The sequence below is a fragment of the Pseudomonas sp. D2002 genome (assembly GCF_013385735.1).
Lineage (GTDB): Bacteria > Pseudomonadota > Gammaproteobacteria > Pseudomonadales > Pseudomonadaceae > Aquipseudomonas.
In genome coordinates this window covers 1-225,699 of record NZ_JACAPL010000008.1, presented here as the reverse complement: position 1 = coordinate 225,699, position 225,699 = coordinate 1, and the positions used below count along the sequence as shown (strand labels likewise).

The following is a 225,699-nucleotide window of genomic DNA, read 5'->3' as shown; positions in this document are numbered from 1 at the left end:
AGAGCGTGGGAACGATCAATGTGGGAGCGGGCTTGCTCGCGAAGGCGGTGGGTCAGTGACAGATAAATTGGCTGACAAACCGCATTCGCGAGCAAGCCCGCTCCCACAGTTGGATCTCATCGCATCAGCAAGATCTGATCGTTCCCACAGAGCGTGGGGACGATCAATTACCAGCTGCTCCCCAACCCCAGCAGCCCCAAAATCTCCCGCCGCAATTCCACCAGATAAGCATCATCGCGATGCCGAGGGTACGGCCGATCAATCGTCAACTGCGCCTGGATCTTCGCTGGCCGGTCACTGAACACAATCACGCGGTTAGCCAGCAGCAACGCCTCTTCCACATCGTGGGTCACCAGCAACGCCGTATAGCCCTGGCGCTGCCATAGCTCGATCAGCTCCTTTTGCATGGTGATGCGCGTCAGCGAATCCAACTTGCCCAGCGGCTCATCCAGGATCAGCAATCGCGGCTGATTCACCAGTGCCCGCGCCAATGCCACCCGCTGCGCCATGCCACCGGACAGCTGCCGAGGGTAAGCACGGGCGAAGGCACTCAAACCGACTTTTTCCAAGGCGTCATCAACCTTGCCGGCATGGGTCTTGAGCAACCCCTGGGCCTCCAGGCCAAGCGCCACGTTGTCCCACACGCGCCGCCATGGGTACAAGGTCGGGTCCTGAAACACCACCACCCGGCTCGGGTCCGGCCCGGTGATTGGCTCACCATCAGCCAGCAACCGCCCCGAATCCGCCGGCTCCAGCCCTGCCACCAGGCGCAGCAAGGTGGATTTCCCACACCCCGACGGCCCGAGCAACGCCACGAACTCTCCCGGCGCGACATCCAGCGAAACCCGCTCCAGCACCGGCAGTTGCTGACCGTCCATGGCAAAGCCATGGCTGAGGTTTTCAATACGCAGCGCCAACCCCGCCGGCGCCGTTACCGCGTGTGCCAGGGCTACCATTTCATCGCTCCTTTCTGCCAGGCCAACAACCGATCACGCAGCAAAAACAACCCGGTGATCAACCCCGAACAGGCCAACGCCATGATCAGCAGCGCCGCGTACATATTCGCGTAAGCCGCCCAACCCTGGGCCCATTGCAAGTACCAGCCGATACCGGATTTTACCCCCATCATTTCTGCCACCACCAAGGTCGAGAACGACGCGCCCAAGCCCATGAACAGGCCAACGAACACATGGGGCAGCGCGGCAGGAATCGCCACTTTAAAGATCAGGAAACCTGGCTTGGCACCCAGCGTGCGCGCCACGTCGTAATAGGCTTTATCGACACTTGCCACACCCGACCAGGTCAGCACCGTGACCGGAAACCAGGTGGCCAGGGCGATGAGAAAAACGCTGGCGCTCCAGCTGCTGGGAAACAGGAAAAAACACAGCGGCAACAACGCCGTCGACGGCACCGGGCCGAGGATGCGCAGCACCGGGTGCAGCCAGTAGCCGATGCGCGTGGACCAGCCAATCGCCACGCCGGCGACGAAGCCAGTCGCCGCGCCCAACGCCACGCCCGAGCCCAGCAACAGCGCCGAATGCAGCAGGCTGTCGGCCAGGCGCGGGTAGTCTTCGATATACACCGCAAGCAACGCCTGGGGCGGTGCGAAAAACGGCACCGGCAACAGCGCCAACTTGGCGGTGAGCAACTCCCACAGGCCCAGCACTATCGGTAAGGCGATCAACCAAGGCCCGGCACTGCGCAGGCGCAGGCCCAGCCTGGAAAAGTGCCGACCCAACAGACTCAACACGATGAACACCGCCGTCACGCCGACGCACAGGTTGGCCAGCCCTTGCGTCATCGGCCAATTGCGTACGGCATTGGGCCAATAGCTGATCAGCAGTGCCACGGCCACCCAGGCCGCGACCACGGTTGCGCCCTGCCACCAGACGTTGAAGGTTTTGGCGGGGCTCAGCGTTACCGCATCAACTGAAGACATCGGCGGTGATCTCCTTGGCAAACTCGACCGGGTCGGTACTTTTGCTGATCACCTCCACGGTTTTCAGGTCGGTGACGTAGGTGGTGATTTCCTGCGTCAGCGCCGCGCCGACCGCGTGGTGGCCGTGGGTGTGGTCATGGAGGATCGCCTGCACTTCTTCGGTGGTCGTATTCAGTGCGTAGGCCTGGAAGCCTTTTGCGACGTCCTTCGGGTGCTGCACGGAATAGTCATGGGCTTCGAGGATCGCCTGGGTCAGCGCCGCGACTACGCGCTTGTCTTCGCGCACCAGCTTGCCGGTGACGCCAACCACGCAGCAGCTGAGGTTGGCGTATTCCTCGACCAGGTTGGTGGACAATTCCCGCGCCACGCCGGACTTGATCAGGCGGTACATGAACGGGTCGCTGCCGCTGACCGCCTGCACTTCGCCACGCTCCAGGGCGGTGCCCAACAGGTCGGCCGGGTACAACCGCCACTCCACATCGCGCACCGGGTCGACGCCGTGTTTTTTCAGCAGGATCGAGAAGAAATTGCGGTCCGGGCTGGCCATGTCGGTGACGCCAATGGCCTTGCCCTTGAGGTCTTCAAGTTTGGTCACACCGCCCTTCACCGCGCTGAGCAAACGCAGGCAGCCGCCGTGGGTGCCGGCGGTGAGTTTCACATCAAAGCCCTGCTCCAACGCCTTGAGCCAACGCAACGCCATGCCGATGCCCGCATCGGCCTTGCCGGTGGCGATGGCTTCGAGCAGCACTTCGGTGGAGTTGCCAAAGTTGACCAACTCGACGTCGAGGTTGTGCTTCTTGAAGAAACCCTGCCCGTGGGCGATCACCACCGGGGCCAGGCACACCGCGTTGAGGTTGACTGCCAGCTTGAGCGCACGTGGCGCGTCGAGGCGGATGAACTCGCCGGTGCCGCTGGGTTCCTGAGGCGTGTTGTGCCCGGCGTGCTCGTCAGCGGCCCAGCCCAGGCGCGGCAGCGACAGACCGGCCAGCGAAATACCGGCGATGCCGAGCAGGCGGCGACGGGTTATGTGATCAAAAGCGGCCATGCGCAATATCCTTTTTAAATTGATGTTGATGTGGCCTGTGGGAGCTGGCTTGCCTGCGATAGCGGTGTTTCAGCCAGCAGCGATGCAACTGACCGACAGCCATCGCAGGCAAGCCAGCTCCCACATTGACCGCGTTCAGTGAGTGAGATCGGCCAACCCCAGATGCTCACGCAGCGTCGAACCTTCATACGCCGTACGGAACAAACCCTTGCGCTGCAAATGCGGAATCACGCTCTCGACAAACTCAGTGAACGAGCCCGGCAGGTAGCCCGGCGAAATCACAAAGCCGTCGCAACCGCCCTGCTCGAACAGCTCCGCCAACTGATCAGCGACCTGCGCGCCGGTGCCCACCAGTTGCGGCACGCGCACGCTGCTGGCGAACAGGCGCCCCAGTTGCTCCAGGGTGGTTTCGGGGCCTTGCATCAGCAGTTTTTCGGCGGCGGCCGCAGAAATCAGCGGCGACTGCGCGATCTCGGCCAAGGTGGCCGACAGCGGGAACGGCGACAGGTCCACATTCAGCTGCGAAGCCAGTGTCACCAGCCCCAGCTCGGGCCGCGCCAAGGCATTGTGTTTGTCGCGTTTGGCGCGGGCTTCGGCTTCGCTGCCACCAATAAACGGCATCACCGCCGTCAGCACCTTGCAGCTGTCGGCATCACGGCCTTGCTGCACCACTTGCGCGCGCACGTCATCGCGAAACGCGCGCATGGCCGCCAAATGCGGGTGAATGGTGAAAATCGCCTCGGCCCAGCGTGCGCCAAACCGCCGACCACGCCCGGACGAGCCGGCCTGGATCAGCACCGGTCGCCCCTGGGGCGTGCGCGGGATATTCAACGGGCCTTCCACCTTGAACCACTCGCCCTGGTGCTGCACCGAGGTAATCAAAACCGGGTCGGCAAGCACACCGCTTTCGCGGTCCAGCTTGAGGGCGCCCGGGCCCCAGCTGTTCCAGAGCTTGAGCGCGACTTCGACAAACTCATCGGCGCGGTCATAGCGCAGGTCGTGTTCCAGGTGCTTGGCCTTGCCGAACAGACGCCCTTCGCTGTCGTTCATCGAGGTCACGATATTCCAGGCCGCACGGCCCTTGGACAGGTGATCGAGGGTGGCGAATTCACGCGCGATATGCGCAGGCTCGTAATAGGTGGTGGAACGTGTCGCACCGAGGCCCAGCTTGCTTGTTTGGCCGATCAGGTAAGAGAGGATCGGCAACGGGTCGAGCCGCGTGGCGTCCTGGGCGCCGTAGCGCAAGGCGAATTCGCGCGAACCGCCCATCTGGTCGCCCACGGCCAGGCGGTCGGCGAAGAACAAGAAGTCGAACAGGCCTTCTTCCACCACCTTGGCGATGCGTGAATAGTAGTCAGGGTCGAGGTAGTTACCGACGGTTTCCGGGTGGCGCCACACCGCATGGCTGTGCACCACAGGGCCGCTCAACAGAAATGCCGATAGGTGGATTTGGCGGCGGGTGGTCATGGCAGGCCTTAGCTTTTCGCGTAAAGGGTTCAGCCTTAAAACTTATATTAGTAATCAACCGTTATAAAAGAACGATATATTCCATGGTTATGCCCGATTCATCGAAATGCTGAAAAACCGCCCTAAGCTCAGATCAAAAGGGTATTTATCGAATGCTTTTTAGAACTTTATGCTTGGCCTTATTTCGCTGAAGATCGAGCGTGCCATGCCTATTCGTCGTCCCCTCGCCGTTGTCATCGGGCTGCTGGCGTTTTCTGTCGCCGTGAGCGCCGAAGCCCAGGAAACCCTACGCATCGGTTTTCAGAAGTCCTCGACCCTGATCACCCTGCTGAAAACCCAGGGCACTCTGGAAAAAGCCCTCAAGGCCGACAATATTGACGTGAGCTGGCATGAGTTCCCCAGCGGGTTGCCGCTGCTCGAAGCGCTGAATGTCGGCAACGTCGATATCAGCGCCGACGTGGCCGACACCGTGCCGATCTTCGCCCAGGCCGCCCAGGCCAAACTCACCTACTTCGCCCAGGAAGCGCCCTCGCCTTCCGCCCAGGCCATCGTGGTCCGCAAGGACTCGCCGATCCAGCAGCTGGCGGATTTGAAGGGCAAGAAAATCGCGGTGACCAAGGCCGCCGGCACTCACTATTTGCTCATCGCCGCGCTGGCCAAAGCCGGCCTGGCCTTCTCGGATATCGAACCGGCCTATTTATCGCCGGCCGATGGTCGCGCAGCCTTTGAGAACAACAAGGTTGATGCCTGGGTCACCTGGGAACCCTTTCTCACCAGCGTGCAGCGTCAATTGCCGACCCGCACCCTGGCGGACGGCGCAGGCCTGGCCAGCTACAAGCGTTATTACTTGACCGGCACGCCCTACGCCAAGGCGCATCCCGAGGTGCTGAAGCTGGTGTATGCGCAGTTGGAAAAAGCCGGCCAGTGGGTGAAAACCCACCCGCAGGACGCAGCGAAAGTGCTTGGCCCGCTGTGGGGCAACCTGGACGTGGCCACGGTTGAAGCGGCCAACGCGCACCGCAGTTATGACGTGCAGCCGGTGACGGTTGATCAGTTGGGGGAACAGCAGAAGATTGCGGACGCGTTCTTCAAGGCGGGGTTGTTGCCCAAGGCGGTGGATGCCCAGGATGCGCAGACCTGGAAGCCGTAGCCTAAAGGCTCGTTCCCACGCTCTGCGTGGTAATGCATCACGTGACGCTCTGCGTCACCCTACTCAGCGCTCAAGTTTGCCGGGACGCAGAGCGTCCCAAGGTGCGTTCCCACGCAGAGCGTGGGAACGATCAAACAACACATCAGGTTGTTACGCCTCAGTGCCGCACCACACCCTGGCCGAAGCGGTGTATTGCCAGGCAATAGCCAATCAATGCCAGGGCCGCCAGTGCACCGCCCGCTGCGCCGATCCAGGCGAAGCCGAAGTGGCTGCCGACCCAGCTGCCCATCAGCGCGCCGCCGCCGATGCCGATGTTGTAGATGCCGGAGAACATCGCCATCGCGACGTCGGTGGCGTCGGGTGCCAGCACCAGCACCTTGGATTGCATGGCCAGGCCGAAACCCATGATTGCCATGCCCCAGAACACGCTCAGCCCGACGAGGTACGACTCGGCGCCGCTCAAAGGCAGCATCAGTGCCAGGCACGCGGCGAGCAGGAACACCGCGCTGACCACGAAGAGGTGCGGGTTGAAACGGTGCACCAGGCTGAACAGCAGCGAGCCGATGATGCCCGCGCCGCCGAACACCAGCAGGAACAGCGTCACCACATTGCCGCTCAGGCCGGCGACGCCTTCAACAAAGGGCTCGATGTAGCTGTAGGCGGTGAATTGCGCGGTCACCACCATGGCGGTCAGCACGTACAGCGCCACCAGTGCCGGGCGCTTGAACAGCAGCGGCAGGCTGCGCAGCGAGCCGGAGTTCTGGCTCGGCAGCAGCGGCAAAGTGCGCGCCAGCCAGAACACCAGGGCCGCGGCAAACGCCGCGATCACCAGGAACGTGGTGCGCCAGCCCATGGCCTCGCCCAGCAGACGGCCCAGCGGAATGCCCAATACCATCGCCAGTGACGTGCCGGTGGCCAGCAGGCCGAGGGCTTGCACCTGTTTGCCTTCCGGCGCCAGGCGCACTGCCAGCGACGCGGTGATCGACCAGAACAACGCGTGGGACAAGGCGATGCCGATGCGGCTGACCATCAACAGGCCAAAACTGGTGGCCACGCTGGAGAGGATATGGCTGGCGATAAACAAGCCGAACAACACGATCAGCAGTTTGCGCCGCTCGACGTTACGCGTCAGCAGCATCACCGGCAGCGAGGTCAGCGACACGATCCAGGCATAGATGGTGAGCATCAGGCCGACGCTGGCGATGGGCATGTCGAAGCTGGCACCGATGGCGCTGAGCAGGCCGACCGGCACGAACTCGGTGGTATTGAATACAAACGCGGCCAACGCGAGGGCGATGACCGGTTGCCAGTTGGCTTGGGGCGTTGCGGCTGAAATGCTCATTGACGGGCGAGGTACTCTGGCGATGGTCCAACGGCCGCGCAGAACAGCGCCGCCGCTGGGCATTCTATAGGTTTCTCGGCCCGCTGTTGACGCGGATCGTCGCCCCGTTGCTCAGGGCGAGGTCATGGTGATGACGTAGTTGCCCGACTTGATCGGCTGGCCGGCGTTGTCCACCAACACATAGCGCTGATCGTAGTAACGCCCGCTGCCGCTGTCTGCGACCAGCAGCACATGGGCCGCATTGACACTGGCCACCGGCGCCAGATTGCGCACATCGAAGCGGCTGCCACGGTTGGAAACCGCGCAGCCGGTCAACTCCATTACCGCGCCGCTGCGCGCATTTGTCGCACACCCAGGCTCGACGATGGCACCGGTGAACTGAATGGTGCCCTGCCCGACTGTCTGCGCGGCGCCACAAGCGCCCGCCCATAGGCAAAACAGGCCGGTAAACACTGAAATACCTTTAACCTTCATGCCGACACTCCTTATTGGGCTCTCAATAAGTGAGTCGTCTGGCCGGGCATTAACTTGAGGTGATTCGGCCCAGGGTGTGACCTAGATCACGGATCCACCTGCCCCATCATCTCGGGGATGCTTTCCGGCCGCTTGGCATAACGCTGCGCCAGCGCCGCGCACACCATCAACTGGATCTGGTGAAACAGCATCAGCGGCAGAATCAACACGCCCATGCTCGCCCCGGCGAACAGCACCTGGGCCATGGGTACGCCCGTGGCCAGGCTTTTCTTCGAGCCGCAGAACAGAATGGTGATGCGGTCTTCCTGGTTAAAGCCAAAGGCCTTGCCCAGAACGGTCGACGCCACCAGCACCAAGGCCAGCAACACGCAGCAGGCCACCACCAGGCCGCCGAGTTCCCACAGCGGGATCTGGTGCCAGATGCCTTCGTTGACCGCTTCACTGAACGCGCCGTAGACCACCAGCAAAATCGAGCCTTGGTCGACGAACTTCAGCCAGGACTTGTTGCGGCCGACCCACTCGCCAATCCAGCGGCGGGCGATCTGCCCGGCGATAAACGGCAGCAGCAGTTGCACGCTGATCTTCAGGATTGCGTCGAGGGTCGAACCGCCGTCGCCGTGCACGTTAAGCAGCAACGTCACCAGCAACGGCGTGAGGAAGATGCCAAACAGGCTCGACGCCGCCGCGCTGCAGATGGCCGCGGGGATGTTGCCGCGCGCCAGGGACGTGAAGGCAATCGCCGACTGCACCGTGGCCGGCAGCGCGCAGAGGTAGAGCATGCCCATGTACAGGTCTTTGCCGATCAGCGGCGACAGCACCGGCTTGAGCGCCAGGCCCAGCAAGGGAAACAGCACGAACGTGAGGCTGAACACCAGCAGGTGCAGGCGCCAATGCCCGGCCCCGGCGACGATGGCCTGGCGCGACAGCTTGGCGCCGTGCAGGAAAAACAGCAGCGCGATGGCCAGGTTAGTCACCCAGCCGAAGGCCACGGCGGTCTGGCCGCTGGCGGGCAGCAATGAAGCGAGGATCACCGTGGCTATCAGGGTCAGGGTGAAGTTGTCAGGCAGAAAACGTGGGCGGGTCATAAGCAAATCTTCCAGGGGTTGCCAAGCGCATCGCTGCGACTCTAACGTAACGGCTTGTTACCGACTAACGCCAATGAGCCAGTAAATGCCGCCTAAAGGACATGACAAGACGGTTCGCCGCAGCGTGCCCGGGCTTTCCAGCCTGCCACGGCCGGTGTATGGGCGCACCGAATCACTGCCCAATCGCGCCCTGACCCGCCGCCACAGCCACCCGTGGGTGCAATTGTCTTACGCGATTTCCGGGGTGCTGGAGATCCAGACCAGCGTCGGCCGCTTTGTTGCGCCGCCGCAGCGCGCGGTGTGGATCCCGGCGGGCGTGCCGCACCGGGTGTTCAGTTCGCCGCACACGGAAATGCGCAGCCTGTACCTCGACTGCAGCGTCACCGCCTGGGCGCCCGAGCGCTGCCAGGTGTTGGAGGTGAGCAGTTTGTTGCGCGAGTTGATCCGCAGCTTCAGCGAGCTGCCGGTGGAATATGCCGAGGACGGGCCGGATGGGCGTCTGGCCCAGGTGGTGCTGGACCAACTGGCCGCTGCACCGCAGGTTGACTTGATGCTGCCGTTGCCCCACGACGCGCGGTTGCGGCAGATTTACCGCAGCCTGAGCCTGCACCCGGAGCAGCAGACCACCTTGGGTGACTGGAGCCGCAAGCTGGCGGTGAGTGAGAAGACCCTCAGCCGGTTGTTTCTCAGTGACACCGGGCTGACCTTTCGCGCCTGGCGCCAGCGCTTGCGGCTGCTCAGCGCCCTGCCTGCGCTGGAGCAAGGTGAGCGGGTGACGGATGTGGCGTTGGGGTGCGGGTATGAGTCGACGTCGGCGTTTATCAATGCATTTCGCCAGCAGTTTGATGCGACGCCGGGTGAGTTCTTTCGCTGAATATCAGGTGTAGGAAGTTCAAATGTGGGAGCGGGCTTGCTCGCGAATGCGGTGTGTCAGTTAACAGATTCATTCAATGACCCACCGCATTCGCGAGCAAGCCCGCTCCCACATTTTTGACCGTATTTCAAATTAAGAGAGGGGCTTAGCTGCCGTCGCCACCATGCGCCTCTTCAAAAAAGTAATCCTTCCAACTCGCCGCCTTGTTCTTCAACACGCCCAATTCCTGCAATTTCTGCGCATAGATATAAGTACGCTGCGGCACGATGGTGAAGTCGATTTCCGGGTCCTGGACGATTTTCTCCACCAGGTCCAGTGGCAGCTTGGATTCCTCTACCCGAATATAGGTTTTGGCTGCAGCGGGCTTGTCGGCCTTGATAATCTGCTCGGCCTCGGCCAGCGCGGCGTAGAACGCCTTGTAGGTCTTGGGGTTTTCGTCGTGGAATTTCTCGGTGGTGTAGAGCACGTTGAACGAGGCCTGACCGCCGAGGACGTCGTAGGAACTGAGCACCTTGTGCACGTTAGGATTCAGCAGTTCCTGGTACTGGAACGGCGGGCTGGAGAAGTGCGAGTTGATCTCCGAACCACCGGCAATCAACGCCGCCGTGGCGTCCGGGTGGGCCAGGCTGATAGAGATGTCGTCGAACTTCTTGAAATTGGCGTCGCCGAATTGTTTGGCGGTTTCGATTTGCAAGGTGCGCGACTGGAAACCCACGCCAGCGGCGGGCACGGCGATGCGGTCTTTTTCGGTGAAGTCCTTGAGGGTCTTCACGTTGGGGTTATTGGTCAGCAGGTAGTTGGGCATGGAGCCAAGGGAAGCGATGGCCTTGACGTTCTGCTTGCCCTTGGTGCGGTCCCACAGGGTGAGCATCGGCGGCACACCGGCCGAGACCACATCCAGGGCGCCGGCCAGCAGCGATTCATTCATCGCGGTGGCGCCGGAAATGCTGTTCCATTCCACCTTGATATCCAGGCCCTGTTCCTTGCCGTGCTTCTCGATCAAGTGCTGGTCGCGCACCACGTCGAGGATCAGGTAGCCAATGCCGAATTGCTGGGCAATGCTGATCTTGCCTTCGGCTTGGGCGCCGGGGCTGAGCAAGGCGCTTGCCGCCGCCAGGGACGCGGCCAGGAGAGTCAGGGAGGAACGCTTGAAAGTCATGGGGAATCTGCCGCGTTTTCGAGAAGGTGATGGAGCCTAGCGGCGATTTTTAAGACTTGAAAAGAATATTGGGATCTATTGTTATGCAAATCGCCCCCAAATTGCCGCGCGGCTGGTATTGTGCCGCGCTTTGAAAGACACCTGCCGACCTGCGAGGAAATGGACGTTGAACACTGACGATAAAATGACTGGGGACTTGTTCGAGGTGGATAAGCGCCTGTCACTCAAGCCTGTGGTGGATTTCAACAGCTACCTGCGCAGCGCGTTCGGCGACGGCCCCTGCACTTGCGTGCGCTGCGCCGCCAGCCAAGGCGATGAAAGCGGCTACGCGTTCCAGCACACCTTCAACCTCGACGGTAAACCCACCCACCGCCGCTTCGCCTCCACGGCGGGCAGCGATGTGTTGATGAAGCTCAAGCAAGCGTGGCTGTCGTACACCAAGGCCGAATTGCCGCTCAGTGGCGTGCTGGTGTTGGACACGGTGAAGGAGTTTGTCGAGCCACAACTGCACCGGCGTTTGGCGCCGTTGTTTCTGGCCAGTGAGCTGGTCAAGGATGTGGACGGCGAACTGCAGATCCAGCCGCAGGCCGCTTAATTTCAAATTCGCCACCGAACAAATGTGGGAGCTGGCTTGCCTGCGATGCGGGCGACTCGGTACGCCAGATGCACCGAGCCGATGCCATCGCAGGCAAGTCAGCTCCCACAGGTGACCGAGTCGGTTTTGAGGTGTGTATTCCAAGCAAAAAAAACGGCACCTGAGTGCCGTTTTTTCCGACCCAATGCGCTTACTTACGCGCCGCCTCCCACGACTTGAGCAAATCGCCATATGCCACGGTTTCGCCTTTCGGCTTCTCGTTGGCCAGTTTCGGCTTCGGCGCGCCCGGCTGGTCGAACCAGTATTGGGCATCACGCTCGGGGTTCATTTTCGGGCCACACACCGGTTGCACCTTGGAGCGTTCCAGGCGCGTCATGATCGCGTCCTGCTCCTTGGCCAGGTTGTCCAGCGCCTGTTGCGGGGTTTTCTCGCCGCTGGCGGCGGCGGCGATGTTGCTCCACCACAGCTGCGCCAAACGAGGATAGTCCGGCACGTTGGTGCCGGTCGGGGTCCATTCGACGCGGGCCGGGCTGCGGTAGAACTCGACCAGGCCACCGAGTTTCGGCGCCAGGTCGGTCATGGCCTGGGAGTTGATGTCGGACTCGCGAATCGGCGTCAGGCCGACGATGGTTTTCTTCAGCGACACGGTTTTTGAGGTCACGAACTGCGCGTACAGCCAGGCCGCGAGTTTTTGCTTCTCAGGCGTCGACTTGAGGAAGGTCCAGGAACCCACGTCCTGGTAACCCTTCTTCATGCCCTTTTCCCAATACGGCCCGACCGGCGATGGGGCCATGCGCCACTTCGGCGTGCCATCGGCGTTTACCACCGGCAGGCCCGGCTTGGTCATGTCGGCGGTAAACGCGGTGTACCAGAAGATCTGCTGGGCGATGTTGCCCTGGGACGGCACCGGGCCGGATTCGGAGAAGGTCATGCCCGCCGCTTCCGGTGGTGCGTAGGCTTTCATCCAGTCCACGTATTTCTGCGTGGCGAATACCGCCGCCGGGCCGTTGGTGTCGCCGCCACGGGTGACGCTGGAGCCCACCGGGTGGCAGTCGTCCACGCGAATGCCCCACTCGTCCACCGGCAAACCGTTGGGCAGGCCCTTGTCGCCGCCACCGGCCATGGAGAACCAGGCATCGGTGAAGCGCCAGCCCAGGGACGGGTCTTTTTTGCCATAGTCCATGTGCCCATAAATACGCTTGCCGTCGATTTCCTTGACGTCTTCGCTGAAGAATTTGGCGATGTCTTCGTAGGCCGACCAGTTCACCGGCACGCCGAGGTCATAGCCGTATTTTTCCTTGAACTTGGCTTTGAGGTCCGCGCGCTCGAACCAGTCGGCGCGGAACCAGTAGAGGTTGGCGAACTGCTGGTCGGGCAGCTGGTAGATCTTGCCGTCCGGCGCGGTGGTGAAGGAGATACCGATAAAGTCCTTGATATCCAGGGTCGGCGAGGTGAAGTCCTTGCCCTCATTGGCCATCAGGTCGGTGATCGATTCGGTCTTGCCATAGCGAAAGTGCGTACCGATCAAGTCGGAATCGTTAACCCAACCGTCATAGATGTTCTTGTCGGACTGCATCTGGGTTTGCAGCTTTTCCACCACGTCGCCTTCCTGCAGCAAGTCGTGGGTCAGCTTGATCCCGGTGATTTCGCTGAAGGCCTTGGCCAGCACCTTGGATTCGTACTCGTGGGTGGTGAGGGTTTCCGACACCACGTTGATCTTCATCCCACGGAACGGTTCGGCCGCCTTGATAAACCACTTCAACTCTTCGAGCTGCTGGGCTTCGGTGAGGGTGGACGGTTTGAACTCGCTGCCGATCCATTTTTTCGCCGCATCTTCATACGCATCGGCCCAGGCCGTGGCGCTCAACCCGCTGAGGGCCAGTACGGCGGCCAATGAAATGCTATGTCGCAGCTTATTGTTTTTATTCAACATAGAGACCTCCTGGTGGTTTATTCACGGAGCACTAGCCCCAACGCATCACACACAACAGCCACACCAGGGACAGCGCGGACGCCACCCAGATGCTCCAGTCGGTTACGCCGATCACCAATAAATGCAGGTAGGCGCTGCCGAGAAGACCGATAAACAAGCGATCACCACGGGTGGTGCTGATCGGCAAAAAGCCGCGCCGAGGGATGCTCGGCGAGCGCAGTTCCCAGGTGGTCATGCCTGCCAGCAGCAGGCCAATGGCCGCAAAGAACAACGCGGTGGGGGTGGTCCAGGCCATCCATTCCATCATCGACTCCTCAGACCCGGCCGAGGGCAAAGCCCTTGGCCACGTGGTTGCGAACAAACCAGATCACCAGCATGCCGGGCAGGATGGTCAACACCCCCGCCGCCGCCAGCACGCCCCAGTCGATACCCGAGGCCGAGACCGTGCGGGTCATCACCGCCGCAATGGGCTTGGCGTTGACCGAGGTCAGGGTGCGCGCCAGCAGCAGCTCGACCCAGGAAAACATGAAGCAGAAAAACGCCGTCACACCGATGCCGGAACCGATCAGCGGGATGAAAATCTTCACGAAGAACTTGGGAAAGCTATAGCCGTCGATGTAGGCGGTTTCGTCGATTTCCTTCGGCACGCCGGACATGAAGCCTTCCAGAATCCACACCGCCAGCGGCACGTTGAACAGGCAATGGGCCAGGGCCACGGCGATGTGCGTATCGAACAGGCCAATGGACGAATACAGCTGGAAAAACGGCAGCAGGAACACCGCCGGCGGCGCCATGCGGTTGGTCAGCAGCCAGAAGAACAGGTGCTTGTCACCCAGGAAGCGGTAGCGCGAGAAGGCATACGCCGCCGGCAAAGCCACGCTCAGGGAAATCACCGTGTTCAAACTCACGTAGTACAGCGAGTTGATGTAGCCGCTGTACCAGCTTGGGTCGGTGAAGATCACCTTGTAGTTGGCCAGGGTGAAATCCTGCGGAAACAGCGTGAGCCCGCCGAGGATTTCGGTGTTGCTCTTGAAGGACATGTTCAGCAGCCAGTAGATCGGCACCAGCAGAAACAGGATGTAGATGAGTAAGGGGATTAGCTTGCGCTTGCTCATGTTGGCGGCCTCAGCGGTTGGCGTCGGAGTGGGTCATGGCGGTGTAGAACAGCCAGGACACCAACAGGATGATCAGGAAATACACCAGGGAAAACGCCGCGGCCGGGCCCAGGTCGAATTGGCCGACAGCCATCTGGGTCAGTGTCTGACTGAGGAAGGTAGTCGCGTTACCCGGCCCGCCACCCGTGAGCACAAAGGGCTCGGTGTAAATCATGAAACTGTCCATAAACCGCAGCATCACCGCGATCAGCAGCACGCTTTTCATCTTCGGCAACTGGATATGTCGGAACACCGCCCAGGCCGATGCCCGATCAATCCGCGCGGCCTGGTAGTACACGTCCGGAATCGCCCGCAGCCCCGAGTAACACAGCAGCGCCACCAGCGAGGTCCAGTGCCACACGTCCATCACCAACACGGTGACCCAGGCGTCCATGGTGTTGGCCGCGTAGTTGTAATTGATGCCCATGGCGTTGAGGCTTGAACCGAGCAAACCGATGTCGGCCCGCCCGAAAATCTGCCAGATGGTGCCCACCACGTTCCACGGAATCAGCAGCGGAATCGCCAGGATAATCAGCACCAGCGATGACCAGCGCCCCTTGGTCGGCATGGTCAGGGCGATGGCGATACCCAGCGGAATTTCGATCAACAGCACGCAGGCCGAGTAGATGAACTGGCGCAGTAATGAGTCATGCAAGCGCGGGTCGAGCAGCACCTGCTTGTACCAGTCGGCGCCGACGAAGTAGCGGCTGGACTGGTCGAAAATGTCCTGCACCGAGTAGTTGACCACCGTCATCATCGGGATCACCGCACTGAACGCCACCAGCAAAAACACCGGCAACACCAGCCACCAGGCCTTGTTGTTCTGCACCTTGTTCATGGCTGCACCTCCAGCAGGTAATCGTCGGCGTAGACCATCAGCCATTGCGCGGGAAAGCTGATAGACGCCTTACCCTCGGGCACCGGCTTGTCTTCGGCCAGGCGCACTTTCAGCGGCGCACCGTCGAGGTTGAGGGTCATGATCTTGTAGGTGCCGAGGTCTTCGACGTGAGTGACATCGGCCTGCAGCGCGTCGGGGTTGTACTCGTCCCACACGTGGATAAATTCCGGGCGGATGCCGACCTGCAGCTTCTTGTAGTGCGTCTCGCGCAAGCGTTGCTGCAAGACCTCGGACAACGGCAGCAGCGTGCCGGCAAAACGCACCCCGCCCGCCTCGGCCTGCACCTCGATCAGGTTCATCCCCGGGCTGCCAATGAAATAGCCGACAAAGGTATGGCTCGGCCGCTCGAACAACTCGCGCGGAGTGCCGAACTGGACGATCTGCCCGCCGTACATCACCGCGATCTTGTCGGCGAAGGTCGAGGCTTCGAGCTGGTCGTGGGTCACGTAGACCATGGTGATGTTGAACTGCTCGTGAATCTGCTTGAGCTTGCGCCGCAGTTTCCACTTCAGGTGCGGGTCGATGACCGTCAGCGGTTCGTCGAAGAGGATCGCCGACACGTCGTCACGCACCAGGCCACGGCCCATGGAGACTTTCTGTTTTTCGTCGGCGGTGAGGTTGCGCGCCTTTTTGCTCAGCAGGTTTTGCAGGTCGAGGACTTCGGCGATTTCCTGCACCTTGCTGTGAATTTTCGCCTCGGCCATGCCTTGGTTGCGTAGCGGAAAGGCCAGGTTGTCGAACACCGTCATGGTGTCGTACACCACTGGGAACTGGAACACCTGGGCGATATTGCGGCGTTCCGGGGTGAGTTCGTTGACTACCTTGTGATCGAACAACACCTGGCCTTCCGAAGGGCTGAGCAAGCCAGAGATGATATTCAGCAAGGTTGACTTGCCGCACCCCGACGGCCCGAGCAAGGCGTAGGCGCCGCCCTGCTCCCACACGTGGTTCATTGCCCGGATCGCGTAGTCCTCCGGACCGTTCGGCGTAGGGCTATAGCTATGGGCAAGGTTCTGCAAATGGATTTCGGCCATCAGGCAACCCTCGCAACACGGCGCCCAGGGGCCTGGACCAAGCGGCCCTGGCCATCGAACACAAACAGTTTATGGGTGGGGATATACACGCGGATCGGCGCGTCGACATCGTACTCATGCACCCCCGGCAGGTGCAGCACCAGCAGAAAATGCTCGCTGCGCACGTGCAGGAAGGTTTCCGAACCGCTGATCTCGGCGACTTCCACCGTCACGGCCAGCTCCAGGTCATCGTCGTTGCTCGGCACCAGGCTGATATGGCTGGGGCGCACGCCAAAGCGGAACTCGCCCTCGCCGATGGGGCGCAGGTCAACGTTGAGCGGGAAGTGCACGAAGTTGGCGAAGCTCACTTCATTGCCGCTGATACGCCCCGGCATCAGGTTGATCGGCGGCTCGGAAAACAGCTCGGCGGCCAGCACGGTCTGCGGCTGGTGGTACACCTCGGCGGCCTTGCCACTCTGGATCACCCGGCCCTCATGCAGAATCGTGGTGGTGCCGCCGAGGGCCAGGGCTTCGTTGGGTTCGGTGGTGGCGTAGATAGCGATGGTGTGGCGCGCCTTGAACAGCTCGCGCATTTCCTGACGCAGTTCTTCGCGCAGTTTGTAGTCCAGGTTCACCAGCGGCTCATCGAACAGGATCAGCTCGGCGTCTTTGACCAGCGCGCGGGCCATGGCCGTGCGTTGCTGCTGGCCACCGGACAGCTCCAGCGGGTGGCGCTGGAGGAATTTCTCGATGCGCAGCATTTTTGCGGTTTCGAGCACCTTGCTCTGGATCAGCTCGTTGGACACACCGGCCTGGCGCAACGGCGAGGCGATGTTCTCGAACACGGTCATGGTCGGGTAATTGATGAACTGCTGGTAGACCATCGACACATTGCGCAGGCGCACCGGCTTGTGGGTGACATCCACGCCGTTCATCAGGATGCGCCCGCTGTCGGGCTTGTCCAGGCCGGCCATCAGGCGCATCAGGCTGGTCTTGCCGGACAGCGTGCGGCCGAGCAATACGTTGAAGGAACCGGCTTCGAAACGCAGGTTGGCGTCGTCGATCCAGGTCTGGCCTTCGACGACGCGGGAGACATGTTCCAGGGTCAATGACATGACACGCCCTTTTTATTATTGGAATGAAACTGGCCATTCAGCAGAGCCAGTTTCGTGCCAAACCTGCAAGGGCTTGATCCACAAGGAAACAGGGTCCTGGCGCTGTTCAAGAGTGAACACTGTGCTTGAACACCTGAACAGGTCGGGGTTGACAATGAACAGTTCTGAACAACAATTGATGGGCGACACAGATCAAAGGTGGGAGCGGGCTTGCTCGCGAATGCGGTAGAACAGTCGACATCTGTATTGACTGACCCACCGCATTCGCGAGCAAGCCCGCTCCCACATTTCGACCGTGTTTCTTCAGCCAGATTGTGCCAGCCCAAAAACAATAAAAAGAAGGTCGCCCCCATGGCCGAACCCTTGGCTCACGACACCCTTATCCAGGATTCCTGGCGCCGTTGCCGCGCCTTTGGCCTGGATCACCAGAGCGCCCCCAGCTTTGACCAACTGCCCGCCGAGGGCATCAGCCAATTGCTCGAAAGCCAGCATTCACTGGTGCAGACCACGCACCAGGAAGTGCTGCCCTACTACGAAAACATCCTGAGCAATTCCAACTGCCTGATCATGCTGGCCGACAACCAGGGCCAGGTGCTGACGTCGTGGGGCACCCAGCGGTTTATCGAACCGAAACTGGCGCGGGGTTTCAGCGCCGGCGCCAGTTGGCGGGAGCGCAGCAGCGGCACCAATGCGATCGGCACCGCATTGGCCTGTGCCCAGGCGGTGCATATCGAGCACGACGAACACTTCCTCAAGGCCAACCGTTTCATGACCGGCTCGGCGGCGCCAATCTTCGATGCCCAGCGCGAAATCATCGCGGTGCTGGATGTGTCCAGCGACAGCTATTTGCCGCCCTCCCACACCTTGGGCATGGTCAAGATGATGAGCCAGACCGTGGAAAACCGGCTGATCCTCAACCTGTTTCGCGGCGAGCATTTCCAACTGACCTTCAACACCGGCCTGAACAACCTCGACAGCCAATGGGCTGGCCTGCTGATTTTTGATGAGAGCGGCCAGGTGCTGTCGGCCAACCGCCGCGCAGACAACCTGCTGGGCATCAGTTTGTCGCGGGTGCTGATCGACAGTTTGTTCAAGGTGTCGTTGCTGGAGTTGCTGAATCAACCGGAAGGCTTGCCGTTTTCGCTGCAGGCGGCGGGTCGCAATCGGTTTCAGTGTTTATTGAAACGCCCGAAGAAGATGCCGGTGCAGGCGCGGGTTTTCAGCGAGCCCAAGCCCGCCAAACCGGCGGCGGTAAAACCCGCCTCGGTCAGCCTCAAGACCCTGCATTTTGGTGATGCGCGTGTGGAAAAAGCCGTGCGCCAGGCCGAGCGCCTGTTGGAAAAGGACATTCCGCTGCTGATCCACGGCGAGACCGGCGTAGGCAAAGAAGTGTTCGTCAAAGCCCTGCATCAGGCCAGTTCGCGCAGCGCGCAGGCGTTTATCGCGGTGAACTGTGCGGCGATTCCGGCAGAGCTGGTGGAATCGGAGCTGTTTGGCTATGAAAAAGGCGCCTTCACCGGCGCCAATCAGAAAGGCAGCATCGGCCTGATCCGCAAGGCCGACAAAGGCACACTGTTTCTCGATGAAATCGGCGACATGCCACTGCCGACCCAGGCCCGTCTGCTGCGCGTGCTACAGGAACGCTGCGTGCAACCGGTGGGCAGCAGTGAAGTGTTCCCGGTGGACTTGCGGATCATCTCCGCCACCAACCGCGCGCTGCGCGAATGGGTGCAGGCCGGGCGCTTTCGCGAGGATTTGTATTACCGCATCGGCGGCCTGACCCTGGAGCTGCCGCCGTTGCGCGAACGCACCGACAAACAGGCGCTGTTCCAGCAGCTGTGGCAGCAGCACCGCGAGCCGACCCAGTGGGCCGGGCTGAGCAGTGAGGTGCTGGCGCTGTTCGAGCAACACCCGTGGCCGGGGAATCTGCGCCAGGTCAGCAGCGTGTTGCAGGTGGCGCTGGCGATGGCCGAGGAGCAGCCGGTGCGCCCGGAGCATTTGCCGGATGATTTTTTCGTGGATTTGCAGGTGGCAGTGCCCTCGCCGAACCGCGAGTGCCTGCAAGATGACCTCGATTTGACGCAACGCTTGAAGGCGGCTGGCGGGAATATTTCCCACTTGGCGCGGGAATTGGGCGTAAGCCGCAACACCCTGTACAAGCGCCTGCGCCAGCACGAACGCTGAGCTAGCGCGGCTTGACCACCACCAGCAAGTCGGTGAAGTACTCCACCTGAATCGGCAGGTTGTCGGCGAGGGCCGCGAGCGCGGCGGCGGTGTCGTCGAGCTTGAACACGCCGGACACGCGCAGGTCTTTCAGCGCTTGCGCATCGAAACGCACCAGGCCATGGCGGTAGCCGGCCAGGGTTTGCAGCACGTCGCTCAACGGCTGGTCGTTGACCTTGAGCAAGCCCCGCGTCCACGCGTCGGGGTCGGTGTTGCCAATCGCTTGTGGCGGCCGGGCGCGGCCATGCTCGAGAACCGAGCGCTGGCCGGCGGCAACCTTGACGCCTTCTGCGCCCTCGCCTTTGACCGCCACGCTGGACTCAATCACTGTAACCACGGTGCTGCCGTCCGCCGCGCGCTTGACCAGGTAACGCGTGCCCAGTGCCGTGGCCGTGCCTTGGTCGGTGCGCACCACGAAAGGCCGTTGCGCATCCTTGGCCACCTCGACCCACAGCTCGCCTTGCAGCAACTCGATCACACGCTGGTGGCCATCGAATTTCACATCGACCGCCGAATTACTGTTGAGCTGCAACCGGCTGCCGTCTTCGAGGGCGATTTGGCGGCGCTCGCCGACGCCGGTGCGCTGGTCGGCCATCCACACCGGCGCGCGCTCCAGGCCGACCCAGCCGCAGAGCAATACGCCGAGCAAACCCAGCACCTGTACGCCGCGCGAGCGTTGTGGGGCGAAGGCGCGATTGAGGGCAATGCGCGCCGGTTGCGCGGGCAAGGCATCGAAATGGCCCCAGAGCACGCGCATGCGTTCGATGGCCACGGCGTGGCGTGGGTCGGCCTGGCACCAAGTGTGAAAGGCGTGGCGGTCGGCCTCGGTGACGTCTTCGTCGTGCAGCCGCGTCAGCCAATTCGCTGCTTGCTGGATGATGTGTTCGGTGTTCACGACAGCGGGTCCGACACATGCAGGCTGTGGTAGCAATGCACCAGGGCGGTGGCGATGTAGTTTTTGACGGTGCTGGAAGACACGTCCAGGCACGCGGCGATTTCGCTGTAGGTCAGCCCGTCGAGGCGACTCAGGAGGAACGCTTCACGGGTTTTCGCGGGCAGGCCGGCGAGCATTTCGGCGATGCGCTCCAGGGCTTGCAGCGCCACATGCACCGCCGCCGGGTCGGGCATGCTGGCGTCTTCGCATTGGAGCACCAGGGCGTCCATGTAGGCCCTTTCGATGCGCCGTCGACGCGCCCCATCAATCAGCAGGCGCCCGGCCGTGGTGGCGAGAAAGGCGCGGGGTTCCTTGATGGCTTGCGGCTCGGCGAGCATCAAGACGCGGATGAACGCGTCGTGGGCCAGGTCGGCTGCGTACTGGGAACAGCCGAGTTTTTTGCGCAGCCAGCCGTGCAACCAGCCGTGGTGCTCGCTGTACATTGCCGTGAGGGTCTGCTGACGGGCGCAATCGCCCGGCGCGGCCGGAATGTCATGCATGCGCAAAAACTTCTCAAATGGGAAATATTACCAATTGCGCGAACAATGCCAGTAAAACGGTGTGGGGGCAAGAGGTGCCCAGGCAGGCCCGGATGCTGTTTGCTGAAGAAATGCAGATTTGCAGACGAAGCCGGTTGAACGGGGAGACTGGCTTGTGTGGGAGCTGGCTTGCCTGCGATGCAGGCAACTCGGTGGGTCAGTTACACCGTGGTGATTTCATCGCAGGCAAGCCAGCTCCCACAAAATCCAGCTCCCACAGTCGAGTGGTGGCCGGCTTAACGCCAGCTCCACGACACACCGGTGTAGACGCCCCGCCCATCGGCAGGCGTGGACCTCGCCCCATCCAAGCCCTTGTCGTCATAACCCGGCGTCACCGTGTTGGCATAGCGCCGATTGGTGAGGTTGCGCACATCCACCCACGCTTGCCAGTCCTGCTTGGGCGCGTCGTAGCCGAAGGTGGCGCCCAGCGTGGTGTAGGCCGCTGCGTAGTAGGAATTGGCGTAGTCCACCGCCACGCGTGAGGAATGCTCGGTGTTGAGGCTGGTGTAGAAACCCGTCGGATGGCTGTAGCGCAGTTGCGCCTGGTAATAATGCTTGGGAATGCCCGGCAAGGTGTTGTCGCCGAAACGGTCGTCGTCACGGTAGTGGAAATCGCTGTAAGTGTAAGCCTGGCGCAAGGCGAGCTGGCCGTTGCGCCCGCCCTCCCACAACGGGCTGAGCAGGCTCAGTTCCACACCTTGGTGCACGGTGGGGCTGGCGTTGGCTTCGGCGACAATCGCGTCGCTGGTGGCGGTTTGCGCTTGGGTTTCCACACTGAGCAATTCGTGGCGCACTTCGGAGCGGTACAGCGCCAGGTCCCATTGACCGAACCACTGCTCGCCTCGGCCGCCGACTTCCAAGGTGGTGGCGGTCTGATTGCGCAGGCTCACACCTTCACGTTGCAACCCTGTGGCCGGGCCACTGTTTTTGGGAAAGTACTTGTTGGAACCCCAGATCATCGACCACGCATGCGGCGGCTCGACCGAGCGGCTCAGGTTGCCATAGACCTGCAATTGCGGGGTGAAGTCATAACGCAGGCCGATGCGCGGGGCGTAATCCCAATCGTGCTGGCTGAGTGGCGCCTGGCCTTCGGGATAGGTGACTTGGGTTTCGCGGCGCGTGTAGATGGCGGCCAGGCCGGTGGTCAGCCACAAATCCGGGACCAGTTCCAGGTCGTTGCCGATGTGCAGCACGGTGTCGGAACCCAGGTAGCTGTAGTCGCGGGTTTTGGTGCCGGGGGCATAGCCTGCGGTATTGCCAGCAGGTGTGCGCACATATTCAGAAGCGCCATTATTCGGCATCGCCTGGGTGGTGCGCAGGCCAAGCGTGGTTTTGCTGTCGTGACCAAATAGCCTGTCCTGGCGGATGTAGTTCAGCGTGCCACTCACGTCGGTGTAGGCGACTTTGAGACGGTTGGTGCCTTCGCGCAGGTCCATCGGGTAATCGTGATACGCCAGGCCGACTTCGACGCGGGAATTGTCATCGAGCTGCAAGGTGGTCTTGTTGGCGAGCCAGGTCGAGCCGGGTTGCAGGCGTTTTGAATCGCGGGCGGCGTTGAGGCTGTTGGCGGCCGTTGGGTCATGGCGGATCTGGTAGCGCGTCAGCTTGCCGGGGGTGTCGTTGGTGGTTTCGCGGTAGCGAAAATAGAAGCGCGTCTCCAGGTCCGGGTTGAACCGGTAGCCGAAGTTGGCCGCCACGCCCTTGCCGGTGCCGGCGCTCTGGTGCTGGTAGCCGTCGGATTCCGAGTCGGTCAGGCTGATGTAGTAGTCGGCATCGCCCAGCACCTGGCCGGAGCTGATCTCGCGTTGGGCATAACCACGGCTGCCCGCTTCATAGCGTACTTGCAGCTTGGGCGCGTCATAGCCGGTGTGGGTCACGTAGTTGACCGAGCCGCCCAAGGCCAGCGCGCCCTGATCAAAACCGTTGGCGCCGCGCAGCACTTCAACGCGGCTTTGCCACAGCGGGTCTTTCAGCTCATAAGGCGTGCCACCGGGGCCGGTCAGCGGCAAGCCGTCGAACATTTCATACAGGCCGGAGGCGTGGGCGCCTGGGCTGCGGTTCAAGCCCGAACCGCGGATCGAGAGTTTCACGCCCTCATTGTTCGCCGCCTTGGCGTACACCCCGGCCTGGTACTTGAACACATCTTCGTTGGTGCTCACGCGCCCCTGCTGCACGCTGCTCATGTCGATGTAATTGGTGCCACCGGGCACGCTGTTGAGTTGCGCCTGGGCCACCTCGCCGGCGCTGGCTTCGCTGCTGGTGACCTCGACCGGCGCCAATTCGAGTTCCTCGGCGTGTACCAGTGAACTGAGGGTCAGGGCGGCAAAAAACAGCGGAGGTTGGCGCAACAGCATGGGCAGGTCCTTGGAATTCGGGAGCGTAGAAGGCCTGGGCCAGCACGCGAACAGTGATGGGAAGGCAAGCACGCCGATCAAGTCACGCCTTATTAACGGACCGGACCCTTCCCACAACAGCATCGGACGCAGTTTATTTGTTAAGTCCAAAATCGAATTAACACATGCAAACTCAGTATTTAAAGAAATAACCGCCACGCAGTACTGTGAAGCCTCTGCCTCACCCAAGCCCCAAGAGATCGCCCCCATGCAAACATCTGCCACCGTCATCGACTTCACCCTCCACCGTAAGCGCCGCCAAGCGCGTGCAGCGGCCGAGTTGATGTGGGCGATGTACGCGGCGCGTGCCGGGCTCGCGGTGTTTACTGCACAGGCGGCGCCGTCCAGCGATACGCGCCAGGCGTAAGGCCAATGAATTTCCTGCACGTGCTTGCCGAACCGCCCGAACCGCTGACCAAGCCCGGCCTTGATGAAGACGACACCAGCCTGTGTGTTGCGCAGAACCTGCAACGCCTGCGCAGCAAACGCCACCTCTCACTCGACGGCCTGGCGCGTGCCTGCGGCGTAAGCCGGGCAATGCTGGCGCAGATCGAGTCCGGCCGCAGCGTGCCGTCGATCAAGGTGCTGTGCAAAATCGCCAAGGGCTTGAAGGTGTCAGTCGCGGCGTTTCTGGAAGACCGCGCCTTTGAAGGCGTCGAGGTGTTGCCGGCGCAACAGAGCAAACGCCTGGTGAGTGCCGACGGTGCGTTCGTCAGCCGTGCGTTGTTCCCCTACGACACGGCACGCCAATCCGAATTCTATGAGATCCGCCTGCGCGCCCTCGGCGAGGAAGTCTCCGAAGGCCACGGCCCCGGCATCCAGGAAAACCTGGTGGTGGCCCAAGGCGTGCTGGAGGTCAGCGTCAACGACGAACGCTACCTGCTGTCTACCGGCGACTCGATTCTGTTTTACGCCGACCAGCCCCACCGCTACCGCAACCCCGCGGACAGCGAGGCGGTGGCGTTCCTGGTGATCACCTACCCGGAGCGCTTGGACTGAATGCAAAACGCCCCGAATGATCGGGGCGTTTTTTATTGCGCGAAACCTATCAGCAGGTGCAGCACATCATCGGCATGCCGTTGCAGCTCATCATCATCGGCATGGCGCAGTCGTTCATCAGCTTGTTCATCAGCATGCAGCAGTTTTCCATCATGGCCATGCTCATGCCCGGCATCGGCATCATTTTGCACATCATGCTGTCGCCCATCAGGGTGCATTCCATCATGCACTTCATCATCGGCATCGACATGCCCATGGCCATCATCGGCATGTTCATGTCAGTCATCATTTTCATGGCGTCGGCCGACATGCACATCATGCTCATGTTGGCGCACTGCATCATCATTGGCATGCCGCAGTTCATCATCATCGCCATCATTTCGGCGTTGGTCTTGAACTGAGCCATGTCCATACCGGCCGCAGGCTTCATAGTGCACATCATGGCGTCGCCGGCCATTTCGCATTTCATCGTGGCCATCATCATCGGCATGCCCATCATCGGCATCATTGGCATGGAGGCGTTCATCGGCATCTGCATTGCATTCATCATGTTCGAAACTCCGTAATCGACAGGAAATGGCTAAGTTCTGGCGCCGATTCTAAGGGCGCCGGGCAACGGCGCAAGACGGCGGCAGAGCAGCAGGAATGGCTGTTCGGGGGCAAGCTTAGTTGAACAGAACAGCTGCGCACGCTGTGATGACGGATGGAGCGACGCAGTGACAGCGATAAAACGCGTCAATTGACGATAAACGCCGTTGTGGATATGCGATTCAGGTCTTGAGACCAATCGTAAGGAAATAAACGATCTAACCGGCGTTAAATAACCCAGGTACTCGGCTAATCAACCCCAAGTTGCAGCGCCTGCATCAAATCATCCGCTTCCGTTCCCGGTGGGAACCTGAACCCCCGCATTTCATCGCATGCCAGCACATCCGCGAGGGCTTCGCGCAACTGCGCCTCCGTCGGCGCGTCACGCAGCAGTTTGTGTGCGGCCAATAATACCTCGGCAGCGGCCCCTTGGGCACTGGCGACATCAACCACCGCAAACAGGATAAATCGCAGGCGGACTTCGCGATCAGTCGGCCAAACCGTTTTTTGCTTACCCAAGGCAGGCGCTCATCGTTAAGAAAAGTCCGAGGCTATGGCCGACCGAGGGTACGTTTCAAGCAGAGGGGGTCAAGATAGGCCGTTTCCTACATATGAAAGGGAAACCCCGCACTGCCTGATCGAGCCACGCATCACTGCACCGGCAAAAAATTCATCAACAGCAAGCTCTGCGCGTAGTTGAGCGCGACGCGCCGGTAGCGTTCGTCGAGCATCTGGGCGAGCAGGTCGAGGCGCGCGACCACTTTGCCGAACTCAACGGCAAAGCTGAGGTTGCTGCCCTCCTCCGATATCTCGTTGGAGAACAGCAGCAAGACGCCATTGGCGTCCTGGCGCTGGCTGAGCAGCCAGGTGGCTTTCTCGATATTGCGCGCAGCATTGCTGACAAATTGCGGGTTGATTGAGTCGGTTATATAGAACTGAGTGCGACCGCCGTGCGCGGTCACGATCATGCTGCCGATGGCATAGATAAACGCCCCGACCCGATCGCCACGAAAGTCCGGGCTCAATGAATAGCTCAGTGCAACCAGGTCCCGACGGTCGCCCAAGGCCGGCAAAGGTTGACGGTTCTCGATGGCCTGGCGGATTTCCCGCGCGGCACTCACCGCGTCCGGGTAACCCGATTGCCGCCACTGGTTGGGGTTGCGCAGGTAGAGCTTGTTCATCAGCAGGTACAGGCTTTTCAGGTTGTCGCGCATGCTTAAGGTGGCCATGCGATCAACGCTGGTCTGGAAGAATTCATCGGGTTTGCCATCGCTGAACTGCCTGGCGATGTCGCGGCTCTGCTGCTGGCTGCAACCGCTTGCGTAGAGCATAAACACCGCTGCAAACAGCAGCGGCCATCGGCTGATAAAAGCTATTAACGTTCGATCCATCGGCACCGGGTCTGGCTGCTGTCCACGCGCAGAATGAGCGCGGTCGTGACAGGGATAGATCAGGAGAATGAAAAAAAGTGCGGCGCGCAGGCTCAGTTCAGCAAAGGCCTACAGGCTGGAACGCCTGCGCAGTGGTGCAATCCTGTCGAATACTTGCCTAATCCTCCGACTTATCGATAACAGGATCGATAGGCCTTGCGCCGTGGTCTAGAGTTCAACGATGGGCGACCAATCGCCTGGCAATTATAAAAAAGCCACACCAACCGATGATAAGCAGGTGAGTCATGGAGCTACGCATTAACCAAAAGGCCTATCAAGTCGACGCCGACGCCGATACGCCGCTGCTGTGGGTAATCCGCGATGACCTGGGGATGACCGGCACCAAGTACGGCTGCGGGCTGGCCCAGTGCGGCGCCTGTTCGGTGCTGGTGGACGGCAACGTGGTGCGCTCCTGCGTCACGCCGGTGTCCGGTGTGGTCGGGCGCGAAATCACCACCATTGAAGCGATTGAGGCCGACGACGTCGGCAAGCGCGTGGTCGCGGCCTGGGTTGAGCATCAGGTGGCGCAGTGCGGTTACTGCCAGTCCGGGCAGGTGATGGCGGCCACCGCGCTGCTCAAGCACACCCCGGCGCCCAGCGATGCGCAGATCGAGGCGGCAATGATCAACCTGTGCCGTTGCGGCACCTATAACGCGATCCGCACCGCCGTGCATGATTTGGCCAAGGAGCGCGTCTGATGAACACACCCAAGGGATTCTTTGACGCGCCCCTGAGCGAGCCGGTCAACCTGTCGCGTCGGCACTTTCTGGCCAGCACCGCCGTGGGCGCGCTGGTGATCGGTTTTGGCCTGCCGCTGGGCTCACCAAGGGTGTACGCCGCCACGAATGCGGCGGCAGAACGCGGCACACAAGTGCCGGCGTTTCTGGAGATTCGCCCTGACGGCAGCGTGCGCCTGCTCAGCCCCTTTATGGAAGGCGGCCAAGGCACCCACACGGCCATGGCGCAGATTGTCGGTGAAGAACTGGACGCCGACCCCGCCACCTTCGTGGTCGAGGCCGCGCCGCCTGGCGATGCGTACGTGGTGATGGAAAACGGCATGCGCATCACCGGCGGCAGCATGTCGGTGCGCATGAGCTACCCGGTCATGCGCCGCCTTGGCGCCCTCGCGCGCGCCATGCTGCTGCAGGCAGGCGCCGAGCAGTTGGGGGTGCCCGTGGCCGAACTGACCACGCAACCCGGCCGCGTGGTGCACACCGCGTCCGGCCGTTCGCTGGGCTACGGCGAGTTGGCCGGCCGCGCCCTCGACATGCCGGTGCCCGACCCGGCCACCATCACGCTGCGTGACCCGAGCCAGTTCCGCTGGATCGGCAAACCGGTGAAACGCCTGGATGCGTACGACAAATCCACCGGCAAGGCGCAATACAGCATCGACCTTAAAGTCGACGGCATGCTCCACGCTGCCGTCCAGCATGCGCCCCGCCTGGGCATGACCGTGGGCAGCCTGCGCAACCAGGCACAAGTGGAGGCCATGAAAGGCGTGCACTCGGTGCATCAATTGCCCGGCGCCGTGGCCGTGGTGGCCGAACGCTGGTGGCACGCCAAGCGCGCCGTGGAAGCGATCCAAGTGGAGTGGCTGGAAGCCGCCGCCGATTCCACCGTACGCGCGATGCCGGCGGATTTTTCCAGCGACAAGTACCGCGACTTCCTCGCCGCCCAGCAAGGCCCGGCGCGTGACGACGAGAACGAAGGCGACGTGGCCGGCACGCTGGCCAACGCTAAAACCAAGGTCGAAGCCACCTACCATAACCAGTACCTCAACCACGCCCAGCTGGAGCCGCCGTCGGCCCTGGCCCGCTTCAACCCTGACGGCTCGCTGGACGTCTGGCTGCCCAACCAGGCGCCGGACATGTTCCGCGCCGACATCGCCAAGCGCACCGGCCTCGATCCCGCAAAAATCACCTTGCACTCGCCGCTGCTCGGTGGCTTTTTCGGCCGGCATTTCCTGTATGACTCGGCCAACCCTTACCCGCAGGCCATCGCACTGGCCAAGGCGGTGGGCCGCCCGGTCAAGCTGATCTGGAGCCGTGAAGAAGAGTTCCTGCGTGATGTGCTGCGCCCGGTCGCGGTGGTCAAGTTCCGCGCCGCGCTGGATGCGCAAGGCTTGCCGGTGGCGATTGAGGCGGTGAGTGCCACCGAAGGTCCGTCTGAAGCCATCGCCGGCAAACAGGGCGAAAAGCTCGACCCAACGGCCCTTGAAGGGCTGTCGGGCAAGTCCTACGCGATTCCCAATAAACGCATCGCGCAGATCTACGTCAAAGGCGCGCCCATGCTCGGCTACTGGCGCTCGGTGGGCAATTCGCTGAACGACTTCTTCTACGAAGCGTTCCTCGATGAACTGGCCGACAAAGGCGGCCACGACCCGTACGAATTGCGCTTGCACCTGCTGCGCGACAACAAACGGCTGACCACGCTGTTGCAGGCGGTGGGCGAGTTGTCCGGTGGCTGGAAACGTGGCCCGTACACCGCCGAAGACGGCAGCCGCCGCGCACGTGGCGTGGCCATGGCCTCGCCGTTCGGCTCACAGGCGGCGGTCGTCGCCGAAGTGTCGATCGAGAACGGCCAGGTCAAGGTGCACCATATCTGGGAAGCCATCGACCCGGGCAGCATTGTCAACCCGGCGATTGTTGAAGCCCAGGTGAATGGCGCGGTGGCTTTGGGCCTGTCGCAAACCTTGCTGGAGGAAGCGGTGTACGTGGACGGCAAGCCACGGGCGCGCAATTACGACCTGTACCCGATTCTGCCGCTGTCGCGGATGGCGCAGGTGCACGTCAAGATCGTCGAGAGTGGTGAAAAAATGGGTGGCATCGGCGAACCGCCGCTGCCCGCCGTGGCGCCGGCCGTGGCCAATGCGGTGGCACACCTGACGGGCCAGCGTATTCGCAGCCTGCCATTAAGCCGATACACCTTCGCCTGACCGACAAGGAACGCCCATGAACAACCGTCGATTCGCAAGAACCGCAGGCTGGCTGGTGCTGGCCGGCGCGGTGGCAGCCGGTGTGCTGGCCTGGTACGTCACCCGCGAGCCCGCCTCGCCTTTTGAGCAACAACCCGCCGCCGGTTTCGACCCGGCACTGGTCAGTCGCGGCGAGTACGTCGCCCGCGTCAGCGACTGCGTGGCCTGCCACAGTTTGCCGGGCAAGGCGCCGTTCGCCGGCGGCCTGGAGATGGCCACGCCGCTGGGCGCGATTCACGCCACCAACATCACCCCCGACCGCGACACCGGCATCGGCGCCTACACCCCGGCCGACTTCGACCGCGCGGTGCGCCATGGCGTTGCGCCGGGTGGGCGCAGGCTTTACCCGGCCATGCCCTACCCGTCTTACGCCAAGCTCAGTGACGACGACATGCGCGCGCTGTACGCGTTTTTCATGAAGGGCGTGGAACCGGCCAGGCAAGCCAACCTTCCCAGCAGCATTCCCTGGCCGCTGAATATGCGCTGGCCCATCGCACTGTGGAACGGCGTGTTCGCGCCGAACGCCACCTACGCGGCCAAACCCAACCAGGACGCGCTGTGGAACCGTGGCGCCTACATCGTCCAGGGCCCCGGCCACTGCGGCAGCTGCCACACGCCGCGCGGGCTGGCGTTTAACGAGAAGGCACTGGACGAAACCGGCGCGCCCTACCTGGCGGGCGGGTTGCTCGATGGCTGGTATGCACCGAGCCTGCGCCAGGACCACAACACCGGGCTGGGGCGCTGGAGCGAGGACGAGATCGTGCGGTTCCTCAAGACCGGGCGCAACCAGCATGCGGTGGTGTATGGCTCGATGACCGAAGCGTTTAACAACTCGACGCAGTTCATGAGCGATGAGGATTTGAATGCCATCGCCCGCTACCTCAAGTCGCTGCCCGGCGACCCGCAGCGCGACGGTTCGCCCTGGCAGTATCAGGCGGCCAATGCACGCGCGGATGCGCCTGGCGCGCACACTTACGCGACCCGTTGCGCGTCCTGCCATGGATTGGACGGCAAGGGCCAGCCCGAGTGGATGCCACCGCTGGCAGGCGCCACCTCGGCACTCGCCAAGGAAAACGCCTCGGCGATCAACATCACGCTTAATGGCTCGCAACGGATCGTGACGGCGGGAGTGCCGGATGCTTACCGTATGCCGGCGTTTCGTGAGCAATTGTCGGATGAGGAAATTGCCCAGGTGCTGAGCTATGTGCGGGGTACGTGGGGCAACAATGGCGGTGCAGTGGATGCCGCGGCAGTGAACAAGCTGCGCGGGCATACCGACCCGGCGAGCAGTAGCCCGATTATTTTGCATATGCGTTGAGGCCCGGGTCGCAGATCGTTCCCACGCACCGCGTGGGAATGCCGCCCGTGACGCTCTGCGTCACCCGTACGCAGAACTGGAAGCGTGCGCTGGCTGGCGGGACGCGGAGCGTCCCAGGAGGCGTTCCCACGCAGAGCGTGGGAACGATCTGATTAGTGGTATTGAGTCATGGTTTGTAAAGGGCCAGCAAGCCGTGTCTCTTTAAATTGCAGGACGTTTCCTAGACAATCCCTGCCGCCTTGTGCCTGTTGGAATCGATGGCTAGTCTGCGATCCGTCACTGCTCATCAGTGATCGGGTTTAGTCGCTCGGGTCTTACGTGGCGCATGGTTCTCCGTGAAGTTTCATGGTGGCTGTGCGTAGGGCACCTTCGGGTGCGCCGGTTTTCCACGTGACCGGTCGACTAACCTGCGTACAGCCGCCACCCAACGTTTAGTCGCGACGGGTGTCAGCTCCAACCATGTGGAGTTACACCATGAGAAAAGTCGTCCCCGATCCGCCCCTCAGTTCCGCCAAAGCCCGCGCCGCGTTCAATCGCGCCATTGACCATTACCTGCCAACCCAAGGTATTCAACTCGAAGACCTGAGCTTCGAAGACGCCCTGCTCTACACCGCCAGTTTGCTCGACAGTGCGTCGGCGACAACACTCAATTGCAGCGAGCTGCTGCCAAGCCCCGAGCGGGCGAAGATCTTGGCCGTGTGGCATTTGCTGGAAATGGCCAAGACCACCGTGGACCGCTCGATCGAGTGCCTGAACCCCGCGAAAACACCGGTCTAAACACGGTAGATCGTTCCCACGCTCCCGCGTGGGAATGCATCCCGTGACGCTCTGCGTCACTCTTACGCAGAACTGCAAACGTGCGCTGGCTGGCGTGACGCGGAGCGTCCCAGTAGGCATTCCCACGCAGAGCGTGGGAACGATCTGAACGGCGCCACAGATTTTTTTCGCCTGGACGTTGCCTGAGATAACTAAAAGTCCATAATGGACAAATTAGTTTATCCACGGAGATAACCATGTCCAGCACGCCCCACGTGATCAACCAGGCCCAGGCCCGTGAATTACTCGCCCAGGTCGATGTGCCCCACATCCTGCACAAGCTGTTTCGCGACCTGGCGGCCGGGCAGGCGGTGCAGCCGGCGCAGCAGTTGGTGGAGTTCCCGCAAGGCGCCGGCGACTTTATCAATTACCTGGGTGTGCTGGCGGAAGATGAGGTGTACGGCATCAAGACCTCGCCTTACATCGTGCGCGAGCAAGGGCCGCTGGTGACCGCGTGGACGCTGTTGATGTCGATGCGCACCGGCCAACCGTTGTTGCTCTGCGATGCCGCTGAGCTGACCACCGCGCGCACGGCCGCCACGACGGCGTTGGCCGTGGATGCCCTGGCACCGGGAGCAGCCCGGCGCTTGGCGATTATCGGCAGCGGCAAGGTCGCGCAGGCGCACCTGCGCTATGTGCAGAACCTGCGCGACTGGCAAAGCATCCGTCTTTATTCGCCAAGCCTTGGCCGCGCCAGCGCGGGCACCCTCGCCCACCTCGATGGCCTGGACCCGCGCCTGAGCCTGGCCGAGACCTGCGATGCCGCGGTGCAAGACGCTGACGTCATTCTGCTCTGCACCTCGTCGGCAAGCCCGGTGATCGACCCGATGCGCCTGAGCCAACCCGCGCTGATCACGTCCATCAGCACCAACGCGCCGCGCGCCCATGAAGTGCCGCCCGCAAGCCTCAAGCACATGCATGTATTCTGCGACTATCGCCAGACCACCCCGGACGCCGCCGGTGAAATGCTGATCGCCGCGCAGCAGCATGGCTGGGACAAGCGCGCGGTGGTCGGCGACCTGCCCGAGTTGCTCAGCGACATGGTTCAGCGCCCGAGCTATGACCGCCACGTGTTTTTCCGCTCCATCGGATTAGGCCTGGAAGACATTGCACTGGCCAATGCCCTCTATCACATCCAGCGCTAAGCACTTTTTCAGGAGAGGTTCATGAGCCACGCAGACTTCATCATCATCGGCGGCGGGATTGCCGGCGCCTCCACGGGTTTCTGGTTGTCGCAGCACGGCAAAGTGCTGGTGCTGGAGCGCGAAAACCACCCGGCCTATCACTCCACCGGGCGCTCGGCGGCGCTGTACACAGCGGCTTATGGCACCCCGCAAGTGCGCGCGCTGACCTTGGCCAGCCGTGAGTTTTTCGACAACCCGCCTGTGGGATTCTGTGAACATCCGCTGCTGACGCCACGCGGCGAAATGACCGTGGATTTCAGCGGCGACCCGGCGGAGCTGCACAGCCAATACCTGAGTGCCAAGGCGACCGTGCCGCAAGTCGAGCGGCTGAGCGTCGACGAGGCGTGCGCGAAGTTACCGATCCTGCGTCGCGAAAAAGTCCACGGCGCGATCTTCGACCCAACCGCCAGCGACATCGACACCGACGCCCTGCACCAAGGCTATTTGCGCGGCATTCGGCGCAACCACAGCGAAGTGCGCACCGACAGCCACGTGCTCGGTTTGAGCCGTGACGCCGACGGCCTGTGGCAGGTGCGCACCCAGGACGCGACCTACACCGCGCCGATCATTATCAACGCCGCCGGCGCCTGGGCCGACCATATCGGCGGGCTGGCGGGCGCGGCGTCCATCGGCCTGCAACCCAAACGTCGTTCGGCGTTTATCTTCGCCGGGCCCGAGGGCGTAGACACCCACCATTGGCCGATGCTGGTGGCGCTGGACGAAGCCTTCTACATGAAACCCGACGCGGGCATGTTCCTCGGCTCGCCGGCCAACGCCGACCCGGTCGAACCGCAGGATGTGCAGCCGGAAGAGCTGGACATCGCCATGGGCATTTACCAGATCGAAGAGGCCACCACCTTGACCATCCGCCGCCCGACCCGAACCTGGGCCGGCCTGCGCAGTTTTGTTGACGATGGTGATTTGCTCTCGGGTTTCGATCCCAAGGTGCCTGGGCTGTTCTGGGTCGCGGCGCAAGGCGGTTATGGCATTCAAACTTCCCCGGCCATGGGCCAGGCCAGCGCCGCCCTGGTGCGCGGTGCGCCGCTGCCGGAGCAACTCACGCGGTTCGGCCTGGACGCTGGTATGCTCTCGCCCGTCCGCCTGGAGCCGCATTGATGAACACCGCCGAACACGACAAGGTCATGCAGAATTTCCGTGCGATTGCCGATGCGATCGCCACGCTGTTCTTCCCCCACGCCGAAGTGGTGCTGCATGACTTGCGCACACAGAAAGTCGATTACATCGCCAACAACCTGTCCAAACGCGCCATCGGTGACGACTCGGCACTTGAGGACATGGTCAGCGATGACGTCAGCGAAGTGAATATCGGCCCGTACGAAAAGCTCAATTGGGACGGCCAGAAAATTCGCAGCCTGAGCACCGTGCTCCACGACCACACAGGTCGCCGGCTGGCGGTGCTGTGCATCAACCTGAATATCTCGCTGTTTGAAAATGCCAAGGCGGCGCTCGACCTGTTTCTGTCGCCCAGCAAGTTGATCCCGCAACCGGATTCGCTGTTTCGCGATGATTGGCAGGAGCGCATCAACACCTTTTTGCATGCGTGGATGCGCGAGCGCCAGTTGAGCCTGAACCTGCTGACCCGTGACCACAAGCGCGAGCTGGTGCTGGCGCTGCATGCCGAAGGTGCGTTCAAGGGCAAGAGCGCCTCGAACTATGTGGCGAATGTGCTGGGGATGGGGCGAGCGACGGTGTACAAGCACCTGAGGGAATTGAAGGGCTGAGCAGATAATCTTCGAAACACCATCGATCAACTGTGGGAGCTGGCTTGCCTGCGATAGCGGTGTTTCAGGCAATGAATGGTTAACTGACAGATAGCTATCGCAGGCAAGCAGCTCCCACATTGACTCAGGCGAGCTCCCCACTCAGTCGCCGTAGATGTCGGACTTGAAGTACTGCTGTGAAATCTTCTGGTACTCGCCACTCGCCCGGATGCCGTCGATGGCTGCATTCAACTTGTCGACCAACGCGGTATTACCCTTGCGCACCGCGATCCCGGCGCCCTCGCCCACGTATTTCGGGTCTTTGAGCTCCGGGCCGACAAAGGCGTAGCCCTTGCCGCGAGGCATGGACAGGAAGTCGCTCAGCGGGATGGTGTCGGCAAAGATCGCGTCCAGGCGCCCTGACGCCAGGTCCATGTAGATCTCTTCGTTATTGCTGTAGCGCTTGACGTTGATGCCCTTGGGCTCGAACACCTCGGTGGCATAGCGATCCGTGGTGGTGGCCCGCTGCACACCGACGGTCTTGCCTTTGAGGCTGGCGTATTGGTCATCCACAACGGCGCCGTCCTTCATCACCAGACGCGACGAGGTGAAGTAATACTTGTGGGTGAAGTCCACTGACTTCTTGCGGTCTTCGTTGATGGTCATGGACGACAACGCCATGTCGATTTTCTTGACCTTGAGGGAAGGAATCAGGCCGTCGAACTCACCTTCTACCCACACGCACTTGGCCTTCATCTGCGCGCACAAGGCGTTGCCAATGTCGTAGTCGAACCCTTCGATCTTGCCGTCCTGCGTCTTGGAGGCGAACGGCGGGTAAGCCGCCTCGATGCCGATGCGCAAGGGTTGGTCGGCCGCCAGCGCGTGGCTGGACGCAATCAGGCTCAGGGCCAGAGCGGAAATGAGCGTGTGTTTCTTCATGATCGTTGTCTCGCAAGTTGTTGTTGGTTTGGCAAGAAGTGAAGAAAGAGAACGGCAAAGATTTTTTATACTTATAATTCCATATTGGACTTTTATGTATTTTCCGTCAATCCACGCCTGCGCTCGCTGAAATGATCGCGCCGGGCCAATATTTTCGCCCGCCTCCATCGTTTCTCCATAAAACCTCCCACGAAAGCGCATTGTCCGTGCGCATAATCACTCACGCCCAAGGCCCTTGGACCTCGCCACTATGAATGACTTCCCCGCTGCATCGCTGCCACGACCGGACAACGCCCGCGACACCCAGGCGCTCGTGCTGATTGCGGAAGACGAGCCAGAGATCGCCGATATTCTGATTGCCTACCTCAAGCGCAGCGGCTTTCGCACTGCCCACGCCATCGACGGTCGACGCGCCCTGGACATGCACCTGGTGCTCAAGCCGGACCTGCTGCTGCTGGATGTGCTGATGCCGCACGTGGATGGCTGGCAGGTGTTGGCCGAAGTGCGCCATCGCGGCAACACGCCGGTGATCATGCTGACGGCGCAGGACCAGGACATGGACAAGTTGATGGGCCTGCGCATCGGCGCCGATGACTACATCGTCAAACCGTTCAACTCGGCCGAAGTGGTGGCCCGCACCCAGGCGGTGCTGCGCCGCTCCCTTGACTACAGCTACCGCGCCAGCCCCACGGTGCTGCGCGTGGATGCGTTTGATATCGACCTGGAAAGCTACGAAGTCACGGTGATGATTGCCGGCGAAAAAGTCCCGCTGGCGTTGACCGTCACCGAGTTCAGGTTACTGGCCCAGTTGGCCAAGGCGCCCAAACGCGTGTTTACCCGTGGCGAGCTGCTGGCCCAATGTTGCCCGGAAAGCGACAGCCTGGAACGCACCGTCGACAGCCACATCAGCAAATTGCGCCGCAAGATCGAAGAGTTGGGGTTGCAGGGTGTGCCGACCAGCATCCGCGGCGTCGGCTACCGCTTTGGAAGTGCCTCGTGAAAATGCTCAACGGCTTGAGCCGCCAGATCATCCTGTCCATGTCTGCCGTGGTGTTGTGCGTGATCGCGCTGGCAGTGATCGGCTCGTATATTTTCTATGCATTGTTGTGGAGGTACTGGCCGCTCACCGACGAAGAAGTGAATGAATGGCTGCCGGCCAACATTGAGTGGATGTGGATGGGACTGACCACCTGCGTGAGCCTGGCGGTAGGCTCCATCGTCGCGATGAAGCTGTCGCGACGGATCCTCATGCCGCTGAACTCGGTGGCCGAGAACCTGCGCAAACTGGCCGACGGCGACCTGGATGTGCAGGCCGTGGCCGGCGACCAGTCCATCGGTGAAGCGGCTATCCTGGTTGACGACTTCAACAGCATGGCCAAACGCTTGCAGCGCATGGCGCAAGAACAGGCGTTCTGGAATGCGGCGATCGCCCATGAACTGCGCACGCCCCTGACCATCCTGCGCGGGCGTCTGCAAGGGCTCGCCGAAGGTGTATTCGAGCCGGACACCGCCCAGTTCTACAGCCTGTTGGGCCAGGTGGAAGGTTTGACGCGGGTGATCGAGGATTTGCGCGTGGTCGGCCTGGCTGACAGCGGCTACCTGGAACTCAATCTGCAGGAAGCCGACCTGGCCGCCAGCATTGAAGACGCTGTGCGGCTGTTCGAACCGAGCCTGGTGGACGCCGGCTTCGTGCTGCAGCTGGACCTGCAACGCCGCACGATGCGCTGCGACCCGGCCAGGATCCGCCAGGCGTTGTTGGCGCTGCTGGACAATATCCGCAGGCATGCGACACCGGGGAACGTTGTCGTGCACCTGAGTACCCGCGATGCCATCAACTACTTGCGCGTGCGCGATGACGGCCCCGGTATCGACGAGGGTTTCGCCAAGCATATGTTCGAGGCCTTCCAGCGCGGCGAAAACTCCCGCTCCCGCGCCCAGGGTGGCAGCGGCCTGGGCCTGGCGGTGGTGCGCGCGATTGCCCTCGCCCATGGCGGGGCCGTGACCTGCCGCCGAATGGACAACGGCGGAACGCTGTTCGAACTCAGCTGGCCTGTGTGATTTAACCAGAGACCGCGATGCGCATTTTTCCTCTGTGGTTCAAGCGAGCCCCCCGTTATCGACACTTTGCTTTGCTGGATACCCAAGGCGTGTGCCGGGCATTCAAGAGCTGTGCTGAACAGCCTGCCGGCGAGCACTGGGTAGAAGTTGAACACATCAACCTGACCTGGCTGGGAAGCACGCTGCCCAAGCGCGCCCGAATCGTTTAGCAACCTACGTGGGCCGGACCTATGTCAACCGCACCACCCTCCTTCGCCAATGCCTACTTGGCCAGCCTTGAAGACGCGTTGAGGCTGCACACCGTGCGGCTGAAGAAACTGCAGCGCTTCTGGGTGCCGCTGCAGCAACGCGCGCCCAAGTGGGTGCTGGCGTTGTGGGTGGTGGGGGTATGTGTGTCGGTCGTCACCCAGTGGTACTGCCATTGGCTGGTGACCGCGCCGCTGATTTGCGGATTGATCGTGGCGGAAATCATCATCGACGAGCGGCAAATGACCCTGCTATTGCGTGCGGATGCAGCACGGGACCTGCTCAGGCAGGCTCGGGAAAGCGGCCGGCGATAACCCGAATACAACACCGGGTAACCGTAGAGGCACAGGAAAACACCCACAAAAGTTGTCGACAGCTCTTGCGAACCTTCCTACATACGATGACTTCTTCAAACCATAGCATTGATCGCTGACCCACCTTATAAGTTTAAAAGGCAGTGATCGCTACCATGTCATCTCTCGGAACATTACACGTGGACGGTGTACTGTGCATCAGTCTTGAAGAGCGCGAAGACCGTCGAAACTTAATTCTAAGAGAATTCGCAGACTGCAACTTTAATATCGAGTTTTATAGTGCAAAACGAGATACTAACCCTGAACGCGGATGCTTTACTTCTCATCAGGCCTGTGCGGCGTTGGCGCTTGAGCGCAGGTACAAAAACGTTCTGATCCTGGAAGATGACGCCACGCTGGTAGGGGTTAAACACTCGACGGTGCAACGCATCAACCATTTTTTGTCCTCCCGGCAGCCTGAACTTTTTTATCTGGGTGTCACGCTGGGCACTATGTGGCTCACGTGGAACTTGAATATCACCCGATGCCGTGCAAAAGGCACTCACGCTTATATACTGTCCAGCTCGGGGTGCAAAAAACTGCTGACATTCAAGTACGCCGACCTGGCCATAGACAGTCTTTACTCCAAATACTTTAAAGCCTATTGCGCCTTCCCCATGATCTGCCAACAACAACCTGAAGAAATAAACCCGAGCGATATAAGTTCAGGTGCCACTGTTGACTTTTGGGAACGTAATTGGAAAAGACAATATCAGGAAGTGTTCCGAAACCTTGGAAAAACATTGATTAGAAAGGGCTTCTAGCGACCGTTGTACGCCCTTGCGGCTCCCCGTCCAGGCGTCGACAGGCTTCAGCCGTCCGAGCAGATCGACGGCTGAAGCCTCTTTGTCTACCGCTACTTGCAGCCGATGCGGCTCGGCAACTGGCCCTGCTTGGCCTTCAGCGCAACCTGCACCGGTTGCGGCAAATTGCTCCAGAACGTCAGCCCCGACCGTTCTTCGATCTGCTTCACCGTCACCTGATAGTCACAGAAATTCGCACCCTTGGGCGTTTCCTGATTCATCACAAACGAGGCGTACACACCGTTTTCAGGTGAGCTGCCGACGAAGATGATTTTCCAGTAACCACTGGGAATGGTGTGCACCTTGTTCGTCCCCGGAAGCGTGCCGACAAAATGCTCATACAGCGGCCCGGTGGTGACGTACACCTGATCGATACCTGCCTGTTTGCTCAGGTTGCGTTCCTGGTCTTCCAAGTGCGCCCAAGGCCCCTGGTTGAGATCGGACTTCTGCGGGGTGATGTTCGACAGGTAATTGAGGGTGTGCCAGTCAGGAACCCCGGCCATCGACGCGAGGTTGGCCTGGTGGCCGCGGTCGACTTTGAGCGCGACATTCGCGCCGTTGTAATCCACCGGGTCGAGGGTTTCGCCAGCGGGAATGTCCGGGTCGGTTTGCCAGTCGCGTGGGCGACCGCTGGCGGGTGTGTCCTTGGTGATTTTGTACGACACCCAGTTGGCAAACTTGGTCGAACCATTGTTGTTCAGGGTGTACGCCTGGCGGTTCAGCGTCAGCGGGCTGCCGCCGCTTGGGCAGCCCACCGAGCAGTTATCGAACGGCAGTGCCTGCTGCGTCTGGGGCTGAGTAGAGACGGCGGGTTCGCGGGTTCTGTCGGGTGTGGTACAGGCCGCCAAGAGCGGGATCAACAGATAGGCCAGCGGCTTTAACTTCATACGTCCTTGCATGGTGTAGCTCCTTGGGTCAATGACAACGGCAGATGCCGGGCCGACGCTTGCGGTTCCATCGCGTGTCGGTCTAAACATTAAACCACTTTAAACATTGCAAAATAACGTTATCGCGCCCAATAAAAAGCCACTCAATGGAGTGGCTTTGGGAGCGGGAATAGCACCTTACTTTCGTTTGAACGCCGCACGCCTTTCTGCACGTTCGGCGGCAAATTGGTCACTCATTGTCGCGTCCAGGTCTTTACGTTCGAGCTGAGCCCCGCATCCAGGGCATACCGCGCTCAGACCAACATCGTGACCGCATTGACGATGGACGAAACGTACCGCGACCGCCTCGCTCTCGTCTTTGGACCAGGTCTCGCCCCATCCACGCAGTGCATAGATGACGGGATAGAACGCCCAGCCCTTTTCAGTCAGTTGGTATTCATGGCGCAAAGGCTTTTCGCTATACGGATGACGCTCGACCATCGCGCTCGCCTCCAGCGCCTTCAGACGTGTCGCCAGCATCTGCGGCGTCGCTCTCGTCTGAATCTGGATCTCTTCAAAACGCGTGGCGCCCATGAACAGTTCCCGAAGGACCAGGACGGTCCATCGATCACCGACGATATCTAACGAACGCGCCACCGGACATACCGTATCGGGTGCCTCTGCATCGTGTGCCACAACGACTCTCCAGAACAGACTATTAATTTCATAGTAACACAGGAAAAATCTGCTGCAGTTGCCTGCGCGCCCCCCCCGGTCGCCGCACGATTCAACACCCGCCAGGCCAGAGTATATTTGACACTATGATTATCATAGTGATAGCGTTTATTGACTGCAATCGAACGGTGAGGCATCACCAAACCTGCGACAACTACGGTTCAAGGTCGACTGCAAACGCGAAATTTCTCGCAAACTTCTGCTGACTGGAGAACGAAATGGCTGATCTCGTATACCGCGCGCAGCGCACTGGGCTGTTGCTGGTCGACCCGTATAACGACTTTCTCTCAGACGGCGGCAAGCTGTTCCCACTGCTCAAGGAAGTCGCCGATGAGGTCCGCCTGCTGGAGAACCTGCGCGCCACCGTCAAAACTGCCCGCGGCGCGGATATACAGGTGTTCTACGTACCGCACCGCCGCTGGCAGCCCGGTGACTACGACAATTGGGATCACCCAAACCCGACCCAGCGCCTTGTGCAGCAACGCCATACCTTCGCCAAGGACACCTGGGGCGGTGAGTGGCACCCCGACTTCGTGCCGCAGCAAGGCGACATCATCATCCAGGAACACTGGGGCCAAAGTGGTTTTGCCAACACCGATCTCGACTTCCAGTTGAAGCAGCAAGGCATCACGCACGTCATCGTGATTGGCCTGCTGGCCAATACCTGCATTGAATCAACGAGCCGTTTTGCGATGGAGCTGGGCTATCACGTCACACTTGTTCGCGACGCGACGGCCGCGTTCAAAAAAGAAATGATGCATGCCGCACATGAACTGAACGGCCCGACCTACGCCCACGAAATCCTGACCACAGCCGAACTTTTGGCTGCCCTCAACACAGGCACCGCCGCCTGACGCTGAAGAGGCCCCACGATGAAACTCACTGGCAACCTGCTGATCGGCGCTCAGGAAGTGTCCGCCACCGCCGGCACCATGAAGGCGCTGAACCCGGCGACGAACGCTGAGATCGAACCGTCTTTCGCGTTCGGCGGCAGCGCACACGTTGATCGCGCCGCTCAACTCGCCGACGACGCATTCGACAGCTACAACCGTACCGGCCTTAAGGCGCGCGCAGCGTTCCTGGAACGCATTGCCGATGGCCTCGATGCGATTACACCCGAGCTGGCGCAACGTCTCTCACTTGAAAGCGGTTTGCCAGTGGCGCAACTCGAGGGTGAAGCGGCGAAATCGGCGATTCAGTTTCGCCAGTTCGCGACGGTCGTCCGTCAGGGGCGCTTTCGACAGGCGACTATCGATACAGCACAACCTGAGCGTCAACCGCGCGCACGGATGGATCACCGCTTGCAAAAGATTGCGCTAGGGCCGATTGCGATCTTTGGCGCCAGCAACTTTCCCATCGCCTATTCGGTGGCGGGGGGCGATACGGCGTCGGCACTTGCAGCCGGCTGCCCTGTCATTCTGAAAGCGCACAACGCCCATCCTGGCGGGTCGGAATTGATGGGCCGCGTGATCCAGCAGGCGGTCAAGGATGCTGGCCTGCACGAGGGCGTGTTTTCGCTGGTTCGCGGCGGCGGCAACGAAATCGGCGAGGCGCTGGTCGATCATCCGCTGATAAAGGGCGTCACATTTACCGGCTCGGAAGTCGGCGGCATGGCGCTGTTTCGGCGCGCGCAGCAACGTCCTGAACCGATTCCCGTCTTCACCGAAATGACCAGCGTCAACCCGACATTTGTACTGCCCTCGGCGCTCGCTGCACGCGGCGCTGTGATCGGTGACGGGTTCGCTGAGCGCATGCTGGTCACCGTCGGCCAGGCGTGCCTGAAGCCGGCGATCCTGCTGGCTGTTGACGGCCCCGGCTATGTCGAATTGAAGCGTGCGATGATCGCTCGCGTCGACGCCATGCACGCGCGCACGATGCTGACGCCCGGCATCAGCAGCGCGTATGGCAGGAGCGTCGAACAGCAAGCTGCGGCAGGCGCCCAGCGCATCGCGGCAGGCGGCGAATCGCGAGGCGCATGGGACGCGCAATCGATGCTTTTCGAAGTCGACGGTGCGCAATTGCTTGACGATGCAACGCTGTCGCACGAAGTGTTCGGCCCGGCTGCACTGCTGGTGCGGGTGAAGGATGTCGAGCAATTGATCACGATCGCAAAGCAGTTTCGTGGGCAACTTAGCGCAACGATGCAAATCGATCAGCCCGATCACGCACTGGCTGCGCGCCTGCTGCCGATTCTCGAACGCCGCACGGGCCGCATCGTTGTCAATGCGTTCGCGCATCCGCAAGAGGTGTCGTATGCGTCGATTCACGGCGGGCCGTTTCCTGCGACGTCTGACAGCCGTTTCACGTCAGTCGGCATGACGGCAATCGAGCGATTCCTGCGGCCGGTCTGCTACCAGGGCTTTCCGGACGACCTGCTGCCTGAAGCGTTGAAACATGACAACCCGAGCGACCTTTGGCGTGTGGTGGATGGCGAGTTGTTGAAAGGCTGATTGAGGCTCACCGGAGCGAACGGCTGGTCTTAGCAGGGCAAGCCCGCTCGCCACAAAAGCGTGTCTGTGACTACTGACCGGCGGTGATGCGCACCATGAACTGGCGCGTCAGGCTGGCGATCTGTTCGGTTTTTTCATCCAGTGCGAAATGGCCCGCCTCCAGGATGTGAACCTCGGCACCCGGTACATCGTCCTTATAGCGCATGGCCCCCGGCACAATGAATGACGGGTCGTATTGACCCCACATCACCAACATAGGTGGCTGGTTGTCTTTCAACCATTGCTGCCATTTTGGATAAGACGCGAGGTTATTCCGGTAGTCCAGCAACAAGGCCGACTGTATCGCCCGCTGGCCCGGTCGGGATAACGCCGCAAACTCGTCTTCCCAGGCATCAGGGTTATAACGCTCGGGATGAGGGCTGGTGCCCAAGTGCCGCTGCTTGGTGCCCTCGTACCCGGTGAACGCATCGACTTGCTCGGCATGTGCGGCTGGCGCCTGCCAATACTTGGCAATATTCGCCCACTTGGCGCCCAGCCCTTCGTTATAGCTATTGGCATTCTGGATGATGATGCCGTGCAATTTTTGCGGCGCGTTGAGAATCATCCGAAAGCCGACCGGGCCGCCGTAATCCTGCATGAACAAGGTGTACTCATCCACGCCCAACTGCGTCAGCAACGTGCTCATGGTGTCAGCCAGATGGTCAAAGGTGTAGGCATAAGCTGCAGGGGAAGGCGCATCGCTTCTGCCGAACCCTGGGTAGTCAGGTGCGATGATGTGATAGCGATCGGCGAGCAGCGGAATCAGCGAATCCCACATACGCGACGAGGATGGGTAACCATGCAGCAGCACCAAAGTCGGCGCATCTTTGCGCCCGGCCTCACGGTAAAAAACCTTGACGCCATCCACGCTGGCCCAGTGATAGCTGGCGGACTCGGTGGTATAGGGAATAGAGGGCACAGGTTCGGCGGCCTGGGCCGGCTCGGTCATCGAAAGCGTCGTCATGAGCGCTCCTAGCAAGCAAAAGGTCGGTATGTTCAAAGAGGTCTGCTTCCTTCATTGCGTATTTCCCGCTGAAATACGGCTGAGATCAGAGTGAACGTCTCTGAGAATGGGCACCATTGGCCCAATGAGCATTTTTCATTAGTATCGGGCCAATCTTGATGAGACCTGCCGCCGTGAAAAAAACGTTAGGCGTTGCTGTTATCGCCTTCAATCACATCAGCCCTTTCCACCTGTCCGTGCCCTGCCTGGTGTTCGGTAAAGATCGCAGAGTGGGGGATTCACCTTGGTTCGAACTGGTGGTCTGCGCTGGCGAGGATGGGGCGCTGGTTACCAACGCCGGCTTCGCCATCCACTGCGATCGGGGCCTGGATCAGGTCGCCGGTGCGGATATTGTGGTCGTACCCAGCTGGCGGGACGTCACCGAAACACCGCCGGCCGCACTCATAGAAGCGCTTCAAGCAGCCCATGCCAGAGGCGCGCTGGTGGTTGGCTTATGCCTGGGGGCGTTTGTACTCGCCCATGCGGGCCTGCTGAACGACAAGCGCGCCACCACGCACTGGGCGTGGGCAACGCATCTGGCGCGAGATTTCCCGAGTATCGACGTCGACCCAAAAGTGCTCTATGTCGAAGCGGAGCAGGTGCTTACCTCCGCGGGCGTGGCAGCGGGTCTCGATTGCTGCATTCATATCGTCAGGCGTGCCTATGGCCGAGGGGTTGCCAACGCGTTGGCGCGTCAACTGCTGGTTTCTCCCCATCGCGACGGAGGCCAGGCTCAGTTCATCAGTCAGCCGGTTCCTCAAGGCGCCAGCGACCAGCGCCTCGGCCAACTATTGGATTGGCTTCGAGCCAACTTGGTCGAACCGTTGTCAATCGATCAAGTCGCGGCAAGGTTGGCGATGAGCAGACGTAGTTTCACCCGGCACTTCAAGCAATTGACGGGCACGACGTTTGGGCAATGGCTGATTAACGAGCGCATCAAAGCAGCCCAACTGCAGCTGGAAACAACCCACCACACCATTGAGCAAATCGCTGACGCTTGCGGGTTTGGTACGAGCCTCTCGTTACGCCAGCACTTTTCCTCGATGGTGGGCGTGACGCCCACCACCTACCGAAAGGCTTACGGTCGCCAGGTTTAGCCATATGCCCTCAGGGCTTGACCCAATTCAGGTCTACCGCGCCCTCAATTCCCTCGACCCGCCCTTTGCTGCTGTGTTGCCACCACTGCCAGCTCTTGCCCTGTTTGCGCCAGAAATGGGAACAAACAACGAAGCACACCGCTCAGAATAGTGTTGCCGCTTTGCATTTATCCGCCGGCAACGCATGAGGAGATAGTGTGTCCACTTCAGAGCTGATTTCGCGTGTTCTCAGCACACCCCGTCATACGACGCACTATGTAGAGTCGGGACCTGTCGACGGGCCATTGATGATGTTCCTGCACGGTTGGCCGGAGCTCAGTCTGATCTGGCGCGCGCAGCTAGAGGCGTTCGCCGCCAAAGGCTGGCACTGCGTGGCACCCGACATGCGCGGCTATGGTGCCTCTTCTGCGCCAGCAGCCATCAGTGCGTACACGATTGAAAATATCGTGGCCGATATGGCCGAACTTCATGACCACCTCGGCGGAGCGCCTGCCATCTGGGTGGGCCACGATTGGGGCAGCGTTGTGGCGGGTGAACTGGCCGCCCATGAACCCCGGCGCAGCCGCGGCGTCGTACTGATTTCGGTGCCGTACTTCCCCACCACGAACGCGCTGGCGACGCTTGTCCCGCTGATTGACCGAGGGATCTATCCGGCAGACCAGTATCCGGACGGCCAATGGGACTACTACCGCTACTACAACACGCACTTTGCGTCTGCCGTGGCGGATCTTGATGCGGACAAAGCCGCCTCACTGGCGTCGATCTATCGACGAGGTGACCCTGCAAGCATCACCAAGGTTGCATCAAATGCCGAGGTGACCCGCAAAGGCGGCCGGTTTGGCCAAGCGCACAAGGCCCCACCCACCGATCCAGACCTCGCGCTGTGGCCGCAAGCGGACTTCAATGCACTGCTGCGCAGTTTCGAAGAGCATGGTTTCCGTGCGCCCTGCGCGTGGTATTTAAACGACGACGCCAACATCGATTATGCCCAGCGAGCGCCCAATGGTGGCCGCTTGTCCTTGCCCGTACTGTTTGTGAACGGCGATTACGACCCGATGAATACCATCAAAGGCAATCAGTTGGGCGATCCCATGCGGGCGGCCTGTGCAGATCTCACCGTGACGAGCCTGGCCGGCGGGCATTGGTTGCCGGTGGAGTGCAAGACGGGACTTGTTGAAGCTATAAGCACGTGGCTACGCAGTAGACAGTTTTGATGAGGATCGAGAGCGTGACTGTCAGGCGTTTCAGTGACTTCCCGTAGAAATAAATAGGGAGGGTCGCCTCGCGCCGGCCTGAATGCGGGGCATGCTTAACTGTTGTGCGCAGTGATCAAATGCACGGCGCCGTCATTCGCACTCCAGTATCCGATGGTCAGGCCCTGTTCTAAGCAATCGACCGGGGCAAACGGCTACGCACTTGAGCCCGGCATTGCCTCCCGTGCAATTATTGCCCCCGGGTACTGAATGACTCGCCCGGCCAGTCGATGACCTTCGGCAGCTGATTGCTGCGGTATGCCTCCTTGCAGCCGACAGGCCAGGTAAGCGGCACTGAACGCATCACCGGCGGCGGTAGAATCAATCACCCTGGCAACCCTGGTCGCAGCGACTTCGTGCAACGCCCCGTGGTACTGAAGCAGGCAGCTATGCCCACCGCGCTTGATCACCACCTCATTCACCCCCATTTGCCGGTAGCGTTTGAAGATCGACTCGACATCGGCCTCCTCGAACAGGGCCTGCTCATCGTCAAGGGTCAACAAGGCCAGATCCAGATGAGGCAGCAGGCGTTGATAGGTATCTGTCGCCTGCTGACGGTCGCGCCACAGGCGGGGCCGGTAGTTATTGTCGAATACCAGTTTGGCACCGCGCGCACGCGCCGCGATCAATCGCGGCAACACGCGATCAAGTCCCGCTTCACCGAGCACGGCCAGTGTGACGCCGCTCAGATAGAACACGCAATAGTCGTCCAGCGCCGTCAATACTTGCGCAGCCGCAGCCTGGGTAAAACACTCGCGGACGGCGGCTTCGTTTCGCCAATACAAAAAACGCCTTTCGCCCTGGGCGTCGGTCTGGATGCAATACAATCCCGGCAGGCGTCCCGGCAGACGCTGCACCAGCGACAGGTCCAGCCCCTCACTGGCCCAGGCGGTACACATGGCATCGCTGAAACTGTCATCGCCCAGCGCCGTGACATAGGACACCTGCCATTTGGCAGCGACCAGGCGACGCAAATAAACGGCCGTGTTCAAGGTATCGCCGCCAAAGCTCTGGTTCAGCTCGCCGTCAGAGCGTTGTTGCAGTTCGATCATGCATTCGCCGATCAGGGCAATACGCAGAGACGCTTGGGGCGGCGCAATGAAAGTCATGACGGTCAATATCCGATGCGGTTCATAAACAGCCCCTCGCTGGGGAAGGGCCGAGGCGTAAAACGGTGTTCAAGCGAAGATCAGTTGCACCTTCGCCGCTTTGCTTTTGTCGCCGGCCAGTTCCAGTGCCTCAACCACCTGGTGCTGATTGAACTCAGCGGACAGCAGCGGCAGCGGATCGATACGGCCGCTCTCCAGCCAGCGCACCGATGTGGTGAATTCGTCGATAAAACGGAACGAGCCGACCAATTTGATTTCTTTGACCAGTAGCAGGCCCAACGGCATCTCGACCGTGTTGTGGCCCATGCCCAATTGCACCACCGTGCCTTTCGGGCGCGTGAACGCTGCCGTGGAGGCGATGGCTGCCGGTGAACCGGAGGCTTCGAAGCAGACATCGAAGTACCCACCCTCCTCGGCCCATGGCGCGGTGCATACGGTGTCGGTCGGGTCCACGGCGAGCGTCGCGCCCATTTGCAGGGCCAGTTCGCGGCAGCGTTCGCTCATGTCGGTGGCAACCACTTCGGCGGCACCCGCCTTGAGCGCGGCCGCCATCACCAGGCACCCGATCGGGCCGGAGCCGGTGACCAGGATTTTTTTGCCCACCAGATCACCTGCCTGATGCACCGCGTGAATGGCGACAGCCAACGGCTCGGCGAACACCATCACGCTGTCTTTGGCACTGTCGGTGTACGGCACGCATTGCTGCTCAGTCACAGCGACGTAGTCGGAAAAACCACCGTTCACATGCGGGTTGAATTGCGCGCTGCCCATGAACTTCATGCTGCGACAGACATTCTGTTTGCCTTCCAGGCACAGTGCGCAGCGGTTGCACGGCTGCGACGGGTTGACTGCGATCCGCTGTCCCACCTTCAGCGTGCTGCCCGTGGGCACGGCGGCAATCACCCCGATGAACTCATGCCCCAGCACCAGCGGGTTCTTGAGGATCGACATGCCCGCCTTGGCATGCTGGTAATAATGAATATCGGAACCGCAGATCCCGCCGCGACTGACCTTAACCAGGACGTGCTCCTCGTCGGAGTACGCCAGGGGCAGCGACGTATGGCGTACGTCCTTGATCCCGTAGGCGACACAGGCGCGGTTTTCGATTGTTTGAATGGCCATTGCGATTTACCTCATGCCTGGGAAGGTTTGCCCAGCGGGCGGTCAGATTCAGGTGCGGATTTGGATTGCTGGTTTGGCAGCTCGACGACTTCGATCTTGCCCACCAGAAAGGTGTAAGCAAGCAGCCCTATCAATGCCACGGCGGCGATGTAAAACATGGCGTACTGAAAGCTGTGGGTGCGCTCCAGAATCACCCCGATAACAATCGGGCTGATGATCCCCGACAAATTGCCGAAGATATTCAAAAAACCGCCCAGCGTGCCGATCAGGTGCCGTGGAATGACGTCACTGCACACCACCCAGCCAAGATTGGAGAAGGCATTGGCGAAGAACGCCACGGACAGAATCGCGATGGCAATCACCGGCTGGTCTTCGAAATAATTCACCAGGCAAATGCTGGTCGTTACCGCCAGCCCGCACATCACCGGAATCTTGCGCGCCTTGGTGCGCGAATGACCGCGCTTGAGCAGCATATCGCTGAGTACGCCGCCACACAGCACGCCGCACATGGCCATCAGATACGGGAACATGGCGCCGATCCCGGCGGTGGCAATCGACAGGCCCAGGCCTTTTTCCAGATAAACGATGAACCAGGTGAGGAAGAAATACAGGGTCGAGGACGCGGCGAACTGAGCGATAAACAACCCCCACACCGTCGGCTGACGCAGCACGTGGCGTACGTCCGGCCAGTTGACCCTGGTGCTGTTGCCTCGCTCGTTCGCCGAACCATAACCACCACCGTCGCGGATCATGTCCAGTTCTGCCTGATTAGCTTTGGTGCTGTCCTGGGGATCACGATAGGCAATCAACCAATAGATGCCGAAGACGATGCCCACTGCTCCAGAGATGTAGAAGGACGCCTCCCAGCCCCAGGTGGCGACGATGTAAGACAGCAGCGGCGTCAGCACCGCCAGGCCAATGTACTGCGCGCTCGAATAGACCGCAGTGGCTCGCGCCCGCTCATGGTCGGGGAACCAGTTGGCGATGATCTTGGTGTTGGAAGGAAACGACGGGGCTTCAGCGACGCCGATCAGAGCGCGGCAGACCAGCAGCATCACAAACGACGCCGACGCGGTGGCGAACAAATGATGGGAAGCGAAGCCCATGACAAATGTGAACACACTCCACAGGATAATCGCGCTGCCGTACAAGCGTCGTGGTCCCACGCGGTCGAGTACGTAGCCGACAGGGACCTGGCTCATGGCGTAGAACCAGGTGAACATCGAAAACAGCAGGCCCAACTGGGTCGGTGACAAGGCGAACTGGCCTTGAATCGCCGAGCCGGCCACCGATAGGTTGGCGCGGTCCATATAGTTGATTGCCGTGACCACAAACAGCATGGCCAAGACCGAAAGTCTTGCGCGTGTGGGTTTCATCGCTCTACCTATTTATTTGTATTTATCAGGTAAGTGCTTGCGCCCGCGGGCATGGCGAACAGGCAATGCTCGCCTTATCGAACGGACCCGATCAGAGCGTGGCCAGCCAGCCTCCATCGACATAAATAATTTGGCCGCTCACATAGTTAGAGGCCTGGGATGAGAGGTAGACCGCCGTGCCGATCAACTCATCGGGGCGCCCCCAGCGTTGGGTCGGGTTGCTGCTTTTAACCCAATGATCGAAGTCCGGATTGTCCACTAGGGCCGCATTCATTTCGGTCAGGATGTAACCCGGCCCGATGGCGTTGCACTGGATATTGAACTGCGCCCATTCAGCGGCCATGGCCTTGGTCAGCATCTTGATGCCGCCCTTGGCAGCCGTATAAGGCGCAACCGTGGCGCGCGCCGCTTCGCTGGTCAGGGAGCCGATGTTGATGATCTTGCCGCCACGCCCAGCGGCCACCAGACGCTTGGCCACCGCCCTGCCGACGATGAAGGCACTGGTCAAGTTGACGTCCAGCACTCGATGCCAATCGGCCAGCGCCAACTCGAGCATCGGCTGACGGTGCTGGATACCTGCGTTATTGATCACGATATCGACCAGCACGCCCTGGCTGTCGAGTTCGCGGAACATCGCCTCCACCGCCACTTCATCCGCGACATTGAACAGATGACCCGTGGCGCGATGCCCCTTGGCAGCGAGCTGGCCGACGGCGTCTTCCAGACGCGCCGCGTCGGTGCCATTGAGGATCACCGTGGCACCCGCTTCTGCAAGCCCAAGTGCGTAGGAGAAACCCAGGCCGCGAGTGGAACCGGTTATCAGTGCGGTGCGTCCGCTCAAATCGAAAAGTGATGACATGATTTCCTCGGTGTTCAGCGTTTTTATTCTTGGAACAAAGCCCCGATACGCCTTGCGACGCCACAACTTAACTAATAAGTTGGCCGTAAATATACGAACTCATGGGATAACCTGAGGCTATCCTGATCTCGGATCAGCGCAATAATCAAGAAAAAAATCCATTTTCTCCCCTTCAATGTATTTACTTCTTCGATTTATTGGCGGAAGGTGCTAAAAGAATCAAGCTTATGTGACGAGTTGAAAACCACAAAAATGAACCGTGAAATCGTCAAAACGCAAAACACCGTCAACGCTGTTTATGAGCAGATGAAGCACAACATTCTGGAGGGTCTATGGCCGCCCGGCAGCAAGCTGCCCTCCGAATCCGAGCTGATCGCCACCTTCGACGTCAGTCGGGTCAGTGTGCGCAGCGCGGTCCAGCGGTTGCGCGGCCTGGGCATCGTGGTGACGCATCAGGGCAAGGGCACCTTCGTCATCAAGGACCTTGAGCAGCACGGCGTGCTCAATGACAGCCAGCCGATCATGCATTTGTCCCAGGAAGAATTCGAAGACATGCGGGTGTTTCGCGAGGCCGTGGAGTTTCGCTGCATGGAACTGGCGGTCAAGCACGCCACCAGCGACGACATCGCCCTGCTGGAAGCGGCCCTGAACCGGATGCTGGTGAACAAGGACGATTACAAACGCTATTCCCAGGCCGACTTTGACTTCCACTACGCCATCGTCAAGGCCTCGCACAACAAGATCTTCATCCATGCCATGGATTCGATCCGGCACATCTATCTGTATTACCTCGAAGAGTTGAATCGCGTACTGGGGGTCACCCTGGAAAGTGTCAATGCGCACATCAAGGTCTACATGGCGATTAAAAACCATGATGCCGTGGCTGCGGCCGAGACCCTCAACGAGGCGATGGCCAACAACGTAGACGCGATCAACGAGGCACGGCTTATCGAGTCACGCAGCAATGCCGGCGACGGATTCAAGACATAAGCAAACGACGGCTCAATGGGAGAGCGAGATGGAATCCATAACAATCACAAATGTAAAAACGATTCTCACCGCTCCAGGCGGCATTGATCTGGTGGTGGTAAAAGTGGAAACCAACCAGCCGGGGCTCTACGGCCTTGGCTGTGCAACGTTTACCCAGCGTATCTTCGCGGTCGAGGCGGCCATCGAGCAGTACATGAAACCCTTCCTGATCGGCAAGGATGCGCTGCGCACCGAAGACATCTGGCAGTCGGCGGCCGTCAGCGGTTACTGGCGTTCCGGGCCGATCATGAACAATGCACTGTCCGGTGTGGACATGGCGCTGTGGGACATCAAGGGCAAAGTCGCCGGGTTGCCGGTCTACCAGATGCTCGGTGGCCGCTGCCGCGATGGCGTGCCGTTGTACCGCCACTGTGACGGTGAAGATGAAGTCGCAGTGGAAGACAGCATTCGCGCAGCCATGGAAGAAGGCTATCAGCACGTGCGCTGCCAGATGGGCATGTACGGAGGCTCTGGCACCGAGGACCTGAAGCTGATCGCCGGCAAGCTGGCCAGGGCGAAAAACATCCAACCGAAAATCTCACCGCGCAACAAGACCCACGGTATCTACTTCGATCCGGATGCCTACTTGCGTGCCGTGCCCAAACTGTTCGATCACCTGCGCGACAAGCTGGGTTTCGGTGTCGAGTTCATCCACGACGTGCATGAACGCGTGTCGCCGATCGCCGCCGTGCAATTGGCGAAGAACCTCGAACAACACCAGTTGTTTTTCCTCGAAGACCCTGTTGCACCGGAAAACATCGAGTGGTTGAAAACCCTGCGCGCACAGAGCTCGACTCCGATTTCCATGGGAGAACTGTTTACCAACGTCAACGAATTCAAGCCGTTGATCCAGAACAATCTGATCGACTTTATCCGCTGCCATGTCAGCACGGTCGGCGGCATTACACCGGCGAAAAAAATCGCCACCTTCGCCGAGTTCCACGGTGTACGCACGGCGTGGCATGGCCCGGGCGATATCTCGCCGGTCGGCGTGGCCGCCAACCTGCATCTGGACCTGAGCACCACCAACTTCGGCATCCAGGAATGGACCCCGCTCAACGACAACCTGCTGGACGTCTTCCCTGGCTGCCCGGAAATCGACCGTGGCTACGCCTACCTCAGTGACCGGCCGGGTATCGGCGTGGATATCGACGAAGAAAAAGCCAAGCGCTATCCGTGCCAGGGCGGCATTCCAAGCTGGACCAATGCACGCCTGCCGGACGGCACGGCGGCGCGTCCCTGAAAGGTCCCGGGGGCGACGTCGGTCACCCCTCCCCTGGCGTCTGCGCCAAGGCCCCGGAGCTGAGCCGCTGTACCTGAATGCGACACCCTCGATTACAACAATAATGAAGGGCTATTCATGAACACCATCAAAGAGACTGCTCTATCGGCAGGAGACACCCGCGGGTTCAGATCCGAACGCTTTGCGATCAAACGCTGGCTCTACCTGATCCCGCTGATCTTTATCACTTACAGCCTGGCCTACCTCGACCGGGCCAACTACGGCTTCGCCGCCGCCTCCGGCATCGAGCAGGACCTGAACATCAGCAAGGGCACGTCCTCGCTGATCGGTTCGCTGTTCTTTCTAGGCTATTTCTTCTTCCAAGTGCCCGGCGCCATCTATGCCCAACGCTACAGCGTGCGCAAACTGGTGTTCTGCAGCCTGATTCTGTGGGGCTTCTGCGCCATGGCCACCGGCCTGGTGACCAATATCCCGATGCTGATGATCATTCGATTCTCACTGGGGGTGGTGGAGGCGGCAGTGATGCCGGCGATGCTGATCTTCATCAGCAACTGGTTCACCCGCAAGGAACGCTCACGCGCCAATACCTTTCTGATCCTCGGCAACCCGATCACGGTGTTATGGATGTCGGTGGTTTCCGGCTACCTGATCCACGCCTGGGGCTGGCGAGAAATGTTCATTATCGAAGGCGCTCCGGCGGTGCTCTGGGCGTTTGTCTGGTGGCGTCTGGCGCGGGATAAGCCCGAGGAAGTCAGTTGGCTGACTCGCGAGGAGAAAGACCGGCTGGCCGCCACACTGGCCGACGAACAAAAAAACATGAAGGTGATGCGCAACTACCGGCAGGCATTCACCTCACCCTTGGTAATCAAGCTGTGTCTGGTGCATGCACTGTGGAGCATCGGCGTGTACGGCTTCATCATGTGGCTGCCGTCGATCATCAAGCAGGCCTCAGCGTCTGACATCGTCACCACCGGCTGGCTGAGTGCCGTGCCCTACGTGGCCGCAGTAGTGACCATGCTGGCGGTCTCTTGGGCCTCGGACAAAACCGGGCAGCGTAAACTGTTCGTCTGGCCGCTGCTGGCCCTCGGCGCCTTGGCCTTTCTGGGTTCTTACTTGCTGGGGTCGACGCACTTCTGGCTGTCATTCAGCCTGCTGACCATTGCGGCGGCGGCGATGTACGCACCTTACGGCCCCTTCTTTGCGTTGATTCCGGAGTTGCTGCCGGCCAACGTATTCGGCGGTGCCATCGGGCTGATCAATGCCTGTGGCGCGCTGGGCGCGTTTCTCGGTTCGTGGATCGTCGGCTACCTCATCGGCCTGACAGGCAATCCGGGAGCGGCCTATATTTTCATGACCGCAGGCATGCTGGCGGCGGCCGTCATCATGGGGTTAGTGGTGGTAAGCGAGAACCGTAGGTAATAAGACCACTGCTCGGACCACCGCTGACTGGCGCTCTCAGTCAACTCTGACCGTTGTGTTCAAGCAACAGCAAAGCTCAAGAATTAAAGTTGAAGCGCCAGGGGAAGCAACCCCAGCTCACAACTCCAATAATAGAGCGACGTCAATGAGACTGAACGCATCCTTGCCAGCGTGCCTGGCTTTCAGCTTCGTATCACTTGCCGCCCAGGCTGCAGAGGGCCCTCCTCCGCCTTCCGTCAGCCAGCCCAGCGGTATCAACCTGGGCGGCACCAGCTTCTACGACGGCTTCGCCGGGCCACCCGGCCTGACGCATCAGACCTATCTGAAGTTCAGTACGTCCAGCAGCATTCGTGACAATGGCGGCAAGGACAACCGCAACTTCGATAACCCGAAAATCAATGTCATTACCCTGATCAACCAATTCAGCTATTACTCACCCAACACCATCGGTGGCGGCGCGCACCTGGGCTGGAGCCTGTTGGTCCCGGTGGTCTCCCTGGACGGCGACTTTGGCGACAACGGTGTGAAGCTCAAGGACAACGGGGTCGGCCTGGGTGACGTCACCGTCGGCCCGCAGATCCAGTTCGACCCGATCGTCAACGCCGAGGGCCGGCCCGTGTTTGTGCAGCGCGTGGCCTTCGATACGATCCTGCCCACCGGCAAGTACGACAAACACAAGGACTTGAACCCCGGCTCCAATTACTTCTCCTTCAACCCCTACTGGGCCGCAACCTTGATGCCAGCACCGCGTTGGGAAGTGAGTTGGCGCTTGAACTACCTGTACAACTTCAAGAACGACGACCCGGCCAGCAGTTCGGCACAGTTCTATGAAGGGCGACCGGTGCGCGACACCCAGGCAGGGCAGTCGGCCTGGGCCAACTTCACGGCCTCGTACGAGGTGTTCCCGAAGGTCTCGGTCGGGATCAACGGCTATTACTTCAGGCAGATTTCGGATGACCAGGCCAACGGCGATCGCCTGAGCAATTCTCGCGAGAAGGTGCTCGGCATCGGCCCCGGCCTGTTCTGGAAAATAACCGAGGACAAGGCCTTCTGGCTCAATACCTATAAAGAGACCGGCGTGGAAAACCGCAGCAAAACCGATTACGCCGTGCAGGTTCGCTACGTTCACAAGTTCTGACTGAGGTGATGTTTGATGAATGCGCTCAACTCCATCGACAGCAAGAAATCACTGGGCGCTATTTGCCTGATGATGGTCATTTCCCTGGGCACGCTGCAGATCCAGCCGATCCTGGGTGGCGCGTTGATTGATCAGCTGGGTGTGCCGCTCAATGCCATCGGCGTGATTTTCGCCGCTGAGCTGATCGCGATGGCCATCGCCTGCGGCGTATGTGCGCTGCTGATGGCACGTGTCGACCGCCGCCGCTTTGCGCTGGTTGCCTTGTTGATATTGGCCGCCGGCAACCTGGTCAGCACCCAGCTTCACAGCCAGGCGTGGCTGGTGGTTTTCAGGGTGATCTGCGGTGCCAGCGGTGGCGCGGTCATGGCGGTGGTGTATGCAACCGCTGCACTGCGCAGGTCAAAAGACGCGACATTTGCCGTGATCAACATCGGCAACCTGCTCTGGGGCATGCTGCTGGTGACGTCCATGCCCCTGCTCTTACAGGCGTTTGGCGTGCAAGGCGCCTTTTTCCTGCTGGCCATCACCAGCCTGCTTGCCGCACTGGGTTGCTGGAGAATACCCAGGCACTACTCAGACGCCCATCGCATTGCCCACGGTGCAGCCCGGCCGTTCGGGCTGACCTCCATGCTGCTGATCGCACTGTTTGCGCTGCTGTTTTTCGGGCATTCCGCCCTGTGGGTGTATCAGGAGCGAATCGGCAAGAGTCTGGGCCTGGAGCCCCAGCAGATCGGCGCCATTCTCGGTGGCAGCATCCTGGCCGGCGCCCTGGGGGCGGGACTCTCCGGGATGATCGGACGACGCCTGGGTTTGTTGTTCCCGCAACTGTTGAGCTTTGGTACCGCATTCCTGGCGACGCTGATCATGGTCTACGGCGACAGTACCGTTGCGTTCGCCACCACGGCTTGCCTGATTCATATGGTGTGGTTTTTCAGCTTGCCGTATCTGCTTTCGATGGCCGCCGAACTGGACCCCTCCGGTCGATTGGCGGGCCTGGGCAACGCCGCGATTTTCATCGGTCAAGGGCTTGGCCCCTTTGGCGCCGCGTTGGTGGTCGGTGATGGACACTTTCGCGCGGTGGGCTGGCTGGCCGCCTGCGCTTATGTGCTGGCCTTGATCATCTCGTGCCTGATGGTGGCTCGCTTCCGTCGAGGCGTGAAGCCTTGTGGGCAGGCGCTCTCGACGCAATCGGCCTGAATGTCATTAACCAAACCGATCCATGAGATGAAGCGATGAATACTCCATTCCCCAACACCCCCGAATTTTCCGGGGCGCTGTACACACCCAGCCGCGTCGAAGGCGAGGTGTATGACCTTGAGGTCGAAGGCGCGATCCCCGAGGCGATCCGTGGCACCTTTTACCAGGTGTCACCGGACCCGCAGTACCCGCCCATGCTGGGCACCGATATATTCTTCAACGGCGACGCCCTGGTCAGCGGCTTTTACTTTGCCGAGGGCAAGGTCTCGCTGCGCCGCCGCTACGTGTTGACCGACCGATTGGTCGCTCAACGCCGTGCAGGACGCTCGCTCAATGGCGTGTACCGCAACGCCTACACCAACGACCCGCTCGCGGCAAAAAACAACACCACCGCCAACACCTCGGTGATCGCGCACAACAACGTCCTGCTGGCACTCAAGGAGGATGCCATGCCCTGGGCGCTGGACCCGCAGACGCTGGAGACCCTCGGCGAGTGGAATTTCGACGGGCAAATCGACGCTGCGACCTTCACGGCCCACCCCAAGCTCGACCCGGTCAGCGGAAACCTGCTGGCCTTCAGTTACGAAGCCAAAGGCGACGGAACACCCGACATGGCCTATTTCGAGATTTCGCCGCAAGGGAAACTGCTGCATGAGATCTGGTTCCAGGCGCCCTACGCCGCGATGGTCCACGACTTCGCGGTCACCGAGCATTACGTGGTATTCCCACTGATCCCCTTGACGGTGGATGTTGAACGCATGAAAAACGGCGGCCAGCATTTCCAGTGGCAGCCCGAGCTGCCCCAGCTGTTTGCCGTGGTGCCCCGCCATGGGCACGTGCGGGAAGTGCGCTGGTTCAAGGGGCCCAAGGACGGCTTCCAGGGCCATACCCTGAATGCCTTCGACAAAGACGGAAAAATCTACCTGGACATGCCGGTCACCGGCGGCAATATTTTCTATTTTTTCCCCCAGGCGGACGGCTTCGTACCACCGCCTGAAACCCTGGCGGCCAGCCTGATGCGCTGGGTATTCGACCTCCACAGCCCAGAGGATGAACTGCAACCCCAGGCACTGACGGACTATCCCTGTGAGTTTCCCCGCTGCGATGACCGCTACATAGGCCGACAGTATGAACACGGGTTCTTGCTCGCTTTCGATCCGCAGCGGCCCTATGACCCGGCGAATGGGCCGATGCCGTTTCAGTTCTTCAACCTGTTGGTGCACCTCAACCTGACATCCGGCGTCACCGATGCCTGGTTCCCCGGTGACAGCGGATGCTTTCAGGAGCCCATTTTCATTCCACGCTCGGCTGAGGCACCAGAAGGTGATGGCTACGTGGTCTGCCTGCTCAACCTGATTGCCGAAGGCCGCAGCGAGCTGGTGGTACTGGACTCGGCTGACATGTCAGCAGGCCCTATCGCACGCATCAAAATCCCGTTTCGCATGCGCATGTCGCTGCACGGCTGCTGGGTGCCACGTTAAGTCGGCCTGGCATTCCCCTCTCCTTCATTAGCCACACCCGTCGCCAGTCCCCCTGGAATGGCACGGGCCGCTTGGCGTTGGAGACCTCGATTCGATGATCGAACACAAAATCCACATTTATTTCGTAATGCAGGATTTACGCAAAAATCCCACTTTACAGGATTAATGCACAAGCCTAGATTAACCCCATTGCCGCCCCGTTCCCGCTCCCCTTTCCGAGAGGACGCTTCATGAAATTCGCAAGCTTCATTGTTCAAGGCCGCACGACTTACGGTGTGGTTGACGGTGATCAGATAATTGACCTGGAATCGGTCAAGTCCACCTTTGGCGCCGACCTCAAGCAGGCGATTGCCGCCAACCGCCTGGGTGAACTGACCCAATCCGTGCTGGCGGCACAGCCACGCGTGGCAGTGGCAGACGTGACGTTCCTGCCGGTTATCGCGAACCCCGGCAAAGTGCTGTGCATCGGCATCAACTACGCCACCCACGTGCGTGAAACCGGCCGTGAAATGCCGACTTACCCGATGATCTTCACGCGTTTCGTCGACAGCCAGGTGGCCCACCTGCAACCGATCATTCGCCCCAAGGCTTCGCACAAACTGGACTTCGAAGGCGAGCTGGCGGTGGTCATTGGCAAAACCGCACGGCACGTCAAAGCGATGGATGCGCTGGACTATGTGGCCGGTTATGCCTGCTACAACGATGGCAGCGTCCGCGACTGGCAGAAGCACACTATCCAGTTCGTGCCTGGCAAGAATTTTCCGAACACCGGCGGTTTCGGTCCCTGGCTGGTGACCGGCGATGAAATCGGCGACCCTCAGGACCTGGAATTGACCACGCGCCTGAACGGCGAAGTGATGCAACACACCCGCACCAGCGACATGATTTTCGACGTGCGCCAATTGATCGAGTACTGCTCAACCTTCACCGAACTGGCGCCTGGCGATGTCATTGTCAGTGGTACCACCGGTGGTGTCGGCGCCTTCCGCGAACCGCCGGTCTGGATGAAGCCTGGCGATACCGTCGAGGTCGAGATATCCGGTATCGGCATCCTGCACAACAGCATCGCCGACGAGCAGTAAGCCATGAAGCCATTGTCTGAATCAGAAGCCCCGCAGGAACAGGACGCCGATAACAAAGGTTCGAGCCTGGAACGCATGCTGCGGGTCCTGGATTTATTTACCGAAGCCAGCCCGATCTGGGCGGTCGACGAAATGGGCGCGGAGCTCGGTTACACCCGCTCGACCATCTACCGCTACGTTCGCGAACTGGCCGAGGCGAGCCTGTTGTTTCAAGTCGAGGCCGGACGTTACGCGCTGGGCGCGCGGATTATCACCTGGGACCGCCAATTGCGCCTCAGCGACCCCTTGGTGCGCGCGGCACAGTCCCTGGAAAAGGACCTGCCGCGCTGGAGCGAGCAGCAAGTGTGGCTGATCTGCCGGCTGTTCAAGGACCAGGTGGTGTGCATCCACCAACAGGGCGAGTTGTTCAGTGAGGTCAGCTATTCCCGTGGTTCACCCAGGCCGCTGTTCCTCGGCGCCACCTCGAAAGCGATCCTCGCCAACATGACTTCGCGCCAGCACAACCAACTGTTCCTGGAAAACCCCGACGAAGTCCGCGCCAGCAACCTGGGTCACACCTGGGAACAGTTCCGCCGCTCACTGCAACAACTACGCCGCCAGGGGTATGTCGCCAGCGCGGCTGAAATTGATCCCGGTGTCTACGGCCTGGCGGCGCCGATCTTCGACAGCGACGGCAAGGTGGTTGGCAGCATCAGCTGCGTTCGTCCGATCCAGGAGCGCGACAACACCCTGGAAGCGCAACAAGGGGCACAGATGCTCAGCCTCGCGCAGGCGCTTTCGCAACGCATGACGGCGCTCACTCAGGGCCCCCGGTAGCCGGACTGAAACCTTTGGAAGGGAATAACAATGACAACCCTCAACAGCTTCAGCACTCAAGTCCTGATCATCGGTGCCGGCCCCACCGGGCTGACCCTGGCCAACCTGCTCGGCCAGGCCAATGTCGACACGCTGATCATCGACCGCAAGGCCGGCACCGTGACCGAACCCCGCGCCGTCTCGATCGACGATGAATCCCTGCGCACCATGCAGGCGATCGGTCTGGATGACGCCGTACTGCGCGACGTGGTGCCCGGCTACGGCGTGCATTACTTTACCCGCCCGGGCGGTCGTTGCTTTGGCAAGGTCGAGCCCACCGGCAAGGTGTATGGTTTTCCCAAACGTAACGCCTTTCGCCAGCCGTTGTTTGAAAGCACGCTGAAGAATGGCCTTGAGCGCTTTGCGAGCCTGACAGCACGCTTCAATCACGAACTGCTGGAGTTCACTCAAGATCAACACGGCGTACGTGCCTTGATCATGGACGCCGATGGCCAACTGCTCGACGTCAAGGCCAGATACCTGGTCGCCTGCGACGGCGGGCGCAGCCCGGTGCGCAAGCAACTGGGGATCGAGATGGTCGGGTCCAGCTTCGCCTCACGCTGGCTGGTGGTCGATACCGACCAGGACCACGACCCGTTCTGGCAGACCCGCGTGTACTGCGATGCCAGACGCCCGGTCGTGGAAGTACCCGGCCCGCACCGCACACGGCGCTTCGAGTTCCAGCTCAAGCCTGGGGAAACCGATGCGCAGGCACTGAGCCCCGAGTGCTTGCACACACTGCTTCGTCCATTCAAGGGGGATGCCCCGGTGTCCATCGTGCGCAAGACGGTCTACACCTTTCATGCACGCGTTGCCGAGCGATGGCAGGTGGGCCGCGTCTTTCTTGCCGGCGATGCCGCACACTTGACCCCGCCCTACGCCGGGCAAGGGATGAACAGCGGCGTTCGCGATGCCCACAATCTTGGCTGGAAACTGATCGGCGTCATCAAGGGAAAAATGGCCGCGACCGCCCTGCTGTCCTACGAAAGCGAGCGGCGCGACCATGCCTGGGCCTTGATCAAGTTGGCCCTGAACCTGGGCGTGGTCATGGCCCCGGCCACCGTACTACGGGCTCGTTTGATCAGCGCGGCCTTCGCATTGATAGGCCTGGTGCCACCGCTGCGCGACTATTTCCTGCAAATGCGCTTCAAACCCAAGCCGCGATTTACCAAAGGCCTGGTGCTGCCCGAAGGCAAGGCGGGAAAGCTGGCCTGTGGGCAAATGTTTCCTCAACCCTTGCTGACCGACGCTCAAGGCCATGCCCACCTGCTGGACGCAAGCCTCGGGGACGGCTTTGCCCTTATTCAATATGGCGACCCTACCCACCAGCGTCTTGACCAACTGCACCACGGTCTTTGGGACCACCTGGAAGCCAAGCGCATCCTGATCCTGCCCGCGCACTGGCAGACCCTGCCATCGCTCCCGGGCTGCACCGTGCTGCAAGACCGTGAAGAGACGCTCAAGGGCCTGCTCGGCGACAGCCAACAGTTTTTGCTGCTACGCCCGGATCGCTATATCGCCGCCATCTTCGACATGGCCACCCAGGACCAGACAGCCGAATCATTGCAGGCGCTGTTCGGCATCTCCCTGACAAACAACTGCGCGGCTGAGCCACGCATGGCGCCCGTCTCCCCCTGAACCTTCAGCCCCAGAGGTGTTTATGCAAACCTTGCAGACTTCCACACCCGCACGCCTGTGCTATCTGCACCTGGCAAGCAAAGATCCCCAGCAGCAAGTCGAGTTCTATCGGCGTCTGCTGGACATGGACGGCCTGGCACAAGCCGACGGCAGTTGGCTGCTCCAGGGGCCCCAGCGAGCCATGCTGATTTCGCCCGCCGACCACAGCGGCCTGCTCGCCGCGGCGTACGACCTGGGCAACCAGCCGCGCTTGAGCGAGCTGCACGCGCGCCTGGCAGCCAAAGGGTGCAGCGTCGAACCGCTCGACTCGCCGTTTCTGGAAGCGGGCGCCTTTCAAATTCGTGATCCCCAGGGACGGCAGACCGTCTTCGGCGTCGCTCGCAACACATCCACGACCCACCCCAGGGGCATGCCGGGACGCCTGCAGCACGTGGTGTTCCAGACCACCGAACTGGAAGCGATGATCGACTTCTACGTCAACACAGTGGGCTTCACCGTCTCGGACAATGTCGTGGACGAGCAAAGCGGCCAGCTCACCACCTGTTTCCTGCGCTCGGACGATGAGCACCATTCGCTGGCGTTTTTCCGCGGCTCGAAAAACGAATGGGACCACCACTGCTACGAAACCAATGAGTGGAACGACATTCGCGACTGGGGCGACCGTTTCGCCAAGGAACGCATCACCCTGTTCTTCGGCCCGGGTCGCCACGGTCCCGGCAACAATCTGTTCTTCATGGTGGTCGACGCTGATCGCAACCGCCTGGAGTTCTCGGCCGAGCTGGAAATCACCGAAGCCAGCCGTCCACCCGGGGTCTGGCCACAAGAGGAATACACCCTCAATTCCTGGGGGCGCGCCTGGATCCGAAGCTGAATACGTTCAACCACAGGGCCTGCCCTCTCCTCCCCCTTAAATTGACGCGGCTACCTGCCTCTAAGGTAAGACAATGACAACTCCAATCATCGCGGCCTACGCCATCAACGGCGACCAGTACATCAACGGCACCTGGCGTGCAGGTCGTTCTGCGCGACGCCTGGACGACCGCAACCCCTTCAACGGCGAGTCCTTGCTGGAAATGCCCCTGGCCTCGGTGGCCGACCTGGACGACGCCTACCAGGCCGCCCGGCGCGCGCAAACCGATTGGGCAGCGCTGCACCCGACCCAACGCAGTGCGCAGTTGGAAAAACTCGCCCAGGTCATCCAGAACCGTCGCGAAGAAATCATCGACTGGCTGATCCATGAGTCGGGCAGCACCCGTATCAAGGCGGGCATGGAATGGCAATTCACCCTCAACCTGGTGCGCGAGTGCGCAACCCTGCCGATGCAGGTCGAGGGCCGGATCCTGACCAGCTACAAACCTGGCGAACAGAGCTTCGTGTTTCGCGAGCCACTGGGAGTGGTCGGAGTGATCAGCCCCTGGAACTTCCCGCTGTACCTGAGCATGCGCTCAGTGGTCCCGGCACTCGCGCTGGGCAATACCGTGGTACTCAAGCCGGCCAGCGATACGGCGGTCACCGGCGGCCTGCTGATTGCCCATCTGTTCGAAGAAGCCGGTTTCCCGGCGGGCTCGCTGAACGTGGTGGTCGGCGCAGGTTCGGAGATAGGCGATGCGTTCGTCGAGCACCCGATACCGAGCCTGATCTCCTTCACCGGCTCCACGGATGTGGGCCGCAATGTCGGACGTATCGCCACCGGCGGCAAGCACATCAAGCGGGTAGCGCTGGAACTGGGCGGTAACGCGCCGCTGGTGGTGCTGGCGGATGCGGACATCGAGATAGCGGCACATGCCGCAGTGGTCGGGCGCTTCCTGCACCAGGGCCAGATCTGCATGAGCGTCAACCGGGTCATTGTCGACCGCTCGCTGTATGCCGACTTCGCGGCGCTGGTGGTCGAGCGTGTGCGCAACCTCAAGACCGGTGACCCGGCCCTGGCCGATACAGTGATCGGCCCGGTGGTCAACCAGAGCCAGCTGGATGGCCTGCTGGGTAAAATCGACGCCGCCGAGCGCGCCGGACTCCAGCAATTGTGCGGCGGCCAGGCGCGCGGCCTGGTGCTGCCGGCCCATGTGTTTGGCGAAGTGGGCCCCGATCAGGCATTGGCCCGGGATGAAACCTTCGGGCCGTTGTTGCCACTGATGATCGCCAATAACCAGGCGCATGCCCTGGAGTTGGCCAACGCAAGCGAGTACGGTCTGTCGAGTGCGGTGTTTACCCGCGACATGGCGCGCGGCTTGAGTTTTGCCCGCGGGATTGTGGCGGGCATGACCCACATCAACGACATTACCGTCGATGATCAGCCGAATGCTCCTTTTGGCGGCGAAAAGAACTCCGGCCTGGGGCGCTTCAACGGCCACTATGCTCTGGACGAATTTACCCGTGCACATTGGGTCACCTGGCAAGCCGGGGGCCATCACTACCCGTTCTGATCGCGTGCCAGGATCGGGCAAGGCTCAGCCTTCGCCCGGTCAGCCAACACCCAAAATAAAAAGGGCGAAACAATGAATAATCTAGCCTGTGTGTCCACCGAACAGGTCGTTTGTTCTGACCGGCTGATGAAGTGGAAAGAGTTCATGAGTGATCACCTGGGCCGCACGCCGGAGTATATAAAGCGCCTGGAATCCACCAGCATCGACCCGTTGCATGACGCCAACTTCCAGGGCCGGCTGGAATACGGTGACCTGGGCCAACTGCGTTTTTGCCGCATGACCGCCAGCGCCCATCGTTACTCACGCCACCTGAGCCAGGCGCTCGACGTGCCCGACACGCCGCGCATGCTGATCCTGCAAATCGCCGGGGTCAGTCATTTCGACCAAGGCCAGCAACACAGCACGGTCGCGCCGGACGAAATGCTGCTGGTCGATTGCGGCAAACCCTTTAGCGTCACGAGCCCCCAGGGCTGCGAGCACTTTCTGCTACTGTTCCAGGGCGCCAACGGGCAACTGAAACACCCCGGCGACATGCACCTGAACGCCCGCAATGGGCTGGGCCGCATGCTGATGCACCTGATCAGCGACGCCTACCAGCACTATCCGTTGCTCAACAGCCACTCGGGCGCACTAATCGGCGACAGTATCGCCGGGCTGCTGGACAACGCGCTGAAGAACAAGCAGGACGAAAAACAACTCGAACATGACTTCCGCTTCTTCAAGCAGAACCGCCTCAAGGCTTATATCGAGCGCCACCTGGCTGACCGCGACTTGAGCACCGAACGCATCGCCAACGCGCAGCAGTGCTCGGTGCGCAGTTTGCACCGCGCGTTTCAGGATGAGTTGGGGTGCAGTGTCAGCGAATACATCTGGCAGCGTCGTCTGTCCCGTTGCGCCGAGGACCTGCGCAACCGCGAACAAGCCCATCGTTCACTGACCGAGATCGCCTATGCGTGGGGCTATGGCAGCAGTTCACACTTCAGCCGGCACTTCAAATCGACATTTGGCATGTCGCCCCGATTGTTCCGGGAAACGGCCAGCGAAAGCCGGGTTTAGTCGCCAGCCGTTCGAGATGTGCTCATCCTGCAACGACGGCGGTGCGTTCGCGGCCTGTCGCAACATTTCACGCAGTGGAATGACGCCGGGGCAGAGCGTCACAGCGTGGTCATGCAGGTTGGGGGTCGTTTGCCGAGTACGTCGGTATACACCAGGCCGACCTGAACCTCGTCGCACAGCCGGCGTAACCGTCGTGACCGCGTTCTAGACTCAATCACCTGCCACCGGCAATGTGCAGGTATGTGGGCTCCTCGCTTACTTTATAAACGCCGTATTGCGGCACCTGATCTATAAAGATATTGGCAGGTGTGCCGATAATCGAGAAAGCCCCTCGGGGGGGGTTGCAGTTAGTTTTGGCGATGAGTAAGGAACACGAAATGATGCCTTTTCGTAAGAGCGCCCTTAAAGCATCCGACGTGACCCTTTGCATTCTTGTGTGCCTGGCTGGGGTGGCCGTAACGAGCTTGGTACTGATTCTTTACCACGGGTCAGAGCAGCGCACCGTTGCCGTTGCGTTCCAACTGGAGGTTGACGAACGATTCAGTCGTTTGCAGCGACGTTTTACTGTTCAAGACTTGAAACTGGACACCGTCAGGCGTTTCTTCATCAACGCCGACGATGTCACGGAAAAGGAGTTTATGGGGTTCGTCACGCCTCTCGTCGAGGAGGGCGAAACGTACGGTTGGGTACCGAGGATTCTCGAACAGGATCTACAAGTGTTTCACACCAAGGCGCTGCTCAATGGTACGAGTGACTTTGCGTATCATGAGATCAATCCAATCACCGGTGCCGAAGCCCCCCTCACCCGCCGCCCGGAACACATGGTCTTGCTCTATTTATCCAAGCGCGATGACGTGAAGGTTACCCCTGGCATGGATGTCCTCGCCCGCCCGGATCGCGAGGCCCTGTTGAAGAAGGCACGAGAAACACATCAAATGGTCGTGTCGCAACCGTTGAAAATGAGCAATGGCCAGGCCGGGGTTTTCTTTGTCGCTCCCGTCTTCAAGGAGTCCTCCGAGGCGCCAGTGAACGATGAAAGTTTGCAGGGCTTCATCGTCTCGACAATACGCTTGGCCTCGTTGATGGAACAAGGCATTCCGTTACCCAGCCTGCAACGATTGAACGTGACGCTGTCATTGATCGACACACAGCATCAGGAAGACAACATTTATCAGAGCTTATCGCCGGCTGCCCCATCGCCGCTTAACGCTCAGCGCCTGTTGAAAGTAGCCGACCAAAATTACTTGATGCGGTTTCGGCCAACCTCAACATTTTTGAGCGCCAACAGTCACGCATCGTTTATCAGTCTGATTGCCGTGTTCGGAACAGGATTGACGTTGCTGATGACGTTGATGGTGTACTTGCTGATCACGCAGCGCGCGCGGGCCCTGTCTCTTGTTGAAGAGCGCACGCAAGACCTGCGTTTATTGAACATCACCGACCACCTGACGGGCGTCTATAACCGCAGGCACTTCGAAGAGTTGATGGAACGCCTGCTCATTGAGGCTAACGACCAATACCAGCCTCTATCGCTGATCATGTTCGACGTTGATCACTTCAAACGCATCAACGACAGCTGGGGGCATCAGTGCGGTGACAACGTGCTGAAGGCATTGTGTACACGAATACGCTCGGCAACGCGCAAAGCCGATCTACTGTGCAGAACAGGTGGCGAAGAGTTTGCCTTGATCTGCCCGGGTAGCGAACTGCACGACACAAAGCGGCTGGCGGAAAAGCTTCGAGCCGTCGTCAGCGCCCTGCCCTTTGAGGAGGCGGGTCAGGTAACGTGCAGCTTCGGCGTCGCGGCGTGGATGCCATCGGAGTCATTTGATGCTTTCATGCGGCGTGCGGACAGCGCTATGTACAGCGCTAAATCAAAGGGCCGTGATCAAGTCCAGCTTGCCAATGTGTAACAAGCCGGATGCAGGATTATCACGACCTGGTGGGTCACGTCCGGATCAAAAGTCGTCCTTTACGGCTCCCCCCTTGATCTTGAACGCTCGGGTTTGCAGATAGACACTTCGAATGAAGTTGTACTTATCGCCCGTAATGAGCTTTTCGGACGTCAGGTATTGAGCACGTGCGTCGATCAGGCTCACGCCGTAAAGGCTATTACGAGTAGGAACGTCGCCGATGTAGCGAACCGGATTGGTGTAGGCATCAGGAAGGATGGCAGGCGCATCGCGCAGTGTGCTTGGCCCCAGGAGCGGCAGTACCAGGTAAGGGCCGCTATTTACCCCCCAGTAACCGAGGGTTTGACCGAAATCTTCGTCACTGCGCTGCAGCCCCATGGGCGTCGCGACGTCAAACAACCCCGCCAGGCCAATCGTGCTGTTGAGTAAAAAGCGACTCGTGTCCACGCCGGCACTATGAAACTTGGCTTGAAGTAAGTTGTTGGACAGATTTTTGACCTCCCCCAGATTATTGAAAAAATGATGAATGCCGTCTTGAGCAACCCGGGGAGTGACGAATTGATAGGCTTGGGCGAGTGGTTTGAGTGCATAGGTATCCAACGTGTCGTTGAATGAGAAAACAGGTCGGTTGATACCTTCCCACGGATCTGCGTCGGCGTCCGCACGCGAAGGCGGTGAGATCGTGATGAAGCAGGCGCAGGCAAGCACCTGGACGCAACGGCTTACACTGGAACGAAAGGCACACATGGTTATTCCCCACTCAAAGAAGTCATCTGATTTGATGCGCGCAAGCCGTTCCTTCGCTGCGGTGAAGTGTGCACGTGGCAGGGCCATTAATTCCAACCGCCCCCCAGCACTTTGTACAACGTGATGCGATTACTCTGCTCGGTCAGGCGCAGCGTGATCAGGTCCTGCTGTGCGCTGTAGAGCGAGCGTTGCGCATCCAGGGCTTCGAGGTAGCTTTGCGACCCGCCCCGATACAAGGCATCCGAGAGTTCGAAGCTTTTGCGGCTGGCGTCGGTCAGCGCCTGTTGCGCGGCGATACGGCGATCCAGGGTGCTGCGCACCGCCAACGCATCGACCACTTCGCGGAAGGCGGTCTGCAGGGTTTGCTGATAGGTCTGCACCTGGATCTCGCGTTCCACCTTGGCCGAGTCCAGGGTTGCGCGGTTACTCCCGCCGTCAAAAATCGGCACGCTGATGCTCGGGGCAAAGGTCCAGGCACCGCTGCCGGACTTGAACAGTCCGGCCAATGCCGCACTGGACGAGCCGGCGTTGGCGGTCAGGCTGATGCTCGGGTAAAACGCCGCACGGGCCGCGCCAATATCGATGCTGGCGGACTTGAGCGTATGTTCGGCCGAGAGCACGTCGGGGCGTTGTTGCAGCAGGCTGGAGGGCAGGCCCGCCGGAATCTCCACCAGCACCGCCGCCGACTCCAGGTGCGTCCCCGGCAAGAGCGCCTCGGGCAGATCACTGCCGACCAACAGGCGCAAGGCATTGCGGTCCTGCAGAATCTGGCTCTCGTAGGACGCTACATCGCCCCGTGCCGACTCGACCGTGGTCTGGGCTTGCGCCACGGACAACGCAGAAGCGCCGCCCAAGGTGTAGCTGCGCTGGGTCAGGTCGTAGGTGGCCAACTGGCTGGTCAAGGTTTCCTGGGCCAGCAGCAGCCGTTCGTTATCGGCGGCCAGGGTCAGCCAGGCCGTGGCCACTTCGGCCACCAGGCTGATTTGCGTGCTGCGCCGGGTTTCCGTCAGCGCCAGGTAGTCTTCCAGCGCCTCATCCCGCAGGTTGCGAACCCGGCCAAACACGTCCAGCTCATAACTGCTCAGCCCCAATTGAGCACTGTAATCGTGAGTGGTGGCCGCCGCGCCGGAGTTGGACAGCGACCCCGGTGTACGGCTATGAGTGCCGCTGACGCTCGCGTCGATAGTGGGAAACAGGTCTGCGCGCTTGATGCGGTACTGCGCCTGGGCCTTCTCAACGTTCAGGCTGGCCAAACGCCAGTCGCGGTTATTGGCCAGCGCCAATACCTGCAACTGCGCCAGGCGGCTGTCGGTAAAGAACTGCTGCCATTTGATATCAACCCCAGCCTGCCCTTTTGGCAGGCTGGCTGCTGGCAACCATTGCTCGGACACCGGTGCAGCGGGACGCTCATACTGCGGTGCCAGGTTGACGCAACCGCCCAGGGCCATGGCGGCCAGCAAAGACCAGTGTGACTTGATCATGCATCACCTGTCGGGGCAGATTGGTTAGCGCTGTGCACGCGGCCAAAACGGCGGCGGATCAGCACGAAAAACAGCGGCACAAAGAAAATCCCCAGCACCGTCGCGCTGAACATGCCGCCCAGCACCCCAGTCCCGATGGCCTGGCGCCCGGCGGAGCCTGCGCCCGTACTCAAGGCCAGCGGCAACACGCCGAACATGAACGCCAGGGACGTCATCAGGATCGGCCGCAGGCGTTGGCGCACGGCGATCAGCGTCGCGTCGATCACGCTGTTGCCCTGCTCTTGCAAGTGCTTGGCAAATTCAACGATCAGGATCGCGTTTTTCGCGGCCAGGCCCACGGTGGTCAACAACCCGACCTGGAAATACACGTCGTTGCTCAACCCGGCGACACGGGTCGCCAGAACCGCACCGATCACCCCCAGGGGCACCACCAGGATCACCGAAAACGGCACCGACCAACTCTCATAGAGCGCGGCCAGGCACAGGAATACAAACAACACGGAGATGCCGTAGAGCAGCGGCGCCTGGGATCCCGACAGGCGCAGTTGATAGGACTGCCCGGTCCATTCGTAGCCGATGCCCTGGGGCAATTGCCGGACGATCGCTTCCACCGCGTTCATTGCGTCCCCGGAGCTCACCCCTGGCGCAGGATCACCCACGATTTCCAGGGAGGCGTTACCGTTGTAGCGTTCCAGCAACGGCGAGCCGTAACTCCAGGAGCTGCTGGCGAAGGACGAAAACGGCACCATTTCATTGTTGCTGTTGCGCACAAACCAGTGATCAAGGTCCGCCGCCTGCATGCGCGAGTTTGCCTGGCCCTGTACATAGACTTTTTTCACCCGGCCCTGGTTGAGGAAGTCGTTTACGTAAGTACCGCCAAGCGCCGTCGACAATGTGGTGTTGATGTCACTGGTACTCAAGCTCAAGGCCCCGGCCTTGCGGTCGTCAATGCTGACCTTGAGCTGCGGCGCATCGTCCAGGCCGTTGCTGCGCACGCCCAGCAGGCGTGGATCTTTTCTGGCCAGCTCCAGGAACTGCTCGCGGGCCGCCACTAATGCATCATGGCCCAGGCCACCGAGGTCCTTGAGTTGCAGGTCGAACCCCGAGCTCTGGCCCAGGCCGCGCACGGTCGGTGGCTGCATGACGAACGCATCGGCATCGCCGATGCTCGACAGCGCCATGGTCGCCCGCTGGGCAATGGCGGCTGCACCCTCACCAGAGCCACCGCGTTCGGACCAGTCCTTGAGGCGAATAAACGCCCGTGCGGTATTCTGGCTGTTGCCGCCCATGCCCAGCCCGCTGATGCTGATCATCGCTTCGACTTCGGGCTGTTTCAGGATGTAGTCTTCGAACTGCTTGATCACGGCCTGTGTGCGGCTGTCCGTCGCGCCGACCGGTAACTGGATCTGTGCCAGGAGGATCCCCTGGTCTTCATCCGGCAGGAACGAAGTGGCCAGGCTCATGTAGCCCACCGCCATGACCACCAGCACCACGCCGTAGACCAGCAGACTGCGCGCCCAACGCCGCAGCACCGCGCTCACCCAGCGCTCATATCCGGCACTCGCCCGTTCAAAGGAGCGGTTGAACCAGCCGAAGAACCCGCGCTGAGCCGTATGCGCCTGGCCGCCACGCGCCTTGAGCAACGACGCGCAGAGCGCGGGTGTCAGGGTCATCGCCACCAACACCGACAGGACCATGGCCGAGACAATGGTCACCGAAAACTGCCGATAGATAATCCCGGTGGAACCACCGAAAAACGCCATGGGAATAAACACTGCACTCAGCACCAGGGTGATACCGACCAGTGCGCTACTGATTTCACTCATCGATTGCCGTGTGGCGGCCATGGGCGACAGCCCCTCGCCCATCAACCGCTCGACGTTTTCCACTACCACAATGGCGTCGTCCACCAGCAAACCGATCGCCAGGACCATGGCAAACATGGTCAAGGTGTTGATCGAATAGCCAAACAACGCCAGCACACCGAACGTGCCCAGCAGCACCACCGGCACGGTAATCGCCGGTATCAGCGTTGCGCGCAGGCTCTGCAGGAACAGAAACATGATCAGCACCACCAGCACGATGGCCTCGCCCAGGGCCTTGACCACTTCCTCGATGGACAGGCTGACAAACGGCGTGGTGTCGTAGGCAATCACGTTTTTAAGCTGCATTTGCGTCGGGTAGAACGGCTCCATCTCTTTAAGCTTGGCCTTGACCGCTTCGCCGACATTCAGCGCATTGGCGCCAGCCGCCAACTGCACACCCATGGCCGCGGCGGGCTTGCCGTTGAGGGCCGAACTGATGTCGTAGCTTTCACTGCCCAATTCCAGGGTCGCGACGTCGCCCAGCAACACCACCGCCCCGTCACTGCTGGACTTGACGACGACATTGCGAAACTCTTCGACGGTCTGCAGTTTGCTGCGGGCGCTGATCGTGGCGTTCAACTGCTGCCCCTTGATCGCCGGCAAGGCGCCGAGCTGCCCGGCGGAGACTTCGGTGTTCTGCGCCTCCAGGGCACTGCTGACGTCCGAGGGCATCAACGCATACTTTTCCAACAGGGCGGGATCCAGCCAGATACGCATGGCGTAGCCCGACCCCAACGTCTGCACATCGCCAACGCCATCTATTCGGCTGATGGAGTCCAGCAAGGTGGTGGAAATGTAATCGCCGATCTGGGTACCGGTGACACTGGGGTCATCCGATGCCAGGGCGACAATCATCAAGAAATCCGAGCCGCCTTTGGTCACGGTCAGGCCTTCGCTTTGTACCGTTTGCGGCAGTCTCGACTCCGCTTGTTGCAGCTTGTTCTGCACCTGCATCTGGGCGACGTCCGGGTCAGTGCCGGCAGTAAAGGTCAAACTGATGCTGGCACTGCCTGCCGAACTGCTGGTGGCCGACATATAGGTCAGGTTATCCAGGCCTTTCATCTGCTGTTCGATGACCTGGGTCACCGAGTCCTCCACGGTCTTGGCCGAGGCCCCGGTGTAGGTGGCAGAAATCGTGACCGTGGGCGGCGCGATGTCCGGGTACTGCTCCAACGGCAACTGGCTGATGGACAAGCCACCACCGAGCATGATCACGATAGCGATCACCCAGGCGAAGATCGGTCGATCAATAAAAAAGTGCGCCATGTTCAACCCGCCTTCGCAGCAGTCGGTGCCGTAGCCGCCTGGGTATTGGCGTCTTGCGCGTTTACGGCAGCGCCGACACGAACCTTTTGCCCGCCTTCGACGATCAACTGGTCCCCCGCCTCCAGGCCCGCGGTGACCCACCACTGGTTACCCACCGCGCGATCGATGGTCAGCTCGCGTTGTTCAACCTTGCCGTCAACCACCAGCAACGCGGTGGTCACACCGCTGGCGCTACGGTTTACCGCTTTTTGCGGAATCAGAATGGCCTGATCATTGCGCGCCTGCTCCAGCACCGCGCGCACATACATGCCCGGCAGAAGCAGGTGGTCCGGGTTGGCGAACTCTGCGCGAAGGGTCACGGTGCCCGTGCCCTCGTTGACACTGACGCCGCTGACCTTGAGCCGCCCCTCATGGTTGTAGGCGGTGCCATCGTCCAGCTTCAGGCTGATCCGTGCCTGCCCCTCGCCGTTGGACTGCAAGGCCCCGCTGGCCAGGTCACGCTTGAGCCGCAGCAGTTCCGTAGTCGATTGGGTGACATCCACATAGATCGGATCGAGTTGTTGCACCGTGGTCAACGCGCTGTCCTGATCAGCCACCACCAGCGCCCCGGGGGTCACAGTGGACGTTTCAATGCGCCCGCTGACCGGCGAGGTAATACGTGTGTAAGCCAGGTTAATCCGGGCGGTCTCCACTTCAGCTGCGGCGACTTGCACGTCGGCGGCCGCTGTGAGCAACGTTGCCTGCGCGTCCTCGTTGTCTTGCTGGCTGATGGCATTGATCTTCACCAGTTCGGCGTCGCGCCTGGCGGTGGCCTGCGCCGATTTAAGCGTGGCGCGGTACTTGGCCAGGCTCGCCTGGGCCTGCGCCAGCGCGGCGTTGTAGGACGCCGCATCCAATTGGTACAACGCTTGCCCAGCCTTGACATCCGCGCCCTCGACAAACAGCCGCCGCTGGACGATGCCACCGACTTGCGGACGAATCTGCGCCACCATGAAGGCCTGGGTGCGCCCCGCCAGCTCGGTGGTCAGCACTTGGCTCTGGGGTTTTATGCTGATCACCGAGACCTTGGGGGTGATCGCCTCAGGAAGTGGCTCGCCGCCGGAGCAGCCGCCCAGCATGACCATAATGATCAAGGACAGGAGCACCGCGGCGGTGACCAGGAATTTGGCGATTGTTTTCGTCGACATAGCAGCCTCTGCAAGACGGGATGACTTGAGTCAGCGCCATGCTGCGAGGCAAATGTGCAGGAAAATTGAAGATTGCCCCGCCGGGTTGAATCTTTCGCTCGCCAGGGCCTAAATGGTCACCATCCATTCCCGACGGCCCGCCTCCATGAAGTTGAGTATCTCCACCAAGCTGTTTATTGCGGTGCTGGCCGGTGTATTGCTGGTCATCCTGAGTATGGGCCTGGCGACCAGCTGGAGTTTCGGGCGGGGCTTTCTCGGGTACCTCAATGAGCAGGCGCTGGAGCGCATGGCGCCCGTGCTGCCGCGCCTGGCCAGCGCCTACGCGCGCGAGGGCAATTGGGAGTTCCTGCGCAACCAGCCGGACCGCTGGTTCGACATCATGCGGCCCGAACTTGGTGAGGATCCGGCGAAGAACGACCTGCGCACGCCTTTGGCCTCCGACCTGACAGGTGCGCTATTTCGCATCGCCTTGTTGGATAAACACAAAAAACGCGTGAATGGTTACCCGGATATTGGCGACGACGCGCTGTTGCGCCCGGTTGTCGTGGCCGACGAAACCGTGGGCTGGCTGGCCGTGACCCCGTTCCAGAGCGTGACCGAAGCCGGCGGCGAACGATTCCAGCAATACCAGTTACGCACCAGCTTGGTCATGGGCGCGTTTTCGCTGTTGCTGGCGATGCTGATTGCCTGGTGGATCGCCCGAACGCTGCTGGAACCGGTCAAACGGGTGGCCGCAGCAACCCACCGCCTGGCCAGCGGTGACTACAGCAGTCGGGTGGCGGTGGCCTCCAATGACGAAGTGGGCCAATTGGCCCGTGACTTCAACCAGCTCGCCTATACCCTGGAGCGCAATGAACAGATGCGTCGCGAGTTCATGGCCGACGTTTCGCACGAGCTGCGCACCCCGCTTTCGGTAATGCGTGGCGAGCTGGAGGCCATCGAGGATGGCGTACGCACCCTGACCCCAGGCTCGATGAAGTCGTTGCAAGGCGAGGTCAGCATGCTCAGCAAACTGGTGGATGACCTGTATGAGTTGTCCCTGGCGGATATCGGCGCACTGACCTACCGCAAGAGCGTGTGTTCATTGGATCACCTGTTGCAAGCCAGCGTGTCGATGTTCCAGGAGCGTTTGAATACCCGGTACCTGCGCGTCGAATTGGACTTGCCCTCCCAACCGCTGGAGCTGTTCGCCGACGCCAATCGCTTGCAGCAATTGTTTTCCAACCTGTTGGAGAACGCCGTGCGCTACACCGATCTTGGGGGGGTCATACACATCCGCGCCTCCCAGGATCGCGCCGAGGTGTGCCTCGAGCTGCTCGACTCCGGCCCTGGTGTTTCGGCCGAGCAACTGCCGCGCCTGTTCGAGCGCTTCTATCGTGGCGAATCGTCGCGCAACCGTAGCAGTGGCGGCGCCGGCCTGGGGCTGGCGATTTGTCACAGCATCGCCCTCGCCCACGGCGGCAGCCTTGACGCCGCGCACTCCCCTCTTGGGGGGCTTTGGCTGACCCTGCGCCTGCCAAGGAACATCTGACTCATGAACGACGAAAGCCCGATCCTGATTGTCGAAGACGAACCGAAGCTGGCCGCATTGATGCAGGATTATGTGGTTGCGGCAGGCTACCCGACCCTGTGCCTGGACAATGGCTTGCAGGTGGTGCCGACCGTGCGCGCCCACAGACCGCGCCTGATCTTGCTCGACCTGATGCTGCCCGGCCGTGACGGTATGCAAGTTTGCCAGGACCTGCGTGTGTTCAGTGCCGTGCCCATCATCATGATCACCGCCCGCGTCGAAGAGGTGGACCGCCTGCTGGGGCTGGACCTGGGCGCCGACGACTACATCTGCAAGCCCTTCAGCCCGCGCGAAGTGGTTGCCCGGATCAAGGCCATCCTGCGCCGCGGCCCCCAACTGCTGACCAGCGCCCCACCGCGCCTGCTGATCGACGAAACGCAGTACCGCGCCTCACTCGACGGTATCGCGCTGGACCTCACCCCCCTTGAGCTGCGACTGCTCAGCACCTTTGCACGCTCCGCCGGGCGGGTGTTTTCCCGCGACCAACTGCTGGACAAGATCTACTCCGGTCACCGCGTGGTCACCGACCGTACGGTGGACAGCCATATCCGTAACCTGCGACGCAAGCTGGAGCAGGCGTGCCCTGGGGAAACGCCCATCGAGTCATTGTATGGAGTGGGTTATCGGTTTCAGCTTACCGACGCCTGAGGTCCCGTCGAGGTGACGGCCTTGACGTGGATGCGATGTCTGGGCAAGCCCCTTGGTGCGTCCATTTCGGATCGCGCGCCCACGATTTAATCTTCGACATTTTCAACGCGTAGGGCTTCGAGCAATACCGGTTCCAAGAAGTCAAAGAAGCATCTGATTTCCCCGGCTATCGCCGTTTACCTGGGTATTTATCTGTCGAGTCTTATGGCTGCGCGCGCAGGCGAGGCCGGGCGCCGCAGGCCCTCAGATACTCAGGAGTTCGGCCAGCGGAAAACGCTGCGTGGTCTTCATTTCTCGTAACGACAGGTTCGAGCGGATACTCAAAACGCCCGGGAGCTTTCTCAGCACCTTTTCGACGAATCTGCTGTAACTGTCCAAATCCCTGGCGACGACTTGAAGTAAAAAATCCGCCTCGCCCGTTGTGTTGTGACAACTGAGTACCTGAGGCGCCGAGGCTATGATTTTTTCAAACTGTTCCGTGGCCTCTTCACTGTGATCACTGCAGGAAATCTGAACAAAAGCCATCACCCCCAGGCCCAGCTTTCTGCGATTCAGGATAGCTTGATACCCCTCAATCACCCCGCATTCCTCAAGGCGCTTTTGTTTACGCCAACAGGATGCTTCGCTGAGGCAAAGTTGCTCCGCCAATTTGACATTCGACAGTCGCCCATCTCGCTGCAGTCGCTCTGATATTGCAATGTCCACCTTATCCAAACGCTCGAGCATGGTTGATCCTTTCAATTATGTGCCAGCTCACGGAGATTAATTTCATTTGGCGCAAACTATCAATCGCAATCTGAAAAGCAATTTCAACCCATTCGCACATAATTGATCACCGCTGATTCGACTAGCCCCGCGCAAGAAAGCCATCGAATACAGCGCCGTGTCTATTCAGGTAGAGGTTACTTTCATGAAAGCAGTTGTCTACGAAGCCTTTTCCAAACCGCCGCGCGTGATGGACGTCGAAGACCCGACGCCGGAGCGTCACGGTGTGGTGATACAGGTGAGGGGCACTGGGGTTTGCCGCAGCGACTGGCACGGCTGGAAGGGCCATGATCCGGACATCCAGCTGCCGCATGTTCCCGGGCATGAGCTTGCCGGCATAGTGGTCGAGGTTGGCCGCGACATTACCCGGTGGAAGGTCGGCGACCGCGTGACGGTGCCCTTCGTCGGCGGGTGTGGCGCGTGTCCCGAGTGCAACAGCGGTAACCAGCAGGTCTGCAATACGCAGTTTCAACCGGGCTTCACCCACTGGGGTTCGTTTGCTGAATACGTCGGTATCCATCAGGCCGACTTGAACGTCGTGGCACTCCCTGAGAGCATGGACTTTGCCACCGCTGCAAGCCTGGGTTGTCGCTTCGCCACTTCATTCCGCGCCGTCGTTGACCAAGGCAAAGTCAGCGCCGGACAGTGGGTTGCGGTGCACGGCTGCGGAGGCGTCGGCCTGTCCGCAGTGATGATCGCCAACGCCCTCGGCGCGAACGTCATCGCCATCGATATTTCCCAGGAAAAACTCGAACTGGCGCGCTCGCTCGGTGCCGTTGCAACAGTGAACGCACAAGCCGTTGCGGACGTCACCGAAGCCGTGCTGGAAATCACCCAGGGTGGCGCCCACGTCTCACTGGATGCACTGGGCCATCCCACCACGTGCTTCAACTCCATCAACAACCTGCGCCGTCGAGGCAAACACGTCCAGGTAGGCCTGATGCTCGCCGACCACGCCACACCGGCGATCCCCATGAGCAAAGTCATCGCGCACGAGCTTGAGATCTACGGAAGCCACGGAATGCAAGCCCATCGTTATGACGCCATGGTCCAGATGATCACCTGCGGAAAACTCGCCCCGGAAAAACTCGTGGGTAAAACCATCAGCCTGGAGCAGTCCATCGACGCGCTGATGAACATGGATCGCTTCGAGACGGCCGGCGTAACGGTTGTGACCGAGTTCTAGCTCAGGCAGGACGTAACAGTACCCATTACGTTACGCCGACTATCTGCAGTCGGGCTTCCAGCTCGGCCCAGCGGCAGTGGGTGCGCGGATCCTGACGTTCGGCGCGGGCTTTTTCCTCGCCGCCCTTGGCAGCGCCTTTCTTGGCCAGCGCCAAGGCAAGCCCTGAGCCCTGCTGGGCTTGAGCCTGCAGGCTGCAAGTATGTTGACGGTGGTCCTGTACGTCGGCGGGATGTGCTTTGCCGTGAAAAACCGCCTTCTCGCAGATGTCGGGCTCTCCCAGGCCCTGGACAGAGCTTGGCCAGGCACGACAAATGGCTGGCCAAGCGCCGACGCATGAGTAAATTCCAGGCAAAAAAAAGCCACTCGTTAGAGTGGCTTTTTCTTTGTGTTTGGAGCGGGAAACGAGACTCGAACTCGCGACCCCGACCTTGGCAAGGTCGTGCTCTACCAACTGAGCTATTCCCGCGTCTTGGTGGTGTGCATTCTATAGAATCCAGAACCCCCGTCAACCCCTTGATTCAAAAAAGTTTTATTTCTTTTCAACGGTGGTGCGCAGGTGAGGCCAGGCGGCGCGCAAATACTGGAGCATGGACCACAAGGTCAGGCCGGCGGCGATCAGCAGCAAGGCGTAGCCCAGCAGGACCCAGAAAGAGAAGTCCGACGGGTTGGCCAGCAGGATGACCAGCGCGAGCATTTGCGCGGCGGTTTTCCATTTGCCCATGTTGGAGACCGCCACGTGGGCGCGGGCGCCGATTTCGGCCATCCATTCGCGCAGGGCCGAAACGACGATCTCGCGGCCGATGATCACCGCGGCCGGCAGGGTCAGCCACAGGTTGCCGTGTTCCTGCACCAGCAGGACCAGGGCGACGGCCACCATGAGTTTGTCGGCCACCGGGTCCAGGAACGCACCAAACGGCGTGCTTTGTTCCAGGCGGCGCGCCAGGTAGCCGTCGAGCCAGTCGGTGGCGGCCGCGAAGGCAAACACCGAACTTGAGGCCGCGTAGCTCCATTCATAAGGCAAATAAAACAGCAAAATAAAAATCGGGATAAGCAGGACGCGTAGAACGGTGATCAGATTAGGGATATTCATCGGCACAACTGGCTACGAGGTGGAAAGGCATTCTATTCGCTGTGCAGATTCGCATAAATCAACTCAGCGAGCTTTTTACTGATACCGGGTGCTTTGGCTATTTCGTCAATGCTGGCACGGGATAGCTCTTGCAAGCCACCAAAATGTTTAAGCAGGTCGCGACGGCGTGTCGGCCCGACGCCTGCCACCCCTTCCAGGGTTGAGGTTCGTCGGGTTTTACCACGGCGGGCACGGTGGCCGGTGATGGCAAAACGGTGGGCTTCGTCGCGGATCTGTTGAATCAGGTGCAGTGCGGGTGAATCGCCCTTCAAAGTGAACTCATGGGCGGCATCATTCAAGTACAACGTCTCGAAACCGGCCTTGCGCGTGGCGCCCTTGGCCACGCCGAGCAGGATCAGGTCGGGCACCGCCAGCTCGTTGAGCACGTCGCGGGCCATGGACAGCTGGCCCTTGCCGCCGTCCACCAGGAGGATATCCGGCAGCTTGCCCTCGCCGTCCTTCAACTTGCTGAAGCGCCGCGTAAGGGCCTGGTGCATGGCGGCGTAGTCATCGCCAGCGGTGACGCCTTCGATGTTGTAGCGCCGGTAGTCGGATTTGATCGGCCCTTCCGGCCCGAACACCACGCAGGACGCCACGGTGGCTTCGCCGCTGGAGTGGCTGATGTCGTAGCACTCAAGGCGCTGCGGCGGCTCGTCCAGGTTGAGGACTTCAGCCAGAGCGTCAAAGCGTGCGGCCACATGCTGCCGATTGGCCAGGCGCGCGCTCAAGGCCTGTTCGGCATTCGTCACCGCCAACTGCTGCCAGCGCGCACGGGTGCCGCGTACGCGGTGGCTGATGTCCAGCTCGCGCCCGCGCAACTCGTGAATCGCTTCGATCAGTGTGGGAAAGTCTTCGTGCACCACGTTAACGATCAACTCCGACGGCAAATCGCGCTCGGGGCTGCTGACATAGTACTGGCCAAGGAAAGCGGCCATGACTTCGGCCACCTCCTCGTCGATCCCGGTCTGTGGGAAAAAGTTCTTGCTGCCCAGCACTCGCCCGCCGCGCACGCTGATCAGGTGCACACAGGCGCCGCCTGGGTTGACGAAGGCGGCGATCACATCGACATCGCCGGTGCCGCCCTCCATGCTTTGCTGGTCCTGGACGCGGCGCAGCAGGGAGATCTGGTCACGCAGCTCGGCAGCGCGCTCGAAATCCAGCGTACTGGCAGCCTGCTCCATCGCGCCGGAAAGCTCGTCGGTGAGTGCATTGCTGCGACCTTCGAGAAACATCACCGAATGGCGTACATCCTCGGCGTATTCCGCCGGCTCGACCAACCCCACGCACGGTGCCTTGCAACGTTTGATCTGGTATTGCAGGCAGGGCCGCGTGCGGTTCTTGTAGAAGCTGTCTTCGCACTGGCGCACAAAAAAGGTTTTTTGCAGCAGGCTTAAACTCTCGCGGATCGCGCCGGCGCTGGGGTACGGGCCGAAATACTTGCCCTTCTGCTTCTTCGCGCCACGGTGAATACTCAGCCGTGGGAAGTTGCCGTCGGATAAAAACACGTAGGGGTAGGATTTATCGTCACGCAGCAGGATGTTGTAGGGCGGCCGCCATTCCTTGATCAGCGTCTGCTCAAGCAGCAGCGCTTCGGTTTCATTGGCGGTGATGGTGGTTTCGACTTGGGCGATACGCGCCACCAGGGCGGCGGTCTTGGGCGCCAGCCCGGTCTTGCGAAAGTAGCTCGCCAGGCGGTTCTTCAGGTTCTTGGCTTTGCCCACGTAAAGCAGGCGCGCCTCGCTGTCGAACATGCGGTACACGCCGGGGCGGCCACTGCAGGTTGAGAGAAAGGCACTTGGATCAAACGGTGTGGTCATGTCAGGCGCTGGCGTCCACCATGCCGTGGCGCACCGCGAGCAGGGTCAATTCAACATCACTGCTGATGGCGAGCTTCTCGAAAATGCGATAGCGGTAGGTGTTGACGGTCTTGGGCGACAGGCAGAGCTTGTCGGAGATCGTCTGCACCTTCTGGCAACCGACGATCATCAAGGCAATCTGGATTTCCCGTTCCGACAGCGCATCAAATGGCGAGTCACTGGTGGGCTGGAACGACTTGATCGCCAACTGTTGGGCGATCTGCGGGCTGATATAACGCTGCCCGGCAAACACCAGGCGAATGGCTTGCACCATCTCCGCCAGGCCTGCGCCCTTGGTCAAGTAACCGGCCGCGCCAGCCTGTAGCAGCCGCGTCGGAAACGGGTCTTCCTCGCACACAGTGACGACCACGACTTTTATGTCCGGATGGCTGCGCAACAATTTGGTAGTGGCACCAAGACCGCCGATCCCAGGCATCTTGACGTCCATCAAAACCACATCGGGTTTCAACTCCCGGGCCTTGATCAGGGATTCCTCCCCCGATTCGGCCTGACCGACTACTTGCAGGCCATCGATGTCAGCCAGCATTCGTGTAATGCCTGTACGAACGAGATCGTGATCATCGACTACTAGCACCCTAATCAAGCAGACACCTCGCGATATGGTCTTATAGGTTGCTGAACACCTTAGCAAAAAACCAGGGCGCAGACCTAGCTGCAAGCGTCATATATATAGAGTTAACGCACACTATCGGCGTCCGCCCTGCGGCAGACAGCCGATTTTATTGAGTAAAAGGTCAGCTTTGCGCGGAAGATGGCTTATGTTTTCCGTTCTGCGACACGGAGTGTTCAGCCAGTGAGGAGGTGAGTCGACGGATAGCGTCCTGATCCTCCTTGAACATCGCCCGGTAGTTTTCCAGGATTTTCTCTTCCAGCTGGCTCAGGTTTTCCAACTGGATGGGCGTGGGGCTGCCCGTGAGCACGTATAAAACATCGACACCGCGCTCGGCAACGCGTGACAGATAATCCGCCTTGGGCGCGCGGCCACCGCTCTCGTACTTGCCTTGGGCGTTTGCTTCAACGCCGCCGATTTCACCAAACATTTTCTGCGACAGGCCAAGACGCTCTCTTTCCTGCCTTAAACGCGAACCGATTCCACTCATTTGGATGTATGATCCTATCTGGCACACCCCAAGAGGTGACACACTCATCTCGTTTTACACAAACTTGAACGGTTTTGAACTATGCCCGGTATTCGCACTGCTGCACAAGCCAAGGCTTGGTTGGAACATCAAGGCAAGTCAGTTCAAGCGTTTGCCCGGGAACACGGCGTTGATCCGGCCACGACGTATCAAGTGCTCGCTGGGCGTAAAAAAGGACGGCGCGGAGAAGCCCATAAGGTGGCGGTCCTGCTGGGCATGAAAGATGGGATTATCGTGGATGAGCCCGTTGCTCAAAGCCGCGATACGCAAGCGGTTTACTGACAGCAGTATGCGCTTATTCGTACAGCGTGCCTGTTAATCGTCCGATGAATCCGCGCCACACGCACGCTCCATACACAAAAAGCAGTTCTCTTCCTGGACAATGCTTAGCCCATGCCTCAGGTAGAGGTTTCTGGCCGGGTTGATCTTGAACACGGTCAGGCGCAAAAACCCCAGCCCCTGCGTACGCGCCTTCAGCACCATCTGCTCCAACACCCAGCTGCCGGCGCCTTGCCCGCGACTCGCTTCGATCAAGTGCAGTTCGCGAATAAACAGCGCATCGTCGTCGTAGCTCAGGCTGATAAAACCGATGACCTTATCGTCGCGGCAGATCATCCAGCTTTCTCGACCCGCCCAGGCGGTATCAAAGCCGTCGTTGGACCATATGAACCCGTAGTGCTCGTAATAGCGATCCATCGACTGACGGGTAAGGACGCGTGCAAACGAACAGTCCTGGTCCGTCGCTGCGCGCAAGTGAAAGGTCATTGCCTGCTGCCTCCGATTCAGATTGCCACTTGCCGTCCAGTCCAGCGCCCGCCCTCACGCTGAGCGATGACCAGTGCGCCGCCAACACCCGGTGCCGCGCTGATCAAACCCTGCGCCCCCCAAATCGCGCTGCGCCCTGCACAGGTCCAGCCGCCCGATGGCCCACCGTGATTGGCCATCAGCACGAGCATTCCATGTTCAATGGCGTAGCCCTCGAGCAATGCGGCGTCAGTGGCGTAGCCACCCTCGCTGATCAGCACCCCGGCGGCATAGACGTTAGCTCCCGACTCTGCCGCAGCCCGCGGATGACTGGCATGGGAAAAGTCAGCGCATACCGCCAGAGCAATACGATCTTCACCCCACTCGAGTGCGGCACCACCCTGCCCCGGGATAAATGCCACGTCTTCGCCGGGGTGCAGATGCTGCTTGGTATAGACCGCCAACGAGCCGTCCGCCCCCAACACCAGTGCGCCGATCAACACACCCGTTTCCGGTGCCAGGCGAATCGGCATCCCCACCACCGCCGTCAACCGCAGCGCTTGCGCTCTCTCGCGCAACGGCGTCAGCACGGCGTCATCCGGCGCTATTGCCAAACCGGCCGCCAACGCGGGTTCATACCCGGTTAACGACAGCTCCGGAAACACCAGCAACTGCACACCGTGCTCCGCCGCGGCCTGCATAAATGCCAGGTGCTGCTGGATATTGGCTGGCACGTCGCCTGCGCTGGAGAGGGTTTGAGCGGCAGCAAGGGTCAAGGCAGTCATGGTCGCGTCCAGGCAATCATTATCAAAGTGTTACCAGCATATCGGCACTCGCCCCATAGCCGTAAGTGGCTCATGCGATAGAAATTACTGATTGAATCCAACCCTGCGCCTCTAGTAAGCTCAGCCCATCATTTGGAGACACACCATGTTGCAACTCACCCACACTCAGGTTTGCCCTGCTGCCAGCGCCTCGCGCTCGGTGTCGGCTACCCGCGTGAACGGTTCGAGCGCACTGGTCAGCTTTTATTTTGGGTATTGGTTTAGCCACTGGCGCGCCTGATACCTGAAATCGGCGCCCACTACTCAAGGGGTCGCCTACCAGAGAAATCTAACCCCCGGTCGGCTCCCCGACCGGGGGTTTTGTTTTTTCAGGCCTCCATCAACTTTTGAAGAACACTTAAAGGACACACGACATGAACTACGCCACCTATTACCGCTACGACACTTGCACTGCATGGCGATTTAGCAAGCTCCGTTCGGGACAGCCTGCCGCCTCCGATCGGTCACCTATCGGTGGCAAGCCAACACACGTAGCCACTACGGCCAATTGTCGAACACCCCAGTAGGGCAAAGCGCGCGGGAACAGCCCGCCGCTTGCCCAGGAAGCCTTGAATATGAACTCCGCCACCGCCGCTTTGCCTGTTGCCAACCTCTCCAGCGCCAATGAAGCGCTGACCCAGCGCTTGCCCAGCTCCCTTGAGCTCAAGCATCAGTTGCCCCTCAGCCCGTTCCTCCACGAGCAGATCCACGCCCATCGCCAAGCCGTGCGCGCCATCCTCAACGGTGAAGACTCCCGTTTGCTGGTGATTGTCGGCCCGTGCTCGATCCACGACCCCGAATCGGCCATGGAATACGCGCGCAACCTGAAGAAGCTGGCGCTTGAAGTCAGCGACCAGATGCTGCTGGTAATCCGCGCCTACGTCGAAAAACCGCGCACCACCATCGGTTGGAAAGGCCTGGCCTACGACCCGCACCTGGACGGCAGCGATGACATGGCCGCAGGCCTCACCCTGTCCCGCGAGTTGATGCGCGAAATGCTGCGCCTGGGCCTGCCGGTCGCCACCGAGCTGCTGCAACCCATGGCCTCCGGCTACTTCGATGACCTGCTCAGCTGGGTCGCCATCGGCGCACGCACCACCGAATCGCAGATCCACCGCGAAATGGCCAGCGGCCTGGGCATGCCCGTCGGCTTCAAGAATGGCACCGACGGCGGCGTCGCGATTGCCTGTGACGCGATGCGCTCGGCCTCCCACCCGCACCGCCACTTCGGCGTCGACAGCCAGGGCCACCCGGCGATCATCCAGACCCCGGGCAACCCCGACACCCACCTGGTGCTGCGCGGCGGTCACCGTGGGCCGAACTACGATGCGCAGAGCGTGGCGCAGGTGAAGCTGGACCTGGCCAAGTCCAAAGTGGCGGCGCGGATCATGGTTGATTGCAGCCACGCCAACAGCGGCAAAGACCCGCTGCGTCAACCGGCGGTGTTCAATGACGTACTGGAACAGCGCCTGCAGGGCGACACTTCGCTGGTCGGCATGATGATTGAAAGCCACTTGTTCGAGGGCTGCCAACCCCTGGGCGCGTCCATGAAATACGGCGTGTCGGTGACCGATGGTTGCCTGGGCTGGGATGGCACCGAACAGTTGCTGCGCAGTGCGGCGGAGCGGTTGCGCCAACAGCGGTAAACCCACTGCACCATGGAGATCAAAAATGTGGGAGCGGGCTTGCTCGCGAAAGCGGTGGATCAGTCAGAAAATCTGGCACTGATAGACCGCATTCGCGAGCAAGCCCGCTCCCACATTTGATCGCCATCTGGCTCAAGAAAGTGGGTATAGCGCCTCATCGAATTGTGCCAATTTCGGAAACACCAAGGGCTGTTCCTCCGCCAGCCCTTTGAGCCGCCGCGCATACCCCAACAGAAACTCCCGCCGCGCCGCATCACTGATATACGGCACATGCCACGCCACAAACGGCGCCAATACTTCATAGCCGACATACGCCAACGTGCCGCGCAGAATCGGTCGCAACATGTCCTCCAACGGCCCATGAATCGCACCCTCGCCGAATATATGCTCACGCCCGCCCAGCGTCACCGTGACCAGTGCACGCTTGCCCGCCAAGCCGCCCTGATCGTAAAAACGCTTGCCGCCGTAACACACACCCGACACCAGCACCCGATCAATCCAGCCCTTGAGCATGGCCGGCGCCGAGAACCAGAAAATCGGGAAGTTGAGAATCAACAAATCGGCCCACAGCAGCTTGTCCAACTCGGCCTGGATATCCGCCGCGATCGACTGCTTCTTTACCCCCAGGCGCTGCTCCAGCGCATACACCAGATACTCGGGGTTCTCCCGCGTGGAAAAATCCGCCGCCGACGCCACCGGGTTCCACTGCATGGCGTACAAGTCACTCACCTGCACCTGGTGCCCCTGCGCCTGCAACGTGGTGACCGCCTGATCGCGCAGGGCGGCAGTGAAGGACTGTGGCTCAGGGTGCGCGTGAACAATCAAAACCTTCATGTGAATTCCTCAAACGGTGGGCGCCGCCCGTTGGGCCAGCAAATGATCGAGCCAGTCCGGGTCCATTTCCGGTTCCGATGAAAACAGCAGGCCGGTGTAGTCCTGGTACGGCGGGGTAAAAATCGCGCTGCGGCGGCCCTGGTCGACCACCCTGCCCCGCTGCATCACCACCACCTCATCGGCAATCGCGCGCACGGTGGCGACGTCGTGGGTGATAAACAGGTAGGCCACGCCCAGTTGCTGCTGAATGCGGTTGAGCAACTTCAGCACACCCTCGGCCACCAGTTGATCGAGGGCCGAGGTGACTTCGTCGCAGATGATCAGTTGCGGGTCGGCCGCCAAGGCACGGGCGATGCAGATGCGCTGCTTCTGCCCGCCGGACAGCTCGCGCGGTTGGCGCTCCATGAACACTGCCGGGTCCAGCTCGATCATCTCCAGCAATTCGGCGACCCGCGCGCGCATCGCCTTGCCCTTTAGGCCCAGGTAAAACGTCAGCGGCCGGCCGATGATGTCGACGATACGCTGGCGCGGGTTCAGCGCCGTGTCAGGGATCTGGTAGATCATCTGGATACGCCGCAACTGCTCCTTGCTGCGCCGCCGGAAGTCCACCGGCAACGCCTCGCCGTCATACAACACCTGCCCCGCCGTGGCCGGCAGCAGCCCGGTAATCAAGCGCGCAGTGGAGCTTTTGCCGCTGCCGGACTCACCGATCACCGCCAGGGTCTGGCCGCGATGCAACTGCATCGATACCTCATGCAGCACCGGTTGATGCCCGTAACGGGCACACACCTGGCGCACCTCCAGCAGCGGCACGGCCTGGGTCGGGCAAGCCTTGGGCTCGGTGCGAAAACTGCGCACCGCCCACAGCGATTTGGTGTAGTCCTGCTGCGGCTGGCTGAGCATGCTGCGAGTGTCAGCTTCTTCCACCAGCTTGCCGTGGCGCAGCACCATGATGCGGTCGGCCATCTGCGCTACCACCGCCAAATCATGGCTGATGTACAGCGCGGCGCTGGCGAAGGTTTTCACCGCATCGCGTATCGCCGCCAGCACTTCGATCTGGGTGGTGACGTCGAGAGCGGTAGTGGGCTCGTCAAAGATAATCAGGTCCGGGTGGCAGGCCATGGCCATCGCCGTCATCACCCGCTGCAACTGCCCGCCCGAGACTTGATGCGGGTAGCGTTGGCCAATGGTTTCGGGGCTGGGCAGGCGCAGCACGCGGTACAACTCCACGGCTTCGCGCTCGGCCTGGGCGCGGCTGATACCGCCGTTGATCACCGCAGTTTCCACATGCTGGTCGATCAGTCGGTGCGCCGGGTTGAACGACGCCGCCGCGCTTTGCGCGACATACGCAATGCGCAGGCCGCGCAACTTGCGCAAGGCCTCAGGCTTGGCCTGCAGCAACTGAATGCCGTCAAAACACACCGAGCCGCCGACAATGCGGCAACCGTCGCGCGCATAACCCATCGCTGCCAGGCCGAGGGTGGACTTGCCCGCGCCCGACTCGCCGATCAGTCCCAGTACCTCGCCGCGCTGCAAGGTCAGGTCGATACCGTTGATCAGCGGGTGCCAAGCGTCTTCGTAATGCCCTTCGACCTGCAGGTTGCGAATTTCCAGCAATGGCGTGTCCATCCTCAACACTCCTTCAGGCCGCTGGATTTATGCAGCATCCAGTCGACGACAAAATTCACACTGACGGTAATCAACGCCACGGCCAGGGCCGGCAGCAACGGGCTGATATCGCCGAAGGTGATCAACACCGCGTTGTCGCGCACCATGCTGCCCCAGTCGGCGGTGGGCGGTTGAATGCCCAGGCCTAAAAACGACAACGCGCTGATAAACAGGAACACAAAGCAAAAGCGCAGGCCGAACTCGGCAATCAATGGCGCAGCGGCGTTGGGCAGCACTTCGCGGGTGACCAGCCACCACAGGCCTTCGCCGCGCAGGCGTGCGGCTTCGACGAAGTCTTGCACCACCACGGTCATCGCCACCGCGCGAGACAAGCGAAACACCCGCGTCGAATCCAGCAGCGCAATCACCAGTACCAATGAGGTGGCGTTGGTGCCCACCACGCTGAGGATCAGCAAGGCAAAGATCAGCTGCGGGATCGCCATCAGAATATCCACCACCCGCGACATGCCCTGGTCGACCCAGCCGCCCTTGATCGCCGCGACCAGGCCGCTCAAACCACCGAGCACAAACGCCAGCGTGGTCGTCAGGAAGGCGATGCCCAAGGTATTGCGCGCGCCGTAGACGAGGCGGCTGAACATGTCGCGCCCCAGGTTATCGGTGCCTAGCAGGAACTGGCCGCTCCAGGGCGCGAAGCCCTCGCCCACCACCTGGGTTTCGCCATAGGGCGCCAGCAGCGGCGCAAACAGCGCCACCGCGATGTACAAAACAATGATCAGCAGGCCGAACTTGGCGCTCAACGGCGCCCTGGCCAGGTGGCTCAACAGGCTCATGGTCTACCCCTTCGGATGCATCAAGCGTGGGTTGCTGGCGATGGACAGCACGTCCGCCCCGGTATTGAGCAGGATGTAGGTGGCGGCAAAAATCAGGCTGCACGCCTGCACCACCGGGATATCGCGCTTGGCCACCGAGTCCACCAACAACTGGCCCAAGCCTGGGTAGACAAACACCACCTCGACCACCACCACGCCCACCACCAGGTACGCCAGGTTCAGCGCGACCACATTGACGATGGGCGCCAGCGCGTTGGGCAACGCGTGCCGCCAGATAATCCGCGACTGGCTGATGCCCTTGAGCCGGGCCATTTCGATGTAGGGGCTGGCCAGCAAATTGATCAGAGCGGCGCGGGTCATGCGCATCATCTGCGCGATCACCACCAGGCTCAGCGTCGCCACCGGCAATACCGAGCGTTCCAGGATTGTGCCGAATGACGCGTCCGGCGCCAGGTTGGACAGGCTGGGAAACCAACCGAGTTTTACCGAGAACACCAGGATCAGCAGGTAGGCGACAAAGAACTCCGGGAACGACACGGCACTCAAGGCCGTAGTGTTGAGCAGGCGATCGAACCAGCTGTTGCGGTACAGCGCCGCCAACATGCCCAGCACCAGCGCGGTGGGCACCGAGACCACCGCCGCCAGGGCGGCCAGGCTCAGCGTATTGCCCAGGCGCGCACCGATCAGCTCGACGATGGGACGCTGGTTGGCCAGTGAAGCGCCAAGGTCGCCGTGCAGCAGGCGCAGCAGCCATTGCGCAAAGCGCGTGAACGGCGGCAAGTCCAGACCCAGCTGCGCGCGAAACGCCGCCACGGTTTCCGGCGTGGCGGACTGGCCGAGCATGGCCTGGGCGATGTCGCCGGGCAGCATGCCCACGGCGAGGAAGATGATGACCGAGACGGCGAACAGCGACAACAGGCCGAGGGCGAGGCGTTGGAGGATTAGTTTCAACAAACTATTCATTGGCGCATTGCTCCTGCAGAAACCACCACAAATCCCCTGTGGGAGCGGGCTTGCTCGCGAAAGCGGACGGTCAGTTGATGCATGTGTTGACTGACACACTGCCTTCGCGAGCAAGCCCGCTCCCACATGTTGATCTTCATTGTTTGGGGGGCCTAGGCCTGCCACCAGCGCTCAATCAACCGCAACCCATCCAGCTCACCATAAGGCGCGGTCAGCGGCCCATGGCTGACGCGGTTCGAACGCGCCGCCACGGAGCTGGCGAACAGCGGCACAATCGCGCCGCCATCGTCACGGCACAGGGCCTGCATTTCGTTGTACATCTCCTGGCGCAACGGCGCGTTCATCTCGCCACGGGCGGCGGTGAGCAGTTGATTGAAGCGCGCGTTGTCCCAGTGGGTTTCGTTCCAGGCCGCGCCTTTGGCGTAGCCGATGCTGAACATGCGGTCGGCGGTCAGGCTGCTGTACCAGAACGAGGTGGTGAACGGCTGCTTCATCCACACATTGGAGAAGTAGCCGTCGGCCGGCTCGCGCACCACGTCAATGTCGATACCGGCCTGGCGCGCCTGTTCCTTGAACAGCACCGAGGCGTCGACCGCGCCGGTGTAGGCGGCGTCAGAGGCTTGCAGGCGCACCTTGAGCGAGTCCACACCCGCCTTGCGCAGGTAGAAACGCGACTTGTCCGGGTCATACGCGCGCTGCTCCAGCGCCGCGTTGATAAAGCGGCTGCCCGGCTGGATCGGGTGGTCGTTGCCGACCAGGCCATAGCCATGCAGCACCGAAGCCAACAAGGTGTCGCGATTGATCGCGTGTTTCATCGCCATGCGAATGTCGTTGTTCTTGAATTCGTTGCTGTCGCACAGCATCGGGAAGGTGTAGTGCTGGGCGCCCTTGGTTTCCTCAATCACCAAGCCTGGGTTGCGTTTGAGCAGGGCCACGGTTTTCAGATCAACCTTATTGATCACATCCACCTGCCCGGTGACCAGCGCATTGACCCGTGCGGCGCCATCGGCGATGGCCAGCAGCTCGGCACTGGCGAAGTGCGCGCGGCCGGGTTTCCAGTAATCGGGGTTGCGTTCCAGGTCCATGCGCACGCCGGGCTCGAAACTTTTCAGGCGGTAGCCGCTGGTGCCCACGCCGGCCTGCCAATCGGCAGCGCCGTCTTTGGCGGGCATGATCACCAAGTGGTAATCGGCGACCACATAGGCAAAATCCGCATTGCCCGAATGCAGCTCGAACACCACCGCGTCACTGCCCTTGGCGCTGACGCTGGCGACATCACCGAGCACGGTCTTGGCCGCCGAGGTGGAATCCTTGCTCAAGTGATGGTTGATCGATACCACCACGTCGTCGGCGGTCAGGCTTTTGCCATTGTGGAAGGTCACCCCCTGGCGCAAGTGGAAGGTCCACACACGCGCATCCGGGGTGGATTCAAAGCGCTCGGCCAGTTCGGGGATCGCAGTGCCGTCGACGGCGATCTCAGTCAGCGTGTTGTACACCGCCGAGAAGCCGACGAAGGTAAATGTGTCGACCCAGGAGCCTGGGTCACGCGAATCGGTGGTGCTGCCGCCGGCCAGGCCCAGGCGCAATACACCGCCCGGCTTGGGCGCCGCGTCTTCGGCGAAGGCGTGTAATGGCAGGCCCATGGAAAACGCCGCGGCCACCGCGCCCGCTACCGCGCTGTGTTTGAGGAAGTCCCGTCGGTGCATCGCTTGAGTCATTTTGTTGTTGTTTTCGCTCATGGTCTTGCTCCTCTAAAGGTCAACAGGCATAGGCATGTTTCAACTCGATCAAGGTCACGCCATTGCGTTTGAAGCCGTTGCGCAAGTCCGTTTGCAATTCATCCAGGTTTTTTGGCTGGTTCACGGTGCATCCGAACGCCTTGGCGAAGAGCGCGAAATCCGGGTTGCGCGGCAGCACACCGATGGGCTCGATATCGAGGCCCAGCATGTCGTCGCGGATTTGCCCGAGGGCGTCGTTGTTCCACAGCAGCACCACCAGCGGGCTGTCCAACTCTTCAACAGCGGTGGCCAACTCCTGGGCGGTGTAGAGGAAACCGCCATCGCCCACCAGCACCAGGCCCGGCCGCAACGGCGCACCGAACTTGGCGCCGATACCGGCGGGCAAGCCATAGCCCAAAGTGCCGTAGCCGGTGGGGTGCAGCCAGCTACGCGGGGCGCGGCTGCGGTAGGCATAGTTGCCGGTGTAGGCCAGCTGGGTCATGTCACTGCTGATACAGGCGTTGGCGGGCAGTTCCGCCTCGATGCGGTCGAGAATGGCTTGGTGGATCGACTGCAGCGGGCCGTGCCCCAGCTCAACGGCCTGGAGCAATCTGGTGACTTTATTGATTGCCGCTTCAGCGTCTCGCGGCGCCGTCGGCAAGCGCTCCAGCAACGCCAGCACGGTCCTGTTGGCATCGCCGTGCAGCGCCAGCGTGCACGGGTAAAAATCATTGAATTTGCGTGGGTCGATATCCACGCGCAGCAGCTCACCGGTGATGGGCAAGCGCTCGCGCCAGTAATCGGTGTCGGCCATTTCCGTGCCAACCGCCAGCACCACATCGGCTTCGCTGATCAGCTGCCAGCCGGGTTCGACGCACAGGGTTGAACCGGCATTCAGCGGGTCATTGAACGGCAATAAACCCTTGCCCGCCACGCTGGTGAAAAATGGCGCCGCCAATTGCGTGCTCAACCGCTGCAAGGCCTCCCCCGCCGCCAGCGCGCCGCCACCGGCAATGATCATCGGGCGCTTGGCCGAGGCGAGTTTGGCCGCGGCCTGGTCCAGCACCTCGGCCGCTGGCAAGCCGCGCCCGGCACCGCGCACTACCTCATTGCTCCAGTCCCACTCAATCGGGGCCGCCAACACATCCAGCGGCACGGAGATATGCACCGGCCGTGGCCGCTCGCTGTCGAACACCGCGTAGGCACGGGCGACCAGCTCGGGCAAATCCTCGGCGCTCAAGGCCACTGCCGAAAACGCGGTGATGGGCGCCGTGATCGAGCGCTGGTCCTGCGTTTCATGCAGGATGCCCCAGCCCATTCCGAGGCTGGCAAGGTGATTGACGCTGGAGATCACCAGCATCGGGATCGAGTCGGCATACGCCTGGCCGATGGCGGTGGCGACATTGGTCACGCCGGGGCCGGTGATCACAAAGCACACGCCCGGTTTGCCGCTGACCCGCGCATAACCGTCGGCCATAAACCCGGCGCCCTGTTCGTGGCGCGTGAGCACATGGCGAATGCCGCTGCCGGGCAAGCCGCGATACAGCTCCAGGGTGTGCACGCCGGGAATGCCGAACACCGTGTCGACGCCATAGTTGGCCAGCAGCCGTACCAACGCCTGGCCGCCGGTCATTGTTTTATCGTGCATGGCCATCTCCTAGGCGAATCAATGCATCAACCGCCGTGGCGCTGCGGGCATTGACCAATAGTGGGTTCACATCCAGTTCCAGCAACTGCCCGGCATGGGCGCAGGCGTAGTCGGCCACGGCGCGGATCGCCGCGACCAGCGCGTCCATGTCCGCCACTTCACGCCCGCGAAAACCTTGCAACAAGGCGGCGCTGCGCAGGCTGAGCAAGGCGTTGCGAATCGCATCGTCGGTGGTCGGCAGCAGCAGGCTGCGACTGTCCTTGAGCAATTCCACGAGGATGCCGCCGGCGCCGATCACCAAGGCCAGGCCAAAGTCGTTTTCACGCTTGATGCCCACGATCAGCTCGGCCAAGGGCGGCGCAGCCATGGTTTCCAGCAGTAATTGATCGAAGACTACACCGGGCGCGTACACCGCGATTTGCCGGCGCATATGCTCAAGCGCGGCAGTCAGGGCGAAGCCATCCTGCAGGTTCAAGGCCACGGCACCGGCTTCGGTTTTATGCGGCAAATCGGCACTGACGGCCTTGAGCACCAACGGGTAGCCCAGCAGCTTTGCGTCGGCAATCGCCCGCCCCGGCGTACTCAACACCGCAGCTGGCGTATTCAGGCCATAGGCACGCAAGGCTTGTTTGGACGCCCACTCATCCAGGGCCTGGCCGTGGCCGTCGAGGGCTTGCGGGCACAGCGGTTCGAGGGCCGATTCACCGCGTTCGAGCAACACGCGACGCTGGTTTGCGTAGTCGGCAATCCGCCCCCACGCCGCGAGCGCATCTTCCACGCCTTGCAACGCGGCGATGCCATGCGCATGCAGCCGCTCACGGGCATGCGCCGGTAACAGCTCAGGGAACGCCGAGGTGACGAAGCCGGTCTTGCCATGGCGGCTGAGCGCCGCGCAGAACAGCTCCAGCAGCAAGTCACACTCCTTGCGTTCGCCGGTACATTCAGCCGGGTAATCCAGCACCAACATGGCTGCATCGGCCTGGGTGCGCAGGGCCGTATCGAGCATGCGGTTGAGCGCTTCGCGGTCGCCCCAGATGGCCGTGGTGAAATCCAGCGGGTTGACCAGGTTGGCGTAGCTGGGCAGCACCTGCGCCAGCTCACCGCGCTGGTCTTCATCCAGTTTCGGCAGGGCCAGTTGGTTACGCTCGGCGTAGTCGGCAATCAGCCCTGCATCACCGCCCGAGCAGGCCAGGGCGATCAGGCTTTTACCCGCAGGGAGATTGCCGCAGGCCGCAGCTTTCAAGGTTTCGACGAAACTCACCGGGCCGCTGACGCGGATCACCCCCAAGCGTGCAAACAGGCTGTCGTAGAGCGCATCCGAGCCCGAGAGCGAACTGGTGTGACTCAGCGCCAGCTCGGCACCGATCTGCGACACGCCGGTTTTCAGCGCAATAATCGGAATGCCTTTTTCCAGGGCTTTGTGCGCCGCGCGGGCAAAGCCCGGCACATTCTTCAGGCCCTCCAAGTGCAGGCCGATGGCGGTAACGCGCGGCTCATCGAGCAACACATCCATCAATTCGGCAACGCCCAGTTGCGCCTGGTTGCCCACCGAAGCCATGTAGGCAACCGGCAACGAGCGGTCGCTCATCGACAGGTTATAGGCGAAGTTGCCGCTCTGGGTCAGCACCGCCACGCCCTTCTCCACCGCCTTGCCGCCATGGGCCACCGGCCACAGCGCCGCGCTGTGCAGATAGTCCAGCAGGCCATAGCAATTGGGGCCGAGTAACGCCATGTCGCCTGCCGCCGTCAGCAATTGCTGTTGCAACGCCACACCGGCCGCACCGGTTTCGGCAAACCCCGAGGCGTAGCAAATCGCGCCGCCGGTGCCGATGGCGGCCAGTTCGGCCACGCAGGTGAGTGTCAATTCACGGTTGGTGGCAATAAATACCGCGTCCGGGCCGCACGGCAGATCGGCGACGCGGCGTACACACGGGACGCCGTCGAGGTTGTCATGCTGCGGGTTGACCAGCCACATCGGCCCGGTAAAGCCGCCGTCGGCGCAGCGCTTGAGCGCGCGGGCCATGCTGCGCCCACCCACGAATGCCAGGTGCCGGGGCGCCAGCAGGCGCTTGAGGTTGTCGCGAATAGCCTGGGACATAAGCGTTCTCCGCGCCGATCAGCGCAACAGCGGCCGCAACAGTTCACGGGCGATGATATGGCGCTGGATTTCCGAGGTGCCTTCCCAGATCCGCTCGATCCGTGCGTTGCGCCAGATGCGCTCCACCGGGCCTTCGTCCATCAAGCCCATGCCGCCGAAAATCTGCACGGCTTCATCGGCAACTTTGCCCAGGGTTTCGCTGGCAAACAGCTTGGCCATGCCGGCCTCGCCGTCGGTCATGCTGCCCTGGTCCATCTTCCAGGCAGTGTGCAGGGTCAGCAGCTCGGCGGCGCGAATCTGCGTGGCCATGTCGGCCAGCTTGAAACTCACGCCTTGGTAGGTGCCGATGGGCTGGCCGAACTGCTTGCGGTCGGCCGCCCATTGCAGCGACACATCCAGCGCGCGCTGGGCCTGGCCGACGCAGTTGGCGGCGACCATCACGCGCCCGGCGGTGAGCCAGGCATTGGCGACATCCCAGCCTTTGCCCACTTCGCCGAGCACCTTGGACGCGGGCACGCGGCAGTCGTCGAAGAACATTTCATAGGTGTGATAGCCGCGGTTGCTCACGCATTTGGGGCCACGGCGGATGGTCATGCCAGGCGTGCCGCGATCGACCAGGAATGAGGTCACCGCGTTGCGCTGGCGACCGTTGTGTTCGTAGGTGTCGGTGACGGCAAACACGATGGCGAAATCGGCGTGCCCCGCATGGCTGATAAAGTGCTTGCTGCCGTTGATCACGAAGTCGTCGCCGTCGCGCACGGCGCGGGTCTTGATCGCATTGGCGTCGGAGCCGGCGCCGGGTTCGGTCAGGGCAAAGCAGTCGATTTTCTGGCCCTGCACGCACGGCAACAAATAGTCCTCGATTTGCGCGCCGGTGCAGGCCATGAGGATTTTCGACGGCCGTGCAACGAACACATGCAGCGCCCACGAGACCTTCGACAGCTCCCGCTCGATCAGCGCCTGGGACAGGTAATCCAGGCCGCCACCGCCCACCTCTTCCGGCATGTTGAAGGCATAGAAACCGGCAGTGATCGCCTTGTCACGGATCTGCGCGGCAAGCTCGGGCGAGACCTCGTCGGCACGGTCCACCGCCTCTTCGTGGGGCAGTAATTCCTTGGCGACAAAACTGCGTACCGCGTCCACCAACATGTCTTGTTCTTGGCTGAGTTGGAAATTCATGGCGCTACCTGCTCGGGGGTGTTGTTGTTATTGGCCGCAGAAATTCGGTGAGCGCTTTTGCATGGACGCGCGCAAGGCTTCGGCGCCGTCGACGCTGCGCCCACACAGCAGGCCAGCCGCCAGTTCGGCCTGCAGTTGCTCGGGCAGGCTGCGGGCGGCGCCTTCGCGGATCAGGGTTTTGGTCTGGGCAAAGGCGAAGGTCGGCCCGTTGGCCAGGCGCGTGGCCAGTGCCGTGGTGTGGGCGTGCAGTTGCTCATCGGCGACCACTTCGCCCACCAGGCCGGCGGCCAGTGCGCGGTCGGCACTCCACAGCTCATCAAGAAACAGCAGGCGCTTGGCCTGTTCGCTGCCGATCAGGCGCGGCAAGTGCCAGCTGGCGCCGGCGTCCGGCGAGTAGGCCATGCTGGTGTAGCCGGCCTTGAAGCGTGCCGACTGGGCGGCAATGCGCAGGTCGCAGCACAGCGTCAGGTCCATGCCGGCGCCGACGGCAGTGCCGTTGATCGCGGCAATCGTGGGTTTGTCGAGGGCGTGCAAGCAGGTCATCAGGGCGTGGGCGGTTTCGGTCCAGCCATAGGTTTCGAGGGCGCCACGCGATTCGGCTTCAGCCCACTCGGCCAGGTCGGCGCCGGCGCAGAAGCTGCGGCCGCTACCGGTCAACACCACGGCGCGCACGGCGGGGTCGCGGTTGAAAGCGTCGAGCAAGGCATGCAGGTGCTTGAGGGTCGGAATGTCCAGTGCATTGCGCTGCGGGCCACGGTTGAGGGTGATCCAGGCAACGCCTGCTTGCACATCGGTGAGCACGGGCGAATCGGTAGTCATGGCTTCCTCGAATTATTTTAATTGGCTTGAGGGGTGCGACATGGCGAGATACTAAACGAGTGTTCAGCAAGGAGGCAATCGGCAAACTGCAAATATTTTCAGAACGGAAATACCGGCCTGAACCTTGCGTTCAGGCGGCAAGAAAAGCTCAGGGTTTGAGCAGATAACGCTGGCGACCGCCGCTCTGCAGGCCATCGACCCAGGCTTCGCAGATCTGAATGCCCTGCTCCGGCGTGAAGGTGCCAGGGTTGAGCCCCGACTCCAGCCACAGCCCATCAAGCAAGGCGCTCAAGCCGATGGCTGCGAGGTCGGCGTCGAACCGCTCCCAGCCCTCTTCCCTGGCCATATCGCTCAGGGCGGAACGCATGATGGTGCGGTACTCACCGTAGGAATGTTCGTGGGCCTGGTTGATCGCAGGCGCGGTTTTCACCGCGCCCCAGAACACCAGCCACGCATCGAGCAGTTGCGGGTCGAGCAACTCAGCGGAAAACGAACCCCGGAACAACGCCGACAGCCGCTCGCGAGGCTCTGGTGGCGCCTCGGCCATGGTCTCGCGCAGCAGGCTCATGACTTGGGCGGTGATCGTGCGATAAGCCTCGGCCACCAGCTCATCCTTGCCCGAATAGTGATGGCTGATCAGCCCGACCGACACCCCGGCCTCGGCGCTGATCTTGCGAATCGAAGCGCCCTGGAAACCATCGCGCTTGAGGCACGTGAGCGTGGCCTGCACCAGGTTGGCCTTGCGCAATTGCGGCTCCATGCGGGAGAAGCGGGATTCCTGGGTCATGGGGCGGTGTCCTCGTTGAGTCGGCCGCACGACTCTACATCAGTCGCGGTAACCGGGCGACACCCGATCCAGCATCCGCAGCAACGCCGCCCACGCCAACTGCATGGCGTCCGGGTCGGCCAGCTCGCCCTGCTCCAGCGTTCGGCCTGGGTTGTTGAATTGCTGTTCGGTGTAGGCGCAGACCTCGGCCGGCGGCAAGATCAATGGGCCGCAGGCTTGGGCCGCGATCTGGATATCGCAGGCTTTCTCCAGATAGTACATGCGCAGGAACGCCTGGCTGACCGTCTCGCCCAGCGTCAGCAGACCGTGGTTGCGCAGCATCAGCACCGTCTTGTTGCCCAGGTCATGCACCAAGCGGCGCTGCTCGGCCATATTCAGGGCGACGCCTTCGTAATCGTGGTACGCGACCTTGCCGTAGAACTCCATCGAGATCTGGTTGACCGGCAACAACCCGCACTCCAGCGCCGCCACCGCGCAGCCCGCGCGGGTGTGGGTATGCAGCACGCACTGGGCATCTTCGCGCGCAGCATGGATCGCGCTGTGGATGACAAACCCGGCCGGGTTGACGGCGTAAGGGGAAGGCTCCACCGCGCGGCCATCCAGGCCGATCTTGACCAGGCTGGAGGCGGTGATTTCATCGAACATCAACCCGTAGGGGTTGATCAGGAAGTGGTGCTCAGGCCCGGGAATACGCACCGAAATATGCGTGAAGATCAGGTCGCTCATGCGGTAGTGCGCGATCAGGCGGTAGCACGCGGCAAGCTCTTCGCGCAGGTGTTTTTCTTGGGCGGGTTCGGCGCAGTAAGTCATTTTTATTCTCCAGGCGCGGGGTGGTTGAGGGCGACGCTAATCCAGTCACCAGTAAAAAAACAAGTTGATTTTTTACTGGCGCTCACCTCCTATAGAGAAATAACAATAACGGCGCCTGGAGTATCCGCACCATGTCGCACGCAGCCTTTCCCCACCTGTTCGAGCCGTTGCAACTGCGCGGCAAACGCCTGAAAAACCGCATCATGTCCAGCGGGCATGACACCTCGATGCCCACCGACAATCAAGTTAACGCGCAGTTGATCGCCTACCACCGTGCGCGGGCCGAAGGCGGTGTGGGGCTGATTGTGTTGCAGGTGGCCGGGGTGCATGACAGTGCGCGCTACACCTCGCATGTGCTGATGGCCACCGACGATGCCTGCATCGATGGCTATCGCGAATTGGCCGAGGTCTGCCACGCCCACGGCACCATGGTGCTGTCGCAGATCTTTCATCCGGGGCGGGAAATCATGGAGTCGGCAGACGGCTTGCTGGCGGTCGCGTACTCGGCGTCGGGGGTGCCCAACGAGCGCTTTCGGGTGATGCCACGGGCGCTGGAACAGGCGATGATCGATGAGATCGTCGCCGGTTATGCCGCGGCGGCCAGGCGCTTGTATCAAGCGGGAATTGACGGGGTGGAAGTGGTCGCCAGCCATGGGTATTTGCCGGCGCAGTTTCTCAACCCACGGGTTAATCGGCGCACCGATGGGTACAACGGTTCGCTTGAGCAACGGCTGAGGTTTTTGCGCGAAATTATGGCGGCGGTGCGGGCGGCGACCGACGAGCATTTCATCATCGGCCTGCGCATCTCTGCCGATGAGCGCGACAGTGAAGGCCTAACCGAGAGCGAATCCCTGGAGGCGGTGCAAAGCCTGCAAACGCAGCTGGATTTTGTACACATCGTCGCCGGCACCTCGGCCTCTCTGGGCGGCGCGATCCATATCGTGCCGCCCATGGCCATCGCGGCGGCGTACCTTGCGGATGAGGCGGCGACGTTCAAGGCCAGCCTGTCGGTTCCGCTATTTGTCACCGGGCGAATAAACCAGCCGCAGGAGGCCGAGCTGATCCTGGCCCGAGGCCAGGCCGACGTGTGCGGCATGACCCGGGCACTGATTTGCGACCCGTTGATGCCGGCCAAAACCCTGGCTGGCCGCGCCGACGACGTGCGCGCGTGCATCGCCTGCAATCAGGCGTGTATCGGCCGCTTTCACAAGGGCTTGCCGATTTCCTGTATCCAGCATCCCGAGACCGGGCGCGAGTTGGTATTCGGCAATCTGCAACCGGCGTTAACGCGCCGGCGCATCATGGTGGTGGGCGGCGGGCCTGCCGGCATGAAAGCGGCGGCCGTGGCCGCGCAACGTGGGCACGACGTGACGCTGTACGAAGCCAGCGCGCAATTGGGTGGGCAGGTGCTGTTGGCGCAATTGCTGCCACGGCGCAGTGAGTTCGGCGGCGCCAGCACCAACCTGCAGCGTGAGATGGCGCTGGCGGGTGTGCGCGTGGTGCGCAACACCCGCGTCGACCGTGCGCTGGTGGAGCAGCAGCAACCCGATCACGTGATCATCGCCACCGGTGCCGAGCCCTATTGGCCAGCCTTCGAGCAAGGCGGTGAGTTGCAAGTGGTGGACGCCTGGCAAGTGTTGCGCGGTGAGGTCACGCTGGGGCGCTCGGTGGTGGTAGCCGACTGGCGTTGCGACTGGATCGGCCCGGGCATTGCCGAGCGCCTGATGCGCGCCGGCCATCAGGTGCAACTGGCGGTGAATGGCACCCATTGTGGGGAGAACTTGCCGTTGTACGTACGCGACCAACTGGCTGGAGAGCTGCACCGCCTGGCGATTGCGATCATCCCTTACGCCCGCCTTTACGGCTGCGACGACAGCACCGTCTACCTGCAACATACCGCCAGCGGCGAGCCGATGCTGCTGGAGAATATCGACAGCCTGGTGTTGTGCCAGGGCCACCAGCCGGTGGACACTCTGGGCGCTGAGCTGGCGGGGTTGGTGCCGTTTGATCGCATCGGCGACTGCCTGGCGCCGCGCACCGCCGAAGAGGCGATTTACGAAGGACTCAAAGTGGCATGGAACCTGTGACCGACGCACCGCAGCAACTGTTTCTCGGCACGCGCATTCGCGGCCTGCGCAAGGCGCTCGGGCTGACACTTACCGAGCTGGCGCAGGCAAGTGAGTTGACCGCCGGCTACCTCAGCCAGTTGGAACGCAACCTGGCGTATCCGTCGATTCCGGCGCTGTTCAATATTGCCCGCAGCCTGGGGGTGACCATCCAGTGGTTTTTCGCCAGTGAAACCATTCCCGCCGAAGCGGATGAAGGTTATGTGGTGCGCCAGGGCAACCGGCAAAGCATCCGCTATGAAGATGGCATCGTCGACCAATTGCTCACGCCGTTGCCCAACCATCAACTGGAAATGCTGCAGTCGAGCTTTCCGCCCGGCACCTACAGCCAGCAAAGCTACAGCCATGAAGGTGAGGAAGCGGGCTACGTGTTGAGCGGGCAGTTTGAGTTGTGGGTGGGCGATCGGCATTTTCTGCTGGATACGGGCGACAGCTTCAGCTTCGCCAGCAGCGAGCCGCATCGGTATGGCAACCCAGGCAAGGTGCCGACGGTGGTGATCTGGGTGATTACGCCGCCGACGTTTTAGGCCGTCTGAGCAAATGGAGACGTTTCCTACAGGAACCGACGACGGTGGCACGGCATGCCATCAATGGTCGTGAGGCCAGATCGCTTGCTATAAAACTGGCTACTTCTTTGCGAGGTTGTCGCCATGAACTTATTGCATTTGCTGTTTGGAAAACCGACTCCGGATGATTGGGATCGAGTCAAAGCCGTCAAATCCTATAAAAGCTGGAAGATCCATGATTGTGGCATTGGCGTCGACGCTGCCGAGGTTGCGCAATCGCAGAATTACAAGGACGCGATACGTCAGGCCCGGCAAATGGAGGTCGACGACATATGGGCCTGCTGATAATTGTACCGTTGCTTGTCAGTGGCTACATGGTCTGCATCAGACACCCTTTTTTCTACCATCGTCTGCACCGTTTTCAAGGGCAACTGCTCTACCTGCAAGTTGCAAGGCTGGGCTTGGTTTGCCTGATCATCGCTACAATCCTGAGTGCCATTATTCTTGCGTTGTCGAAGCAGAAGGTCGAAGTCGCGGGGTATGCGATTGCAACAGACTACAGCAGCTATCTAGGTGCCATGTTGGTACAGCTCGACATTGCCAATGAGAAAAACGGCGCACTGTGGGTATTTCTACTTCAGATAGGGCTTACCGCCATGGCAATTCCTTTGGGCTGGGCAAAACTCTACGTGCGCCTGCGAAAGAAAGTGCTGAAACTGGAAACGGACGAACAACTCCATTACTTGCTGTCGTTGGGTGTTCTGGAAGGCAACGCTTTCAGGCGCTTACTGAGAGAGTCCATTGAGCAGCGGGCACCTTGCATGTTCAGCTTGAGCGATCGCAAAGTGTACGTCGGCATTGTGGTGTTCGTCGGCGAACCCACTGAGTCCGAGGGCATGGATCACGCCTTCACCCTGCTTCCTATTCTCAGCGGCTATCGGGACAAGGACACACTGGAGGTCACGTTCAATACCCACTATACAAACACGAACCAGCCCCTGCCGATCATGCTGGTCCAGGAAAACGTCCTCTCTGCCACTCGCTTCGACTTCACGAGCTGGAACACTTTCCAATCGCGCAAAAACCGCAAGACGCGACAGGGCCAGTTTTACCACCACCGCCCTGCGCGCCCCGTAACAGCCTCACGCGCCTGCGCATGAGGTGGCGTAACACCGTCAGTCAAACTTCCAGTTCAACCCAACACGCAACATCTGCCCATCGTTTTTGAACTTGGAGTCATAGCCAGTACCCGCCCCGCCGCTGCCCGGAATTACCGCCACGTTCAGCTTGTCCTGGCCCAGGTCGTAGTACAGGTACTCGGTCTTGAACGACAGGTTTTTGGTGATTGACTGCACGATACCTGCCCCCACGGTGTCGACGTGATCAACGACGGCGCCGACCCGGATGCCACGTGGTCGGACCCGGACATGCAAGCCGCCAGCAGGCTGCACAACGCCATCGATCAAGTGAACCAGTGCGTCTATCAGCAGAATGTGGCCCGCCATATGAGCGAAGGCAGCGGCATGGGCACGACGCTCACCGGCCTATGGCGCCCACAGCTCGATGGGGCCGCTGCTGGTGTTTCACGTCGGCGACAATACGCCGGGCGCGACAACGTGACGGTGCTGCTCGCCTGGTTCGACCGCTGAACGCCTTCACGGCCACTTGAAGACCTCGTCCACCGGCACGCGTTTTATTTGCAGCGGGCGACACTCGTGACTTCTGGTAAAGAGTCCTTTTCGGATTCGACGGTTTTTCCGAAGGAACGACGGGCAGATACTCGACTCCATTGTTTATCCCCTCTCAGGAGTTACTGATGTCTATCCCTACCCCAAACGTCCCCACCTTCGGCCTTGGCACTTTCCGCCTGCAAGGCCAGGTGGTGATCGACTCCGTGAGCACCGGCCTGGAACTGGGCTACCGCGTCATCGACACCGCGCAGATCTATGAGAACGAAGCCGATGTCGGCCAAGCCATTGCCAACAGCGGTGTGCCGCGTGACGAACTGTTTATTACCAGCAAGATCTGGATCGCCAACTTCGCCGAAGGCCAGTTGATCCCCAGCCTTAAAGAAAGCCTGCGCAAGCTCAAGACCGACTACCTGGACCTGACCCTGATCCACTGGCCATCGCCGGACGACCAGGTGCCCGTGGCCGAATTCATGGGCCAATTGCTGGAAGCCAAACGCCTGGGTCTGACTCGCCAGATCGGTATTTCCAACTTCACCATTGAGCTGATGAAGCAGGCGATTGCGGCGGTTGGCGCCGAGAACATCGCCACCAACCAGGTCGAACTGCACCCCTACCTGCAAAATCAGAAAGTGGTGGATTTCGCTACCGCCCATGGTATCCAGATCACCTCCTACATGACCCTGGCGTATGGCGAAGTGCTCAAAGACCCGGTGATTCAGCAAATCGCCGAACGCCACCAAGCCACCCCGGCACAGGTGACTCTGGCGTGGGCGATGCAGCTGGGCTACGCGGTGATCCCATCGTCGACCAAACGCGCCAACCTGGAGAGCAACCTGAAGGCCCTGCAACTGAGCTTGAGCCCTGCCGACATGGCGCAGATTGCCGGCCTGGAACGTGGCCATCGCCTGACCAGCCCCAAGGGCATCGCACCGAAGTGGGACTAAACCCCGGTAGCAGGCCGGCCGGATAACTCCCGCAGCCACGGCAACACCCGCAGGCCGCGCGAGGCTTGCGGTGGGTCGATGATGTCCATAAAGTGTTCGAGGTTGACGGTGTCCGGCGCGCCAGGCAACCGCACCCGTACCGTCGGCGTCGCGCCGGCGGGGGCACCCAGGTCCTGATGGTCGTAGACCAGCACATGCCGCACCTGAGGCTGTGGCCCACTTGCATGGGCCGCCAGCCCGCCATTGATGATCAGCACATCAAAGGGCTCAGCGGGGATGGCGGTGAGGATCTGGACTTCGTCGAAGGTTTGCACCGGAACAATCCGGTAGTACCCCAACTGGTTGAGCATTTTTTCGATGTACAGGCGTTGCAGGTGCTGTTCATCGGCAATCAGGATGGTCAGTGCTTTGTTCGGCATGGCAAACCCCGGGCAGGCTGTGCTCGTCAGTGAGCAGCGCCCATTGTCCAGACATATCCCGTAGACAAAATCAGGCTTGTTCCCCCTTCACGTAGGAGTTCTCCCAAAACCGCCCAATGGCGATCAACCGCAGTCACGGCCGATTGCAATAAGCATTCAGGCCGTCACGCAGATTGCCAATCGCCTCGCCCACCGCTTCCGCCGCCCCACCCAGTGCGGCGCGGTCTTGCCGTTGGCAAACCCCCTCCAGCGTTTCACAACAAACGATCAACACCTGCGCCTTCACCATCCGCGCCCCGCCCTTGGCACGGTGGGCGAGATCATGCAGCGCGTGAAAATTGAACTGGCGTTGCAGCCTCGGTAAAAGCGCGCGGTCATCTTCCAGGCTGTCGACCAGCGGCACCAAGAGTTCCCTCAGCGCTGCATGATCATCGCCCGTCAGCGAAATCAACGTGCTCAAATCAAAGGCCATTTCAGCTTCAACTGCACCCGGGCTGGCCGTGAGCGAGGCCAGGGCCGAGCGCAAGTCATCAAGCCCGGCAGGTTTGAACAGGCAGTCGTCCATGCCCGCTTGACGACAACGCTCGGTCTCTTCCGGTTGCGCATTGGCGGTGAACCCCAGCAACAGGCACGGCGCCAGACCTTGCTCACGTTCTTGCGCGCGGATATCACGCGCCAAGGTGTAGCCGTCCTTGAGGGGCATGTTGCAATCGGTGATCACGGCGTCAGGCTGCCTGGTCTTCCACAGCTCCAGGCCCTCGATGCCGTCTTCGGCCGTAATGATGCGATGCCCCAGGTGGCTCAATTGCCGCGCCAGCAGCAAACGGTTGGCCGGGTAGTCATCCACCACCAGAATGTCCAATGCGCGCGCCGGCTGCACGACAGGGCCAGGTGTTGGAACCGCGACCGGCAACGCAGCCGTGCGGGTCACTATCAACATCACGTCTACCCGTGAACCCTGGCCGAGCACGCTGCTCAACTGCAGATTACCGCCCATCATTTCACACAGGTTTCGGCTGATTACCAGCCCCAGCCCCGACCCGCTGCGCGCCGACTGCTCAGTGTTGCTCCCCTGAATAAACGGGTTGAACAGGCGTTGCTGGTCTTCAGCGCTGATGCCAATACCGGTGTCTTCCACCCATAACCTGAGGCTCAGCTGGCCGGTATCGGGGGCCGGCAAACTGCGCGCACCCAGGCGCACCTGGCCCTGGGAGGTAAACTTGATGGCATTGCTCAGCAGGTTGGACACCACCTGTTTGAAGCGCAACGGGTCGGCCAGAACCTGGCAATCAATCAGCGGATCAAGTTCTACCTGAAACACCAGGCCTTTGGCACGCGCCAGCCCCTCGAACACCCGCACCACCGACATCAGCAGTTCATGCAGGTTGGCCGACTCCAGCGCCAGGGACAAATGCCCGGACTCGATCCGGGCGATATCAAGAATATCGCCAATCAACTCCAGCATCCCGTGGGACGCAACCGAAGCCACCTCCAGAGCATCGCGGTCGGCGCGACCCTGCTCGGCGTTCGCAAGGGCCAGCTCGATCATGCCGATCACGGCATTCATGGGCGTGCGGATTTCATGACTCATGGTCGCCAGGAAGGTGGTCTTGGCGCGGTTGGCGGCGTCGGCATCTTCCTTGGCTTCCTGCAGTTGACCCAACAGGCGCTGGCGCTCACTCACGTCCACCCAACCGGCAATCATGCCCACCACCTTCTCGTCGCCGTCACGGTAGGGCAACATCCAATGGTAGATGGTCAGCACTTTGCCATTGGGCAACTTGAGTACCCGATCATGAATCTGCGGCTCGCCACGCGCCATCAGCTGCAGGTAGTCCTCATGGAAAGACCGGGCCTGTGGAGGGTTGCCGGAATCGGTTTGTATGACCGTCTTGCCGATCACTGCTTCGAGGGTAAAACCAAATACCTCCAGGTAAGCACTGTTGCAGGCCATCAACCTGCCCTGGCGGTCACGCACGTAAATCGGATGCGGCGTACCGTCGATCAGTACACCCATGAAACGCATCTGGTCGCTCAAGGCACGTTCGGCCTGGGCACGTTTGCGTATCAGGCTGCGCAGGTAAAAAGCCCAGCCCAAAGTGACCACCAGCAACAGCGCCGCCAGGCCGAACCCTTGAATGATCGCACTGCGATGGCGCAACCAATGGTCTTCGACGATCACGTCAGTGCGCCACTGGTTGACCAACTCGTCCAATTCCTGGGGTGGGATGCTCAGCAACGCCTTGTCCAGTATCGAGTACAACTCCAGCTGGCCACGGTTGACCCCAAATGTCATGCGTGCAGGTTCAGAACCGACGGTGCTGGTCACGCGCAAGGTGTCACGGTATTGCAAGGCGATAAGGTAGCGCGCATTGATCATTGAATTGACGGCCGCCTCGGCGGCGCCGGAGGCCACCATCGCCACGGCTTGTGTAGGGTTTTTGGCCGTCACGAAGTTGATACCGGGATAGTCGCGATTGATCAACTCACGCAGCGCACTGCCGGCGGTTATCGCAAGGCGCTTGCCTGGCATGTCGTCCAGGGTCATCGTCGCGGGGTCGTCATTGCGCGTAACCAGCACCAGCGGATTGGTCAGGTAGGGCCGGGTAAAGCGCACTTGGTCAGAGCCTTCGACGCTCGGCGTGATCACCGCCATCATGTCCGCCCTGCCGGTGCTGACCGCGTCAATCTGCTGGGGCATTGATCCGCCCGGGACAACATCGAACTTCAACCCGGTGCGCAGGCTGATCCGCGATAAAACGTCAGCACTCAAGCCGTCTAATTGCCCTTGTGCGCTAAAGGATGCCAAAGGCAGCATCTGGTCGGACGCTACCACCCTGACGCGCGGATGCTTGTCCAGCCAACGCTGCTCGTTGGTGCTCAAGTGCAGCCGCTCAGCACCGAGCAGGCCTAGATTGCCGCCGCTCCAACGACGCAATATTTCCATCTGCTCGTTAGCCGGGACCGCCCTCAGCGCTGTATTGATGATGCGCAGCAACCGGGTGTTGTCGCGCGCAACAGCGAAGGCGAAAGAGTTGGATTCCAGCGTGGAAAAATCCGCCATTTGCACGTTGTTCAGGTGGTTGCGGCTGATCTGGTAGTTGGTGCTGATGGCGTCGCCCAGGTAGACATCGGCGCGACCGAACGCCACGGCGCCGATGGCCTCGAAAATAGACGGGAATAATTCCAAGCGCGCCTGGGGATAGAAGGCCTGTACGACATCGGGCGGCATGTAGTGATAGAGCATGGCCACGCGCTTGCCGGCCAGATCGACCGTCAAGGCCTGGGTGTCTGCGGTAGGGGTTACCAGCACGGGCTGATCATTGGCGTAGGAACGAGACAGCACCAACTGCGGGTCACCCGCCTCAAAACCGTTGGCGGTTCCGAGGAAGTCAATGGTGCCCTGCTTGAGCGCCTCGATCACTTCGTCACGGGTGTCGTAGCGCCGAACTTCCACGGCGACGTTCAGCGCCTGGGAGAGCAACCGCGCGTAATCGGCGGTGATCCCCTCAAGTTCGTCGTTATTATTTGTCAGTTCGAAAGGCGCATAGTCCGGCGCCGAGACCCCCATAAACAAGGTACGACGCTCGCGCAACCAGTGCCAGTCCGCCTCGCTCAGCACCACGGACAAACCATTGCCATCCAGCGTGGCGTGCCCCAACAAGCGCAGCGGGTGAGGCTCATCCAGGGCCAGCGCCGCCATCGGCAGCAGGCCCATCAATAGGGCAATCATCAACTGTCGAATGCGGGTTGGGGTCATATCGAATCAGATCAGATGATTACGCTGGGCGAACTTGGCCATGTGCACCACCGACGACATGCACAACTTGTCCTTGAGCCGCGTCTTATAAGTACTGATGGTCTTGTGGCTCAGCAGCATTTGTTCGGCAATCTGGTTATTGCCCAGGCCCAGCGCCAACATACGTAACACCTCCACCTCGCGGTCCGACAGGCATTCCACCAACTGCAACTCCGAGGCCTGCAAATCATCACGGCGCACCGAACTGGTCGGTAAGCTGGGGAAGCAGCTGTAGTTGGACATCACGGCCTTGATCGCCTTTTGCAGCTCGTCCAACTCCCCGGTCTTGGCGACAAACCCCATGGCCCCGGCGCGCATGCAGCGAGCAGAGAAAAACTCTGGCAGGGACGATGTCAGTACCAGCATCTTGCATGGCAGGCCCAGCGCCTTGACCCGGCTGATCACCTCCAGCCCGCCCAGCTTCGGGATGGCCAAGTCAAGAATAATCAGGTCTGGGCGCCCTTCCCTGGCCTTCTGCACAGCATCCGCGCCGTTACCCGCCTCATCAATATCGGTAAACCCTTCTTGCTTGAGCAGGAACCGAACGGTTTGGCGAATAAACGGATGATCGTCGACTATCAATGCTTTGATCATAAAAATCCCATGGCAGGTAAGTAGCCTTACACATCAAGTGGGACACAGGTACCTGTGAGAAATGACAGTGCCGACCAACGGTACTGCCTTTACTCAGGACGATAGCCAGGCTGTGCCTGGTCCCTTCGATTGAAAAAAGTTGAACACTTACAGCTAAACCAACACCGCCGGCTAGCTGCAAGTGCGCAACCTTAACAACGAAATGACGCTTCATCCGAAGGGATAATCCCATCAAAATGTAGGATTTATCCGAGCAAGGCGTCCCCCATCCTGCACGTGGCGACGCCTTCGAGCAGCCGACTAATCCGTGGTGCTCGGGCTCCAGAACGCCTGCACCACCAAGGTCGAGGTGGAAATACGCGCAACCAGCGCGTCCAGCTCGTCGCCGTCAACCGAGGTCGCGACCAGGGTGGCCTCGATCTCCACTTCTTCACTGCCAAATGGCCGAACATCGACGTCGCTGGCCGGGTAGTTGCAGCGCGCCAATTCGGCTTCCAGCAAGACCATCACCGCCTGTTGCTGGCTGCGCCGCGCGATGACATAGAGGATGTTGGTGACCTCCGCCGACACCACGTCCAACGGCTGGCGGTTGATGTTGTTGACGATCGGGCGCAGCAAGGTGTTGGCCGCCAGCACAAACAGCGTGCCCAGCAGCGCTTCCAGGATCAGGTCGGCCCCCGCACACGCACCGACTGCTGCCGATGCCCACAGCGTGGCGGCGGTGTTGAGCCCGCGCACGTTGCCTTCTTCGCGCATGATCACGCCAGCCCCCAGAAAGCCGATGCCCGAGACCACATACGCGACCACGCGCACAGCGCCTTCAGCGCCGCCGAGGCGGTTGGCCATGTCGACAAAAATCGCCGCGCCCACCGCCACCAGCACATTGGTGCGCAAGCCCGCCGTCCGTTGACGGTACTGGCGCTCGAAACCGATCAAGCCGCCGAGGATAAACGCCGCAGTGAGGCTGACGACGGTATCGACCAAGGAATTGAGGTTGATGTTGTTGATTGCTTGCATAGGAAATCTCCCCGTATGCGCACGAACCCTGTGGGTGCGGGCAAGCCCGGCCCCCACATTTAATCGTGATGTCGATTAAAGCGGTGCTGGTCAGCGTCGATGAGAGGGATTCAGGCAGGTGCCAGAACAGGCGCTGCCGGGATGCCGCTGCTCGCTTTTTTCAGGCGAGATAACGGCATCGGAAAAATGCGCGTTACCTTGCCAAGTAGGTGCCGATTACTGAAACCGGCCGACAACTGTCACTTGAACAAGTACCCACTGAGGGTCTCCGCTATTGATTAAAACGCGCGGAGTTTACGCCCCGATGTCAGGGGAGTAAACCGTAGGAAAACTTACCGATGGGGAACAAGCCGATGCTTCAGGATGAGTTCAGGAACCGAGTTCCAGGATTTACCAACATTCAAATGTGGGAGCTGGCTTGCCAGCTCCCACAAGAGACGGTGAACATTCACGATTACGCAGCACCGGGCCGATCCCGCTCAACAGACGCCAGGTATTCATTCACCCGCCCACCCGCCAACGCCTTGACCTGAATCGACACCCTATTCACCTGCCGCCCCATCGTAATACCGTCCCGCGTGCGCACCTGCACATACCCAAGTTTGGGCCAGAAGCGCCCGGCCTTGGCATTGCCGACAACCACCGTCAATCGCAACCACTGGGCACCCTTGCTGACAGCCCACGTCTCAAGCTCCGCATGCAGCCGCCGCGCCAGCCCAGTGCCATGCCAGCGCGTATGCACCAGTAACAGCCCGATGTGCCACACCCCGGTGGCGAGCAAATCTGCGGCGATGTTCACCACGGCAACCAGCTGATCATCCGCATCGCGGTAACCCAGCCAATACATCCGGCTGCAGCTCCAGCCCGCAGGCAAATCGCCGCGCAATTCGTCACGCGCTTCGGTTGGCGTGGCGGGTTCGCCGTTGACCGCGATGAAGTAGTCAGGCGCTTGCTCGAAAAAACGCTGCAGTTCGGCTTCATCACTGTCATGCAGTTCAACCACCCGAATAGCCTCGGTGGAGCAGCCAGGCAACCGCTGTGACTCAACATCCATGTTCAACTCCTTTCAATCATCCCGCGTCAGCACTTCCAGCAACTCGATCTCAAAACGCAAGTTGCTGTTGGGCTTGATATGCGCGCCCATCGAGCGCTCGCCGTAGGCCAGGTGCGCCGGTACAAACAGCGTGCGTACGCCGCCGACCTGCATGCCCATCAACCCCTGGTCCCAGCCCTTGATCACCCGCCCGGTGCCGATCACACACTGGAACGGCTTGCCGCGCTCCCAGGACGAATCGAACACCGTGCCGTCTTCCAGGGTGCCGGTGTATTGGGTGGTGATCAACGCGCCCTTGACCACGGCTTTGCCGGTGCCCGGGCGAGTGTCGGTGATCTGCAGTTCGTCGTTGCTCATGTGGGTCTCGTTGAATGCGTAAAGGCTGGGGTTTTCCCAGAATTGGGCAGGTTTGGCAAGTGTAGGAACAGTCTGATCAGCGACATTTCCCTTTAACTTGCAGGACGTTTCCGAGAGAATCCCAACCGCTTGCGCCGCTCAATTCGCATGGCTAGTCTTCGCCGGTCACTGCCAATTCAGTGATTCGGGGTTTGGTAGACCACGAGTGATTAGGCGCAAAGCGCCACCTTCTGCAAGGCGCTTTTTTTCGGCCCTGCGTTATGGTGGCCGTGCGTAGGGCACCTTCGGGTGCACCGGGTCCTAATCACCGGTCTACCAATCTGCGCACGGTCACCACCCTAAAAGTCGTTTGGTAGCGATGGTGGTGACATTCCAACTTTGGTTAGGAGTTGAACCATGGACAAACTTGTCCCCGCACCACCCGCATCAGAACCGCCCTTCTTCACCACCACCCAAGAGCTCAGCTTCGAAGACGCCCTGGCCCACGCCAGCAGCGTGCTGCGTTGTGCCGCCGTTACGGCGCAGGCGGCGATTGATCAATTGGAAGGTGACTCACGCACATTGGTGATTTCGGTATTGCACCTTGTGGACATGGCCAGTGTGATGGTCGATCGGTCAGTGGAGTGCATGCAAGCGTAAAACAACCCATTTGTGGCAAGCGGGCTTACTGTGGCAAGTCCGCTCACCACAACAGGCCCGCGCTCCAGAACCAGTGCATTTACCTCCGCAACACCCTTGGCAGCGTTGGCCCTATAGCCAATGCCAGAACCGGCTCCAGAACCCACGCCCCAAATCATCCTTGCACCCTGCATATTGCGCCGCGTACATCTGCGAACGTGCCTGTACCTTGCTCGCCACCGGCGGCAGCCAGGCTTTGGCGGCGTAGGTGCGCTGGCGGTAGCCGCCCCAGCCTTCGTGGTAGTTCAGGTATTGGCCGTAGGCGTCGTACTTGTACACGCCGTTGATGGTGTAGGTCTTGTCCATGTACCAGCCGACGAAGTCGATGGCATCGTCAAAATCCTTACGGTTGGCGCCGCTGCGGCCGGTGCTTTTACGGTAGTCGTTCCACACTTCATCCTTGGCCTGGGCGTAGCCGGCAGCCGTAGAGACGCGGCCCCAGGGGATGATCCACAACAGGTATTTGCGCGGGGCCAGGGCGTCCTGATGGAAACCGGATTCCTGGTACATGATGGCGAACGGCACTTGGATCGGCACGCCCCAGCGCTTTTGCGTGACTTTGGCGGCGTCGTACCAATCATCTTTTTCGCGAAAAATGCCGCACAGGTCGTTGGGCGTGCGTGGCGGTGAGGTGCCGCACGCCGCCAGCAGTGAAGTGAGTAATAACAGTCCGACGGCTTTGCCTGCGCTCAAAGGGCACCTGTGCGTGATATGCGTAAAAGGCGGGTATTTTACGCATTCATTCAGGCGGATGGGTTATTGGGTTCACTACATAACCCTGTGGGAGCGGGCTTGCCCGCGAAGGCGGTCTGTCAGATACACAGATGCTGACTGATCTACCGTATTCGCGGGCAAGCCCGCTCCCACATTGGATCGAGGGTGTTGGTTAGATCGCATTCGGCGTGATGACTGCTGTTACTTCCAGCTCCAGCATCCCGCTGCTGGGCAACCCGGCCACGCCCACCGCCGAACGTGCATGGCGGCCGTGTTCGCCGAACAGGCGGTGAGTGACGAGGAGGAATGGCTGCATTGCGGCGGCACCAGCACGAACTGGCGGTCGACCACCGAGGTGCTGCGCCCGCTGTCTTCATCCTTGAAGCGCAACAAGCCGTGCTCGGGCACCATCAACATGAACTCGTCATGGGCGTGGGCCCCGGTCTCGTAGGCACCGTTGGAATTGAAGACGCTGTAGATATCACGCATCGCCAAACACTGCAGGGGAATGGAATGCTGACACCAGCATGTTGGGTGCCAGTGAAAAGCGGCGTCCTTGCCGCACAAACGGTTAAGCCAAAGGCACGCGGCGCGTGGTCAGCGCAGTGCGACCGACGAAGAAGCTCAAGGCGGCGCCCAACAACAGCATGGCCAAGGTGCTCCAGGCCGCGCGGGAGAGCTGTTTGGCCGCGACCTCACCGGCTTCACGGGCTTTCTGCTCGGCCTGTTGCTTCAGCTCATCGACCTTTTGCATGGCTTGCTGATAAGCCTGCGCATAGTTGTCGACGATCTGCGTGGCTTCTGCCTTGCTCTTGCCGGTACGGGCCGCAACGATATTGACCAGTGCGTCTTTATCAGCCGCATTCAACGCAGGCTCACCCGAGGCTTTTACGCGCTCGAACCACTGCTTGAGTTGGTCGCCCGCCTGGGCTGGGTTGGTGGCGGCATCCGTCGCCGTTTGCTTGCCATCGGCAGCGGCCTGGTCGGTTTTCTGCTCAACGTTGGCCGGGTCCAGCTCAGGCTTGCCGCTTTGCTTGAGCAAGGTGTCGAGCTGGCCTTGCAGGCTGTTCCAATCCAGGTGAATGCCCTGCTCGTCCAGCTGCTGTTTGACGCTATCGCTGATGCCCGGTGCTGCGGCGGCGATACCGCTACCGGCAGCAGACAGGCCTTTGCCGACGACATTGCCCGCCGTGCCCACTACGCTCGATGCCAGCGCCGCCAGCAGCCAGGTGGTGAACAGCGTGGTCAGCGTCCAGGTCAGCACGCCGTGCAGGCCGCCGCGATCCGGCGCGGTACGCCCGGCCACAAAAGCACCGACGCCAATCGCTACCAGCGTCGACACAAACAGCCAGATGCCGGCGCCCGTGCCGAAGCCGCGCAACGGGTTACCGGCTTCCATCGGGTTGACGGCACTCGCGCCAATGGCCGTGCCCAACACACTCAGCACCAGGTAGGTCACCAGGGCAATTGCACTACCCGCCAGCACAGAGCTCCAAGACACGCGAAACGGTGAACGGTTGGTTTCATAGACAGTGGTCATGATTAATCCTTTGAGTGATTTGACCGTCTCAGTCTGGCGAGCGTCGTGGCGGTCGTCCTCATTCAAATGCACCAGTCCATCTGGTGCATTCGCACCCCGCACCGGGCAACTTCTCTGCACTATCCTGAAGCCCGAGTGTCGTACTTCCCATGCGCCCATCCCCCGGAGAGACCATGACCCAGGACGTTCTTGCCAAAGAAACCAACCGCCGCCAATTGCAGCAGATCATCTCCGGATTGTCTGACGGTGTGATCCTGGCCGAGGTCGACCAGACCATTCTCTGGGCCAACGAAGCCGCGCTGACCATGCACGGGGTCAGCGAGGTCGAGGAACTCGGCGCCAATACCGAGGAATACGCCCAGCGCTTCGCCCTGCGCTACCGCAATAATCACCCTTTAGTGCTCGACAACTACCCGCTCAGCCGGGTGGCGGCCGGTGAAGAGTTCAGCGACGTGGTAGTGGAAGTCACCCCCGCCGCCGATGAACAACGCAGTTGGGTCCACCGCTTGCGCAGTCTGGTGTTGACCAACGCGCACGGTGAGCCGGAGCTGCTGGTGCTGATCCTCAGCGACGCCACCGAGTGGGCCAGCGCCGAGCAGCGCTTCGAGAAAACCTTCAACGCCAACCCGGCACCGGCGGTGATTTGCCGCCTGAGCGACTTGCGCTACATCAAGGTCAATCAGGGCTTCCTGGAAATGACCGGCTACAACCGCGACCAGGTCATCGGCCGCTCGGTGTATGAATTGGACGTGCTGGAACAGGCCGAGCGCAAAGACCTGGCCATCCAGCGCCTGGGCGAAGGCGCGACCATCCCGCAGATGCAGGCCGAGCTGCGCCTGCCCGAAGGCGGCAGCAAACTGGTGATCGTCGCCGGCCAGCCGTTGGACATGAACGAAGAAGACTGCATGCTGTTTTCCTTCACCGATCTGGAGCCACGCCGCAAGGCGGAAACTGCCTTGCGCCAGAGTGAGGAGCGCTTTGCCAAGTCCTTCCGCCTGACACCGGTGCCGACCTTGATGTGCAGCGCCGCCAACCGCCAGGTGGTGGATATCAACGAAGCGTTCATGAACATCACCGGCTATACCAGCGAGGAGCTGATCGGCAAGGCCATCGAAGATATTCATTTTATCGACAGCCCCCAGGCCGGCGCGCAGTTGTTCGCCACCCTGGAAAAAGTCGGCAACCTCGACGGCCAGGACCTCAAGCTGCGCAAAAAAGGCAACGAGGTGATCGACTGCGTGGTGTCTGCCGATACCGTGATCATTGAGGACGTGCCCTGCTACCTGCTGGTGATGATGAACATCACCGAGCGCAAACGCTCGGAACTGGAACTGGTGGCGGCCATTGAGGAAGTCATGCAGGACGCCTCCTGGTTCAGCCAGACCCTGATTGAAAAACTCGCCAACGCCAAGAGCGTCAACAGCCCCAACCTGCCCAACGTGGCGTTTACCGACCTCACGGCCCGTGAGCGCGATGTGCTGGGCTTGATCTGCGAAGGCTTGGCCGACAAAGAAATCGCCTCGCGCCTGAAACTCGCGCCCAACACCGTGCGTAACCATGTGGCCACGGTGTACTCCAAGCTGGGGGTGCACAGCCGTAGTGCAGCCATCGTTTGGGCCCGTGAACGCGGGCTGTTCGCCGGGGAATTGCGCGTCAAAAGCAAGAAATAGAGTGCAAATGCACTAGTGCGACCAGTGCAAATTCGCCTTATTCCCGGGGGGCGCGGTGCTTAACCTTGAAGAGTGGGCACAGGGCCTTTGGCCCCGTGCCGTAATGAGTTGATCTCTTGAAGGAATGCACGATGAAAAGCGAACAAGTCAAAGGCGCCGTCGAGAAGGTTGCCGGCAAGGCTCAGGGTTTTCTCGGCGACTTGACCGGTGATGAGCAATTGCAAGCCGAAGGCGTTGCCCGCCAGGCCGCCGGCCAACTGCAGCAAACCTATGGCGACGCGTTGGATACCGTCAGTGATTTTGCTCGCAACAAGCCGCTGGCGACCGTGGCTGTCGTCGCCGGCGTCGGCCTGTTGGTGGGCCTGTTGCTGCGCCGTCGTTGAGGGGGCTAAGTCGCATGTTTACCCTCTCCCAGCTGCGTAATTGCATCGAAGAAGGCCTGTCGCCGCTGACCTGCGAGTTCACCCTGTGCCGGGATGCGTCCTTGACCCTCAAGGTCTTCGACGCCGAAACCGGCCGGGTCGACCTGGTGGTCACCGGCATCAGCACCAATCGGCTGCAGACCCCGCAGGAAGTGGAAAAAATGGTCGAAGAATTGCGCTACGAACTGCAAAGCAACACTGTTGGCAAAAATGTCGGCCAGCTCACGCTGGATGATTTGCCTTTAACGACGAACCAATGAAATAGAACACCCCACCTCCGACGATAAACGCCCCAAGCATGTAAAACATGAAGGGGGCCGGCAGGCTGGCCAACACCAGCCCACACAACACCGGCCCCAGCGCAGCCCCCAGGTTGGACAGGTTCTGCGCGCCGTAATACATGCCGCGCAGGTGGTCCGGCGCAATCCGGTCGATAAACATGTATTCGGCCGGAAACACGATAATCTCCCCCACGGTAAACACCGCCATCGCCAGCACCCACCACAGCACGCTGGTGGCCAGTGCAAAGCCCATCACCCCGAGCATGAACATGCCCAGGCCAGCGATCAGCCACTGGCTCAGATAGCGGTGCGAGATGCGCCGGCCAATCACGTACTGCAAGGCAATCACCAGCACCGCATTGGTGGTGAGCACGGCGCTGATTACCGTGTAGGTATATTCCGCGGTGGTGGTCGTCACCAGGTACTGCGACAGGTAGGCCGTGAACTGCCCGAACACTACGGCACTGAGCAGGCCGCCAAAGGTGAAGCACACCAGGCGCCGGTCCCGCAGCAGTACACGGCCGACGGCGAAAAACGACACCGGTTTCTGCGTAGCATCAGCGGTGGCCAGCGAGCGGTCGCCCCAGCGCCAATACAGCAGGAAAAACCCCACGCCCAGCAGCGCCGAAAGGATGAACGGCAGGCTGATGTCGAGCTTGGCCACCATCGCGCCAAAAAACGGGCCGACGGCATAGCCGATATTGGTCAGGGTGTACTTGATGGAAAACACTTCGCTGCGCGCGTGTTCCGGAAGCAAGCTGGCGAAACCGGCTTTGACGGCAATGTCGATCACGGCGTACGCCAGGTTGATCAGGATCAGGCAGCCATAGAACAGCCAGATACCGTGAGCCACCACCGTGCCGATAAACCCCAGTACAAACAGCGCACTCAAGCCGAGCAGCAGCCGATAACTGTTGACGCGATCGACCAGAAAACCGCCGTACACACTCAGCAGTGAGCCGACAATCAACGAACTGCCGATCACCAGGCCCACCTGGGTAATGTCGAGGCCGAAGTGATGGGTGAGGTAAATGACCAGGTACGGAAAGGTGATCGCCTTGGCCAGCGTCAACAGCAATGTGGCCAATAGCAACAGGTTAACGCTGCGCGGGTAGTGTCTTATTGTGGCAAGCATCCTGCTCTCATTCTTTGAAGGTAACGCGACCTGTGTGGCCGGTTACCTTACCGCAAGAGCCAGGAAAAAAGACCGGTCATTTCTTGACGGGGGTGATCTCGAGGATAGTGCCGTTGGTGGTTTTGAGCAGCACGAACTTGTCACCCACGCGGGCCCATTGGCTGTCGGCTTCAGGCTGCTTCAAACCGCGCTTTTTCCAGTCGCTCACGGCGGATTCCTTGCGCATCAGCATATCCGGGGCGCGGTCGCCTTCTTTCAAATCGCGTGCGTTGATGCTCGAAGGCTTCACCGTTTCCTGCGGGGTATCACCGGCTTGCACGACAAAGCTGGCGGTGGACAGGCCCGCGGTGAGCAGCAAGCAGGCGGCGAGGGTTTTAGACTTCATGGGTGCTCCTTCAATGATTGGCGCGTACCCAGGTTCCGACCGCAGGCACGCGGAATCATTCAGCCCGCTTTCAATCCTTGCTCCCGCCGGGCTGCGCAGCAGCCCCAAAAGCCTCACCGCACACTCCCTGGATGAATGCGGTGAATGAATTGGGGCAGCTTCGCTGCCCAGCGGGAGCAAGCTCCCTCGCCACAAGGTGTCTTGCCTCTACAGCCAGGCAGCATCCCAAAGTGGGTAGTTACCGATGTGCTCTACCAAGCCCGCTCGCAGTGGATTGGCAATGATATAGCGCGCGATTTTTATAAGGTTTTCTTCAGCGCGCGCCGCACGGTCATGGTAGCCGCTCTGCCAAAAAGCACCTTGCGTCCCACAGGCTCGATTGATGGCCAGCGTGCTGCGCGACTTCACGCGCTTCATTACGTCGGGCAGCGTGGCGTCTCTGAGTTCGAAAAGCCAATGGAAATGGTCCGGCATGATGACCCAAGCCAGAGAGTTGACCAGATTTAGGTCATGAGCTTGTTTCAATTCATCCACCAGTAACCGCCCCACGCGAAAATTGGTAAATACCGAACGGCGCTCATAAACCACAGCGGTTACCAGATAAGCACGCCCTGACTCCGAATAACGACCGCGCCTAAGCAAATGAGAATTGGGCTTTTGAAGCAATCCTTTGCGTCCTTGAATGAATCAATGATCCATTCAACCTAGCAGGCAACCACGATAACCCTGCCCGATACAGTTTCCCCATGTGTCCCCGGATCCCCTGTGGCGAGGGAGCTTGCTCCCGCTGGGCTGCGCAGCGGCCCCAAAAGCCTCACCGCACACACCCTGAATGAATGCGGTGAATGAATTGGGGCAGCTTCGCTGCCCAGCGGGAGCAAGCTCCCTCGCCACAAGGGCTCTGCAGCGCCTGCTCTAACAAAAACAGATGCGCTTCAAGATCCATCAGCCTTGCCCCCATGAAATTAATCCTGTAATTTTTCATGAAATTTCTCGACATAAATTTCATGAACCAACAACAAGAACTCGACGCCCTCGCCGTCCTGATCCACGACCTGCGAAAACACAAGAAGCTCACCCTCGCCCAACTCGCGCAAAAAATCGAGCGTTCGGTGGGTTTCCTGTCACAGGTCGAGCGCGGCCTGTCGCGCCCCACCGTGGCCGACTTGACCGCCATCAGCCATGCCCTCGATGTGCCCACCACCTACTTCTACAGCCTGCCCAAACCCAAAGCGGTGAACTGGGTGACGCGCCCCAACGAGCGGCGCACGGTGTATTACGCCAATGGCATCACCGACATTCTGGTCTCGCCGAGCATGAACGGCGCCTTTTCGATGCTCGACAGCCTGCTCGCGCCCGGCGCCAACAGCGGCGAGCAAACCATGAGCGACCGCGCCGAACAGGCCGGTTTTGTGCTGGAGGGCGAGTTGACGCTGTGGGTTGAAGGTGAGGCCGACGCGGTCACCCTCGGCCCTGGCGACAGCTTCCACCTGGCCAGTTTTGCCCATTGCCGCTACGCCAACCTGACTGATCTGCCCGCCCGCGTGCTGTGGGTTTACAACTAGGAGCAACACCCGTGAAAAACCAGTCTTCCACGTTGCTGGCCGAAGTACGGACCTTTCGCCAGAACCACCCCGACGTGCGTTACGTCGACCTGATCGCCCTGGACATTCCGGGGCACTTCTACGGCAAGCGCTACCCGGTGGACATGCTGGAAAAGGTCGCCGCCGGCAGCCCGTTGAAACTGCCGCAGAACGCCGTATTGCTTGGCGCACAGGGCGGGCTGTTTAAGATTGGCGATTATTGCTTCCACGACGGCGACCCGGACGCCAACCGCCGCCTGGTGCCGGGCACACTCAAGCCGGTGAGCTGGGAGTCGCAGCCGCTGGGGCAGATGCTGATTACCTCGGACGGCACCGAAGCCCCCATCGAGTTCGAACCCCGCGAAGTGCTGGCCAAGGTGCTGGAGCGCCTGCACAGCAAGGGTATTCACCCGGTGGTGGCGTTCGAATTGGAGTTCTACCTGTTCGACAAGAAGCTCGACAACGGCTTGCCGCAATTCGCCCGCGACCCGCTCAGCGACGACACCGATGACCAGCCCACTCTGCATATCGAACGGCTGTCGCGCTTCAGCGAGGTGCTCGACGACATGGCGCAAACCGCCAAGGACCAGGGCATCGACATCACGGTGATCACCGCCGAGCTCGGCCCCGGCCAGTTCGAAATCAATTTCGGCCACCTGGAAGATGGCCTGCGTGCCGCCGACTGGGCCGCGCTGTTCTGCCGCAGCACACGTGGTGTGGCGCTCAAGCACGGTTACCGCGCCAGCTTCATGGCCAAGCCGTACCTGCAATTCCCCGGCAGCGGCATGCACGTGCATGTCAGCCTCTACGACGCGGCGGGCAATAATTTGCTGGCGGCGCACCAGCAGCAACCCCTGCGCCATGCCGTGGCCGGTTGCCTGGAGCTGCTGCCGCACTGCATGCCAATCTTCTCGCCCAACCACAACGCCTTCCGCCGGCTGGGTGGCACGGTCAACGCGGCAACCCGCGCCAGCTGGGGTTTTGAAGACCGCGACGCGTGCGTGCGCATCCCCGAGTCCGACCCGCGCAACCTGCGCATCGAACACCGCCTGGCCAGCGCTGACGCCAACCCGTACCTGGTGCTGGCGGCGATCCTGGCTGGACTTGAACATGGCCTTGAAGCCAGGCAAGAACCCATCGCGCCCTTGAACGAAGACCGCCTCAGCGGCACTGACTTCCCCGTGGAAATGCTCGATGCGGTACGCGCCATGCAACATCAACCGGTAGTGCGCGATAAGCTCGGCGCAGAATTTGTAGACGTGTACTGCGAGAACAAACGCCAGGACCACCTGGCCTTTCAACAAGAGATCAACGCGCGGGAATACCGCTGGTTTCTCTAACCCCTGGAACCACCGATGACCGAGCAAAGCGCACCCGCCCTCAAGGAAATCTTCAACGTCGAACGCCTGCAACACATCGCCACGCAGATGTCGGCGGTGTACCCGGCGTTCGACGCCAAGGGGTTTCTCAAGCACGCCAAGGCCGGGCTGGCCGAGTTGTCGGTGATGCAGCGCATGGCGCGAGTCAGCGAAAGCCTGCACGCGGTGATCGCGCTGGATTACGCGCAAACCCTCAAGCTGCTCTACGCCCTGGCACCGCGCCTGAACAGCGCGTTTGTCAGCCTGTTCCTGCCGCACTACGTGGCGAGTTACGGCCAGGATGATTTCAAGCGTTCCATGGCCGCGCTCAAATACTTCACCACCTTTGGATCGGCCGAGTTCGCCATCCGCCACTTTCTGTTGCACGACTTCCAGCGCACCTTGGCGGTCATGCAGGAATGGTCACTGGACGCCAACGAACACGTGCGCCGCTTGGCCAGTGAAGGCTCGCGCCCTCGCCTGCCGTGGTCGTTTCGCCTGGCCGAGGTGCAGGCCAACCCCGAGCTGTGCGCCTCGATCCTCGACAACCTCAAGGCTGACAGCAGCCTGTACGTGCGCAAGTCGGTGGCCAACCACCTCAACGACATCACCAAGGACGACCCGGACTGGGTGCTCAGCCTGATCGAAGGCTGGAACCTGGAAAACCCGCACACCGCGTGGATCGCCCGCCACGCGCTGCGCAGCCTGATCAAACAAGGCAATACCCGCGCGCTGACGCTCATGGGCGCCGGGGCCAAGGCCGAGGTGGTGATTGGTGAGTTGAACGTTACACCCGCGGTGATCAACCTCGGTGAGCGCATCACCCTGTCGTTTACGCTGCAATCCACCGCCGCCACCGCGCAAAAGCTGGTGGTGGACTACGCCATCGACTACGTAAAAAGCGCCGGCCACAGCGCGGCCAAGGTGTTCAAACTCAAGACATTCACGTTGGACGCAGGCGAGCACCACAGCATTCGCCGCGAACAACACATCCGTGAACTGACTACCCGCAAGCACTACCCTGGCAGGCATTCGGTGCACGTGCTGGTCAACGGCGAGCGGCTCGCCAGCGCCGAGTTCGACCTGCTAAAACCCTGACATGAATCAAAGAAAAGGCTCTAGCTCGGGCCTTTCAGCCCTATAAATTGTCGAACAATCCTGGAATTTGTTGTTGCGATCAATTATCATCCGGCGCCTTCTCACTGCCCGTTGGGCAGTTGTTTCAATGTGTCACCCGAGGCGCCAATGTACTGTTTGCAGCGTTTTTCGTTTCACCGCTCTTTGATTGTCATCAGCCTGGGGCTATTTACCCATTCTGTTAACGCCGCCCTGCAACCCATGGCCGAAGCCCCGCTGGCCAGCGACACCGAGCTGCATTGCCACTTCAACCGCGACGCCAGCACCGACTGCACCACCACCCAGCACTATACGATCCTCAAACCCAACGGCCGCGAAATGCTCTCGCGCATCGACTTCGACTATTCCGAAGGCGATACCTTTGAGGTCATCAGCGCGCAATCCACCCAGCCTGGCGCCAAGCCGATCGCACTGGACGCGGCGCAAATCGACACGCGCACCGCACCCAACCCGGACCAGGGTTTCAGCCGCGACAAGCAAACCTCCCTGGCGTTTCCAAACCTGCGCGTGGGCACACAAATTCGTTTCACCGTGCGCGAACATCGCGCGGCCAAACCCCTGGTGACGCAGTTTCACTACGCCCTGATGTTCGGCCCCAGCGCGTTCCGTCGCGACCACGTCAAGGCGCGCTTTACTGCCGAGCGGCCGATCCAGTGGCGCAGCGAGCTGTTCGACGGCTTCACGGTGACGCCATCGGCCAATGGCAAGACCTTGGACGTGGTGCAAAAGAAACCGACTTACCTCAACTACATCAATGAATCTTCCAGTGCCACGCTGTTGCGTATCCCGCGCCTGGAAGTCGGCAGCGCCGTGGATCGCCAAGCGTATTTCGGCGATTTCGCCCAGCGTTACAACCAGATTCTCGGCGCCAAACTGCCTGCGCAAGCCGCCGCCGCTGTAGTCGCCGCGCGCAGCTTGGCGCCGGCCGAACAGGTCGCCGCGCTGATGCAGCACATCAACGACCACTACCGCTACCTCGGCGACTGGCGCGCTACGGAGCGCGGCTATGTGCCGTTCAACCTGGAGGAAATCGAGCAGCATGGTTATGGCGACTGCAAAGACCTGGCGATTTTGCTGACCGCCATGCTCAAGGCCAGCGGCATCAAGGCCGAGACCGCCTGGGTCAGCCGTGGCGATGTGGCGTATGCGTTGCTGATCCCCGGCACCAACGCGCCGAACCATGCGATTGTGCGCGCCGAAGTCGACGGCCAGGTCTGGTGGCTCGACCCGACCAACCCGGTTTTCGCCCCCGGCCAAACCCTGCCCGACATCCAGGACCGCTGGGTGCTGGTCAACAATGCCCAGGGCCAAGTGCGCGAAGAACAGATCCCGCTGGAACGCCCCGAAACCACCCTGCGCCTCGACAAACAGGTGCATTTCGACAAGCAGGGCAATGGCGCCACCCAGGCCACCATCACTTTCAGCCGCTTGCCGCTGATGCAAATGAGCGTGGCCGACCGCCAGCAAGGCACCACCGCCACCGACCAGAACATCTGCGCCAACTTCGGCAACGAAATCAGCGACTGCCAGATCACCCGCCAACCCACGGCCTTTGTGGTGCGCGACGGCTACACCGTCAGCGCGACCATGAACGACCAACGTGCGCTGGAAAAACTGGCGAGTGACTATGTCTACACCGATGAATCGCTCAAAGGGCGTTGGGATGGCTTCATCAACTACCGCCGCCACCACCAGCAGGCCGACCTTGACCTGGGTAACCCGCAGACCCACGATTACAGCTTCACGCTGACAGGTGGGCAGATGGAAAAAGCCATCCCCGGCTGCCAGGCGCGCTCGCCGTGGTATGACCTGGATCTGGAAGGGAAACGCACCGATGACGGGCTGCGCTATCACTATCGCCTGAGCCAGAAGACGCGCTGGCTGACCCATGCTGAAGTCGCCAGTGACGCGTTTGGCAAGATGATTGACGAGGCGCGGGCGTGTGCGGAGCAGGTGCATCAGGTGGTGAAGCTCTAACCGCACTGTAAGCGCAAATCCAATGTGGGAACTGGCTTGTGTGGGAGCTGGCTTGCCTGCGATGGCATCGACTGGTTCTGCCTGATACACCGAGGTGTCTGCATCGCAGGCAAGCCAGCTCCCACATTTTTATCCGGTTACTTCAGTAGGATTCGCCGAGCAGCAAACGCTGCTCCCTTGCACACAACTCCACCACATAATCCCACAACACCCGCAGCCGCACCGACTTGTGCAGCTCCCGCCGCGAGCTGATCCAGTAGCTGCGTTGAATCCCCTCCGCCGGCAGCAGCGCCACCAGGTCCGGGTCACCCGCCGCCATAAAGCATGGCAACACGGCAATCCCCAAGCCCGAGCGCGCTGCCTGGTGCTGGGCGATCACGCTGGTGCTGTGGAACACCACCTTGGGGTTGCGGCAAAAGCTGCTGAGGAACTTCAGTTCCTGGCTGAACAGCAGGTCATCGACGTAATCGATCCAGGCATGCACGGCGAGGTCTTCGCGTTTTTCAATCGGCGGGTTGCGGTCCAGATAGGCGCGGCTGGCGTAGAGCGCCAGGCGGTAGTCGGTGAGTTTGCGCGTGACGAGTTGATCGACGCTGGGGCGTTCGAGGTGGATGCTGATTTCCGCTTCGCGGTTGAGAATGCTGACGAAACGCGGCACGGCCACCAGTTCCACTTCCAGCCCAGGGTAACGGTCGAACAGCCCGCCCATGCGGCTGGCGAGGAACATCACGCCCAACCCTTCGGCCACACCGAGGCGAATCTTGCCCAGGGGCGCGGCGCAATGGGTGAGTTCGTCTTCGGCCAGCAGCGCGACGTTTTCCATGGCTTCGGCATGTTTGAGCAGGGCTTCGCCGGAGGGCGTCAATTCGTAACCCTGGGCGTGCTGCACAAACAGCGCGGTGCCGAGGCTTTTCTCGATGGCCTCGATATGTCGGGCCACGGTGGCGTGCGTGGTTTTCAGGCGCTGCGCGGCGGTCAGCAGGCGGCCGCTGCGTTGCAACTCGAGAAAAAACCGCAGGTCATTCCAGTCGAACATGTCGCCTCCAATGCGAGAGCCGGTGCCGCGCTGTTTAAAAACGCACAGCAGCTGGGTAAAAACTAACATTTTTAAGACGAAAACTAACAACTAGGATGGAGCCAATAAGAAAAACAAGCGAGACCTCAGATGCCCATTGCAGCTGCTGAATACGATTACGTGGTAGTAGGCGCCGGCCCCGCAGGCTGCCTGCTGGCCAATCGACTGTCCGCCAACCCTGCCCATCGCGTGCTGCTGCTCGAAGCCGGTGGTCGCGACAACTATCCCTGGATCCACATCCCCGTCGGCTACCTGTTCTGCATCGGTAACCCACGCACCGACTGGTGCTTCAAGACCGAAGCCCAGGAAGGCCTGCAAGGCCGTGCGCTGAGTTACCCGCGGGGCAAAGTGCTGGGCGGCTGCTCGTCGATCAACGGCATGATCTACATGCGCGGCCAGGCCCAGGATTACGATGGCTGGGCCGCCGAAGGCAACCCGGGCTGGGCCTGGAAAGACGTGATGCCACTGTTCAAGCAGAGCGAAAACCACTTCGCCGGCGGCTCGGAATTTCACAGCGACGGCGGCGAGTGGCGCGTGGAGCAACAGCGCCTGCACTGGCCGATCCTGGATGCCTTCCGTGATGCGGCGGCGCAAAGTGGTATCGCAACAATCAACGACTTCAACACCGGCGACAACGAAGGCTGCGGTTACTTCCAGGTCAACCAGAAGGCCGGGGTTCGCTGGAATGCGGCCAAGGCGTTTCTCAAGCCGATTCGCCAGCGACCCAATCTGACCGTGCTGACCGAAGTCGAGGTGGACCGCGTGGTACTGGAAAACGGCCGCGCCTCGGCAGTGGTCGGGCGCCAGCATGGCCAACAGGTGAGCTGGAAGGCACGCAAGGAGATCGTCCTGTGCGCCGGCTCCGTGGGCTCGCCAGGTATCCTGCAACGCTCAGGGATAGGCCCTGCCAACGTGCTCAAACCGTTGGGAATCGATGTACTGCATGAGCTGCCCGGCGTGGGCGGCAACCTGCAGGATCACCTGCAACTGCGACTGATCTACAAACTGGAAAACGCACGCACCCTGAACCAGATCGCCGGCACCCTGTGGGGCAAGATGGGCATGGGCCTGCGCTACCTGTATGACCGCAGCGGCCCGTTGTCGATGGCGCCAAGCCAGCTCGGCGCCTTCGCCCGCTCCGGCCCGGAACAGACCTCGGCCAACCTTGAATACCATGTGCAGCCACTGTCCCTGGAGCGTTTTGGCGAGCCGTTGCATGCGTTCCCGGCGTTTACTGCGTCGGTGTGCGACCTGCGTCCGCAAAGCCGTGGCCGTATCGATATTCGCTCGGCCAACCCGGCCGATGCACCGTTGATTCGGCCCAACTACCTCAGCCATCCAGAAGACCTGCGCGTAGCGGCCGACGCCATCCGCCTGACGCGCCGCATCGTTGCGGCGCCCGCCTTGAGCCAATTCAAGCCGGTGGAATACCTGCCGGGCGATTCGCTGCAAACCGAAGAACAGCTGCATGAAGCCGCTGCGCGCATTGGCACGACCATCTTCCATCCGGTGGGCACTTGCCGCATGGGTGATGACAAGCACGCCGTGGTCGACGCCCAACTGCGTGTGCATGGCGTGCCCGGCCTGCGCATCGCCGATGCTTCGGTGATGCCACGCATCACGTCCGGCAACACATGCTCGCCTACACTGATGATTGCGGAGAAAGCTGCGCAGTTGATTCTTTCGCCGAACACAAGGAGCCTCGCCCCGCAGAGAGAAACGGTTCATGCAATCTGAATAGCGGCGCCGCACCCGGCGCCGACAGTGGAACAACAATAAATAATCACTGTGAGGGTTACCCGATGTCAGAACATGCTCAACCCCTGGGCTCGGCCGTCCGCGCGAGCACCGGCAGCGAATCAAGAAAAGTCATCTTCGCCTCGTCCCTGGGGACGGTGTTCGAGTGGTATGACTTTTTCCTCTACGGCGCCCTGGCGGCGGTTATCAGCAAGCAATTCTTTGCCGGGGTCAACGACACCACGGCGTTCATCTTTGCCTTGATGGCCTTTGCGGCCGGCTTTGTCGTACGCCCATTCGGCGCGCTGGTATTTGGCCGCCTGGGCGACATGATCGGGCGCAAATACACCTTTCTCGTCACCATCATCCTGATGGGCGTGGCAACCTTCTGTGTCGGGCTATTGCCGACCTACGCGAGCATCGGCATTGCCGCGCCGGTCATCCTGATCGTGCTGCGCATGCTGCAAGGCCTGGCGTTGGGCGGTGAGTACGGCGGCGCAGCCACCTACGTGGCCGAGCACGCGCCGGCCGGCAAACGCGGCTTGCACACCAGCTGGATTCAATCCACCGCCACCCTCGGCCTGCTGTTGTCATTGCTGGTGGTGCTGGCCTGCCGGTACTTCACCGGCGACCAGTTCGAAGTGTGGGGCTGGCGTATTCCGTTTCTGTTTTCCATCGTGCTGCTGGGTATTTCCACCTGGATCCGCATGAGCCTGCATGAGTCGCCTGCGTTCCTGAAAATGAAAGAGGAAGGCAAGGCCAGCAAGTCGCCGATCCGTGAGTCTTTCGGCAAGTGGGAAAACCTCAAGGTGGTGCTGATCGCGCTGTTCAGCATTAACGGCGGGCAAGCGGTGACCTTCTACGCGGCGCAGTTTTATGTGCTGTTCTTCCTCACGCAATTCCTGAAAATGGACCCGGCCCTGGCCAACATGCTGCTGATTATCAGCGTGGTCATCGGCGCGCCGTTCTTCATTCTGTTTGGCTGGCTGTCGGACAAAGTGGGTCGCAAACCGGTGCTGATGCTCGGCTTGCTGCTCGCCACGGCGCTGTACTTCCCGATCTTCAAGGGCCTGGCGCACTACACCAACCCGGCGATGGACCAGGCCAGTCAACAGGCGCCGATCACGGTGTTGGCCGACCCGGCCACCTGCACCTTTCAGTTCGACCCGGTGGGCAAGGCAAAATTTGACAGCCCGTGCGACAAGGTCAAGACCTTCCTGGTCAAGCAAGGCCTGCCCTACAGCAGCAGCGCCGCGCCAGCAGGCAGCCCGGTGCAAGTGAGCGTGGGCGATGTGCGTATCGACGGTTTCGACGAAGCGGCCCTGCGCGGCGCCGTGACATTGGCCGGCTACCCGACTTCGGCGGACGTGGCGCAGGTCAACAAGGTCATGGTGGTGGTGCTGATCGTGGTGCTGATCCTGATCGCCGCCATGTGCTACGGCCCACTGGCGGCGTTGATGGTGGAACTGTTCCCGACGCGAATCCGCTACACCTCGATGTCGCTGCCCTACCACATCGGTAACGGCTGGTTTGGCGGGTTCCTGCCGACGGTGTCGTTTGCCTTGGTGGTGTACACCGGCGATATCTTCTATGGCCTGTGGTATCCGGTGGTGGTGACTGGGGTGAGCCTGATCGTCGGGTTGTTCTGCCTCAAAGAAACGCGGAATGTGGATATCAATAACAACTGATCTGCTGCTGGGAGGGGGTTGCTTGCCTCCTCCCACAGTTGGTTTTGTTTCAGTCACACAAATTGCTGTACATCCATACAGATAATGGTTGCTCAAATCCTCCTGACTAAGCATCCTGCAAGGCATCAACCCGATCTGATGTGATGACCATGCGGCTGTACCTCTGTGAAAAACCCTCCCAGGCCAAAGATATCGCGGCTGTGCTCGGCGCCAGCCGGCGCGGTGACGGTTGCTGGGTGGGCAATGGGGTCACAGTCACCTGGTGCATCGGTCACCTGCTGGAAACCGCCCCGCCCGATGCCTACGACGCCAAATACAAGCGCTGGGTGCTGGCCGACCTGCCGATCGTTCCGGAAAAATGGAAGATGCTGGTCAAGCCCAAGACCGCCAGCCAGTACAAAGCCGTAAAGCGTTTGCTGGGAGAAGCCCAGGATCTGGTGATCGCCACCGACGCCGACCGTGAAGGCGAGATGATTGCCCGTGAACTGGTGGAGCATTGCCGCTATCGCGGGCCGATCCAACGCTTGTGGCTGTCGGCGCTGGATGACGCCTCGATTCGCAAGGCGCTGGCGGCGCTCAAACCGGGTGCCGAAACCTTCAGCCTGTATCACTCGGCCCTGGGTCGCTCGCGCGCCGACTGGCTGATCGGCATGAACATGAGCCGTTTGTTTACCTTGCTCGGGCGCCAATCCGGCTATCAAGGCGTGTTGCCGGTGGGCCGGGTGCAAACGCCCACCCTGCGCCTGGTGGTGGACCGCGACCGCAGCATCGCCGATTTTGTGCCGGTGGCTTACTGGGCCATTGACGTGGACCTGCGCCACGAACACATGACCTTCACCGCTCAATGGCGCGCCATGGAGGATACGTGTGACGACCAGGGGCGCTGCCTTAACCCGCAGCTGGCGCGCGACGCTGCCGATGCGATGCGCAATGCCGCCACCGCGCGGCTGGTGAAGCTGCGCACCGAACGCATGCGCGAGGTGGCCCCCCTGCCCTTCGACCTCGGCACCCTGCAGGAAATCTGCTCCAAGAAGCTCGGCCTCGGCGCCCAGGAAACTCTGGATATCGCCCAATCTCTCTACGAAACTCACAAGGTCATCACCTACCCGCGCAGCGATTGCGGCTACTTGCCGTTAAGCCAGCACGGTGACGCGCCGAAAATCCTCGCCGCGCTGGGCCGCGCGGATCCGGCAGTCAATGAGTTGATGGCGCATATCGACCCCCAACGACGCTCGCGGGCGTGGAACGATGCCAAGGTCAGCGCGCACCACGGCATCATCCCCACTGGCGCGGGCAAGGATGTGGGGCAACTCGCCGGCAAACATCGCGCGGTCTACACACTGATTCGCGCGCGTTACCTGGCGCAGTTCCTGCCCAACCATGAATACGATCGCACCCAGGCGGATTTCGACTGTGCAGGCCAAGCCTTGCGCGCCGTGGGAAAGGTTGTGATCGAGCCCGGCTGGAAACGCGCCTTGCCCGAAGCGCTGGCCCCTGCCAAAGGCCGAGAGACACCTGCGCCGCAAGCTTTGCCGACGCTGGTGCAGGGCCAGGATTACGCGGTGGCCAAGGTCAACCTCAAGGACCTGTGGACCCAACCGCCCAAGCCGTTCACCGAAGGCGACCTGATCAAGGCGATGAAAAACGTCGCCAAACTGGTGGAAGACCCGCTGCTCAAGCAAAAGCTCAAGGACACCACCGGCATCGGCACCGAAGCCACGCGCGCCGGGATTATCCAGGGGCTGCTGGACCGTGGTTATCTGGTCAAGAACGGCAAGGCCCTCTCGGCCACTCCCGCCGCGTTCAGCCTGATCGACGCAGTGCCGCGAGCGATTGCCGACCCGGGCACCACGGCGATCTGGGAGCAGGCGCTGGACATGGTGCAAAGCGGTGAAATGAGCCTTGAGGAATTCGTCGCCAAGCAGGCGGCGTGGATGAGCAAGCAAGTGGCACGCTGCAATGGCATGCGCATGACCATCACCGGTCCGGCCAGCCCGGCGGGCCGAGGTGCCACACCGTGGAAAAAGAAGCGCAAGACGGCGCCACGCAAGACAACCGCCAGCACCAAGCGGGTAAAAAAGCCGACAAACGCTGGGTAAACGTCGAAAAAATCCGGCAAATGACGTTTTTCGACGGGTTTAACGCCGCTTTGGACCTTGCTCCGGCGTAGGCCGTCTAGGATTCTGTAGGGACCCGCTGACTTCCTAACAACAACACCGGAGTGGCCGCCATGAAAACCGTCGCACAAGTGCTCAAAGCCAAGGACCAGAAAAACCAGGACGTCCACATCATCAAGTCGCACCAGACCGTGATGGAGGCACTGATTCAGATGGCAGCCAAAAACGTCGGGGCCTTGCCGGTCGTGGACGAAGGCAAAGTGGTGGGCGTTATCAGCGAACGGGACTACGCACGCAAGCTGATCCTCAAGGGCCGCTCTTCCGCGACCACCGCCGTCAGTGAAATCATGAGTTCGCCGGTCATCACTGTCGACAAGCACCAGAGTGTCGAAAAATGCATGAACATCATGACGGACGGTCACCTGCGCCACCTGCCCGTGGTTGAAGATGGCCAACTGATTGGCCTGCTGTCCATCGGTGACTTGGTAAAAGAAGCCATTGCCGAGCAGGCAGACCTGATCAAACAACTGGAGCAGTACATCCGCGGCGAATAGGGGAACCCATGCAGGGCACGCTGGAACATCAAGAGGACCACCTCGACACCCTGTACCGGGCGATGGCTGAAAGGCGCTTCGTGGTGCTGACCGGTGCGGGCATCAGTACGTCGTCGGGCATCCCGGATTATCGCGACAGCGAAGGTGTGCGCCGGGGCAAGGCGCCGATGATGTACCAGGAATTCCTGGCCACCCCACAAGCACGGCGCCGTTACTGGGCACGGGCGATGCTGGGTTGGCCACGGGTGCGCATTGCCCAGCCGAACAAGGCCCACCTGGCGCTGGCGACGCTGCAGCAACGCGAACGCATCAGCGGGCTGATCACGCAAAACGTCGATACGCTGCATGACCAGGCCGGCAGCCATGATGTGATCGAACTGCATGGCAGCCTGCACCGCGTGTTGTGCCTGGATTGCCAGCAGCGCAGCGAGCGCGATGTGATCCAGCGGGTGATGGAAGATCGGAACCCTTACCTGGCCGGCGTCGATGCCGTGCAAGCACCCGATGGCGATACGCTGCTCGATCCGGCTTTTGAAGAACGCTTCCAAGTCCCCCACTGCCCGCACTGCAACGGCCAGCGACTGAAACCCGACGTGGTGTTTTTTGGTGAGAACGTCGCCCCGGAAACGGCCGCCAAGGCAATGGCTGCGGTGCAGCAGGCTGAGGGTTTGCTGGTGGTGGGCTCATCGCTGATGGCTTATTCGGCGTTTCGCCTGTGCAAAGCGATGGTGGAGCAAGGCAAGCCGGTGATTGCCATTAACCTGGGCAAGACACGCGGGGATGAGCTGTTGCAGGTGAAGATCGAGGCGTCTTGCGAGCGGTTGTTGCCCTTGCTGGTCGAGCGACTGGGATAGCGACACACCTCCAATCAACTTGTAGGAACTGGCTTGTGTGGGAGCGGGCTTGCTCGCGAAAGCGGTGTGTCAGCCAAACATATTCCAGCTGACCCACCGTATTCGCGAGCAAGCCCGCTCCCACAGGTTTCCCGGCTGAATTGAAGATCGTGCCCCAGCGACCAACCGCACAAAAAATGACGCCCAAGTCACGTTTTCCCGCATTCCCCCGTCCCCACAACGATTTATGTAGTGATCAAAAAAAATCACTACATAACCGTTGACGTAACCTTTTTACCCTTGCATTATCGAGACGTCTCCCGGATCGGGAGTGTTGGTAACACGTGTTTTGAACAAGCTCGTCTGACCGCCGAGCTGTTTTTTCCGGATGTGCACTGCCCACAAGGCAGATTGATGAAGCTGACCGGCCTGCAAGGATCGGTACAAGGAGCTCAATCGCTGCTTGTCTTCGTTATGAAACCATTGCGTAGCAGTTCATCAGCAAGACTACATGCATCAGGTTCAAGACCCTGCCCGTATTCGGCAGACAGTCACTGACGCCCGGTTTTCGAAGCCGGAGACAACTAAGCAGTTTTAACGGAATCAACTGATAGATCGCCAACTGGTCAAGGGGCTTACATTATGAATCTGAACAACCAACCCACTATCGATGAATTGGCTGAGATGTTTGCAGCGCAGAAAGACACACTCGACGACCATATCCTGTGGGTCGAAAAATCGGGCCAAGTTCATATCGACTGCGTGGCGCCCCACACCCTTGAAGAAGAGTTCGATAAAAACAACCGCAAACTGGCGGCGCGCCTGAAAATGTACCGCCGCGGCCAGGGTTATGTCGGCAAGAAGGCCGCCGCCGATGAGAACTTTATCGAGCAAGTTTTCAACACACTTAACAATGCCTGGGCGTCTTTCAAAGACAGCTCTCAAGTTAAAGTAGTCGATCGCTACTATTAAGTAAAACTTGCCCTCTGTGGGAGCTGGCTTGCCTGCGATAACGGTTTAACTGCCAACACTTTTGTTGAATGTTAACTGGCTATCGCCGGCAAGCCAGCTCCCACATTTATTTGGGGCACGCTCAGAAAGTTGGAAAGCGGCCTTTCGCGGCCTCATCGCGAAAAATATCAAACAACACCTGCGCTGCCGCCGACAGTTCGTGCCCAGGCTTAGTCAGCACGCCAATCGGCCGCTCGATCACCGGATTGCTCAAGGTGATGCAATGGGCGCCCGCCTCTTCCATCTGCTGCGCACACAACGCAGGTACAGCGCTGACACCCAGGCCATTGGCAACCATCTTGCCCACCGTCGCCAATTGATGACTTTCCAGTGCCACCGGCAACTTCATCTGCAAGGCGCCCAGGTGTTCCTCCAGCATCACCCTCACCGTGGAAGGCCGCTGCAGGGTAATGAATGGCTGTTCCAGCAAGGTTTGCCAGTCGATTTCGCTGCACCGGGCTAACGGTGAATCACCCGGCACCACTGCAATAAAGCGGTCCAGGTACAACGGGGTGAATGCCAGCGACGAACCGTCGGACGGCTCGAATGCCACGCCCAGCTCCACCTGGCGGTCGCGAACCATTTCCAGCACCTGCTCGTTGATCAGGTCGTGCACCGTCACATTCACCTGCGGGTAACGTGCGCGGAATATCTTCAGGATCGGCGGCAGCAGATTGCCTGCAAACGACGGCATCGCAGCCACCGTGACCCGGCCCCGCTGCAAGGTGAAGCGCTGGCGTAGCTCATCTTCGGCGTTGTCCCAATCGGCAATCAAGCGACGCGCCAGCGGCAGCAACGACTCACCCTCAGGCGTGAGGGCGACATTGCGCGTATTGCGGCTGAACAAGCGGCCGCCCAGGCCCTCCTCCAGGCCCTTAATGGTCAGGCTCAACGCCGACTGGGAAAGGTGCAGGCGCTCGCAAGCAGCGGCGAAACTCAGGCTTTGGGCCACGGCGAGAAAGGCACGCATCTGTTTAACGGTCATGAGGCTGCTCCGGGCGGCGGGTCGACTATGCTGTTTTCTAAATCAATCAACCTTAAAAAACAACTTAACAAATTAATCCATCGGCGCAACACTCCAGTCTGCTGGCCCACATACAATAAAAGAGGTGCATATGGCAGGTTTCGATAAACGCGTGGCGTCCTATGAAGAAGCGCTGGCAGGCCTGGAAGACGGCATGACCGTGCTCTCCGGTGGCTTTGGCTTGTGCGGCATTCCGGAAAACCTCATCGCCGAGATCAAGCGCAAAGGCACCCGCGACCTGACCGTGGTTTCCAACAATTGCGGCGTCGACGGTTTCGGCCTGGGCGTGTTGCTGGAAGAAAAACAGATCAGCAAAGTCATCGCGTCCTACGTGGGTGAAAACGCCCTGTTCGAGAAGCAACTGCTCAGCGGCGAAATCGAAGTGGTGCTGACTCCCCAAGGCACCCTGGCAGAAAAAATGCGTGCAGGCGGCGCCGGCATCCCGGCTTTCTTCACCGCCACCGGCGTCGGCACGCCCGTCGCAGAAGGCAAGGAAACCCGTGAGTTCAACGGTCGCCCGTACCTGATGGAAGAGTCCATCACCGGCGACTTCGCCATCGTCAAAGGCTGGAAAGCCGACTACTTCGGCAACGTCATCTATCGCCACACCGCCCAGAACTTCAACCCGCTGGCCGCCACCGCCGGCAAGATCACCGTGGTCGAAGTTGAGGAAATCGTCGAACCGGGCGAGCTGGACCCGGCGCAGATCCACACCCCTGGCATCTACGTCGACCGGATCATCTGCGGCACCTTCGAGAAGCGCATCGAACAGCGCACTGTCCGCAAATAATCCGCCAGCCCAAATAATAAGGAGACAAAACATGGCTCTTACTCGCGAACAAATGGCTCAACGCGTCGCCCGCGAAATGCAGGACGGTTTCTATGTGAACCTCGGCATCGGCATTCCAACCCTGGTGGCCAACTACATCCCCGAAGGCATGGAAGTAATGCTGCAATCGGAAAACGGCCTGCTCGGCATGGGTCCGTTCCCTACCGAAGACACCATTGATGCCGACATGATCAACGCCGGCAAACAAACCGTGACCGCACGCATCGGCGCTTCGATCTTCTCCTCTGCCGAGTCCTTCGCGATGATCCGCGGCGGCCACGTCGACCTCACCGTGCTCGGCGCGTTTGAAGTGGACGTACACGGCAACATCGCGTCGTGGATGATCCCCGGCAAATTGGTCAAGGGCATGGGCGGCGCCATGGACCTGGTGGCCGGTGCGGAAAACATCATCGTGATCATGACCCACGCGTCCAAGGACGGTGAGTCCAAGTTGCTCAGCCAATGCAGCCTGCCGCTGACCGGCGCCAAGTGCATCAAGCGCGTATTGACGGACTTGGCTTACCTTGAAATCGAAAATGGCGCTTTTGTCCTCAAGGAACGCGCACCTGGCGTCAGCGTTGAAGAGATTGTGAGCAAGACCGCCGGTAAACTGATCGTCCCGGACCACGTTCCAGAAATGCACTTCCAGTGAGGACAGATTCCATGCAAGACGTCGTGATTGTTGCTGCCACCCGCACCGCCGTGGGCAGCTTTCAAGGTTCGCTGGCCAGTATCCCGGCACCGGAACTGGGCGCCGCCGTGATCCGTCGCCTGCTGGAGCAGACCGGCCTGGACCCGGCGCAAGTGGACGAAGTGATCCTGGGCCAGGTCCTCACCGCCGGCAGCGGTCAGAACCCAGCGCGCCAGGCGTCGATCCTCGCCGGGCTGCCCCACGCAGTACCAGCGCTGACCCTGAACAAGGTCTGCGGCTCGGGCCTCAAGGCCCTGCACCTGGGCGCCCAGGCGATTCGTTGCGGCGACGCCGAGGTCATCATTGCCGGCGGCATGGAGAACATGAGCCTGGCGCCTTACGTATTGCCTGCTGCACGCACCGGTTTGCGCATGGGCCACGCCAAGATGATCGACAGCATGATCACCGACGGCCTGTGGGATGCGTTCAACGACTATCACATGGGCATCACCGCCGAGAACCTGGTGGACAAGTACGGCATCAGCCGTGAAGCCCAGGACGCGTTCGCCGCCGCTTCCCAGCAGAAAGCCGCTGCCGCGATTGAAGCGGGTCGGTTTGTCGATGAAATCACACCGATCCTGATCCCCCAGCGCAAAGGCGAGCCGGTGGCCTTCGCCGTGGACGAACAGCCGCGCGCCGGCACCACCGCCGAGTCTCTGGCCAAGCTCAAGCCCGCGTTCAAGAAAGACGGCAGCGTCACCGCCGGCAACGCCTCCAGCCTCAACGACGGCGCTGCTGCCGTGTTGCTGATGAGCGCCGACAAGGCCAAGGCCCTCGGCCTGCCGGTTCTGGCGCGTATCGCCAGCTACGCGAATGCCGGCGTCGACCCTGCGATCATGGGTATCGGCCCGGTATCGGCCACCCGCCGCTGCCTGGACAAAGCCGGCTGGAACTTGGGCGATCTGGACCTGATCGAAGCCAACGAAGCCTTTGCCGCGCAATCGTTGGCCGTAGGCAAAGAGCTGGAATGGGACGCCGACAAAGTCAACGTCAATGGCGGCGCCATCGCCATCGGCCACCCGATTGGCGCGTCAGGCTGCCGTGTACTGGTGACCCTGCTGCATGAAATGATCAAGCGCGATGCCAAGAAAGGCCTGGCGACACTGTGCATCGGTGGCGGCCAGGGCGTTGCCCTCGCACTCGAACGCAGCTGATTCAAAGAGCAACATGAGAAAAGGCCCGTTGTGGCGAGGGAGCTTGCTCCCGTTGGGCTGCGCAGCAGCCCCATCAATAAGAGCAACATGAGAAAAGGCCCGATTCCACGAAAAATCGGGCCTTTTCTTTTTCCGCGGTCTTCAAAAACACGACACAACTGTGGGAGCTGGCTTGCCTGCGATAGCGGTTTACCCCTTGGCAAATTTACCGCCTGACACACCGTCATCGCAGGCAAGCCAGCTCCCACAATGGCCTCAACTGTCAGCCCGAGCGCGGCACCGCAAACACCGCATTCGCCCGCGCCACCACCTTCTCGCCCACCTGCAAGCTCACCGTGGCAAACCCTTCGGGCACCGGCGTGAGCGATCATGGCGAGTTCTTCCTTGGCGTGAGGCTTGAGGTGTAAGCCAGCCCTCGGGTGGCAGCCATCATCATCAGCCGCGCAAATCCCATGGGATGCTTTGCGTAAATCCGCCAGAATCGCGATGCTTAAAGCAGCGAAGATCAAATGTGGGCTTGCCCGCTCGCCACAATGATCAGCGCTTCATGCAGCGCTGATACCGATCATCCACGCGCTTGGCAAACCACGCCGTGGTCAGGTTGCGGGTGATCTTAGGGCTCTTGAGTACGATGCCCGGCAAAATCGCCCGTGGCATCGGCTTGCCGGCCGCTTTATCAGCCAGGGCAAACACGCGGTTGTAGAGGGTGGTTTGCTCAAAATCGAGTTGCTCACCCTTCTCCAACTGGCTGCGGATGCTGGGGTTGCGCATGTCCAACTTCGCGCCCAGGGAGCGCACCGCCAACTCAGTGGTGCCCGGCAGCAATGAACCATAGCGGATCAAGTCCCCGTCCAACGCCAGCTCGGTGCCGGTGACACGGCTGACAGCCGCCTGAAACGCCGCGTTGCGGCTGGCGTACCAGCCCGCATTGAAGTCGGCAAAGCGATACAGCGGCTGGTCATAACTCGCCGGGTAGCCCAGCAAGTGGGCAATACCGAAATACATACCGCCGCGCCGCGTGAAGACTTCCCGGCGAATCGTGCCATCCACCGTGTAGGGATAACCCCGCGCCTGTTTCTGCGCAAAGTCGATGCTGACTTGCATGGGACCTGCGGTATGCACCGGGTTGAAGCCGCCAAACAACGTATTGCCCAACGGCACCACACTGATGAAATCGTCAAAGATCCCACTCAGGTCCTTCTCCGTGCGCGCGGCACTCAAGCGCTCGGCGTAAGTCTTGCCGGTCGGCGAGCGCAATTGCAGCGCGCTGCGCACCACAAAGGCTGGCACATGGACTTTGCCCGCGCGCCGCAGGATTTCATCCTGGGCGATCTTGCCCATGTTTGGCACCGGTGGGTCGACTTGATAGGTGGATTCTTGCTCGGTCACCGCAAGAACCGCGCAGATATTTTCGGTGCTGGGGTAAATCTTCTGGGTGTCGAAGGCCGTGTAGATGTCCTGAGCCCAGCCTTTACGGTCCGGCACCGTCGCCGGCAGCAGCCGCACAATCTGCGCTTTCACTTCCGCCTCGCTGCGCTCCGGCTGTTGCGGGCTGCGTGAGGTGGAACAACCGGCCAGCACCAGCAACGTGGTGAGGCACAGGATCAGACGGCTTGAATACATGGGGCTTCCTTGGATAACGACGGGCCGGGCATTGCGGATATCGACAGGTAAGTCTAACCGGGGTTCGGCGACTTGCAGCACTCGCCAGCCGCACACTTACGTGACAGGATCTGTCATCGACCATTTGCCGGGCTGGGCCTAAACCTGGCGTTTGCGCAGCGCTGACAAGGACTACTGAAACATCCCACGCCACACCCGGATAAGCTCTACAGATATCGCCTGAAAACCTCTGCAAAGTCCTTCGCCTGATCACACAGTGCGAGGGATTGCAGATGGTTTTTTTCGGTAAAGCTCCGTTTTTTGGGGCTGTCTTTTGATCGCCGCCACCAGCCAAACCATTGGCCTTCTGGTGCTGGCCGCCATGGATTCCAAGACGCGCGACGTCGAATCCGTTCTCAGCGACTTCCGGCAATGCCTCAACACCTACGACGCGTGGGCGGAACGCTTCTTCAGCTTTTCGGCACTGGATGTCGAGCAGGTCTTCAAAGTCGGGGATGAAGTGGCGCTGGTCGCGCCGATCGATCGTTCCCTCTTTCCCAGCTCGACCGTTGCTGCGTGCAAGCAAGACGGCACCCTGACCCTCGTGCACATGTTCCAGAGTGCTCGATTCGTGCCGATTGGCAACACGCCAGTGGTGTTGCAACGCATCGATCCAAACGGCGGCCCGCTGGGCGAACCAATCCACAAAGTCATCGGGCCCAGCGGCATTCTGGAAATCACCGAGTGTGATCGCAACCAGAAATACCGGGTCAATTTTTACCCCAACGTTTCCAAGGAACACTTCAAGGCGCTGTATGCCTCTTATCAGTCGGTCATCACGCCACTGGAAGGCTGGCTGCGCAGCGAATGGAGCGGCACATTTGCGCCGCTGTGGAAGGATTACTCCAAGGCTAATTTCCTCAAGCGCTATCTCTCGCTGCATCAGGCTTACGCCAAAGGATTTGGCGATGCACTGAGCTCACTCTGGGACAGCCTCAAACAGCTGGTTGAATGGCTGGCACACCCACTGGCGAATGCCGAAAAGCTGCTGCACTACCTGTCCCAGGCCGAGTTCGAAAAGCTGCTGAAGGTCAGCACCGAAACCCTTGCCAAAGGCCTGCTGATACTCAGCGATGAACCGCTGCTGTTCGTCTACATGGCGGCCATGGTCAGTTGGCTGCGGCTGATGCCGCCGCCGTATATGAACGAGGTGCTGGGAGAGATCGGCGTCGAGGTGCTGATCAACGTGTTGCTGTGCGTTGCCACGGCCGGGATGGGCGTTGTGATACGCCTGAGCAGCAAGGTGCTGGGCAGCATCAAGTCGCGTCGTGCGCGCGAGTGGCTGGAACACCTGGCCAGCCAGTTCGGCAAATCTCGCCTGGATACGCACGTTGAGGCGGCTAAGCCGATATTGCTCGCCGGGCCGGCGACTTCGATCAACACGGTAGCGGGTGCGCCGTTGAAGGCTGGGGAGAACCTGGTTGCGAACGCGGTGCCTGCGGTTCGTAAGAAGACCCAGCAGACGACGTTGGTGCGCCAGGAACATGTCGATGATGTGCCTGTCGCTGCGAAAAATCCGCAGGGCGATGCGGCGGCCCCTGCGGATAAAACGGCCACCAATGGCTGCCCGGTGTCGATGGTTACCGGCGAGGAATTGCTGACCCTCACCGATGGAACGCTGGACGGGATTTTGCCGTTTGAGTGGACGCGGCTTTATCGCACCAGTGCGGTGGAAGTGGATTGTGGGTTGGGGTTTGGTTGGAGTCATTCGCTGGCGCAGCGGTTGGTGGTGGACGGTGATTCGGTGGTTTGGACGGATCATGAGAATCGCTCTACTGCCCTGCCCTTGCCGACTGTGGCACGACCGGCGATTACCAACAGCTTGGCCGAAGCGGCGATCTATTTGGGGGCTTTGCCCGATGAGTTGGTACTGGCTCAGGCATCGCGCTTTTATCACTTTTGCGATGGTCAGCTGACAGCAATCAGCGACGCGTATGACAACCGACTGCGGGTTATTCGTGATCGTTTGGGCCGGATTGAGCGGCTGGATAACGGTGTAGGCCGGTCTTTGTTTTTGCGCTATGAACTTGGGCGCATTGTGGCGGTGGACTATCAGGTTCATCGCGCCAAAGGCCGTGAGCCCTACGTCTGGGTGACGGAGCAGAACGTCGTTTCCTACGCCTATGACGACGCTGGACGACTGGTTTCAGCGACGAATTCCGTAGGCGAAAGCGAGGTTTATCGGTACGACGAGCAGCACGTCATTCTTGAGCGGCAATTGGCCGGTGGGGCGAGTTTCTTTTGGGAGTGGGAGCGTTCCGGCAAGGCGGCGCGCTGTGTTCGGCACTGGGCCAGCTTTTCGCAGATGGACACGCGGTATGCGTGGGAGGACGGCGGCAGGGTCACGGTTCACAACGCTGATGGCAGCCAGGAAGTGTATGTCCATGACCAGCGCGCGCGGCTGGTGCAGCGGGTTGATCCGGATGGTGCTGAGCACTTCAAATCCTACGACGACAAGGGCCGGCTAACGGTTGAGCAGGACCCGCTGGGGGCGGTGACGGCGTATCAGTATGACGATGCTGGGCGTTTGGTGGCGCTGTTTCCTGGAGAGGATGAGCCGACTTCCTACGAGCATGACAGCGGGTTCGTACGGGTTGTGCGGCGCGGTGAGGCGGTTTGGAAGTATGAGCGCAATGACCAGGGCGACGTTACGCGTCAGACAGATCCTGACGGCAACGTTACAGATTACACCTACAACAAACACGGGCAACTGGTTGGGGTTTGGTATCCGGATAGCGGCTGTCATCGACTGGTTTGGAATGAGCGTGGGCAGCTTGTTGAAGAGCAACTGCCGAATGGTGGGGTTAAGCGGTATCGCTATGACGATGTTGGGCGACAGGTTGCGCGTGAGGATGAGCATGGGGCGCTGACCCAGTATCAGTGGGACGCCGCAGGGCGCTTGTTGAAAATCACCAAGCCCGATGGAGCGACGCGAGAATTCAGCTACAACCCGTACGGAAAAATCACCTCTGAACGTGATGAACTGGGCCACGTCACCCGCTACGAATACGCCGACGGCCTGCACCTGATCAGCCGCCGCCTCAATGCCGATGGAACCCAGGTCAACTACCGCTACGACAACACCCGGTTACTACTGACCGAGATCGAAAACGAAGTCGGCGAAACCTACCGGCTGGATTACCACCCCAACGGCCTGATCCAGCAGGAAATCGGTTTTGACGGTCAGCGTACGGCGTACGTCTACGACCTCAACGGCAACCTGCTGGAAAAGACCGAACACGGCGACGACGGCAGTCAGCTCATTACCCGCTACGAGCGAGACGCTTCCGGGCGGCTCGTACGAAAAACCCTTCCCGATTCCAACGTTGTTGAATACACCTACGACCGCCAGGGCAACCTCCTCAGCGTCGATGACGGCCACTGGGCCCTAGCCTACGAATACGACAGCCAAAACCGCCTCACCGCCGACCACCAAGGCTGGGGCACCCTGCGCTACGGCTACGACACCTGCGGCCAACTGAAAAACCTGCGCCTGCCGGACAACAATCGCGTCACCTTCAACCACGACAAAGGCGGCCACCTCGCCACCGTCGAACTGAATGGCAAAACCCTAACGTCCCACCTGTTCAACACCGGAAAAGAACGCCAACGCCAGCAAGGCCAGCTCCTCAGCCACTACCACTACGACGACCAAAACCGCCTGCACGCCCACGCGGTGACCCAGGAAGAACACAAGCTCTACCGCCGCCACTACGACTACGACAAAACCGGCAACCTCACTCGCCTGCTCGACACCCGCAAAGGTGAACACCACTACCACTACGACCCCCTCACCCGCCTGACTCGGGCCGACCACTCGCAAGACGTGCAGGAACGCTTTGGCCATGACCCAGCGGGCAACCTGCTAATGCAAGACCGTCCTGGGCCGGACATCGTCGCGGGGAATCGGTTGATGATCCAGGGCGATCATCATTACGACTATGACGCCTTCGGCAACCTGATCCGCCAAAGGCGCGGCAAGGGTCACCAACTCGTCACCGAGTACCGCTACGACTGCCAGCACCGGCTGATATCGATCACAAAACCCAATGGTCAGAAGGCCAGCTACCGCTATGACCCGTTTGGCCGAAGGATCAGCAAAACCGTAGATGGCGTAACCACGGAGTTTTTCTGGCAAGGCGACAAGCTGATTGCGGAGCATCACGCAGATCGCCATCGCAGTTACATCTACGAACCGGACAGTTTCCGTCCGCTGGCATTGCTGGAAGTTTTCGGGCCGAAAGACACCCAGCCCTTCCACTACCAACTCGACCACCTCGGCACACCGCAGGAACTCACCGCGCCCGACGGCGAAATCGTCTGGTCCGCGCATTACCGCGCCTACGGCCAAATCAGCCGCCTCGACATAAACAAGATCGACAACCCGCTACGCTTCCAAGGCCAATACTTCGACCCGGAAAGCGGGCTGCACTACAACCGCCACCGCTACTACAATCCAGATATCGGTCGCTACCTGACACCCGACCCAGTAAAGCTGGCGGGCGGGATCAACGCGTACCAGTACGTGCCCAATCCCACGGGGTGGGTGGACCCGCTGGGATTGAACACATGCCCAGGAGCGGATGGATGCAAACCCGATGCAAAAAAAGAGAGCCCCTCCAGAAAGACAAAGGTTGATGAGAAGTCGCCATCGACGCCAACCCCACAGAGAAAACGACGGTATTTATATCGTGGGGATTCAAGAGAACCAGATGGAATCTTTGAAAAGGGATTTGAGAGTCGAGGGTCGAGCACAGACCTTTACCTGCACTCGGTAAACAACGCTAGCCCTCCGAGTAACTTTGTACCCACGTCAACGTCTAGCACCCAGGCGTTAGTATTCGCATCCAATTATGGATTTGAAGAAGGATTTCTTTATACACTAAGAAAAATCCCCGGCAGAGACGTAAATAAAGAACTTGGGGTTCGTTCCAAACACAAAAATGAATTAGAAATTGCAATTCCAGAGCGTATAGATACTAAAGATATTTTAGGTGCTTCGCCAGTCAACGAAGACGGCACGTATAAGGGATATACCATATTGACCCCTAATAGGAAGTTCCCATGAAATCCCGTGAAATAACTATCATCAAAAACGGAACACGTGAAAACGCAATCATCGAATACGAAGCGGGCAAACCTACTCTTTACCTACTGATGAACGATGAAACACGAAGAACGTACACAGCACTGGACCTATACGACTGCTTCGGTTTAATGAGGGCAGACTTGAAAGACATTGAATTTTTATGCAAAGGCGCAAAAATCAACGTCCACACATCAGGAATGTCTTCGCACATGTCTAACGGACTTGTCGCCTACGAGATGACTATGGGCGTTCCGGACGGTGAGCTTGTGCATATTTTCTCTTATGAAGAGAGCGATCTCACCAACGATATACAGGAGCAGCACGACTTTTGCCAACGCTGGGCTGATTCGGTGTAGGTGCAGTGCTAAGCGCCTGCAGCGAGCAAATTCTCTCGCCACAGGCTCAATCGCCGGAATTAAATCCCCGCCAACGCCAAATCCATCGCAAAGTACGTAAAAATCAAATCCGCCCCCGCACGCTTGATCGACCCCAACGTCTCCCGCACCACGCGCGCTTCATCAATCGCGCCCGCCTGGGCACCGAATTTGATCATCGCGTACTCACCACTGACCTGATACGCCGCCACCGGCAAGCGCGAGGCTTCGCGGATGTCGCGGATGATGTCGAGGTAGGCACCGGCCGGTTTGACCATCAGCGCGTCTGCGCCTTCCTGCTCATCGAGCAGTGATTCGCGCACGGCTTCGCGGCGGTTCATTGGGTTCATCTGGTAGCTTTTGCGGTCGCCTTTAAGTGCGCTGCCGCCAGCTTCGCGGAACGGGCCGTAGAGGGCCGAGGCGAATTTTGTGGAGTAAGCCATGATCGGAATATGCGTGAAGCCGGCGTCGTCCAGGGCGCGGCGGATGGCCTGGACCTGGCCGTCCATAGCAGCAGACGGTGCGATTACGTCAGCACCGGCGCGGGCGGCGGCCACGGCTTGTTTGCCGAGGTTGACCAGGGTCGCGTCGTTGTCGACGTGGGCGCCGTGCATCACGCCGCAGTGGCCGTGGTCGGTGTATTCGCAGAAGCAGGTGTCGGACATTACGATCATTTCCGGCACGGCGTCCTTGATGATCGAGGACATGCGCGAGACCAGGCCGCGCTCTTTCCAGGTGTCGCTGCCGTTGGCGTCCAGGTGGTGGGACACGCCAAAGGTCATGACCGACTTGATCCCGGCGCGGGCATAGCGCTCGATCTCACCGGCCAGTTTCTTTTCTGGAATACGCACCACGCCCGGCATGCTGGTGATCGGCACAAAGTCGTCGATTTCTTCTTCGACGAAAATCGGCAGTACCAGGTCGTTGAGGGTGAATTCGGTTTCCTGGAACAAGCCACGCAGCTCCGGGGAGCGGCGCAGGCGACGTGGGCGGGCTTGGGGGAACTGGCTGGTCATGGGTTTCCTGGATGGCGGCAGAAATAGTTGGGGCGAAAGCTTATGCCCCTTGGCCCCGGCAGTACAAACGCCAAGGGGCCAATAGTGTATTGCGCAGCCCGTAACAATTCATTGATCTAGAGCTGTACTCGCCCTTCGATGCACACCGCCACCGCACCGCCGACCCAGATTTCATCGCCGTGGCGCGCCACGCGAATACGCCCGGCGCGCCCAATGGCCGAGCCTTGGCTGACCACGTAGCGCTCGGGCGCAAGGCCTTCGCGCAACAGCCACTGGGCGATGCCGGCGTTGAGGCTGCCGGTGGCCGGGTCCTCCTGGACACCGTCGCCAGCGACAAAGGCGCGCACTTCGAAGTGCGTGTCTATGGCGTCACGCGCCGGGTCACAGGGCGCGATAACGCCAATCGCCAGACCGTGCAGTTGCGCGTAATCCGGCTGTAGCCCCAACACTTGGTCGCGATCAGCGAGCATCACTGCCAGCCAGTCCGCACCATTGTCGACCCATTGGCTACGCACAATGGCGTCGGGCGCCAAACCCAAACCACGGCGAACACGCTCCAGCAAGACGGCCTCAACCGCCCCAGTGCGCAACAACGGCGGTGCAATAAACGCCAACTCGTTACCTTCACGACGGACACGCACCAGGCCGATTTCGCACTCTTGAATAATCTCATCGCCTTTGGGTATACCGCCCGCCTGCAGCCAGGCATGGCAACTGCCCAGCGTCGGATGCCCGGCGAACGGAAGCTCCTTGAGCGTGGTAAAAATTCTTACCCGATAGTCAGCTCGTGCATCGCGCGGCGTCAGCAAAAACGTGGTTTCGCTGAGGTTGGTCCAGTTGGCAAAATCGGCCATTTGCTGGTCGGTAAGGCTGTCAGCACCGTGCACCACCGCCAGCGGGTTGCCCTTGAGGGCAACGCTGCTGAAGACATCCAGTTGTTTGAAATCGAAAGTCGGCATGCTTCAGCTCGGTATATTCAGGCCACGAATCACTGCTGGCCGTGCGACAAAGCCGTCCAGTGCACGCAGTACGTTGGGGAAGTCGGCAATGCCGACCAAATCGCCGGATTCGTAGAAGCCGATCAGGTTGCGAATCCATGGGAAGGTGGCGATGTCGGCAATGCTGTAATCGTCGCCCATGATCCAGGTGCGGCCCAGCAGGCGCTTTTCCAGCACGTCGAGCAAACGCCGGGATTCGGCGGCGTAGCGGTCACGTGGGCGTTTGTCTTCGTAGGCCTTGCCGGCAAATTTGTTGAAGAAACCCAGTTGGCCGAACATCGGGCCGATGCCGGCCATCTGGAACATCAGCCATTGCAGGGTTTCGTAGCGGGTGGCCGGGTCTTCGGAAAGCAATTGGCTGGTTTTTTCCGCCAGGTAGATCAGGATCGCGCCGGACTCGAACAACGCCAGCGGCTGGCCGCTCGGGCCATTGGGGTCGATGATCGCGGGGATTTTGTTGTTGGGGTTCAGGGACAGGAACTCGGGCGATAGCTGGTCCTGGGTCTCGAAACTGACCTTATGCGCTTCATACGGCAGGCCCAGTTCCTCAAGCATGATCGACACTTTGACGCCGTTGGGCGTGGGCAACGAATACAGCTGCAAGCGCTCCGGGTGCTGGGCGGGCCATTTGCTGTTGATCGGAAAGGCGGCAAGTGCGTTCATCGGGAAATCCCCAGGCGGAAAGCCCTCATAATAGCCACGTGCACGCCGTCCTGCATGGGTCATCATTGCGCAACATAGCCGCGCTAATCTTGCGCGCAGGCGAACCAAAGCGCCGATGTGCACTCTTAAGTGCGCCATGACGGTGAAAGGAGACACCCTGTTACAACGACACGGAAAAACCACAGGACGCCGGATGCGTCGCTGGGGCCGGGCTTGTCCGCCTTAATCCGATGCACTGAAGACTCGAACCCACAATGAGAATCAAGCCTCTGTGCCTTGCGCGACGTCTTAAACGTTATTCATACATTATGTTGCCGCTGCTCGTGGCGGGCGGCGCAATCGGCCTGAGCCTGGAATCACGCATCAGCAGCGCCGGCCCCGTGGACGGCGTGCAAACCCTGGTATTCCTGCGCCACGGCGAAAAACCTGCCGGCGGCCTCGGCCAGCTCAACTGCCAGGGCCTGAACCGCGCGATGAACCTGGCCACCGTGCTGCCGCAGAAATTCGGCAAGGCCAACTTTGTGTTCGCCCCTAACCCGACGCGTAATGTCGAGGAAGGCGAAAAGGACAACTCCTACAGCTACATTCGGCCATTGATGACCATCAGCCCCAGCGCCATCAAGCTCGGCCTGCCGGTCAACATCAAGTTCTCCGCCAACGACACCAGCGACCTTGCGGACGAGCTGGTGGAAGACAAGTACCACAACGCGATCATCTACACCGCGTGGTCCCACGGCTACCTGCCGGAGCTGATCAACAAGGTCGCCAGTGAAGCCTCGGGTGAAAAACACACCATCACCGACGATTGGTCGGGCAGTGACTACGACACCCTGTATGTGCTGACGTTGACCTGGCACAACGGCAAGGCATCGCTGCTGAGCCGCAACTACAAGCAAGGCCTGGATAACGGCCAGCAGACGTGCCCGGATGCAACTCAACCAGCTGCGGATATCTGACACAGGCGTATGATGCCCCGCTATTGAATCATCTGCGGACCTGCACCATGCCCAACCTCATCTCCACCCAGCCTAACCGGGGCTGGTCGTTCTGGTGGAAACCAGCGCTGTTCGTGCTGGTGGCCTGCATCGGCCTCTACTACGTGAAGTGGTCGCCCTACTACCTCAAGGCGTTCGTGGCAGCGGATAACCACAGCATCGGCGCCTCGATTCTCAATGATCAGCAAACCGCCCCCCTGGCGGCCGCGCTGGCCTATGCCCAAGTGTATTTCCTGGCAATCTGGAAAGCCGCCGTGCTGGCGGTGATTCTGGGTTCACTGCTGCAAGTGTTGATCCCCCGTGACTGGCTGCTGCGCCTTTTTGGTCGAGCCGGCCTGAGGTCGACCCTGCGCGGTGGCCTGTTCGCCCTGCCAGGGATGATGTGCAGTTGCTGCGCGGCACCGGTGGCGGCAGGCATGCGCCGTCAGCAGGTGTCGGTGGGCGCGGCGCTGGCGTTCTGGATCGCCAACCCGGTATTGAACCCGGCAACCCTGGTGTTCATGGGTTTTGTGCTGGGCTGGGGCTTTACCGCATTGCGGCTGGTGGCAGGGATTGTGTTGGTGGTGGGCGTGTCCTTGGTGGCACAGCGAATTGCCCGGCCCGATCAGGTGCCGGAAGCCGCGCTGGATGCGGTGGCCGACGTCAGTCAAAGCGAGTCGCAGCCGTTCCTGACCCGTTGGTTGCGTACCCTGTGGCAGTTGTTCTGGAGCACGATCCCCGTTTATATCCTGGCCGTGCTGGTCTTGGGGGCCGCGCGGGTCTGGCTGTTCCCCCACGTCGACGGGGCGATGGCCAACAGCCTGATGTGGCTGGTGCCGCTGGCGATCGTCGGCACGCTGTTCGTGATTCCTACCGCCGCCGAGATCCCTATCGTACAAACCATGATGACCCTGGGCATGGGCACCGGCCCGGCTGTAGCCTTGCTGATGACCCTGCCCAGCGTGAGCCTGCCGTCGCTGTTGATGCTGCGCAAGGATTTCGATGCGCGGGTGCTGGTGACGGTGGCGGGGCTGACGATGTTGGTGGGGGTGGTGTGTGGGTTGATCGGGGCGGTGATTCTTTAGGTTCCTGGTGAGGCTGAGGGCCTTATCGCAGGCAAGCCAGCTCCCACAATTTGATCGGTGAATGCCCTCAAATGTGGGAGCTGGCTTGCCTGCGATGGCGCCAATAAAGTCACCCCAGCCTTTCGCGCAAGTACTCCACCACCGCGCCCTGCTCCCCCGCAAACTCGATCCGCGCGCCTTTGCTTTCACGCTGAAAAGCGTACATCGGGTCGTAATACTCACGCAGCAAGCCTTCGATCCACACGCGGTGCAAGTCTACCGCGCCACTGCGGGCCTGTTCTGCCAGGGCGTCCTGCAGGACCGTGTGCAGCCGCTGGAAGCGCTCACCACCCAGGCGTTTGTGGATATTGGCAAGGCTCTGGGTCAGACGCTCGGCAAACAGTGCCTGGCCGTTTTCGCCGAATACCTGGATGAACTCGGCGCACAGATCCACCACGTAATCGCACAGAATTCTTTCGACGCGGCCCTCGATGCTGTCCTCCAGCCATACCATCGGGAACGTCTGCATACCCTTGTGCAACGGCAGCGGCAACGCGCAACTGCCGATCATGCGGCTCTCGTCCTCAACCACAAATTGCTCGATTCCCCCTGCGCGTTTTTTCAGCAGGTCCACCGCCAAGCGGTTTTCGAAGTCGATGTTTGAGGGTTGTGATGTGGCGCGTTTGCCGAAGCTGGAACCGCGATGGTTGGCGTGCCGCTCCAGGTCCAGGGCGTTGCGCAACTGGCTGAGCACTTCGGTTTTGCCGGTGCCGGTCATGCCGCCCAACAGCACAAAATCACACTCGGCTGTGGCGTGCTCCAGCGTCTCCAGCAGAAAGGTGCGCATGGCCTTGTAGCCACCGCCGACGCGCGGATACTCGATGCCGGCTTCGGTCTTCAACCATTGCTGCACGATCTGCGAACGCAGCCCACCGCGAAAACAATACAAGTAACCGTCAGGGTTGGCCTTGGCGAACTGCGCCCATTGTTCGATGCGCTTATCCTTGATCGCTCCGGACACCAATTCATGCCCCAAAACGATTGCTGCCTGCTGGCCCTGCTGCTTGTAGCAGGTGCCGACCCGCTGGCGCTCGTCGTCGGTCATCAGTGGCAAATTGATCACCCCGGGGAACGCCCCCTTGATGAACTCGATCGGCGCGCGGGTATCCATCATCGGCCGGTCGTTGAGGAAGATGTCGCGGTAGTCGGTGATGTCAGTTGCCATCAAAACACCTCTACCGCGTGGGTCTGTCGCTCAACCAGTTCGCCGATCGGCTCAAGGCTCAGGCCCAGCTCTGCGGCCACCGTGTGGAATTCGGCGTCGCCATCGGCGGTAACGGCGATCAGCAAGCCACCGCTGGTTTGCGGGTCGCACAGCACGCGTTTGTGCAGCTCTTGCAGGCGCCCAAGTTTGCTCGAATAGCTGTCGAAGTTGCGCAAGGTGCCACCGGGCATGCAGCCCTGGTCCAGGTAGTCCTCGACCCCTGGCAGGCGTGGGACTTTTTCATATTCGATGCGCGCCGTCAGAGCGCTGCCGTCAGCCATTTCCACCAGATGGCCGAGCAGGCCGAAACCGGTGACGTCGGTCATGGCGGTCACGCCGGCCAATTTGCCGAAACGGCTACCGGGTTTGTTCAGGGTGCACATCCAGTCACGCGCCAGGCCGATATCCGCCTCGCGCAATTTGCCCTTCTTTTCGGCGGTGGTGAGGATGCCGATACCCAAGGGTTTGGTGAGGTACAGCTTGCACCCGGCAGTGGCGGTATCGTTACGTTTCATATGGCGCTTTTGCACGATGCCGGTCACGGCGAGGCCGAAGATCGGCTCCGGGGCGTCGATGGAGTGCCCGCCGGCCAGCGGGATACCGGCGGCATCGCACACCGAGCGGCCACCACGGATCACTTCACGGGCAATTTCCGGCGCCAGCACATTCACGGGCCAGCCCAGAATGGCGATGGCCATCAACGGGTCGCCGCCCATGGCGTAGATATCGCTGATCGCGTTGGTGGCGGCAATGCGGCCGAAGTCGAAGGGGTCATCGACAATCGGCATGAAGAAATCGGTAGTGGAAACCACCCCACGTTCGTCGTCGATGGCGTACACGGCCGCGTCGTCGCGCGAGGCGTTGCCGACCCACAGGTTGGGGTCAAGGTTCTGTGCGCCGCTGCCGGCGAGGATCACTTCAAGCACCTGGGGTGAGATCTTGCAGCCGCAACCCGCGCCGTGGCTGTACTGGGTGAGGCGAATCGGCTCGTTCATGGTGGACCTCAAGGTAACAAGTGAGCGGATTCTATCAGACAGCAAAAAGCCGGCTGGGCTCTTGTGAGCCCAGCCGGCTTTTGCATTTGCGCTGTTACTGCCTGGCGGCGAGCAGACGCTTGTGGCGATTGCGCCGTGCGATGTTCAGGCACTCGATCACCGCCGAGAACGCCATGGCTGCATACACGTAGCCTTTTGGCACAGGGGCACCGAAGCCTTCAGCGATCAGCGTCATGCCGATCATGATCAGGAAGCCCAGGGCCAGCATTACCACCGTCGGGTTGTCGTTGATGAACTTGGCCAACGGTTCAGCCGCCACCAGCATCACGATGACCGAGGTCACCACGGCAATGATCATGATCGGCAAGTGCTCGGTCATCCCCACCGCCGTAATGATGCTGTCGATGGAGAACACCAGGTCGAGCAACAGGATCTGGCCAATCGCCGCCGCGAAACCGATGGACACCACGGCGCCGGTGCTGGCTTTTTCCTCGGGCTCCGGGTCCATGCTGTGATGGATCTCGGTGGTCGCCTTCCACACCAGGAACAGGCCACCGGCGATCAGGATCATGTCCTTCCACGAAAACGCCTGGCCGAAGATTTCAAACACCGGCGCGGTCAACTGCACGATAAACGCGATGGTGCTCAACAGGCCCAGGCGCAACACCAACGCCATGCTGATACCGATGCGTCGTGCCTTGGCGCGATGCTTCTCGGGCAATTTGTTGGTGAGGATCGAGATAAAGATCAGGTTATCGATGCCCAGCACGATTTCCATAACGATCAAGGTGGCCAGTGCGACCCAGGCGGTGGGGCTGGCAGCCAGTTGTAAAAGGTAATCCATAGGTCAGTCCTGACGTTGTGCTGGGGAATTAGGCTTCTTTACTGTTCGATTCAGGTTCTTTTTCTGGCTGATCAGCTTTCTTCTGCGGACTGATCAAGCCCTGCGTCGCTTCACTCAATGCCTGCTCGGCAGCCTTATGGGTGTCATCGATGGCTTGCTTGGCGGATTCGGTGGCTTTGCCCAGCACTTGCTGCGCGCTCTTTTCCACCTGATCACAACCGCTGACCATTACCAATGAAAGCGCAAGCAACGACGCGGCGCCCAGGGAATTGAGTTTCATGATGTATTCCTCGTTAGAACCATTGGGTCCAAATAGTGGCCCCTCGATAGCGAGGCATTCTATGCAGATGAACAGTTCAGAAAAATTCGTATTTTTCTCACGTATACTTCGCTTTTTACGAAGTGTAGGTCGCCATGCTCAATTACCGACAGTTGCATTATTTCTGGGTGGTGGCCAAGACCGGCAGCATCGTGCGCGCCTGCGAGCAACTGAACCTCACGCCGCAGACCATCAGCGGGCAGATCAGCCTGCTCGAGCAAACCTTCGGCGTTGCGCTGTTTCAGCGCGTGGGGCGGCAGCTGGAACTCACCGAGGCCGGGCGACGGGCCCTGCCCTACGCCGAGCAAATGTTCCAGACCGGCAATGAACTGGAGGCGCTGTTGCGCGCAGAGCCCAATGAACAGCAGATTCTGTTCCGGGTTGGGGTGGCGGATGTGGTGCCTAAATCCATCGTCTATCGGCTGATCGCGCCGACCATGGAGCTGAGCGAACCGATCCGTATCACCTGTCGCGAGGATAAACTCGAACGTTTATTGGCCGACCTGGCGATCCAGCGCCTGGACCTGGTGATCTCCGACAGCCCCATGCCGACGCACTTGGACATCAAAGGCTACAGCCAGAAGTTGGGCGAATGCGGCATCAGCTTTTTCGCCACCCAGGCATTGGCTGACCAATACGGCGGCGATTTCCCACGCTGCCTGCAGGGCGCGCCGCTGTTGATTCCAGGTGCAGAAACGGTGGTGCGCAGCCGTTTGCAGCGCTGGTTCGCCGAGCAACAGATTCAACCGAAGATCATCGGCGAATTCGACGACAGCGCGTTGATGCAGGCGTTTGGCCAATCCGGCAGCGGCATCTTTATCGCCCCCAGCGTGATTGCCGATGAGGTGGTGCGCCAGTACGGGGTGGCGCTGATTGGCCAGACCGATGCGGTCACCGAGTCGTTCTACGCGATTTCGGTAGAGCGCAAGGTCAAGCACCCCGGCATCGTGGCGATTACCGAAGGTGCTCGGCGCGAATTGTTTACCGCCCTGCCCTAATGATTCAGGCGCTGGCGGCAGTCGGCTTGGCAGTCATCAGCCCAAGCGCCAGCAGGATCGACACCAGAATAAAACCCGACGCCGCAAAGCCCAGGCTGCCCAAGCCGAGGGTGTCGATCACATGCCCGCCCACCATCGCGCCCAGGCCAATGCCCAGGTTGGCCCCGGCAATGTTCAACGATGCCGCAAACGCCGGTGCGTGAGGCGCGGCCTTCATCAACCGCACATGGCTGACCAGAAACATCGCCGCCTGGGTCACGCCCCACACCGCCATCGCCGCCGCCAGGCCAATCGTTGAGTGAATAGCCGGGACCAAGGCCACCATGCCCGCGATCATGAACCCACAGAACACCATGGAGGCGATCAACGGGTGACGATCCACCGCGCGCCCGCCCAGGGAGTTGCCGAGCAGGCCGACCGCGCCAAACCCCATCAGGCACCAGCCCACCAGCGTGCCGTCGAACCCGGCCAGGCGCTCAAGGATATCGGCCAGGTAGGTGTAGGCGGTAAACATGCCGCTGAACACCAGGATCGACAACAAAATATGCCCCTGCATCAGCGGGTTGCGCAGGATCTTGAACTGCGAGCGCAGTGTCACCAGGTCGTTCTTCGGTTTGGTCACCGGCAAGTAGATAAACAGCAGCAAGGCCTTGGCCAACGCCACCACTGCGAGGATGGCGAACGCGGTGCGCCAGCCGAACATGTCGGAAATCAAGGTGCCCACGGGAATGCCGAACACCGTGGCACAGACGATGCCAAAGCCAATCTTTTCGATGGCCCGACCGGCATATTCAGGGCCGACGATATCCACCGCCGTCTCGCTGGCCAAGGCCCAGAACACCGGCAAGCCCAACGCCGGAATCAAGCGTGCGAACGCCATCACCCAAATATTCGGCGCCAACGCGGCCACCGTGTTGGCCACGCCGAACATGAGCAGGATGCTGATAAACAGGCGTTTGCGTGGGAAGCGCGCGAAGTACGCCGTCAGAAACGGGCCAAAGGCGGCCACGGTAAAGGCGAACAACGTCACCAATAACCCCGCCTGGGACACGCTGACATTCAGGTCCCGGGCAATAGCCGGCAACAGCCCGACGATAATGAATTCTGTGGTCAGCACGGTAAAGCCGGCGGCCGACAGCAGCAGGATGGGAAACAGCATGAAAACTCCAGAAACGACGACATCAACGACAGCCCGAAGGGCTCGCTGACGGATAGGAAAGGTGAGAGACGAGAATGTTAACAGAGTATGTCTGGATTTGGCCAAAGCCTACGGGCGCGGTGACGGAATGCCGCACCAACAAGGACATTTCCTACAGCATGTTAGACTTTGCGCCTGCTTCCTCCAGGGCCTACTGCCTGCAATGCTGCGTCCCACTAAAAGAACTAGAGACAACTGTTTATGACTGCCGCCCCTTCCCTCTTCCAGCGACTGACACGCGTCAGCCTGGTCACGCAAATCCTCATCGGCTTGATCGCCGGCATTCTGCTAGCCCTGCTGTTGCCCGAAGCGGCCAAAGCCACCGGTTTTATCGGCAAGGTATTTGTCACCGCATTGAAAGCCGTCGCCCCGATTCTGGTGTTTGTGCTGGTCATGGCCTCGATCGCCAACCATAAACACGGCCAGGAAACTCATATCAAGCCGATTTTGTTCCTGTACTTGCTGGGGACATTTGCCGCCGCCGTCGTGGCGGTGGTCGCCAGTACACTGTTTCCATCGCTCCTGGTGCTGGCCACGCATGACGTGACGGTAAGCGCCCCCGGCGGCATCGGCGAGGTGCTGCAAAGCCTGTTGCTCAGCGTGGTCGACAACCCTGTCAGCGCATTGATGAACGCCAACTTTATCGGCATCCTGGCCTGGGCCATCGGCATGGGCGTCGCGATTCGCCATGCCGGTGAAACCACACGTACCGTGCTCGATGATCTGTCCAACGGCGTGACACTGATTGTGCGCGTGGTGATTCGCTTTGCGCCGCTGGGCATCTTCGGCCTGGTGGCCTCGACCCTGGCCACCTCCGGTTTCGGCGCCCTGCTCGGCTACGCCCACCTGTTGGTGGTGTTGATCGGCTGCATGCTGTTCGTGGCGCTGGTGGTCAACCCGGCCATCGTGTTCTGGAAACTGCGCCGCAACCCTTATCCACTGGTGTTGATGTGCCTGCGTGAAAGCGGTATTACCGCGTTCTTCACACGCAGTTCGGCGGCGAATATCCCGGTGAACCTGGCGCTGAGCAAGCGCCTGGGCCTGCATGAAGACACCTACTCGGTGTCGATCCCGCTGGGGGCGACGATCAACATGGCCGGTGCCGCGATCACCATCACCGTGCTGACCCTGGCCGCCGTGCACACCCTCGGGATCGCCGTGGACCTGCCGACCGCCGTGCTGCTCAGCGTGGTCGCGGCGGTGTGTGCGTGTGGGGCGTCGGGTGTGGCCGGCGGTTCTCTGCTGTTGATTCCCCTGGCGTGCAGCCTGTTCGGCATTCCCAGTGAGATCGCCATGCAAGTGGTGGCCGTCGGCTTCATCATTGGCGTGCTGCAGGACTCGGCGGAAACCGCGCTTAATTCGTCCACCGATGTGCTGTTTACCGCAGCGGCGTGTTTAGGCAAGGAACAGCAGCCAGCTTAAACATCAGGCGTAAAAAAGCCCGGGGCGTTCAACAAAGGACGCCCCGGGCTTTTTTGTATCTGGATGCTTAGAAAGCGCCCATGTAATCACGCTTGCCCACTTCCACGCCGTTATGGCGCAGCAAGGCGTAAGCGGTGGTGACATGGAAGAAGAACTGCGGCAGGCCGTAGGTCAGCAGGTAGGACTGGCCGCTGAAGCGCTTCTCTTTCGGCGTGCCTGGGCGGGTAATGATCTCGATACCTTCTTTGCCGTCGATTTGCTCAGGCTTGATGGTGTCGACAAACGCCAGCACTTTGGCGATCAGGGCTTGCAGGTCGGCGAAGGTGACTTCGCTGTCTTCGTACTTCGGCACTTCGATCTCGGCCAGGCGGGCGGAAACGCCCTTGGCGAAGTCGACGGCGATCTGCACTTGGCGCACCAGTTGGAACATGTCCGGGAACAGACGCGCTTGCAACAAGGCGTTCGGCTCGATGTTCTTGGCGGTGGCGTGGGCTTCGGCTTTGTTCAGCACATCGCTCAGGGCGTTGAGCATTTGCTTGAAAACCGGGATGGAGGCGGCGTACAGGGAAATAGTCATGACAGTCTCGCGGTAATGGCAGGGTTTGGAACCAGCGGCGATTATAGACATGCCCGCCGCTTGTCTTTTATTTTTTCGGGCTTAGGCTAGTGCATTCACTGCATAGGGAAAGCGCGATGACCGCCGAGCACGACACCGAGACCCCTGAGCCGCGCCTGAACAGCACGGAAATCCGCATCCTGGGCTGCCTGATCGAAAAACAGGCGACCAACCCGGAGACGTATCCCCTGACCCTCAACGCCCTGGTGCTGGCCTGCAACCAGAAGACCAGCCGCGAACCGGTGACCAACCTCAGCCAAGGCCAGGTCGGCCAGAGCCTGCGTGCCCTCGAAGGCCAAGGCTTTACCCGCCTGGTGATGGGCAGCCGCGCCGACCGCTGGGAGCATCGCGTGGACAAGGCGCTGGAGCTGGTGCCGGCCCAGGTGATCCTGATCGGCCTGCTGTTTCTGCGCGGGCCGCAGACGGTCAATGAACTGCTGACCCGCAGCGGGCGCATGCATGATTTTGAAGATGCCGAGCAAGTCGTGCACCAGCTGGAGCGTTTGATTGCGCGCGGGCTGGCGCTGCTGGTGCCGCGTCAGGCCGGGCAGCGGGAAGACCGTTATACCCATGCGCTGGGGGACCCGGCGGATATTGAGGTGATTCTGGCGGCGCGGGGGAATCCGGTGGAGCGTGGAACTGGGGTTTCTGCGGAGCGCATTGAAGAACTGGAAGCGCGGATTGCGGCGCTGGAAGAGCGCCTGACACAGCTGGAACAGGCATAACTCGAGCAACAATGTGGGAGCTGGCTTGCCTGCGATGCAGACACCTCGGTTTTTCATCAGGACCGAGTTGAGGCTATCGCAGGCAAGCCAGCTCCCACAAAAGCCCGCTCCCACATCTGGATCTGCGCAGGGCGTTAATTTCGGGCAAAGGCCACTGCGGCCTGGAACTGCTCATCCGTCGGCCGCACGCCGGTGTACAGCACAAACTGCTCCAACGCCTGGATCGCAATCACCTCCAGCCCGGTAATCACCCGTTTGCCTTTGGCACGCCCGCGCACGATCAACGGCGTTTCAGCGGGAATCGCTACAACATCAAAGACCGTGTCGGCCGCATCCACCGCTTCAGCGTCAAACGCCAATTGGTCTGCCTCGGCCCCACCGGTCATGCCGATCGGCGTCACGTTGACCAGCATCTGTGGGCGCAGGTCACCCAGCTGCGCCTGCCACTCATAGCCCAGGCTCTGGGCCAACGCCCGGCCCGCCGCCTCGTTGCGCGCCACGATCACGCCATTGGCATAACCGCCGTCGCGCAAGGCACTGGCCACGGCCTTGGCCATGCCGCCGCTGCCACGCAGGGCGAAGGTCGAGTCCTTGGGCACCGCGTGTTTTTTCAGCAGTTGTTCGACGGCGATGTAGTCTGTGTTGTAGGCCTTGAGGTGGCCATTGGTGTTGACGATGGTATTGAGGGACGCGATGGCCTTGACCGAGTCGTCCAGCTCATCGACCAAGGCGATGCTGGCTTCCTTGAACGGCATCGAAACACCGCAGCCGCGAACGCCCAGCGCCCGTATACCGCCGATCGCGCCGGGTAAATCCTGGCTGCTGAAGGCTTTATAGTAGAAGTTCAGACCCAGCTGTTCGTACAGATGGTTATGGAAACGCAAGCCGAAATTACCGGGGCGCGCCGACAATGACATGCACAGCTGGGTGTCCTTGTTGGGGTGCATCTGCATGGAAAACTCCTGTGAGTAAGCAATTCGGTACAGACCTTACACAACCTTTACCTATCGGCTGTGCTGTTTTTCAGAAATACGTTGTCTTAAAAGTATCCCCGCGACAATCCTTGAGTCTATTGATTGCAGACCACAAGCGCAGGGGCTAACCGAGGAATGACCATGATTCGTAAAATCCCCAAAATCGCCTTGCTGATCGGCGCACTCGCTATGGCAGGCCAAGCCTCCGCCCACGGTGGTGGTTGGGGTGGCCCGGCCATATTGGGTGGTTTGATCGGCGCAGCCGTTGTCGGCTCCGTGGTTGCCAGTCAATCCCAGCCGGTCTACGTGCAGCAACCGGTGTATGTGCAGCCGCAACCGGTGTATGCCGCGCCTCCTCCGGTCTACTACGCACCGCCGCCACCGGTGTATGTGCAGCAGCAGGTTTATTACCGCCCGGCGCCGGTCTATTACGGCCCACCGCGCGGCTATTACGGCCCTCCCCACGGCTATTACGGTCGCGGCTGGTAACGCTGAACTGACATGACAGGAACAGGCCTCGCTTACACGCGGGGCCTTTTTTTGCCTGTAAAGTCCGGATTCATACGGCCAAGGTCGCTATGAGGACAATAGCCGAGCCGTAATCGCACATGATTAAGGCCAATGTCTACTTGCCGGGCCGATACGCGTGCTGTCATGTTTACGTCACGAAACAGACTCACTATTGACCCTGTCCACCCAATAACAACAAGGACGACCGACCATGCCCACGCAAAACCCGCACCGCACCGCTGGCCTGTGCACGTCCAGCAAGGTCTACAGCGCGCTGACCGAACTCAAGCACCTCGAAGGCCACCGCAGCGCGAAGTTCCTCTCGCTGCTGGCGGAAAACCTGGTGCGCAAAGGCCTGCTCAGTGAGCAGGAGGTGGTGCATATGCTCGATCAAGTGGTGGATTGACGCTTGGCGTTGATGTCGACTATCGAGCCAGGTGATTTTTCTTGCGCGTGCTCACCCCGTAACGTGGCCTCCATAGCAAATGGAGGTATTCATGCCCACTGTCCAGATCATGTCCGTCATCGGTAGCGCCGTCCCCGCCTCGCTTCGCGCGCATGGGTTGCTGGCCTGTTGGTACCTGGTACGCGATGGCGAGCCCATCAGCGGCCCGCTCACCTCGTTATCCGCCGCCGAAAAACAGCTGCAACAAACCTCGACGTTCAGGCTGCACGCCTGATATTCAAGGCAACGGCAGCTTGACCCGTGGCTTGCTCTCCACGAACAACGCCCAGCTGGACATAAACAACGCCGCCACCAGCGGCCCGATCACAAACCCGTTCAAACCAAACACCGACAGCCCGCCCAGGGTCGAGATCAGGATCAGGTAGTCCGGCATCTTGGTGTCCTTGCCCACCAGAATCGGGCGCAGCACGTTGTCCACCAGCCCAATCACAAACACCCCGAACAACCCCAGCACCACGCCCTGCCAGATCGAACCGCTCAACAGGAAGTAGGCGGCCACCGGCCCCCAGACGATCCCCGCGCCCACTGCTGGCAACAGCGATAGAAACGCCATCAGCACCGCCCAGAGCAACGCGCTGGGAATATCCAGAAACCAGAAAATCAAACCGCCCAACGCACCTTGGGTGACGGCCACCAGTACGTTGCCCTTGACCGTGGCCCGCACCACGCGGTTGAACTTGAGCTGCAAACGGCGCTTTTGCGGCTCGGCCAGCGGCACCGCCGTGCGCACCTTGCGCACCAGCTCGGGGCCGTCGCGCAGCAGGAAATACAGCAGGTACAGCATGATGAAAAAGCTCACCAGGAAATCAAACGTGCCCTGGCCGAAGCTGAATGCCTGGGTTGCGAAGAACTGGCTGCCTTGCATCGCGCTCTTGACGATCTTTTCGCGCAGGCCTTCCAGGTTGCCCATGCCGAAGCGATCGAGCAAATGCTGGAAGTACGGCGGCAAGATGTTCTTGAATTGCTCGATATACCCCGCCACGTCCAATTTGCCGCTTTCGATGTTTTTGTAGAGCGTGGCGCCTTCTTGCACCAGCAACACGCTGGTGATGATCACCGGCAGAATCGCAATGATCAGGCACACCGTCAGGGTCGCCAGCGACGTCAGGTTGCGGTTCCAGTTGAACCGCTGTTGCAGGCGCCGCTGCATCGGGGCAAAGATAATGCCGAGGATCACCGCCCAGAACACTGCGCCGTAGAACGGCAGCAATATCCAGATAAAAGCGATGGTCACCAGGGCCAGCAGCAACAGCAGGGTTTTGAATTGCAGGTTGGTTTGATTCATGTCCGATCCATGTCAGAAAAGCAAAGGTCCTGTGTAGGCCCTGTTGCTTAGTCCGCTGCGAAACCTCGGAGTGCCCTCGATTCTCCAACAAGCATAGACCGCTTGATTCAAGGGCTTGAAGCAGCCGCCCTGGCCTCGCTCAACAGCGTCTGGATCATCTGCTCCTGAGCGTCATAACGGCCCTCGCCAAAGTGGCTGTAACGCACCTGCCCCTTGGCATCAATCAAGTAGTGGGCCGGCCAGTACTGGTTATCGAAGCTGCGCCAGATCGCGTAGTTGTTGTCGACGGCTACCGGGTAGGTGATGCCCAGCTTGCGCACCTGCTCCCTGACGTTGCCGGTGATGTGTTCGTAGGCGTATTCCGGGGTGTGCACGCCGATGACCACCAGGCCATCCTGCTCGTACCGCTTCGCCCAGGCCTGCACGTACGGCAGCGCGCGCCGGCAGTTGACGCAGTCGTAGGTCCAGAAATCCACCAGCACCACTTTGCCTTTGAGCGACTGCGCGCTCAACTCAGGCGAGTTAAGCCATTCGACTGCACCCGCCAGTGACGGCATGGCGCCCTGGGCATTTTCACTTTCACGGCTGGCGACCTGGTTGGAAACCAGGGCGAAGGCCACCAGCAGGCCGACGAACAGGGCTGAGATAAGTCGCATGGCAATGACCTTGTCGAGACGGGGGACGCCATTGAAACCGCCTGACGTATCGCGCCTATGTCGACAAGCCCCCGCCGATACACAGCGATACAAAATCCCAAAAGGGCGACCTGGATCAATAAAAGCTCGCCCAGGCTCCACTACGCTCGCGACCTTTTGCGACTTGAGCCCATGCCACCCGTCATCGCCCCCGAACTGCTCGCCCCCGCCGGCACCTTGAAAAACATGCGCTACGCCTTCGCCTATGGCGCCGATGCGGTCTACGCCGGCCAGCCGCGCTACAGCCTGCGCGTACGCAACAACGAGTTCGACCACGCCAACCTGGCGCTCGGCATCCAGGAAGCCCATGCGCTGGGCAAGCGCTTCTACGTGGTGGTGAACATCGCGCCGCACAACGCCAAGCTGAAGACCTTCCTCAAGGACCTGGCCCCGGTCATCGCCATGGGCCCGGACGCGCTGATCATGTCTGACCCGGGGCTGATCATGCTGGTGCGCCGCCACTTCCCGTTGATGCCGATTCACTTGTCGGTGCAAGCCAACACGGTGAACGGGGCCAGCGTCGAGTTCTGGCAGCAGCAAGGCATCAGCCGGGTGATTCTGTCGCGCGAGCTGTCGCTGGAAGAGATCGGCGAAATCCGCCAGCAGGTGCCAAACATGGAGCTGGAGGTGTTTGTGCACGGCGCCCTGTGCATGGCCTATTCCGGGCGTTGCCTGCTCTCGGGCTATATGAACAAGCGCGATGCCAACCAAGGCACGTGCACCAACGCCTGCCGTTGGAAATACCAGGCCACGCCGGCCGTGGAAAACACCACGGGCGACATCGTCGAGCAATTCCAGCCGACCCTGGGCATCGGTGCACCGACCGACCAGGTGTTCCTGTTGCAGGAAGCCAATCGCCCGGATGAGCAGATGCCCGCCTTCGAGGATGAACACGGCACCTACATCATGAATGCCAAGGACCTGCGCGCAGTGCAGCATGTGGAGCGCCTGACGCACATGGGCGTGCACTCGCTGAAGATCGAAGGCCGCACCAAATCGCATTTCTACTGCGCGCGCACCACCCAGGTGTATCGCCAGGCCATCGACGATGCGGTGGCCGGTCGCGCCTTTGACCGCAACCTGATGGCTAACCTTGAGTCACTGGCCCAACGCGGCTACACCGAGGGTTTCCTGCGCCGCCATGTGCACGACGAATACCAGAATTACCAGAACGGCAGCTCAGTGTCGGAACGTCAGCAGTTTGTCGGTGAATTGACCGGCACGCGCCGTGGCGAGCTGGCTGAGGTCAAGGTGAAGAACCGCTTTACCGTGGGCAATCACCTGGAGTTGATGACACCCACCGGTAACTTTCACTTCGACCTGGCCAGCCTGCATAACGCCAAGGGCGAAGCCATCGAGGTTGCGCCGGGAGACGGGCACACGGTGTATGTGCCGCTTCCTGCCGACATGGACCTGCAGTTTGGCCTGTTGATGCGCGACCTTTAACGCGTCGCCGCGCAGAACTGGCGGATCGCCTCGCACGCCAGCAACAGCGAGTCATCGTCCAGGGCGTAGGCGATGCGCAAGTACGGCGCCGGGCAATTGCAGGAAATCCAGTGCGTCGGAGACCGTGTTGGTGTCGAGTTCAGCCAGGCGCTGAAGCGGGTCGGGATGCGGCATTGAAGTGAGCCCCTGTTGTGATGGGGGCTCAAGTCTTACCGAGGGGCGGTGGGAGGTATATTCGTATACACGTTAGGTCAACATACGCTGAACCTATGAAAGATCAGATCCTGAACTGCCCCACCAATTGCCCCAAACGCTGACCCAAATCCGCCAGGCTGCGGGACGTCTGGGCGCCCAGTTGGGTTTCATCCGCCACACTGTCTACCGCCACGGCAATCTGATGCACGCTGCGGTTGATCTCCTCGGCCACGGCGGTTTGCTCTTCGGCGGCGCTGGCAATTTGTGCGTTCATTGAATTGATGGTGCCGATCAACTGCGCCATGGTGTCCAGCGACGTCCCGGCCTGGTTGGCCTGGGCCGAGGTGCCGTCGCCGGCATCGCTGGAACGGCGCATTGCGTCCACGGCGGCTTCGGTGCCTTTTTGCAGGCGGTCGATCATGCCCTGGATTTCCTGGGTGCTGGTCTGGGTGCGGCTGGCCAAGGCGCGTACCTCGTCGGCGACCACGGCAAACCCGCGCCCGGCCTCACCGGCCCGCGCGGCTTCGATAGCCGCGTTGAGCGCGAGCAAGTTGGTCTGTTCGGCAATCGAGCGAATCACGCCGAGCACGCTGACAATCGACGACACGTCCTGTTGCAGGCTGTCGAGGGACACGCCGCTGCTGCGGATATCGTTCACCAGCGCATGGATCTGCGCGATGCTGCCGTCCACTACGCGCTTGGCGGCCTGGCCCTCGGCGTCGGTCTGTTGCGCGGCAACGGCAGCGCCCTGAGCACTGCGCGCCACTTCATGGGCGGCGGAAGACATTTGGTTGATCGCGGTGGCGACTTGGTCAGTCTCGTGACGCTGGCGTTCCATGGCGGTTTCCGAGCGCTGGGCCTGCTCGGACACCTGGCTGACCAGCCCAGTGAGTTGCGAGGTCATCTCGGTGATCTGGCGCACCAGCCCGTGGATCTTGTCGACAAAGCGGTTGAATGCGCCGGCCAGATCGCCGAGTTCATCCTGGCTGGTAATGGCCAGGCGGCGGGTCAAATCGCCCTCGCCGGCAGCGATATCGTCGAGGTTGGCTTTCATCAGGTTCAGCGGACGCAAGATGGTATTGGCCGTCACCAGGCCCACGGCGGCAATCACCAACAGCACCACCACGGCCACGCCGAGGATGCTCCACAGCACGCCTTCCATGCGTTTCTCGACCTTGGCCTCGACCACCGCCACCTGGGCTTCGATGCCGTCGAGGTTAACCGACGTACCAATCACCATGTCCCACTTCGGCAAGTACTCGGTGTAGCCGAGCTTGGGCACCAGTTCGGTCTGCCCCGGTTGGGTCGAACTGTATTGCAGGTAATGGGTGCCGTCCTTGCCGACCTTGACCAGGTCGCGGTTGACGTAGACGCCGTTGGGGTCGCGGTTGTCCTTGAAGCTCTTGCCTACGCCGTCGGGGCTGTTGCCCTTGAACAGGCGGATAGTCTCGGAGTCGTAGCCAAAGAAGTAGCCGTCCTTGCCGTAGCGGGTGTTGGACAGCAACTTGACCACCTGCGCCCGCGCGGCAGTGTCGCCCGGGGCGGCGGCGTCGTAGAGCGGTTTGATGGTGGTCATGGCCACTTCCACATAACTTTGCAGTGTGGCCTTGGCGTCGTTGAGCAGGCGCTGGCGGGTTTCATCCACCTCGTTGCGTGCCTGGCCCTGCAGAATCCACACCGTGGTCAGGCTGATGACCACGGCAAACAGCAACACCGGCACTACGGCGAGGGACAGGACTTTGGCCTTCAAACTCAGACGCATGGCTTTTCTCTCTTATTAGGCGACTTGAGAGGCTATCGGCCAATTGCCAGGGATCTGTAGGCGGTGTCAGAGGGTCATGGCGGCGAACCAGCCAAACGCCAGCAAGGGAATGTTGTAGTGCAGGAACGTCGGCACCACGGTGTCCCAGATATGGTGATGCTGGCCGTCGATGTTCAGGCCGGAGGTCGGGCCGAGGGTCGAATCCGACGCCGGTGAACCGGCGTCGCCCAGCGCACCGGCGGTGCCGACGATGCACACGATCGCCAGCGGGCTGAAGCCCAGTTGCACACACAGCGGCACAAAAATCGCGGCGAGGATCGGCACGGTGGAAAACGACGAGCCAATGCCCATGGTCACCAGCAGCCCGACCAGCAACATCAGCAATGCGCCCACGCCACGGCTGTGACCGATGAACGCCGCTGAGGCTTCCACCAGCGAACGCACGTCGCCGGTGGCCTTGAGCACTTCGGCAAACCCCGAGGAGGCGATCATGATGAAGCCGATCATCGCCATCATCTTCATGCCTTCGGTGAACAGGTCGTCGGTTTCGCGCCAGCGCACGATGCCCGACACCGAGAAGATCAGAAACCCGGCCAGGGCGCCGATAATCATCGAGTCCAGCCACAGCTGAATGATGAACGCCGAGGCAATCGCCAAACCGGCTACCAGCAAAGTCAGTGGGTTGTACTGCACCGCTACTTGCTCGACCCGCTCGATTTTCTCCAGGTCATACACGCGTTTTTTGCGATAGCTGACAAACACCGCCACCAGCAGGCCGACGACCATGCCCAACGCCGGCAAACCCATGGCGTGGGTGACGTTGACCTGGCTGATATCCACACCGCTCTTGGCCACGTTGGCCAGCAGGATCTGGTTGAGGAAGATATTGCCGAAGCCCACCGGCAGGAACATATACGGCGTGATCAGGCCGAAGGTCATCACGCAGGCAATCAGGCGGCGGTCCAGTTGCAGCTTGGTCAGCACGTACAGCAGCGGCGGCACCAGCAGCGGGATAAACGCGATGTGGATCGGCAGGATGTTCTGCGAGGCAATCGCCACCACCCACAAAAGGCCGATCAGCAACCATTTGACGTGGCTGCCGCCCGTGGCTTCCTGGCGATCAACCAGCATCAACGCCTTGTCCGCCAACGCATGGGCCAAGCCGGACTTGGCAATCGCCACCGCGAAAGCGCCGAGCAAGGCGTAGGACAACGCCACCGTCGCGCCGCCGCCCAACCCGCCGTTGAAGGCCTTGAGCGTGGCCTCGATGCCCAGGCCACCGGTCAAGCCACCCACCAGGGCGCCGACAATAATGGCGATGACCACATGCACGCGGGACAAGCTGAGCACCAGCATGGTGCCGACCGCGGCGATGACTGCGTTAATCATGGTTACCTCAAGACAGAAACTAAAAAACAGGCATGCCCGCATCCAGGCGGCCATAGGCTTGGCTGCCAGCGTGCAGGCTTTAGGAGGTCTTATTAGAAGGGCGCGCACTTTGCAGCAGGCGGGCGCGCATGTCAAAAACTGTGGCGAGGGAGCTTGCTCCCGTTGGGCTGCGTAGCGGCCCCATAAAGACAGGAGCGCTGCGCACTCCAGCGCGAGCAAGCTCGCTCGCCACAAAAGCACTTTCAATTGAACGTTTAAATAATAAAGAACTGAAAAACGCGGCCGATACCCTGACTCTCTGTGTTTTCAGGTTAAGGATGCTCCTCGATGTCCCTCAGACAGCTCTCCATTCAATGGAAAATCACCCTGCTCGCCGGCCTCTGCCTGCTGGGGATCGTGACCCTGCTGGTGGGTCTGTCGCTGTATCGCATGGAGCAGAGCTCACAGCAGGTCAAAGCCTCAAGCATGCAGATGCTCGACGAGTCCGCCCAGGCGCGCATCGAGGCCCAAGGTGAAGTGCAGGCCCTGGGGATTCGCCAGCAATTCATGGACGCCTACCAGTACGGCCACGGTTTTTCCCGCCAAGTGCTGTTTTTGCGCGAGCAGGCGGAGAAACGTTTCCTCGACGCCTTCGACACCCGCGAAGACCTGACCCGCCAGGTCAAGGCCGCGCTGCAGGCCAACCCGGACCTGCTCGGTTTGTCGCTGGTGTTCGAAGCCAATGCGCTGGACGGCAAGGATGAGCTGTTCGCCAACCAGGCGGAGCTGGGCAGTAACGACAAGGGCCGCTTTGCCCTGTACTGGTCGCAACCGACGCCGGGCAAATTGACCTCGATGTCGCTGCCTGAAAGCGACATGGCCGACACCAGCGTCGGCCCCAGCGGCGAAAAAGCCAACGCCTGGTTCACCTGCCCGCGCACCACCCTGAAACCCTGCGTGATCGAGCCGTACTTTTATGTGATCGACGGGCAAAACGTGCTGATGACCAGCATCGTCTTCCCGTTGATGGTCAACGGCAAAGTCATCGCCTCGTTGTCGGTGGACATCAACCTCAACAGCCTGCAGGCCGTGAGCCAACAGGCCAGCCAGAAGCTGTATGACGGCCAGACCCAGGTCAGCATTCTCAGCCCCACCGGCTTGCTCGCCGGCTACAGCCCGGACGCGAGCAAACTCAGCCAGCGCCTGGACCAGGTCGACACCACCAGCGGCGCGCAATTGATCAGCGCGCTGGCCGCCAGCACGCAGATCCGCAGCCTGCGCACCGACCATCAACTCAAGGTGCTGGCGCCCTTCGCACCGATTCCCGGCGGCAAGCCGTGGGGCGTGTTGCTGGATGTGCCGGAAAAAGTCCTGGTCGGCCCCGCCGAAGCGCTCAAGGCGCAACTTGACGCCGATAACACCCGCGGCACCTTGCTGGAACTGAGCCTGGGCCTGCTTGCCGCCGTGGTCGGCCTGATTCTGGTATGGCTGATGGCGCGCAGCGTGACCCGGCCGATCCTTGGCGTGGCGCGCATGCTGGAAGACATCGCCAGTGGCGAAGGCGACCTCACCCGCCGCCTGGCCTACGACAAACAGGATGAGCTGGGGCAATTGGCCGGCTGGTTCAACCGCTTCCTCGACAAGCTGCAACCGATTATTGCCGAGGTCAAACGCTCGGTGCAGGACGCCCGTGGCACCGCCGACCAATCCGCTGCGATCGCCACTGAAACCAGCGCCGGCATGGAACAGCAATACCGCCAGGTTGACCAAGTGGCCACCGCCTCCCATGAAATGAGCGCCACCGCCCAGGACGTGGCCCGCAGCGCCGCCCAGGCAGCCCAAGCCGCGCGCGATGCCGACCAGGCCACCCGCGAAGGCTTGACCGTGATCGACCGCACCACCACCAACATCGGCCACCTGGCCGCCGACATGAGCACCGCCATGGCTCAAGTTGAAGGCTTGGCGGCTAACAGCGAGAAAATCGGTTCGGTGCTGGAAGTGATTCGTGGCATTGCCGAGCAGACCAACCTGTTGGCGCTCAACGCCGCCATCGAAGCCGCCCGCGCCGGTGAAGCCGGCCGTGGGTTTGCCGTGGTCGCCGACGAAGTGCGCAACCTGGCGCGGCGCACCCAGGAATCGGTGGAAGAAACCCGCGTGGTGATCGAACAACTGCAAAACGGCACCACCGATGTGGTCGGCTCCATGGGCAACAGCTATCGCCAGGCCCAAGGCAGTGTCGAGCAAGTCGGCCAGGCCGTCACCGCCCTGCGCCAGATTGGTGAGGCGGTCACGGTGATCAGCGACATGAACCTGCAAATCGCCAGCGCTGCCGAAGAGCAAAGCGCGGTGGCCGAGGAGATCAACAGCAACGTGGCGACCATTCGCGATGTGACCGAGTCGCTGTCGGAGCAGGCGAATGAATCGGCGCGGGTCAGCCAGGCGTTGAACAGTTTGGCGAATCAGCAGCAGGGGTTGATGGATCAGTTTCGTGTGTGAGTGACTTGCGCAGATTCTGACCCGAGAGGAGATCCAATGTGGGAGCGGGCTTGCTCGCGAATGCGGAGTTTCAGTCGCCAAATTTATTGACTGACCCACCGCATTCGCGAGCAAGCCCGCTCCCACATTTTTTATCTTGTGGTGTATCAGGCCTGGCGCTTGGGCAATTCGATCAGCACCTTCAAGCCACCCAGCTCACTCTCCTGCAGCAGCAATACCCCGCCCCACACCTCGACGATATCGCGCACAATCCCCAGCCCCAGGCCATGGCCGTCGATCTGTTCATCCAGGCGCGTACCACGGCTGAACACTTGGTCGCGCTGGCTTTGCGGAATGCCCGGGCCGTCGTCTTCAATGGCCAACAGGTAGCTGTGCGGCGCTTCACTGACGCTCAAACGGATTTCGGCATCCGCCCATTTGCAGGCGTTGTCCAGCAGGTTGCCCAACAGTTCCAGCAGGTCTTCGCGGTCCCAGGGTAATTGCAGGCCGGGCGTGACGTGGTAGCTCAAGTCCAGGTGTTCGCCGTGGATCATGTTCAGCGTGGCCAACAGCCCGGGTAGCTCTTTTTCGCAATCAAACAAGGCGCCCGGCAAGGTTTCGCCGGCAAGGCGCGCACGGTTGAGTTCGCGATTAAGGCGTTGTTGCACCTGTTCCAACTGCTCGCGCAACAGTTTGCCGAGTTCAGGATGGGCCTTGAGCTGCTCACTGGATGCCACGCTCAACAGCACGGCCAACGGGGTTTTCAACGCATGCCCCAGGTTACCCAACGCGTTGCGCGAGCGCTTGAGGCTGTCTTCGGTGTGGGCCAGCAAGTGGTTGATCTGCGCCACCAGCGGCTCCAGTTCAAGCGGCACTTGGGTGTCGAGTTGCGAGCGCTGGCCTTGTTGCAGCTGGGCGATTTGATTGCGCGCAGTTTCCAGCGGGCGCAAGGCACGGCGCACGGTAACCCGTTGCAGGATCAGCACCAGCAGCAAGGCCGCGAGGCCCATTACCAGACCGATCTGACGCATCAAACGGAAACTTTCCCGCACCGGCGTGTAGTCCTGGGCCACGCTGATGGAAATCGACTGACCAAAGCGTTTGTAGTCTGCGCGCAACACCAGCAGTTGCTGGCCTTCCGGGCCCAGTTGCAGGTTGCCCTTGAGCCCGGCCTCGGGCAGGCGCGGTAGTTCCTGGTCCCACAGCGAGCGGGAACGCCAGTGAATATCGGCAAAATCGATGCGGAAATAATGCCCGGAAAACGGCCGCTGATAGGCCGGTGACAGGCGCTGCTCGTCCAGCTGCACACCATTCGGCCCACGCACCAGCGCCACCAGCAGGTTCTCGGCGTCGTTGCGCAGCCCGGCTTCCAGGTAGCGCTGCAAACCGGCCTCGAACAGCCACAAGCTGGTTTGCGCCAGCACCAAGCCAACGATCACCATCACGCTGATCAGGCCCAGGCTCAGGCGCCGCTGAATGGACCTCATGCAGGCCCGGCGCCAAACCGGTAACCCTGGCCGCGCCGGGTCTCAATCACACTGCGGCCGAGCTTGCGGCGCAGGTGGTTGACGTGCACTTCGAGCACGTTGGAGTCACGCTCGGTCTCGCCGTCATATAGGTGCTCGGCGAGGTGGCTTTTCGACAGGATTTGTTCCGGGTGCAGCATGAAGTAGCGCAGCAGACGGAATTCGGCGGCGGTCAGCTGGATCTCTTCGCCATCACGCAGCACGCACTGGCGGCCTTCATCCAGGTGCAGCCCGGCAGCTTGCAAGGTGGGTTGGTTGGCGTGGCCGTGGGAGCGGCGCAACAACGCCTGGATGCGCAGGTGCAGTTCTTCCGGATGAAAGGGTTTGCTCAAGTAATCGTCCGCGCCGGCCTTGAGCCCTTCGATACGCTCGGCCCAGGAGTCGCGGGCGGTGAGCACCAGCACCGGGGTGACCAGGGCGGCCGCGCGCCATCGGGCCAACACCTCCAACCCCGGCAGGCCGGGCAAACCGAGGTCGAGGATGATCAGATCATAAGGTTCGCTGCGGCCTTGATACGCAGCATCGCGACCATCGGCCAGCCAGTCGACGGCGTAGCCCTGGCGCTGCAGGCCGGCCAGCAGTTCATCGGCCAGGGGAACGTTGTCTTCCACCAGAAGCAGGCGCATCAGTCGTCCTCCTCATCTTTGAGCAACACACCCGTGGTTGCATCCAGCTTGATCTCGCGCACTACGCCCTCGGTGGTCACCAACTCCACCTCATACTCATATCGGCCGTGCTTTTTCTCAAGTTCAGCTTCCAGCAGCCGCGAGCCAGGGTGGCGCGCCATAGCCTGTTGCAGCAGTTGCTCCAGCGGCAGGATCACGCCCTGCTGGCGCAGTGCCAAGGCTTCATCCTGGTTGAGGTCGCGGGCGGACAGGCTGGAACAAAAAGCCAGGAGCACCAGCGCCATCCAACCGCTGGCGCGTCGATATACCTTCATTACGTATCCTGATGATTCTTGAGTACGTGCCCGGTGAGCGCGTCCAATTCGACTTCCCACTCGATGCCATTGGCATCTTCCAGTTCTACTTGATAAATGTACTTGCCGTAGGCCTCGTCCAGGTCGGTGTCCAGCAGGCTCGAACCTGGGTGCAGCGCCAGGGCCGCGGCCTCCAGCTGATCAAAGGCGACAATTGTAACAGTGCCAGGCAATTTCAGCGGTTTGTCGGGGTCCACTGCTCGGGCCTGTGCCGCCGTGGAGGCGATGATACCGGCGGCGACCAGCGCTGTGAGGCGCTTCATGATAAGTCTCCGTTTCAGGATGTTTTTCCTACGCAGGCCACCGTACGCACTGCAACTTAACTGAAACTGAATTGCCACCATGGCATTTTTCCCCATCCTCCGCGAGTTTTCCTATACTGCTCCGCTCGCTTCAACAGAGACTGGTATGACAGCCATCCACATCAAGTTTCCCGCCTTGACGCTCAAGGCCGGTAAACGCGCCTTCGCACGCATTCGCGAACAGGGCCTCAAGCCTGCGGATGTCGGCACCCTCCCCGGCGCGGCCGGTGGCCCCAAGGCGCTGGGCATCCAGGGCCTGGACCTGGCCCTGTTCGGCGACTGGCTGCCGCGCGCGCCGCGCGAACGCGCATTGATCGGCGCCTCCATCGGTTCCTGGCGGTTTGCCAGTGCCTGCCTGCCCGACCCGGTGCAAGGCCTGCTCGACCTTGGCCGCCTGTACAACGAACAAAGCTTTGCCAAGGGCGTGACCATGGCCGAGGTCAGCCGCAGCTGCCAGCGCATGCTCGATGGCTTGCTGGCGGGCCGTGATGCGCGGGTGTTGGACAACCCCGACTATCGCTTGAACATCATGGTGGTCAAAAGCCACGGCCTGCTCGCCGATGACCACCGCGGGCGGCTCGGGCTGGGCCTGTCATCGGTGATTGCCGATAACCTGCGCGGCCGCGCACGGCTGTCGCGACACTTCGAACGGCTGATCATCCACGACCCGCGCCAGGCGCCGCCGCTGCATCCGCTGCAGGATTTCCCCTCGCGCTTTGTGAACCTGGAGCTGGGCAACCTGCGCCAGGCGCTGCTGGCGTCCGGCTCTATCCCCATGGTGATGCAAGGCGTGCGCGACCTGCCCGGCGCAGGCACTGGCACCTACCGCGACGGCGGCCTGCTGGACTACCACCTCGACCTGCCCTACCACGGCGACGACATCGTGCTGTACCCGCACTTCACCGACCGGGTCATCCCCGGCTGGTTCGACAAAGGCCTGCCGTGGCGGCGCAGTAATCAGCAGGGCTTGCAGGACGTGTTGCTGCTGGCCCCGTCCAAGGACTACCTGGCCCGCCTGCCCCACGGCAAATTGCCGGACCGCAGCGACTTCAAACGCTTCATGGGCGATGACCCAAGCCGCAACAAATACTGGCAGACCGCGATGAGCGAGAGCCAGCGGCTGGGCGATGCGTTCCTGGACCTGGCGGATAACGGCAAGTTGGGCGCGCACTTGCAAGCGCTATGACCCAGCGGTATGCGCGGCGAGGGATCAAGCTGTTAAACTCGCCGCCTGCCAGATACCTGACCGAGCTGAAAATACTGTGGAAATCTTCAAAGAGTTTACTTTCGAATCCGCCCACCGCCTGCCCCACGTACCGGAAGGCCACAAATGCGGGCGCCTGCACGGGCATTCGTTCAAGGTGGCGATCCACCTGAGCGGCGACCTGGATCCCCATACCGGCTGGATTCGCGACTTCTCGGAGATCAAGGCGATTTTCAAGCCGCTGTATGAGCGCCTCGACCACAACTACCTGAATGACATCCCCGGCCTGGAAAACCCGACCAGCGAAGTGCTGGCCAAGTGGATCTGGACTGAGCTGAAACCGCTGCTGCCGGAACTCAGTGCGATTCGTATCCACGAGACCTGCACCAGCGGCTGCATCTATCGCGGCGAGTAAGCGATGGCACATTGAAGAACCACCTGCGGGTGGTTTTTTTATGCCCGGAGGGCTTCGATGTAAAGCAGCCTTGACATGCTGATTGGTCGCACCTAATGTAAAGCACACTTTACTTATGGAGAGAGTCATGTCGCCCAAACGTTTTCTGATGGAATTCGCAGTCGTCATGGTGGTGTACATTTTGTGCGTGGTGGTTTCCAGCTCGTTCGTTCGATCCATGCCTGACGGCGCCGCCAGAATCGCCCTGGCGCTGCTGCCGGTGATTCCCATGATCGCGATGGCGGTTTCGATCATCAGGCGCCTGAACGCCATGGATGAAATGGGCCGCAAGATCCAACTGGATGCTCTGGCTGTGGCGTTTGTCTGCACCGCGCTTACGACCTTCAGCTACGGCTTTCTGGAAACCGCCGGCTTCCCACGCCTGTCGGCCTTCATGGTGTGGCCGATCATGGGCGGCGTGTGGTGCGTTGCCACGATCATCGGCACAAGGCGCTACGAGTGAATAATCAGCTGCGCCAGTTGCGCGCTGAACTGGGTTGGTCCCAGGCCGACCTAGCGCAGCGCCTGGAGGTTTCGCGCCAGACCGTCAATGCCATCGAAACTGGCCGCTATGATCCGAGCTTGCCCTTGGCGTTCAAGATCGCCAAGGTGTTCGAGCGCAGTATCGAGGCGATCTTCGAAGCGCCAGCGGACTGATTTTTTCACAGGAGCACACTGCAATGATGCGCCCCGCCACTGCCGATGATGTTGCTGCCATCGAAGCGATTGTTGATGCCGCCTACTCGCCTTACATCGCGCGGATTGGCCGCAAGCCCGGGCCGATGCTTGAGGACTATCGCCAGTTAGTCGAGGCTGGCGGAGTGCATGTACTGGATAACGCCGGGACGGTTCAGGGTTTCGTTATTCTACTGGCGGGCGATGGTGCTTTGCTGCTGGATAACCTCGCCGTAGCGCCTGATGCCCAGGGTTTGGGTTTCGGGCGATTACTGATGGAATTTGCCGAACGACACGCTATCGACGCCGGCTACGCCACGATTCAGCTGTACACCCATGAAACCATGACCGAGAACATCGCGCTCTACACACGCCGAGGCTACGTAGAAACCCATCGCGCCGTGGAACAGGGCCTGCGCCGCGTGTACATGACCAAGCGCCTTTAGCAGAAGCTGAGCCAATTTGTATCACCGCTGCACCGCTTTCGTGCCCGACTGGGCATAAAGAACACTCCTCCCGGCGATTCACCACGGTTTGGCTATAAATACTGTGCACGGTGCACAGCGTCCTTCACTACCGTGGGTTTGGCACGCGCGGTGCAACAGGCCTGCGTCACTCATTCAGGGAGCAGGGCCATGACGCAGCAAGAACCGGGCAACGATTACCCCCTCAGCGAAGTGCCGATGCATGCACGCAAAGGCCTGGCGTCCACGGCCATGGTGCTGCTGGGGTTCACGTTTTTTACCGCGACCATGTTTGCCGGGGGCAAGCTCGGCGTGGCGTTCAGCTTTACCGACATGCTCGGTGTTGTGGCCCTGGGTAACCTGCTGCTGGGCATTTACGCCGCAGGCCTGGGTTACATCGCCTTCAAGAGCGGCTTGAACTCGGTGTTGATGGGCCGTTTTTGCTTTGGCGAAGTCGGCAGCAAGCTCAGTGACCTGATCCTCGGCTTCACCCAGATCGGCTGGTACGCCTGGGGCACCGCCACCGCCGCCGTGGTGCTGGGCAAGTATTTCGAACTGAGCCAGGGCAGCGTGCTCGGGTTGATGGTGCTGTTCGGCATGGTGTTCTGCGCCACGGCGTATGTGGGGTATCGCGGGCTGGAGATTCTATCCTACATCGCAGTGCCGGCCATGGGCATTTTGCTGTTCCTGTCGATGTGGGTCGCCACTGTAGCCGTCGGCGGGCTGGATGGCCTGCTGGCCGTGGTGCCGACGGGTGAACTGGACTTGTCCACGGCGATCACCCTGGTGTTCGGCACCTTTGTCAGCGGCGCGACCCAGGCCACCAACTGGACACGGTTTTCCCGCTCAGCCAAGGTCGCGGTGTTGGCCAGCCTGATCGGGTTTTTCATCGGCAATGGCTTGATGGTGTTGATCGGCGCGTATGGCGCCATCGTCTATCAGCAGCCGGACGTGGTGGAAGTGTTGCTGCTGCAAGGTTTCGCGATGGCCGCAATGGCCATGTTGCTGCTCAATATCTGGAGCACCCAGGACAACACCATCTACAACTTCGCCGTCGCCGGCTGCAATTTGCTGCGCACTAAACGCCGCAAGACCGTGACCCTGGCGGGGGCGGTGATCGGCACCTTGCTGGCTCTGCTCGGCATGTACGACATGCTGGTGCCCTACCTGATTTTGTTGGGCACCGTGATTCCGCCGATTGGCGGGGTGATCATGGCCGACTTCTTCTACCGCTATCGCGGCCACTACCCGCGCCTGGCCGAGACTCGCCTGCCGGCATTCAATTGGCCTGGGCTGGTGGCTTATGCGGTGGGCACCGTGCTGGCGTTTCACTCGCCGTGGGTGGCGCCCCTGGTGGGGATTGTTGCCGCGTCACTGACCTACATCGTGCTGACCTCAGTGTTACGCGTACGCGCGCCACTGGCAGATGCCTCGGCATGAGTCTGGCGACCTGCACGATGGTCCGAGCCTGATGCCGCCCCTGGAAGCCTGGCTTCACGAGAATGGTAATCTAGTGGCCGCCGCCCAGCGCCTGGCCGTGCACCGTAACACCCTGACACAACGCGTCCAGCGCATCGAAGCCCTGCATGGGCTGAAGCTGGACCACTCATATGACCGCCTGGACATCGGCATCGCCCTGATGATCTGGCGGCTGTCTGCCTGACTGTTATTAGCCAAGAGGAACTTGCCCATGCATATCATCAACGCCCGCCTGCGCAACCGTGAAGGCCTGCATGATCTGCACCTGGAACACGGCCGGATCGCCAGTATCACCCCACAAACGGCAGTGCCTGCGTTAACGGCCGGCGACCTGGACGCCGCCGGCAACCTGGTCATCCCGCCGTTTGTCGAGCCGCATATTCACCTCGACGCCACCCTGACCGCCGGCGAACCGCGTTGGAACATGAGCGGCACGCTGTTCGAGGGCATCGAATGCTGGGGCGAGCGCAAGGCCACCATCACCCAGGAAGACACCAAGGCCCGCGCCAAGAAAACCATCCAGGCCCTGGCCGCCCATGGCATCCAGCATGTGCGCACCCACGTCGACGTTACCGACCCCGACCTCACCGCACTTAAAGCCATGCTTGAGGTGCGCGAAGAAAGCGCGCACCTGATCGATCTGCAAATCGTCGCGTTTCCCCAGGAAGGCATCGAGTCCTACCGCAACGGCCGCGAGTTGATGGAAGAAGCCATCCGCCTGGGTGCCGACGTGGTAGGTGGCATCCCCCACTTCGAATACACCCGCGACCAAGGCGTGAGTTCGGTGAAGTTCCTGATGGACCTGGCCGAGCGCACCGGTTGCCTGGTGGACGTGCACTGCGACGAAACCGATGACCCGCACTCGCGCTTTCTTGAAGTGCTCGCCGAAGAAGCCCGCAGCCGCGACATGGGCTCGCGCGTCACCGCCAGCCACACCACGGCCATGGGCTCCTACGATAATGCTTACTGCGCCAAACTGTTTCGCCTGCTGGGGCACTCAGGCATCAGCTTCGTCTCCTGCCCGACCGAAAGTATCCACCTGCAAGGCCGCTTCGATAGCTTCCCAAAACGCCGCGGCGTCACCCGCGTCAACGAACTGCTCGAAGCCGGCATGAACGTGTGCTTCGGCCAGGACTCGATTGTCGACCCTTGGTATCCGCTGGGTAACGGCAACATCCTGCGCGTGCTGGAAGCCGGCCTGCACATCTGCCACATGCTCGGCTACCGCAACCTGCAAAGCGCCCTGGACCTGGTTACCGACAACAGCGCCAAGGCCATGGCCCTGGGCGACCGTTATGGCCTGGAGCCAGGGCGACCGGCCAACCTGTTGATCCTGTCGGCAGACAGCGACTACGAAGTCATCCGCAGCCAAGGCCTGCCGCTGTACTCGATCCGTAACGGCAACGTGTTGATGAAGCGGCAACCGGCGCAGGTGACGTTTTTGTAAACGGCCCGGCTAAACAATCGAGTCGATATCCAGTGGTTGCGCCCTCCCACGGTCGTTGTGGGAGGGTGGCGGGATACTCGCAACTTGTGATATCTCGCGGTTTTCACGGTGGCTGAACCAACGCTTGAGGCTGTGCGGCAGTTGGGTGGAGTGGGCTTGGCTGCCGTAGACATCACGCGCCTCAAGGCGACGCCAGCGCAGGGATTCCAGACGCTGGCGACTGCTACGCAAGCGGTCGATTTCAGCGTTCAATGCCTGGTTATGTTCGTGCCCGTCGCTGCGCTGGTTGGTTGGACGCCGACGATCAAGCTCACGGTTCTTGTCACGCAATTGCTGAGTCATGGTCTCAAGCGCACGGTCGATCAACTCGAACTCCCTTGGCGTGACCAAAGGCCCCTGGCTATCGACGGTCTGTTGCCAGCGACGCAACGTGGCCCAGGCTGCCGGAATGTAGCTGGCGGTCATGAAGTGCTGGTTGGCCTGGAACAGTTGTTTCAACAGGTTGGCGCGGTCAGGCATGTCGCCGTGGAGCTGCAACGCTTGGTTGCAACCGGCCTCGATAATGGACTCACAACCGGGCTTCCATAACACAGAGGATTGGGTGCCATCCGGGAGCTTGATCGGCATGAAGTGCTGTTGTTCACCGTGATGCTGGTAAGGGTTGCCACCGACGCGCACCAGCCCGGCGGCGAATAACAAGCCTCCCGAAGCAGGCGCACTGAACAGCACCACGGCTCCGGGAACCCAGAGTTTGGCGGTGGTATTCATCCACCGAGCGGGCACGCTGGGTACCGGGTCGTTGTGATTGACGATGCGATGGTGGACCAGAGACGAGGCGCCTTCAGTGAACTCGGAGTCAGCCGCGCGAGGCGCACCGTAGGTGTAAAGGAGAACGTTGTAGTCGGCGCCGGAGGTTCGGCGCAGCCCTTCTGCCAGGAGCAAGGCGATGGCGCCACCGAGGCTGTGGCCGCAAATCACAATGCGCTGGCCGTCGTGGAATTGATCGAGGTAGTGCAAGACGAAATCGCGCATCGCTTGATACGCCTGATAGAAGCCCTCGTGGGCTTTTCCTACTCCGCCGCCAAAGGGCACCTGATGGGCATTGGCGTCTCGCAGTGCGTCGGCACCACTGGCGGTGCCTCGCACCGCAATCAGGATGACTTGGTCGTGATGAGTGATAAACGCCTGCGTGTCCGTACCGAATTGTTCATCGTCGAAAAAGTGCAGACGAGCAGGATGTTCCTGTTTCTCTCCAAGCTCCAAACGGTTCTGCGGATACAACTGCGGATCGAACGGCACAATTTCAAAACGCAGGGAGTAGGGAACGTCCTCATACAGCGGGTAAAAGCGTTGAACCTGCTCACGGTCGACCTTCCATGCTTGCTGAAACCCCGATAGTTTTTCGGCGAACACATTCCCTACGCTTGGATCCAGCGGAAAACTGACCTGGTCCACGGGTCGCGTTGGAGGCTCCTGGCCAAAGTCGCAGTAACTCAAGGTGGACATCAACGCCAGTTGATACAGGTTCAAGGCACAAAATTGATCATCACCGCAGAGCATCGGTCGCAGGGCACGCAACGGTCGTACTTCCAGCACCGTGTGCAGGTTAGGAAACAGCACCACGCCCGCTAATGTCGGTTGAGGCGGGCCAAACCCCAACTCAGCCATCATTCTTAGCGCGTGCTGTTGAGGTTGATGTGTCCGTGGCGCCAATGGCGGCAAGTGAGCAACATGTCGGACCAGATCGCGTACTTCCACCTGATAGAACCGGTCCGCTTGGTGCTGTGCAGGATTACTCTCAGTGCGTTGACCATCAGCAGCGAAAAAGCGGGTCTGTTCGGCACGGACCTGGAGTTCGGTGATGGGTAGTTTGTAAGTCTCGCGCCCCCTCAATCCCAAATACGGCGCCTCTTTCCCAGAATACAGCCGCTCCAGAACCAGAACGACGGGACCGCAGTAAAACCCTTGTAGCTTGGCGAACCCCTCGCCCGTCAGTCTTCCGCTGTACTGCTGCCCTGCGCTATCGTGGACAGTGTACGCAAGCCCACCGTATGCCTTCCCGCTGCCCGTTTCATCAACCAGACAAAAACTTGCCCAATGCCCTTTCACTGCACAAGCAGGCATCTTGCTACTGAAAAAAGGTTGCTTCCATGCGTCCTGGCTCATGACTCAACTCCTTGTTATTGGCACGTGGGATAGACATCACAGGTGCGTCCATCCGGCATCGTTATCGGTTTAAACTCAGGTGTATCGTCGTCGCAAGCGCCCTGCCGATCCTCAAAACTTGTCCCTCGGCAGCGTTTCCACCCGCCGGGTACAGCGATCCATCGTCGATCAAAAGCCGGCTCCTCCTCATCGGTAAGTGTCAGCACCAGCCTGAGTGTCTTTCCTGGTAGCAGAGCTCGTTGTGCAACCCCACCCGCCAGCACTTTTTGCCGCTGCCCCATCGCGTCCAACGCCCTGCATCTCAGCAGTTTCCTGATCGTATGCGCCCGCCCGACCGTTCGAAAAAGCCACATACATTGCCCAGGCAACTCCTGTACACCCGAGGCTGGCACCCCCGCTACATCCTCGGATTCAATAGGATCTGTAAAGTAGATCCCCCCCAGGGCCCTACTGACATCAGTGCTGCGCGCCCCCCACTTCGCATAAAAATCGAATTCCACACTGCGCAGCACCGTGGGGCAGCCCTCAATGGTTTCAGTCAACGGCAAGTCATAACTCACCCGCCCGACTACGGGTTTGTAATCAGCAATAATGATTTTTCGTTCAGGCCTTTTACCCCGTCGCTTCGGCAACTTGCAGAGTTGATCTCTGGCGGGACGGTAATTCGCCGCGCCAACAAATCGAAATTGCGCCGGCAAATCCACCTCCAACGTAAAGTGGTTAACCGGCCCTACCGCACAACCCGAAAGCCATGCCGCTCCCAGCACAGCTAATGCGCCACGCATGCACCTGCTCATACTTTTTCCCTCAACCTTCGCCACTGCTCCAGCACCCGCTCGAAATGATCGCCGGGCGTTTCCTCTGGCATCGGTTGCCAGCGAATCACGCTGGTTTGCGTCGCCTCTTCCAACCTGCGTACCACCAGGAATTCAAGTTGCTGCAGCCCGCGCCACTGCCAGGCGCGGGCTTGTTCCAACACCTGGGTCAGCCAGATCCTGGGGTCTTGAAATTCGACTAGCGCGGCGAGATCTTCGCTGTGTTCGGTCAGCAGGTAGCGCAGGATGTTGGCGTGCAGGATGGCTTGCGCTTGGGGGTTGGGCGTGTTCAGCCAAGGCGCAGGCACAGGCGCCGGGTACTCTCCCGGCGCGGGGTTTTCGCCCTCGCACCAGCGGTCTTCATACCAGTAGTACACAGAGAGCAGCGGGCCGAGAAAAACCGGCCAATCATCGATCGATAAGTGGGCCAGCGCGCGAGCCAGGGTGCGGTTATCGTGAATGCGATACACCGCTTGGCTGCCTGCCGGCCCTACCAACAGACGTTCGCGCCAGTGTCGAGCCAGGCCTTGCAGATCATCGCCCGGCAGACTGCACAGCCAGCCCCAGTTCGTCTGCGGGTGTTGCAGCAACTCGACCAGCGCGGGCTCCCCTAACTGGTCCAGTAGCAGGATCATCGGACCGGTAGAAGCCAGCTCGGCCACAGCAGTCTCAGCGTAGAGACAGCAATACTGCGGCACATGACGGACCGTCAACAACGGCTCCCGGGCGGCGTGTTTTCCGTCAAGGATCAAGCACAATCGACGCCCTGCCTGATGCTGTCGGGCCATCCAACGGCCGGGCATACTCTCCATCAAGCAGCCCTCCCTGGGATATTGCACAGGCCTTCGCGGCATTGCTCACACACCGGGCAATAGTCAGCGCCCAGCTGCCGGGCCTGCGCCATGAGAGCGCCCTGCGCCGCCGACATCTTCGGGGCAGTCGCAGCAGAAAAAGGCGCCGTCGAGCGGCTTACGGGCGGTAAGCCTCCCACCGTAATTGGCCGACTGCTGAAGATGCCACCCGCCTGGATCAGCACATGTTCTCCGCCTGCCTGGAGGCTGATTTGTGCACCCGCATTGATCACCAGGCTGGCACCGGCCTCCAGGTACAGCTTTTGCCCGGCTTCGATGACGAGGGTCTGACGAACATAGGTATCGCTGTTGCCATGCACATCCAAGCGATCGTTGGCTTTCAGCACAACATTGCGATCACCCGTGGTGTGACGGTGTTCTTCGCTTTCCAGGTGTACCGTGCTTGGGCCCCGAATGACTTCATGGCGCTCTCCGACCACCTCCAAACGACTGTCGCGGCCCACGTGCTGTTGCAGGTCGCGTTGGGCACGCAGGTAGATGAGCTCCTCGCCGTGGCGATCTTCAAGGTGCAACTCGTTAGCCCCGCCGCCGCCCCTGGTACTGCGGCTGCGCAACACGCTGCGCGTCTTGTATTGCGGCAAGGGATAAGCCGGCATGTGCGATGCATTGGGCAGGCAGCCATTGATCAAGGGCCGGTCGGGGTCGCCTTCAAGGAAGGTCACCAGTACTTCCATGCCCACCCGAGGAATCAGCATCGCGCCAAAACCATCGCCCGCCCAGCCGGAAGCCACGCGCACCCAGCAACTGCTTTTGTCATCGTTTTTATCCAGGCGGTCCCAGTGAAAACGTACTTTCACCCGACCGTAGGCATCGCAATGCACCTCTTCGCCTGCAGGGCCCGTCACCGTGGCGGTCTGGCTGCCATGAATGGTCGGCTTTGGGTGTTTGAGCGGCGGCCGATGCGCCGCACGCCATGGCGTAACGGTGAATCGGTTGCGATAGCCCTGGAATGCAGCAGGCTCAAACCCCGCTTCCTCCAGCACTTGTGGTTGATAACCCTCATGGCGTACCGACTTGATCAACCAGAGGTCGTTGCAGGCTGGATCCGGGTGATCACGCAATTCCAGAAAGTGGCCGCCGCTCAATGCCGGTTGATCACTCTTACCCAGTGCTCGAAGGCAATCGCCTTGAAGACGTTCCAAACCTCGGCGTGCCAGTTGCTTGCCACGTGCGTGACCGGTGAAGCCGGCGGGGTAGCGGTAATCTTCAAGGCTGTGTACGGAGGCTGCACCGGCCTGTTCCTGCAGACGCAGCGAAGGGTGTTCGAAGTCATGATCGCGGCGCACGGTTTGCCGACTGCGGATTCGCAGGCGCACATCGAAGCGCCGGATCGCCCGCGTATCAGCCGCCAAGTCGCCCACCGCGCGGTAATGCTGCGCAGGCAAACGCCGAAACACAGTCTGGTCATCACCAAACACCAACAGATGATTATCCCGGCTGTGGCGAAAGTGGTAGTGAATACCCTCCTCTGCACACAGCCTTTGGATAAAGTGCAAGTCGCTTTCTGCGTACTGCACACAGAACGCGCGTGGCGGATAGACCACAGGACCAAGTTCGAAGGTGTAGGCATCGGCAAGGATACCGTGATGTGCAAGTACGGCAGCGATGATCTGCGGCACGCTGCGCTGCTGGAAAATCCGTTGGTCACGCCGATGGGCAAGACACGCCAGGCGGGGCGCCAGCGTGAGGTGGTAGCGGGTGAACCGCCCCCCGGGATCATCCCGGCCAATGGCGTAGACCTGGCCATGCAGGCCCGCATCCGCCTCGCCAAAATCCAGATAGACCGGCTGGTGCAGCAGCGCGTCGAGATCCAGGGCGGGGTTTTCACTGACTAACTGCAGGTGAATAAAGTAGGGCTGATCAAGACGCTCGCTGCCGTTGAAAGCCAGCACCTGAAAGTCACGGTTTAATTCTGCAAAAGTTGGTTCGGAAAATATCAATTTAAATCGCGGCAAAACAAAATCGCCAACCATCCTTAGTTACCCGTCTTCACGTTTTGACTGAAAGACTTTCCCCCGTCGAATGTTGATTTAACTGCCGGAAAAAAGCGCCTGAATGCATTGAATCTTAGCGATTTCAGGCGAGATTCGGGCCTTCAAAAATAAAAAAGAAGATTCGTACGGCGTGGTCGGAAGTGTCTTTTACAAAACAAGACAAGGCATTATTTTTACAACTACCAACAACAAGAAAACTCCTACGTTAATATGACACGCATAAGTATCTTGAAGAGAAACGGCTGACACTCATCCAGGAGTTCAGCCGCACTTGCACATTCAGGCTTGCGGTCGTGCAGTCCCGAATAAACTGACGCTCAGCAATATTTCAGCCTGAACATTCAACCGTACCGGCGCCGTGCCACCCGGCATGACCACGGCCACGTCCCCAGCCTCGACCCAGCCTGCCCGCCACGCCGCACAGGCCACGGCGCTGGCGCTGGTCCCGGAGGACGCGGTAGGGCCCTCGCCCCGCTCAAACACCCGCGCGAGTACCTGATTGCCTGAAGAGCGAGCGGCCCATTGCAGATTGATCCCGGCAACGCAGGGTTGGCCGCGCCCGGCAGGTGGCGCAAAGGCAATTGCCTGCAACGCTTCAAACAGGGCGCGCTCGTGCATCGCCTGATTGTCAGGTAACGCCCAAGCGTGCTCGACGAGCGTCACACAGTGGGGATTGCCGACACGGACAAACTGGCTGTGTGCCCATTGCGGGTTGATCACAGCCAGGGGCGGTACATGACTGAAGCCAAGATTGCGCCCTTCCACACCCTCAGCGCCAACCGCTGAAGGCCCGAACGCCGGCAGCCCCAAGGCCAGCCAGAACCCCGCAACCTGTTCATAGATCGCAGGTTCCACAAACGTTGCAACGGGTGACGCGGTATCGGCTTTGTCGTGATGCACGCGCAATTCACAGCCCTGCGTCATCAAGCCCTGATCAGTCAGCGCCTGAGCAAAAATCGTCAAACCGTTGCCGCTGCGCTCCGCGAGTGAGCCATCGGTATTGACGATGAGCAGGTCAAACGGCGGCGCACAGTCGAACGGCCCGACCAACAAACCATCGCAGCGGTGCGCCTTCGCATCCGCCGGACGCGGCAGCGTGCCCCATCCACACTCAGACGCAATCGCCAACGATGCCCAGGCCTGGGCAGTGCGCGCGGCCTGAGCGGCGCTGTGCGGCACTTCAATGCCCGTGCGCCTTAACAAGGCCGGGTTGATCACGCCATAGATATTGCCGCGGGCATCGTAGAACTGGGTCATGGGGTCATCCACATCCGTTGTCGCTGAACATCAAAAAGAAAAATACTCTGCGATTGTGTGGGATAGCGTCGATTGAAACCACCCGTTGGTCATGGCGAAAAACCAGGCGCGCCCTACACTCCTATTTCCCCTGGATGGACGTTTTCATCAGGCCGAAGTCCGTGCGCAGTCGAGCTAACGCCGTCCTCTTTCCATGGAGGATGCAATCATGAAGGCACTGGTGCCACACAACCCCGTTGAAACGCTGTACCGCGAAGGTCGCAAGACGTTCATTGAGCTGGTGCCTGATGGTGGCTCGCGCCTGGATGCGTTGTTCCACACAGCGCCAGCCCTGGGTGAATTGGCCGTTGGCGTGGTGTATGGCTACCTGCATGACCGCCCCGGTCTGGACCCGCGACTGCAAGAGGCCGCGATCTTTGCCGCCATCGTCGCAGCCGGCATGGTCGGGCCGCCGTTGAGCGTGCATTTCAAGACCAGTCTGGCGCAAGGCCTGGCGCCTGGTGAGCTGACCGAGTTGTTGCTGGTCGCATCGGCGTTTACCGGCTTCCCGCGTGCAGTGGCCACGGCCGACCAGCTCAACCTGTTGTTCAGCGGTGCCGGCCTACCCTCGCCCCCGCCACCGACGCCTCGAGCCGTGGTCATGACATTCTGCGACAGTGTGCGCAGAGGCCAGCCGTCATTTGCGCTCGACGCTCAGAGCAAAAAACTGCTGCGCAAACCTCATCGGTTGTCACTGCACGCGACTGCGGCGGACCGGGTAATTATCGAGAGCTATATCGGCAGGGAAACAACGCCTCGTGGGACGCTGCTGGTTCGCGTAAAGGACGCCGAGGTGATTGAAGTGCGGGCGTATTTGCCTACGCTAACCTGAGGACCGTTCAGAAGTGGCCTGGAAAGTGGCAATCCGCCGCAAGACGCCCGGGGTTCACCAGTTCTCACGGGGATTACTCACTTTCCAGGCCACCTCCCGCCTGCCTGACATTCTTTATGTGGTCGCCCGATGCCCTCTCGTTCCCTATTGGTAAAAATAAAATTACCGACCTGCACGCAAATACCTATTACCTGGGGAACCCAATTCGCTCGACAAGGCCTGATGTGCAAGGATGTCGCACCGGACATCGTTCGTTGAACGCAAAACCAAGGATTTTTCATGACTGCCATCCCCACCCCAGCGCCCGTGGTTCCCGGGCGGCTGGAACAAATGTCGACCCGTATTGCATTTTTCATCGCCGGTTTCGGTATCGCGGCCTGGGCGCCGCTGGTGCCATACGCCAAAGCTCGCGCGCAACTCAATGAGGGCACGCTTGGCCTGCTGCTGTTGTGTCTGGGCGTGGGTTCGATCATCGCAATGCCCGTGGCGGGGGCGCTGGCATCACGTTATGGCTGCCGCCGTGTCCTGACGGCCGGCACGATAATGATCTGCCTGGCCCTGCCGATGCTCGCCACGGTCAGCTCGATTCCGTTACTGATGGCCGGGTTGTTCCTGTTTGGTGCAGGCCTGGGCACCGTGGACTCGACGGTCAACCTGCAAGCGGTGATTGTGGAGCGCGCCAGCGGCAAAACCATGATGTCGGGCTTTCATGGCTTGTTCAGCCTAGGCGGCATCGTCGGCGCAGCGGGCGTCGCCGGGCTGCTGGGGCTGGGCCTGTCGCCGCTGCAGGCGACGCTGGTGGTGATTGTCATCATGGCGGCGGCGCTGCTCAAGGCCGGGCCACATTTGTTGCCCTACGGCAGTGAAAGCTCGGGCCCGGCGTTTGCCGTGCCTCACGGCGTGGTGCTGTTCATTGGCTGCTTGTGCTTCATCGTGTTTCTGGCTGAAGGTGCCGTGCTGGATTGGAGCGCCGTGTTCCTGAGTGCCGAGCGTGGCCTCGATGAGGCTTACGCCGGGCTTGGTTATGCCGCCTTTGCCCTGACCATGACCGCTGGCCGCCTGACAGGTGATGCCATCGTCCGACGCCTGGGCGCCACACGCGTCATCGTGATTGGTGGCGCGTTGGCCACTGCCGGCATGTTGCTCGCGACACTTTTGCCCGCCTGGGAAACCGCACTGCTGGGGTATGCACTGGTGGGGGCCGGTTGTTCGAATATCGTGCCGGTGTTGTACACCGCCGTGGGCAAGCAAAAGGTGATGCCGGAGCATATTGCAGTGCCGGCCATCACCACCCTGGGTTATGCCGGTATTCTCGCCGGGCCCGCCGTGATCGGTTTTATCGCCCACGGCAGCAGTTTGAGCACGGCCTTTGTACTGATTGCACTGTTGCTGGCCGGTGTAGCCATCAGCGGCAAAATTCTCAAAGTGTGAACCGCTCAGCGCCCAAGGCCGGGTCGCTACCTGGCCTTGTGTGCCTCATGTTGCTCCAGCCAGCGCCCCAGGCTTTTATTGCACAGCCACTCTTCGTCTTTCGGGCGACCAAACAAGCGCAGCGTGTTGACACGCTGCAATGATCGCAATAAACCCGGCCGTTCAATGATGTTTTTTGCCGTGTACACACAGTGCTCGCTGTACTTTTTTGCGGGCAGCCCGGTCGCGGGATCCAGAATGGGCAGGCCTTGTGAGTCGCTGTCATCGGGGTCATTCATCACGTTTTTGAGCAGCGCAATTTCCATGTATTCAAGGGTTTCAAAAAAAACCGTGCGGTCCTTGGATTTATCCCTCAATAACTTGAAATAGCCTTGCAGAGCCTGCACGACCTTGGCGTTGCCCTGATCGTGAAAAGGGTCCTGGCTAAAGGCTTCAGGGGAGCTGTTACCGCGCAAGGCTGCGGCGGCGGCGCTCAGGCTGTCGCGGGTGATATACCCGTCACTGTCGATGATCGCATCGTTCAACCTTGGGCGTTTGAGAATCTCCCTGACTGCCAGGATCACACGGTCCCGCACGTTAATCGCCCCGCAACGGTTGAGCTGCAATTTTCAGCAAAGCCGACTGCGTCAGGCCCTGGGTCATCCCTAGAGAAATGCACAAATCGCTGAAGTCTTTTGCCAACTCGTCCAACAAAACGTTATCCGCCGATTTCGGCCCCGGAGGGGTTGTGTCCGCGCGAGCAATCGGCGCGTTCTGCAAGGCCTGATAACGCAGCAAGGACGCGCTTGTGCGCAACGACGACGGCTGGCGTGGCACATCCCGCGTGTTGAAGTGATCTTCGCAAGGCGGGTGTGCAACGGGCGACGACAAAGGCCAGCGTGCCTCAGGCCGGTCCAAGGCCGGCGACTGCCCGCGCGATACAGCACTGTTAATTTTCATGTGTTAGTTCCCACCTTTTCCAGATCTATGCTTGCCTGAAAGCCACCACACAGGCGCTTTGGATCTTCGAGTCGATTCCCGGGTAGCAAGCAACCGATATGTGGTCAGTTGAACTCAATAGTTCCGGGCAACCGCTGGATACCCATGACAGCATGTAAAAGTGAGCAGGCGGATCAGACAGGCGTTTACCCACGCCACCAAGCGGTAAGGCCATTGATCAATGCGGCCCACACGCTATTGGAGTGCCTGGACGCCTGGGTATCCGGGTCGCCGGCAGGACCTGGGGCAACCATGCCGCGGGCGAAATCAGCGGCCACCGGTGCCCGGAACTTACGCTGGCCGGCATAGGCTTTCATTCGCTGGGTTTCTGCGGCGTATCCGTTCGACAAGGCGGCATGGAGGACGTCATTCGACGCCGCGTCCCTTTCCTGGGATGTTGAGCGATCAACGTCAGGGCCGCTGGGAAAAGCCTCACAGCCGACGGTTTGGCAGGATTGAAACGAAGTTGAGGTCATGTCTTGGCCCTGATTCAGTTTCTGAAAAGGCGACCGGCTCCGATAAAGCCGCTGGATAGGTATGCCCTGAGTGGCGAGTGTGTGGAAATAGTTCCTTGCACAATTTGAAGCACGAGGCGCTGCCAAGCGTTCGCAGCGCCTTATAGCTATGCGTTATGCAATCACGTAGGACGCCAACACGAGCCCCGCCTGGCTGAATTTGTTGTCCCCGGAGTCACTCAAGAGTTCATCCAATATGCCCGTCAAACGGGGGCTATTGACGGTCCTCTCACTCACGTTACGTAGGTGGTCGAATGAACTGTCGCCCGTCCGTTTTAGACCGGCCAGGTATTTGAGGTCATCAAGATCGATTTCGCTTTTACCGAAGCCCCCTGCTAATTGATTGAAATGGCTGATCAGCTCTTGGACTGCTTGCTTATCAGTGAGGTATTTCAAGGGGTTGGGGTTTTGGCTGAACGCCCTGAGATCGCTGATTGAGGCCGGATCACCCTGCCGGAACCAGGCATCCATCGTCTCGGGACGCCTCATAGCCTCCTTGGCGCTGCGAATTGCTCGATTCATAGCAGGGTCGCGACCCAGTTCTTTTTGCGCCATTTCTTCAATAGCGCTCCTGCTGAAAGTCGAGGGGTTACACGGCGTTCCATACGCCCTGGCGTCTCTTAGAATACCGGTCAACAGTTGATCGTCGCTTCTCTTCGAGTAGATAGGGTCTGGTTTATCCAGCGTGATCGGGTAGGGGCCATGAGCGTTAGTCGGTGGCTTGGGCCTGCCCAACCAAGGGTTTGCCCATTGCTGGTGCTGCTGCGTGCCGCCCTGGGGTGAAGCGTGGTGTGAGGCGTGGTATGAGCTCTGATGCGAGCCTTGCTGCATCATTGCAGAGAAATCTGGATTCTGGGCCGGGCGATTATTGAAGTGGTTGTGATGACTCGCTGCCTGCTGTGGCTGACCAAACACCGGCCCATTATGGCTATGCGATGCATTGAAATTAACGCCTCCAGCGTTGTGGCTGTGGTAGGACGGCGCAGTCGACGCCGTAACATTGACCTTGGCGTGGGACTTTGAATCAACCTGCGGGGTGTCCGCGCTGGATGAAACAGATACAGATGGAGTGGTAGCCGATACCGACATAAGTGCCTCCAGGGCAAGGGGTGCGATTATCAACCTGTCGCTCCACGCTGACATCGAAGTCGACCAGGTCTGCCCCTGTGTGGTGTTTTCGTCGGAATAGGTTCCTGATCAAGCAGAAAGTAGCTTGAAGGTGTGTAGGAAACAGGCAAAAAAAATCGCAGCCCTTGGGCTGCGATTGTTCGTATCAACGACCGGTCAGAACCCGACGCTCGCCTGTACGAAGAACGTACGTGGCTCACCCAGGTACAACCCGGCATTGTTGTCGCTGGAGCGCGTGTAGTGCTGCTGGTCGAAGACGTTTTTCACTCCCACGCCCAACTTCAGGTTCGACAGTTGCGCACCGAAGTCATAGCCGCTGCGCACGTTGACCGAGACATAACCGGGGATATCGCCGTACTGGCCGTCGGCAGTGCCTTGGGTGATGTAGGTGGTGCCGGTGCCTGGCGCACGTTGGCCGGATTGGGCATAGACGTCCAGGTTATGGGTCCAGTGGTTGATGTCGTAACGCAGGCCCGCCGTCGCCACCTCACGGGAGTACAGCGGCAGGTCGCGGCCCTTGAACGGCACATCGCCCTCCGAGGTGGCCTTGGTGTAGGTGAAACCGGCACTGGCGGTCAGGCCGTCCAGGCGTGGGTCGAGGTTCGACAGGTCATAATGAGCCGAGGTTTCGATGCCCTGGTGCTTGGTCGCGCCCAGGTTGGTCCAGCCCACATCGTTACTCACATATTGCAACTCATCCGAGAAGTCGATGTAGAACAACGTCACTTCGCCACCCCAGACGCTGTCGTTGTAGCGCGTACCGATTTCGTAGGTCTTGGCTTTTTCCGGGTTCAGGCCATTGGCCGTCTGATTGACCCGGCCGCCCTGCCCGATCTGCGCATACTGCAGGCTGCCGAACGAGGTCTCGTAGTTGGCGAACAGTTTCCAGGCGTCGGAAATATGGTACATCACGCTCAACGCCGGCAACGGCTCGTTGCTTTGGATCTTGCGGTTCTTTTCCACGGTGCGTACGCCATTCAAGGCGACCACCGGGCGATCATGCCAATTGGTTTCGATATTTTCGTAGCGAATACCCGGCGTGACGGTCCATTTGCCGATATCGATTTTGTTATCGATATAGTAAGCATTGGCCACGGTGCCGCCGGTGCGGTCCTGGTAGACGTGCCCGTCATTCTGCCCGCCCGGCGTCGGCACGTTGTTGACCAGGTTCAGGCTGCTGGCCTGCTCATGCATGCCTTCCTTGAGGTAGCGATAACCGAGGCTGACTTCCTGGGTGCTGGGGCCCACATCGAACACATGGGACACCCGCGGTTCGATGCCAAAGGTGTAATAGGTGCGCGGGTAGGAGACGATGGTCTTCAGGTCGCGGTTGGCGATGTTGCTGCCCCGGAAGCTGTCGGTGTAATAGGTCAACACTTCCGCCTGGGTACGGTCATCGATCTGGCGGATGTACTTGAACGACACGTCCTTGCGGCGGCCGCTGAAGTTGTCGTAGTCGCGTATCGATTGGTACGGGTTGGCGTCGAATTGCTTCTGCGTCAAACCGCCGGGCATGTCGGCGCTGGCGTCGTAGTAGTGGAAATTAAGGGTGAAATCGTCTTGATCGGTCGGCGCCCAGTGGGTCTTGAGGATCACGTCGTCGATGTCGTTGGAGTTGTTGCTTTCGCGGTAGCCGTTGCCGTTCACGCCGGTATAGAGCAACGCGACGCCAATGCCGTTGTCGGCGGTGCCGCCTATAAAGGCGTTGTCGACGTGTTTCCAGCCACCGTGTTCAGCCGTCTGCAAGGTCGTGCCGACTTCACCGGAGAATTTCTCCGGAATGGCGCGGGTCACGAAGTTGATCACGCCGCCAACGTTCTGTGGCCCATAACGCACGGAACCGGCGCCACGCACCACGTCGATGCTGTCCAGGTTGCCGGCGGAAATCGGTGCCATCGACAGTTGCGGCTGGCCATACGGGGCGAACGCCGCCGGTACGCCGTCGATCAGCACCGTGGAGCGTGGCGACAGGCGCGACGTCAGGCCGCGCACGCCCACGTTGAGGGAAATATCACTGCCACCGGTGCCGTTGGACTCCTGCACCTGCACGCCAGGGACGCGGCGCAGCACGTCGCCGACGTTCATCGCGCCCTGCTCCACCATGGCTTCACGACGCACCACCGTGCGTGCACCGGGGTGGTTTTGCACCACGGCGGCGTTCGCATCGCCCAACCAGTCGCCGACCACTTTGACGTCGGTAACGCCCAGCTCCAGCGGCGAGCCGGCCTCCCCAGTGCCACTGCTCAGCGGGCGCAGGGTGACCGAACCCGCATCGATCTGGTAATCCAGGCCGCTGCCTTGCAACAGTTGGCGCAGGGCTTGTTCGGGCGACAGGTTGCCGTCGACGGCGGGCGCTTGTTTGCCTGCGACCATGTCCGGGCTGAAAAACACTTGCAGCGACGTCTGCTGGCCCAATTGGCTCAGTGCCGCGCCCAACGGCTGGGCGCGGATATGGATACCGTCGTCAGCATAGGCAGCAGGCACAGCGGCACTGACAGCAAGCGCCAGGGCCAAGGGTGCCCAGCGGGAAATTTTATTGTTGGAGACGGTAAGTTTTTTCACGTCGAGCCTAATCCTGTGATCGCAAGAGTGTGCGGCTGTTAATGCAAACCAGTTGCAGGAGAAGACGAAGAACTCGAAAAAAACCTGAATCTCAGCGCGAAATAATTTCCTGGCTGCCGTCCGGCAAGGTACGCAAGGCCACCGGCAGGATATGCGGCAAGGCTTTGAGCAAGGCATCGGTGTCGGTGGATTTGAACACGCTGGTCACGCGCAGGTTGCTCACCGCAGCGGTACTGACCCGCAACGGTTGCTCGCGGTAGCGCGACACTTCCCGCGCCACTTCACCGAGGCTGGCGTTATTGAACACCAGCTTGCCGCTGCGCCAGGCCGTCAATTCATCGGTATTCACCGCGTATGCGGCAGCGACTTGCCCCAGGGCATCGACTTGCGTACCCCGGCCCGCCGTCAGCGTGACGATCTGATCGGACGCGCGCCCCTGCACCTTGACCGTACCGGCCTCGACCACCACGCGGGTCTGGTCATCATCGCGGCGCACGTCAAAGCGCGTGCCAGTGACCGTCACCTGCCCTGCCCCGGCGGCGACGACAAATGGCCGACTGGCGTCGTGCTCGACACTGAACATCGCTTCGCCCTGTTTGATTTCGACGCCTCGCCGGCCCTTTTCATAGTGCACCGCGACCACGCTGCGGCTGTTCAGGTCCATCACCGAACCGTCGGGCAAGGCCACCTGGCGATGCTCACCCAGGCGCGTGCTGAACTCGGCGCTGTAGGGTTTTGGGTGTTCGAGCCCGCTGAACAAACACAGCCCCAAGGCGACCGCCACCACACTGGCGGCGACGGCGTATCGTGCAATGGCCCGGCGCTTGGGGCGCTCGACCGGCGCATCGCACAAGGCTTGCAATCGGGCTTTAGGCAGCAGGTCAGTGGCACTCCACAAACCTTGCAACACGTCGAATTCATATTGGTGCTCAGGCCGTTCTGCCCGCCATGCGTCGAAGCGCTGGCGCTCTTCGATGCTCAACTCGGCGTCTTGCAGGCGTACAAACCAATACGCGGCTTCGTCGCGAGCACGGCTATCCATCATGGAAGATCCTGTTTCATCAAAGCGGGTCATGGGGCAATCGCATCCAGGCGGTCACGCAGATGCCGCAAGGTGCGGATCATATACTTTTCCACCATGTTTTTAGACAGGCCCAGGCGCACGGCGATTTCCTGCTGGGTCAGCCCCTCGATCTTCTGCCAGATAAATATCTTGCGACAGTTAAGCGGCAGCTCGGCCAACGCCCGCTCGATGGAGTCCGCCAACTGGATCGCGTGCATGAAATGCTCCGGGTCGCCACTGTGGGGCGCACTGTGATCAAAGGCGTCCAGCGCCAGCGCCTCGCGCCGGTCTTCACGGCGGTAGGCATCCACGGCGATGTTTCGCGCCGTTTGATGCAGATAGGCGCGCGGTTGCGCAACCTCGCTCGAACGCGACTCAAGCACCCGCACGAAAGTGTCGTGGGCCAGGTCTTCAGCTTGCTGACGGTTTCTCAGGCGGCGGGTCCAGGTGCCGATCAACTCTTCGTAATGCTCGAAAAAGCCTGTTCTGCGGGGCGGCTGAGGAATCATCGCGTGAGCACTGGGGAGGCGGGGCGTGAATAGTAATGCTTCCTATTAAGCGGGGCAATCACCCGCTGTTCAAAGCCATCGTCGCATTTGAGACAACCGGTGAACTTCCGCCACGCGCCGCCAGTCAGCTGAAAGGACTCTCATAAAACGGTGGGTGGGCGATGCAGATTTCGTTGCAGCAACAAGTGGCCCTGGTCACGGGCGCCAGTTCCGGCATTGGTGCAGGCGCCGCCAAGGCACTGGCCGAAGCCGGTGCGGCGGTGGTGCTCAATTACAACTCCCAGGCGGCGCCGGCCGAAGCCCTCGCCGCGCAGATCAACGCCAACGGCGGTCGGGCGATTGCCATCGGCGGCGATGTGTCCAAGGAAGCCGACGTAGAACGCCTGTTCGCCCAAACCCTCGACGCCTTCGGCCACCTCGACATTCTGGTGGCCAATTCCGGCCTGCAAAAAGACGCCAACCTGGTCGACATGACCCTCGAGGACTGGAACACCGTGATCGGCGTCAACCTCACCGGCCAATTCCTGTGTGCGCGTGCCGCCGTGCGGATTTTCAATCGCCAGGGCGTGCGCGAGGGCGTGTCGCGCGCCGCCGGCAAAATCATTCACATGAGCTCGGTGCATCAGCTCATTCCGTGGGCCGGGCATGTGAACTACGCGGCCTCCAAAGGCGGCGTCGAGATGCTGATGCGTACCCTCGCCCAGGAAGTCAGCGAGCAACGCATCCGCATCAACGGCATTGCGCCGGGGGCGATTCGCACGGCGATCAACCGTGCTACCACCGAAGGCGCCGCCGAAAAAGAGCTGTTGAAGTTGATTCCCTACGGCCGGGTCGGCGACGTCGAAGACGTAGCCAATGCGGTGGTATGGCTGGCCAGCGACGCGTCGGATTACGTGGTCGGCAGCACCCTGTTTATTGACGGCGGCATGAGCCTTTATCCGGAGTTTCGTGGCAATGGTTGATTTCAAGAACGAACCCCAAAGCGCCATCGATGCCCACGGCATTATTGGCGATATGCGCAGCGCGGCCTTGGTGAACGACCGCGGCAGCATCGACTTTTTCTGCTGGCCGGAATTCGACAGCCCGTCGGTCTTCTGCTCGCTGCTCGACACCCCCGACGCCGGCGTTTTCCAACTGACCCCGGAGCTGAAAAACGCCCGTCGCGAGCAAATCTACCTGCCCGACACCAACGTGCTGCAAACCCGCTGGCTGAGCGATGAGGCCGTGGTGGAAATCACCGACTTGCTGGTCATCAGTGAAGAAATCGACGACCTGCCGCTGCTGATTCGCCGCGTGCGTGTGGTCAGCGGCAGCGCAAAAATCCACCTGCGCTGCGCCGTGCGCCACGACTATGCGCGCACCCCGACCCAAGCCAGCCTTAATGACGACATCGTCTACTTCGCCGCCGACGGCCTGCCCGGCATGCGCCTGGCCAGCAGCCACGCGCTGCAGATCGAAGACAATGCCGCCGTGGCCAGCTTCACCCTGGCCCAGGAAGAAGGCGCGGAGTTCGTGCTCGGCGGCCAGGACGACCCGCGCGTCAACAACGGCTGCACTGACCTGGCCCTGGCGCACACCTTGAAGTTCTGGCGCGGCTGGATCGCGCAGTCGAATTACCGTGGGCGCTGGCGCGAAATGGTCAACCGCTCGGCACTGGCGTTGAAGCTGCTGACCTCGCGCAAACACGGCGCGATTATCGCCGCCGCGACCTTCGGCCTGCCGGAAACCCCCGGCGGCGAGCGCAACTGGGACTACCGCTACACCTGGATCCGCGACGCCTCGTTCACCGTCTACGCGTTCATGCGCCTGGGCTTTATCGAAGAAGCCAATGCCTACATGCGCTGGCTCAAAGGCCGCGTCAGCGACTGCTGCGGTCAACCGACCAAAATCAATATCCTCTATGGCATCGACGGCCGTCAGGAGCTGCCGGAAACCACGCTGGACCACTTCAGCGGCCACGGCGGCGCCAAGCCGGTGCGCATCGGCAATGAAGCGTTTGATCAGATCCAGCTGGATATCTACGGCGAGCTGATGGACGCGGTGTACCTGGTCAACAAGTACGGCGAAGCGATTTCCCACGAAGGCTGGAAACACACCGTGGAAGTGGCGGATCAGGTCTGCGAAATCTGGAACACCAAGGACGTGGGCATCTGGGAAATGCGCGGGGAACAACATCACTTCCTGCATTCACGGCTGATGTGCTGGGTGGCGCTGGACCGCGCGATCCGCCTGGCCTCCAAGCGCTCGCTGCCCGCCCCGTTCGCGCGCTGGGACCAGACCCGCCAGGCGATCTATGCGGATATCTGGAGCAACTTCTGGAATGAAGAGCGTGGGCATTTTGTGCAGCATATCGGCAGCACCGCACTGGACGGCTCGATGCTGCTGATGCCGCTGGTGCGCTTCGTCGCGGCCACCGACCCGCGCTGGCTGTCGACCCTCGAAGCCATCCAAAAAAGCCTGGTACGCGACGGCATGGTCTACCGCTACCGCAACGACGACAGCCAGATTGACGGCCTGCAAGGCACCGAAGGCGCGTTTGCCGCCTGTTCGTTCTGGTACGTCGAATGCCTGGCCCGCGCCGGCCAAGTGGAGAAAGCCCACCTGGAATTCGAACAGCTGCTGCGCTACGCCAACCCGCTGGGGCTGTACGCCGAAGAGTTCGACAACCAGGCGCATCACTTGGGCAACACGCCCCAGGCGTTGAGCCATTTGGCCCTGATCAGCGCAGCGACCTTCCTGGACCGCAAGCTCAGCGGGGAAAAGACCACCTGGCAACCTTGAACTGGCCTGAAAACACACATCTTCCCGCTCCCACATTAGATTGTGGTTCAGCTTCCACTATCAGGTTGGCTAACGAGACGGGGAATAGACCACATGGCAACCTGAGTAGGCCTGAAAGCACAGCGCTTCCTGATACACAGAAATCCAAATGTGGGAGCGGGCTTGCCCGCGAAGAGGGAGTGTCAGTCAATACATGCAGAAACTGACACACCGCCTTCGCGAGCAAGCCCGCTCCCACATTAGACTGTGGTCAGCTTGGCTGACAGGGTACGGAGAAGACAACTTGGCAACCCTGAGCGATCCCGAAAGCACAGTGTTCCCTGATGTACCGAGATCCAAATGTGGGACCGGTCGGGGAAATTGGGTGTGGATCTGTGGCGGCATCATTTCAAACATGTGGTGAGCAGCGCCGATCTGCAGTTGAGGTGACTAGACAAGTCAGCGCAATGCCATCTATACGACCGATGTCCAGTCACAGCATTCGACTAGAGTCGCAGCACTTTTGGCCAGCCCCAAGGAACCGATCATGACCACTGTCGCCCCACTGCTCCATGTGTGCACGCCCATGCTCAACGTGGCTTATGAAGCCCACGGCCCGGAAGGCGGCGCCCCGGTTATCCTGCTGCACGGCTTCCCGTACGACCCACGCGGCTACGATGCCATCGCGCCGGCGCTGGCCGCGCGTGGGTGCCGGGTGCTGGTGCCGTATCTGCGCGGGTATGGCCCGACGCGGTTTATCAATGATCAGGTGATGCGTTCTGGCCAACAGGCGGCGTTGGCCCAGGACCTGCTGGATTTCATGGATGCCTTGTCCATCCAGCAAGCGACCCTGGCAGGTTATGACTGGGGTGGCCGCGCCGCGTGCATCGTCGCGGCGCTGTGGCCGCAGCGGGTGCGCGGGTTGGTGACCGGGGACGGTTACAACATCCAGGACATTGCCAAGTCGCTCAAGCCACGGGCGCCTGAAACGGAGCATCGGTTGTGGTATCAGTTTTACTTCCACACCCAGCGCGGGGTCGACGGGCTGACGGCCAACCGCCGCGAGCTCTGCGAGTTGTTGTGGAAACTCTGGTCACCGACCTGGGCTGAAGGGCCACACCTGTACGGCAACACCGCGCCTTCGTTTGATAACCCGGATTTTGTCGAGGTGGTGATTCACTCCTATCGCCACCGCTTCATGTACGCGCCGGGCGACCCGGCATTGGAAGGCATCGAACAGGCTTTAGCCGCGCAGCCGCCGATTTCAGTGCCGACTATTTCGCTGTGTGGCGCCGATGATGGTGTGGGCCCGGCGCCAGCGGTGGATGACGATGTGGAAAACTTCAGCGGCTATTACCGCCGCGACGTCTTGCCCGGCGTGGGTCACAACATCCCCCAGGAAGCACCGCAGGCGACGCTCTCGGCGATCTGCGAACTACTCGATCGCGCCTGACGCAGCGGGCAGCGCTGATTCGAAAACTGAAGCACATTGATACAACTGTGTACGTTCTGGTTCAAGCCGGGTCGCAGAAGCGCTCGCGGTAGGCCTGGGGCGTGACCTGCAAAGCGCGCAGGAAACTGCGGCGCAGGGTCTCTTCACAGCCAAAACCGCATTGCACGGCGATGCGTTTGATCGACGCCGTGCTGTCGGCCAGTTGCCGGCGCGCAGTTTCCACGCGAATCAACTCGACCGCACGCGCGGGGGTCTGGCCGGTTTCGGCGCGGTAGTGACGCACAAAACTGCGCTCGCTCATGCCGGCCTGGGCGGCCAAGGTGGGAATGTTCAGGTCGAGGGTGAGGTTTTCAACCATCCAGGCGTGCAAGTCGGCGAAGCGGCTGTCGCCTTTTTGCAGGGCCAGCGCCGCGCTGAATTGTGACTGGCCGCCCGGGCGCTTGAGGAACACCACCAAGTGCCGCGCGGCTTCCAGGGCCACCGCGCGGCCCAAGTCTTCTTCCACCAGGGCCAGGCACAAGTCGATGCCGGCCGTGACACCGGCGGACGTCCACACCGCGCCTTGCTGGATGAAAATCGGGTTGGATTCGACGGTCAGCGCGGGGAATTTGCGCGCCAGTTCCTCGCAGCGCGTCCAGTGCGTGGCCACGCGGCAGCCGTCGAGCAAACCACTGGCGGCGAGCAGGAAAGCGCCGGTGCATACCGAGGTCATGCGCCGGGTGTGCTGGGCTTTTTGCTTGACCCAATCGACCAACTCAAGGTCCTCGGCGGCGCCGTACACGCCCCACCCGCCGGCAATGACCAGCGTGTCGCACGGCGCGTCAGCCGCAGGCAGCGGCTCGGCCACCAGCGCCAGGCCGGCGGAGGTCATGACCGGCTCAGTCTGCGCAGCGATTACTGACACCGCGTAGGGCAACGGCAGACCGCGCTGGCGCGCCAGGTCGTTAGTGGTGGCGAACACCTGCAACGGCCCGGTCACATCAAGCACCTGGGCGTTAGGGAAAGTGAGTACGTGAATGATCCGAGGCATAGTTGGCGTAATGTGTGGGCTCAATGGCGTATTCGCCAAAGCCTAGGCCTCTAGAGTGAAGCCGTCTACCCCTTTATCGGAGCTTCATTCATGACCTTGCAGATCGGCTTTCTGTTGTTCCCCGGCATTCAGCAACTGGACCTCACCGGGCCGTATGACGTATTGGGTTCGCTGCCCGACGTGAAGCTGCACCTGGTGTGGAAAGATCTGGCGCCGGTCACCTCCAGTACCGGCATGGTGTTTACGCCAACCATGACCTATGCCGACTGCCCGCGCCTGGACGTGATTTGCGTGCCCGGTGGCTCCGGGGTTGGCGCATTGATGGAAGACCCGCACACCCTGGACTTCCTCAAGGCCCAGGCCCAGACCGCGCGCTACGTGACATCGGTGTGCACCGGCTCGCTGGTACTCGGTGCTGCGGGTTTACTGCGTGGCCGCAAGGCTACCACCCACTGGGCTTACCACGACCTGCTCGCCCCGCTGGGCGCGATCCCGGTGCAGGCGCGTGTGGTGCGTGACGGCAACCTGTTAACCGGTGGCGGGATCACTGCCGGCATCGACTTTGCGCTGACCCTGGCCGCCGAGTTGTACAGCGAGGCTGCCGCGCAATTGGTGCAGTTGCAGATCGAATACGCGCCGGCACCGCCGTTCGATTCGGGCATCCCGGAGACCGCGCCCAAGCACGTGTTGGAAGAAGCCAGAAAGCGCACAGCGGAATCGCGTCGGGTGCGCGGCGAGATCGTAGCGCGGGCGGCGGCTCGGTTGGGCTGAGAGCTTATTAGTGGCGAGCGGGCTTGTCGTGGCGAGCCCGCTTGCTACAAACAAGCCCACCCCCCACCACTGCATCACGCTGGCCGCGACATCAACGCCAGCCGCGCCGCCAATAGCATCAACACGCTCGCCAGGCCCCATTTCTGCAGCCTGGCGCTTTGGGCATTTGCGGCAAAAACCCGGCTGAGCGCACCACCAAAAACCCCCAGCAGCGCGTGAAATACCCCGGCAATCAGGGTCAGCACACCGCCCAACACCAGCAGTTGCACAGCGATGCTCCCGGCCTCGGGCCGGACGAACTGCGGCAAAAACACCAGGAAAAACAGCAGCGCCTTGGGGTTGAGCAGGCTGTTGAGCAGCGCCTGCACAAACACACGGCTCAGGCGCACGCGCTTGACCCGGGCAGTGTCCAGGCGCGCACTGTTCTGCAAGGTTTTAACCACCAGCCACAACAGGTAGACGACTCCGGCGTAGCGAATCACATCAAACGACGGCGGCCAACTGGCAACCAACGCCGTCACCCCGCTGGCAGTCAACACGGTGAGCAGTACATCGGCCACGCAGATGCCCAGGCTTGAGGCCACACCACCGCGCCAGCCATCACTCATGCCATGGCTGATCACAAACGCCATGTTCGGCCCCGGCGATAGCAGCAACAGCAAGACAGCACCCGAGAACATCAGCAACGTTGTGAAATCGATCATGCCCAAGCCGCCCGCCGAATAAGAGCCGACAGATTAAATGGCCGTCAAAAAACCCACAAAAAATTGTGCTGGATACATTTTCATCTGCCCTCTGAAAATAACGTCGTCCTCCCTTAACGCCCTACTTTCCGGCACTTAGCGTGCTCTTTCTGTCCCCTTTTCCTACCACCTTTAAAAAAGGTTTCCGCAACTGGCAGGAAAATTCTCACATTTGTTCCTACACTCAAAAACACACCCCATCACCGAGTGCCCAGACAAGGAAAGTCAATAAAATGCCACAAAAAAGATTAATTAACGTGTCTAGCACGCCACCTCCGCATCACGGTCAATTAATTGACAAAGCAATTCAAAGGAACACTCCTTAAGTCACTGCCCCCGCAAACGCCTTCATTTGGATAGTTCCAACTGAAGGGACAGTTGCGTTTTACCCAGAGTAGCCGTCGTTCATCTTGCCCACTACTTAAGCAGGCAGAACAGTAAGTCTGGAGTGCAATGAGGGATGTTTTTATGCGAGAAAAGTCGTCAGTCGACAGCCTGTTTCTGACCCGCGCCGGTTTTGTTGAATTCTTTGTAGTTTTCGTCAAGTTGATCCATGGCCTGACTGCCATTTTGCCGCCTCTGGTGCTGGTGTTGTTCCTCGACCCACTGGCCCCTGAGCTGCGCTCCCACTTTCTCGGCCTGCTGCTGTTTTTCGCGGTGCTGACCATTATTCTGTTCCAGGCCCTGGGCATCTATTCCGAAGAGCTGTTCAGCAACCGCCTGCGCCTGCGCGCCAAGATAGTTGCCTGGTCGGCGGCGTTCTGCATTTTGCTGTTCATGTACCAGATCCTGCAGTTTTTCCCGCAATTGACCCCGCGTAACCTGGTGGCCTGGTACTTCGCCAGTCTCGGCCTGTTCTGCCTTGAGCGCCTGGTGATGCTGCGCCTGTACCGCAACCTGATGCGCAAGGGCAAATACCTGCAACGCACGGTGATCCTGGGCTTCACCGACACCGCCGTGCATGTCGCCGACCACCTGCAACGCAATGGTGATATCCGCTCCGGCCTGATCGGTTTTATCGACGACCGCACCGAGCGCATTCCCAAGGAACTGAGCAACCTGCCCTTGCTGGGCAATACCCGTGACCTGGAAAAGCTGATCCGCGCCGAGCAGGTCAACCAAGTCATGATCTGCCTGCCGTGGGCGGCCGAGCAACGCATCCACGGGCTGGTCAACCGCCTGCGCCAGATGTCGGTGAACGTGATGCTGGTGCCGGACATGGCCGCCCTGCGCTACGGCCACAGCCGCATCACCGACGTGGGCGGCATTTTGATGTTCAACACCTCGCAGTTGCCGCTGCGTGGGTGGTCGCCGGTGATCAAGCGCTGTGAGGATTTCCTGTTGGCCAGCCTGGCGCTCGTGGCGCTGTCCCCGGTGATGCTGGTGACGGCGATTGCGATCAAGCTCGACTCCAAAGGCCCGGTGCTGTTTCGCCAGAACCGTTATGGCTACAACGACAACGAAATCCGCGTGTTCAAGTTCCGCTCGATGTTCACCGATCAGAGCGACTTCACCGCCGAGCAACAAACCACCCGCAAAGACCCACGCATCACGCGTGTGGGCCGCATCATCCGCAAAACCAGCATCGACGAGTTGCCGCAGCTGTTCAACGTGCTGCTGGGCAACATGTCCATGGTCGGCCCGCGCCCTCACGCCACGGCGACCAAGGCGGCGGGCATCCCGTTTGAAGTGGCGGTGAGCGAATACAGCTCGCGGCATCGGGTCAAGCCGGGCATCACCGGCTGGGCGCAGATCAACGGCTACCGTGGCGAGACCGACACCCTGTTCAAGATCCAGAAGCGCGTCGAGTACGACCTGGAATACATCTCGAAGTGGTCGGTGTGGTTTGACCTGTACATCGTCTTCATGACGGTCCCGGCCGTCCTCTCCACTAAGGAGGTCTATTGATGAATACCCTTAACGGATTGATTCCCTGCATCATTTCCGGCGGTTCGGGCACACGGCTGTGGCCGGTGTCGCGGCAGAACATGCCCAAGCCCTTCATGCGCATGCGTGACGGCCAGAGCCTTCTGCAAAAGACCTTCCAACGCGCCGCGCGCTTGCCGGGCGTGGAAAGCGTGCTCACGGTGACCAACCGCGACCTGCTGTTTCGCACCCTGGATGACTACCGCGTGGTCAACAAGGCGCACCTGCCGCTGGACCTGCTGCTGGAACCGTTCGGGCGCAACACCGCAGCGGCCATCGCGGTCGCGGCGCTGCATGTGCAGGAACATTTCGGCGATCAGGCGCAGTTGCTGGTGTTGCCGGCCGACCACTTGATCAGCGACGAAGACGCGTTCGCCGCCGCCGTCACCCAAGCCCGCGACCTCGCCGAAGCCGGCTACCTGGTGACCTTCGGCATCCAGCCCGACCACCCCGAAACCGGCTTCGGCTATATCGAAAAAGGCGAAGCGCTGGGCACCGGCAACCGGGTCAAACGCTTTGTCGAGAAACCCGACCTGGGCACCGCACAAGGCTACCTGGACGGCGGCAAACACCTGTGGAACGCCGGCATGTTCTGCTTCAAGGCCAGCACCCTGGTCGACGAACTCGCCGCCCACGCCCCCGATGTATTGGCCGCCGCAAAAGCCGCCTTGGAGCACAGCCAGGCCCTGCAGAATAAAACCTCACGCCAGCGCGAATTGAGCGCCGAAGGCTTCGGTGCCGCGCCGGATATTTCCATCGACGTAGCCTTGATGGAAAAATCCAAACAAGTCGCGGTGGTGCCCTGCGACATCGGCTGGAGCGACATCGGTTCCTGGGAAGCGCTGCGCCAGCTCACGCCCAGCGACGCGCAGGGCAACCAGGTGAATGGCGAAGCGATTTTGCATGACGTGCATAACTGCTACATCGACTCGCCCAAACGCGTGCTCGGCGCCGTCGGCGTGCGCGACCTGATCATCGTCGACACCCCCGACGCCCTGCTGATCGCCGACGCCCACCGCAGCCAGGATGTGCGTTACATCGTCGCCGAGCTCAAGCGCCAGGACCATCCGGCATTCAGCCTGCACCGGACCGTTACCCGGCCGTGGGGCACCTATACGGTGCTGGAGGAAAGCAGCCGCTTCAAGATCAAGCGCATCGTGGTCAAGCCCCAGGCCTCGCTGTCGTTGCAGATGCACCACCATCGCAGCGAGCACTGGGTGGTGGTCAGCGGCGCGGCGCAGATCACCAATGGCGATCGCGAATTCCTGATCAATGCCAACGAGTCCACCTACATCCCGGCCGGGCACAAGCACCGCCTGACCAACCCCGGCATCATCGACCTGGTGATGATCGAGGTACAGAGCGGCGAGTACCTGGGCGAAGACGACATTGTGCGCTTTGATGACATCTACGGGCGTGCGCCCGCCGCAGAAGTGAAAAAGTGATATGCGGACCTCGTTGATCATCCCGACCCGCAACGCGTCCAGCCACCTGGCGCGGTTGCTGCCCGCACTGAGCATGCAGACCGTGCAACCGGACGAGATGCTGGTGGTCGACAGCGCCTCCAGCGACGACACCGTGGCGCGCTTTCGCGACTTCGGTGCGCGGGTCGAGGTGATTGACGCGCGCGATTTCAACCACGGCGGCACGCGGCGCTGGGCCAGTGAGCAAGTCAGCGGCGACGCGCTGATCGTGATGACCCAGGACGCGATACCGGCCGACGCCGAGACCTTCGCCAACCTGCTCGACGAGTTGCAGCAGGACCCGCTCAACGGCGTGGCCTACGGCCGCCAACTGCCGCACCCCGGCGCCGGCGTGTTGGGCGCGCAATCACGGCACTTCAATTACCCCGAACACAGCCGCAGCAAAAGCCTGGCCGATGCGCCGGAGCTGGGGATCAAGACCTGCTTCAGCTCGGACTCTTTCAGCGTGTACCGACGCAGCGCGTTGCAGGCGGTCGGCGGTTTCCCCGCCGATGTGATCGGCAGCGAAGACGCCTACGTCGCGGCGCGCATGCTGCTCGACGGCTACAAGGTGCGCTACGCCGCGTCGGCGCGGGTGTACCACTCCCACGATTACCGACTCATGGATGAGTTTCACCGCTACTTCGACATTGGCGTGTTTTACGGTCGCGAGCCGTGGATTCGCCAGGCTTTTGGCGATGCCGGCGGTGAAGGTAAACGCTATGTACTGGCTGAGCTCGCGGCATTGCGCGCAGCCGGTGCATTGCACCGCGTACCCGAAGTACTGGTGCGCAGCGCGTTCAAGTTGCTCGGCTATCGGCTGGGCCATCTGGAACGCCGGCTCCCCATCGCCCTCAAGCGGCGCATCAGCATGTTCCCCGGTTATTGGAGGTGAGCAGCATGACCAACAGGAAGTCCCCCCGTATGAAAAAAACCGTGCTCATCCTGGCCATGATGGCCTTGGCCGCCTGCAATACGCCGGCTCGCATCGTGCCCCCGGACGACCAGACCGTGGAAGACGGCAAGCGCGCCCTCGACCAGCTTGCACAGCTGCCGCCGGCGGTGGAACGCATCCGCATCGGCGACCAGTTGCGTATCGTGCGCGATGCCGGGGAGATGCCGACGCTGTCGGCGTTCAACGTCAGCACCATCTATGAGCTGACGCTGTACACGGTGCAGACCGACGGCAAGATCAACTACCCGTTCCTGGGGCCGATCCAGGTTGCCGGGCGCCAGCCATCGGACCTCGCCACCGAGCTGAGCAACAAGCTCGCGCCGGTGTACCGCGAGCCTCGGGTAACGGTGAACATCAACCAGGCGCCGGGTAACTCGGTGATCGTCGGCGGCGCGGTGAATAACCCGACGGCGGTGCAGCTGGGCACGGCCAACACCCTGGAACAAGCGATTGTCGGCGCCGGCGGGGTGAACCCGTCGGGCAATGCCAGCATGGTCGCGCTGCTGCGCGAAGATGCCCAGGGCGCCTACCACGCCTACTTCCTGGATTTCAGCCAGTACCTCAAGCCCGGCCCGAATGGGCGTAAACCGGTGCACCTGCAACGCGGTGACGTGGTGTTCGTGCCCAAATCCAACGTCGGCGAACGCATCCAAGGGGTGGATACCTACTTGAACCAACTGATCCCGTTCACCAAATCCATTGGGGTTGGCTACAACTACACCAAAACCAGCGGCGGCAATAACTAAAGGAGCGACATCCCATGATCGAGATCCGTTCTTTTCGTGATCTTCTGCGCCTGTTTTTCATCTTCCGGCACGAGTTCAAACTGGCAGCCATCGCGGCGCTGGTGATCATTCTGCTGGGCGCGTTTTTGCTGCCGGCCAAGTACGAATCCACCGCGCGCCTGCTGGTCAAGCCAGGGCGCGATTCGACCTTGCCGATCGAGATCAGCAACCGTCAGGCGCTGGTGATGCCCAGCACCCAGCGCGACCCGATTGTCGATGAGGAACGCTTGCTGACCGGTCGCCCGATTGTGCGCACGGTGGCCGAGCATTACCTGGAAGTGATCGACAACGCGCCGCCGCCGGAAGGCTTCTGGAAGCGCACCAAGCACTACATCAAGGCCGGCATAGGCGCGGTGTTCGACGGTATTCGCGTGGTGCTGGAAACCGTTGGCATTGTCGAAAAAACCACGCCGGTGGAGCGTCTCGCCGCCAGCCTGGAGAAGAGCTTCGAGGTCAGCCACGCCGCGGGCTCCACGGTGATGGACATCAGCTTCAAGTGGGGCGACCCGGAAATTGCCCAGGCGGTGGTCAAGGATTGGGTCGAGACCTACATCGCCGAACGCACCCAGGCCTTGGGGCGCAAGAGCCTGTACGCTTTCTACGAAGGCCAGGTCAACACCAGCGCCAACGAGATCAAGAGCTACAAGCAGCAGATCCTCACGCACCTGAATGAGATTGGTGCGGCGAGCATTACCGATCGCTTGGAGGACTTGTCCGAGCGCATCAACGTGCTGCGCGGCGAGACCTTCAATACCACCCGGCTGATCGCCTCCTCCGACAGCGCCATCGACAGCACGCGCACCCAGCTCAAGAGCCAGCCCAAGGAAGTGACCACGGTTCGCCAGATTGCGCTGAACCCGCAGCAGCAGGATTTGCGTCGCCTGCTCAACCAGAAGCTGCTGGAAAAAGCCGACATGATGCGCACCTACACGGACAACGCGCCGCCGGTCAAAGCCCTGGACGCGTCGATTCGGGCGATGCAAGCCCAGGTGGCGAATGAGAGCAATACCGTGCAAGCCTCGGAAAACCGTGCGCCGAACACCCTGGAAATCCATTTGCAGCGCGTGCTGCTGGATGAATCGAGCAACAACCAGGCGCTGCGTACCCAGCTGGTGCAGCAGCAGAAACAACTGGTCAACCTCGAAGCGCAGCGCAAGCAAGCCTTGGAGATTGAACCGGAGTTGGCACGCCTTTCCCGCGAGCTGAGTGCCACCGAGCGCAACTACGCGTTGTATGTCGACAACCTGGAAAAATCGCGCATCGACCGCGAGCTGGATAACAGCCAGATCAGCAACATCGCCGTGATCGAAGAAGCCACCCTGAACCCAGGCCGCATCTTCCCGAAAACCCTGGTGATGCTGGTGTTGGCGATCCCGTTTGCAATCGTCGTCGGCTTGCTGGTGATCTACCTGTGCTACCTGCTCGACCAGCGTATTCACGACGGTGGCCTGGTGGAGCGCAAGTTCGGCCTGCCGCTGTGGACCACCTTGCCGGAGCTGGACACCAGCACCGCGCAAAGTACCAACGCGTTCAATGCGAGCATCTACCGGCTGTACAGCTTGCTGCAGCCCAAGCGGATTGCCGAGCAGGGCCTGACCCTCGGGCTGACCTCGGCACGCCACGGCGAAGGCGTGACCTTTGTGGTGGAGCAACTGCGCCAGTTGCTGCAGGAGAACGGCATCAATGTGCGCGTGGGCGGAGTGGCCATCGCCGAACCTGGCGAAGTGGTGCTGCTGGACGCCTCGGCGCTGCTGGATAACCGTGATGCGTTCATCACCCTGCGCCGCGCGGACCTGATCGGCCTGGTGGTAGAAGCGCAGAAAAGCACGGTGCCGGTGGTGGAACACGCGCTGTCGATCCTCAACACCGCGTTCGGCAAAGTGGACGGCATCATCATCAACCGCCGCAAATTCGAAGTGCCGGCCAAGGTGCTCAGGACCATCGCCAAGTACCGGGGGGCGTTCTGATGCGCATCGCCCTGCTCGCCCCATTGCCACCGGAAAAAAATGGCATCGCCGACTACGCGAACCATTTCAAGACGGCCTTGGAGCAGCTGGGCGTGACGGTGGCGACACCGTTGAGTGGCGTGGACGGCAGCACCGAAGCGATCCGGCAGGCAATCGCCCGATTCGACTGGCAGCGCGTGGACCTGGTCCACGCCGAGCTGGGTGGCGGGCGCCTGGGGGAATTCCTGGCGCTGCGCGAATTGCGCACCGCGCACCCCACGCTGCCGTTGACGGCCACCGTGCATGACCCCGAACGCATGGTCTGGCGGCGCGAGCACCTGCCCTTTCCGCTGAACCTGCTGGAACGCTTGCCCAGCCCGCTGCCCCAGGCAGCGGTGGTGTTGGCAGACCCACTGACCTTGCGTGAAGAACGCCACGTCGCCCAGGGCCTGACGCGGCTGATCACCCTCACCCGCCTGGGTGCCGAGTGCCTCAGCCAGCGCATGCAATTGCCGGCTGGCAAAGTGGCGGTGATCAACCACGCCAACCTGGCCATTGCTCCGGCGCCGTTACCGGCGCTGGACACGTTGCACCTGCTGTATTTCGGATTTATCTACCGCGGCAAAGGCATTGAAGACCTGTTACAGGCCCTGGCCGACGTCTTCAAACAAGCCCCCGAATTGCGTGACCGCGTGCGCCTGACCCTGGCCGGTGGCACGGCTGCCGAAATGGCCTTTGGCGCGGGCGGCAATTATCTGGAGCAGTTGAACACTCAAATCGCCGAACTCGGCCTGGCGGGCGTGATCGACTGGCGGCTGAACCTGCCGGCCAGCGAGATTGCCCAGACGATCCAGGCACACCATGTGATGGTGCTGCCGTACCGCGAATCGAAAAAACTTGGCCTGCTGGGACGCCAGCGTGGCACCAGCGGCGCGCTGTCCTGGGCCGCTGCGTGCGGGCGCGGGGCGATCACTTCGGATGCGCGTGCGTTTGCCGAAGAGGTTGCCAGCGGCAATGGCGCGATCTATCCGCAAGGCGACGTGGCGGCCTTGAGCGCACAACTGCTGCGCCTGGCACGCACCCCGCTGCTGGCCCGGGATTGGGCCGAGCGCGCCGGGGAAATTGGCCGTGAACGTCTGTGGCCGTTGACCGCGCAAAAGTTCAAGCAGCTCTTTGAACAGGCGATTGCAGGAGCTTCCTATGGCGCGTAAACGGACCTACCTCGCCACGCTTGCGGTGGTGGCTGCGCTCGGCCTGACGGCCTTCATGTGGGGGCGCCAGGCCGACGCCGAGAGCCATGTGCTCAAGGGCAACAAGGTGGTGGTGTGGAAGGATTTCCTCGGTGTGAACGCGCAGTTCCTGTGGTTCAGCCCCAGCCTGTATCAACTGCAGATCAACCGCCTCAAGGCCCTGGGCCTGGAATGGGTGCGCCTGGATTTGCATTGGGATCAGCTGGAGCCTGCGCAGAACCAGTACCAGATCGCCACACTCGATCAGTTGGTCGGCAACCTGCAAACCAACCAGCTCAAATCCGTGTTCTACCTGGTCGGCTCGGCACCCTTCGCGACCACGGCGCCGGCCGGTGCGCCGTATCAGGACCAGTACCCGCCCAAGGACCCGAACGTGTTCGCCAACCGCATGGCGCTGTTGTCGCAACGCTACCCCAGCGTCAACGCCTGGCAGGTGTGGAACGAACCTAACCTGCTCGGCTTCTGGCGCCCGGTGGCCGACCCGGCCGGCTATGCCAACCTGCTGACTGCCACCGCCGGCGCACTGCGCGCGGTGGACCCGAACAAACCGGTGGTGGCGGCCGGCATGGCCTTTTTCAGCGAAATGCCGAATGGCCAGACCATGTTCGACGCCCTGGGCGCCCTCGGCGTGGCCAGCCTGAACACCACCATTTCCTACCACCCTTACACCCAACTGCCCGAGGGCAACGACCCTTCCAACCTGGACTTTATTGCCAAGACCACCGCCCTCAACCAGGCCCTGCGCAGCGGCGGCGTGCAAACGCTGTGGAGCACCGAGTGGGGCTGGTCAACCTACCCGGGGCCAAAAGACGCCCAGGACCTCATCACCCTGCAGGGCCAGGCCGATTACGTGGTGCGCCGCGTGGCCCTGATGAGCGCGATGGATTACGACAAAATCTTCCTGTTCACCTTGAGCGACCTCGACCAGCGCGCCAGCGTGCGTGACCAGTTCTACGGCTTGCTCGACATCGACGCCAACCCCAAGCCGGTCTACACCGCGCTGAAAAACTTCCTCGACGTCAGTGGGCCGCAACTCACCCCCGGCGACCCGCCCAGCGCCGACCAATTGCCGGACGGCCTGTTCAGCATCGGCTGGACCCGTGCCGACGGTCACAAATTGTGGTTCTTCTGGTCGGCCGAAGGCGGCAACGCGCATTTGCCGGGCCTGACCAGCGCCACCCTGTACGACCCGCTGCGCGGTACACAAACCCCGGTCAGCGGCAGCGATGGGTTGACCGTGCCGGTCAAGTCGAACCTGCAAATTCTGTTATGGGATTGAAGCCCGCCATGCGCATTTTATGGATCCTGCCCTATTCGCCCTGGCCCGCCACCAGCGGCGGCAAGACGCGCCAGTTCCATCTGCTGCGCAGCCTGGCCGCGCGTGGGCATCGCATCACCTTGCTGCTGCATGACAAACACCCGGTGTCGCTGACCGATCGCCAGGTGCTGGAAGCCTTTCTTGAGCAGTTGATCATCCTGCCGCGCCGCCCGCTGCGCAGCCTGAAAACCCTGGTGGCCGGGCTGTTTGCGCCCTACCCGCTGCTGGCCAGCGTCAACGGCCTGTCGGGCGCGCTGCAGGACACCTTCAATCAATTGCTCAAAGAACATTGGGACGTGGTGCAGATCGAACACAGCTACACGTTCCAGCCGTACGAAGATGCGCTGGCGCGCAAATCCCAGCCGTTTGTGTTGACCGAACACAACGTTGAATCGGCGCTCGGTGCGGCCACCTACGATCGCCTGCCCCGCTGGGCGCTGCCGTTCATTCGCTACGATCAGTGGCGCTACACGCGCTGGGAACACCGCGTGATGCGCCAGGCGGCGCAGGTGGTGGCAGTCACCGACAGTGACGCGCAAGTGCTGGCCAAAATTGCCGGTAAACCGGTGCCGGTGGTGGTCAACGGCGTGGATTGCGATCACTTCGCCGCCGCCCATCCGGACCCGTCGACCCGCCGTGTGCTGTTCCTCGGCAACTATGAATACGCGCCCAATGTCGACGCCATCGAGTGGGCCCTGGATGAAATCCTGCCCAAAGTCTGGGAACGCTGCCCCGACGCACGCATGAGCGTGTGCGGCTTTGGCATGCCCGCCAGTTGGCGTGAACGCTGGCAAGACCCGCGCATCGAGTGGCAAGGGTTTGTGCCGAACCTGTTGAACCTGCAATCGAGCTGTTCGGTGTTCCTGGCGCCGTTGCGCCATGGCGGCGGCTCCAAGTTGAAAGTCCTCGAAGCGCTGGCCGCCGGGCTGCCCCTGGCGAGTACCGAGCAAGGCGTCTCCGGCCTGGACCTGGTTGAAGGCCTGGATTACCTCGGCGGGCAAAGCGCCGCCAGCCTGGCGGATGCCGTGGTGCGCCTGCTGCAATTTCCCGAAGCTGCCGCGCCCATGGGCGAAGCCGGTCGCGCGTACGTGCGCCGTGCCCATGACTGGAGTGTCGCCGCCAGCCAGCTGGAAAAGGTGTATGCGATGCTCGCGCCGCTCAATCAAAAGGAGCCCGCATGCGTGTAGGCCTGGATTACCGCACCGTCGGCACCTCGCCACAATCGGGGATCAGCCGCCAGGTGTACGCGCTGGAAAATGCTCTGCGCACCCTGCCGGATGTAGAGCTGACGCGCTTTACCGTGGCGCCCCTGGGTGACGAAACCCGCTTGCAGGCACAGTGCCCGGCCTGGGGCTGCGCAAAAACCGCGATGCACCAGCCGCAGAATCGCCTGCGTTTTGAAGCGGGCTTTTTGCCGCGTGCCTTGCGCGAACAGCACATCGACCTGTACATCAGCACCTTCAATATGGGCCTGCCCCTGCCGCCCAAACCCAAAGGCTTGCGCACCGTGGTGTTGTTGCACGACCTGTTCCAAATCACCCTGAACAACTACCACGCCAACCGTTTGAAAGCGTTGATCTACAAGACCAGTGATCGGCTGTCGATTGCGTATGCGGTGCACAGCGCCGACCGCGTGTGGACGCCTTCGCAGTACAGCGCCGATGAAACCGCGCGGTTGTTTCCCAAGGCGGCGGGCAAGATTCGGGTGCTGCCCAATCAGGTGGACGGGTTTATCGAATTGGCGGCGGACCTCAGCGCGCGCAACCTGCCCGCGCACTACTGGCTGCTGGTGGGCACCCGTGAATTGCGCAAGAACGTGCCATTTCTGGTGGACGCCTGGCAGCAGGCGCGCAGCCTGTCAGCCGCCGTGCCGGAGTTAGTGCTGGTGGGCAGCCTCGACCACTTGCCCGAGGCCCAGCGCAGCCTGCCGGGCATTCGCGCCTTGAGCGGCGTGTCGGATGCCGAACTGCACGCGCTGTACCGCCAGGCCGCGCGCCTGTGGCAGCCGTCGTATGCCGAGGGCTTTGGTTTGCCGGTGATTGAAGCCTTGAGCGTCGGCACGCCGGTGGCGGTCGCCAGCGGCACCTCGCTGGATGAAATCACCCCGCCGTCGGCCCCGCGTTTTTCGCCCACCGACGGCCCGGCGCTGGTGCAATTGATGCTCGACCTGGTGGCTCGCCCAACTGAAGAGTCACCCGAACAACGCAGGCTTTGGGCGCAACGTTTCAACCATCAAGCCTATCGCCACCGCCTGGCCGAACTGATCGAGGAATTGACATGAGATTCTCCCTGGCCAGCCTCGTCGCAATCCTCTTCGGCCTGTTGTTTGGCGCACTCGCCTTGCTGCTGTCACCGGCCAAGGCCTTCCTCGCAGTGATCGGCCTGGCGGCTGCGGTGACCATCCTGCGCTTCCCGCTCTGGGGCCTGCTGCTGTTTGCCGGGATCGCGACCTTCATGCCCTACTCCACCGTCAACCTGGGCATTCGTAGTACGGTGAGCGAAGCCATCCTCGCGCTGACCTGGGGCGCCGTGCTGTGGCACAGCTTTCTGGCGCGCGTGCCCGACACCCCGCGCCTGGCACGCCGCCCCACCGACCAGATGCTGCTGTGGCTGATGCTGTTCAGCGTGTTCCCGTTTATTGTCGGCCAGGTCACCATCCACGCCGACACCAGCGGCGTGGCCAACTGGCTGCGCTGGTTGCTGAGCCTGTCGGCGGTGTTCCTGTGCGCCAAGTTGCTCACCGATTACAAGCACCGCGAAGCGCTGGTGATCGCCCTGCTGCTGGGCACCTTGGCGATGCTGGTGCTGTCGATTGCGGTGTTTGTGCGCACGCGTTCCGGGGCCGGCATTGCGCCGATCCTGGCGGTGTTCAATTACGGCAACTTCGACATGTTGAAATTCGGCCTGGAGGCGATGTCGTCGCGCATGGGCTCGCCGTGGATGCACCCGAATGCCATCGGCGGGATCATGGCGCTGCTGCTGCCGTTGGCGTTTTGCTACGGCATGACCGAGCAAGGCTGGAAGCGCGGGCTGGGCCTGGGCGTGGCGTGCCTCGGCGCCGCTGCGTTGTTGTTGGCCAGTAGCCGGGGGGCGATGGTCAGCCTGGCGCTGGTGCTGATCTGGATGGCCACGCGGCGCGTGCCCTACACCGGGCGGCTGCTGATGATCGGCGCGGCGTTGACCGTCGCGCTGGTGATGGCCTACCCACCGTTGCAAGACCGCCTGGCGACGATTTTTTCCTCGGACAACGCCAGTACCGAAGTGCGCTTCGACGAATACCGCATGTTCCCGCAAGCCGTGGCGGCGTACCCGTTCGGCATCGGCTTCAAGGTCGACCCGCCGGTGCCGGGCACCCATTTCCTGGGGATCTCCAACCTGTGGCTGAACTTCATCTACAAAACCGGCATCGTCGGCATGTTGCTGTTTGTGGCCGTCACCGTGCGCTGGTGGCGTGAAGCACGCCCGGAAAAAGGCCCGATCCGCCTGACCAAGGACAACGCGCTGTGGTTGGGCACCACCGCCGGGATTCTCTCGGCCCTGGTGAGCGGGCTGTTTGACCACTACTTCAGCTTTGCCGTGGTGATGGTGGCGCTGTTCTGGCTGATGGTCGGCCTCAATGTGCTGGAGGCGCGGCGGCTGTTTCCGGCGCGCCTGCCGCAGGTCAAGGCGGTGGCTTTTCGCAAGCCGATGCTTGACGGCGCAAGGCCTTAATCATGCTCGGCTCCGCCGTCTGGCTGACGCTCGCGACCCTGCTGGGCCTGTGCCTGGGGTTTGCCCGTGAGTGGTTGCTGGTGGCGGCCTGGGGCGCGGGTGAGCGCAGTGATGCGTTCCTGATCGCGCTGTTTTTGCCCGAAGCGTTGCGCATGTCGTTGGCCGGTGGCGTGTTGAGCGCCGCCGCGCTGCCGCTGTACCTGGCGCGCAAGGACGGCGAGCGTTTGGACTGGCTGGCGGTGTTGTTCCCGGCGCTGCTGCTGATCGCGCTGGTCACCAGCCTGTTGCTGACGCTGTTGGCACCGTGGCTGGTGCAGTTGCTCGGGCCGGGGCTGGCCGCCAGCGCGACGGCGCTTGCCAGCGGTAACCTGCAAATCGTCGCCTGGTGCGTGCCGGGACTGATGCTGCATGCGCTGTTCAGTATCCCGCTGCAGGCCCGTGAGCGTTTTGTGCTGGCGGGGTTGGGTTCGCTGCTGTTCAACCTGCCGCCGGTGACGTATCTCGCGCTGGCGGGTACCGCGACTCAGCCGCACGCCCTTGCGCTGGCGTGTCTGGCCGGCAGCCTGTTGATGCCGCTGGCGCTACTGCCGTCGATCTGGCGTCAGGGTTGGCGGCCGTGGCGCTGGCAGTTGACGTTCACGCCGCTGCGCGAACTCGGCCAGCGCATCGGCCCGCTGCTGTTGAGCAATGGCGCCAGCCAGGGCTTGGCGTTGATCGAACGGTTGGTGGCGTCGCTGCTGGGTGAAGGCGCAGTGACCTGGGTCAACCTCGCGCGCAAGCTGATGAACCTGCCGCTGATTGCGCTGATGAGCCTCAACCAAGTGCTGCTGGGCATGATGAGCCGCCGTCAGGGCGATGAGCGCCTGGCCCTGCTCAAGCGCGGCCTGGAAACCGCCAGCGTGCTGACCTTGCCGGCCGGTGTCGGCCTGGTGGCGGCGGCGCCGAGCCTGGTGGCGTTGCTGCTGCCCAAGCAATCGGCGGATTCGCCGCTGCCCTTGCTGCTGGCCTGGTTTGCCGTGCCGCTGGTGTTCGGCGCCTGGAATGCGTTGCTCGCACGCTATGCCTATGCGGCCGGCGACACGCGCCAGCCACTGCGTTGCGAACTGCTCGGCAGCCTGGTCAATGTGCTGTTGTTGGGCGCCCTGCCCTTTGTGTTTGGCCTGGCGGGTATTCCGTTGGCGGCGCTGGCGGGCGTGATCTGTACGGCGCTGCTGCTGATGCAGCGCCAACAGTTGCTCGCAGCCCTGCCCTGGGCGCGGCAATGGCTGCTCAGTGCCGTGGTGATGGGCTTGGCGGCGCTGGTGCTGTTTCGGATTCAAGGCGTGTGGCTGCAGTTGGGTTTGAGCACCCTGGCAGGCGCCGTGGTGTTGCTGGGCATGGGGCTGTGGCTGAAGCCGTGGCGCAAGGCATGAACGATCGATCGGGAACCGTCAGATGAAACATCGTTGGATACAAATGGACATCGCCAAAGGCATTGGCATCCTGGTGATCGTGTTCGCCCACAGCTGGTTCGTCGCGACCTCGCCGGACCTGCTTTACCCGATCCTCGCCTCATTCATCTTGCCGCTGTTCTTTTTCCTCTCGGGGGTGTTCTTCAAGCCCGAACAGCCGTTTGTGGAGATGGCGATACGCAAGGCCGACGGCCTGCTCAAACCGTTTTTCTTCACCATGCTGGTGTATGTGATCGTGCGCGCGGTGTTGCGCGGGCAACCGCTGCTGCCGGATATTGGCGGCGTGCTGTATGCCTCGGTGGACACCATTCCCTGGCAGGCCATGTGGTTCCTGCCGCACTTCTGGGTGTCGATTCTGTTCAGTTGGGTGATGCTGCGGCTGATCCAGCGCCTGAAGCTGTCGCTGTGGATGAGCGGCCTGCTGATCGCGGCTCAACTGCTGCTCGGGATTTGGCTGCTGCCGTTGTTCTGGCAATTGCCAGTGACACTCGGCGGCCACAACTGGGTGCTGCCGGGGCTGCCGTTCAGCCTGGATATCACCTTGATCAGCAGCACTTACTTCATCGTCGGCTACCTGTTGCGCGATTGGCTGCGCACGCACGCCGGCTCGTGGCTGACGCTGTTGGTGTCGGTGGTGCTATTTGCCGTTGTGTTCATTCCCACTTGGGACACCATGGACCTGGCGCAACGTCGTTATGACAGCTGGTTGTGGACCAGTCTGCTGGCGGTGATCGGGGTTTACGCCTGCTGGGCGCTGGCACAGGTGTTGATGGTGTCGACGTTGCTGACCCGGGTGATGACCTACATCGGCCAGTCGACCCTGATCCTGTTGATTTTTCATGGTGAGATCCAGCACAAGAGCGTCGACCTGATGGAGCGTCTGGGCGTGCATCCCTTCCTGGCGGCGTGTGTGGGGCTGGTGATCGCGGTGGTGGTGCCGTTGTTGATCGGGGAAGTGATCAAGCGGGTGGCGTTTTTGCGGTTTTTCTACTTTCCGTTTCCGGTGCGTAAGGTGGCTAAAGACAAGGCCAAGATTTGAGAACACTGAAGATCCAAATGTGGGAGCGGGCTTGCTGTGGCGAGGGAGCTTGCTCCCGTTCGACAGCGCAGCTGGAGCCGGCTTTTGGGGGCGCTTCGCACCCCAGCGCAAGCAAGCTTGCTCGCCACAGCAAGCCCGCTCCCACAGGGGTTATGTATTTTCAATCATCAAGCGGTTGCGCGGCAGCTTTGCTGTTGGCTTTGGCGGGCTTGGCAGCCTTGGCGCCCTTGGCTGGCGCAGCGGCGGCAGGCTCCGGTTCCGCTGGCGCGGCGAGCTCTTTTTCAGCCATGGGCATCTGGTCGATGGCGCTGAAGAATTCCTTCAGGTCGAGGGTATCCGGTGGCACGGTCTTCTCGAGTTTCTTCTCGCCGTCCTTGCCCACCAGAATCACTTTGGTGCCGCTGCCGGCGCCCAGCTTGAGGGCGCGGATCAACGCGTTGGTTTCAGGTGGCGTGAGCTTTTTGTTGTCTTTGGCGTCCTTGGCGAACTTCTCCCCTTCGGCACCGATGCTGCCGAACTTCACGGTGTAGAACACCATATTGCGCTCTTCAAAGGACTGCTTGTTGGCAGGCTCGTCCAGCTGTTTCTTGAGGGTTGCCAATGTTTCGTTGCCGGAATCAAGTTCCACCACTACCAGCGGGCGGGACTTGTTCAAGTCCTGCTTGAGTGGGTTGATATCATCCGCGGCCAACAGCGGCCCCGTAAAAGCCATCAAGGTAGCCAGGGTCAGCGACCGGATGAGCATGCGCACCTCCTTTGAATTCCATGCAGGGTTCTTGAGTTTCATGTCTGCGACAGTCAATTTCAAGGATGATTCCTACACCTCGTTAAGAAGCGTAGGTCAGGAAGTCTGCTACGCAAGGGGTTGGACAGGCACTACGGTGATTGTTTCTTTAGATTGCGGAAACATTACTAGACGCCCCACTCCGGCCAATGCCGAGCAAATACAGGCGCCACGACGGGGTCGGCGTCCACCTGCGCCAGCGCCTGGGCAAAGCCTGGCGACAGGTCGTTCAACACCTCCCGCGCCTCATCCCAGCGCGACACCGCCGCGGCCATAATGCCCAGTGCATTCGGCACACCCGTGGGCGCAAACAACTGCTCGGCAAACTGCTGGGCAAACACCACCCAGGCATGGTGCAGATAGCGCCGCGTGCCGGTGGTGAGTTGGGTTTGCAGCGCTTCATCGGCGGGGCCCAGCCAGCGTTGCGGGTAGTCGATGATGCCGATCGCCGAGTAGCAATTGGCGGCGATGTACACCAGCCCACGCAGGATCTGCGCGCGGTTGCCGGCGAGTAGATCGGAGGCGGGAAACTCCAGGCCCAGGTGGATCAGGATCGCGGCGCTTTCAGTCAGCACTTGGCCGTCGGGCGTGACCAGCGTGGGAATTTGTTTGAGTGGGTTGATACGCGCCAAGGCCTCGCTGCCCTCGCCGTCCGCCCAGGAGCTGGCGTCGATGCGGCGCCATGGCACCGCGCAACGCTGCAGGGCGATTTCGATCATGCAGGAGCCGGACTCATCAATGCCGTAGAGCGTGTACATGGGCGTTTCCTCCTTATCGCAGCAATTTGGCCTGCAAGTTGGCCTTCACCTGCGGCCATTCCGAATCGATGATGCTGAAGCGCACCGAGTTGCGCTTGCGCCCGTCGGGCATGATGCGTTCGTGGCGCACGATGCCTTCTTGCACGGCACCGAGGCGCAGGATCGCGGCGCGGGATTTTTCGTTGAGTTCGTCGGTGGTGTATTGCACGCGCACGCAGTCGAGGACTTCGAAGGCGTAGGTCAGCAGCAACAGTTTGGCTTCGGTGTTGATTGCGGATTTTTGCGTGGACTGCGCCAACCAGGTGTGGCCGATTTCCAGTTTGCGATTGGCCCGGTCGACCTTCCAGAACCGCGTGCTGCCGACCACCTGGCCGGTGCTTTTGCGCACGATGGTGAACGGAATCACGCTGCCTGCATCGCGCCCGGCCAAGGCGGTGTCGATGTACTTGTCGACAGTGTCCGGGCCGGGCACGTTGGTGACTTTTAGGTTCCACAGCTCGCCGTCGGCGGCGGCGTCGAGCAAGGCGCTCGCGTGCTCGCGCTGCAAGGGTTGAAGTTCGACGTGAGTGCCGGTCAAGGTGATCTGGGTCATGGAAAGCTGCGCCGTCTGCGGGTGGTCATCAGAGGCCAAGAGTGCAGGCTGTGATCGGCGCGAAGCAAGCGTTTTAGAACAGGCCCATTTGCCCACCGACCAGGGTGGCGAAATCATCATTGACGAACGGCAGGATCGCGTCCGCCACCGGCTGCAGTTGCCGCGTCACATAGTGGTCGTAGTCGATGGGCGCCTGGCGTACTTCCAGCGGTTCCGGGCCGTTGACGCTGATCACGTAGCTGATCCAGCCGCCACGCTGGTATTGGCGCGGGCGCCCCAGGCGGTCGTTGTATTCATCCGCCAGGCGCGCGGCGCGCACATGCGGCGGCACGTTGCGTTCGTAGTCGTCGAGTTGGCGGCGCAGGCGTTTGCGGTAGATCAGCAGGTCGTCGAGTTCGCCGCTCAAGGTGCGGCGCACGTAGTCGCGCACGTAGTCCTGATGAGGCTGGCGATGGAAGATGCGCTGGTAAAGCTCCTGCTGGAACTGCCGGGCCAGGGGCGACCAGTCGCTGCGCACGGTTTCCAGGCCTTTGTAGATCATGTCTTCGCGGCCATCGGCGTGCACGACCAGGCCGGCGTAGCGCTTTTTGCTGCCCTCTTCGGCGCCGCGAATGGTTGGCATGAGGAAGCGGCTGAAGTGGGTTTCGTATTGCAGCTCCAGGGCGCTTTGCAGGCCGTATTCGCTGTGCAAATGCGCGCGCCACCAATCGTTGACGTGCTGCACCAGTTCCCGGCCGATGCGGCTGGCGTCCTGGGCCGCATGCGCGCTGCCGAGCCAGACAAAGGTGGAGTCGGTGTCGCCGTAGATCACCTCGTACCCCTTGGCCTCCACCAGCTCGCGGGTCTGGCGCATGATCTGGTGCCCACGCATCGTGATTGAGGACGCCAGCCGCGTGTCGAAGAAGCGGCAACCGCTGGAGCCGAGTACGCCATAGAAGGCGTTCATGATAATTTTCAAGGCCTGGGACAGCGGCGCGTTGTGGTCGCGCTTGGCGGCTTCGCGGCCCTCGGAAACGCGCGTGACGATGGACGGCAGGCAGTGCCGGGTGCGGGAGAAACGCGCGCCGCGAAAGCCTTCCACCGACTCGCTGTCTTCGGGGTGTTTGAGGCCTTCGATCAGCCCCACCGGGTCGATCAGGAAGCTGCGGATGATCGACGGGTAAAGGCTTTTGTAATCGAGCACCAGCACCGATTCGTAGAGGCCGGGGCGCGAGTCCATGACGAATCCACCGGGGCTGGCCTGGGGTGGTTTGTCGCCCAGATTCGGCGCGACAAAGCCCTGGCGGTGCATCAGCGGCATGTACAAGTGAGTGAACGCCGCTACGGAGCCGCCGTTGCGATCGGCCGGCAGCCCGGTGACGCTGGCGCGTTCGAGCAGGAACTTGAGCAGCTCGGTCTTCTCGAAAATCCGCGTGACCAGCTCGCAGTCCTTGAGGTTGTAGCGCGCCAGGGCGGGCTTGTCCTCGGCGAACATGCGGTTGATTTCGTCCATGCGCTGGTACGGCGTGGAGATGTCCTTGCCTTCGCCGAGCAGGGTTTGCGCGACGTTTTCCAGGCTGAAGGATTCAAAGCTCCAGGTCGCCGAACGCAGGGCTTCGATGCCGTCGATAATCAGGCGCCCCGCCGCCGCTGCGAAGTAGTGATTGCGGCTGCCGTGTTCGCGCCAGGCCATGGCTTCGCCGCCACGCCCAAGCAGCAGCGGCACGTTGAGGCGCTGGGCGTGTTCGTGGAGCACACGCAGGTCGAACTGCACCACGTTCCAACCGATGATCGCATCGGGGTCATGGGTGGCCAGCCACTGGTTGAGGCGCTCGAGCAGTTGCGCGCGGGTGTCGCAATAATCGAGCTTGAAGTCCACCGCGTCGGTTTTGTTTGGCGGGCCGAGCATGTACACCTGGCGCTCGCCGCAGCCTTCGAGGGCGATGGAGTAGAGATCGCCTTGGGCGGTGGTCTCGATGTCCAGGGACACCAGCTTCAGCGGCGGGCGGTAGTCGGGCGCGGGTTTCATCTGCGCGTCGATCAAGGTGCCGCTGGCGTCAGGTGTGCCGCCGAACCACACCGGGGCAGTGATGAAGCGCTCCATCATGTAGCGCTCGGGCGGGCGTACGTCGCCTTCATAGACATCGACACCGGCGGCGCGCAGGCGCTTTTCCAGCTCCATCAATTGACGATGCTGGCGAGTGTAGAGGCCCAGCACCGGGCGGTGGTGGAAATCGCACAGTTGCAGCGGGCGCAGTTCGACATCGCGCTCGCCGTTGAGCAGCCAGCCCAGCGGCTTGCGGTAAGCCTCAGGGATAAACATCACCGAAGTTTGTACGGGTAGGCGCACGCACCGGGGGCCTTGGTCGGTCGCCAGCCAGAAACTGACCTCCGTGCCCGCTGCCGTGTCGCGCCAATGCCGGGTCAGGACAAAACCCTGCTGTAAATCCACCGTGCCACACCTCAGGAATCGCTTTCAGGGCGTGATTCTACTCGGCATCCGCGTAACGCGGCACGTTAACGCGCACGCAGACCGCAATCTCACAAATTTGTTGCAGAACATTAATAACAATCACTATCATTCGCACCGGAGTCGTATCCGCGCAGCGAGGACGCGCAACGTTGTTGCCCTTTTCCTCACCATTGACGGTTCGCCGTCAGGATCGACCATGCCCTCCCGTACCCGACTTTGCGTGCCGTTTCGCCCTACCCTGCTCGCTCTTTGCTGCTCCGTGAGCCTTGCTGCTCATGCTGAAACCCCAGTCACCCCGCAGGATGCGAATAACCGTCAGGACGGCAACACACTGGAATTGGGTGCCACCAACATCAATGCCGACGCGCCCGCGCCGAACGCGTTACCGCCGGTTTACGCCGGTGGCCAGGTCGCACGCGGCGGGCAACTGGGTGTGCTGGGCAACCAGGACATCATGGACGTGCCGTTCAGCATGTCCTCCTACACCGAGAAATTGATTCGCGACCAGCAGGCGGAAAACGTCGGCGATGTGCTGCTCAATGACTCGTCCGTGCGCCAGGCATCGGGCTACGCGAACCAGGCCCAGGCTTTTGTGATTCGTGGCTTGCCACTCAATGGCGATGATATTTCGTTCAACGGCCTGTACGGCATCCTGCCGCGCCAGATCATGTCCACCGACGCGCTGGAGCGGGTTGAAGTGTTCAAGGGCCCCAACGCCTTTATCAACGGGGTAACGCCGGGCGGTTCAGGGATTGGCGGCGGTGTGAACCTGCAACCCAAGCGCGCCGATGATGTGCCGCTGCGCCGTTTCAGCACGGACATCAGCAACGATGGCCGCGTGGGCGAACACCTCGACATCGGCCAGCGTTTTGGTGAGGACAACCGCTTTGGCGCGCGGGTGAACCTGTCCCAGCGCGAAGGCGATACCGGCATCGATGATGAAAACCAGCGTTCCAAGCTGTTTTCCATCGGCCTGGATTACCGCGGCGATGCGCTGCGCGTGTCGGGCGACTTTGTGTATCAGAAGCAGCAGGTCAACGGCGGGCGCAATACGGTATTGCTCGGCAACGGGTTGACCCATCTTCCGAGCGCGCCGTCGGCCGATACCAACTACGCGCCGAACTGGGGCACCACCAGCCTTGAAGACACCTTCGGCATGCTGCGTGGCGAGTACGACCTCAACGACAACTGGACCGCCTATATCGCCGGCGGCGCCAAGCACACCAACGAGATCGGGCGTTATTCGTCGGTCACCCTGATCGACTCACTCGGTAACGCCACCGTCAGCGGCTCGAACATCGCGCACCAGGAAGACAACACCAGCTTGATGGCCGGCCTCAACGGTAAGTTCCAGACCGGCGCGGTCAGCCACAAATTGAACCTGGGCCTGACCGGCATCTGGACCCAGGCCCGCAACGCCTTTGACTTCGCGTCCGGCAGCCAGCCGACGAATATCTACAACCCGGCGGACGTGAGCGCACCGGCCAAGGGCGGCTTCACCTCCGGCAGCGACCTGAACGACCCAGGCATCACCGCCAAGACCTTCGCCCGCAGCGCGGCGGTGTCGGACACCTTTGGCTTCATGGATGACCGCTTGCTGTTCACGGCCGGCCTGCGTCGCCAGGAACTGGTGGTTCAGGGCTATGCGTACGGAACCGGTGAGCGCACCGCCAACTACGCCAAGGGCATCACCACGCCGGTGTATGGCCTGGTGTTCAAGCCGTGGGAGCATGTGTCGTTCTACGCCAACCACATTGAAGGCCTGGCGTCCGGGCCGACTGCACCGACGACGTTTGGCGGCTCCAAGGTCACCAACGCCAACCAGACCTTCGCACCGGCGCGCTCGAAACAGACCGAGGCTGGGGTGAAACTGGATATGGGCAGCTACGGGGCAACCTTGGGCGTGTACCGAATCGAGCAACCGACTCAGGGCTTCTCCCAACTGAACGCCGATCAAAGTGCGACCTTTGTATTCCTGGGTGAGCAAATCAACAAAGGCTTGGAGCTGAACGTATTCGGTGAGCCGATTGCCGGCCTGCGCCTGTTGGGCGGCGCGACGATTATTCACACCGAAGTCAACGGCACCCAGAACGGCGCCAACGACGGCAACCGCGCCGTGGGCGTGCCGACGTTCCAGCTTAACGCCGGCGTGGACTGGGATGTACCGGGCCTGCAAGGCGTGACCGTCAACGGGCGCATGCTGCGCACTGGCGGCCAGTACGCCGACCCGGCCAACAACCTCAGCCTGCCCACCTGGAACCGCTTCGATGTGGGCGCACGCTACAACTTCAAGGTTGCCCAGCGCGATGTGACCTTGGGCGCGACGGTGGAGAACGTCGCCAATACCAAGTACTGGGAATCGGCGTTGGGCGGCTATCTGACCCAAGGCGACCCGCGCGTGGCCAAGCTCTCGGCGACGGTGGATTTCTAAACACGTGACTAAGCAGTGGGTCAGCGGATTTGCGCACCGCTGACTCACGAAGGCTGACAACAATAAGGGCGGGCATCAGCAAGATGCCCGTTCGGCTCAGGCGCGGCGGGCCTGGCCCAGATAGGTTTCGATATTGCTCATTTGTTCATCCCAACCGCGGGAGTTCATCTTGAAGGCTTTCTGGCGTCGGCCTTCGGGCACCGCGTCAAAGCCGGATTCAACTACCCGCAGCAGAATGCCCGGCGCACGGTCTTCAATGGTGAATTCCACCAGGGTCGGTGTTTCGGTGTCGTAGTCGACGCCCTCTTCAACCGCGTAAGGGTGCCACCAGAACGAGAACAGCGTTTGCGGCAGGATGCGTTCGATCTTGGCGTTCCACACCACGTGTTCGTAGCCAGGATAAGTAATCGGAGCCTTGATGGTTTCCCCGGCGGCAAAGTGTTTGCCCTTGAGGGCGATGCCAAACCAGCTGCCGAACTGCTCGGCGTCAGTGAGTGCTTCCCACACCTGTTTACGTGAAGCGTTGAGCAGGACTTTTCGTTCGATGCGATCTAATACGTGCATAAGTCACCTCCTCCATTGACAGTAGGCGACATCGACCGATGCGCAACCTTGGGTTGTGCGCGATGATGAGCCCCTCCTTGATCAGGCAATACGTGTATGACTGAGCCGTTGAATGGAAGTTGCTTCTGCAAAGCCGTGCGCTACCAAGTGGACAACCTGGACATGCCCATCAGCCATTGCCACTGCGACAGCTGCCGCAAGGTGCATGCCGCCGCGTTTGTGGCCACGGCCGGGGTGATGCGCGAGCATTTCCGCTGGACCCAGGGCGAAGCGCTGCTGTCCTCGTTTGAATCGTCACCGGGCAAGCTCCGGCATTTCTGCTCGCGCTGCGGCTCACACCTGATGGCGGAGCGTAGGCATCAACCCCATGTGATTGTGCGGGTGGCGACGCTGGATGATGATCCGGGCGTACGGCCCACCGCGCACATCTGGACGTCCCACAATGTACCCTGGCTTGCCTATGAGGGCGTTGAGCAGTGGGACGAGTGGCAGACCTGATTTAGACGTGCGGGTCACCGGGAGCTTTGGCCGGCGTCGCGTATTGCGGCTTCAGGTGGCCTTCCTGGTCGAGTAGCCAGGCGTCCATGATTTGCCGCACCACGGGGCCTGCCACACGGCCACCGGCCTCGCCGTTTTCGATCATCACCGAGATCACGATTTTCGGGTGTTCGGCCGGCGCGAAGCCGACAAACAAGGCGTTGTCGCGATGGCGTTCCAGGGTCTTGTTACGGTTGTAACGCTCGCCCTGCTTGATCGCAACAACTTGCGCCGTACCACTCTTGCCGGCGATGCGGTATTGCGCGCCAAGCGCCGCTGCCCGGGCGATGCCGCGCGGGTCATGCATCACCAGCTGCATCCCATGGTTAACCTGCTCCCAGTCACGCGGGTCTTTGAGGACTACGTTGGGCATTGGGTTTTCATCCACTGGTGGCACGCCGTTGATGGTCTTGGCCAGGTGCGGCCGGTTCCACACGCCCTTGTTGGCAATCAACGCAGTGGCCTGGGCCAGTTGCAACGGCGTGACTTGCATGTAGCCCTGTCCGATACCGAGGATCACGGTTTCGCCCGGGAACCACGGCTGGCGCCGTGTCGCGCGCTTCCAGGCCTGGGAAGGCATCAGGCCGGCTGACTCTTCGAACATGTCGAGGGAGACCTTCTGGCCGAGGCCGAACTCGGCCAGGTAGTCGTGCAGCCTGTCGATGCCCAGCTTGTGGGCCAGGTCGTAGAAGTAGGTGTCATTGGAACGCATGATCGCGGCGTCCATGTCCACCCAGCCGTCGCCGCTGTGGTTCCAGTTACGGTATTTGTGGTCAAAATCGGGCAATTGGTAGTAGCCGGGATCGAACACGCGGGTTTGCGCGGTGACCACGCCACTGTCCAGACCGGCGATGGCGACTTCCGGCTTGATGGTCGAACCGGGCGCATAGAGCCCACGCAGCACGCGGTTGAACAGCGGACGATCGATGGAATCGTGCAGCGCCGCGTATTCCTTGAAGCTGATGCCGGTGACGAACAGATTCGGGTCAAAGCTGGGCTTGCTGACCATCGCCAGTACTTCGCCGGTTTGCGGGTCGAGGGCGACCACCGAACCACGCCGGTCGCCCAAGGCTTCTTCCGCCGCTTCCTGCAGCTTGACGTCGAGGCTCAGGACGATGTTTTTGCCGGGGATCGGGTCGGTGTGCTTGAGCACGCGCAATACGCGCCCCTGGGCGTTGGTCTCGACCTCTTCATAGCCCACGTGGCCGTGCAGCTCGGACTCGTAGAAACGCTCGATGCCGGTCTTGCCGATGGACTGCGTACCGCGGTACTCCACGGAGTCGAGGGCTTTGGATTCTTTTTCGTTGATGCGACCGACATAACCAATCGAGTGGGCGAAGTGCGCGCCCAGCGGGTAATGCCGGACGAATTGCGGCTCGACGTCCACACCGGGCAGACGGAACTCGTTAACCGCCAGTACGGCGATCTGTTCTTCGGTCAGCTCGTAGAACAACGTCACAGGCACGAAAGGATGACGCGCCTGCTTCAGCGCCTTGTCAAACACAGCGCGGTCTTCGGCGGGCAGGTGCAACAGGCTGACGATGGCGTCCAGTTCACCCTTGAGGTCGGTGGTGCGTTCGCGGGTGATGGTCAGGTTGTAGCTGGGGCGGTTGTCGGCCAGCACCACGCCGTTGCGGTCATAGATCAGCCCGCGCGTCGGCGTAATAGGCAGTACGTGGACGCGGTTGTTTTCAGAAATCGTGGAGTGGTAGTCGTACTGCACCACTTGCAGGAAATACATGCGGCCCACCAGGGCGCAGGTGATGCCGATGACCAACAGCGCACAGGCGAGCAGGCGCTTGTTGACCAGGCGGTTTTCTTTTTCGTGGTCCTTGATCGGTATCGGTTCAGGCATTTCTACAGCATCTCGTTGAAGAAGGTGGACGCCGCATCCTGCGGATGAAAGATCAATCCTTGTGAAAATGTGCTGCACCATACCAAAAATGCAGAAACACTTTGCATCGATTTCCCCAACGGCATGCTGTTTTGTCAGACGAGAACTGATTTTGGCTCCAATAAGGCCTCGAAACCGAACGTGCCGTACTCGCGGCCTATGCCTGAGTGTTTAAAGCCGCCAAAGGGCGCGCGCGGTTCGTGGGCCAGTGTGTTGATCAGTACGCGACCGGCATCGATGCGGGTGGCGAGTGCGTGGGCTCTGCGTAGATTTAAAGTCAGAGTGTAAGCCTGGAGACCGTAAGGCGTGTTGGCGATGGTCAGCGCTTCCGCTGGCTTTTCGACCGCCCAAAACAAAACCCCTGT

At 60.9% G+C, this 225,699-nt stretch carries 206 protein-coding genes, 1 tRNA gene and 7 pseudogenes; 104 read left to right on the top strand and 110 right to left on the bottom strand.

The genetic code is table 11. The features are described 5' to 3' along the window. Positions 1 to 167: 167 nt before the first annotated feature. The 4 genes from HX783_RS17640 to HX783_RS17625 all read right to left on the bottom strand — a co-directional run bounded on the left by HX783_RS17640 (position 168) and on the right by HX783_RS17625 (position 4,451). The gene (locus HX783_RS17640) at positions 168 to 956 is read right to left on the bottom strand and encodes an ABC transporter ATP-binding protein (protein ID WP_177017744.1); all 789 of its coding nucleotides are present in this window, start codon (positions 954 to 956) and stop codon (positions 168 to 170) included. Continuing rightward, positions 950 to 1,939, bottom strand: a complete 990-nt coding sequence (locus tag HX783_RS17635) for an ABC transporter permease (RefSeq protein ID WP_177017743.1) — start codon at positions 1,937 to 1,939, stop codon at positions 950 to 952. Before HX783_RS17635 ends, HX783_RS17640 begins: the two co-directional genes overlap by 7 nt. Beyond that, complete coding sequence (locus HX783_RS17630) at positions 1,926 to 2,984, bottom strand: ABC transporter substrate-binding protein (RefSeq protein ID WP_177017742.1); 1,059 nt, start codon at positions 2,982 to 2,984, stop codon at positions 1,926 to 1,928. Before HX783_RS17630 ends, HX783_RS17635 begins: the two co-directional genes overlap by 14 nt. A gap of 135 nt (positions 2,985 to 3,119) precedes the next feature. Then, on the bottom strand, positions 3,120 to 4,451 hold the full coding sequence (locus tag HX783_RS17625; protein WP_177017741.1) for an LLM class flavin-dependent oxidoreductase: 1,332 nt from the start codon (positions 4,449 to 4,451) through the stop codon (positions 3,120 to 3,122). Positions 4,452 to 4,656: 205 nt separating this feature from the next. On the opposite strand from HX783_RS17625, the gene HX783_RS17620 reads away from it, so the two are divergent. Beyond that, positions 4,657 to 5,601 (top strand): aliphatic sulfonate ABC transporter substrate-binding protein, encoded by a 945-nt coding sequence (locus HX783_RS17620; RefSeq protein ID WP_177017740.1) that lies wholly within the window; start codon positions 4,657 to 4,659, stop codon positions 5,599 to 5,601. A 157-nt stretch (positions 5,602 to 5,758) separates the two neighbouring features. On the opposite strand, the gene HX783_RS17615 is transcribed toward HX783_RS17620, so the two are convergent. The 3 genes from HX783_RS17615 to HX783_RS17605 form a co-directional block, all read right to left on the bottom strand. Next, positions 5,759 to 6,943 carry a sugar transporter gene (locus HX783_RS17615; RefSeq protein ID WP_177017739.1) on the bottom strand — a complete coding sequence of 395 codons (1,185 nt, stop codon included), beginning with the start codon at positions 6,941 to 6,943 and terminating at the stop codon, positions 5,759 to 5,761. 111 nt (positions 6,944 to 7,054) lie between these two features. Further along, complete coding sequence (locus HX783_RS17610; RefSeq protein ID WP_177017738.1) at positions 7,055 to 7,417, bottom strand: type 1 fimbrial protein; 363 nt, start codon at positions 7,415 to 7,417, stop codon at positions 7,055 to 7,057. Between the two features lie 86 nt (positions 7,418 to 7,503). Beyond that, the gene (locus tag HX783_RS17605) at positions 7,504 to 8,502 is read right to left on the bottom strand and encodes a bile acid:sodium symporter family protein (protein WP_177017737.1); all 999 of its coding nucleotides are present in this window, start codon (positions 8,500 to 8,502) and stop codon (positions 7,504 to 7,506) included. Positions 8,503 to 8,587: 85 nt separating this feature from the next. Between HX783_RS17605 and HX783_RS17600 the strand changes: the two genes are divergently transcribed. Beyond that, the gene (locus HX783_RS17600) at positions 8,588 to 9,376 is read left to right on the top strand and encodes a helix-turn-helix domain-containing protein (protein WP_159955437.1); all 789 of its coding nucleotides are present in this window, start codon (positions 8,588 to 8,590) and stop codon (positions 9,374 to 9,376) included. Between the two features lie 145 nt (positions 9,377 to 9,521). Here the strand turns inward: HX783_RS17600 and HX783_RS17595 are convergent, their stop codons facing one another. After that, complete coding sequence (locus HX783_RS17595; protein WP_177017736.1) at positions 9,522 to 10,535, bottom strand: ABC transporter substrate-binding protein; 1,014 nt, start codon at positions 10,533 to 10,535, stop codon at positions 9,522 to 9,524. Positions 10,536 to 10,701: 166 nt separating this feature from the next. Between HX783_RS17595 and HX783_RS17590 the strand changes: the two genes are divergently transcribed. Continuing rightward, positions 10,702 to 11,130 (top strand): hypothetical protein, encoded by a 429-nt coding sequence (locus HX783_RS17590; protein ID WP_177017735.1) that lies wholly within the window; start codon positions 10,702 to 10,704, stop codon positions 11,128 to 11,130. A gap of 190 nt (positions 11,131 to 11,320) precedes the next feature. On the opposite strand, the gene HX783_RS17585 is transcribed toward HX783_RS17590, so the two are convergent. From HX783_RS17585 to HX783_RS17560, 6 genes are read right to left on the bottom strand one after another with little or no spacing between them, the layout of a single operon-like run. After that, positions 11,321 to 13,063 carry an ABC transporter substrate-binding protein gene (locus tag HX783_RS17585; protein ID WP_177017734.1) on the bottom strand — a complete coding sequence of 581 codons (1,743 nt, stop codon included), beginning with the start codon at positions 13,061 to 13,063 and terminating at the stop codon, positions 11,321 to 11,323. Between the two features lie 31 nt (positions 13,064 to 13,094). Continuing rightward, a complete protein-coding gene (locus tag HX783_RS17580; RefSeq protein WP_159955429.1) occupies positions 13,095 to 13,367 on the bottom strand; it encodes a DUF2160 domain-containing protein in 273 nt (90 codons plus the stop codon). 10 nt (positions 13,368 to 13,377) lie between these two features. Then, positions 13,378 to 14,178 carry a carbohydrate ABC transporter permease gene (locus tag HX783_RS17575; protein ID WP_159955427.1) on the bottom strand — a complete coding sequence of 267 codons (801 nt, stop codon included), beginning with the start codon at positions 14,176 to 14,178 and terminating at the stop codon, positions 13,378 to 13,380. A 10-nt stretch (positions 14,179 to 14,188) separates the two neighbouring features. After that, positions 14,189 to 15,055, bottom strand: coding sequence for a carbohydrate ABC transporter permease (locus HX783_RS17570; protein WP_159955425.1), 867 nt, complete (start codon positions 15,053 to 15,055; stop codon positions 14,189 to 14,191). Beyond that, positions 15,052 to 16,149, bottom strand: a complete 1,098-nt coding sequence (locus HX783_RS17565) for an ABC transporter ATP-binding protein (protein ID WP_177017733.1) — start codon at positions 16,147 to 16,149, stop codon at positions 15,052 to 15,054. Before HX783_RS17565 ends, HX783_RS17570 begins: the two co-directional genes overlap by 4 nt. Then, a complete protein-coding gene (locus HX783_RS17560; protein WP_124417045.1) occupies positions 16,149 to 17,243 on the bottom strand; it encodes an ABC transporter ATP-binding protein in 1,095 nt (364 codons plus the stop codon). Before HX783_RS17560 ends, HX783_RS17565 begins: the two co-directional genes overlap by 1 nt. Before the next feature lie 351 nt (positions 17,244 to 17,594). On the opposite strand from HX783_RS17560, the gene HX783_RS17555 reads away from it, so the two are divergent. Beyond that, on the top strand, positions 17,595 to 19,427 hold the full coding sequence (locus HX783_RS17555; RefSeq protein ID WP_177017732.1) for a sigma-54-dependent Fis family transcriptional regulator: 1,833 nt from the start codon (positions 17,595 to 17,597) through the stop codon (positions 19,425 to 19,427). A 1-nt stretch (position 19,428) separates the two neighbouring features. Here HX783_RS17555 and HX783_RS17550 read toward each other — a convergent pair whose 3' ends face one another. The 3 genes from HX783_RS17550 to HX783_RS17540 form a co-directional block, all read right to left on the bottom strand. Next, positions 19,429 to 20,361, bottom strand: a complete 933-nt coding sequence (locus HX783_RS17550) for a FecR family protein (RefSeq protein WP_177017731.1) — start codon at positions 20,359 to 20,361, stop codon at positions 19,429 to 19,431. Beyond that, positions 20,358 to 20,900, bottom strand: a complete 543-nt coding sequence (locus HX783_RS17545) for a sigma-70 family RNA polymerase sigma factor (protein WP_159955417.1) — start codon at positions 20,898 to 20,900, stop codon at positions 20,358 to 20,360. The genes HX783_RS17550 and HX783_RS17545 overlap by 4 nt, the downstream gene beginning before the upstream one ends. A 275-nt stretch (positions 20,901 to 21,175) precedes the next feature. Next, complete coding sequence (locus tag HX783_RS17540; RefSeq protein WP_177017730.1) at positions 21,176 to 23,293, bottom strand: TonB-dependent receptor domain-containing protein; 2,118 nt, start codon at positions 23,291 to 23,293, stop codon at positions 21,176 to 21,178. Positions 23,294 to 23,540: 247 nt separating this feature from the next. Here HX783_RS17540 and HX783_RS17535 point away from each other — a divergent pair, with 247 nt between their 5' ends. Beyond that, positions 23,541 to 23,699 carry a hypothetical protein gene (locus HX783_RS17535; RefSeq protein WP_177017729.1) on the top strand — a complete coding sequence of 53 codons (159 nt, stop codon included), beginning with the start codon at positions 23,541 to 23,543 and terminating at the stop codon, positions 23,697 to 23,699. Between the two features lie 5 nt (positions 23,700 to 23,704). Continuing rightward, entirely contained in the window at positions 23,705 to 24,331 is a 627-nt protein-coding gene (locus HX783_RS17530) for a helix-turn-helix domain-containing protein (protein WP_256347207.1), read from the top strand. Positions 24,332 to 24,380: 49 nt separating this feature from the next. Here the strand turns inward: HX783_RS17530 and HX783_RS17525 are convergent, their stop codons facing one another. The 3 genes from HX783_RS17525 to HX783_RS17515 all read right to left on the bottom strand — a co-directional run bounded on the left by HX783_RS17525 (position 24,381) and on the right by HX783_RS17515 (position 26,310). After that, positions 24,381 to 24,881 carry a hypothetical protein gene (locus tag HX783_RS17525; RefSeq protein ID WP_177017728.1) on the bottom strand — a complete coding sequence of 167 codons (501 nt, stop codon included), beginning with the start codon at positions 24,879 to 24,881 and terminating at the stop codon, positions 24,381 to 24,383. Positions 24,882 to 25,168: 287 nt separating this feature from the next. Then, positions 25,169 to 25,438: a hypothetical protein gene (locus HX783_RS17520; RefSeq protein ID WP_177017727.1), complete on the bottom strand. Its 270-nt coding sequence runs from the start codon at positions 25,436 to 25,438 to the stop codon at positions 25,169 to 25,171. Positions 25,439 to 25,569: 131 nt separating this feature from the next. Then, a complete protein-coding gene (locus HX783_RS17515; RefSeq protein WP_177017726.1) occupies positions 25,570 to 26,310 on the bottom strand; it encodes a hypothetical protein in 741 nt (246 codons plus the stop codon). A gap of 284 nt (positions 26,311 to 26,594) precedes the next feature. Between HX783_RS17515 and HX783_RS17510 the strand changes: the two genes are divergently transcribed. The 7 genes from HX783_RS17510 to HX783_RS17480 all read left to right on the top strand — a co-directional run bounded on the left by HX783_RS17510 (position 26,595) and on the right by HX783_RS17480 (position 34,383). After that, the gene (locus tag HX783_RS17510) at positions 26,595 to 27,047 is read left to right on the top strand and encodes a (2Fe-2S)-binding protein (RefSeq protein WP_159955409.1); all 453 of its coding nucleotides are present in this window, start codon (positions 26,595 to 26,597) and stop codon (positions 27,045 to 27,047) included. Beyond that, on the top strand, positions 27,047 to 29,284 hold the full coding sequence (locus tag HX783_RS17505) for a molybdopterin cofactor-binding domain-containing protein (protein ID WP_159955407.1): 2,238 nt from the start codon (positions 27,047 to 27,049) through the stop codon (positions 29,282 to 29,284). Before HX783_RS17510 ends, HX783_RS17505 begins: the two co-directional genes overlap by 1 nt. A 16-nt stretch (positions 29,285 to 29,300) precedes the next feature. Further along, complete coding sequence (locus tag HX783_RS17500) at positions 29,301 to 30,641, top strand: cytochrome c (RefSeq protein WP_177017725.1); 1,341 nt, start codon at positions 29,301 to 29,303, stop codon at positions 30,639 to 30,641. 474 nt (positions 30,642 to 31,115) lie between these two features. After that, positions 31,116 to 31,418, top strand: coding sequence for a DUF6124 family protein (locus HX783_RS17495; protein ID WP_159955403.1), 303 nt, complete (start codon positions 31,116 to 31,118; stop codon positions 31,416 to 31,418). Positions 31,419 to 31,654: 236 nt separating this feature from the next. After that, positions 31,655 to 32,602: an ornithine cyclodeaminase family protein gene (locus tag HX783_RS17490; protein ID WP_177017724.1), complete on the top strand. Its 948-nt coding sequence runs from the start codon at positions 31,655 to 31,657 to the stop codon at positions 32,600 to 32,602. A gap of 21 nt (positions 32,603 to 32,623) precedes the next feature. After that, positions 32,624 to 33,757 (top strand): FAD-binding oxidoreductase, encoded by a 1,134-nt coding sequence (locus tag HX783_RS17485; protein WP_177017723.1) that lies wholly within the window; start codon positions 32,624 to 32,626, stop codon positions 33,755 to 33,757. Next, positions 33,757 to 34,383, top strand: coding sequence for a transcriptional regulator (locus HX783_RS17480; RefSeq protein WP_177017722.1), 627 nt, complete (start codon positions 33,757 to 33,759; stop codon positions 34,381 to 34,383). The genes HX783_RS17485 and HX783_RS17480 overlap by 1 nt, the downstream gene beginning before the upstream one ends. Positions 34,384 to 34,524: 141 nt before the next feature. On the opposite strand, the gene HX783_RS17475 is transcribed toward HX783_RS17480, so the two are convergent. Next, positions 34,525 to 35,301, bottom strand: a complete 777-nt coding sequence (locus HX783_RS17475; RefSeq protein WP_177017721.1) for an ABC transporter substrate-binding protein — start codon at positions 35,299 to 35,301, stop codon at positions 34,525 to 34,527. Between the two features lie 250 nt (positions 35,302 to 35,551). Here HX783_RS17475 and HX783_RS17470 point away from each other — a divergent pair, with 250 nt between their 5' ends. The 4 genes from HX783_RS17470 to HX783_RS17455 all read left to right on the top strand — a co-directional run bounded on the left by HX783_RS17470 (position 35,552) and on the right by HX783_RS17455 (position 38,722). Then, on the top strand, positions 35,552 to 36,301 hold the full coding sequence (locus tag HX783_RS17470) for a response regulator (RefSeq protein ID WP_177017720.1): 750 nt from the start codon (positions 35,552 to 35,554) through the stop codon (positions 36,299 to 36,301). Beyond that, the gene (locus tag HX783_RS17465; RefSeq protein ID WP_159955391.1) at positions 36,298 to 37,359 is read left to right on the top strand and encodes an ATP-binding protein; all 1,062 of its coding nucleotides are present in this window, start codon (positions 36,298 to 36,300) and stop codon (positions 37,357 to 37,359) included. The genes HX783_RS17470 and HX783_RS17465 overlap by 4 nt, the downstream gene beginning before the upstream one ends. A gap of 230 nt (positions 37,360 to 37,589) precedes the next feature. Next, a complete protein-coding gene (locus HX783_RS17460; RefSeq protein WP_177017719.1) occupies positions 37,590 to 37,919 on the top strand; it encodes a hypothetical protein in 330 nt (109 codons plus the stop codon). 179 nt (positions 37,920 to 38,098) lie between these two features. Then, entirely contained in the window at positions 38,099 to 38,722 is a 624-nt protein-coding gene (locus tag HX783_RS17455; protein WP_177017718.1) for a glycosyltransferase family 25 protein, read from the top strand. A gap of 92 nt (positions 38,723 to 38,814) precedes the next feature. Here HX783_RS17455 and HX783_RS17450 read toward each other — a convergent pair whose 3' ends face one another. Further along, on the bottom strand, positions 38,815 to 39,660 hold the full coding sequence (locus HX783_RS17450; protein ID WP_177017717.1) for a DNA/RNA non-specific endonuclease: 846 nt from the start codon (positions 39,658 to 39,660) through the stop codon (positions 38,815 to 38,817). Between the two features lie 165 nt (positions 39,661 to 39,825). Continuing rightward, the gene (locus HX783_RS17445; protein WP_177017716.1) at positions 39,826 to 40,323 is read right to left on the bottom strand and encodes a helix-turn-helix domain-containing protein; all 498 of its coding nucleotides are present in this window, start codon (positions 40,321 to 40,323) and stop codon (positions 39,826 to 39,828) included. Between the two features lie 257 nt (positions 40,324 to 40,580). Between HX783_RS17445 and HX783_RS17440 the strand changes: the two genes are divergently transcribed. Both HX783_RS17440 and HX783_RS17435 read left to right on the top strand, forming a co-directional pair. After that, the gene (locus tag HX783_RS17440) at positions 40,581 to 41,216 is read left to right on the top strand and encodes an isochorismatase family cysteine hydrolase (RefSeq protein WP_177017715.1); all 636 of its coding nucleotides are present in this window, start codon (positions 40,581 to 40,583) and stop codon (positions 41,214 to 41,216) included. Between the two features lie 18 nt (positions 41,217 to 41,234). After that, positions 41,235 to 42,812 carry an aldehyde dehydrogenase (NADP(+)) gene (locus tag HX783_RS17435; protein WP_177017714.1) on the top strand — a complete coding sequence of 526 codons (1,578 nt, stop codon included), beginning with the start codon at positions 41,235 to 41,237 and terminating at the stop codon, positions 42,810 to 42,812. 70 nt (positions 42,813 to 42,882) lie between these two features. On the opposite strand, the gene HX783_RS17430 is transcribed toward HX783_RS17435, so the two are convergent. Further along, positions 42,883 to 43,815 (bottom strand): alpha/beta fold hydrolase, encoded by a 933-nt coding sequence (locus HX783_RS17430; protein WP_256347204.1) that lies wholly within the window; start codon positions 43,813 to 43,815, stop codon positions 42,883 to 42,885. Between the two features lie 173 nt (positions 43,816 to 43,988). Between HX783_RS17430 and HX783_RS17425 the strand changes: the two genes are divergently transcribed. Together HX783_RS17425 and HX783_RS17420 are read left to right on the top strand one after the other, a co-directional pair. Next, positions 43,989 to 44,951 (top strand): GlxA family transcriptional regulator, encoded by a 963-nt coding sequence (locus HX783_RS17425; protein ID WP_371317694.1) that lies wholly within the window; start codon positions 43,989 to 43,991, stop codon positions 44,949 to 44,951. 197 nt (positions 44,952 to 45,148) lie between these two features. After that, complete coding sequence (locus tag HX783_RS17420; protein WP_177017712.1) at positions 45,149 to 46,165, top strand: alpha/beta hydrolase; 1,017 nt, start codon at positions 45,149 to 45,151, stop codon at positions 46,163 to 46,165. Between the two features lie 194 nt (positions 46,166 to 46,359). On the opposite strand, the gene HX783_RS17415 is transcribed toward HX783_RS17420, so the two are convergent. The 4 genes from HX783_RS17415 to HX783_RS17400 all read right to left on the bottom strand — a co-directional run bounded on the left by HX783_RS17415 (position 46,360) and on the right by HX783_RS17400 (position 50,670). After that, positions 46,360 to 47,313, bottom strand: a complete 954-nt coding sequence (locus tag HX783_RS17415; RefSeq protein WP_177017711.1) for a sugar kinase — start codon at positions 47,311 to 47,313, stop codon at positions 46,360 to 46,362. Between the two features lie 69 nt (positions 47,314 to 47,382). Further along, positions 47,383 to 48,435 (bottom strand): L-idonate 5-dehydrogenase, encoded by a 1,053-nt coding sequence (idnD, locus tag HX783_RS17410; RefSeq protein WP_177017710.1) that lies wholly within the window; start codon positions 48,433 to 48,435, stop codon positions 47,383 to 47,385. An 11-nt stretch (positions 48,436 to 48,446) separates the two neighbouring features. After that, positions 48,447 to 49,775 (bottom strand): MFS transporter, encoded by a 1,329-nt coding sequence (locus tag HX783_RS17405; RefSeq protein WP_256347208.1) that lies wholly within the window; start codon positions 49,773 to 49,775, stop codon positions 48,447 to 48,449. 127 nt (positions 49,776 to 49,902) lie between these two features. Further along, complete coding sequence (locus HX783_RS17400) at positions 49,903 to 50,670, bottom strand: SDR family oxidoreductase (RefSeq protein WP_177017708.1); 768 nt, start codon at positions 50,668 to 50,670, stop codon at positions 49,903 to 49,905. 252 nt (positions 50,671 to 50,922) lie between these two features. Here HX783_RS17400 and HX783_RS17395 point away from each other — a divergent pair, with 252 nt between their 5' ends. The 13 genes from HX783_RS17395 (at position 50,923) to HX783_RS17335 (ending at position 67,144) form a co-directional block, all read left to right on the top strand. After that, the gene (locus HX783_RS17395) at positions 50,923 to 51,660 is read left to right on the top strand and encodes a FadR/GntR family transcriptional regulator (protein WP_177017707.1); all 738 of its coding nucleotides are present in this window, start codon (positions 50,923 to 50,925) and stop codon (positions 51,658 to 51,660) included. Between the two features lie 28 nt (positions 51,661 to 51,688). Next, a complete protein-coding gene (locus HX783_RS17390) occupies positions 51,689 to 52,942 on the top strand; it encodes an enolase C-terminal domain-like protein (protein WP_145163522.1) in 1,254 nt (417 codons plus the stop codon). A 117-nt stretch (positions 52,943 to 53,059) separates the two neighbouring features. Beyond that, positions 53,060 to 54,361, top strand: a complete 1,302-nt coding sequence (locus tag HX783_RS17385; RefSeq protein WP_177017706.1) for an MFS transporter — start codon at positions 53,060 to 53,062, stop codon at positions 54,359 to 54,361. A gap of 145 nt (positions 54,362 to 54,506) precedes the next feature. Further along, entirely contained in the window at positions 54,507 to 55,499 is a 993-nt protein-coding gene (locus HX783_RS17380; RefSeq protein ID WP_177017705.1) for a transporter, read from the top strand. Positions 55,500 to 55,514: 15 nt separating this feature from the next. Beyond that, positions 55,515 to 56,696, top strand: a complete 1,182-nt coding sequence (locus HX783_RS17375) for an MFS transporter (protein ID WP_177017704.1) — start codon at positions 55,515 to 55,517, stop codon at positions 56,694 to 56,696. Positions 56,697 to 56,731: 35 nt separating this feature from the next. Further along, positions 56,732 to 58,177 carry a carotenoid oxygenase family protein gene (locus HX783_RS17370; protein WP_177017703.1) on the top strand — a complete coding sequence of 482 codons (1,446 nt, stop codon included), beginning with the start codon at positions 56,732 to 56,734 and terminating at the stop codon, positions 58,175 to 58,177. A gap of 230 nt (positions 58,178 to 58,407) precedes the next feature. After that, positions 58,408 to 59,259 carry a fumarylacetoacetate hydrolase family protein gene (locus tag HX783_RS17365; protein ID WP_177017702.1) on the top strand — a complete coding sequence of 284 codons (852 nt, stop codon included), beginning with the start codon at positions 58,408 to 58,410 and terminating at the stop codon, positions 59,257 to 59,259. 3 nt (positions 59,260 to 59,262) lie between these two features. Then, positions 59,263 to 60,075 carry an IclR family transcriptional regulator gene (locus HX783_RS17360; protein WP_177017701.1) on the top strand — a complete coding sequence of 271 codons (813 nt, stop codon included), beginning with the start codon at positions 59,263 to 59,265 and terminating at the stop codon, positions 60,073 to 60,075. 30 nt (positions 60,076 to 60,105) lie between these two features. After that, on the top strand, positions 60,106 to 61,752 hold the full coding sequence (locus HX783_RS17355) for a bifunctional 3-(3-hydroxy-phenyl)propionate/3-hydroxycinnamic acid hydroxylase (RefSeq protein WP_177017700.1): 1,647 nt from the start codon (positions 60,106 to 60,108) through the stop codon (positions 61,750 to 61,752). A 22-nt stretch (positions 61,753 to 61,774) separates the two neighbouring features. Continuing rightward, entirely contained in the window at positions 61,775 to 62,623 is an 849-nt protein-coding gene (locus tag HX783_RS17350) for a VOC family protein (RefSeq protein WP_177017699.1), read from the top strand. 73 nt (positions 62,624 to 62,696) lie between these two features. Then, positions 62,697 to 64,175 carry an aldehyde dehydrogenase family protein gene (locus HX783_RS17345; protein ID WP_177017698.1) on the top strand — a complete coding sequence of 493 codons (1,479 nt, stop codon included), beginning with the start codon at positions 62,697 to 62,699 and terminating at the stop codon, positions 64,173 to 64,175. A gap of 72 nt (positions 64,176 to 64,247) precedes the next feature. Further along, positions 64,248 to 65,231, top strand: coding sequence for a helix-turn-helix domain-containing protein (locus tag HX783_RS17340; protein ID WP_177017697.1), 984 nt, complete (start codon positions 64,248 to 64,250; stop codon positions 65,229 to 65,231). Positions 65,232 to 65,608: 377 nt separating this feature from the next. Further along, the gene (locus HX783_RS17335) at positions 65,609 to 67,144 is read left to right on the top strand and encodes a diguanylate cyclase (protein WP_177017696.1); all 1,536 of its coding nucleotides are present in this window, start codon (positions 65,609 to 65,611) and stop codon (positions 67,142 to 67,144) included. Between the two features lie 45 nt (positions 67,145 to 67,189). Here the strand turns inward: HX783_RS17335 and HX783_RS17330 are convergent, their stop codons facing one another. The 4 genes from HX783_RS17330 to HX783_RS17315 all read right to left on the bottom strand — a co-directional run bounded on the left by HX783_RS17330 (position 67,190) and on the right by HX783_RS17315 (position 73,690). Next, complete coding sequence (locus HX783_RS17330; protein ID WP_371317696.1) at positions 67,190 to 67,891, bottom strand: VacJ family lipoprotein; 702 nt, start codon at positions 67,889 to 67,891, stop codon at positions 67,190 to 67,192. A gap of 86 nt (positions 67,892 to 67,977) precedes the next feature. Beyond that, positions 67,978 to 69,372 carry an efflux transporter outer membrane subunit gene (locus tag HX783_RS17325; RefSeq protein WP_177017694.1) on the bottom strand — a complete coding sequence of 465 codons (1,395 nt, stop codon included), beginning with the start codon at positions 69,370 to 69,372 and terminating at the stop codon, positions 67,978 to 67,980. Beyond that, positions 69,369 to 72,503, bottom strand: coding sequence for an efflux RND transporter permease subunit (locus tag HX783_RS17320; RefSeq protein ID WP_177017693.1), 3,135 nt, complete (start codon positions 72,501 to 72,503; stop codon positions 69,369 to 69,371). Before HX783_RS17320 ends, HX783_RS17325 begins: the two co-directional genes overlap by 4 nt. A 2-nt stretch (positions 72,504 to 72,505) precedes the next feature. Continuing rightward, positions 72,506 to 73,690, bottom strand: a complete 1,185-nt coding sequence (locus HX783_RS17315; protein ID WP_177017692.1) for an efflux RND transporter periplasmic adaptor subunit — start codon at positions 73,688 to 73,690, stop codon at positions 72,506 to 72,508. A 145-nt stretch (positions 73,691 to 73,835) separates the two neighbouring features. Here HX783_RS17315 and baeS point away from each other — a divergent pair, with 145 nt between their 5' ends. Continuing rightward, positions 73,836 to 75,221 (top strand): sensor histidine kinase efflux regulator BaeS, encoded by a 1,386-nt coding sequence (baeS, locus tag HX783_RS17310; RefSeq protein ID WP_177017691.1) that lies wholly within the window; start codon positions 73,836 to 73,838, stop codon positions 75,219 to 75,221. A gap of 3 nt (positions 75,222 to 75,224) precedes the next feature. Further along, on the top strand, positions 75,225 to 75,908 hold the full coding sequence (locus HX783_RS17305) for a response regulator (protein ID WP_177017690.1): 684 nt from the start codon (positions 75,225 to 75,227) through the stop codon (positions 75,906 to 75,908). 243 nt (positions 75,909 to 76,151) lie between these two features. Here the strand turns inward: HX783_RS17305 and HX783_RS17300 are convergent, their stop codons facing one another. Next, entirely contained in the window at positions 76,152 to 76,634 is a 483-nt protein-coding gene (locus HX783_RS17300; protein ID WP_177017689.1) for an Lrp/AsnC family transcriptional regulator, read from the bottom strand. Between the two features lie 184 nt (positions 76,635 to 76,818). On the opposite strand from HX783_RS17300, the gene HX783_RS17295 reads away from it, so the two are divergent. Further along, the gene (locus tag HX783_RS17295) at positions 76,819 to 77,859 is read left to right on the top strand and encodes a zinc-dependent alcohol dehydrogenase family protein (protein WP_177017688.1); all 1,041 of its coding nucleotides are present in this window, start codon (positions 76,819 to 76,821) and stop codon (positions 77,857 to 77,859) included. Positions 77,860 to 77,884: 25 nt separating this feature from the next. Here the strand turns inward: HX783_RS17295 and HX783_RS30015 are convergent, their stop codons facing one another. The 6 genes from HX783_RS30015 to HX783_RS17270 form a co-directional block, all read right to left on the bottom strand. Next, the gene (locus tag HX783_RS30015) at positions 77,885 to 78,013 is read right to left on the bottom strand and encodes a hypothetical protein (protein WP_256347202.1); all 129 of its coding nucleotides are present in this window, start codon (positions 78,011 to 78,013) and stop codon (positions 77,885 to 77,887) included. A gap of 236 nt (positions 78,014 to 78,249) precedes the next feature. After that, positions 78,250 to 78,325 (bottom strand) — tRNA-Gly (locus HX783_RS17290). Between the two features lie 63 nt (positions 78,326 to 78,388). Next, positions 78,389 to 78,949 carry a CDP-diacylglycerol--glycerol-3-phosphate 3-phosphatidyltransferase gene (gene pgsA / locus HX783_RS17285; RefSeq protein ID WP_016968866.1) on the bottom strand — a complete coding sequence of 187 codons (561 nt, stop codon included), beginning with the start codon at positions 78,947 to 78,949 and terminating at the stop codon, positions 78,389 to 78,391. 32 nt (positions 78,950 to 78,981) lie between these two features. Continuing rightward, complete coding sequence (gene uvrC, locus HX783_RS17280; protein ID WP_177017687.1) at positions 78,982 to 80,805, bottom strand: excinuclease ABC subunit UvrC; 1,824 nt, start codon at positions 80,803 to 80,805, stop codon at positions 78,982 to 78,984. Between the two features lies 1 nt (position 80,806). Continuing rightward, on the bottom strand, positions 80,807 to 81,448 hold the full coding sequence (gene uvrY, locus HX783_RS17275; protein WP_003190387.1) for a UvrY/SirA/GacA family response regulator transcription factor: 642 nt from the start codon (positions 81,446 to 81,448) through the stop codon (positions 80,807 to 80,809). 151 nt (positions 81,449 to 81,599) lie between these two features. After that, positions 81,600 to 81,965 carry a helix-turn-helix domain-containing protein gene (locus HX783_RS17270; protein WP_177017686.1) on the bottom strand — a complete coding sequence of 122 codons (366 nt, stop codon included), beginning with the start codon at positions 81,963 to 81,965 and terminating at the stop codon, positions 81,600 to 81,602. 81 nt (positions 81,966 to 82,046) lie between these two features. Between HX783_RS17270 and HX783_RS17265 the strand changes: the two genes are divergently transcribed. Continuing rightward, entirely contained in the window at positions 82,047 to 82,286 is a 240-nt protein-coding gene (locus HX783_RS17265) for a DNA-binding protein (protein ID WP_159955364.1), read from the top strand. Between the two features lie 33 nt (positions 82,287 to 82,319). On the opposite strand, the gene HX783_RS17260 is transcribed toward HX783_RS17265, so the two are convergent. Next, positions 82,320 to 82,769, bottom strand: coding sequence for a GNAT family N-acetyltransferase (locus HX783_RS17260; protein ID WP_177017685.1), 450 nt, complete (start codon positions 82,767 to 82,769; stop codon positions 82,320 to 82,322). Between the two features lie 17 nt (positions 82,770 to 82,786). Next, positions 82,787 to 83,533 carry a carbon-nitrogen hydrolase family protein gene (locus tag HX783_RS17255; protein WP_177017684.1) on the bottom strand — a complete coding sequence of 249 codons (747 nt, stop codon included), beginning with the start codon at positions 83,531 to 83,533 and terminating at the stop codon, positions 82,787 to 82,789. 614 nt (positions 83,534 to 84,147) lie between these two features. Here HX783_RS17255 and HX783_RS17250 point away from each other — a divergent pair. After that, a complete protein-coding gene (locus tag HX783_RS17250; RefSeq protein WP_177017683.1) occupies positions 84,148 to 85,218 on the top strand; it encodes a 3-deoxy-7-phosphoheptulonate synthase in 1,071 nt (356 codons plus the stop codon). Between the two features lie 132 nt (positions 85,219 to 85,350). On the opposite strand, the gene HX783_RS17245 is transcribed toward HX783_RS17250, so the two are convergent. The 11 genes from HX783_RS17245 to HX783_RS17195 all read right to left on the bottom strand — a co-directional run bounded on the left by HX783_RS17245 (position 85,351) and on the right by HX783_RS17195 (position 98,533). Then, positions 85,351 to 86,052: an NAD(P)H-dependent oxidoreductase gene (locus HX783_RS17245; protein ID WP_177017682.1), complete on the bottom strand. Its 702-nt coding sequence runs from the start codon at positions 86,050 to 86,052 to the stop codon at positions 85,351 to 85,353. A 9-nt stretch (positions 86,053 to 86,061) separates the two neighbouring features. Then, the gene (locus HX783_RS17240; protein ID WP_177017681.1) at positions 86,062 to 87,681 is read right to left on the bottom strand and encodes an ABC transporter ATP-binding protein; all 1,620 of its coding nucleotides are present in this window, start codon (positions 87,679 to 87,681) and stop codon (positions 86,062 to 86,064) included. A 2-nt stretch (positions 87,682 to 87,683) separates the two neighbouring features. Next, on the bottom strand, positions 87,684 to 88,511 hold the full coding sequence (locus HX783_RS17235) for an ABC transporter permease (RefSeq protein ID WP_177017680.1): 828 nt from the start codon (positions 88,509 to 88,511) through the stop codon (positions 87,684 to 87,686). Between the two features lie 3 nt (positions 88,512 to 88,514). Beyond that, positions 88,515 to 89,474: an ABC transporter permease gene (locus HX783_RS17230; RefSeq protein ID WP_177017679.1), complete on the bottom strand. Its 960-nt coding sequence runs from the start codon at positions 89,472 to 89,474 to the stop codon at positions 88,515 to 88,517. Between the two features lie 152 nt (positions 89,475 to 89,626). Next, positions 89,627 to 91,213, bottom strand: a complete 1,587-nt coding sequence (locus HX783_RS17225; protein WP_177017678.1) for an ABC transporter substrate-binding protein — start codon at positions 91,211 to 91,213, stop codon at positions 89,627 to 89,629. 19 nt (positions 91,214 to 91,232) lie between these two features. Beyond that, positions 91,233 to 92,840, bottom strand: a complete 1,608-nt coding sequence (locus HX783_RS17220) for a 5-guanidino-2-oxopentanoate decarboxylase (protein WP_177017677.1) — start codon at positions 92,838 to 92,840, stop codon at positions 91,233 to 91,235. After that, the gene (locus HX783_RS17215; RefSeq protein ID WP_177017676.1) at positions 92,830 to 94,938 is read right to left on the bottom strand and encodes an acetate--CoA ligase family protein; all 2,109 of its coding nucleotides are present in this window, start codon (positions 94,936 to 94,938) and stop codon (positions 92,830 to 92,832) included. The genes HX783_RS17220 and HX783_RS17215 overlap by 11 nt, the downstream gene beginning before the upstream one ends. Positions 94,939 to 94,956: 18 nt before the next feature. Continuing rightward, positions 94,957 to 96,117 (bottom strand): acyl-CoA dehydrogenase family protein, encoded by a 1,161-nt coding sequence (locus HX783_RS17210; protein WP_159955348.1) that lies wholly within the window; start codon positions 96,115 to 96,117, stop codon positions 94,957 to 94,959. Positions 96,118 to 96,144: 27 nt separating this feature from the next. Then, positions 96,145 to 96,936, bottom strand: coding sequence for an enoyl-CoA hydratase/isomerase family protein (locus tag HX783_RS17205; protein ID WP_177017675.1), 792 nt, complete (start codon positions 96,934 to 96,936; stop codon positions 96,145 to 96,147). A 148-nt stretch (positions 96,937 to 97,084) separates the two neighbouring features. Continuing rightward, positions 97,085 to 97,723, bottom strand: coding sequence for a TetR family transcriptional regulator C-terminal domain-containing protein (locus HX783_RS17200; protein WP_159955344.1), 639 nt, complete (start codon positions 97,721 to 97,723; stop codon positions 97,085 to 97,087). 39 nt (positions 97,724 to 97,762) lie between these two features. Continuing rightward, positions 97,763 to 98,533 carry a class II aldolase/adducin family protein gene (locus HX783_RS17195; RefSeq protein ID WP_177017674.1) on the bottom strand — a complete coding sequence of 257 codons (771 nt, stop codon included), beginning with the start codon at positions 98,531 to 98,533 and terminating at the stop codon, positions 97,763 to 97,765. Between the two features lie 131 nt (positions 98,534 to 98,664). Between HX783_RS17195 and HX783_RS17190 the strand changes: the two genes are divergently transcribed. From HX783_RS17190 to HX783_RS17175, 4 genes are all read left to right on the top strand, one after another. Further along, positions 98,665 to 100,620 (top strand): FAD-dependent oxidoreductase, encoded by a 1,956-nt coding sequence (locus HX783_RS17190; protein ID WP_177017673.1) that lies wholly within the window; start codon positions 98,665 to 98,667, stop codon positions 100,618 to 100,620. Continuing rightward, positions 100,608 to 101,186, top strand: a complete 579-nt coding sequence (locus tag HX783_RS17185; RefSeq protein ID WP_177017672.1) for a cupin domain-containing protein — start codon at positions 100,608 to 100,610, stop codon at positions 101,184 to 101,186. The genes HX783_RS17190 and HX783_RS17185 overlap by 13 nt, the downstream gene beginning before the upstream one ends. Before the next feature lie 123 nt (positions 101,187 to 101,309). Then, complete coding sequence (locus tag HX783_RS17180) at positions 101,310 to 101,510, top strand: hypothetical protein (protein WP_177017671.1); 201 nt, start codon at positions 101,310 to 101,312, stop codon at positions 101,508 to 101,510. Further along, positions 101,498 to 102,325: a hypothetical protein gene (locus tag HX783_RS17175; protein ID WP_177017670.1), complete on the top strand. Its 828-nt coding sequence runs from the start codon at positions 101,498 to 101,500 to the stop codon at positions 102,323 to 102,325. Before HX783_RS17180 ends, HX783_RS17175 begins: the two co-directional genes overlap by 13 nt. Positions 102,326 to 102,340: 15 nt before the next feature. Here the strand turns inward: HX783_RS17175 and HX783_RS17170 are convergent, their stop codons facing one another. Then, positions 102,341 to 102,520, bottom strand: a complete 180-nt coding sequence (locus HX783_RS17170) for an outer membrane protein (RefSeq protein ID WP_256347201.1) — start codon at positions 102,518 to 102,520, stop codon at positions 102,341 to 102,343. Positions 102,521 to 102,544: 24 nt separating this feature from the next. Here HX783_RS17170 and HX783_RS17165 point away from each other — a divergent pair, with 24 nt between their 5' ends. Both HX783_RS17165 and dkgB read left to right on the top strand, forming a co-directional pair. Continuing rightward, positions 102,545 to 102,814, top strand: a complete 270-nt coding sequence (locus HX783_RS17165) for a hypothetical protein (protein WP_256347200.1) — start codon at positions 102,545 to 102,547, stop codon at positions 102,812 to 102,814. 167 nt (positions 102,815 to 102,981) lie between these two features. After that, positions 102,982 to 103,800 (top strand): 2,5-didehydrogluconate reductase DkgB, encoded by an 819-nt coding sequence (gene dkgB / locus HX783_RS17160; RefSeq protein ID WP_177017669.1) that lies wholly within the window; start codon positions 102,982 to 102,984, stop codon positions 103,798 to 103,800. Here dkgB and HX783_RS17155 read toward each other — a convergent pair. The 6 genes from HX783_RS17155 to HX783_RS17130 form a co-directional block, all read right to left on the bottom strand. After that, positions 103,797 to 104,219, bottom strand: coding sequence for a chemotaxis protein CheY (locus HX783_RS17155; protein WP_159955330.1), 423 nt, complete (start codon positions 104,217 to 104,219; stop codon positions 103,797 to 103,799). The two genes, dkgB and HX783_RS17155, sit on opposite strands and share 4 nt — an antisense overlap. A 133-nt stretch (positions 104,220 to 104,352) precedes the next feature. After that, on the bottom strand, positions 104,353 to 107,979 hold the full coding sequence (locus HX783_RS17150; protein WP_177017668.1) for a transporter substrate-binding domain-containing protein: 3,627 nt from the start codon (positions 107,977 to 107,979) through the stop codon (positions 104,353 to 104,355). Positions 107,980 to 107,985: 6 nt separating this feature from the next. Continuing rightward, positions 107,986 to 108,612, bottom strand: coding sequence for a response regulator transcription factor (locus HX783_RS17145; protein ID WP_159955326.1), 627 nt, complete (start codon positions 108,610 to 108,612; stop codon positions 107,986 to 107,988). A gap of 300 nt (positions 108,613 to 108,912) precedes the next feature. Next, positions 108,913 to 109,629, bottom strand: a complete 717-nt coding sequence (locus HX783_RS17140) for an MgtC/SapB family protein (protein ID WP_159955324.1) — start codon at positions 109,627 to 109,629, stop codon at positions 108,913 to 108,915. Between the two features lie 454 nt (positions 109,630 to 110,083). Next, complete coding sequence (locus HX783_RS17135) at positions 110,084 to 110,683, bottom strand: GNAT family N-acetyltransferase (protein ID WP_177017667.1); 600 nt, start codon at positions 110,681 to 110,683, stop codon at positions 110,084 to 110,086. A gap of 12 nt (positions 110,684 to 110,695) precedes the next feature. After that, complete coding sequence (locus HX783_RS17130; RefSeq protein WP_159955321.1) at positions 110,696 to 111,040, bottom strand: FKBP-type peptidyl-prolyl cis-trans isomerase; 345 nt, start codon at positions 111,038 to 111,040, stop codon at positions 110,696 to 110,698. Between the two features lie 396 nt (positions 111,041 to 111,436). On the opposite strand from HX783_RS17130, the gene HX783_RS17125 reads away from it, so the two are divergent. Next, a complete protein-coding gene (locus HX783_RS17125) occupies positions 111,437 to 111,679 on the top strand; it encodes a DUF6124 family protein (RefSeq protein ID WP_177017666.1) in 243 nt (80 codons plus the stop codon). A 111-nt stretch (positions 111,680 to 111,790) separates the two neighbouring features. Here HX783_RS17125 and HX783_RS17120 read toward each other — a convergent pair whose 3' ends face one another. From HX783_RS17120 to HX783_RS17110, 3 genes are all read right to left on the bottom strand, one after another. Next, positions 111,791 to 112,411 (bottom strand): hypothetical protein, encoded by a 621-nt coding sequence (locus HX783_RS17120; protein WP_159955319.1) that lies wholly within the window; start codon positions 112,409 to 112,411, stop codon positions 111,791 to 111,793. Positions 112,412 to 112,633: 222 nt separating this feature from the next. Continuing rightward, positions 112,634 to 112,921 carry a hypothetical protein gene (locus tag HX783_RS17115; protein WP_256347199.1) on the bottom strand — a complete coding sequence of 96 codons (288 nt, stop codon included), beginning with the start codon at positions 112,919 to 112,921 and terminating at the stop codon, positions 112,634 to 112,636. 82 nt (positions 112,922 to 113,003) lie between these two features. Further along, positions 113,004 to 113,972, bottom strand: coding sequence for a hypothetical protein (locus HX783_RS17110; RefSeq protein WP_177017665.1), 969 nt, complete (start codon positions 113,970 to 113,972; stop codon positions 113,004 to 113,006). 173 nt (positions 113,973 to 114,145) lie between these two features. On the opposite strand from HX783_RS17110, the gene HX783_RS17105 reads away from it, so the two are divergent. From HX783_RS17105 to HX783_RS17095, 3 genes are all read left to right on the top strand, one after another. Continuing rightward, positions 114,146 to 115,642 (top strand): PAS domain S-box protein, encoded by a 1,497-nt coding sequence (locus HX783_RS17105; protein ID WP_177017664.1) that lies wholly within the window; start codon positions 114,146 to 114,148, stop codon positions 115,640 to 115,642. Between the two features lie 131 nt (positions 115,643 to 115,773). Then, a complete protein-coding gene (locus tag HX783_RS17100; protein ID WP_159955316.1) occupies positions 115,774 to 116,025 on the top strand; it encodes a CsbD family protein in 252 nt (83 codons plus the stop codon). Between the two features lie 14 nt (positions 116,026 to 116,039). Beyond that, positions 116,040 to 116,324 carry a DUF1652 domain-containing protein gene (locus tag HX783_RS17095; protein WP_177017663.1) on the top strand — a complete coding sequence of 95 codons (285 nt, stop codon included), beginning with the start codon at positions 116,040 to 116,042 and terminating at the stop codon, positions 116,322 to 116,324. Here HX783_RS17095 and HX783_RS17090 read toward each other — a convergent pair. The 3 genes from HX783_RS17090 to HX783_RS17080 form a co-directional block, all read right to left on the bottom strand. Next, on the bottom strand, positions 116,287 to 117,480 hold the full coding sequence (locus tag HX783_RS17090; protein WP_177017662.1) for an MFS transporter: 1,194 nt from the start codon (positions 117,478 to 117,480) through the stop codon (positions 116,287 to 116,289). The genes HX783_RS17095 and HX783_RS17090 overlap by 38 nt on opposite strands. 76 nt (positions 117,481 to 117,556) lie before the next feature. Then, positions 117,557 to 117,865 (bottom strand): RcnB family protein, encoded by a 309-nt coding sequence (locus HX783_RS17085; protein WP_177017661.1) that lies wholly within the window; start codon positions 117,863 to 117,865, stop codon positions 117,557 to 117,559. A gap of 207 nt (positions 117,866 to 118,072) precedes the next feature. After that, entirely contained in the window at positions 118,073 to 118,531 is a 459-nt protein-coding gene (locus HX783_RS17080) for a transposase (protein WP_177017660.1), read from the bottom strand. 341 nt (positions 118,532 to 118,872) lie between these two features. On the opposite strand from HX783_RS17080, the gene HX783_RS17075 reads away from it, so the two are divergent. The 4 genes from HX783_RS17075 to HX783_RS17060 all read left to right on the top strand — a co-directional run bounded on the left by HX783_RS17075 (position 118,873) and on the right by HX783_RS17060 (position 123,920). Continuing rightward, a complete protein-coding gene (locus tag HX783_RS17075) occupies positions 118,873 to 119,430 on the top strand; it encodes a helix-turn-helix domain-containing protein (protein WP_177017659.1) in 558 nt (185 codons plus the stop codon). 11 nt (positions 119,431 to 119,441) lie between these two features. Further along, the gene (locus HX783_RS17070) at positions 119,442 to 120,788 is read left to right on the top strand and encodes a glutamine synthetase family protein (RefSeq protein ID WP_177017658.1); all 1,347 of its coding nucleotides are present in this window, start codon (positions 119,442 to 119,444) and stop codon (positions 120,786 to 120,788) included. A gap of 15 nt (positions 120,789 to 120,803) precedes the next feature. Next, complete coding sequence (locus HX783_RS17065; RefSeq protein WP_177017657.1) at positions 120,804 to 121,904, top strand: DNA alkylation repair protein; 1,101 nt, start codon at positions 120,804 to 120,806, stop codon at positions 121,902 to 121,904. Between the two features lie 156 nt (positions 121,905 to 122,060). Continuing rightward, the gene (locus HX783_RS17060; protein WP_177017756.1) at positions 122,061 to 123,920 is read left to right on the top strand and encodes a DUF3857 domain-containing transglutaminase family protein; all 1,860 of its coding nucleotides are present in this window, start codon (positions 122,061 to 122,063) and stop codon (positions 123,918 to 123,920) included. A gap of 142 nt (positions 123,921 to 124,062) precedes the next feature. Here the strand turns inward: HX783_RS17060 and HX783_RS17055 are convergent, their stop codons facing one another. Next, positions 124,063 to 124,956: a LysR family transcriptional regulator gene (locus HX783_RS17055; RefSeq protein ID WP_177017656.1), complete on the bottom strand. Its 894-nt coding sequence runs from the start codon at positions 124,954 to 124,956 to the stop codon at positions 124,063 to 124,065. A 129-nt stretch (positions 124,957 to 125,085) separates the two neighbouring features. Here HX783_RS17055 and HX783_RS17050 point away from each other — a divergent pair, with 129 nt between their 5' ends. The 6 genes from HX783_RS17050 (at position 125,086) to HX783_RS17025 (ending at position 132,896) form a co-directional block, all read left to right on the top strand. Further along, complete coding sequence (locus tag HX783_RS17050; protein ID WP_177017655.1) at positions 125,086 to 126,732, top strand: GMC family oxidoreductase; 1,647 nt, start codon at positions 125,086 to 125,088, stop codon at positions 126,730 to 126,732. Between the two features lie 65 nt (positions 126,733 to 126,797). After that, positions 126,798 to 128,420, top strand: coding sequence for an MFS transporter (locus HX783_RS17045; protein ID WP_177017654.1), 1,623 nt, complete (start codon positions 126,798 to 126,800; stop codon positions 128,418 to 128,420). Positions 128,421 to 128,569: 149 nt separating this feature from the next. Beyond that, entirely contained in the window at positions 128,570 to 130,519 is a 1,950-nt protein-coding gene (locus HX783_RS17040; protein WP_177017653.1) for a DNA topoisomerase III, read from the top strand. A 131-nt stretch (positions 130,520 to 130,650) separates the two neighbouring features. Beyond that, complete coding sequence (locus HX783_RS17035; protein ID WP_177017652.1) at positions 130,651 to 131,091, top strand: CBS domain-containing protein; 441 nt, start codon at positions 130,651 to 130,653, stop codon at positions 131,089 to 131,091. An 8-nt stretch (positions 131,092 to 131,099) separates the two neighbouring features. Beyond that, a complete protein-coding gene (locus tag HX783_RS17030) occupies positions 131,100 to 131,945 on the top strand; it encodes an NAD-dependent protein deacetylase (protein WP_177017651.1) in 846 nt (281 codons plus the stop codon). A gap of 621 nt (positions 131,946 to 132,566) precedes the next feature. Beyond that, the gene (locus tag HX783_RS17025; protein ID WP_159955291.1) at positions 132,567 to 132,896 is read left to right on the top strand and encodes a hypothetical protein; all 330 of its coding nucleotides are present in this window, start codon (positions 132,567 to 132,569) and stop codon (positions 132,894 to 132,896) included. A gap of 121 nt (positions 132,897 to 133,017) precedes the next feature. On the opposite strand, the gene HX783_RS17020 is transcribed toward HX783_RS17025, so the two are convergent. Continuing rightward, positions 133,018 to 133,920 (bottom strand): LysR family transcriptional regulator, encoded by a 903-nt coding sequence (locus HX783_RS17020; protein WP_177017650.1) that lies wholly within the window; start codon positions 133,918 to 133,920, stop codon positions 133,018 to 133,020. A gap of 130 nt (positions 133,921 to 134,050) precedes the next feature. Between HX783_RS17020 and HX783_RS17015 the strand changes: the two genes are divergently transcribed. Genes HX783_RS17015 through HX783_RS17005 form a run of 3 tightly spaced genes read left to right on the top strand, consistent with a single transcriptional unit; the run spans position 134,051 to position 136,633 of the window. Beyond that, positions 134,051 to 134,749 carry a CoA transferase subunit A gene (locus tag HX783_RS17015; RefSeq protein ID WP_177017649.1) on the top strand — a complete coding sequence of 233 codons (699 nt, stop codon included), beginning with the start codon at positions 134,051 to 134,053 and terminating at the stop codon, positions 134,747 to 134,749. A 31-nt stretch (positions 134,750 to 134,780) separates the two neighbouring features. Continuing rightward, positions 134,781 to 135,440: a CoA transferase subunit B gene (locus HX783_RS17010; protein WP_094952386.1), complete on the top strand. Its 660-nt coding sequence runs from the start codon at positions 134,781 to 134,783 to the stop codon at positions 135,438 to 135,440. An 11-nt stretch (positions 135,441 to 135,451) separates the two neighbouring features. Beyond that, positions 135,452 to 136,633: an acetyl-CoA C-acetyltransferase gene (locus HX783_RS17005; RefSeq protein ID WP_177017648.1), complete on the top strand. Its 1,182-nt coding sequence runs from the start codon at positions 135,452 to 135,454 to the stop codon at positions 136,631 to 136,633. A gap of 262 nt (positions 136,634 to 136,895) precedes the next feature. Here the strand turns inward: HX783_RS17005 and HX783_RS17000 are convergent. Further along, positions 136,896 to 136,976 (bottom strand): annotated as a pseudogene (locus HX783_RS17000) (PaaI family thioesterase); the annotation flags it as partial. Between the two features lie 194 nt (positions 136,977 to 137,170). Next, complete coding sequence (locus tag HX783_RS16995) at positions 137,171 to 138,256, bottom strand: DUF1615 domain-containing protein (RefSeq protein ID WP_177017647.1); 1,086 nt, start codon at positions 138,254 to 138,256, stop codon at positions 137,171 to 137,173. Positions 138,257 to 138,617: 361 nt separating this feature from the next. On the opposite strand from HX783_RS16995, the gene HX783_RS16990 reads away from it, so the two are divergent. Next, a complete protein-coding gene (locus tag HX783_RS16990; RefSeq protein WP_177017755.1) occupies positions 138,618 to 143,363 on the top strand; it encodes an RHS repeat-associated core domain-containing protein in 4,746 nt (1,581 codons plus the stop codon). Further along, complete coding sequence (locus HX783_RS16985; protein ID WP_177017646.1) at positions 143,360 to 143,740, top strand: hypothetical protein; 381 nt, start codon at positions 143,360 to 143,362, stop codon at positions 143,738 to 143,740. Before HX783_RS16990 ends, HX783_RS16985 begins: the two co-directional genes overlap by 4 nt. Before the next feature lie 59 nt (positions 143,741 to 143,799). On the opposite strand, the gene hemB is transcribed toward HX783_RS16985, so the two are convergent. From hemB to HX783_RS16970, 3 genes are all read right to left on the bottom strand, one after another. Beyond that, the gene (gene hemB, locus HX783_RS16980; RefSeq protein ID WP_159955279.1) at positions 143,800 to 144,774 is read right to left on the bottom strand and encodes a porphobilinogen synthase; all 975 of its coding nucleotides are present in this window, start codon (positions 144,772 to 144,774) and stop codon (positions 143,800 to 143,802) included. A gap of 116 nt (positions 144,775 to 144,890) precedes the next feature. Continuing rightward, positions 144,891 to 145,733: a PhzF family phenazine biosynthesis protein gene (locus HX783_RS16975; RefSeq protein ID WP_177017645.1), complete on the bottom strand. Its 843-nt coding sequence runs from the start codon at positions 145,731 to 145,733 to the stop codon at positions 144,891 to 144,893. Between the two features lie 3 nt (positions 145,734 to 145,736). Further along, positions 145,737 to 146,435: a glutathione S-transferase N-terminal domain-containing protein gene (locus HX783_RS16970; RefSeq protein ID WP_159955275.1), complete on the bottom strand. Its 699-nt coding sequence runs from the start codon at positions 146,433 to 146,435 to the stop codon at positions 145,737 to 145,739. A gap of 254 nt (positions 146,436 to 146,689) precedes the next feature. Between HX783_RS16970 and HX783_RS16965 the strand changes: the two genes are divergently transcribed. Together HX783_RS16965 and HX783_RS16960 are read left to right on the top strand one after the other, a co-directional pair. Next, positions 146,690 to 147,391: a histidine phosphatase family protein gene (locus tag HX783_RS16965; RefSeq protein WP_177017644.1), complete on the top strand. Its 702-nt coding sequence runs from the start codon at positions 146,690 to 146,692 to the stop codon at positions 147,389 to 147,391. Positions 147,392 to 147,438: 47 nt separating this feature from the next. Further along, entirely contained in the window at positions 147,439 to 148,494 is a 1,056-nt protein-coding gene (locus HX783_RS16960; RefSeq protein WP_177017643.1) for a permease, read from the top strand. A gap of 109 nt (positions 148,495 to 148,603) precedes the next feature. Here the strand turns inward: HX783_RS16960 and mnmH are convergent, their stop codons facing one another. From mnmH to HX783_RS16940, 4 genes are all read right to left on the bottom strand, one after another. Further along, entirely contained in the window at positions 148,604 to 149,698 is a 1,095-nt protein-coding gene (mnmH, locus tag HX783_RS16955) for a tRNA 2-selenouridine(34) synthase MnmH (RefSeq protein WP_177017642.1), read from the bottom strand. Continuing rightward, entirely contained in the window at positions 149,698 to 150,732 is a 1,035-nt protein-coding gene (gene selD, locus HX783_RS16950; RefSeq protein WP_177017641.1) for a selenide, water dikinase SelD, read from the bottom strand. The genes mnmH and selD overlap by 1 nt, the downstream gene beginning before the upstream one ends. Before the next feature lie 94 nt (positions 150,733 to 150,826). After that, positions 150,827 to 151,576 (bottom strand): TerC family protein, encoded by a 750-nt coding sequence (locus tag HX783_RS16945; RefSeq protein ID WP_177017640.1) that lies wholly within the window; start codon positions 151,574 to 151,576, stop codon positions 150,827 to 150,829. Positions 151,577 to 151,604: 28 nt separating this feature from the next. Then, positions 151,605 to 151,856: a hypothetical protein gene (locus HX783_RS16940; protein WP_159955268.1), complete on the bottom strand. Its 252-nt coding sequence runs from the start codon at positions 151,854 to 151,856 to the stop codon at positions 151,605 to 151,607. Between the two features lie 134 nt (positions 151,857 to 151,990). Here HX783_RS16940 and nhaR point away from each other — a divergent pair, with 134 nt between their 5' ends. Then, positions 151,991 to 152,893: a transcriptional activator NhaR gene (nhaR, locus tag HX783_RS16935; protein ID WP_177017639.1), complete on the top strand. Its 903-nt coding sequence runs from the start codon at positions 151,991 to 151,993 to the stop codon at positions 152,891 to 152,893. A 4-nt stretch (positions 152,894 to 152,897) separates the two neighbouring features. Here the strand turns inward: nhaR and HX783_RS16930 are convergent, their stop codons facing one another. Next, complete coding sequence (locus HX783_RS16930) at positions 152,898 to 154,052, bottom strand: MFS transporter (RefSeq protein ID WP_177017638.1); 1,155 nt, start codon at positions 154,050 to 154,052, stop codon at positions 152,898 to 152,900. Positions 154,053 to 154,292: 240 nt separating this feature from the next. Here HX783_RS16930 and sstT point away from each other — a divergent pair, with 240 nt between their 5' ends. Then, positions 154,293 to 155,513, top strand: a complete 1,221-nt coding sequence (gene sstT / locus HX783_RS16925; RefSeq protein WP_177017637.1) for a serine/threonine transporter SstT — start codon at positions 154,293 to 154,295, stop codon at positions 155,511 to 155,513. 67 nt (positions 155,514 to 155,580) lie between these two features. Here the strand turns inward: sstT and HX783_RS16920 are convergent, their stop codons facing one another. Continuing rightward, positions 155,581 to 156,090 (bottom strand): DUF1993 family protein, encoded by a 510-nt coding sequence (locus HX783_RS16920; RefSeq protein WP_053255427.1) that lies wholly within the window; start codon positions 156,088 to 156,090, stop codon positions 155,581 to 155,583. Positions 156,091 to 156,206: 116 nt separating this feature from the next. Here HX783_RS16920 and HX783_RS16915 point away from each other — a divergent pair, with 116 nt between their 5' ends. Next, positions 156,207 to 156,854 (top strand): YceH family protein, encoded by a 648-nt coding sequence (locus HX783_RS16915; protein ID WP_177017636.1) that lies wholly within the window; start codon positions 156,207 to 156,209, stop codon positions 156,852 to 156,854. A 134-nt stretch (positions 156,855 to 156,988) separates the two neighbouring features. On the opposite strand, the gene HX783_RS16910 is transcribed toward HX783_RS16915, so the two are convergent. Next, entirely contained in the window at positions 156,989 to 157,807 is an 819-nt protein-coding gene (locus HX783_RS16910; protein WP_159955263.1) for a shikimate 5-dehydrogenase, read from the bottom strand. Positions 157,808 to 157,963: 156 nt separating this feature from the next. On the opposite strand from HX783_RS16910, the gene HX783_RS16905 reads away from it, so the two are divergent. From HX783_RS16905 to HX783_RS16895, 3 genes are all read left to right on the top strand, one after another. Next, on the top strand, positions 157,964 to 158,317 hold the full coding sequence (locus HX783_RS16905; protein WP_078741781.1) for a hypothetical protein: 354 nt from the start codon (positions 157,964 to 157,966) through the stop codon (positions 158,315 to 158,317). Positions 158,318 to 158,549: 232 nt separating this feature from the next. After that, a complete protein-coding gene (locus HX783_RS16900) occupies positions 158,550 to 158,744 on the top strand; it encodes a hypothetical protein (protein WP_104502410.1) in 195 nt (64 codons plus the stop codon). Positions 158,745 to 158,835: 91 nt separating this feature from the next. Then, a complete protein-coding gene (locus HX783_RS16895; RefSeq protein WP_159955262.1) occupies positions 158,836 to 159,018 on the top strand; it encodes a hypothetical protein in 183 nt (60 codons plus the stop codon). A 3-nt stretch (positions 159,019 to 159,021) separates the two neighbouring features. Here the strand turns inward: HX783_RS16895 and HX783_RS16890 are convergent, their stop codons facing one another. Next, positions 159,022 to 160,089, bottom strand: a complete 1,068-nt coding sequence (locus HX783_RS16890) for an AI-2E family transporter (protein WP_159955261.1) — start codon at positions 160,087 to 160,089, stop codon at positions 159,022 to 159,024. 107 nt (positions 160,090 to 160,196) lie between these two features. Next, a pseudogene (locus HX783_RS16885) lies at positions 160,197 to 160,661 on the bottom strand (thioredoxin family protein); the annotation flags it as partial. 255 nt (positions 160,662 to 160,916) lie between these two features. Here HX783_RS16885 and yegQ point away from each other — a divergent pair. Further along, the gene (gene yegQ / locus HX783_RS16880; RefSeq protein ID WP_177017634.1) at positions 160,917 to 162,230 is read left to right on the top strand and encodes a tRNA 5-hydroxyuridine modification protein YegQ; all 1,314 of its coding nucleotides are present in this window, start codon (positions 160,917 to 160,919) and stop codon (positions 162,228 to 162,230) included. A 60-nt stretch (positions 162,231 to 162,290) separates the two neighbouring features. Here the strand turns inward: yegQ and HX783_RS30010 are convergent. The 4 genes and pseudogenes from HX783_RS30010 to HX783_RS16870 form a co-directional block, all read right to left on the bottom strand. Continuing rightward, positions 162,291 to 162,404: pseudogene (locus HX783_RS30010) on the bottom strand (RraA family protein); the annotation flags it as partial. Positions 162,405 to 162,507: 103 nt separating this feature from the next. Beyond that, positions 162,508 to 163,263 carry a methyl-accepting chemotaxis protein gene (locus HX783_RS30345; protein WP_371317695.1) on the bottom strand — a complete coding sequence of 252 codons (756 nt, stop codon included), beginning with the start codon at positions 163,261 to 163,263 and terminating at the stop codon, positions 162,508 to 162,510. A 102-nt stretch (positions 163,264 to 163,365) separates the two neighbouring features. Continuing rightward, a pseudogene (locus tag HX783_RS30340) lies at positions 163,366 to 164,187 on the bottom strand (cache domain-containing protein); the annotation flags it as partial. Positions 164,188 to 164,253: 66 nt separating this feature from the next. Next, positions 164,254 to 165,573, bottom strand: a complete 1,320-nt coding sequence (locus HX783_RS16870) for a Na+/H+ antiporter family protein (RefSeq protein WP_162530306.1) — start codon at positions 165,571 to 165,573, stop codon at positions 164,254 to 164,256. 330 nt (positions 165,574 to 165,903) lie between these two features. Between HX783_RS16870 and HX783_RS30335 the strand changes: the two are divergent. After that, positions 165,904 to 167,193 (top strand): annotated as a pseudogene (locus HX783_RS30335) (HAMP domain-containing protein); the annotation flags it as partial. Positions 167,194 to 167,541: 348 nt separating this feature from the next. Continuing rightward, positions 167,542 to 168,051 (top strand): annotated as a pseudogene (locus HX783_RS30330) (methyl-accepting chemotaxis protein); the annotation flags it as partial. 146 nt (positions 168,052 to 168,197) lie between these two features. Here HX783_RS30330 and HX783_RS16860 read toward each other — a convergent pair. The 4 genes from HX783_RS16860 to HX783_RS16845 are packed head-to-tail and all read right to left on the bottom strand — an operon-like array spanning position 168,198 to position 170,798. Then, on the bottom strand, positions 168,198 to 169,517 hold the full coding sequence (locus tag HX783_RS16860) for a sensor histidine kinase (protein WP_159955255.1): 1,320 nt from the start codon (positions 169,515 to 169,517) through the stop codon (positions 168,198 to 168,200). Then, positions 169,514 to 170,182, bottom strand: coding sequence for a response regulator transcription factor (locus HX783_RS16855; protein WP_177017631.1), 669 nt, complete (start codon positions 170,180 to 170,182; stop codon positions 169,514 to 169,516). The genes HX783_RS16860 and HX783_RS16855 overlap by 4 nt, the downstream gene beginning before the upstream one ends. Next, positions 170,182 to 170,496, bottom strand: a complete 315-nt coding sequence (locus HX783_RS16850) for a PepSY domain-containing protein (RefSeq protein WP_177017630.1) — start codon at positions 170,494 to 170,496, stop codon at positions 170,182 to 170,184. Before HX783_RS16850 ends, HX783_RS16855 begins: the two co-directional genes overlap by 1 nt. Further along, positions 170,496 to 170,798: a PepSY domain-containing protein gene (locus HX783_RS16845; RefSeq protein WP_159955252.1), complete on the bottom strand. Its 303-nt coding sequence runs from the start codon at positions 170,796 to 170,798 to the stop codon at positions 170,496 to 170,498. Before HX783_RS16845 ends, HX783_RS16850 begins: the two co-directional genes overlap by 1 nt. A 145-nt stretch (positions 170,799 to 170,943) precedes the next feature. Between HX783_RS16845 and HX783_RS16840 the strand changes: the two genes are divergently transcribed. The 8 genes and pseudogenes from HX783_RS16840 to codA all read left to right on the top strand — a co-directional run bounded on the left by HX783_RS16840 (position 170,944) and on the right by codA (position 176,560). Then, positions 170,944 to 172,023 (top strand): patatin-like phospholipase family protein, encoded by a 1,080-nt coding sequence (locus HX783_RS16840; protein WP_177017629.1) that lies wholly within the window; start codon positions 170,944 to 170,946, stop codon positions 172,021 to 172,023. A 76-nt stretch (positions 172,024 to 172,099) separates the two neighbouring features. After that, positions 172,100 to 172,456: a 6-carboxytetrahydropterin synthase QueD gene (queD, locus tag HX783_RS16835; RefSeq protein ID WP_003237990.1), complete on the top strand. Its 357-nt coding sequence runs from the start codon at positions 172,100 to 172,102 to the stop codon at positions 172,454 to 172,456. Between the two features lie 127 nt (positions 172,457 to 172,583). Beyond that, complete coding sequence (locus tag HX783_RS16830; protein WP_177017628.1) at positions 172,584 to 172,958, top strand: hypothetical protein; 375 nt, start codon at positions 172,584 to 172,586, stop codon at positions 172,956 to 172,958. Further along, complete coding sequence (locus tag HX783_RS16825; protein ID WP_177017627.1) at positions 172,955 to 173,152, top strand: helix-turn-helix transcriptional regulator; 198 nt, start codon at positions 172,955 to 172,957, stop codon at positions 173,150 to 173,152. Before HX783_RS16830 ends, HX783_RS16825 begins: the two co-directional genes overlap by 4 nt. Before the next feature lie 23 nt (positions 173,153 to 173,175). Further along, the gene (locus HX783_RS16820; protein ID WP_177017626.1) at positions 173,176 to 173,616 is read left to right on the top strand and encodes a GNAT family N-acetyltransferase; all 441 of its coding nucleotides are present in this window, start codon (positions 173,176 to 173,178) and stop codon (positions 173,614 to 173,616) included. 189 nt (positions 173,617 to 173,805) lie between these two features. After that, on the top strand, positions 173,806 to 175,074 hold the full coding sequence (gene codB, locus HX783_RS16815; RefSeq protein ID WP_177017625.1) for a cytosine permease: 1,269 nt from the start codon (positions 173,806 to 173,808) through the stop codon (positions 175,072 to 175,074). Between the two features lie 7 nt (positions 175,075 to 175,081). Further along, positions 175,082 to 175,297: pseudogene (locus tag HX783_RS16810) on the top strand (helix-turn-helix domain-containing protein); the annotation flags it as partial. 27 nt (positions 175,298 to 175,324) lie between these two features. Beyond that, positions 175,325 to 176,560, top strand: a complete 1,236-nt coding sequence (codA, locus tag HX783_RS16805) for a cytosine deaminase (protein ID WP_177017624.1) — start codon at positions 175,325 to 175,327, stop codon at positions 176,558 to 176,560. A gap of 9 nt (positions 176,561 to 176,569) precedes the next feature. Here the strand turns inward: codA and HX783_RS16800 are convergent, their stop codons facing one another. Beyond that, a complete protein-coding gene (locus HX783_RS16800) occupies positions 176,570 to 178,231 on the bottom strand; it encodes a lipase family protein (protein WP_256347197.1) in 1,662 nt (553 codons plus the stop codon). 60 nt (positions 178,232 to 178,291) lie between these two features. On the opposite strand from HX783_RS16800, the gene HX783_RS30005 reads away from it, so the two are divergent. Next, positions 178,292 to 178,429: a hypothetical protein gene (locus HX783_RS30005; RefSeq protein WP_256347196.1), complete on the top strand. Its 138-nt coding sequence runs from the start codon at positions 178,292 to 178,294 to the stop codon at positions 178,427 to 178,429. Positions 178,430 to 178,740: 311 nt separating this feature from the next. Here the strand turns inward: HX783_RS30005 and HX783_RS16795 are convergent, their stop codons facing one another. The 4 genes from HX783_RS16795 to HX783_RS16780 form a co-directional block, all read right to left on the bottom strand. Further along, complete coding sequence (locus HX783_RS16795) at positions 178,741 to 179,523, bottom strand: hypothetical protein (RefSeq protein WP_177017754.1); 783 nt, start codon at positions 179,521 to 179,523, stop codon at positions 178,741 to 178,743. Then, positions 179,520 to 180,353 (bottom strand): DUF4123 domain-containing protein, encoded by an 834-nt coding sequence (locus HX783_RS16790; protein WP_177017622.1) that lies wholly within the window; start codon positions 180,351 to 180,353, stop codon positions 179,520 to 179,522. The genes HX783_RS16795 and HX783_RS16790 overlap by 4 nt, the downstream gene beginning before the upstream one ends. Next, entirely contained in the window at positions 180,353 to 182,386 is a 2,034-nt protein-coding gene (locus HX783_RS16785) for a type VI secretion system tip protein VgrG (protein WP_177017621.1), read from the bottom strand. The genes HX783_RS16790 and HX783_RS16785 overlap by 1 nt, the downstream gene beginning before the upstream one ends. Positions 182,387 to 182,686: 300 nt before the next feature. Continuing rightward, positions 182,687 to 183,664, bottom strand: coding sequence for a diaminopimelate epimerase (locus HX783_RS16780; protein WP_177017620.1), 978 nt, complete (start codon positions 183,662 to 183,664; stop codon positions 182,687 to 182,689). Positions 183,665 to 183,872: 208 nt separating this feature from the next. On the opposite strand from HX783_RS16780, the gene HX783_RS16775 reads away from it, so the two are divergent. Both HX783_RS16775 and HX783_RS16770 read left to right on the top strand, forming a co-directional pair. Then, a complete protein-coding gene (locus tag HX783_RS16775) occupies positions 183,873 to 184,535 on the top strand; it encodes a carboxymuconolactone decarboxylase family protein (RefSeq protein ID WP_177017619.1) in 663 nt (220 codons plus the stop codon). Positions 184,536 to 184,814: 279 nt separating this feature from the next. After that, a complete protein-coding gene (locus HX783_RS16770) occupies positions 184,815 to 185,966 on the top strand; it encodes an MFS transporter (RefSeq protein WP_177017618.1) in 1,152 nt (383 codons plus the stop codon). Between the two features lie 26 nt (positions 185,967 to 185,992). On the opposite strand, the gene HX783_RS16765 is transcribed toward HX783_RS16770, so the two are convergent. The 7 genes from HX783_RS16765 to HX783_RS16735 all read right to left on the bottom strand — a co-directional run bounded on the left by HX783_RS16765 (position 185,993) and on the right by HX783_RS16735 (position 192,721). Next, positions 185,993 to 186,490: a type III secretion effector protein gene (locus HX783_RS16765; RefSeq protein WP_256347195.1), complete on the bottom strand. Its 498-nt coding sequence runs from the start codon at positions 186,488 to 186,490 to the stop codon at positions 185,993 to 185,995. Positions 186,491 to 186,542: 52 nt separating this feature from the next. Continuing rightward, on the bottom strand, positions 186,543 to 186,905 hold the full coding sequence (locus HX783_RS16760; RefSeq protein WP_177017616.1) for a hypothetical protein: 363 nt from the start codon (positions 186,903 to 186,905) through the stop codon (positions 186,543 to 186,545). 185 nt (positions 186,906 to 187,090) lie between these two features. Next, complete coding sequence (locus HX783_RS16755; RefSeq protein ID WP_177017586.1) at positions 187,091 to 187,261, bottom strand: type III secretion effector protein; 171 nt, start codon at positions 187,259 to 187,261, stop codon at positions 187,091 to 187,093. A 312-nt stretch (positions 187,262 to 187,573) separates the two neighbouring features. After that, on the bottom strand, positions 187,574 to 188,548 hold the full coding sequence (locus HX783_RS16750; RefSeq protein ID WP_177017615.1) for a hypothetical protein: 975 nt from the start codon (positions 188,546 to 188,548) through the stop codon (positions 187,574 to 187,576). A 195-nt stretch (positions 188,549 to 188,743) separates the two neighbouring features. Then, a complete protein-coding gene (locus HX783_RS16745) occupies positions 188,744 to 191,149 on the bottom strand; it encodes a TonB-dependent receptor (protein ID WP_177017614.1) in 2,406 nt (801 codons plus the stop codon). A 91-nt stretch (positions 191,150 to 191,240) separates the two neighbouring features. After that, complete coding sequence (locus tag HX783_RS16740; protein ID WP_371317693.1) at positions 191,241 to 192,194, bottom strand: FecR domain-containing protein; 954 nt, start codon at positions 192,192 to 192,194, stop codon at positions 191,241 to 191,243. Between the two features lie 26 nt (positions 192,195 to 192,220). After that, a complete protein-coding gene (locus tag HX783_RS16735; protein ID WP_177017612.1) occupies positions 192,221 to 192,721 on the bottom strand; it encodes a sigma-70 family RNA polymerase sigma factor in 501 nt (166 codons plus the stop codon). A gap of 161 nt (positions 192,722 to 192,882) precedes the next feature. Between HX783_RS16735 and HX783_RS16730 the strand changes: the two genes are divergently transcribed. The 3 genes from HX783_RS16730 (at position 192,883) to HX783_RS16720 (ending at position 196,934) form a co-directional block, all read left to right on the top strand. Further along, a complete protein-coding gene (locus tag HX783_RS16730; RefSeq protein ID WP_177017611.1) occupies positions 192,883 to 193,683 on the top strand; it encodes a glucose 1-dehydrogenase in 801 nt (266 codons plus the stop codon). Next, positions 193,676 to 195,502, top strand: coding sequence for a glycoside hydrolase family 15 protein (locus tag HX783_RS16725; protein ID WP_177017610.1), 1,827 nt, complete (start codon positions 193,676 to 193,678; stop codon positions 195,500 to 195,502). Before HX783_RS16730 ends, HX783_RS16725 begins: the two co-directional genes overlap by 8 nt. 526 nt (positions 195,503 to 196,028) lie before the next feature. Continuing rightward, complete coding sequence (locus HX783_RS16720; RefSeq protein WP_177017609.1) at positions 196,029 to 196,934, top strand: alpha/beta fold hydrolase; 906 nt, start codon at positions 196,029 to 196,031, stop codon at positions 196,932 to 196,934. 61 nt (positions 196,935 to 196,995) lie between these two features. On the opposite strand, the gene HX783_RS16715 is transcribed toward HX783_RS16720, so the two are convergent. Beyond that, positions 196,996 to 197,964, bottom strand: coding sequence for a GlxA family transcriptional regulator (locus HX783_RS16715; protein WP_177017608.1), 969 nt, complete (start codon positions 197,962 to 197,964; stop codon positions 196,996 to 196,998). A 90-nt stretch (positions 197,965 to 198,054) separates the two neighbouring features. Between HX783_RS16715 and inhA the strand changes: the two genes are divergently transcribed. Next, entirely contained in the window at positions 198,055 to 198,735 is a 681-nt protein-coding gene (gene inhA, locus HX783_RS16710) for an isonitrile hydratase (protein ID WP_177017607.1), read from the top strand. 74 nt (positions 198,736 to 198,809) lie between these two features. Here the strand turns inward: inhA and HX783_RS16705 are convergent, their stop codons facing one another. Next, the gene (locus HX783_RS16705) at positions 198,810 to 199,439 is read right to left on the bottom strand and encodes a LysE family translocator (RefSeq protein ID WP_177017606.1); all 630 of its coding nucleotides are present in this window, start codon (positions 199,437 to 199,439) and stop codon (positions 198,810 to 198,812) included. Positions 199,440 to 199,946: 507 nt separating this feature from the next. Here HX783_RS16705 and HX783_RS16700 point away from each other — a divergent pair. The 12 genes from HX783_RS16700 to HX783_RS16645 are packed head-to-tail and all read left to right on the top strand — an operon-like array spanning position 199,947 to position 215,322. Continuing rightward, the gene (locus HX783_RS16700) at positions 199,947 to 201,386 is read left to right on the top strand and encodes an undecaprenyl-phosphate glucose phosphotransferase (RefSeq protein WP_177017605.1); all 1,440 of its coding nucleotides are present in this window, start codon (positions 199,947 to 199,949) and stop codon (positions 201,384 to 201,386) included. Beyond that, entirely contained in the window at positions 201,386 to 202,849 is a 1,464-nt protein-coding gene (locus HX783_RS16695; RefSeq protein WP_177017604.1) for a mannose-1-phosphate guanylyltransferase/mannose-6-phosphate isomerase, read from the top strand. The genes HX783_RS16700 and HX783_RS16695 overlap by 1 nt, the downstream gene beginning before the upstream one ends. 1 nt (position 202,850) lies before the next feature. Continuing rightward, the gene (locus HX783_RS16690; RefSeq protein WP_177017603.1) at positions 202,851 to 203,762 is read left to right on the top strand and encodes a glycosyltransferase family 2 protein; all 912 of its coding nucleotides are present in this window, start codon (positions 202,851 to 202,853) and stop codon (positions 203,760 to 203,762) included. 29 nt (positions 203,763 to 203,791) lie between these two features. Continuing rightward, positions 203,792 to 204,568: a polysaccharide biosynthesis/export family protein gene (locus HX783_RS16685; RefSeq protein ID WP_177017602.1), complete on the top strand. Its 777-nt coding sequence runs from the start codon at positions 203,792 to 203,794 to the stop codon at positions 204,566 to 204,568. A gap of 14 nt (positions 204,569 to 204,582) precedes the next feature. Next, on the top strand, positions 204,583 to 206,574 hold the full coding sequence (locus HX783_RS16680) for an exopolysaccharide transport family protein (RefSeq protein ID WP_177017601.1): 1,992 nt from the start codon (positions 204,583 to 204,585) through the stop codon (positions 206,572 to 206,574). Continuing rightward, positions 206,574 to 207,764, top strand: coding sequence for a glycosyltransferase (locus HX783_RS16675; RefSeq protein ID WP_177017600.1), 1,191 nt, complete (start codon positions 206,574 to 206,576; stop codon positions 207,762 to 207,764). The genes HX783_RS16680 and HX783_RS16675 overlap by 1 nt, the downstream gene beginning before the upstream one ends. Further along, positions 207,754 to 209,082 (top strand): cellulase family glycosylhydrolase, encoded by a 1,329-nt coding sequence (locus tag HX783_RS16670; protein ID WP_177017599.1) that lies wholly within the window; start codon positions 207,754 to 207,756, stop codon positions 209,080 to 209,082. Before HX783_RS16675 ends, HX783_RS16670 begins: the two co-directional genes overlap by 11 nt. An 8-nt stretch (positions 209,083 to 209,090) precedes the next feature. Continuing rightward, a complete protein-coding gene (locus HX783_RS16665; protein ID WP_159955218.1) occupies positions 209,091 to 210,308 on the top strand; it encodes a glycosyltransferase family 4 protein in 1,218 nt (405 codons plus the stop codon). Then, positions 210,299 to 211,402, top strand: coding sequence for a glycosyltransferase family 1 protein (locus HX783_RS16660; protein ID WP_177017598.1), 1,104 nt, complete (start codon positions 210,299 to 210,301; stop codon positions 211,400 to 211,402). The genes HX783_RS16665 and HX783_RS16660 overlap by 10 nt, the downstream gene beginning before the upstream one ends. Then, on the top strand, positions 211,399 to 212,832 hold the full coding sequence (locus HX783_RS16655; protein ID WP_177017597.1) for an O-antigen ligase: 1,434 nt from the start codon (positions 211,399 to 211,401) through the stop codon (positions 212,830 to 212,832). The genes HX783_RS16660 and HX783_RS16655 overlap by 4 nt, the downstream gene beginning before the upstream one ends. 2 nt (positions 212,833 to 212,834) lie before the next feature. After that, the gene (gene murJ, locus HX783_RS16650) at positions 212,835 to 214,244 is read left to right on the top strand and encodes a murein biosynthesis integral membrane protein MurJ (protein WP_177017596.1); all 1,410 of its coding nucleotides are present in this window, start codon (positions 212,835 to 212,837) and stop codon (positions 214,242 to 214,244) included. A 22-nt stretch (positions 214,245 to 214,266) separates the two neighbouring features. Then, positions 214,267 to 215,322, top strand: a complete 1,056-nt coding sequence (locus HX783_RS16645; RefSeq protein ID WP_177017595.1) for an acyltransferase family protein — start codon at positions 214,267 to 214,269, stop codon at positions 215,320 to 215,322. Between the two features lie 160 nt (positions 215,323 to 215,482). Here HX783_RS16645 and HX783_RS16640 read toward each other — a convergent pair whose 3' ends face one another. The 4 genes from HX783_RS16640 to HX783_RS16625 form a co-directional block, all read right to left on the bottom strand. Next, on the bottom strand, positions 215,483 to 216,067 hold the full coding sequence (locus HX783_RS16640) for a DUF4174 domain-containing protein (RefSeq protein WP_177017594.1): 585 nt from the start codon (positions 216,065 to 216,067) through the stop codon (positions 215,483 to 215,485). Between the two features lie 167 nt (positions 216,068 to 216,234). Then, on the bottom strand, positions 216,235 to 216,864 hold the full coding sequence (locus tag HX783_RS16635; protein WP_177017593.1) for a glutathione S-transferase N-terminal domain-containing protein: 630 nt from the start codon (positions 216,862 to 216,864) through the stop codon (positions 216,235 to 216,237). A 13-nt stretch (positions 216,865 to 216,877) separates the two neighbouring features. Further along, positions 216,878 to 217,456, bottom strand: a complete 579-nt coding sequence (locus HX783_RS16630) for a GNAT family N-acetyltransferase (protein WP_177017592.1) — start codon at positions 217,454 to 217,456, stop codon at positions 216,878 to 216,880. Between the two features lie 73 nt (positions 217,457 to 217,529). After that, positions 217,530 to 219,887, bottom strand: a complete 2,358-nt coding sequence (locus HX783_RS16625) for a DNA polymerase II (protein ID WP_159955210.1) — start codon at positions 219,885 to 219,887, stop codon at positions 217,530 to 217,532. A gap of 217 nt (positions 219,888 to 220,104) precedes the next feature. On the opposite strand from HX783_RS16625, the gene HX783_RS16620 reads away from it, so the two are divergent. Beyond that, on the top strand, positions 220,105 to 222,339 hold the full coding sequence (locus HX783_RS16620; RefSeq protein ID WP_177017591.1) for a TonB-dependent siderophore receptor: 2,235 nt from the start codon (positions 220,105 to 220,107) through the stop codon (positions 222,337 to 222,339). A gap of 96 nt (positions 222,340 to 222,435) precedes the next feature. On the opposite strand, the gene HX783_RS16615 is transcribed toward HX783_RS16620, so the two are convergent. Beyond that, entirely contained in the window at positions 222,436 to 222,903 is a 468-nt protein-coding gene (locus tag HX783_RS16615; protein WP_177017590.1) for an SRPBCC family protein, read from the bottom strand. A gap of 96 nt (positions 222,904 to 222,999) precedes the next feature. Between HX783_RS16615 and HX783_RS16610 the strand changes: the two genes are divergently transcribed. After that, a complete protein-coding gene (locus HX783_RS16610; RefSeq protein ID WP_177017589.1) occupies positions 223,000 to 223,401 on the top strand; it encodes a GFA family protein in 402 nt (133 codons plus the stop codon). Position 223,402: 1 nt separating this feature from the next. Here the strand turns inward: HX783_RS16610 and mrdA are convergent, their stop codons facing one another. Together mrdA and HX783_RS16600 are read right to left on the bottom strand one after the other, a co-directional pair. Continuing rightward, a complete protein-coding gene (gene mrdA / locus HX783_RS16605; protein WP_177017588.1) occupies positions 223,403 to 225,295 on the bottom strand; it encodes a penicillin-binding protein 2 in 1,893 nt (630 codons plus the stop codon). Positions 225,296 to 225,429: 134 nt separating this feature from the next. Then, positions 225,430 to 225,699: aldehyde dehydrogenase family protein (locus HX783_RS16600; protein ID WP_177017587.1), on the bottom strand; the 270-nt coding region annotated here is incomplete at its 5' end.

Bases quoted from the DNA above. Each gene is read 5' to 3' on its own strand.
- HX783_RS17640 (WP_177017744.1), bottom strand. From the start codon at position 956: ATGGTAGCCCTGGCACACGCGGTAACGGCGCCGGCGGGGTTGGCGCTG.
- HX783_RS17635 (WP_177017743.1), bottom strand. From the start codon at position 1,939: ATGTCTTCAGTTGATGCGGTAACGCTGAGCCCCGCCAAAACCTTCAAC.
- HX783_RS17630 (WP_177017742.1), bottom strand. From the start codon at position 2,984: ATGGCCGCTTTTGATCACATAACCCGTCGCCGCCTGCTCGGCATCGCC.
- HX783_RS17625 (WP_177017741.1), bottom strand. From the start codon at position 4,451: ATGACCACCCGCCGCCAAATCCACCTATCGGCATTTCTGTTGAGCGGC.
- HX783_RS17620 (WP_177017740.1), top strand. From the start codon at position 4,657: ATGCCTATTCGTCGTCCCCTCGCCGTTGTCATCGGGCTGCTGGCGTTT.
- HX783_RS17615 (WP_177017739.1), bottom strand. From the start codon at position 6,943: ATGAGCATTTCAGCCGCAACGCCCCAAGCCAACTGGCAACCGGTCATC.
- HX783_RS17610 (WP_177017738.1), bottom strand. From the start codon at position 7,417: ATGAAGGTTAAAGGTATTTCAGTGTTTACCGGCCTGTTTTGCCTATGG.
- HX783_RS17605 (WP_177017737.1), bottom strand. From the start codon at position 8,502: ATGACCCGCCCACGTTTTCTGCCTGACAACTTCACCCTGACCCTGATA.
- HX783_RS17600 (WP_159955437.1), top strand. From the start codon at position 8,588: ATGCCGCCTAAAGGACATGACAAGACGGTTCGCCGCAGCGTGCCCGGG.
- HX783_RS17595 (WP_177017736.1), bottom strand. From the start codon at position 10,535: ATGACTTTCAAGCGTTCCTCCCTGACTCTCCTGGCCGCGTCCCTGGCG.
- HX783_RS17585 (WP_177017734.1), bottom strand. From the start codon at position 13,063: ATGTTGAATAAAAACAATAAGCTGCGACATAGCATTTCATTGGCCGCC.
- HX783_RS17580 (WP_159955429.1), bottom strand. From the start codon at position 13,367: ATGGAATGGATGGCCTGGACCACCCCCACCGCGTTGTTCTTTGCGGCC.
- HX783_RS17575 (WP_159955427.1), bottom strand. From the start codon at position 14,178: ATGAGCAAGCGCAAGCTAATCCCCTTACTCATCTACATCCTGTTTCTG.
- HX783_RS17570 (WP_159955425.1), bottom strand. From the start codon at position 15,055: ATGAACAAGGTGCAGAACAACAAGGCCTGGTGGCTGGTGTTGCCGGTG.
- HX783_RS17565 (WP_177017733.1), bottom strand. From the start codon at position 16,149: ATGGCCGAAATCCATTTGCAGAACCTTGCCCATAGCTATAGCCCTACG.
- HX783_RS17560 (WP_124417045.1), bottom strand. From the start codon at position 17,243: ATGTCATTGACCCTGGAACATGTCTCCCGCGTCGTCGAAGGCCAGACC.
- HX783_RS17555 (WP_177017732.1), top strand. From the start codon at position 17,595: ATGGCCGAACCCTTGGCTCACGACACCCTTATCCAGGATTCCTGGCGC.
- HX783_RS17545 (WP_159955417.1), bottom strand. From the start codon at position 20,900: ATGCATGACATTCCGGCCGCGCCGGGCGATTGCGCCCGTCAGCAGACC.
- HX783_RS17540 (WP_177017730.1), bottom strand. From the start codon at position 23,293: ATGCTGTTGCGCCAACCTCCGCTGTTTTTTGCCGCCCTGACCCTCAGT.
- HX783_RS17535 (WP_177017729.1), top strand. From the start codon at position 23,541: ATGCAAACATCTGCCACCGTCATCGACTTCACCCTCCACCGTAAGCGC.
- HX783_RS17530 (WP_256347207.1), top strand. From the start codon at position 23,705: ATGAATTTCCTGCACGTGCTTGCCGAACCGCCCGAACCGCTGACCAAG.
- HX783_RS17525 (WP_177017728.1), bottom strand. From the start codon at position 24,881: ATGATGAATGCAATGCAGATGCCGATGAACGCCTCCATGCCAATGATG.
- HX783_RS17515 (WP_177017726.1), bottom strand. From the start codon at position 26,310: ATGGATCGAACGTTAATAGCTTTTATCAGCCGATGGCCGCTGCTGTTT.
- HX783_RS17510 (WP_159955409.1), top strand. From the start codon at position 26,595: ATGGAGCTACGCATTAACCAAAAGGCCTATCAAGTCGACGCCGACGCC.
- HX783_RS17505 (WP_159955407.1), top strand. From the start codon at position 27,047: ATGAACACACCCAAGGGATTCTTTGACGCGCCCCTGAGCGAGCCGGTC.
- HX783_RS17500 (WP_177017725.1), top strand. From the start codon at position 29,301: ATGAACAACCGTCGATTCGCAAGAACCGCAGGCTGGCTGGTGCTGGCC.
- HX783_RS17495 (WP_159955403.1), top strand. From the start codon at position 31,116: ATGAGAAAAGTCGTCCCCGATCCGCCCCTCAGTTCCGCCAAAGCCCGC.
- HX783_RS17490 (WP_177017724.1), top strand. From the start codon at position 31,655: ATGTCCAGCACGCCCCACGTGATCAACCAGGCCCAGGCCCGTGAATTA.
- HX783_RS17485 (WP_177017723.1), top strand. From the start codon at position 32,624: ATGAGCCACGCAGACTTCATCATCATCGGCGGCGGGATTGCCGGCGCC.
- HX783_RS17480 (WP_177017722.1), top strand. From the start codon at position 33,757: ATGAACACCGCCGAACACGACAAGGTCATGCAGAATTTCCGTGCGATT.
- HX783_RS17475 (WP_177017721.1), bottom strand. From the start codon at position 35,301: ATGAAGAAACACACGCTCATTTCCGCTCTGGCCCTGAGCCTGATTGCG.
- HX783_RS17470 (WP_177017720.1), top strand. From the start codon at position 35,552: ATGAATGACTTCCCCGCTGCATCGCTGCCACGACCGGACAACGCCCGC.
- HX783_RS17460 (WP_177017719.1), top strand. From the start codon at position 37,590: ATGTCAACCGCACCACCCTCCTTCGCCAATGCCTACTTGGCCAGCCTT.
- HX783_RS17450 (WP_177017717.1), bottom strand. From the start codon at position 39,660: ATGCAAGGACGTATGAAGTTAAAGCCGCTGGCCTATCTGTTGATCCCG.
- HX783_RS17440 (WP_177017715.1), top strand. From the start codon at position 40,581: ATGGCTGATCTCGTATACCGCGCGCAGCGCACTGGGCTGTTGCTGGTC.
- HX783_RS17435 (WP_177017714.1), top strand. From the start codon at position 41,235: ATGAAACTCACTGGCAACCTGCTGATCGGCGCTCAGGAAGTGTCCGCC.
- HX783_RS17430 (WP_256347204.1), bottom strand. From the start codon at position 43,815: ATGACGACGCTTTCGATGACCGAGCCGGCCCAGGCCGCCGAACCTGTG.
- HX783_RS17415 (WP_177017711.1), bottom strand. From the start codon at position 47,313: ATGACTTTCATTGCGCCGCCCCAAGCGTCTCTGCGTATTGCCCTGATC.
- idnD (WP_177017710.1), bottom strand. From the start codon at position 48,435: ATGGCCATTCAAACAATCGAAAACCGCGCCTGTGTCGCCTACGGGATC.
- HX783_RS17405 (WP_256347208.1), bottom strand. From the start codon at position 49,775: ATGCTGTTTGTGGTCACGGCAATCAACTATATGGACCGCGCCAACCTA.
- HX783_RS17400 (WP_177017708.1), bottom strand. From the start codon at position 50,670: ATGTCATCACTTTTCGATTTGAGCGGACGCACCGCACTGATAACCGGT.
- HX783_RS17395 (WP_177017707.1), top strand. From the start codon at position 50,923: ATGAACCGTGAAATCGTCAAAACGCAAAACACCGTCAACGCTGTTTAT.
- HX783_RS17390 (WP_145163522.1), top strand. From the start codon at position 51,689: ATGGAATCCATAACAATCACAAATGTAAAAACGATTCTCACCGCTCCA.
- HX783_RS17385 (WP_177017706.1), top strand. From the start codon at position 53,060: ATGAACACCATCAAAGAGACTGCTCTATCGGCAGGAGACACCCGCGGG.
- HX783_RS17380 (WP_177017705.1), top strand. From the start codon at position 54,507: ATGAGACTGAACGCATCCTTGCCAGCGTGCCTGGCTTTCAGCTTCGTA.
- HX783_RS17375 (WP_177017704.1), top strand. From the start codon at position 55,515: ATGAATGCGCTCAACTCCATCGACAGCAAGAAATCACTGGGCGCTATT.
- HX783_RS17370 (WP_177017703.1), top strand. From the start codon at position 56,732: ATGAATACTCCATTCCCCAACACCCCCGAATTTTCCGGGGCGCTGTAC.
- HX783_RS17365 (WP_177017702.1), top strand. From the start codon at position 58,408: ATGAAATTCGCAAGCTTCATTGTTCAAGGCCGCACGACTTACGGTGTG.
- HX783_RS17360 (WP_177017701.1), top strand. From the start codon at position 59,263: ATGAAGCCATTGTCTGAATCAGAAGCCCCGCAGGAACAGGACGCCGAT.
- HX783_RS17355 (WP_177017700.1), top strand. From the start codon at position 60,106: ATGACAACCCTCAACAGCTTCAGCACTCAAGTCCTGATCATCGGTGCC.
- HX783_RS17350 (WP_177017699.1), top strand. From the start codon at position 61,775: ATGCAAACCTTGCAGACTTCCACACCCGCACGCCTGTGCTATCTGCAC.
- HX783_RS17345 (WP_177017698.1), top strand. From the start codon at position 62,697: ATGACAACTCCAATCATCGCGGCCTACGCCATCAACGGCGACCAGTAC.
- HX783_RS17340 (WP_177017697.1), top strand. From the start codon at position 64,248: ATGAATAATCTAGCCTGTGTGTCCACCGAACAGGTCGTTTGTTCTGAC.
- HX783_RS17335 (WP_177017696.1), top strand. From the start codon at position 65,609: ATGATGCCTTTTCGTAAGAGCGCCCTTAAAGCATCCGACGTGACCCTT.
- HX783_RS17330 (WP_371317696.1), bottom strand. From the start codon at position 67,891: ATGTGTGCCTTTCGTTCCAGTGTAAGCCGTTGCGTCCAGGTGCTTGCC.
- HX783_RS17325 (WP_177017694.1), bottom strand. From the start codon at position 69,372: ATGATCAAGTCACACTGGTCTTTGCTGGCCGCCATGGCCCTGGGCGGT.
- HX783_RS17320 (WP_177017693.1), bottom strand. From the start codon at position 72,503: ATGGCGCACTTTTTTATTGATCGACCGATCTTCGCCTGGGTGATCGCT.
- HX783_RS17315 (WP_177017692.1), bottom strand. From the start codon at position 73,690: ATGTCGACGAAAACAATCGCCAAATTCCTGGTCACCGCCGCGGTGCTC.
- baeS (WP_177017691.1), top strand. From the start codon at position 73,836: ATGAAGTTGAGTATCTCCACCAAGCTGTTTATTGCGGTGCTGGCCGGT.
- HX783_RS17305 (WP_177017690.1), top strand. From the start codon at position 75,225: ATGAACGACGAAAGCCCGATCCTGATTGTCGAAGACGAACCGAAGCTG.
- HX783_RS17300 (WP_177017689.1), bottom strand. From the start codon at position 76,634: ATGCTCGAGCGTTTGGATAAGGTGGACATTGCAATATCAGAGCGACTG.
- HX783_RS17295 (WP_177017688.1), top strand. From the start codon at position 76,819: ATGAAAGCAGTTGTCTACGAAGCCTTTTCCAAACCGCCGCGCGTGATG.
- pgsA (WP_016968866.1), bottom strand. From the start codon at position 78,949: ATGAATATCCCTAATCTGATCACCGTTCTACGCGTCCTGCTTATCCCG.
- uvrC (WP_177017687.1), bottom strand. From the start codon at position 80,805: ATGACCACACCGTTTGATCCAAGTGCCTTTCTCTCAACCTGCAGTGGC.
- HX783_RS17270 (WP_177017686.1), bottom strand. From the start codon at position 81,965: ATGAGTGGAATCGGTTCGCGTTTAAGGCAGGAAAGAGAGCGTCTTGGC.
- HX783_RS17265 (WP_159955364.1), top strand. From the start codon at position 82,047: ATGCCCGGTATTCGCACTGCTGCACAAGCCAAGGCTTGGTTGGAACAT.
- HX783_RS17260 (WP_177017685.1), bottom strand. From the start codon at position 82,769: ATGACCTTTCACTTGCGCGCAGCGACGGACCAGGACTGTTCGTTTGCA.
- HX783_RS17255 (WP_177017684.1), bottom strand. From the start codon at position 83,533: ATGACTGCCTTGACCCTTGCTGCCGCTCAAACCCTCTCCAGCGCAGGC.
- HX783_RS17250 (WP_177017683.1), top strand. From the start codon at position 84,148: ATGAACTCCGCCACCGCCGCTTTGCCTGTTGCCAACCTCTCCAGCGCC.
- HX783_RS17245 (WP_177017682.1), bottom strand. From the start codon at position 86,052: ATGAAGGTTTTGATTGTTCACGCGCACCCTGAGCCACAGTCCTTCACT.
- HX783_RS17240 (WP_177017681.1), bottom strand. From the start codon at position 87,681: ATGGACACGCCATTGCTGGAAATTCGCAACCTGCAGGTCGAAGGGCAT.
- HX783_RS17235 (WP_177017680.1), bottom strand. From the start codon at position 88,511: ATGAGCCTGTTGAGCCACCTGGCCAGGGCGCCGTTGAGCGCCAAGTTC.
- HX783_RS17230 (WP_177017679.1), bottom strand. From the start codon at position 89,474: ATGAATAGTTTGTTGAAACTAATCCTCCAACGCCTCGCCCTCGGCCTG.
- HX783_RS17225 (WP_177017678.1), bottom strand. From the start codon at position 91,213: ATGAGCGAAAACAACAACAAAATGACTCAAGCGATGCACCGACGGGAC.
- HX783_RS17220 (WP_177017677.1), bottom strand. From the start codon at position 92,840: ATGCACGATAAAACAATGACCGGCGGCCAGGCGTTGGTACGGCTGCTG.
- HX783_RS17215 (WP_177017676.1), bottom strand. From the start codon at position 94,938: ATGTCCCAGGCTATTCGCGACAACCTCAAGCGCCTGCTGGCGCCCCGG.
- HX783_RS17210 (WP_159955348.1), bottom strand. From the start codon at position 96,117: ATGAATTTCCAACTCAGCCAAGAACAAGACATGTTGGTGGACGCGGTA.
- HX783_RS17205 (WP_177017675.1), bottom strand. From the start codon at position 96,936: ATGACTACCGATTCGCCCGTGCTCACCGATGTGCAAGCAGGCGTTGCC.
- HX783_RS17200 (WP_159955344.1), bottom strand. From the start codon at position 97,723: ATGACCCAGGAATCCCGCTTCTCCCGCATGGAGCCGCAATTGCGCAAG.
- HX783_RS17195 (WP_177017674.1), bottom strand. From the start codon at position 98,533: ATGACTTACTGCGCCGAACCCGCCCAAGAAAAACACCTGCGCGAAGAG.
- HX783_RS17190 (WP_177017673.1), top strand. From the start codon at position 98,665: ATGTCGCACGCAGCCTTTCCCCACCTGTTCGAGCCGTTGCAACTGCGC.
- HX783_RS17185 (WP_177017672.1), top strand. From the start codon at position 100,608: ATGGAACCTGTGACCGACGCACCGCAGCAACTGTTTCTCGGCACGCGC.
- HX783_RS17180 (WP_177017671.1), top strand. From the start codon at position 101,310: ATGAACTTATTGCATTTGCTGTTTGGAAAACCGACTCCGGATGATTGG.
- HX783_RS17175 (WP_177017670.1), top strand. From the start codon at position 101,498: ATGGGCCTGCTGATAATTGTACCGTTGCTTGTCAGTGGCTACATGGTC.
- dkgB (WP_177017669.1), top strand. From the start codon at position 102,982: ATGTCTATCCCTACCCCAAACGTCCCCACCTTCGGCCTTGGCACTTTC.
- HX783_RS17155 (WP_159955330.1), bottom strand. From the start codon at position 104,219: ATGCCGAACAAAGCACTGACCATCCTGATTGCCGATGAACAGCACCTG.
- HX783_RS17150 (WP_177017668.1), bottom strand. From the start codon at position 107,979: ATGACCCCAACCCGCATTCGACAGTTGATGATTGCCCTATTGATGGGC.
- HX783_RS17145 (WP_159955326.1), bottom strand. From the start codon at position 108,612: ATGATCAAAGCATTGATAGTCGACGATCATCCGTTTATTCGCCAAACC.
- HX783_RS17140 (WP_159955324.1), bottom strand. From the start codon at position 109,629: ATGCAAGCAATCAACAACATCAACCTCAATTCCTTGGTCGATACCGTC.
- HX783_RS17135 (WP_177017667.1), bottom strand. From the start codon at position 110,683: ATGGATGTTGAGTCACAGCGGTTGCCTGGCTGCTCCACCGAGGCTATT.
- HX783_RS17130 (WP_159955321.1), bottom strand. From the start codon at position 111,040: ATGAGCAACGACGAACTGCAGATCACCGACACTCGCCCGGGCACCGGC.
- HX783_RS17125 (WP_177017666.1), top strand. From the start codon at position 111,437: ATGGACAAACTTGTCCCCGCACCACCCGCATCAGAACCGCCCTTCTTC.
- HX783_RS17115 (WP_256347199.1), bottom strand. From the start codon at position 112,921: ATGCGTGATATCTACAGCGTCTTCAATTCCAACGGTGCCTACGAGACC.
- HX783_RS17110 (WP_177017665.1), bottom strand. From the start codon at position 113,972: ATGACCACTGTCTATGAAACCAACCGTTCACCGTTTCGCGTGTCTTGG.
- HX783_RS17105 (WP_177017664.1), top strand. From the start codon at position 114,146: ATGACCCAGGACGTTCTTGCCAAAGAAACCAACCGCCGCCAATTGCAG.
- HX783_RS17100 (WP_159955316.1), top strand. From the start codon at position 115,774: ATGAAAAGCGAACAAGTCAAAGGCGCCGTCGAGAAGGTTGCCGGCAAG.
- HX783_RS17095 (WP_177017663.1), top strand. From the start codon at position 116,040: ATGTTTACCCTCTCCCAGCTGCGTAATTGCATCGAAGAAGGCCTGTCG.
- HX783_RS17090 (WP_177017662.1), bottom strand. From the start codon at position 117,480: ATGCTTGCCACAATAAGACACTACCCGCGCAGCGTTAACCTGTTGCTA.
- HX783_RS17085 (WP_177017661.1), bottom strand. From the start codon at position 117,865: ATGAAGTCTAAAACCCTCGCCGCCTGCTTGCTGCTCACCGCGGGCCTG.
- HX783_RS17075 (WP_177017659.1), top strand. From the start codon at position 118,873: ATGAACCAACAACAAGAACTCGACGCCCTCGCCGTCCTGATCCACGAC.
- HX783_RS17065 (WP_177017657.1), top strand. From the start codon at position 120,804: ATGACCGAGCAAAGCGCACCCGCCCTCAAGGAAATCTTCAACGTCGAA.
- HX783_RS17055 (WP_177017656.1), bottom strand. From the start codon at position 124,956: ATGTTCGACTGGAATGACCTGCGGTTTTTTCTCGAGTTGCAACGCAGC.
- HX783_RS17050 (WP_177017655.1), top strand. From the start codon at position 125,086: ATGCCCATTGCAGCTGCTGAATACGATTACGTGGTAGTAGGCGCCGGC.
- HX783_RS17045 (WP_177017654.1), top strand. From the start codon at position 126,798: ATGTCAGAACATGCTCAACCCCTGGGCTCGGCCGTCCGCGCGAGCACC.
- HX783_RS17040 (WP_177017653.1), top strand. From the start codon at position 128,570: ATGCGGCTGTACCTCTGTGAAAAACCCTCCCAGGCCAAAGATATCGCG.
- HX783_RS17035 (WP_177017652.1), top strand. From the start codon at position 130,651: ATGAAAACCGTCGCACAAGTGCTCAAAGCCAAGGACCAGAAAAACCAG.
- HX783_RS17030 (WP_177017651.1), top strand. From the start codon at position 131,100: ATGCAGGGCACGCTGGAACATCAAGAGGACCACCTCGACACCCTGTAC.
- HX783_RS17025 (WP_159955291.1), top strand. From the start codon at position 132,567: ATGAATCTGAACAACCAACCCACTATCGATGAATTGGCTGAGATGTTT.
- HX783_RS17020 (WP_177017650.1), bottom strand. From the start codon at position 133,920: ATGACCGTTAAACAGATGCGTGCCTTTCTCGCCGTGGCCCAAAGCCTG.
- HX783_RS17015 (WP_177017649.1), top strand. From the start codon at position 134,051: ATGGCAGGTTTCGATAAACGCGTGGCGTCCTATGAAGAAGCGCTGGCA.
- HX783_RS17010 (WP_094952386.1), top strand. From the start codon at position 134,781: ATGGCTCTTACTCGCGAACAAATGGCTCAACGCGTCGCCCGCGAAATG.
- HX783_RS17005 (WP_177017648.1), top strand. From the start codon at position 135,452: ATGCAAGACGTCGTGATTGTTGCTGCCACCCGCACCGCCGTGGGCAGC.
- HX783_RS16995 (WP_177017647.1), bottom strand. From the start codon at position 138,256: ATGTATTCAAGCCGTCTGATCCTGTGCCTCACCACGTTGCTGGTGCTG.
- HX783_RS16990 (WP_177017755.1), top strand. From the start codon at position 138,618: ATGGATTCCAAGACGCGCGACGTCGAATCCGTTCTCAGCGACTTCCGG.
- HX783_RS16985 (WP_177017646.1), top strand. From the start codon at position 143,360: ATGAAATCCCGTGAAATAACTATCATCAAAAACGGAACACGTGAAAAC.
- hemB (WP_159955279.1), bottom strand. From the start codon at position 144,774: ATGACCAGCCAGTTCCCCCAAGCCCGCCCACGTCGCCTGCGCCGCTCC.
- HX783_RS16975 (WP_177017645.1), bottom strand. From the start codon at position 145,733: ATGCCGACTTTCGATTTCAAACAACTGGATGTCTTCAGCAGCGTTGCC.
- HX783_RS16970 (WP_159955275.1), bottom strand. From the start codon at position 146,435: ATGAACGCACTTGCCGCCTTTCCGATCAACAGCAAATGGCCCGCCCAG.
- HX783_RS16965 (WP_177017644.1), top strand. From the start codon at position 146,690: ATGAGAATCAAGCCTCTGTGCCTTGCGCGACGTCTTAAACGTTATTCA.
- HX783_RS16960 (WP_177017643.1), top strand. From the start codon at position 147,439: ATGCCCAACCTCATCTCCACCCAGCCTAACCGGGGCTGGTCGTTCTGG.
- mnmH (WP_177017642.1), bottom strand. From the start codon at position 149,698: ATGGCAACTGACATCACCGACTACCGCGACATCTTCCTCAACGACCGG.
- selD (WP_177017641.1), bottom strand. From the start codon at position 150,732: ATGAACGAGCCGATTCGCCTCACCCAGTACAGCCACGGCGCGGGTTGC.
- HX783_RS16945 (WP_177017640.1), bottom strand. From the start codon at position 151,576: ATGGATTACCTTTTACAACTGGCTGCCAGCCCCACCGCCTGGGTCGCA.
- HX783_RS16940 (WP_159955268.1), bottom strand. From the start codon at position 151,856: ATGAAACTCAATTCCCTGGGCGCCGCGTCGTTGCTTGCGCTTTCATTG.
- nhaR (WP_177017639.1), top strand. From the start codon at position 151,991: ATGCTCAATTACCGACAGTTGCATTATTTCTGGGTGGTGGCCAAGACC.
- HX783_RS16930 (WP_177017638.1), bottom strand. From the start codon at position 154,052: ATGCTGTTTCCCATCCTGCTGCTGTCGGCCGCCGGCTTTACCGTGCTG.
- sstT (WP_177017637.1), top strand. From the start codon at position 154,293: ATGACTGCCGCCCCTTCCCTCTTCCAGCGACTGACACGCGTCAGCCTG.
- HX783_RS16920 (WP_053255427.1), bottom strand. From the start codon at position 156,090: ATGACTATTTCCCTGTACGCCGCCTCCATCCCGGTTTTCAAGCAAATG.
- HX783_RS16915 (WP_177017636.1), top strand. From the start codon at position 156,207: ATGACCGCCGAGCACGACACCGAGACCCCTGAGCCGCGCCTGAACAGC.
- HX783_RS16910 (WP_159955263.1), bottom strand. From the start codon at position 157,807: ATGCAGATGCACCCCAACAAGGACACCCAGCTGTGCATGTCATTGTCG.
- HX783_RS16905 (WP_078741781.1), top strand. From the start codon at position 157,964: ATGACCATGATTCGTAAAATCCCCAAAATCGCCTTGCTGATCGGCGCA.
- HX783_RS16900 (WP_104502410.1), top strand. From the start codon at position 158,550: ATGCCCACGCAAAACCCGCACCGCACCGCTGGCCTGTGCACGTCCAGC.
- HX783_RS16895 (WP_159955262.1), top strand. From the start codon at position 158,836: ATGCCCACTGTCCAGATCATGTCCGTCATCGGTAGCGCCGTCCCCGCC.
- HX783_RS16890 (WP_159955261.1), bottom strand. From the start codon at position 160,089: ATGAATCAAACCAACCTGCAATTCAAAACCCTGCTGTTGCTGCTGGCC.
- yegQ (WP_177017634.1), top strand. From the start codon at position 160,917: ATGCCACCCGTCATCGCCCCCGAACTGCTCGCCCCCGCCGGCACCTTG.
- HX783_RS30345 (WP_371317695.1), bottom strand. From the start codon at position 163,263: ATGGAACGCCAGCGTCACGAGACTGACCAAGTCGCCACCGCGATCAAC.
- HX783_RS16860 (WP_159955255.1), bottom strand. From the start codon at position 169,517: ATGAGGTCCATTCAGCGGCGCCTGAGCCTGGGCCTGATCAGCGTGATG.
- HX783_RS16855 (WP_177017631.1), bottom strand. From the start codon at position 170,182: ATGCGCCTGCTTCTGGTGGAAGACAACGTTCCCCTGGCCGATGAACTG.
- HX783_RS16850 (WP_177017630.1), bottom strand. From the start codon at position 170,496: ATGAAGGTATATCGACGCGCCAGCGGTTGGATGGCGCTGGTGCTCCTG.
- HX783_RS16845 (WP_159955252.1), bottom strand. From the start codon at position 170,798: ATGAAGCGCCTCACAGCGCTGGTCGCCGCCGGTATCATCGCCTCCACG.
- HX783_RS16840 (WP_177017629.1), top strand. From the start codon at position 170,944: ATGACAGCCATCCACATCAAGTTTCCCGCCTTGACGCTCAAGGCCGGT.
- HX783_RS16830 (WP_177017628.1), top strand. From the start codon at position 172,584: ATGTCGCCCAAACGTTTTCTGATGGAATTCGCAGTCGTCATGGTGGTG.
- HX783_RS16820 (WP_177017626.1), top strand. From the start codon at position 173,176: ATGATGCGCCCCGCCACTGCCGATGATGTTGCTGCCATCGAAGCGATT.
- codB (WP_177017625.1), top strand. From the start codon at position 173,806: ATGACGCAGCAAGAACCGGGCAACGATTACCCCCTCAGCGAAGTGCCG.
- codA (WP_177017624.1), top strand. From the start codon at position 175,325: ATGCATATCATCAACGCCCGCCTGCGCAACCGTGAAGGCCTGCATGAT.
- HX783_RS16800 (WP_256347197.1), bottom strand. From the start codon at position 178,231: ATGATGGCTGAGTTGGGGTTTGGCCCGCCTCAACCGACATTAGCGGGC.
- HX783_RS30005 (WP_256347196.1), top strand. From the start codon at position 178,292: ATGTCGGACCAGATCGCGTACTTCCACCTGATAGAACCGGTCCGCTTG.
- HX783_RS16795 (WP_177017754.1), bottom strand. From the start codon at position 179,523: ATGAGCAGGTGCATGCGTGGCGCATTAGCTGTGCTGGGAGCGGCATGG.
- HX783_RS16790 (WP_177017622.1), bottom strand. From the start codon at position 180,353: ATGGAGAGTATGCCCGGCCGTTGGATGGCCCGACAGCATCAGGCAGGG.
- HX783_RS16785 (WP_177017621.1), bottom strand. From the start codon at position 182,386: ATGGTTGGCGATTTTGTTTTGCCGCGATTTAAATTGATATTTTCCGAA.
- HX783_RS16780 (WP_177017620.1), bottom strand. From the start codon at position 183,664: ATGACCCAGTTCTACGATGCCCGCGGCAATATCTATGGCGTGATCAAC.
- HX783_RS16775 (WP_177017619.1), top strand. From the start codon at position 183,873: ATGAAGGCACTGGTGCCACACAACCCCGTTGAAACGCTGTACCGCGAA.
- HX783_RS16770 (WP_177017618.1), top strand. From the start codon at position 184,815: ATGACTGCCATCCCCACCCCAGCGCCCGTGGTTCCCGGGCGGCTGGAA.
- HX783_RS16760 (WP_177017616.1), bottom strand. From the start codon at position 186,905: ATGAAAATTAACAGTGCTGTATCGCGCGGGCAGTCGCCGGCCTTGGAC.
- HX783_RS16755 (WP_177017586.1), bottom strand. From the start codon at position 187,261: ATGAAAGCCTATGCCGGCCAGCGTAAGTTCCGGGCACCGGTGGCCGCT.
- HX783_RS16750 (WP_177017615.1), bottom strand. From the start codon at position 188,548: ATGTCGGTATCGGCTACCACTCCATCTGTATCTGTTTCATCCAGCGCG.
- HX783_RS16740 (WP_371317693.1), bottom strand. From the start codon at position 192,194: ATGATGGATAGCCGTGCTCGCGACGAAGCCGCGTATTGGTTTGTACGC.
- HX783_RS16735 (WP_177017612.1), bottom strand. From the start codon at position 192,721: ATGATTCCTCAGCCGCCCCGCAGAACAGGCTTTTTCGAGCATTACGAA.
- HX783_RS16730 (WP_177017611.1), top strand. From the start codon at position 192,883: ATGCAGATTTCGTTGCAGCAACAAGTGGCCCTGGTCACGGGCGCCAGT.
- HX783_RS16725 (WP_177017610.1), top strand. From the start codon at position 193,676: ATGGTTGATTTCAAGAACGAACCCCAAAGCGCCATCGATGCCCACGGC.
- HX783_RS16720 (WP_177017609.1), top strand. From the start codon at position 196,029: ATGACCACTGTCGCCCCACTGCTCCATGTGTGCACGCCCATGCTCAAC.
- HX783_RS16715 (WP_177017608.1), bottom strand. From the start codon at position 197,964: ATGCCTCGGATCATTCACGTACTCACTTTCCCTAACGCCCAGGTGCTT.
- inhA (WP_177017607.1), top strand. From the start codon at position 198,055: ATGACCTTGCAGATCGGCTTTCTGTTGTTCCCCGGCATTCAGCAACTG.
- HX783_RS16705 (WP_177017606.1), bottom strand. From the start codon at position 199,439: ATGATCGATTTCACAACGTTGCTGATGTTCTCGGGTGCTGTCTTGCTG.
- HX783_RS16700 (WP_177017605.1), top strand. From the start codon at position 199,947: ATGCGAGAAAAGTCGTCAGTCGACAGCCTGTTTCTGACCCGCGCCGGT.
- HX783_RS16695 (WP_177017604.1), top strand. From the start codon at position 201,386: ATGAATACCCTTAACGGATTGATTCCCTGCATCATTTCCGGCGGTTCG.
- HX783_RS16690 (WP_177017603.1), top strand. From the start codon at position 202,851: ATGCGGACCTCGTTGATCATCCCGACCCGCAACGCGTCCAGCCACCTG.
- HX783_RS16685 (WP_177017602.1), top strand. From the start codon at position 203,792: ATGAAAAAAACCGTGCTCATCCTGGCCATGATGGCCTTGGCCGCCTGC.
- HX783_RS16680 (WP_177017601.1), top strand. From the start codon at position 204,583: ATGATCGAGATCCGTTCTTTTCGTGATCTTCTGCGCCTGTTTTTCATC.
- HX783_RS16675 (WP_177017600.1), top strand. From the start codon at position 206,574: ATGCGCATCGCCCTGCTCGCCCCATTGCCACCGGAAAAAAATGGCATC.
- HX783_RS16670 (WP_177017599.1), top strand. From the start codon at position 207,754: ATGGCGCGTAAACGGACCTACCTCGCCACGCTTGCGGTGGTGGCTGCG.
- HX783_RS16665 (WP_159955218.1), top strand. From the start codon at position 209,091: ATGCGCATTTTATGGATCCTGCCCTATTCGCCCTGGCCCGCCACCAGC.
- HX783_RS16660 (WP_177017598.1), top strand. From the start codon at position 210,299: ATGCGTGTAGGCCTGGATTACCGCACCGTCGGCACCTCGCCACAATCG.
- HX783_RS16655 (WP_177017597.1), top strand. From the start codon at position 211,399: ATGAGATTCTCCCTGGCCAGCCTCGTCGCAATCCTCTTCGGCCTGTTG.
- murJ (WP_177017596.1), top strand. From the start codon at position 212,835: ATGCTCGGCTCCGCCGTCTGGCTGACGCTCGCGACCCTGCTGGGCCTG.
- HX783_RS16645 (WP_177017595.1), top strand. From the start codon at position 214,267: ATGAAACATCGTTGGATACAAATGGACATCGCCAAAGGCATTGGCATC.
- HX783_RS16640 (WP_177017594.1), bottom strand. From the start codon at position 216,067: ATGCTCATCCGGTCGCTGACCCTGGCTACCTTGATGGCTTTTACGGGG.
- HX783_RS16635 (WP_177017593.1), bottom strand. From the start codon at position 216,864: ATGTACACGCTCTACGGCATTGATGAGTCCGGCTCCTGCATGATCGAA.
- HX783_RS16630 (WP_177017592.1), bottom strand. From the start codon at position 217,456: ATGACCCAGATCACCTTGACCGGCACTCACGTCGAACTTCAACCCTTG.
- HX783_RS16620 (WP_177017591.1), top strand. From the start codon at position 220,105: ATGCCCTCCCGTACCCGACTTTGCGTGCCGTTTCGCCCTACCCTGCTC.
- HX783_RS16615 (WP_177017590.1), bottom strand. From the start codon at position 222,903: ATGCACGTATTAGATCGCATCGAACGAAAAGTCCTGCTCAACGCTTCA.
- HX783_RS16610 (WP_177017589.1), top strand. From the start codon at position 223,000: ATGACTGAGCCGTTGAATGGAAGTTGCTTCTGCAAAGCCGTGCGCTAC.
- mrdA (WP_177017588.1), bottom strand. From the start codon at position 225,295: ATGCCTGAACCGATACCGATCAAGGACCACGAAAAAGAAAACCGCCTG.